This window comes from Kribbella sp. NPDC050470 (assembly GCF_044458365.1).
In the GTDB taxonomy this organism is placed as follows: domain Bacteria; phylum Actinomycetota; class Actinomycetes; order Propionibacteriales; family Kribbellaceae; genus Kribbella.
Genome location: NZ_JBITHV010000007.1, coordinates 1 through 222,353 on the forward strand (window position 1 = coordinate 1; position 222,353 = coordinate 222,353).

The following is a 222,353-nucleotide window of genomic DNA, read 5'->3' on the forward strand; positions in this document are numbered from 1 at the left end:
CAGCGAGGCGGGACACCCCACCACGCCCACATAGCCCAGCACCAAGCCAATCCGGAATCACCGCCTCACGCCAAGCCGATCGGTGGATCGAGGCTTAGGAGGGAGTAGATGAGGACGTCGGTGTTCTGGCCGGCGTTGAAGAAGGCTCCTCTAGCGGTGCCTTCGAGTTGGAAGCCGCACTTGTCGGCGATGCGGCGGCTGGGGGCGTTCTCGGGGACGATGACGAGGGACAGGCGGTTCACCTTCTTCGCCGAGAACAGGTAGTCGACCAGGAGGCGGACTGCCTCGGTGGTGTAGCCGCGGCCGGCGTACTCGGTGCTGTAGAGCTGGTACGAGAGCTCGTAGGCGTCCCAGTAGCTGACCTGCCGGAAGAACTCGATGTGGCCGACCATCACGTCGTCCCGGTCCCAGATCAGCAGCGTCCCCTGGTCACGCTCCCAGAACCCGGTCTCGGCACGACCACTTCACCGTTGAGCATGCCAACCCCCTCCTCAGGCTCTAGTGTCCGCTGAGGCGGGTGAGTTCGGCCGTGACCTCGTGGAAGGCTTCGGACTCGGGGTCGATGAGTTCGTAGTGGCCGGCGCCTTCGACTCGGTGGAAGCGGGCGGTGGGGTGGGCGGAGAAGTAGGACTCGGTGATGGTGATGGGGACCCGGAGGTCCGTGGTGCCGTGGATGAGGCTGACGGGGGCGATCGAGGCCGGTAGGTGCACGGGGTCGAGATCGTTGCGTACGCCGCTGCCGATGAAGTCCTGTACGGCGCCATCGTCCAGCCCCAGGCGATCAGCCATGAGCAGGTCCGCCACCGGGGCCAGCGCGATCACCCCACGGAGCCGGACCGGGTTGAACGTCGACGCCGCCCACAGCGCGAGTTGGCCGCCGGCGGAGTGACCCACCAGCAGGTAGCCGGCGTGTACGTCGACCAGGTCCGGCAGACTGTCCAGCGCCGTACGCACGTCTGTCGTGGTGGCGTCGGGATCGCCCGGCACGCGCCGGTACTCCAGCGACACCACCGGCCAGCCGAGGTCGGCGAGCGCCTCGCAGAGCGGGCGGGCGTGCACCCGGTCGTAGTCCGGCCGCCAGAACCCGCCGTGCACGAAGACGACGAGTGGGCGGTACTCCTTGGCGTGCCAGTGGTCGATCACGTGGTCCTCGTGGTCGCCGTACCGCAACTGCTCGTCCGGCTCGCGCGCCTCGCGCGTGAGCACCGATCGGTCCTCGCTCATTCAGACCTCCCGAGACTGTGCTTATCTCCTAAAAAGTGCAGAGCGTTCGTGGAGAACAGCTTGTGCTGCTGGTCCGCGGTCAGGAAACCGGCCTTCCGTACCACCTCCCCGACCGGCCGCTCACCCAGTGGATAGGGATAGTCACTGCCGACCAGAACGCGGTCTTCCCCCACGGTATCCACAAGAAGCCGTAATGATGCCGATTCGAACACCACCGTGTCGACGAAGAACCGGTCCAGGTAGTACGACGGTGGGTGCTGCGAGCAACCACGCACGATGTCACCGCGCCGGTGCCAGGCGTTCTCCACCCGTCCCAGCCAGAACGCGAAACTCCCGCCTCCGTGGGCGAAACAGATCCGCAGCGACGGCGGCAGCGCGTCGAAGGCGCCGCCCAGGATCATCGCCAGCAGCGACAGGTGTGTCTCGGCGGGCATCCCGGTCAGCCAGCGGGCCATCCAGCGGTCGAGTCGCGGCCCGCCCGGCATGTCCCACGGATGCACCAGGACCGGCGCCCCGACCTCGGCACAGTGGTTGAGGAAAGCAACGATCCCGGCGTCGTCCAGGTCCTTGTCGCCGACGTGGTTGCCGATCTCCACGCCCGCGTGGCCGGCCTCGAGACACCGGTCGAGCTCGGCACAGGCGGCGTCCGGGTCCTGCAGCGGCACCTGGCAGAACGGCACGAACCGGTTGTCCCCGGCAAGTGTCTCCAGGGTGAGGTCGTTGAAGATCCGGGCCACCTTGACCGCCTGGTCGGCCGGCCGGTCGTAGGCGAGGAACACCGGCGTCGGCGAGACCACCTGGACATCGATGCCGTCGGCATCCATATCGGCCCGCCGGACGGCCGGATCCCACGTCTGCGGGCCGATCGGCCGGAACTCCTCCGAGCCCACCATGATCATCGCGGCCCGCTCGGAGTCGATCCGCAGCCACGGCCAGCCGGAGCCGCCGCACGCTACCGAGAGATCCGGCCAGCCCTTCGGCACCAGGTGAGTGTGAACATCAACCGTCATCAGCCTTTGCCTGGGTGCATCGCGCCGCAGTTCGGGCAGGTGCGGGCCTCTTCGCTGTCGTAGAAGGCGTTGAAGACCGGTGGCAGGTCGGCGACGATGTCGTTCACCTGGAGCTCGACCTCGTGCACGATCGCGTTGCAGCTCTCGCAGTACCAGCGGAACTTCTCCAGCGTGCCCTGCTCGCGGACGCGCTCGATCACCAGGCCGATCGAGTCCGGGCCGCGCTGGGGCGAGTGCGGCATGTTCCGCGGCAGCACCCACATCTGGCCTTCGTCGATGTCGACCCGGGCCGGTCCGTCCTCGGTCATCACGTTGACGTGCAGGTGTCCCTTGATCTGGTAGAAGAACTCCTCGTACGGATCGACGTGGAAGTCGGTGCGCTGGTTCGGGCCGCCGACCACCATGGTGATGAAGTCGTCACCGGTCGGGAACATCTGCTTGTTGCCGACCGGCGGCTTGAGCAGGTGCTTGTTCTCCTCGATCCACTGCGGAAAGTTCGTCGACTCCAGATTGACCATCACTCGCTCCTTTGCGGGCTGTGTCCTGGTGGGATGGCCGCAACGGCCTGTATCTCGATCAGCAGCTGGGGATGTGGCAGCTGATGGACTGCGACGGTCGTCCGGGCCGGCCCGGACTCGTCGAAGAATTCGGCGTACACCTCGTTGTACCCCCCGAAGTCGTTCATCGACACCAGGTACGTCGTGACGCTCACCAGGTCCTCGAGCCCGGCGCCGACCGCGGCCAGGATGTCCCGGATGTTCTCCAGTACGGCGCGGGTCTGCTCCCGGATGTCCAGCGCCACCGTGCCCAGCGGGTCCACCGAGGCCCCGGCGATCGAGTTGTCCGGCCGCCGGCTCGACGTACCCGACACGTACGCGAACCCGTTGACGACCTTCACATGCGGAAACCGCCCCCGCGGCACCGCCTTCCCCGGTACGACGGTCATCGACGTCCTCGCTTCGCTCCGGGCGCCGATGAGACACGAAGCGGACTGTGCTTGATGGTGAACTCGCTTCGCTCGTTCACGAGAGCTCCACGCAGACGTTGGTGGGTTCGGAGTAGAAGTCGAGGGAGTGGCGGCCGCCCTCGCGGCCGATGCCGGACAGTTTCATGCCGCCGAACGGGGTGCGGAGGTCGCGGAGGAACCAGGTGTTGACCCAGACCAGGCCGACGTCCAGGGCCGAGCCGGCCCGGTGGGCGCGGCCGACGTCGCGGGTCCAGACGGTTGCCGCGAGCCCGTAGTCGGAGCCGTTCGCCAGCGCGTATGCCTCGTCCTCGGTGTCGAACGGGGCGATGTGGCAGATCGGGCCGAAGATCTCCTCGGTGTTGGTCCGGGCCTCGGGCGGCAGCCCGGTCACCACGGTCGGCTGGATGTAGCAGCCGCCGTCGCGGGCATCGCCGAACGAGGGTACGCCGCCGCCGGTCAGGATCTGTGCACCTTCGGCCCGGGCGAGGTCGTAGTACGACAGGACCTTGTCGCGGTGCTGCTTCGAGATCAGCGGCATGTTCATCGTCGCCTCGTCGGCCGGCCAGCCGTAAGTCAGCTCCGATGCCCGCTGCGCCAGCCGGGTGCAGAACTCGTCGAACACCGGCCGCTCGACGTACAGCCGCTCGGTGCACAGGCACACCTGGCCGCCGTTGGTGAAGACCGACCGCACCGACCCCTCGACCGCCGCGTCCAGATCGCTGTCGGCGAAGATCAGGCCGGCGTTCTTCCCGCCGAGCTCGAACGACACCGGCTTCACCCGGTCCGCGGCCACCTTCGCGATCGCCGTACCGGTGGCCGACTCGCCCGTGAAGGTGATCGCGTCGATCCCCGGGTGCCGGGTGAGGTACTCCCCCGCCGACGACGGACCGAAGCCGTGCACGAGGTTGAATACCCCAGCCGGTACTCCGGCCTCGGCCATCACCTCGGCCAGCACGGTCGCCGAGGCCGGCGTCTCCTCGGACGGCTTGACGATCACCGTATTGCCGCAGGCCAGCGCCGGCGCGACCTTCCAGGTGAGCAGCAGCAACGGCAGGTTCCAGGGCACGATGATCGCGACGACACCGACCGGTTTGCGTACGGCGTAGTTCAGAGCCCGCCGGCCATCCGGCAGGGCGGTCGTGTACGACTCGGTCGGCGCAGTCGTCGCGAAGTCCGCGAAGGCCCGGAAGTTCGCCGCACCCCGCGGGATGTCGAGCGTCCGCGCCTGGCTGATCGACTTCCCGGTGTCGCCGACCTCGGCCGCGACAAGGTCCTCGAACCGTCGCTCGAGCCCGTCCGCGACCCGGCGCAGTACGACGGCGCGCTCCTGCTCGCTCATCCGTCCCCACGGACCACGCAGGGCAGCCTGAGCGGCCTGCACGGCCGCGTCCACGGTCTCCTCGGACGCCTCACAGACGTCGAAGATCTGCTCGCCGGTGACCGGACTGAGCTTCGCGAACGTCGATCCGCCCTCGTCGAACGCGCCGTCGACGAAGTTCCGCAGCAGTCCGGGCTGCGACACCCGCCCGGCCAGGAGATCGGGACTCCAGAGGTTCATCGCCGCCTCCTTCTAGCCAGCCCGGCGAGCAGACCGGCGGTGAACGCGACTCCGACCCCCAGGACCTGGTGCTGACGCCGTACCCGCTGCTGTACCTCGGCATACGGCGTCGTGGAGAACGACACCAGTTCGTAGCGGGAGACGTACCGCCCCGGGAAGGCGCGCTCCAGCGCGTGCTCGATCCGCTTGGTCAGCCGGAAGACGGGGGACGCCACCTTGTCGCGCATCTCGACGAAGTTCGCCAGCGCCATGTCGGCGATCGCCTCGGTGTTCTCCCGGCGGCGCGCCTCGAACAGCGGCAGCGCCCGGGCCCACGAGCCACCGGTGTCGCCGAGGCAGCGGTCCAGCTCGACCACGTCCTCGAAGGCGCAGTTCGCGCCCTGCCCGTAGAACGGCACGATCGCGTGCGCTGCGTCGCCGATCAGCGCGGTCCGGCCGTGCGCCTGCCACGGCAGGGCGTGCACGGTGCCGAGCACCCCGACCGGGTTGTTCAGATAATCGCTGACCAGGTCCGGTGCCAACGGCAACAGGTCCGGGTAGTGCTCGCGGAAGTGCGCCTCGATCCCGGCGGCGTCGGTGAGCGCGTCGAAGGAGCCGGCCGGCCAGAACAGCGTGCAGGTGAACGACTTGTCCGGATTCGGCAGGGCGATCATCATCGAGGTCCCGCGCGGCCAGATGTGCAGGGCACCCGGGTCCAGCGCGAAGTCCCCGCCGGCGGCCGGGATCGACAACTCCTTGTACCCGTAGTCCAGGAAGTCCACGTGTTCGGCAACGATGCCCTCAGCAAGCATCTGCTCACGGACCGCCGAGCCGGCGCCGTCGGCGCCCAGCACGACATCCGCCTCGGCCGCCACCTTCCCGGACGGGGTCGCGAACACCATCCGCCCGGCGGCTGAGTCCAGCTCGACCAGCCGGTGCTCGAAGACCACCGACACCCCGGGGGCGGCCGCGGCCGCCGACAGGAGCGCGTTGTTCAGCGCGCCGCGGCTGATCGAGTTGATCGCCCGCTCGCCGTCGGCGGAGTACTGCTGGAAGTCCAGCGGCCCGTCGACCGGATGGATCATCCGGCCCTTCATCGGCAGCGCGTCGGCCATCACCTGCTCGACCAGCCCGATCCGGCGCAACGCGTCCAGCCCGCGTTCGGAGATGGCCAGGTTGATGGACCGGCCGCGCTCGGCCTGACCAATGCGCGGATCCGGCCGGCGCTCGTACAGCGTCACCTCCAGGCCGCGCCGGGCCAGGAAGCAGGCGAGCAGGCTCCCGGTCAGCCCGGCTCCCACGATCGCGATCTTCACTCCGGCTCCACCTGGGTCAGTGCCGACGCCGCGCGCCAGCAGTCGTGGTACGTCGAGTACAGCGGCACCGGCGCCAACCGCAGTACGTCGGGCTCGCGGGAGTCCGCGATCACGCCGTACTCGAACCTGAGCCGCTTCGCGAGCTCACCGGCCGTCATCGCAGCATCGATCCGCAACGACAGCTGCGCGCCGCGCCGGGCGGGGTCGGTCGGCGTGATCACCCGCCCGATCGTGACCCCGGCCAGCAGCTTCTCCAGGTACGCCGTCAGCCGCAGACTGCGCTCGCGCAACGCGACCATGCCGACCCGATCGAAGAGCTCCAGCGAGGTCCGCACGGGACTCATCGAGAAGATCGGCGGGTTCGAGACCTGCCACGCGTCTGCGGACGCCGGCGGACGCGCCTCCGGCGCCATCTCGAACCGCGTGGACGGCTCGGTGCTCCACCAGCCCTCGAACCGCGGCAGGTCGCCGCCGAGGTGGCGCTCGTGCACGAAGGCCCCGGCCAGCGCGCCGGGCCCGGAGTTGAGGTACTTGTACGAGCACCAGGCCGCGAAGTCCACACCCCAGTCGTGCAGCGACAGCGGCACGTTCCCGGCCGCGTGGGCCAGGTCCCAGCCGACGACCGCGCCGGCCGCGTGACCGGCCTTGGTGATCGTCGGGATGTCCATCAACTCACCGGTCAGGTAGTTCACCCCACCGAGCAGCACCAGGGCCACGTCGCCCCCCAGTTGCTCGACGACGTCCGACGTACGCAGGGTGTCCTCGCCGGGTCGGGGCCGGAGGCGGATGATCGCGTCGTCGGCGTCGTACCCGTGGAAACGAGCCTGGGAACGGACCGCGTAGCTGTCGGACGGGAAGGCCGAGTCCTCGATCACGATCCGGTGCCGCGACGCGGTCGGGCGGTAGAACGAGACCATCAGCAGGTGCAGGTTGACCGTCAGCGAGTTCATCACCACGGTCTCGCTCGACAGCGCCCCGACCAGGCGGGCCGTCGGTCCGGTCAGCAGCTCGTGGTACGGCAGCCACGGCCGGTCCGCGTCCAGGTGTCCCTCGACGCCGAGCGCGGCCCAGGAGTCCAGGTCCTCGAGCAGCTCGGTCCGGGTCGCCTTTGGACGCAGGCCGAGCGAGTTCCCGGCGAAGTAGGCGACCTCGGGGTAGCTGCCGCCCTGGGCCGGAGGCACATCGAAGAGGTCCCGGTGCCCGGGGTCCGCGGCATCGAGCTTCAGCGCCTCCTCCTCCAGCGCGCTCACGCCCCGGCGACCTCGTCCTTCGCCCGGGCCGGCTCGATCACCTGGCCCTTGCCGAGCACGGTCACGCCGCCCTTGGACACGGTGAAGCCGCGCTCACGGTCGTAGTCCGGGTCGACGCCGATCTCGACCCCGTCCGGGACCACCACGTTCTTGTCCAGGATGACGTTCTTCAGCACGGCGTTCGCGCCGATCCGGCAGTTGTCCATGATCACCGCGCGCTCGATGGACGCGCCGGCGCTGACGATCACGTTGGAGCCCAGCACCGAGTGCTCCACGGTCGCCCCAGTCACCACCGAGCCCTGGCAGACGATCGACTCGCCTACCGTGGCGTCGTCGGTGAACTTCGCGCCCGGAAGCTGCGGGTGCGAGGTGAAGATCGGCCAGTCGGAGTTGTACAGGTTGAACACCGGCTGGATCGAGACCAGGTCCATGTGCGCCTCGTGGTAGGAGTCCAGCGACCCCACGTCCCGCCAGTACGAGCGGTCCCGGTCCAGCGCGCCCGGGACGTCGTTCTCCTTGAAGTCGTAGACCCCGGCCTTGCCCTCGGCAACCAGCATCGGGACGATGTCGCCGCCCATGTCGTGGCGGGACGCCGGGTTGGCGGCGTCCTTGCGCAGCGCCTCCACCAGGACGTCGGCGCTGAACACGTAGTTGCCCATCGATGCGAACGTCTCGTCCGGCGAGTCCGGCAGCCCGGGCGGGTCGGCCGGCTTCTCCAGGAACTCCTCGATGGCGTGCCCGTCCGGCCCGGTCTTGATCACTCCGAACTCGGTCGCCTCCACCCGCGGCACCCGGATCCCGGCCACGGTCACGCCGTTCCCGCGCTCCAGGTGCGCCGCCACCATCTGGGAGGCGTCCATCCGGTACACGTGGTCGGCGCCGAACACCACGATGATGTCGGGCTTGTGGTCGTTGATCAGGTTCATCGACTGGTAGATCGCGTCCGCGCTGCCCTGGTACCACTGCGGACCGAGCCGCTGCTGGGCCGGGACGCAGGTGACGAAGTTGCCGAGCAGGGTCGACAGCCGCCAGGTGAGCGTGACGTGCCGGTCCAGTGAGTGCGACTTGTACTGGGTCAGCACGCACAGGTTGCGATAGCCGGCGTTCGCGAGGTTCGACAGCACGAAGTCGATCAGGCGGTAACTGCCGCCGAACGGCACCGCGGGTTTGGCCCGGTCGGCCGTCAGCGGCATCAGCCGCTTCCCCTCGCCACCAGCCAGGACGATTCCGAGAACTTTGGGCGCCTTTGCCATGTCCGCACCTTAGTCCGCGATCCCCCGAGGCATAAGCGCTTGCGAGTGTCGCGACACTGTGTAGATGCCAATCCTCATCGTGCCGACCGTCGCCGTTCACCGTTCGTTCCTGGCGGCCTGGGACGAGCTGGGGCCGGTCCACGAGCGGTGGATGGGCGCCAAGTCGATCGCGAACGACGACGAGGAGTGGACCCGGGAGCAGGCGGAAGACCCGGCAGAGTTCCACCGGCTGGTCGAGGCGATCAAGGCCGAGGCGGACCCGGCGACCGAGCTCCCGCCCGGTATCGTGCACCAGACGGTGCTCTGGTACGTCGACGGCGTCGAGTTCCTGGGCCGGCTGTCGATCCGGCACTGGCTGACCCCGCCGCTGCTCGAGGTCGCCGGCCACATCGGGTACTGCGTCCGCCCGTCGGCCCGCCGCCAGGGCCACGGAACCCGGATGCTGGTCCAGTCCCTCCCCCTCGCCGCCAACCTCGGCATCGACCCCGCCCTGGTCACCTGTGACACGAACAACCTCGGCTCCCGGCGCGTGATCGAGGCCGCCGGCGGCGAGCTGGAAGACGAGCGACACGGAAAGCTGCGTTTCTGGGTACCGACACATGTCGCCTGATGTCCTAGGGTCGGGCTCATGAAGGTGGCGATCCTGACGCGTGAGTTTCCTCCGGACGTGTACGGCGGGGCGGGGGTGCACGTGGACTTCCTGGTCCGCGAGTTGCGCCGCCTGCTCGACGTGGACGTGCACTGCATGGGCGAGCCCCGGCTGGGCGCGATCGCGCACTCCGAGGAGGACGCGCGGATGCCGGAGGCGAACGCGGCGCTGCGCATCCTGTCCACTGACCTGACCATGACCGCCGCGGTCGGTGACTCGCAGCTCGTGCACTCCCACACCTGGTACGCCAACATGGCCGGCCACTGGGCCAAGCTCCTGTCCGGCGTCCCGCACGTGGTGACCGCGCACTCGCTGGAGCCCCGCCGCCCGTGGAAGGCCGAGCAGCTGGGCGGCGGCTACGCCCTGTCCAGCTGGGCCGAGCGTACGGCGTACGAGGCCGCCGACGCCGTGGTTGCGGTCAGTCGCGGGATGCGGGACGACGTACTGGACTGCTACCCCGCGATCGACCCCGCCAAGGTGCACGTGATCTCGAACGGCATCGACGCCGACTTCTACCGCCCCGACCCCTCGACCAGCGTGCTGGAACGGCTCGGGGTCGACCTGAACCGCCCGTACGTGACGTTCGTCGGCCGGATCACCCGGCAGAAGGGCGTCCCGCACCTGCTCCGGGCCGGCCTGCGGCTGGACCCGTCGGTCCAGCTGGTGCTGCTGGCCGGCGCGGCCGACACGGTCGAGCTCAAGGCCGAGACCGACGCGCTGATCGACGACCTGAAGGCGACCCGGGACGGCGTGTTCGTGGTCTCCGAGATGCTGCCGCGCGAGGACGTCCGGCAGGTGCTGACGCACGCGCTGGCGTTCTGCTGCCCGTCGGTCTACGAGCCGCTCGGCATCGTCAACCTGGAGGCGATGGCGTGCGAGACGGCCGTCGTCGCGAGCGCGGTCGGCGGCATCCCGGAGGTCGTCGACGACGGCGTCACCGGCACCCTGGTCCGGTACGACGAGAACGACATCGACGCCTTCGAGCACAGCCTCGCCGCCGGCATCAACGACCTCATCGACAACCCGGCCAAGGCCGCGGCGATGGGCAAGGCGGGCCGCGAACGTGCCGTGTCCGAGTTCGGCTGGGACGCGGTCGCCGAGCGCACCGTCGAGCTCTACACCACGCTCACCCGATAATCAGGCCGTCCCAGGACCAGCGGGGGATCGACAGGTCGGCGGGAACGTCGTCGGCTGACCAGTGGTACTTCGCCATCGCAACCGTCGTCGCCCAGGCGAAGTAGTCGTGCAGTACGGCGCGCAGCCGCTCGTCCGCATCCAGGCCGGTGTCGCTCAACGCCTGGTCGAAACAGGCGATCGCCCGCCGGTCCATCTCCTCATGCGGCCCGTTCCCGCTGTGCAACCGGACGACGTACGTCTCATCTCCGTAGTCCTCGCTGTACGTCGGCGGCCCACCCAACGCCTCACCCCAGTACGCCGCCAACCGCTCACTGTGCTTCGGGTGAAACCCATGGCTGAACGCGTGGCTCACCACCTCGTCCGCCATCACCCGCTCATGCCACGCACGAGCCAACCGCAACATCCCCGCCGCCCCACCCGCAGCCTCAAACACCGTAGCCATTCCCCACCTTCTACACCCCACCGGTACGTGCTCGCCACGCCCACGCTCAACGCTGGAGGAAAGCCAACCGCTGCTCGAACGCCGCGCCGCAGCGGCAGTCCTTGTCCTCACACAGGAGCGCCGCCGGGTCAGCGGTGATCAGGCGGGTGGCGCATGCCAGGACGTCCCGGACGGCGATCAGGCGGGCGCGGCAGTTGCCGATGCGCAACTCGCGCGTATGGGGTCGCAGCTCGGGTTCGATCTCGTCGAAGCGGTGGCTCTCGCCGGAGACGTTCGACAGCTCCATCCACGCGCCGGGGCCCGCCTTGGCGTACCGGTAGAACAGCGACCGGCCCAGGTGCTGTTCGGCGAGGTGGATGGTCGTGTTCGAGGTGTGGCCGACACCGAGCAGCAGGACATGGCCACCCAGCTCGGCAAGCGCCTCGATCGGTCCGAGCGGCCAGTCCAGCCGTTGAGCCGCGATCAGCTCACGCGCATGCGCGCCGACCGCAAGGAAGGAGAACAGCGGGTGTGTGCCCCGCTCGTGCTCATAGCCCACGCGCAACGCCTCGGGGATGCGTCCAAGCCATCCGTCGACCGGCAGGTCCGGCGTGAACGGGACCGCCTTCTCCACCGCGTCGTCGAAGGCTGCCCAGGTCTCTGCGTTGTAGTACGCGTTGTGCGGCCGAACCAGCCCCGGCGGAGCGGGCAAGCCAGTCAGCTCCCAACTCCCGCCGACCATCATCACGGTCCCACAGGTCCCGACCAACGCCCGACAGACGGCGTCAGCCCCACCCTCAACCCACCCAAACGACCGCAACGAGCCATGCACAACCACCGCCGCCCCCGAGTCCAGCCCCAACCCAGCCAGACCCTGAGCAATCTCAGCTTCCGTGACAACCATTCAGTTGATGCCGGCGGTGGGGGTGGGGGAGGTCAGCCAGGTTGTGAGGAGGCGGGCGCCGGCTCCGGTGGCGCCGGGGGTGTACTCGAGGCGGTCGGCCGGCGACTCCGCGATCGACGAGAGGTCGAGGTGGGCCCACGGGATGTCCCCCGCGAAGGCCTTCAGGAAGAGGGCGGCGGTGATGGACCCCGGCCCCTTCGAACTGTTGACCGAGTCCGCGATCGGAGTGGCGATCAGCTCCTGGTACTCCGGCGCCAGCGGCATCCGCCAAAGCTCCTCCCCCGACACCCGCCCCGCATCCGCCAGGTTGTCGGCCAACGCGTCGTCGGTCGCGAACAACCCGCCGTACAACATCGACCCCAGCGAGACCTTGATCGCGCCGGTCAGCGTCGCGATGTCGACGATGACGTCAGGCTCGAGCTCCTTGACCGCATACGCGAGCCCATCGGCGAGGACCAGCCGACCCTCGGCGTCGGTGTTCTTCACCTCGGTGGTCCGCCCGCCGTAGTGCCGGATCACGTCGTCCGGCCGGTACGCCGTACCCGACGGCATGTTCTCCGCCGCACAGATCAACCCGGTCACCCGCACCTGAGCCCCAAGGTCACGCAAAGCGGACAGCGTGGCGATCACCGACCCGCCGCCGGTCATGTCTCGCTTCATCGACACCATGCTCTCGCGCGGCTTCAGCGACAGACCGCCGGTGTCGTAGGTGATCCCCTTCCCGACGAGTACGACGTACGGCGTGTCGTCACCAGCCCCCACCGGGACATAGTCGAGCCGGATGAACCGAGGCGGCCGACTCGACCCCTTCCCGACCGCGAGGATCCCGCCGAACCCATCCGCCGCCAACTGCTTCTCGTCCCACACCGTCACGTCGAGACCGGACTCGGCAGCCAGCTCCGTGGCCCGAGCCGCCAGCCACGCCGGGTCCTTCTCGTTCGACGGCGTGGTGGCGAACTGCCGGGCCAGCCACCCGGTCCGGCCGATCACGGCCCCGCGGTCGAGCTCGATCTGCCGGTCGTCGTCGGAGCCGTCGGTGACGGTCACCCGCGCCACCACCGGCTTCCCCGGATCAACCGTCTTCAGGGTGTACGTGAACGACCCCAGTACGACGCCCTCGGCAAAGGCCTGCAGCACCGCGTCATCGATGCCGTCGGCAACTACTGTGGTGAGGTCGTCCTTGCCGCGGCCGAATCTGGCGATCGCCGCACCGGCGTGTCGCAGGTCCTTGGCGCTGCCGTCGCCGGCCCCGACCAGCAGGATCTCGGCCACCTCGCCGGTCAGCAGCGGGTACGACGCGGTCGCGCCGGCCGTCGTACCGAAGCCGGTCGCCTGCTGTGCCTCCAGCAGTCGGGAGAGGTCCACACCGAGGCGTTCGCCGGCGTCCTTCGCGGCGGCCGGCAGGCCGCTCTCGCCGACCACGATCACCCAGGTCGAGGCGCCGTGCACCGGCAGCCCGGGCTGCCACGCCACGACCGGAAGGGTGGGGAACGCGAACTTGCTGCTGCGGCGAGCCACTAGGAGGACCTCACTGTTTGATCAAAAGTTGTCGTAAACGCCCGGCCAACCGTAACGACCCCGGCCGGTGCCACAAAAGGCACCCACCGGGGTCGTTGTAGATATGTCAAGGAGTGCGTGGCACCCCGGGGAGAGCGCTCAGCCGACAACGGCCTTGAGCGCGTTGCCGAGCTCGGTCGCTTCGTCGGCGTTCAGCTCGACGACGAGCCGACCGCCGCCCTCGAGCGGAACCCGCATCACGATCCCCCGCCCCTCCTTGGTGACCTCGAGCGGACCATCGCCCGTCCGCGGCTTCATCGCCGCCATGCGCGCACCCCTTCCCAGTGTCGGTGTTGAGCGACGACACCGCACTGGGTACCGTCTCCGGCGCGTGCGGTGATGCGCCGTCGGCGCGTATCGCAGTGTGTATCAGGACCCATTATTCCCGATCACAGGCCAGAGCCGCGCACCATACGGCAGACTCAGGCACGTGCACGCCCGTTCTGCCCTCTTCGACCTGTACGGCGACCACCTGCGCGCGCGAGGTGGCCGGGCCCCAGTCGCGGCCCTGGTCCGGCTGCTCGCACCGCTCGGCGTCCAGCCGCCCGCGGTGCGTACGGCGGTGTCGCGGATGGTCCGCCAGGCCTGGCTCGAGCCCGTCCGGATCGACGGCCAGCCCGGGTACGAGCTGACCGCCCGGGCGCGTCGCCGGCTGGACGACGCGGCCGCCCGGATCTACCGCACTCCGCCGGAGGGAGCCGCTGGCAACGGTTCCGGCGGCGGTGCCGGCGACTGGGACCGGCACTGGCACCTGGGGATCCTCCGGGAGGTGCCGAACGCCCGCCGCCGCGAGCAGCTCGCGAGCCAGCTCGCCTTCCTGGGTTGGGCTCCGCTGTCCGACGGCGCCTGGGTCGGCCTGCGCAACGACGCGGAGGTGGACCAGATTCTCGGCGCGGAGGGAATCGCGGCGGACCGGTTCCGGGCCCCGGTCGACGACGGCGCGGTGGAGTTCGCCCGCCGGGTCTGGAAGCTGGACGAGCTCGGCGCGTCGTACGACGCCTGGCTGATCGAGGCGAAGGCGCTGGTCGAGGGCGCCGGCGACGACACCACCGACGAGCAGGCCTTCGCCGTCCGGTCGGAACTGGTGCACGAGTGGCGCAAGTTCCTGTTCCTGGACCCGGGGTTGCCGGCCGAGCTGCTGCCGGCCGGCTGGGCCGGGACCAGGGCGGCCGCGTTCTTCGATTTCCACGCCGAACGACTGAGCCCCGCGGCCGGGCGTTTCGTCGACGACTGCCTGACGCTTCACTGAGTTTCCGTCACCGACTGTCAAGGAGCTGACCACGATGAGTGACTCCGTCACCTACGCCGTGACCGACGGCGTAGCCACCATCACGCTGGACCGGCCGGACGCGATGAACGCGCTCGACACGCCGACCAAGGTCCTGCTCCGCGACAGCGTGCTGGCCGCCGCGGAAGACGACGCCGTCCGGGTCGTCGTCCTGACCGGGACCGGCCGGGCGTTCTGCGTCGGGCAGGACCTGAAGGAGCACATCGGGCTGCTCGAGGCGAACGACACGGCCGCGTTGTGGAGCACCGTCCCAGACCACTTCGCGCCGATCGCGCTGGCGCTGGCCGAGATGCCGAAGCCGGTGATCGCGGCGGTGAACGGGGTCGCGGCCGGGGCCGGCGCGTCGATGGCGTTCGCGTGCGACTTCCGGATCGTCTCCGACACGGCCGGGTTCAACCTCGCCTTCACCGGGATCGCGCTGTCCTGCGACACCGGGATCTCGTGGACGCTCCCCCGGCTGATCGGGCGGGCGAAGGCGCTCGAGCTGCTCTACTTCCCGCGGACGGTACGCGCCGACGAGGCGTTGACGCTCGGCTTGGCGACGAGCGTCGTACCGGCGGCCGAGTTCGAGGCGGCGGTCGGCGAACTCGCGGCGAAGCTGGCGGCCGGGCCGACGGTCGCGTACGGCGCGGTACGGCAGTCGGTCGGCTACTCGGCCACCCACACGCTGGCCGAGGCGCTCGTGTTCGAGGCCGGCAAGATGGAGCTGACCGGCGACACCGAAGACCACCGCAACGCAGTCACCGCCTTCGTCACCAAACAAACCCCCACCTTCAAGGGCCGCTAGGTCCTCGGTGCCTTCGGCAAGGACAACTTGAAGGCGACGTACCTGCGACTGAAGGCGGCCGCAACCGGATACGGCGGCATCGCAACTGATGCCTCCAGCAACGTTCACCACGCACTCGCGGTGCAGGACGCGCCGGACCACCACGACCTCGACACCTCGCGTGCCCGGGGGAGTCCGGCGCGTGATCCGTTTGCTGAAGCCAACGCCTACTTGACGACGACGCAGACCGGCCTGCAGGTGTCGGGACTCACGGGTTCCGCAGACCGCCTGCTTCACCATGCACCGCTTCCTCAGCCCGGCCCGCGAGAACTCCGCGCCCGGACCGTTGGTGGGCCCCCCGACCGCGTTCCGGCCGGGCGAGTCACGGCCGGACAACCACCTGACAGCCGGGGAGCCCGGTGAATACCTCATCACGTACAGCACCCGGAACACAACTCGTTCAGCCGTTTGTGTTCCCCTTATTTTCAACATTCCTCGGTGCACTCTGCAGATGCACGAGCTAGCTGCACGTGCACCGAGTCAACCTGGACATTCCGGTTAGCGGGCTATGCCGGTCAGGCCCTGTTCACCTGGCGGCCTATGCACGTCTTTCTCCCTCAATCACCGCGGCGCGTCAGCGTGCGATGCAGGTCGACAAGTGGTCGTTGACGATCCCCGTGGCCTGCATCAGCGCGTAAGCGGTGGTGGGACCAACGAACACGAAACCCTTCTTCTTAAGGCCTTTCGACATCGCCACCGACTCCGGCGTCGTAGCAGGTACGTCGCCCAGCGTCTTCGGCGCCTTGTGCTCGGCCGGCCGGAACGACCACAGCAACTCGGTGAACTCCCCCTCGTCCAGCTCCAACAACGCGCGCGCGTTCGAGATGGTCGCGTTGATCTTCAGCCGGTTGCGGACGATGCCGGTATCCGCCATCAAGCGCTCGAAGTCGTCGGCGCCGTACTTCGCGATCACCGCCGGGTCGAAGTGCGCGAACGCGGCCCGGAAGTTCTCCCGCTTCCGCAGGATCGTGATCCACGACAGCCCCGACTGGAACCCCTCCAACGTCATCCGCTCGAACAACCCGACGTCGTCGCGGATCTCCTTGCCCCACTCGTTGTCGTGGTACTCGACGTACTCCGGCGCCGACGTCGCCCACCCGCATCGCGGCTGCCCGTCCGGCCCGATCACCGTCACCGCTCCACCTCCCGCACCAGCCGCCGCAACGACACCCGCATCAACACCTCGAACACCGGCCGCACCACCGGCCACACCGCAACGCCCACCTTCCCCAACGGCGGCACAACATCCTCCGACCACGTAAAAACGCTCGCACCCCCAGACGTCCCCGCTGCACGGTCGGCCGATGCCGCAGCATCGCTGCCCGCAGACGTCTCCGGTGCACGGTCGGTCGATACCGCGGCGTCGCTGCCCGCAGACGTGCCGGCAGCGCGGTCGGCCGATGCCCCGGCGTCGCTGCCCGCAGACGTCTCCGGTGCACGGTCGGTCGATACCGCGGCGTCGCTGCCGGCAGACATGCCGGCCGCGTGGTTGGTCGAGACGGGACTGATGGCGAACGTCCCCGTGCCGCGCACGACGGTGCCCAGATGCTTCACCGTGCACTCCCGCGGCGGATCCCAGTGTGTGATGACCATGTCGTCAGTGAACCCCAAGCCACCGACAGAAGTCCGCGCCGCCACCCCACCCCCCACCCCGACCCCACCGTTCTCCGTCCCCCAAACCCGAGTCAGCAACATCCAGCGCGACTGCCGCTCCCAGTCGACAACCACCTCCCAAGCCTCCTCCACCCCCAACGCCAACCCAACCGACGCCTCAACATGACAACTCCGCGCACCCTTCATGCCCCGACCCTCCCAGCAATCCCCCCAACAAGCACCCCACCCCGCCCAGCACCCATCCCCCACCCACCAGCACCCCGCCCCGCTCCCTGCCCATCCCCTGCGTGAACAGCACCCCGCCCCGCTCCCTGCCCATCCCTCGCGTGAACAGCACCACGCGGGCTCGCAGCCCATCCCCACCCCACAAGCACCCCGCCCGCTCCCCTGCCCATCCACGCCCGCCCCCAACACGACCAGCCGCTCTCAGCCCATCCCCGGCCGCACACCCACCCTGCCGACGCTCAGCACACCCACCCGGCTCTGCCCCACGGCGTAACACCCCCGTGAACCCCGGCCTACCACTGCCAAAGCGCCACGCAGCAACCCAGCTGAGGCAGGCGTACCTACCGTCGAGGTCCCGAGCCCTCATCTCAGCTCGCCCACTGACAAGCACCTAGCCCCGGCACCTGACACCCACCCGCCGAGCTTCAGCCCCGACCACCTTGCTCAGCCCCAAACAACCGTCCCACCAAGAACCACCCAGCCCAGCATGCTCAGCCGGCAGACATCCGCCTGCCAAGGCACTCGCCGTCCACCACCATGCTGAGGTGCCGGGGAGCCAATGGCCCCGTCAGCTCGGCCGCTAATCGGCACCTTGCTCCGGCACCTGCTCAACCCCCGGCTCCGAGCCCCGCCCCGCCGAGTCCCACCACGCTCGCCCCGGTCAGCCGCCCGACCAGCCACCGCGCCGAGACCCACCAGCCACCGTGCAGAGGCCCACCAACCGCTGAGCCGAGCGGTGCCTCCCCCGCGCACGTTGCTCATACACCGGCTATTCCCCTGCTGAGGCGCTGAGCGCCCACCGAGCTGAGTTGCCGGCCCGCCCGTCAGCCCGGCCGGCGACGATCACATGGCTCCAACGCAGCCTCGTACCGCGACTCCAGATGCCCTCCGGCCGCGAAGCAGCCCATCCGCCATGCTCGGCCGCCGGGTAGCCACCCGGCTGTGAACCCACCAGCCCGACCACCTTGCTGAGGCTCCTGCAGCCACCCTGCATGAGGCATCAAGACCCACGATGACGAGACGCTGGGCGGCGTTCCTTGCCGTCGGGCGTCGTACGGGCGGTCCTGTCAGCTCGGCCGTTGGTACGCGCCCTGCTGCGGCGCCTGCTCGTAGCCTTGCTCCGGATACTCGCCCGACTGAGGACCGGCTCGTCCGCCCTGGTCAGCCGCCGGTTGACCACCGTGCTGCGAACCAGGCTGTCCGCCCTGCTGAGGCGCCGGGTAGCCCTGCTCAGGGCCGCCATAGCCACCCTGGTCGGACTGATAACCACCCTGCTGAGATCCTGCGTAGCCACCGTTCTGCGGCGCCTGCTCGGCCTGGTAGCCGCCCTGCTCCTCGACCGCGTAGCCGCCCTTCTGTGGACCCGGCTCAGCCGATGCGTAGCCGCCGTTCTGCGGCGTCTGCTCGGGTCGGTAACCGCCCTGCTCCTGCGCCGGGTGGCCGCCTTCGTGCGGGCCTGACTCGGCTGCGTAGCCGCCGTTCTGCGGTGTCTGCTCGGCCTGGTAGCCGCCTTGCTGCTGCGCCGGGTAGCCGCCCTGCTGGGACTGCTGGTGGCTGGGCTGCTCGGGGGTCGCGTAGCCGCCGTTCTGCGGTGGCTGGTGCTGGGCCGGCCACTGCGGCCGTGTCGGCTGCTGATCTGCCGGCGGCCAGAACTGCCACTGCTCCTGCGCCTGCTCCCGCGCAGGCACCTGCCCACCCTGCTCCGAGTACTGCGCCCCACCCTGCGGAGACTGCTCCCCTTGAGCCGGGTACGACTCCTGAGCTGGGTACTGCTGCTGAGCCGGGTTCACCTGCTGCGCAGACTGCTCCTGGCCGTACTGCTCCTGCTGCGGGTGCTGCTCGTGCACCGCGTACGGCGCCTGCGCGAGGTGTTCATGCTGCGCCTGCACCTGCCGCGGGTACTGCTCCTCCTGCTGCGAGGGCTGCTCCTGCTGCGAGAGCTCCTGTGCCTGCGGGGCGTGCGCCGGCTGCACTGGGTGCTCCTGCTGGGAGGGCTGCTGAGCTTGCATCGGAGGCTGGTGGTGCGACTGGTGCTCCTGCGCCTGTTGCGCGTGCTCCTGCGCCTGCGGGTACTGCTGCTCCTGCTGGGCGTACTCCTGGAGGTGCGGGTACTGCTGCTCCTGTGTCGGGTAGTCCTCGTCCTCTGGATCCTGCTGGCTCGGTGCCTGGTGCTGCAGGAACTGGTGTGGCTGCGGTTGGTTCGATGGCTCGGGGTGGGGCTGGGCGGCAGTTGGGTGCGGGGTCTGCTGGTTGGGCGGGAGAGGAGTGTAGGTCTGCTCGTGGGGCGGGGACTGGGGCTGCCACTGTGGGGCGGCGGCCTGGGCGTCGTACGGCGGCTGGTCTGTCGGCTGCTCGTGGTACGGCTGGGTGGGTGGTTGCTGCCACTGAGGTACGGGCTCCGGGAGTACCCACTGGGGTGCGGGGTCGGGCTGCGGGTTCTCCTGCTGGGTCCGGTGAGGCTCTGGCTGGGCGTCTTGCGGTGAGGTCAGGGGGAATTCCTGCGTCACCTCGGTCGAATGCGCCGACTGAGCCGGATCGGCCGACTGAGTTGGGTCGGGTGCACCCTGCGTGTCGCGTCGATCGGCTGCTTGCTCTTGGTCGAGGTCTCCTGAGGTGCGTGCAGGGTCGACGGAGCCGGCTGGGTGCTCTGGGGCGGCGGGGACTGCGTTGGGCTCGGCGTTGGCCGGTGGTCGGTCCTCGGGGAACCAGGGCTCGGGTTGCTGGGCGGCGGCGTACGGGTCCGCCTGCGGCTGCGGGTAGGCGGATGACTCGAACGACTCCTGCGGCGCGTAGGACTCGGGCTGCTGCGGGTTGTACGAGGCGGACTCAGGCTGCTGCAGCGTGATGGTTTGAGGCTGCTCCGCGAAGTCGGACTGTCCAGGCACGTACTGCGCCTCCGGAGCGTCACCCCGGCCAAACGCGGACTGGGCTTGCGCGGTGTCGCCCCACCCCTGCGCGGGCTGGTCCTGCGGGCCAGCGTCCTGACCGGGCATCGACCAGGCCTGCGCCGGGTCGTCCTGCGTCGGCGCGGACTGCGCCTGCGGCGCCTCGTCCTGCGTTGGTGCGGACTGGGACTGCGGGCCGGCGTTCTGGCTGGGCGTTGTCCAGGACTGCGGTCCGTTGTCCTGAGTGGGGGTGGGCTGCGGACCGTCATCCTCGGCGGACTGGGACTGCGGTGCGTCGTCCTGAGTGGGCATCGACCACACCTGCGGAGCGTCGTCCTGGCTGGGCGTGGACTGGGCTGGCGGTGCCTCGGCCTGGGCGGGGTCGGGCTGAGGATGTGGTGCGTCGTTCTGCTGGGGCGTGGGGTGGGACTGGGCGTCCAGGAGGGCTCGGGCTTCGGCCTGGAGGCGTTCGTACTCGCCGGCAGCGGCGGAGGGCTCGGTTACTGGGACTTCCTGGGTGTCTGAGTCGTCTGCTGCTGGTGGGTGTTGTGCTGGAGCCTGCGCCGTCGGGGCGGGGGTGGCTGGTGCATCGGCTGGCTGGTCATCACGGGCAGCAGGATCGTTTGCCGAGGAGTTAGAGGCCGCAGCGCCGGCCAGCGCACCTGCAGCCGCGGCGCCTGCCGCGAGCGCAGTCGCTTCGGGCCTGGGCACCGAGGGCGCGGGCGTTGCGGACCCGCCGACTCCGGAACCGGCCGGGTCAGACTCGTATGCTGCGGAACCCGTCGGGCCGCGCTCGCCTGCTCCGGATTCGGATGCACCAGACTCGGATCCTCCGAAACCGGCTGGGCCGGACTCGGATGCTCCGTACATGGATGCGCCGGACTCGGGTGCGACGGGCTCAGGTGCGCCGGAGTCGGGTGCGCCGGGACCAGTCGCGTCGGGGTCCGCCGCGGGGGGTTCAGTTGGCGAGTCGGTCGGGGAGTCGGTCGAGGGTTCTGGGAAGTTGCCGCCGACGAGGATTGGTTGTTGGGTGCCGGTGTCGTCGAAGTCGGTGGTCGTCTCGTCGGGGGTGCCGGTGAAGCCGGGGCCGTCGACGATCGGGGAGACGGCTCGCTCGAGGTCCGCGATGCGGCGGTCGCGTTCGGCGACCTCGCGGGCGACGCGTTCGAGGAGGGTGTCGACCTCGTCCATCCGGTAGCCACGCAGGCCGACGCCGAAGCGCGCGGCCTCGATGTCCGTGGCGGTGAGCGCCTGCCGGGCCGGGACGCTGAGGTCGGGCCGGTCGTCGTACGCCGTACTCATGGCACCCCAACGACCCGAGGCCACTACTGCGACAGCCCCGATCAACAGCACCACGATCAGCCCGAAGAACCACATCACGGGACCGATCGTGCCATGCCGACGAAGTCACCCGCACAATCGGACACCGATTCGGCCCTCGGCGTAAGCACGAAGCCGGCAGGAACCGGAGTCTCAGCTCCCGTCAGAGCCCAGCCGGTGCGCCTCGCGCCGCTCGCGGGCCAGCGGGCTGTCCGCCTCGGCCACGTCCCGGGCGGCCGCCGCAGCTGCTTCCTCGGCCGCCGCGTCGGCGAGCTCACCGGCCTTGACGATGTAGCTGATCGCCTCGTCCACGTCGTCGGTGACCACGAACATGTCGAGGTCGGCCGCCGAGATCTTCCCGTCCGTCAGCATCGTCTCGCGCAGCCAGTCGACCAGGCCGCTCCAGTACGACGTGCCGAACAGCACGACCGGGAACGACGTCACCTTCCGTGTCTGCGCCAGCGTGAGCGCCTCGAACAGCTCGTCGAGCGTGCCGAACCCACCCGGCATCACCACGAACCCCTGCGCGTACTTCACGAACATGGTCTTGCGGGTGAAGAAGTAGCGGAAGTTCATCCCGATGTCGACCCACTCGTTCAGGCCGTTCTCGAAGGGCAGCTCGATGCCGAGCCCGACGGACACGCCGCCGGCCTCGGAGGCGCCCTTGTTCGCCGCCTCCATCACGCCCGGTCCACCACCGGTGATCACCGCGTAACCGGCGCCGACCAGCTTCCCCCCGAGCTCCTCCGCGGCGATGTACATCGGGTCGTCCGGCTTGGTCCGGGCCGAGCCGAACACGCTGATTGCGGCGCCGAGCTCGGCCAGCATGCCGAACCCCTCGATGAACTCCGACTGGATCCGCAGCACCCGCCAGGGGTCGGTGTGCACCCAGTCCGACGGCCCGCGGCTGTCCAGCAGCCGCTGCTCCGAGGTCGACTGCTGCACCTGGTTGCGCCGCATCACGACCGGCCCGCGCTGCTGCTGGCCGATCGGACGGTCGGGGTGGATCGAGGGTTGTTCCATACCTCCAGATTAGTGCGGACAGTGACAACGGGCCTGCCGACGCGGGGCCCGCCACGAGGTGTACCTACGCCGTCAACCAGGCTCTCAGCCGCTGTTCACACGCCTCGATCTCCGCCTCGGGCACGAACTCGTCCTGCTTGTGCGCGTACAGCGGGTCACCGGGTCCGTAGTTCACCGCCGGTACGCCGAGCAGCGAGAACCGGGCCACGTCGGTCCACCCGAACTTCGGCTGCGGCTCTCCCCCGACGACCTCCAGGAACGCCGCCGCGGCCGGCCGCTCCAGCCCCGGCAGCCCACCCGGCGCCGAGTCGGTGACGACCAGGTCGAACCCCTCGAACACCTCCCGCAGATGCGCCTCGGCCTCCGCCTCCGACCGGTTCGGCGCGAACCGGTAGTTGACCTCCACCGTGCACAGATCCGGTACGACGTTGCCCGCGACCCCACCGCGGATGCCGACCGCGTTCAGCCCCTCGCGGTACTCCAGGCCGTCGATCGGCACCCGGCGCGGCTCGTACTCCGCGAGCCGGGCCAGGATCTCGCCCGCCGCGTGGATCGCGTTCGACCCCATCCAGGACCGGGCCGAGTGCGCCCGCTCGCCGCGGGTGCTGACCTCGATCCGCATGGTGCCCTGGCAGCCGGCCTCGACGACCGCGTTGGACGGCTCCATCACGACCGCGAAGACGCCCTCGAGCAGCTCCGGGTTCGACCGGGTCAGCTTGAACAGGCCGTTCCGCTCGGCCTCGACCTCCTCGCAGTCGTAGAAGACGTAGGTGACGTCCCGGTTCGGCTCCGGCAGCGTCGCCGCCAGCCGCAGCCCGACCGCGAGACCGCCCTTCATGTCGCAGGCGCCGAGCCCGTGGATCAGGCCGTCGGCGCGCCGGGCCGGGAGGTTGTCGTTCAGCGGCACGGTGTCGATGTGCCCGGCGACCACGATCCGCTCGTCGCGGCCGATATCGGTCCGGGCGACCACGGTGTTGCCGTGCCGGAACACCTTCAGGTGCGGGTACGCCGACAGCGCCTTCTCGATCTTGTCCGCGAGTTTCTCCTCGGCGCCGCTGACCGACTGCAGGTTGACCAGCGCCTCGCACAGGTCGGGGCCGGGCACGGACAGGTCGAGCTTCGCCATCAGGATTCCTCTGCCGGTGGTAGGAACACACAGAACTCGTTGCCTTCGGGGTCGGCGCAGACGTGCCAGCCGATCTCGTCGTCCTTGGGCCGCAGGAGCGTCGCCCCCGCGTCCAGGACCGGCTGCAGGGCGGGCGCGGTGACGTCCCAGTGGATCCGGTTCTTCACCGTCTTCGGCTCCGGCACGGGCACGAACACCCAGTACTGGAACGGCAGGCCGGGCACGTCCTCCAGCCAGTCGTACGGCCGGCCCGGCTTGCTGCGGAAGTCGCCGCCGACCACGCCGGACCACCAGCGCGCCTGCGCCTCCGGGTCGACCGAGTCCACCACGAGCTCCACCAGCCGGTACGCCGGAACGGTGTCGCGAACGAAGCCGCAGAACTCACCGCCCTCCGGATCCTCCAGCACGGTCCAGTGCTGCTCGTCCGTGGCGGGTGTCTGCACGGTCGCGCCCTCGCGCAGCAAGTCCTCGATCGCGCCGGTCTGCACGTCGAGATGGACCCGCTGCTTGGCGGCCTTCGTCTCGGGGACCTGGCACATCCAGATGGTCTTCTGCGGTACGTCGCCGACGAGAACGTTCGGGTTGTCCGCCGGAGCGGTCAGCCCGAGCACCCGCCCCCAGAACGCGACCATCGCGCTGGGACATGACACGTCCACGCACAGGTCCTTGAACCGGGCCACGCTCATGCCGCCAACCCTAATCCGGACGACCGACAAACACCTGTTTGGTTAGGCTGGCGGACATGCGTGACATCCGGCCCGAGGTGCAGGCGGCTGCTCAACTCGTCAACGAGACCGTGAGTACGGCGGACGAGGCGGTCGTCCGCGGTCCGTCAGGTCTGCCCGGGTGGTCCCGCGGTCACGTGATCACGCACATCGCGAACTTCTCGGAGGCGATGAAGCGGCAGGTCGACGAGGCGCTCCAGGGCCGGTTGATCGAGGTGTACGACGGCGGACGGCCGGCGCGTGACGCCGGGATCGAGGCTGGCGCCGGCCACCCGGCCGCGGAACTCGTCGAGCATCTCCGTGAGGCGACCGCTGCACTGATCGCCGCGTGGGACAAGGTCGGCGCCGACGACTGGGAACGCCCGATCATGCACCGCAACAGCAACCTCGCCGCCGGCATCCACGCGACGTGGCGCGAGCTCGCCGTACACACCGTCGACCTGGACCTGGGGCCGACTGCCGCAGGCTGGTCGGAAGCCTTCTGCCTCCATCTCCTCGACTTCCTCCGCCCCCGCACCCCCGAAGGCGTCCAGCTAACCCTCCACCCCACCGACGGCCCCACCTGGCAGAACGGCGCCGGCCAGGAAGTCATCCTGACCGGCGCCCTCACCGACCTCACCGCCTGGTACGCCGGCCGCACCCCACCCGGCCCGATCACAGGATCAACCCCCGAACTCCTCCCCTGGCCTTAGCTCACGGTGAAGTCGTCCAGTTGGATCCAGGTGTCTGTGTTGGGGGCGTTGAAGCCGGCGTAGACGGTTAGTTCGTGGGTGTTGGGTGGGACGGTGACGGTTACCTCGTGGTGGACGTAGCCGGTGGAGGCTCCGAAGGTTTTCGCCGCCAGGTCTTGGGTGCCGAGGCGGACACCGAAGCGGCCCTGGTCGGCGGGGAGGCCGGCGGAGGCGTTGATCCAGGCGCCGAAGGTGTACGTCGTTCCCGGGTTGATGGGGACGGTTTGGTACAGGGCGCTCCAGCCGGTGCAGGTACACCGGATCCACCCGTTGTTCGCGCCGGAGTGGGCGAAGCCGAGGCCGCGGTCGACGCCATTGGCCGCCGTACCCTCGAAGAGCCAGGCCGGTTTCCCACCACCTGTTCCCTCGAAGCCTCCGTCCGCGAGCTGAGCGACGTACTTGACCGCCAACTCGGACACCGAGGTGTAGCTGCGGGTCCCGCCAGGCAGGCCGATCACCCGCACCCCATCGGTCTCCTGCACCGGGAAGGTGATCGTGTAGGTCTTGTTGGCGCCCGCCGACGCATCACCCGGATACGCAGGCGACACAGTCTGCGCCGCAACCTCGACCCAGGATCCGTCGACCTTCACCTGCACCCGCGGCCGACCGGTGAAGTACCCGCCCTCGGCCGACACGGCCCCGGACGTGAACTCGACCCGGTTGACGCGCTGCCGAGAAGGCCAGGTGTACCCCCACCACGACGCACCCTTCACCTCGTCGTCGAAGTCGGTCTCGCTCCCGGTCAGCGCCCCGTCGTTCATCAGCGCCAGACTTCCCGACTGCGTCGACTTGGAGATCGCCACAGCACCAGTCGCCAGGTTGGCATCCCCGGGCAGGTTGCCGGCGGACCCCGGCACGGAGGGCGTCAGCACCAGCTTGCGCAGGTTGAAGTTGTAGACCGACGTACCGATCCCGCCACCACCGCACGGGCACACGTTCGCCTGCACGTACATCGTCTTCCCGTCCGGCTGGACGAACTTGGACGGGATGGTCACGCCGTACCCGCCGTACTTCGAGGTCGACCACGGATACCCGCCGAAGTCCTTGCTGAGGAAATGTTTCCACGGTCCCCACGGCGTCGGCGCCTCGTAGAACTCGAAGGTGTACTCCGTCCAGGACGTGTACACGTACCGCTTCTGCTTCTCCAGGTACGTGACGCCGCCCTGGCTGATCACGCTCAGGTTCGACGCGTTCGTCCCGTACGTCTGGGCGTACAGCCGCCGCTGGTCGGTCAGCACCGGCTTGCGGTCCGCGATCTTCGCGCTCCACCCGGATCCGGTGTAGAACTTCCACGCGTCCCGGTCCTGCACCTTCCCCTTCGGCACCCGCGCCAGGAACACGCTCTGCGGGTCCGCGACGGTGTCGTCGAACGAGTCCCGCCAGTTCCCGTCCAGCCCGTACGCGTACACGTACCCGTCCGGCGCCAGCGCGCCGCCCTTCCCGAAGTCGGCGAACCAGATCGTGGTGAACACGTGGTCGGAGAACATCGGCTTCCGCTTGTCCCACGTCCACGTCCGCCCGTGATCGGTCGACTTCAGAATCGTCGCCGCCGGTACGTCGTTGAAGTCGAGCGCCAGATCCTGGACTGCCAGGTACAGGGTGTCGCCGACGCAGACCATCCCGGTCGGCTTCCGGTTGTACCCGGCACCGCTCCAGATCGACCCCACCTGATCACCGCGCGAGATCGTCGTACCGGTCAGACTCCCCGGCGATCCGGTCACCTCACTGACCGCGATGTCGGAGAAGTCCTGGTCCAGGCTGAACCCCTTGCCGTCACCGTTCGCGGTGTACAGCTTGTCGTTCCCGGCCCAGCAGGACGGCCACAGGTCGCCGTCACTCGCGCTCGGCGTGCCCTTGGACTCGACCTGCGCCGTACCAATGTAATTGCTCGAAGCAACCACAGAAGAGGGCTCGGAGGAGTCCATCACGAGTGCCGCCGAGCCGAGGACGAGCGGCAGCACGGCAAGCAAAGCCCCACGTTTCATCGCAAAGCCCTTCACTTGAGACCGGTCGTCTTCATCGCGTCGACCAGGCGGCGCTGGCCGGCGACGAACACCACGACGGTCGGGATGGCCGCGATCACGGCGGCCGCGAGGATCAGGTTCCACGCCGAGGCGTACTGCCCCTGCATGCCGGAGACACCGAGCTGGATGACGCGCAGGTCCGGGCTCCGGGTGATGGTCAGCGGCCAGAGGAACGCGTTCCAGTTGGCCAGGAAGAACAGCACCGACAGCGACGCGAGCACCGGCCGGCTGAGCGGCAGGATGACACTCCAGTACCGCCGCCAGTAGCCGCACCCGTCCAGGTCGGCGGCCTCCTCGAGCTCCCGCGGGATGTTCAGGTAGTACTGGCGCAGCAGGAAGACACCGAACGCGTGGAAGATGCTCGGCACGATCAGGCCGGCGTAGCTGTCCAGCAGGCCGAGCTGCTTGGCGACCAGGAACAGCGGCACCAGGATCACCGGCAGCGAGACCAGCAGCGTCGACATGATGCCGGAGAAGATGAGCCCGCGGCCGGGAAACCGCAGCCGGGCCAGCGCGTACGCCGCCATCGAGTGGAAGAACAGCGCCACCACGGTGACCACGACCGACACGATCGCGCTGTTCATCAGGAACGTCGGCATCGGGATCTTGAACAGCACGTACTGCAGGTTGTCCAGCGTCCACCGGGTCGGCCAGCCGAAGTCGAACACGTCCTCGACCGGCTTCAGCGCGCTGATCACGATCCACAGCAGCGGCGCCACCGCGATGAGTGCCAGGACATGGGCCAGGGCCGGAAGTACGAACCTACTCCTCATCGAACCGGCCTCCCTTCGTGAACGCGAACATCAGGCCGGTGCAGGCCACCAGGATCGCGACCACGACGGTGGTCAGCGCGGCGGCGTACCCCATGTTGTTGAAGGTGAAGGCCTGCTCGTAGATGTAGAGCACGACCGTGCTGGTGGCCCGGGCCGGGCCGCCCTTGGTGAGCACGAAGACCAGGTCGAACGCCTGCAGACCGGTGACCGCGCCGATCGTCGAGTTCACCACGACGAAGAAGCTGGTCGGCCGCATCAACGGCCAGATCACGAACCGGAACCGTTGCCAGGTGCTCGCGCCGTCGATCTGCGCGGCGTCCTCGAGCTCCTTCGGCACGTCCTTGAGCCCGGCCAGCAGCACCAGCATCTGGTAGCCCATCACGAACCAGACGCTGATCACCACATAGGTGCCCAGAGCAAGCGACGGGGTGCCGAGGAACGACACGTCACTCAGGCCGAACGGCGCCAGCAGCTTCGAGAGCGCACCGCGCTTGTCGACCAGCAGGAACTGCCAGATCAGGCCGACCACGACCAGGCTGACCACGTGCGGCAGGAAGAACGCCGACCGCACCCAGCCGATCCCGCGGAAGTGGTTGCGGACCAGCATCGCCAGCGCGAAGCTCACCACGAACGCGATCGGCACGAACGTGACGACGTACGTCGCCGTGACCTTGAGCGACGCCCAGAGCTGGTCGTCACCGGCCATCAGCTTGTAGTTGGCCAGACCGACGTACTGGTAGTTGCCGAAGCCGTCGACCTTGAAGAACGCGACCCCGAAGGCGAGCACCATCGGCAGCGCGACGAAGACCAGCAGGCCGAGGGTGTCCGGCGCGAGGAAGGCGTACGCCGCCAGCGCCTCGCGCCGTTTCCTGGACATCCCGGTCTTGCCGCGCGTTGCCGAGGCCTTCACCAGGGGCTTGTCGGGCGGAGCAGTTGTGGTCACCATCAGCTGATGGGCGCGCCCTGGTAGGTCTTCAGGAACGTGTCGATGCGCGACGCCGCGTCAGCCGCCGCCTTCCCCGGGTCGGCCGCGTTCAGCTGGCAGGCCTGGATGGCATCCGCGATCGGCTGGTACACCTCCGGTGGGAACCGCGGCTCCGGCTTGCCGGTCGGCGCGATCTCGCTGACGAATTGCTTCAGCGCACCCTCGGCGAAGGCGCCCTTGGCGTCCGCGGCCTGCTGCACCGACTTGCGCGGCGGCACGTTGGTCTTCACCACGGTGTTCCACTGCCGCTGCCGTTCGATGCCCGCGGCATCGGTCGAGCCGAGCGCCCAGGCGATGAACTTGGCCGCCGCCTCCGGGTTCTTGCCCTTGGCGTTGGCGACGAACGCCCAGCCGCCGAGGTCGGTGGCCGGCTTGCCGCCCTCCGGCGTCGGGTGCGGGATGATGCCGTACTTGAAGTTCTTCGCCTTGGCCCGCATGTCCGCGACCGCCCAGATGCCGCTCTGCTGCATCGCGGCCGCGCCGGATCCGAGGTTCGACACCACGTCACCGCCACCGTCACCGAGCGCCTTGCGCGGCGCGACCTTGTTCTTGATGGTGTCCTGCCAGAACTTCAGGGCCTGTACGGCGGCCGGCGAGTCGAACGCGACCTTGCCGTCCTTGATCGGGGTGCCGTCGCCCTGCCAGAGGAACGGGTACCAGGTGAAGTTCTGGTAGTAGCCGGGCAGCGTCTCGAACATCACGCCGTACTGCTTCTTGTTGGTGAGCTTCTGCGCGACCGCGATGGTCTGGTCCCAGGTCTTCGGCAGGTCCGCCTCGGACAGGCCGGCCTTCTCGAACGCGGCCTCGCTGTAGTACATCGCGAGCGGCTCGATCTCCATCGGCAGTCCGTACACCTTGCCGTCCACGCTGCGCGCCTCGAGCAGGCCGGGCAGGTAGTCCGCCTTGGACTCGTCCGACAGCGCCGGGCCGAGGTCCTGCAGGACGCCGCCGTTGTAGTAGCGCAGGAAGTCACCCGGGCTGATCAGGAAGATGTCCGGGCCCTGGCCGGACTGGAAGGCGGTCTGCAGCGTGGTCCCGTTCAGGTAGTCCTTGCCGGGGATGTAGCGCAGCTTGACCTTGACGTCGTTGTTCTTGTTCCACTCCTCGACGACGGAGACGAACCACTTGCTCTGCGGGCCCTGGTCGTCGGACGGGCCGTAGAAGTTCCAGAACGACATCTCCTTGGCGTTGCCGCCGGACTCGTCACCACCGCAGGCGGTCAGCAGCGGTACGCCGGCCGCCGAGGCAGCCAGTGCGCCGAGTCCGCCGCGCAGGATCGTGCGCCGGCTGACCGGCGTGGCAGGGAAGGATGTTGCGGCCATCAGGTGCTCCAGGGGTGTCTCGTACGCCGACCGTGTTCGAACGGTTTTTGGGGCAATCGATTTCTCGCAATCTACGAGTGACGACCTGGCCGGTCAAGGGGCGAGCCGATGTCGATGTGGCCGAACCGGCCGATTTCCTCGTGCAGGTGGGGGTTTCGACCTGGGTGCAGACGTTGACACTGCCCGATCCCGCTGCCTAGTCTGCGGAAATCGATTTCTGAGATGAGAGGGCTTCGGGATGCCAGTTGTGCCGAACCGTGGCGATGTCGAGGCACCACGGGATCTGGTCGCGTTGGGGCTGCAGGCGGCGCGGAACGCGATCGAGACCGAGGCAGCGGCCGTGTCGGCGCTGGCGGACCGGCTGGACGGGGTCTTCCTGGATGTGCTGATCGCGGTCGCCGGCTGCGAGGGCCATCTGGTGGTGACCGGCCTCGGCAAGTCCGGTCTGGTCGGCCGCAAGATCGCTGCCACGCTGGCCAGCACGGGGACGCCGGCCACGTTCATCCACTCCGGCGACGCCCTGCACGGCGACTCGGGTGCGGTGACTTCTCGCGATCTCGTCCTCGCCTTGTCCGCATCCGGCGAGACGGCCGAGGTGTGTGCATTCGCCCAGATGCTGCGTGAGCGGGAGATCCCGGTGATCGCGATGACAGGCAACGAGGAGTCCACGCTGGCCCGGATCTCGACGTACACGCTGGACACGATGGTGTTGCGCGAGGCGGATCCGCTGAACCTCGCCCCGACCGCGTCGACCACTGCCGCCCTGGCGATGGGTGACGCGCTCGCCTGCGCGCTCGTCGTACTGCGGGACTTCAGCCACCACGACTTCGCCCGGTTTCATCCATCGGGAGCACTCGGCCGGCGGCTGCAGGGAGAAGACGCATGAGCTCGTACGACGTGTGCGTGCTCGGCTCGTTCATGAAGGACCTGGTCGCCTCGGCGGAACGGCGGCCGTTGCCCGGTGAGACCTTGCACGGCACCGGGTTCGCCGAGTTCCTCGGCGGGAAGGGCGTCAACCAGGCGATCGCGGCCGCGCGGATGGGCGCGCGGACGGCGATCGTCGGGACGATCGGCGAGGACCGGTACGGCGAGGAGTTCCTCGAGCTGCTCGAGTCCGACAGGGTCGACACCTCGTGGGTCGTCCGGCACCCCTCGCTCGGAACCGGGGTCGGATTGCCGTTGGTCCTGCCGGACGGCGGCAACTCGATCATCATCGTCTCCCGCGCAAACGCTGCGATCACGTCCGCCGACGTCGAGGCGGCCGCTGAGGTGCTGACGGCCAGCTCGGTGCTCAGCGTCCAACTGGAGCTCCCGGTCGAGGCGAGCCGAGCTGCCCTCCAGCTCGCCTCGACCGCGGGTGTGACCACGATCCTCACGCCGGCTCCGGTCGGCCCGGTCGATCGCTTGCTGGCGTCGTACGTCGACATCCTGGTGCCGAACGAGGTCGAGGCGGCCGCGTTGACCGGGCTGGACTGCGACGACGAGTCGCAGGTGCCGGTGATCGCCCGGAAGCTCGCCGACGAGTGGGACCTGCGTGGTTGCGTGGTGACGCTCGGGTCGCGCGGCGCCTTCGTCGTCGACCGTTCAGGCAGGACCGCCGGGGAGGTGTGGATCGAGCCGCATCGGGTCGCGACGGTCGACACGGTCGGCGCCGGCGACGCGTTCTGCGGGTCCCTGGCCGCCTCACTCGCCGCGGGTGCCGACCTGGTGGACGCCGTACGACTGGCGAACGCAGCCGGTGCTCTCTCGACCACAGTCAACGGAGCGGCCGACTCGGCTCCCGACCGCGCGACCGCCCTCGCCCTGCTGGATGGCGCGGCCTTTCCGGTGGGTCCACCCACGTCGTGAGATCCTTTTCCCCGGATCGGAGTTAGAGTGCGATCCAGACGATCTACTGGACTCCAGCGGGGAGCGGGCATGACGACGATCTACGACGTCGCGCGTAGATCCGGCGTGTCTCCGGCCACCGTCTCGCGGGTGCTGAGCGGTCGGCGCAACGTGGATCCGGAGCTGTCGGAGAAGGTGCGGGCCGCGGTGGCCGAGCTCGGCTACCGGCCGAACGGCGTGGCCAGAAACCTTCGTAAATCCAGGACGAACCTGTTGGCCGTTGTCATCTCCGACATCGAGAACCCGTTCTTCACCTCGCTGGTCCGCGGTCTCGAGGACGTCGCCCAGACCGAGGGCTACCACGTCGTCCTGTGCAACTCCGACGAGGACCCGGCCAAGGAGGCCGCTTACGCCTCCGCCGTACTGACCGAGCAGATGGCCGGCGTGGTGATCTCGCCGACCAGTACGGCGGACGGCGTACTGCAACTCGCGGACGCGAAACTCCCGATGGTGCTGATCGACCGCCGCGTCGACGGGGTCGAAGCCGACACCGTGCTGGTCGACAACGAGCACGGTGCGCACGAGGGCGTGAAGCATCTGATCGACGGCGGCTATCGGCGGATCGCGTGCATCACCGGTCCGCGCAAGGTCAGCACGGCGATGGATCGGCTGGCGGGTTATCGGTCGGCGTTGCGGGCCGGTGGGATTCGCTACGACAAGGACCTGGTCCGGCACGCCGACTTCCGCGAGGCCGGCGGGTACGCCGCGATGGAAAGCCTGCTCGAGCTCCCGGAACCACCCGAGGCCCTGTTCGTCACCAACAACCTGATGACCGTCGGCGCCCTGGAATGCCTGGCCAAGAAGGGCGTCCGCGCCCCCGCCGACATCGCCGTCGTCGGCTTCGACGACATCCCCTGGGCCGACCTCGTCGTCCCCAGCCTCACCACCGTCGCCCAACCCACCTACGAACTCGGCCGCACCGCGGGCCTTTTGCTCAAGGACCGCATAGCCTCCCCCGGCCGCCCTCCATCCACCGTCACCCTCCGAACCGAACTCCACATCCGAGCCACCTCAGCCCCCCGCAAACCCCGCAAGAAGTAGCCGGAGCACCTCAAAGGACACCGCTTCGCGGCCGCTCCTCTACTGGCTGCCTCCGGCGACAGGCGCAGGCCGATATCCCGCGCCGACGCACTCGGCGCCAGGTGATCAACTCGCGAATGAACGCGGATGGGCACCGCTACACGGCGGCTGCTCTACTGGCTGCCTCCGGCAGCAGGCGCAGGACGGTATCCCGCGCCGACGCACTTGGCGCCAGGTGAACTTGCGGATGGATGGAGATGGGGACACCTCTACACAACGACAGTCCTTCCTGCGCGGACCGGGTTCACAGGTAGGAGCAATGCTTGAGACCTGTGGATCGGCCGAGGAAGGGCGTACCTTCCCGGTGATCGAGTAGAGGTCTCAAGCAGGCCGGCGCTGCAACGCTGGCTGGGAAGGCACGCCCGTGCTCACAGTAGTCCCCGACCCCGCATCCGATGACAGCGACCAGCCAGCCCTGGGCGAGATGTCGTTGATCGATCAGATCGTGCGGGAGGGCGCCCGCCGTATGCTGGCCGAGGCCCTGCGGGCCGAGGTCGACGCCTACATCGCCGCGTACGCCGACCAGCGCGACGAGCACGGCCACCGACTAGTGGTGCGCAACGGCTACCACCAGCCGCGTGAGGTGCTCACCAGCGCCGGGGCGGTGGAGGTGACCGCGCCGCGGGTCAACGACAAGCGTGTCGACCCCGACACCGGCGAGCGGAAGCGGTTCGCCTCGGCGATCCTGCCCGCGTGGGCGCGTAAGACCCCGAAGATCACTGAGGTGTTGCCACTGCTGTACCTGCACGGCTTGTCCTCGGGGGACTTCGTGCCAGCGTTGGGGCAGTTCCTCGGTAGCGCGAAGGGGCTGTCCGCTGCGGTGATCACCAAGCTGACCGAGCAGTGGAGGACCGAACAACGCGTCTTCAGCCAGCGGGATCTGTCCGGTGTGGACTACGTGTATCTGTGGGCCGACGGCATCCACGTCAACATCCGCTTGGAGGAACACAAACTCTGCCTGCTGGTCATGATCGGGGTCCGCGCCGACGGTCGCAAAGAGCTCGTCGCGCTGGCCGGCGGCTACCGCGAATCGACCGAGTCGTGGGCCGATCTGCTGCGCGACTGCGCCCGGCGCGGGATGGCCGCCCCACTGCTGGCGATCGGCGACGGCGCATTGGGGTTCTGGGGCGCGCTCCGCGAGGTCTTCCCCGCCACCCGCGAGCAGCGCTGCTGGTTCCACAAGATCAGCAATGTCCTGTCCGCGCTGCCGAAATCCGCTCAACCAGGCGCAAAGAAGGCCCTGGCTGAGATCTGGAACGCCGAGGACCGACGCCACGCACTGGGCGCGATCACCGCGTTCCAGGCCGCCTACGGCGCGAAGTTTCCCACAGCGGTCGCCAAAATCACCGACGACGTCGAGGAACTGCTGGCGTTCTACGACTACCCGGCCGAACACTGGACTCACCTGCGCACGACCAATCCGATCGAATCCACATTCGCCACCGTGCGCCACCGCACCAAGGTCACCAAGGGACCCGGCTCCCGCGCGGCCGGGCTCGCCATGGCGTTCAAGCTCATCGAGTCCGCACAAGCCCGCTGGCGCGCGGTCAACGCACCTCACCTCGTCGCGCTCGTCCGCGCAGGCGCCCGCTTCGACAACGGCCAGCTCGTCGAGCGGCCGGAAGAGGCGGTGGCCTCGTGAGCACGCCATCCCACCCGACCGGCAGCACGCGGCAGTGGCCCACCGACACGTTGACCGCGTTGCGGCTCGGCCAGCGACTGGCCACCGAGCTACCAGCCTCCCGGCCCGGGCGGCGAGCATTCGTCGACATCACCCCGCTCATCACCGCAGCGGACACCGAAGCCCGCAGCCAGGGCTGGAAACGAGCCGACCACGCCCGCACCTTCACACTGCAACACTGGGACTACGCCGCTGACCGCCTCGACGGCTTCGACTACGACAGCGGAGCAATCCTGATCAAGACCGCGACCGTCATCGGTGAACCGGACCTGACCACCACCCTCGAAGCGTGGCACCTACACCCCGAACAGTTCCGCTGCCCCTGGCAAACCGACGACCCGAAGTAGTCACCCAGACCGAGGAGAACACAACAACTCATCCACAGGTCTTGACTATTTCTCCACAGGTAGCCCGATCGACTATTTCTCCACAGGTAGCCCGATCGGCTCTAGGTGTCCGACGGTGTCCCGCCGTCGGCGCTGCAGCCTGACCAGTTCGGTGTCGCGGCGCTGCGCAGTCAGTGCGACCCTTCATGGTTCCCGCGGAGAGGCGGCGGCACTATGGCAAGCAACTGACAGGCACCAGGTCCTGAGACTCAGCGAGAACCTCGCATCGGATGCCTCCGTCCGCACTGGAGCACCCTGGCTCGAGCACTGCAACCACGACCGCCGCCGCACTCTGTGGCCAACCACCCAGCCGCCCGCAACCAACAGAGCACAGCTAGGCATCCGGGGCGCGGAGGTGAGTCCACCGACGCAGCGCCTCGAGGTCGGTCGAGAACGGTCCGACGGTACGCGTGGGATCACAGGTCCTTTGAGGGCCGTGGGGAGTCCGCCAGATGTACTGCCGGATCACCGTCGGGTCGGCGCTCGGCCATTGAAGGGTTCGTTGCTTCTACAACGCATCTCCGCGGCCACCATAGAGGGGCATAGCGCTCCATCATTTCGGCGGCGCCATCGACCGAAGCACGATGAGGCTGCCACCACCGCGCAGTATCCGATGCCTAACGGCCGACAGGTGGCGCGTTCGAAGAGTCGGACCGATACAGCCTGGCTGACGACGGTACCGGACGCGTCGGAGTCGATCTGTCATGCATCGGGCGTGGGTTGGGGTGTGCGGTGGGTGCCGGTGGGGTCGATGGTGAAGGTGAAGCCGTTGGGGGTGGTCCATTGGATGGTGGTGGGGTTGGGGCGGTGTACGGTCCAGCGGCCGTGGGTTTTGATTCTGTGGGGGAGGCGGCGCAGGGGTGCGAGGTTGGTGGTGTTGGTTTGGCCGGGTGGGCCGAGGGGGTGGTAGGGCTGGATGTGGTCGAGGTCCATGGCGGGGTGGGTTTCGCGGGTGCCGTAGGGGAAGAGTTCGACGGGGTGGGTGAGGCGGACGCGTTCGCGGATGCGGTCGGGGATTTCGTAGGCGTCGACGCTGACGGCGTCGTTGAGGTCGATGACTGGTTTGACGGTGTAGGGGCCGTGGCCGACGAGTTCGCTCAACTGGGTGGCGAGCAGGGGGCCGATGTTCTCGGCGCGCAGGACGCCGGTGCCGGTGGCGAGGGTGTGGTCGGTGAGGTGTACGTAGACCTCGGTCTGCCCGGGCCGCAGGCGGCTGCCTGGCCGCCCCGAGCGCGGGGAGGCGTGGGTGGTGTGGGCGTCGTGGCGGATCTGGGCGAGCCGGGCGTCCAGGGCGCGGCGGGCGGCGGCGTCCATCGGACGGCCGTCGTCGTCGGGGTCGGGGCACAGGCCGGGGTCGAACGCCTCGATGGGTTCCTTGGATGGGGTGTCGAGCGGGTCGGGGAGGTCGCTGTCGCTGGGGTGGGGCGCGTCGCGGTCGGCCTCGTCGTGCGGGCCGGGCTCGGCCCAGTCCGTCAGGAGGCCGTCGTCACCTGGCCGGCCAGCGCAGGGGTCGCCGTCGCGGGCACGATCACGGCGCTGGGCACCGTGCCCAGCACCACGCTCGGCATAACGCTCGGCCAGGCGTTCGCCTGGTGGAGCCGCGCCCCGATTGGCTGCATCGGCATTCGGGACTGAGCCTTGATCGGTTCCCCGGGTGACTGGTGGAGCCGCGGCCCGACTGGTTGCGTCGGCATTCGGGACTGAGGCCTGATCGCCGTTCAGGACGGCTGTTGGAGCCGCGGACCGGCTGGCGTCAGCAATCGGGGCAGGAGCTTGGCCGGAACCCGCGCCGACTGCTGGAGCCGCGGGTCGGCGGGTTGCGGCGGCAGCCGGGGCTGGGGCTTGACCGGCGGCCGGGGTGACTGGTGGAGCCGCAGACCAGGTGGTTGCGTCAGCGGTCCGGGCTGGGGGTTGATCCGCGGCCGGGGTGACGGCTGGAGCGGCGGGGCGGCTGGTTAGGGCGGTGGTGAGGGCGGCGTCGGCTGCGGCGGTGGGTGGGGGCGGTGGGGTGGGGGCGAGGTGTTGGTGGGCTTGGTGGAGGAGTTCTTCGGTGTAGCGGGGGTCGGCGATGATGCCGACGGCGTCGGCGCGGCGGCGCTGCAGGCAGGCGGTGTCGCCGAGGATCTTGAGGGCTTCGGCGATGCTGGTGATCCGGGCGTCGAAACGGATCGCCGCACCGGAGCCGGTGCGGATGAAGATCTTCTTGGTGCCGTGCTCGTCGCAGCGACCCAGGTAGACGCCGCGTTCGCGGGCCCTCTCCGCGGCCTTGGCCCGGGCGGCCTCGGGGTCGGCGTGCTTCTTGGCGGCCTCGACGATCCTGTCCAGCCGGCCGGGGGTGAGGGTGTCGACGACCTTCGCGACGCGGTGGTCTACGGTACGGGCGGCGTCCTCGGACAGGTCCAGGCAGGCGGTGGCGATCTTGCGGGCCTTCCACGGCGTCGCCTGACCGGACTGCACGCGCGCCCAGGTCAGCGGCAGCCGGTGCCGCAGCGCGAGGGCCTGGCCGATGAAGTCCGCGGCGGCACCGGCGGAGATGCCGATCATCGCGCCGAACTCGGCCGGGGCGAACTCGGCGATCTCCGGGCAGCCCTCGCCGCCCAGGACGATGGCGCGTTCGCGGCCGTCGCTGGGGCGGCGGGTGGGGCGGGGTGAGCAGGCGCTCGGGTGGTAGTGGTCGGCGTAGACCTGGGCGTGCTCCAACAACCGCGCGTCGAGGCGGTTGGCCTCGGCGCGGTGCGCGGCGGCCGACTCCAGCAGGTCGGCCGTCGGGAGGGACGTCAGATCTCCTTCGAACATGTGCTCGATTCTATGCCACGTCGGCGCGTGGGACAAACTCAGAAGAGGCTGGAATCTCTTATCCACAAGGGGAAACATCACACTCTCTAGGTGCGGCTGTGCTGCATACTCACTTCAGAAGGCGCGGCGTACCGCGGGACGAGACGCTCTCATGGCGGAGACGGTCACGCCGGCAGGCACGATGAGCGCCACACCTCCGGCTGTAGTCGTTGCCGGATGCAACGGTGGGATCCGGGAGGTGTGGCTGATGCCGGACGCCGTTGTGGTCTTGGCACGCACCTGATGTCTTCGCCTGATATCGCCGTCGCTCGATAGCTTGCCGGCCTCGCTGACTGGGAATAGCTATCAGTCGTCGCGTGATTCAGCGTTGACCGGGTGCGCGCGTGGCACCTGCCGGGTGCGCGCGTGACACCTGTAAGTACGCACTGCCGGAGTCGGCCAATGACTGTTGCTCGGGCTGGCCCTCCTGGCCGATCGCTGGTACGCCTAATCCCGAAGGAGGCGATTCATAGGACGGTCATGACCGCCTCGGCTGGTGCGGGAGCCCGCGTCGACCGCGGCGAGGCGGGATGCCGGCGCGCGCACCGCCGGAGGCGGCCGAAGGACGACCGCCTCCTGACGGTGTTGTTAGGCGAGGAGTTCTACTTGGGTGAGGGTGGTGGGGGTGAGGGTTAGGCGGTAGTGCTGGTGGGGGGTGGGGGTGGGGATCTGGAAGGGGCGGGTTTGGTGGGGCCAGGGGAAGGATTCGTTGTGGCGTTCGTCCAGGACGGTCCAGGTGGAGCCGTCCGTGGAGGCTTCCAGGCGCCACGCAACAGATGAGGACGCGGTCTCGCCTGAGGTGAGGGTGTAGAAGGTGGCGGTCCCGGGTTCGGGGAGGGACCAGGTGATGGGGGCGTCCACGACCATTGAGGTGGTGGAGGTGTCGTCGAAGAGGGGGTGGTCCTGGCGGGGGATGAGGTCGACCAGCGGGGTGGCGACGGTGTCGTCGGTGGTGAGGGATGGTGGGGTGTCCAGGGTGGCCCAGTCGGATGGGGCCGCGCCCAGGATGAATTCGATGCGGCGTGCGGCGCGCAACGCGGCGTCGGTGATGGAGGCCACGGACAACTGCTTGCCGTCGACCAGAACGTCTTGCACATAAGGGTGCTCGTGGTTCTGGGCGGTGATCTCGATCGGAGTGCCGCCGAGCGGCGTCACGACGACGCGGGAGAACAGCGGCGAGCCGATCGCGTACTCGGGCGCCCCGACCCGCAGCGGATAGATGCCGAGGGCACCGAACAGGTACCAGGCCGACATCTCCCCGTTGTCCTCGTCACCCGGGTACCCCTGCCCGATCTGCTCCCCGACGTACAGCCGCTGCAGCACCTCACGGACGATCGCCTGCGTCTTGTGCGGCGTACCGGCGTAGTTGTACATCCATGCGATGTGGTGCGCCGGCTGGTTGCTGAAGCCGAACTGGCCCATCCGGACCGCCTGGGCCTCGAGCATCTCGTGGATGACGATCGAGTACGTGCCCTTCTTCACCGCGAGCTCCGGCGTCGCGAAGAACTCGTCGAGCTTCGCCTCCAGCCCACTCGGCCCGCCGTACAGGTTGGCCAGGCCGCGAGGGTCGTGCGCGACGTGGAACGCGAAGTTCCAGCCGCAGGTCTCGGTGAAGTCGCCGCCCCACTCGCACGGGTCGAACTCCTCCGGCGTCTTCGCGAACTGCCCGTCCGGCCGCCGGCCCTGGAAGAAGTCGATCGCCGGGTCGAACAGCAGCACGTAGTTCAGCGAGCGACGACGCAGGTACGACGCTTCCTCGCGCAAGCGCGCCCGTCGTTCGCCGGGCACGGACGGGTCGTCGGCCAGCCGCTCGGCCATCGCCGCGAGCCCGAAGTCGTTGAGATACGCCTCGAGCGCCCAGGACACGCTCTCCTCGGTGTCGGTGCTGACATAGCCGGCGAAGAAGCCGGTCGCCGCGCCCTTGCGACCGACCTCGGTCGCCTCGGCAGCGACGGTCGCGTTCCGTAGGCCGGCGTCATACGTCGCCAACGGGTCGGGCAGGGGGACGCCGCGCAGGTACGCGTCCGCGAAGGCGACGTCCGAGCTGGTGCCCGTCATGCAGTCGGCGTACCCCGGTGAGGACCAACGGGCGATCCAGCCGCCGTCGCGGTACTGCTGGACGAAGCCGTCAACCAGTTCGGCCGCCAACTCCGGGTACAGGAAGGCGTAGGCGGGCCATGCGGTGCGGTAGGTGTCCCAGAAGCCGCTGTTGACGTACATCTTGCCGGGCTTGACGACGGCGTTGGTCTCGCGGTCGGTCGCCGGACCTTCAACGGGCACGACTGGGCTGGCGTAGCGATAGTCAGGTACCTCCCCCGTCCCCGCGTTCTCGAAGTGGGAGTTCGGGTAGAGGTTGAGGCGGTAGAGGTTGCCGTAGACCGTGCGCAGCTGCGGTTCGGTCGCGCCCTCGGGCCGGATCACCTGGAGGCGCTCGTTCCAGGCGGCGTTGGCGGCCTGCTGGATGTCGTCGAAGGATCGGCCGGCGAGCTCGAGCTCGAGGTTGTGTCGCGCCTGGTCGACGCCGATGAAGGACGTCGCGATCCGCAGGGTGACGTCGTCGGCCGCGTCGAAGCTGACCGCTCGGGCGTTGGACCGGCCGCCGGCGGTCGGGCCGAAACCGGTCGGCGCGACGGAGAAGATGCCGTAGCAGTACATCCGGGTGCGGCCGAACTCCGAGCCGTTCTCGACCCAGCCGGTCAGCGCGGTCCCGTCGTACTCGAAGAATCCGTGCTCGTCGATGGTGTCGAAGACCAGGTGCCGGCCGGCCGCGTCCGCCGGGAAGGTGAAGCGGAAGATCGCGCCGTGGTCGGTGGGCGCGAGCTCGGCGCTGACGCCGTTCGCGAGCCGGACCGAGTAGAGGTCCGGGCGGGCGATCTCGTCGTCGTGGCTGAACGCGGCGGCGCGAGCGGCCGGGTCACCGAGGGGTTCGGCGGCCGCCACGGGCATGATCGACAGCTGGTCGCGGTCGCCCATCCACGGGCTCGGCTGGTGCGAGAAGCTCAGGCCCTGGAGCTCGGGGCGGTTGTCGGCGTTGTTGGCCCGGTGGTACTCGTACGGCCAGCGGTGGGTCGAGGCGTCCGTCACCGGGGTGAGGAAGTTGAAGCCGTTCGGCCAGGCGGTGATCGGCAGCGTGTTGCCGCGGGAGAAGTCGTGGCTGGCGTTGGTGCCGCGCCGGGTGTCGACGTACGCCGTCAGGTCCGAGCCGTCCAGCCGCGCCGGGGCCGGCCCGATCTCCAGGTCGTCGATCCAGCCCTCGAACTCCGTGCCGGCGTCCGGTGCGTCGACGGTCAGCACCACCTGGTCGACGGTGCGCCCGGCGGCCGCGGTCAGGTCGACCTGGACGTCGTTCCACTGGTTCGCGTACAGGATCTTGGACGCGCCCTGGCCGGCCGCGTCGAACGGCATCCCGTACTGGTTCAGTACGCCGAGCTCGGACAGGCGACTGCCGTCGGTGAAGACCAGGTCCACAGCGGCGTACGTCGCCGAGTACTCGAGCTGCACGTCGAGCTCCGGGTAGATCAGGTACCGCAGCCGGTCCCCCGGCCGCACGAGGTGGTCGCCCGCCTGGAGCGCAGCCTCCTCGCGGTTGCCGGTCGTACCGGAGTACCGGGTCGCGTTGACGCTGCTGAAACCGACGCCGCTCGGGCTGGTCCGGCCGCCGACCGGACCTCCACCTGTCTCGATGATCACCCGCGCAATGCTACGGATCAGTGCGGCGGTGGAGGTGGGGTGTTCCCAGCTTGGACCCAGGCGAGGTAGTCGCGGGCGATCTCGTGGTTGGTGCGGAGGGTGAGGCCGGCTGCGAGGGCCCGGGAGTTGTCGAGCTGGAAGGTGCCGTCGTTGGTGCCGTCGTGCGGGAGGTGGAAGCGGTCCTCGGCCGGTGACCAGTCAATCACAGGTGGATCGGGTACGACGGAGCGCCAGGCGTCGGCCAGGTCCGACATGGCGGTGGAGCGGCCGACCGCGTTGAACGGGCCGGGAACGCGGTCGACCGTGACGTGCAGGAGGAAGGCAGCCAGGTCGCGGGCGTCGACGTACTGGATGGGCTGGTCGGGCCGGGCGGCGCACTCGAGCGGCTTGCCGTGGGCGAGGGCTTCGCCCCAATTGCCGAAGTCGGGGTTGTAGGGGCCGACGACGAAGCCGGAGCGGACGGCCGAGGTGCGGTCGCCGAACTGGGCCGTCAGCAACGATTCGCAGCGGACCTTGGAGGGGCCGTAGAGGTCCATGGTGAAGTGGTCCTCGGGCGCGCCGTCCGGCCACGGGAGCAGCGGGGCGTCCTCGGTCATCCCGGGCGTGATCTTGCTGGCGTAGACCGCGATCGACGACATGTACGTGTAGTGGCCGACGCGGTCGCGGAGCAGCTCGGCGGAGCGCCGTACGTCGTGGACCAGGAAGCCCGACATGTCGATGACGCCGTCCCACTCCCCCGTCGCCAGCGCGTCCGGCTCGGATCGTGAGCCGGTCAGGCGACGGACTTCGGGGAACAGGGACGGGTTGGTGAGGCCGCGGTTGAAGAGGGTGAGGTCGTGACCGTGGCGGAGGGCGGCCTCGACCACGTGGCGGCCGAGGTTCTTGGTGCCGCCGAGGACGAGGAGCTTCATGACAGCTGGGTCACCACGTCTTCGAGCTCGCTGAGCAGGCCGGCGATCCAGTTCTTGGACTCCGGGATCGTGCGCAAGCCCTCCTCGACGATGAAGCGCAGCGCGATGAGGAAGAAGCAGCCGCCGCCGACGAGGAACTGGCGGTCGACGAGTGCCGGGTCGGCGCCGGTGGCGTCGAGGTAGCGGGCGAGGATCGGTTCGCGTTCGTGGCCGAGGGCAACGGCGTCGCGGATCAGCGTGTAGAGGTCGCTGAGGTGCGGCGCGAGGTAGGCGCCCGGCCAGTCGATCGCGGTCCAGCGAGCGCCGTCGGTGACCAGGTTCTTCGGCACGAAGTCGCCGTGGACGACGGCGGCCGGGGCGTCCCGGTGCAGCGCGGCGAGAGCCTCGGTCAGCGGCGCGAGGTCGAAGTCGATCCGGCCGATCCGGTCCGCGAGCTCCTTCACCCGCTCCGCCGGGAACTCGCTCGGACCGTCCACCGGCCGCTGCCGGATCGTCGCGAGCAACTCGGCCGCGGCGGCGAACCCGTCGGCACTCGGCTCCTGCTCCAGCGTCACCCGGCCGACATCCGCCAGGATCATCACCCCGGCGTCGTCGTCGCGATGGTTGTGAATCAGTCGGGGTGCCGGCAGTCCGAGCGGTACGACGAAGCGCTCGTACGCCCGCGCTTCGTCAGCCTGCCCGTCCGTCCCCCGCTTGGCGATCACACTCCGCAGCCCGTAAGACAGCCGCCACACCTCCGACGACCCCCACTGCCGCAGCAACTCCCCATGCAACGCCCCGACCCCAGGCGCCTCTGTCGCTTCCAACAACGGACCAGACACCACCGCAAGCCAAGTCGGAAGCATCCGACGAGTAGACCACAGCCCCCCGACCCTCGCCTCGGGATTTCCCGGATGGCGGTCCCGGTCAACCCGGCGCTGGGGGGTCTGGCAGGCTTTGAGGTATGGATGCCACGCATGCTTGGGGCTTTGGCCTCGCTACCGTCACTGTTGCTGGGACCGTGCTCGATGTCTGGTTCCCGGCTCCTGAGCTCGGCAGCAAGCCGGCGGACGCGAAGGCGCCCGCCGAGCTGATCGCCGCGGAGGGGAACGACGAGCTCCGGCAGGTGCGGCGGGAGGTCGTCTCGGCCGAGATCGCCCTGGACGAGGCCCCGGACGGCAGCACCCCGGACGCGTACCTGCGCCTGCACCTGCTGTCGCACCGGCTCGTCCGCCCGCACGGCGTGAACCTCGACGGCATCTTCGGCGCCCTGCCGAACAACGCTTGGACCTCGCTCGGTCCGGTGCCGGTCGAGGACATCGAGCAGGTCCGGCTGCGGGCGCGGGCGGCCGGGCAGTACCTGACTGTCACGAGCGTCGACAAGTTCCCGCGGATGACGGACTATGTCGTACCGAGCGGGGTCCGGATCGCCGACGCCGACCGGGTCCGGCTCGGCGCGCACGTGGCCGCCGGGACCACGGTGATGCACGAGGGCTTCATCAACTTCAACGCCGGCACCCTCGGTACGTCGATGGTCGAGGGCCGGATCGTGGCCGGGGTCGTGGTCGACGACGGCAGCGACATCGGCGCGGGCTCGTCGATCATGGGCACGCTGTCCGGTGGCGGCACGCAGGTCGTGTCGATCGGCAAGCGCTGCCTGCTCGGTGCGAACGGCGGCACCGGGATCTCGCTCGGCGACGACTGCGTGGTCGAGGCCGGACTGTACGTGACCGCCGGCACCAAGGTCACCCTGCCGGACGGCAGCGTGGTGAAGGCGCGTGAGCTGTCCGGCCAGCCGGGCCTGCTGTACCTGCGCAACTCGGTCACCGGCGCCGTCGAGGCCCGCCCGCGGACGGGTGAGGGCATCGCGCTGAACGAGGCACTTCACGCCAACGCGTGAACCAGCGGCACGTCCAGCGCGTCAACCACTTCGTGACCCATCGTCAGGAACCTCGGCCCCGCTCCCGAACGTTGGGAGCGGTATGCCGATAAAGCGGGGTGCCGTCATCGCCGTGGGCGCCTTCGCCGCGCTCGCGCTGGCTGTCGGCGTCGCGATCAACTGGGTCGGCGACCAGGACCTCCCGTCGCTGCTGCCGCCCAAGGAGCAGTGCGAGGCCACCGTCGGCGGCGCGACCGTGGTAGTGGACCTGGAGCAGGCTGAGAACGCCGCGCTGATCGCCGGTGTCGCCGTACGGCGTGGGTTGCCGGCGCGGGCGGCGACGATCGCGTTGGCGACGGCATACCAGGAGTCGGGCCTGCGGAACCTGGCGCACGGCGACCGGGACTCGCTGGGGCTGTTCCAGCAGCGGCCGTCACAGGGCTGGGGTACGGCGGCCCAGGTGCGCGACCCGCATTACGCGGCCGGGAAGTTCTACGACGCGCTGGTGAAGATCAGGAACTACCAGACCCTCGCGGTCACGGTGGCGGCCGACCGGGTCCAGCGCAGCGCGTTCCCGAACGCCTACGCGGACCACGAGGCCGATGCGCGGATCCTCGCGTCGGCGCTGACCGGGCAGTCGAAGGCCGTGTTCAGCTGCACCGTCGATCCCGACACAGTGGAGGCGCAGACGCTCGGCCGGAACGGGCTGACGCCGCGGGCGGACGCCGTACGGCGTGATCTGCTGGCGACGTTCGGGAAGCTGTCGACCGGTGGGTACGCGCCGGGCGGGATCCGGTCCGGGCACATGGAAGGGTCGGCGCACTACGAGGGCCGGGCGGTGGACGTGTTCGTGCGGCCGATCTCGGCGGCGAACACCACCAAGGGGTGGGCGATGGCGCAGTACCTGGTCGCCCGGGCGGAGGTGCTGAACATCCGCACGGTCATCTTCAGCGACAAGATCTGGACCGCCGGCCGCCGCTCCGACAGCGGCTGGCGCGACTACACCCCGCCGGCGCGCTCCGGCGACGCCACGATCCTCCGCCACCTCGACCACGTCCACGTGGACGTGGTCGAGCAGTAACCGCCGCCCACAAGACGCGAGGCGGGGCACCACCGGCGCCCCGCCCCGCTCAGTAGCTGGTTGTTTACTCGTCGTGCTCCTGCGGCGGCAGGGCGGCGATGAACGGGTGATCCTTGTCGATCTTGCCCATCTTCGACGCGCCACCCGGCGAGCCCAGGTCGTTGAAGAAGTCGACGTTCGCCGTGTAGTAGTCCTTCCACTGCTCCGGCGTGTCGTCCTCGTAGTAGATCGCCTCCACGGGGCAGACCGGCTCGCACGCTCCGCAGTCCACGCACTCGTCCGGGTGGATGTACAGCATCCGGTTGCCCTCGTAGATGCAGTCGACGGGGCATTCCTCGACGCAGGCGAGGTCCTTCAGGTCAACACACGGCTGCGCGATGACGTAGGTCACTGCTACTCCTCCTATGGCAGGCAAGCGCAGCGCTGGCTTGGGGTGCTGCGATGCTGTGATGCAGGTATCTAGTATCACGGTAGTACTTCGCCCACTCTGCCAGGAGTCCGCATCGTGTCAGGCTTCAGTGCCCGTGATATCGGCCACCGTGTCGTCGTCCGGCACCGGATCCCCGGCGGCCTGACCGACGTCATCGGCGTGCTCCAGTCCGGGGACCCCGAGGGCCTTGTCGTTCGGCACGCTGACAGCAGTCTGCACGAGATTCGTGTCAGTGACGTGACGGCGGCGAAAACGATCCCGGAGCTGCCGCTGCGGCCGGTGGACGTGGAGCAGCTGTTCCTGACCACCGCCCTCGGCCGGCCTGCGGTGGAGACGACGTACCTCGGGGAGTGGTTGCTGCGGGCATCGTCCGGATGGACCGGGCGGGCCAATTCGCTGCTGCCCGCGGGGAATCCCGGGATGGCGGTGCCGGAGGCGCTCAAGCACGCTGAGGCCTTCTACGACGAGCGTGGGCTGCCACCGCTGGCGCTCGTCCGGCTCGGCAGCCCCGAGGAGGCGGAGCTCCGGTCCTGCGGGTGGACCGACGCCCGTCCCGGGCAGTCCGACGTCCTAGTCATGCACACCACCCTCGACCACGTGAACGCTGCTCCGGCGTACGACGTACTGGTCGCGGAGCACCCTGATTCGGCCTGGTACGCGGCAGCCTTCGACGGGCCGGTGCCGGAGCCCGCGCCGACCGTGATGGAGGGCGCGCCGAAGGCCGTGTTCGCGTCGATCACGCTGAACGGCCGGGCGGTCGCCGTCGGGCGGGGCTCGATGACCGGTCACTGGCTCGGGGTGGATGCGATCCGCGTGGACCCGTCGTACCGTCGCCGGGGCCTCGGAACGGCCCTCCTGCAGGGGCTGGCGCGGTGGTCAGGCCCGCTGGGCGGCCGCCGTACCTACCTCGAGGTCCTGGAGGAGAACACACCCGCCGTGACCGCCTGCAGGCACCTCAGCTACCAACCCGCGTATCGCTACCGGTATCTGACCACCCGCTAACCTCAGGTCCCATGGCGGATCATGTGGCGGAGCGGCCGGAGTATGCGGGGGACTTCGAGGGGACGGTGCACGTCGAGTACACCCCGCACCCGGACGACGGGGTGGCTGACCCGGGCGAGATCGTCTGGACCTGGGTGCCGTTCGAGGAGGACCACAACCGGGGCAAGGACCGTCCGGTCCTGGTCGTCGGCTCGGACGGGCCGTGGCTGCTGGCGCTGATCCTGACCAGCAAGGACCACGACCGGGACGCCGCCGACGAGGCCCGCTGGGGCCGGGTCTGGCTGGACATCGGCAGCGGCGCGTGGGACCGCGACGGCCGCCGCAGCGAGGTGCGCCTGGACCGGGTGCTCCGGATCGACCCGGCCGAGGTACGCCGGGAAGGCGCGGTGATCGGCGAGGACCTGTTCGACCAGGTCGCCGCCGAACTCCACAAGCTGCAGGCCTAACCGGGCGGGCGGGTGGTCGTGGTCGGCTTGCTCATGCCCGGCGGGGTGGTGGACGCGGGCGGCGGCGTAGTGCCCGGCTTCGGGCCGCAGCGGATGTCGTCGGCCGCGTTGTACTTGGTCACGAAGGACTCGGTCTTCTTCCGAACGCCGTTCTGGGCGAAGTACCGGTAGATCGTGATGTCGAAGCCGGCGGTCGGCGCCTGCGGTTTGCAGTCGGGCTTGGTGTTGTAGACGATCCCGGGCTGGCGCGGGTTGGTCTTGCCCGATTGGCCCGCGGTGATGTCCCAGACCTTGGTGCCCCAGATCTTCACCGTGATGCTGCCCGGGCGGCCCGGCGTGGAGGCCCTGAAGATGGTCTGCACGAGGATCCCGTGGCCGGAGTCGTTCAGGAACTTCATGTCCACCGACGGCCAGGCGACGGTCGCCTCCCGGCCGATCGGGTAGCGGCTGATGTAGACGCTGTGCGCCTTGTGCTCGACGTCCTTCAGCCCGGCGAAGAAGGCCGCGTTGAAGGTGGTGGTGGCCGACTGCGAGACACCGCCGCCGAGGTCCAGGACGAACTTGCCGCCGCTGATGATGTTGCCCTCGGTGAACCCGTTCTCCTTGGTCCGCTCACCGACGATCTTGTTGAGGCTGAACTCCTCGTTCGGCTTCAGCAGCGTGCCGTTGATCTTGCGGGCCGCGGTGCCGATGTTCACGTTGCGGTACGGCGCGTGCGGGAACTGGGTGGTGAACTCCCCCATCACCTCCTTGATCCCGAGCGCCTGGACCGCCTCGGTGGTCACCTTGGCCTTGGTCGGGGCCAGGCCGACCTGGGCGCGGCGCTCGCCGACCGGCTTGGGCAGCACCGACAGGATTGCCGGGCCGACCTTGGCCCGGTCCACCACCAGGCCGTCGACGGCCGGGATCACCGTCGGGCCGGCGCCGACGATCTGCACCGTGGCGTCCTTCGGCAGCGTCTCCAGTGCCTTGAACCGCTCCTGGAACAGCGGCTCGAGCGTCTTCGCGTTCAGCGACGGGGTGATCTGGCCGTCCTTGACGGTCACCGCCAGCGCGGGCGCGAGCTCGGACGGGGTCAGCTCGACCGACTTCGACCCGACGGTGAGCCGGATCGGGCCGGACATGGCCGGCTCGGCGAAGTCCGACATCGCCTTGGCCATCGCCTCCGCGTCGGCCTGCGGCTTGGTCACGGTGACTGCGAGCTCGGCCGGGGTGGTCTCGGCGGGGTACGCGGCGAGCAGCGTGCTGGTCGCCTTCCCGTTGTCCATCTGCAGGCCGTCGGCGGGCTCATGCTGAACCGGCTCGGCGTTCTTGAACGTGATCGTGCCGTCGGTGGCCTGCCGGTTCACCTGCTTGGCCAGCTTGGCGACGGCGGCCTGCAGCTTCGCGTCGTCCTTCTTGATCACCGGCTGGATCTCGTCGCCGCCGGTCAGGGCATGCCAGATGTGGCCCGGGGCCAGGCTGCGCCCCGCACCCGCCGCGTCGACGGTGGCGTCCACGTCCACGCTGAGCCCGGCCTCGACCGGATCGACCTTGTACGACGACTCGCCGGCCTTCAGCGTGATCGGCTGGGTCAGCCGGTCCTTCAGGCCGGCCTCGAGCTTCGACTTCGCGTCGTCCTCGGACAGCCCGCCGACCGGGACGCCCAGCACGGTGCTGTCACCCGGGATCCTGTCACCGGCGAACGCGAAGGCCGCTCCGTACCCCACCACGAGCACGCCAAGGCCCGCCGCGGCGATGATCCCCGCGAGCTGCTGTCTCCCCACCGGACGAAGTCCTCCTGTCGAGCCGTATTCGGGCCGCGCCCGCACGGGGCACAAGGGCACATCCTACGGGAAGGGGCAGCCCAGTCCGACCCTCGGGGCAGCCCCGGGCTGCCCCTCCGCGCTACCCATCTGGTAGCTCTCGGTAATCACTGTCGTAGTAGATCAACGCTCCGTGATCACCCGATTCCCTGACGCCGAGGCTCAGCACCTCGCCGACCACGATCGTGTGATCGCCACCGTCGTACGTCGCCCAGGTCCGGCACTCCAGCCAGGACAGGGAGCGTTCGATGACCGGACAGCCGGTCTTCGGGCCGGGCACCGTCGCGATGCCGTCGAACTGGGTGTAGAGGTCGCGCCCGGAGCGGGCGAACCGGTCGGCGATCGGCTGCTGGTCCCCTGCCAGCACCGACACCGCCCAGAAGCCGCACTCCAGGACGGCAGCGTGCATCCGGACGCCCTTGTCGACGCAGACCAGCACCAGTGGCGGGTCGAGCGAGACGGATGTGAACGCGTTGGCCGTCATCGCGTGCGCGACGCCGTCCTGGAGCGTGCTCATGATCGTGATGCCGGAGGCGAACCGCCCGAGCGCCGCACGGAACTCCGCGGGCGCCGGCATCAGAGCCCGGCGAACAGGTCGTGCTCCAGGCCGTCCGGGCCCGGCGCCGCCGTGCCCTTGACCAGGCGGTACGCCTCCGAGCCCCAGATCTCGTTGCCGTTGTTGTTCGACAGCGCGAAGAACGGTCCGTCGACGGTGATCTGGGTGGCGTGCGCCTTCATCGCGTTCATCTTCTGGTCGATGTACTGCCCGGCGTCGATCACGCAGGCGATGAACCGGTCCGGGGTGACGAACGGCCCCATCGGGCCGTCGGGGTCCATCCCCTCGAAGGTCGTGTGGTCCCCGGACTCGCGCAGCTTCCGCAGGCTGTCCCGCAGGCTCGACTCGGACATCGCGTTCCAGTAGATCTTCGGGATGTCCCAGGCCTCGCCCAGGTCCTCCCGGTACGACGGCGCGGCGGCCAGCGCGGCCGCGTACGTCGCGACGCGATGGGCCTGGATGTGGTCGGGGTGGCCGTAGTTCCCGTACTGGTCGTAGGTCACCAGGACCTGCGGCCGGACCTCGCGGATGACCGGGATCAGGTCGTCGGCCGCCACCAGCACGTCGGCCTGCCAGAAGCTGTCCGGCCGGGTCTGCGGCGGGACGTCGGCGTTGCCTTCCTCGTTGTAGATCATCCCGGTGTCGCGGTACTTCCCGGGCGCGCCGAGGAAGCGGTAGTCGGTGACGCCGAGCTCGGCCATCGCGGCCGCCAGCTCGCCGATCCGGTGCGCGCCGAGCTGGTCGCTCTGGCTCGCGGCCAGGTGCTCGAGCTCCGGGACGAGCACCTCGCCCTCCTCGCCGAGCGTGCAGGTGATCAGCGTCACGCCGACGCCCTCGGCGACGTACCTCGCCATCGTCACGCCGTTGTTGATCGTCTCGTCGTCCGGGTGGGCGTGCACCAGCAGCAGCCGGCGATCAGGAAGCTCACTCATGGCGAAAGCCTACGTCGGGCCGCCGACAGCCGGCCCGGCAACGGAGCGTGGCTCAGCCGAAGCGGCGGACCAGCAGGCAGCCGGCCTGGAAGCGGGACTTGGCCCCGAGACCGGCGATCAGCGCACTGATCTCGGCCCGGACCGTCCGCAGCGACAGCCCCAGCTCGCGGGCGATCGCGGCGTCCTTCGCGCCGGTCGACATCATCCGGCCGATCGCAACCTGGCGGCTGGTCAGCTCCTTCACGGCCACCGGTGTCCGGCGGCGGGCGCCCAGCTCGTAGACGTCGCAGACGATCTCCGGGGCGGCGTCGTCCCTGCGCACCGCTGGGACGACCTGGTAGACCGGCATCGCTCACTCCTCCCCAAGGGCTCGGAGTGAGATTCTTTCGCCCGGCACGCTCCGTCACCAGGTACAACCCATACAGATGACCCATACAACTGTGCCCTGCAACGGGCCGGAGACAGCAGAAGAGGGCGGCGCCGCCAGGCACCGCCCTCTCCGGTTTGCTGTTCAGTTGTGGAGCGACTCAGATCAGCCGGCCTGCTTGAGGCCGATCTGGGTCAGGTCCGGCAGACCACCGGTGTTCGGGTCGGCCACCGCGTTGGAGATGTTCGAGCCGACGACGTACACGTTGAGGTCCTGAACGGTCGGCACCAGCGGCGCCGTCTTCATGATCTCGGCGTACAGGTCGGACAGGCCGGACTCGACCTTGGCCTTGTCGGACTCCTTCGCCAGCTCGGCCAGCTTGTCCCAACCGGCCTGGCTACGAGCGTAGTTGTTCTGCGCGGCCTTGCCCGGGGCGCTCGTGTCCGCACCGAGGACGGACGGAACGATCGTGGTCAGGCTCGCCCAGTCGTAGCACCAGCCCGCGGTGATCAGGTCGGTCGCGCCGGAGTCCTGCTGCTGCGTCGAGTAGTAGTTGTCACCCGGGATCTTGCGGATGTCGACGTTGATCCCGACAGCCTTCCAGGACGCCTGAGCGGCCTCGGCGGCCTTCACGGCCAGACCGGAGTCCGCCGTGCCCAGCACCAGCTTCTCGCCCTTGTAGCCGGACTCGGTCAGCAGCTGCTTGGCCTTCGCCGGGTCACCCTCCGGCGGAGCCTTGAAGTGCTCCTCCGCCTTGTAGCCCTCCATGTCCTGCGGAATGATCGAGTCGACCACCGCAGCGAGCCGCTCGCCACCACGACCGTCGCGGTAGCTGGTGCGGTCGAGGCCGTAGTACAGCGCCTCGCGCAGCTTCTGGTTCTTCAGCAGCGGCTTCTGCTCGTTGAACGCGATGTACCGGCGGCAGATGTCGGTGCCCTCGACCACGCGGTCCTTGACGTTCGCCTGGTTCGTCTTGGCGATGTTCTCCGGCTGCACACCGGCGAAGCTCACCGAGCTCTTGTCGGCGGTGCCGTCCGCGATCAGCCGCTGGTCGACGGTCGCCTCGGCGTCACCGAACTTGAAGATGAACTTGTCCGGCAGCGCGTTGCGCAGCGGGTCCGTCTTCTGGTCCCACTGGTCGTTGCGGACCAGCACGAGCTGCTTCTTGCGGGTGTAGGTCTCGATCTTGTACGGACCGGTGGAGACCGGACGGTTGTCGTACGCCGTCTTGGTGTCCTTGGCCGCCGGGACCGGCGAGAAGACCTTCATGCTCGTGGTGCCGTCGAAGGACGAGACCGGGCGGTTCAGCTTGAAGATGATGGTCTTGTCGTCCGGCACCTCCATCGCGGTGCAGCCCTTGCCGCCGTTGTTGCCGGCGACGTACGGGCCCTTGTAGCCCGGGCAGTCCAGGTACTCGTGCGCGTACGGCGCACCCTCGGCCATGTCGGCGGAGAACGAGCGCTCGGCGTTGTACTTGATGTCGGCCGCCTTGACCGGCGTGCCGTCCTCGTACTTCAGGCCGTCCTTCAGCTTGAAGGTCCAGGTCTTGAAGTCCGGGCTGGACTCGTAGCTCTCGGCGAGGTCCTTCTCGAGGATGATCTTCTTCGACTTCGCGTCGTAGCGGTAGTCCGTCAGCGTCCGCGTGATCAGCTTGCCGATCATGTTGGAGTCGGTGACGAAGTTCCGCGCGGGGTCGAGGTGTTCCACGTCGTTCACGTGGTAAACGGTGACGGTGCCCCCCTTGGCACCGGCCGTGTCTTGCCCGCTCTGGGTGCTACTGCCCCCTTCGTCCCCGCCGCAGGCTGCTGCCGTCAGGGTCAGGGCGAACCCCGCGGCGATCGCCACCCCGGTTCGCTTGACGTGCTCCATGGCCAGTGTTCCTTCCTGTAAATGACAATCGACGCCGGGTCACGGCGGCTTGAAGAAAGTTCTCTTCCTCAATGTCGCGGTGATCAACTCACGTATTCACAAGTGGCGCAATCGAGTTCAGCCGGTTTGACCGGATCGTGACCCATTCAGTGCCGTGCCTCAATCTCACGAATGCTGTCTGTAATGCTCAGATCACATCGCGTTCCTCCGGGAAATGACAGGCCGCTTTGTGACCGGGGGCGCCGATCTGCACGAGCGGCGGTTCCTGCTCGGCGCAGATCTCCTGTGCCTTCCAGCACCGGGTCCGGAACCGGCAACCCGACGGCGGGTTGAGAGGGCTCGGCACGTCCCCGGTGAGCCGGATGCGCTCGCGGTCGAGCGCTGCATCCGGGTCGGCTTCCGGGACCGCCGACAACAGGGCGTGCGTGTACGGGTGGCGGGCGTGGTTGTAGAGCTCGTCGCGCTCGGCGGTCTCCACCACCTTGCCCAGGTACATCACCGCGACCCGGTCCGAGATGTGCCGGATCACCGACAGGTCGTGCGCGATGAACAGGTAGGCCAGCCCGAACTCGTCCTGCAGGTCCTCCAGCAGGTTGACGATCTGGGCCTGGATCGACACGTCCAGCGCGGAGACCGGCTCGTCGCAGACGATCAGCCGGGGCCGCAGGGCCAAGGCCCGCGCGACGCCGATGCGCTGCCGCTGGCCGCCCGAGAACTCGTGCGGGTACCGGTTGTAGTGCTCCGGGTTCAGCCCGACGCGTTCCATCAGGGCCTGGACGGCCTTCTTCGTCCCGCCCTCGCTCTTGACCTTCTGGATGTCGAACGGCGCCGAGATGATGGCGCCGACCGTCTGCCGCGGGTTCAGCGAGGAGAACGGGTCCTGGAAGATCATCTGGATCTCGCGGCGGTGCGGCCGCATCTTGGCCCGGTTCAGGTGGGTGATGTCCTCGCCGAGGAACTTGATCGTTCCGCCGGTGGGCTCGTCCAGCCTGGTCACCAGCCGCCCGGTCGTGGTCTTCCCGCAGCCGGACTCGCCGACCACGCCCAGCGTCTCGCCGGCGTGGATGGCCAGATCGACCCCGTCGACCGCCTTCACCGCGCCGGTCTGCTTCTGGAAGACGATGCCGCGGGTCACCGGGAAGTACCGCTGCAGACCGGTTGTCTCGAGCAGCAGCTCGCTCTGCTTGGACTCCGCGGCCGGCGCCTGGTCCGCCGATGTCGTCGTACTCACGATCGCTCCTCGCGCTTCACAGGTTCGGCTTGATCTGCTCGGCGAACAACTGCTTCCGCTGCTCGGAGTCGATATGACAGCGGACCTGGTGTCCGCTGGTGTCGACCTGTAGCAGCTCGGGCAGCTCGTTGGCGCACGAATGCCCCACGACGTGCTGCTGATAGTCACAGCGCGGCTGGAACGGGCAGCCCTTGGGCAGGTTGATCAGGGACGGCGGGGTGCCGCGGATCGACTTGAGCCGCTGGTCGCCGCTGCGGTTCACCTTCGGGATCGAGCCGAGCAAGCCCCAGGTGTAGGGCATCTCCGGGCGGTAGAAGATGTCCCGGACGTTGCCCGCCTCGACGACGCGGCCGCCGTACATCACCACCACGTCCTGGGTCATCTGGGCGACCACGCCGAGGTCGTGGGTGATCATGATGATGGCGGAGTTGAACTCCTTCTGCAGATCCAGCATCAGGTCCAGAATCTGCGCCTGCACGGTGACATCCAGCGCCGTGGTCGGCTCGTCGGCGATCAGCAGCGACGGGTCGCACATCAGCGCCATCGCGATCATCGCGCGCTGCCGCATACCGCCGGAGAACTGGTGCGGGTAGTCGTCGAACCGCTTCTGCGGCGACGGGATGCCGACCCGGTCGAGCAGCTCGATGGCCCGCTTCTTGGCCACCGCCTTCGGGGCGTCGTGGTGCACCAGGTAGGCCTCGGTGAGCTGATCGCCGACCCTGTAGAACGGGTGCATCGCCGACAGCGGGTCCTGGAAGATCATCGACATCTGCTGGCCGCGCAGCCGGCGGATCTCCTCCACCGACATCGACACCAGCTCGGCGCCGTCCAGCCAGATCTCCCCGGACACCTTCGCCCGGCTGCCCTTGTGCAGGCCCATGATGGCCAGGCTGGACACGCTCTTGCCGGAGCCGGACTCGCCGACGATCCCCAGCGTCTTACCGCGTTCCAGGGTGAAGCTCAGGCCGTTCACCGCCTTCACCAGACCGTCGTCGGTCGGGAAGTGCACCTGCAGGTCCTTGAGCTCCAGGAACGGCTTGCCAACCGCGGGCTCGCGCGGCTCCGCCTTCATCACGGACTCGGTCACTACGTATCCTCCGGCCTGCTCAGGACAGCCGCACGCGCGGGTCGATGATGGCGTACAGAATGTCGACGACCACGTTCGCGAGGACGACGAAGATCGCCGCGAACAGCACGACGCCCATGATCGCGGGCAGGTCGTTGCCGAGCACCGAGTCGATCGCGAACTTGCCCAGCCCGGTGATGCTGAAGATCTGCTCGGTGATCACGGCGCCGCCGAGCAGACCGCCGAGGTCGAGGCCGAAGATCGTCACGATCGGCGTCAGCGCGGCGCGCAGCCCGTGCTTGAAGACCACGCTCCGCTCACCGAGGCCCTTGGCCCGTGCGGTCCGGATGTAGTCCTCGTTCATCGTGTCGATCATGTTGGCCCGGGTGAGCCGGGTGTAGAGCGCCGCGTACACCAGTGCCAGCGTCATCCACGGCAGGATGTAGAACTGCGCCCATTTCACTGGGCCGACCGTGAACAGCGCCGCGTTCGCCGTGTCGGGGAACGGCAGCCACTGCAGCTTGACGATGAAGGTGAACAACAGCAGGTACCCGAACACCAGGGTCGGGAAGGACACACCGAACAGGGCGATCCCGACGCTGAGCTTGTCGATGAACTTGCCCTTGCGCAGCGCCGCGATCAGGCCCAGCATCACGCCGGCCACCAGCCACATGACGGCGGCTCCGACAGCCAGCCAGAGGGTCGCCGGGAACGAGTCGGAGATCGAGTCCCAGACCGGGATGCCGTTCTGGTACGACTCGCCGAAGCACGGCCACGCGCACTCCCGCTCGCTGCCCTCGGAGCCGATCGTGCGGCCACCCGGGCTGACCAGGCCTTGCATGTACGTGCCGTACTGGACGATCAGCGGGTCGTCGAACCCGTACGTCGCGTTGACCTGGGCGACCGTCTCGGCGTTGCAGTTCTTCCCGCAGATCAGCAGCGCCGGGTTGGCCGGCGTCGCCCAGAACAGGAAGAACGTGATCGCGCTGATCACGAAGAGGATCAGCACCGTCTGCAACAGGCGGCGGATCAGGTAGCGGCCCATCGGTCAGCCCCTTCCGGCGCGCGGGTCGAGAGCGTCGCGGACCGAGTCGCCGAGCAGGTTGAACGCCAGCACGGTGATGAACAGCGCGATGCCCGGGAAGAACAGGTAGAGCGGGTTGCTCTCGATCCAGTCCGAAGCGTCGGCGATCATCCGGCCCCACGACGAGGTGGGCTCCTTGATCCCTACACCCAGGAACGACAGCGCCGCCTCGGCGGTGATGTAGCTCGGGATCAGCAGGGTCGTGTAGACCAGCAGCGTCGGGAGCAGGTTCGGCAGCACCTGCTTGAAGATCACGTACATCGGACCGGCGCCGAGCGACCTGGCCGCCTCGACGAACTCCCGTTCTCGGAGCGACAGTGTCTGCCCTCGAACTATTCGGGCCAGATAGGCCCAGCCGAAGAACCCGAGGACGAACATCAGCACGCCCATACGTAACTTGTTGTCGTCCGGTATGCCGAACATCGCCTGCCCGCGGTCTGCGATCACCGGCGTCAGCGCCATGATGAACAGCAGCGTCGGGAAGCTCAGCATGATGTCCATCAGCCGGCTCAGCAGCGTGTCGACCCAGCCGTGGAAGTACCCGGACACCATGCCGATGACGGTGCCGAGGATCACGGCGATGATCGTGCCGCCGAGTGCGACCAGCAGCGAGACACGGGTGCCGTACACCAGCCGGGAGAACACGTCCCGGCCGTTCTGCGGTTCGACCCCGAGCCAGTGCTCGCTGCTGGTGCCACTGCCCCAGAGCCCACCGATCGGGATACCTCCGTCCCGGGTGTTCAGCAGCGGCTCGCCGGCCGCGTTGGTCTTGTTGAACTGATCGGGCGGGAACCCGTTCAGCTTCACGATGAGCGGCGCGAACACCGCCACCGCGATGATCAGCAGGATCACGATCGCGCTGGCAACCGCGATCTTGTCCCGCTTGAGCCGGGCCCACGCGATCTGGCCGAGCGATCGTCCTTCGATCTGCTTCGCCTCGGTGGTCTCGGCAAGATGATCTGCCGGCAGTCCCTCATCCGGGCTCTGCGCCTCCGACACCCCCAGCGTCATTGAACGTCACCTCGCCCCTTCAACTGTGAGTGCACCCCCAGCCGCCCCCGGACCTCCCGGGGGTTCCCGGGAACCCTACGTATCTCGAAGTGTGGACGCCAACCGAAGGGAGCGCTAGTCACCGAATCGTGACTGTTCAGGGTGGGCAACTGAGCAGTTCACGAGTGAAACGTGAGCAATTTCCGGACTGCGGGAAGGAACGGCCGGTCGGCGGGCAGCCAATCGAGCCCGTCGAGCTCGCCGGCGCCGACCCAACGGAGCTCGCCGTGCTCGTGCGGGACCGGCACCCCGGCCACCAGCTCGGCCGCGTAGACCCGGAGCGCATACGTTTCGTTGATCGGTACGGCGACGCCGAGCGACTCCCCGACTTCGATCCGCACACCCAGCTCCTCGGCCAGCTCCCGGGCGCCCGCGGCACGCTCCGTCTCCCCCGGCTCGACCTTGCCGCCGGGGAACTCCCAGCCGCCGTCCGGCCCGGACCGCAACGCCGCCAGCACCTTGCCGTCGCGGATCACCGCGACCCCGATCACCACCTGCCGTTCACCCACGGGCACGCACTGTGCCAGACGAACTGTCGGTGGGGCGCGAGAGGATCTGGTCGTGCCACTGCAGAACAGGGTCCTGCCGACCCAGGAGATCGTCGCCGAGCCGGGCCGTGGCCTGCTGATGGGCAACCGCGGCACCCTGCACGGCCCCGACCGCCGGCTCGGCACCACCCGCTGGCGGTCGAAGGCCTGGATCTGCTGCGTGCTCGACTGGAAGGGCGTGCGCCGCGACCCGATGCCGCCGGGCCGGTGGACCGCGCTGTTCTTCTTCGACGAGGCCGTCGCCCTCGCGGCCGGCCATCGCCCCTGCGCCTACTGCCGCCGCAGGGACTACCTCCGGTACGCCGGCGCCTGGGCCAGCGGTCGCGGTCTCGACGAGCGGCCGCGCGCCACCGCGATGGACGCACAGCTCCACCTCGAGCGCGTCGACTCGCGCACCCGGCAGCAACGCACCACGATCCAGGAGCTCGACCAACTCCCTGACGGAGCGATGATCCGGTTCGACGGCCGGCCCGCCCTCGTCCTCGACCACCACGTGCTGCCCTGGTCCTGGGAGGGGTACGGCGATCCGGTCCGGCCACCCGGGCTGCACGAGGTCGCCGTACTCACGCCACCGGCGAATCTCGTTGCACTGAAGGCCGGATTCATTCCATTACTGCACTCGACCGCGCTCGGCAACTGAGGTAAGCCTTAGTAGAAACACGCCGTACCGAAGGGTCTTCCCCTGCGCGCTCGGCGAAGGCAAAGTGTGCGCATACTGACAGCTACAAAACCATCACTGGAGTCGGCATGGGTGCTGAGTTGAACACTGGGGGCAACAGCGTTGCCGCAGTCGTCCGCGCGCTCGAGACGCTACACGCGGCCGTCGGGAAACTGAGCCAGGAGTACGGTGACACTCTCGGCATCCGCCGGTTGGTGTCGGACGTGGCCAGGCTGAACGACGACCTGGCCGAGCTAGGCCCGCCCGACCCCCGTCACAGACCCGGACCCGTTCCGGAGGAACTCGAGGAGATTCCCGACGTGGAGTATGACGCGTCCATGTGGACCGACGCGGAACACGAAGGCTTCGGCGCGCCGGACAGGCACGCCCCCTGATGGCGACTGGAGTTGACGCGCCCGGTCGCGCGCAGATCGGGCTGAAGACCGCACGAACCGACCGCTGGTGGCTGGCGCCGCTGCGGATCGGAGTGATCCTGGTCTTCTTCATCGTCTACGCGACGGTCCGGATCTTCATGAACAAGTGGTACTGGGTCGATGCATACCATTACCTCACCCCGCTGTACTCCCCCTGTATCAGCGACTCCTGTGTCGAGGGCTCCAGCCACCTGGGCACCTGGTTCCCCAAGTTCCCGGTGTTCCTGCCGCTGAGCATCATCACGTTCGCGGTGCTGGCCGGGTTCCGGGGCACCTGCTACTACTACCGCAAGGCGGGCTACCGGTCGCTGTTCTTCGCGCCGGCGGCCTGCGCGGTCCCGGAGCCGCACAAGAAGTACACCGGTGAGCGCAAGTTCCCGCTGGTCGCCCTGAACCTGCACCGCTACTTCTTCTACGGCGCGCTGGTCTTCGGTGTCCTCAACGTGTACGACGGCATCCTCGCCTTCCACGGCAAGGACGGCGGCTTCGGCATCGGCCTGGGCACCGTGATCATCTGGGTCAACCTGGTCTTCCTGTGGCTGTACACGCTGTCCTGCCACGCCTGCCGGCACATCGTCGGCGGCCGGCTGAAGAACTTCTCCAAGCACCCGTTGCGCTACCGGTACTGGACCTTCGTGTCCAAGCTGAACCCCAAGCACGGCACCTTCGCGATGACGTCGCTGTTCACCGTGATCCTGACCGACGCCTACATCATGGCGTTGTCGGCCGGCTGGTTCTCCGACCTGCGCTTCTTCAACTGATACGGACTTTCTCTGTCATGACTGAGCTCGAACGACACACCTACGACGTCGTCGTGATCGGGGCCGGCGGCGCCGGCCTGCGGGCGGCGATCGAGGCCCGCGAGCAGGGCAAGCGCACCGCGATCGTGTGCAAGTCGCTGTTCGGCAAGGCGCACACCGTGATGGCCGAGGGCGGCTGCGCGGCCGCGATGGGCAACGCGAACTCCAACGACAACTGGCAGGTCCACTACCGCGACACGATGCGCGGCGGCAAGTTCCTGAACAACTGGCGGATGGCCGAGCTGCACGCCCAGGAGGCCCCGGACCGGGTCTGGGAGCTGGAGACGTACGGCGCCCTGTTCGACCGGACCGCGGACGGCCGGATCAGCCAGCGCAACTTCGGCGGCCACACCTACCCGCGGCTGGCGCACGTCGGCGACCGCACCGGCCTGGAGCTGATCCGCACCCTGCAGCAGAAGATCGTCTCGCTGCAGCAGGAGGACTTCCGGGAGACCGGCGACTACGAGGCCAACCTCAAGGTGTACGCCGAGTGCACCGTCACCGAGCTGCTCAAGGACGGCGACGCCATCTCCGGCGCCTTCGGGTACTGGCGCGAGTCCGGCCGGTTCATCCTGTTCGACGCCCCGGCCGTGGTGCTGGCCACCGGCGGTGTCGGCAAGTCCTTCAAGGTGACCTCGAACTCGTGGGAGTACACCGGTGACGGGCACGCGCTGGCGATGCGGGCCGGCGCGACGCTGATCAACATGGAGTTCATCCAGTTCCACCCGACCGGCATGGTCTGGCCGCCGTCGGTGAAGGGCATCCTGGTCACCGAGTCGGTCCGCGGTGACGGCGGTGTGCTGAAGAACTCCGAGGGCAAGCGGTTCATGTTCGAGTACGTGCCGGACGTGTTCCGGGCGCAGTACGCGGAGACCGAGGACGAGGCGGACCGCTGGTACAAGGACCCGGACAACAACCGGCGCCCACCGGAGCTGCTGCCGCGTGACGAGGTGGCCCGGGCGATCAACTCCGAGGTGAAGGCCGGCCGCGGCACCCCGCACGGCGGCGTGTTCCTGGACGTGTCGTCGCGGCTCCCGGCCGAGGAGATCACCCGCCGGTTGCCGTCGATGCACCACCAGTTCAAGGAGCTCGCGGACGTCGACATCACCGCCGAGCCGATGGAGGTCGGCCCGACCTGCCACTACGTGATGGGTGGTGTCGAGGTCGACCCGGACACCGCGCAGTCCGTCGTACCCGGCCTGTTCGCGGCCGGTGAGGTGGCGGGCGGCATGCACGGCTCGAACCGGCTGGGCGGCAACTCGCTGTCCGACCTGCTGGTGTTCGGCCGCCGGGCCGGCATGGGCGCGGCGATGTACGTCGACTCGCTCGAGAGCCGGCCGAAGATCGCCGAGGACGACATCGACACCGCGGCGCGCGAGGCGCTGGCGCCGTTCGAGCTCGAGGGCGGCGAGAACCCGTACTCGATCCACCAGGAACTGCAGCAGTCGATGAACGACCTGGTCGGCATCATCCGCAAGGAAGAGGAGATGGAGCAGGCGCTCGGCAGGCTCGCCGAGTACCGCGGCCGGATCGCGAAGATGACGGTGGAGGGTCACCGGCAGTTCAACCCCGGCTGGCACCTGGCCCTCGACCTGCGCAACATGCTGACCGTTTCGGAGTGCGTGGCCAAGGCCGCGCTGCAGCGGCAGGAGTCGCGCGGCGGTCACACCCGCGACGACTACCCGACCATGTCGGCGGAGTGGCGCAAGAAGCTGCTGGTCTGCGGGCTGGACGCCGACGGCGGCGTGAACGTGACCGAGAAGGAGCAGGTCCCGATGCGCGACGACCTGCTCGAACTGTTCGAGCTCGACGAGCTGAAGAAGTACCTCACGGATGAGGAGCTGCCCGCCACATGAGCTACAAGGGGAAATTCCGCGTCTGGCGGGGAGATTCCGAGGGCGGTGAGCTCAAGGACTACGAGGTCGAGGTGAACGAGGGCGAGGTCGTCCTCGACGTGATCCACCGGCTGCAGGCCACGCAGGCGCCGGACCTCGCGGTCCGGTGGAACTGCAAGGCCGGCAAGTGCGGCTCCTGCAGCGCCGAGATCAACGGCATGCCGAAGCTGATGTGCATGTGCCGGATGAACACGTTCGAGGAGGACGAGGTCGTCACGGTCACCCCGATGCGCACCTTCCCGGTGATGCGGGACCTGGTCACCGACGTCTCCTACAACTACACCAAGGCGCGCGAGATCCCGGCCTTCACCCCGCCGGTGGACCTGAAGCCGGGCGAGTACCGGATGCAGCAGGTCGACGTGGAGCGCTCGCAGGAGTTCCGCAAGTGCATCGAGTGCTTCCTGTGCCAGGACACCTGTCACGTGATCCGGGACCACGAGGAGAACAAGGAGAACTTCTCCGGTCCGCGGTTCCTGATGCGGATCGCCGAGCTGGACATGCACCCGCTCGACGCCGCCGACCGCCAGCACGCGGCCCAGGAGCAGCACGGCCTGGGCTACTGCAACATCACCAAGTGCTGCACCGAGGTGTGCCCGGAGCACATCAAGATCACCGACAACGCGCTGATCCCGATGAAGGAGCGCGTCGCCGACCGCAAGTACGACCCGCTGGTCTGGCTGGGCAACAAGATCCGCCGCCGCCCGGCCTGAGTCACCCGGAAGCCCCCGGTCCCGCACCGGGGGTTTTCCGCTGCCCGGTTCAGGGACACGTCCATCGCGCGGGTGATCCGGCGCAACCCTCGCAGGATCTACTGTTCCAGGCATGGACGTGGTGATTTTCGGCCTGATCAACATCGTCATCTTCATGGTGATCTTCGTCCCGGTGGCGCAGCGGTTGCTGGGCGTCCGGTTCGGGCTGGTGCGGCTGGCGGTGGGAGCTGGGCTGACGCTGGCGCTGTTCAACCCGATCGCGCGCGGGCTGGTCGGACCGCCGCCGTTCGAGGGGTCCGGCGGGGCCGCGTTCGCGTTGCTCGCCCTGACCACGCTGTGCTCGGTGCTGTCCGGGCTGATCTTCCTGGTGCTCGCCGAGGCCATCGTCCCGACCGGATCGTTGCCCCGGGCCCGCGATCTGCGCCGCGACCTGGGCGGCCGGATCGCCCGCACCAAGCGCTACGTGCAGATCCTGCGGATCGCGATCCGGCACGGCCTCGGCCCGTACCTGCGCGGCCGTCGCCGCCCCGGCCGGGAGAACCCGGCCGGCCAGGCCGAGCTCGCCCGCTCGCTGCGGCTGGCGCTCGACGAGGCCGGCGTCACCTTCGTCAAGCTCGGCCAGGTGCTCTCCACCCGCAGCGACATCATCCCGGCGTCGGTCGCCGACGAGCTGAGTCGCCTGCAGGACCAGGTCTCCCCGGCGCCGTGGCCGGAGATCGAGTCCGTCCTCACCGAGGAGCTCGGCGCACCACTACATCAGGTGTACGCCGGCTTCGACACCGAGCCGCTCGCCGCCGCCAGTGTCGCCCAGGTCCACAAGGCCCGGCTGCCCGAGGGACACGACGTCGTGGTCAAGGTCCAGCGGCCCGGCATCGGCGCGGTCGTCGAGCGGGATCTGGACATCGTCCGGCGCCTGGCCCGGCTGCTGGAGCGGAACACCGACTGGGGCCGGGCGATGGGCGTCCGCGCACTGGCTGACGGGTTCGCCGACGCGATGCGCGAGGAGCTCGACTTCACCGTCGAGGCCGGCAACATGACCACCGTGGCGGCCGGTCAATCGGTTGCCTCGAACAACGACCTGGTCGTCCCCGAGCTGTATCCGCGAGCCTCCACCCGGCGCGTGCTCACGATGCAGCGCCTGGACGGCATCGGTCTCGGCAACGCCGCGGCGGCGATCGCCGACCGCGGCCTGGACCCGGCCCGGCTCGGCCGCACCCTGTTCGACTGCCTGCTCGGCCAGGTCGCGATCGACGGCGTCTTCCACGCCGACCCACACCCCGGCAACTTCCTGCTGCTGGCCGACGGCCGGATCGGCATGCTCGACCTCGGCTCGGTCGGCCGGCTCGACCCGGCCACCCGCGAGGCGCTGCAGCGGTTCCTGCTCGCGATCGACCACGGCGACCCGGTCGCCGCGACCGACGCCCTGCTGGAGATCGTCTACCGCCCGGACGTGATCGACGAGCGCAGCCTCGAACGCGCCGTCGGCCAGTTCATGACCCGGCACCTCGCCGCCGGGGTGGCGTTGGGGCCGGCGATGTTCAACGACCTGTTCAAGATCATCACGTCGCACGATCTCGGCGTACCTCCGGAGGTGGCCGCGGTGTTCCGTGCGCTGGCGACCATCGAGGGCACGATCTCGCGCATCTCCCCCGGCTTCGACCTGGTGGCCGCGTCGCGCCAGTTCGCCGCGGCGCATGTGACCGACCGCCTGGCCCCGGACGCGTTGCGCCGTACGGCGACCGAGGAGCTCGCCACGTTGTTGCCGATGTTGCGGCGACTGCCGCGCCGGATCGACCGGATCGCCGCTGCGGCCGAGAGTGGACGCCTCGGGCTGAACGTCCGGTTATTCGCCGACGACCGGGACCGCCGGCACATGACCACGCTGCTGCATCAGGTGCTGCTCGCCGTCCTCGGGGCGACCGCCGGGCTGATGGCGGTGCTGCTGCTCGGCACGCCGGGCGGCCCGAAGATCACCGAGACGATCACGCTGTACCAGCTGTTCGCCTACAACCTGCTGGTGATCTGCGTGGTCCTGGTGCTGCGCGTCCTGGTACTCGTCTTCCGCCTGCCGGACAGCAGTCGGTCCTGACTTCGAGTGTCTTCGAACTTCGAGGATGCGTGCGGGTCGAGTGCGCCGGGTGGATTCGGACTAGAGTGTGGCGCATGGCTGAACTGCTGACCGATGACCAGATCGACGCTGCGATCCGCGACCACCTGCCGCTGTGGAAGTTCGCGGACAACGCGCTGGTCCGCAGCATCAAGCGGGAGACGTTCCTGGACGGCATCCGCCTGGTCGCGACGGTCGCCCAGCTGGCCGAGTCGATGAACCACCACCCGGACATCGACATCCGCTGGACCACCATCACCTTCAAGCTCAGCACCCACGACGCCGGCGGCATCACCGAGAACGACCTCGTCCTCGCCCGCCACATCGACACCGCCGCCGGCTGACTCAACCGGCCGGCTGGCGCACTCCCAGCAGGTTGCCGTCGGGGTCGCGGACGTACGCGAGCCGCCCGACCCCGGGAAGCTGCTGCGGGTCACTCGCAACCGCCCCACCGCCGTCGGCCACCGCGCGCAGCGTGGCGTCGAGGTCCTCGACCAGAATCCACGGGATCGCAGGCTGCTGCTGGTACTCCCGCGTCATGATCGCGCCGTCGATCCCGTCGCCGGGCCCGGTCGACGCGACCAGGTAGTCGCCGACGAACGGCGACGCCTCCGTCGTCCAGCCGAAAGCCGTTGCGTAGAACGCCGCCGCCCGATCCAGGTCGGTCGCGGTCAGCTCGACATGGATGATCCGTCCCACCATGCACTCCCTTGGTGTCCGAGGTTCTGTGCCCTCAGCTTGTCCCGCTCAGCCCCCGGCGTCTTGGACAGATCTCTCATGCATCAGTGCGGCGATCCCGTTCTCCACGTCCCGGAACGACGACGCGCTGACCCCGGTGTACCGCTTGAAGTCCCGCGCCGCGTGCGCCTGGTCGTAGTACCCGTGCAGCGCTGCCAGCGTCGCGGCGGCATCGGACGGCCCACCGAGCAGCCCACCGACGAAGTGAAAGAACCGCACGATCTCACTGAACCTCTTCGGACCGACTCCGGTCAGCGCACCGAACACGCGATGCAGGGTCGAGTACGACGTACCGAGCTCGGCCGCCAGCGTCGCCACTGCCAGACCTCCGCGGCTCTCGTCGATCAGCTGAACAGTCCGATCGACCAGATCGGTACGCAACGGACGCAGTTGCGGTTGCAGGAAGGCCGCCAGCTCGGCCGCCCGCGCCGCACCGAACTCCTGTTGCCGTAGCGCCCGCATCAGGCTGTCCGTCGTACCAGGACCGAGCCAGCTGTCCAGTGACACCACGTCGTCGACCAACCCGCCGTGAATGCCGAGTGCCGCGACTCCCCAGGGTTTGAGCTCCACCCCGGCGTAGCTCGACGGGCCCGACTGCGTCAGGACGTGCGGCCTGGTCATGATCCCGAACAGGGAGCCGTCGTTCACCCACTGCGCGCCGCTCACCGGATCGTGCCGCCGCCCGGGTTCTGCCAACGCAACCGCAAGGGCCGGGCGGCCGTTCGGGATCAGGATCTCCCGTTGAACCTCGCTGGATCCGGCAGCCTCGACCATCCAGTAGTGCTCGACGACGTCACGCTGCTCGTCGGGTGGAGGAACGCGGAGGTAGGCGACCACTGGTTCACGATATGGCCGCTTCACGTCATGTCGTGGGTCCGCCACCGTCAGTGGTGGCTCTGAAGCTCTGTGCCCCATCGCTGGCCTTCAGCCCGGCGGATCCGAAAATCCTCTACCTGGGTCTGGCCGAGGAGCGGTAAGTCTCTGACTGGCCGGTATCGGATACCGTTGGCGAGTGACGACTGCCGAGGAGTACCGCCTGCTGGGGTTCAGCGACGAGGACCGCGCGGCCGCGGAGGCCTTCCAGGCGGACCCCGCCGTGGTGAAGGACCTGGCCGACCAGCTGCGGGCGGAGCTCGGCAAGCTCGGCGCCGAACCGCAGCTGCGGATGCCCGAGGACCCGCGCAACTCGGTGCAGGCGTTCCTGGAGACGCTGCCGGACATCCGGCGCTACCACGCCGAGCGCGGGATCCCGGACGACATCAGCTGGGCCTCGCTGGCCGACCTCGGGCAGCAGCTCAAGGTGCATCGCCGTACCTTCGGCGAGTACGGCCTGGAGACGCACTGGTGGATGACGATCCACTGGACCGGCCAGCTCTACGCGCTCGGCCGACTGCAGTACCTGCTGCACCAGGTGCCGGCCGACAAGCCGGTGCCTGGGACCGAGCCGGGTGAGTGGATCATCGGTGTGCACATCCCGGAGATCGGGCCGCTGACCCCCGAGCTCGTCGACGACAGCTTCGCGCAGGCCCGGGAGTTCTTCCCGCGCTACTTCCCGGAGTACCCGGTGCGGACGGCGAACCTGTGGTCCTGGCTGATCGACCCGTACCTGCTCGACAACCTGCCGCCGGAGTCGAACATGGTCCGGTTCGGCCGCCGCTTCACGCCGTACGGCGAAGCGAACGACAGCCAGGACGGCGCGATCTTCTTCACCTTCCGCACTCACGGCCTCGACAAGCTGGACGAGCTGCCGCAGGACACCACGCTGCAGCGGCTGGTGGTCGGGCGGATCAAGTCCGGCGGGACCTGGCAGAGCGCGTACGGGTACCTGCGGCTCTAGGTCGACCGCGGTACGCCGTAATTCGTCAGCCAGCTCGCCAGCTCGATGTTGCTGACGCGGCGGACATCGGGCTGCTTGCAGGTCTCCTGGACGAAGCTGGTGAGGGCGTCGGAGTACACGCTGTTGTTCCAGCGGTTGAAGTGGTTGCCGAGGAACAGCGGCGGGTTCCCGTTGGCGCGGGATTTCGCGAGCGCCTGGCGATAGGTGGCGAGCACCTGTGCCTTCAGCACTGGCGCCTGCGCGACCGGCACGGTGCGTGCGCCGGTCTGGGTGAACCACAGGTTGTAGTCCATCGTCAGCGTCTGCTTGCCCGCCGGACCTCGTCGGCCAGGCGAGGTAGCCGGGCTCGGAGGCGTCGTACAGCATGCCGCGCTGTGCCATCGCCTGCCGGTACGCCGGCCGGTTGCCCTCGAGACACGGCGTACGCATGCCCTTGACCGTGGCCGGGTCGAACGGAGCCTTCTGCGGACCGGTCCGCACCATGTGGTCGAACGCCTGGAGCTCTGTTCCGGGCGTCGACCTGCTTGGCTACGGCTCGCCAGCGGGCCCACAGCGCGAGGTCGCCGGCGCCGTCGAACGAGACGACCACGAGCAGCGGCGGCTTCCCGTTCGCCAGCCGCGCCGGGAAGGTCCTGGTCACCGGTGCAGCTGCTACTGCTTGGGCGCCGGTTTGGATGGCTTGGGCGCACCCGACGGCCAGCGCCGCCACGATCGCAGCGGCGCCGAGGAGGTTCGCCCCAGGCCTCACCACGTCTCTACTGACGCATACCGGACCAGTCAGGTTGGTCAGTGACACGCCATTGCAGCAAAGTCGGGACAGACGTGTCATGCAGCCAAACGGCGCACGCTCTCCACCAGTTCGGCCTCGCTGGCAGCGGCCGCGAAGTTCAGCCGCAGGTACGCGCCCGGCGGCTCGGCAGCGAAGTGCCGAGCACCGGCACCGACAACCACTCGACGCGCCGATGCCTCCGCCTGCAGCCGCAGCTCATCGTCGGCCGAGGGCAACCGCACCCAGAGATGCAGTCCGCCCGTCGGCAGCCGGTCCACGGTCCACCCGGGCAGCAGCTCACCGAGGGCGGTGGCCAGGGCGCGGCAGCGATGCCGCAGCTCAGGTGCCAACGAGCGAAGGTGCCGATCCCAGCCGGACGAGCCGAGTAGCTCCACCGCAGCCTCCTGCAGTGGCCGAGCAACGAAGAAGTCGTCGACGTGCCGACTTGCACGCAGTCGCTCCGCTACCGGCCCGCGCGCGATCAGCGCACCGATCCGGAAGCTGGGCGCAGTCAGCTTGGTCAACGAGGTCAGGTACACCACCGTGCCCTGCGCATCGTCAGTCAGCAGCGGCCGCGGCGCACTGGTCCCGTGGCTGAGCAGCCGGGAGGCATCGTCCTCGATCACGAAGGCATTCGCCGCCCGGGCGATGTCCAGGACCTGCACCCGCCGCTCAACGGTGAGCTCCGCGCCGGTGGGATTGTGGTGTGCCGGTTGACAGTAGAAGACCCGTGCACCGGTCTGCTCGAACGCCTCGGCGAGCAGATCGGGCCGGACGCCGTCCGCGTCGACGGGCACCGGAACCGGCCGCAACCCAGCGCTCCGAGCCGCCGCGAGGGCCCCGTGGTACGTCGGTGACTCGACCAGAACCGGGCTGCCCGGAGCAGCCAGCGCCCGGAACGCGATCGACAACGCGTTCTGCCCGCCTGCAGTGATCAGGACGTCCTCAGGCATCGCGTCCACCGAGGCCGCGAACAGCGACCGCAGCGGGGCGAGGCCGCTGATCGGCGCCCGGTCCCACGCATCGGGCCGCCGAGCCGCCCGCACCAGCGCCGCCGTCATCGCCTTGCCGGGCTGAAGCGACCGATGCAGGTACCCGCCGTCCAGCATCACCGCCCCTACCACCGGTACGCCGAGATCGTCGGCAACCGACCTGGTGTCGATGGTGCGATCGGCCAGCGCGAGGGACTGCCAGCCCAGATCGGCCGGTTTCGCGGCCTGGCGGCGTGGAGCGACGTACGTGCCACTGCCTGGACGCGCCACCACCAGGCCCTCGGCGACCAGCCGCGAGATCGCCCGGGACACCGTGCCCGGACCAACCTCGTGCTGAGCCATCAGCTCGCGACTGGCCGGCAACCGATCCCCCGGGCGCAGGCCGGCGACCGTGCGGCGCAGCTCACCAACCAACGCGCCGACCGAAGTGGTACTGTCGTTCATGAGAGCCAACAATAGCGCTACTGCTTCCTTTGAAGAATTGCTACTGGACTCGCTTCGGGCCGACACCCCGGGCGTCGAGCACGTCGTCCACTTCAACAACGCCGGCTGCGGTCTGCTCCCCCGGTCTGTTCTCGCCGCAGTCCAGAGCCATCTCGAGCTCGAGGCCACGATCGGCGGCTACGAGGCCGCTGCGCAGCGGTCCGATGCCGTCCGCGGCTTCTACACCGAGGTCGCGGCACTGCTGAACACCGCTCCGAGCAACATCGCCTTCGCCAGTAGCGCAACCCACGCCTACTCGACCGCCTTGTCCGCCATCGACTTCGCACCGGGCGACGTCATCCTGACCACCCGGAACGACTTCGTCTCGAACCAGATCGCGTTCCTGTCCCTGCGGCGCCGGCGCGGCGTCGAGGTGATCCACGCCCCGGACCTGCCGGAGGGCGGCGTCGACGTGGCCGCGATGGCCGACCTGATGCGCAGACACCGGCCGCGGCTGGTCGCCGCCACTCACGTGCCGACGAACTCCGGGCTGGTCCAGCCGGTGGCAGAGATCGGCAAGCACTGCCGCGAGCTCGGCCTGCTGTACCTGGTCGACGCGTGCCAGTCGGTCGGTCAGCTGCCCATCGACGTACAGGAGATCGGTTGCGACTTCCTCACGGCGACACCGCGCAAGTTCCTGCGGGGACCGCGCGGGACCGGCTTCCTTTACGTGTCCGACCGAGTCCTGCGCGCGGGCCACGAGCCGCAGTACATCGACATGTACGGCGCGCAGTGGAGCGGACCCGACAGCTACCAGGCTGTGGAGACCGCGGCTCGCTTCGAGGACTGGGAGTTCCCGTACGCCGCGCTGCTCGGGTGTGCCGAGGCGGTCCGATACGCACGGCAGGTCGGGATCGAGGCCGGTGGCAGCCGGGCCCGACGGCTGGCGGCCGTGCTTCGGGAGCAGCTCACACCGTTGCCAGGCGTGGCTGTGCTCGACCAGGGACCGGACCCGGCGGCGTTGGTGACGTTCACCATCGCCGGCTGGGAGAGCGCGCCGTTCAAGGCGGAGCTGGACCGGCGGCGGATCAACTCGGCGCTGAGCTTCCGCGAGTTCGCGCAGTACGACTTCGGGGACAAGGACGTCCAGTGGTGCCTGCGGTTGTCGCCGCACTACTACAACACCGAGGCGGAGGTGGAGCTGGTCGCCGCCGCGGTGGCCGAGTTGGCTACTCGGCGATGACCTTGGCCGCGCGGCGCCGGACGGCGATCCGGCGGGAGGTCTCGATCACCAGGCCGATCAGGAACGCCAGGCTCAGGCTGAAGGCGAGCGCCTTCAGCGAGTCGTGCGCGAACGCGTCACCGCCGAGGTAGCCGAGCAGAGCGACGTACGTGTAGGCGATGGTGACGCCGGCGAAGGTGAAGACGAAGAACTTCTTGAACGAGTACCGGGTGGCGCCGGCGGCCAGCGTGGCGACCATGCGCGCGCCGGGGACGTAGCGGACCGTCATGAGGATCAGTCCGCCGCGGGAGTGCAACGCGGCGGACACCTTGTCGTAGACGGCTTGTCGGCGCTCCTGGCGCTTCATCCAGCGGTGCAGGGCGGGGCCGGAGCCGCGACCCATGAAGTAGCAGACGGACTCGCCGATGACCGAGCCGAGCATCGCCAGCACGATCACGAGCAGCAGGTTCTGGTGTCCCGCGGCGGCGGCCATGCCGGCCGTGACCACCAGACCCTCGCTCGGGATCACCGGGAAGACCGCGTCGATCGCGGCCGCCAGAAACAGCACGAGCAGCAGCCAATGCGAGGCCATTGCGACACTGAGCAGCTGTCGCGCTGCCTCCATCAACTCCGTCACCCGGCCAAGGATGCCATCCGCAGGCAAACCGGCCACAATCCCATCGATGTGATTCAGCGGGCGTTCACCGGTTGTTCAGCGTGTCCACGAGCTCGGTGCGGGAGTGGATGCCGAGCTTCGTGTAGACCTTGCGCAGGTGGTACTCGACGGTCTTCGGGCTGAGGAACAACCGGGCCGCCACCTCGCGGATGCTTTGGCCGTCGGCGAGCAGCAGTGCGATCTGCCGCTCCTGAGGGGTCAGCTCATCCGCCGTACTCGGCACGCGCCGCCGTGCGGTCTCGCCGGTTGCCTTCAGCTCCATCGCCGCTTGGTCGGCCCACCCGGCGGCTCCGAGCTGATCAAACGCTTCAACGGCTGCCCGCAGCTGCGTCCGTGCGTCCACGCGTCGACGCGCTCGCCGGAGCCAAGCGCCGTACGCCAATTGGGTCCTGGCCCGCTCGAACACGTCCAGCGTCTCCGCATGCCACCGCAGCGCCCGCTCGAACGCCTCCTCGCTCTCGTCCACCACTCCCCGCACCCGCGCCGCCCGCGCCAACGACCACGGCTGCCCTTTGGCCTCCGCCTGTACGACGTACTCCCTCGCCAACGCCTTTGCCTCGTCGGACCGCCCCAACCGCAGGTACACCTCCACCAGCTCGGGTGCCGGCGACAGATCCGGGTCCTTGAGCCCGTTGGACGCCAGTACGTCGACCAGCCGCTCGTACTGCGGTAGCGCCGCGACCGGATCGCCACGCCCCAGCTCGTAGTCGCCCAGCGCGAACAACGACCAGACCGTCCCCAGATGGATCTCCCGCTCAGTGCAGATGCGCAGCGCCTCCGCCGCAAGCTCCTGGCACTCTGCACGGCCCTGATGCGCCGCCAGCCAGGCGTGGCCGGCCAGATTCATCGCCAGCTCCGTCGTCTGCCCGATCTCCCGAGCCAGCCGGACGCCTTCGTCGTACGACGCGACAGCGTCGGCCCACCGGTCCGTCGTGGCGTCGTCACGGGCCAGCACGAACAGCAGACCCGGCAGCGCGCCCAGCGCGACCTGGTCCCGGCGCTCGAGCATCGCCTGCTGCAGCAAGGCCCTGCCGGTGTCGCTCTCCCGCAGGAACAACGGCGCGATCGCCATCCACACCTGCCGCCGCCGGTCGCGGTCGAGCTCGTCGGACGGAGCCAGGTCGACGGCTTGGCGGATCTGGTCAGTTCCGCCTTGCCCAGCCAGGATCTTGGCGACGCCACTGGCCAGCATGCCGATGATGCGTGGCCCCTGGCGCTCGACAGCGGGCAGCAGACGGTCGATCTCCTCCGAAGCGGCCAACGCCGACGCCGTGTCGCAGATCCGGAAGCACGCACTGACCGCATCAGCCAGCAGCACGGTGGCAGTGACCTCGTCATGACTCTCTGCCGCAGCCGCGACCAGGATGTCCCGGGCGCGTGCAGGCGAACCGCACTTGACCGCTATGTCGCCGCGGACCTCCTGCGCACGCAGCTTGGTCATCGGCGGTGGCTTCAGCGCAAGTACTTCGTCCAGCAACGCATCCGCCCAGTCCGGGAGCCCCGCGGACCACGCGGCCTCGCCTGCAGCGACCAGTCTGGACGCCCGGTCGGTCAGTACGTCGCTCAGTCGAGCCGAGCGCTCGTAGGCAGTGGCCGCGACCGAGTGCGCGCCACGCGCTGCTGCATGTTCCGCTGCAACGTCGAGCCTGGACGCCACGCTGTCATCGAAGCCGAGCACAGTCTCGGACAGATGCCACGCCCGCCTGTCCTCGTCCTGTGTCGCCCCCGCGACCGCCCGATGCACAGTACGGCGCTCTGCCGCGTCAGCACTCGTGTAGATCGCCGACCGGACCAGTGGATGGCGGAACTCGACCCGACCATCGCGAATGGCCACCAGAGCAGCGGTCTCCGCCTCGGCGAGCGCTCCGATGTCGATTCCCAGCTCCTTGCACGCTCTGGCCACCACACCCAGCTCACCATCGTCGACAGCCGCGGTGAGCAGCGCAGTGCGAGCCGCTGGACTCAGGCGGTTTGCCCTTGTAGCAAAGGCCTCCGCAAGCAAGGTCGGCACAGGCACAGGCACACCGGGAGGCAGCCGCCGCAGATCGTCAGGCTCGCCGGCCAACTCCAGCAGTGCCAGCGGGTTACCGGCCACTGTCTTGTGCAGCTGGGCCACCAGGTCGACCGGCAGGCCGTGCACGAGCTGCTGTGCGGCCTCCAGCGGCACGCCACCGAGAGGAAGGGTCGGCAGGTCGGCCTCTGCTAGCGGGTGTGGCTCGTTCTGCCGGGCGGCGATCAGCAACATGATCGGATCGGCAAGCAGCCGCCGCGCCGCGAACAGCAGGGCTTCCGCCGACGGACGGTCGAGCAGGTGCGCGTCGTCGACGATCACGGCGACCGGTGCCTGCTCGGCGTACCGGCAGATCAGGCTGAGCGTCGCAGCACCGACCGCGAACCGGTCTGGAGTGCTGTCTCCAGGACTGAGCGCCAGCGCAGCAGCGAGCGCCGCTTGCTGCGGACGCGGGATGCGGTCGAGGTCTGTCAGTGCGGGACGGAGGAGTTGGTGGAGAGCTCCGAAGGGCATGCCGAGTTCGGCTTCGGTGCCACGGGCCCGGAGCAGGCGGAGGCCCTCGGTCAGACCGGCGGCCTCGTCGAGGAGTGCGGTCTTGCCGATGCCCGGCTCACCGGTGACCAGCAGCACGCCAGCTGCCCCCACCCGGGCCCCCGCGACCAGCTGCTCGATCGCCCGGCGTTCGGCCTCCCGCCCGATCAGCATGCCCCAGTCTGCACCAGGTGGGGCACCTGATGCGACGGGCGAGCAGCCCTGCCTAGGTTCGCCGTACTGACCTAGCAAGGGGGCGGAAACATGACTGTCGCAATCGATGGCGAGAAACTGATGGGGCTGGTCTACCAGGCTGTGGACGAGGTGGGGGCGACGCTGAACGCGGCGCTGGTGGTGATGGGCGACCGGCTCGGTTACTACCAGGCACTCGCCGATCACGGGCCGGCGACACCGGGACAGCTGGCCGAGCGAACCGACACCGACGAGCACTACACGCGTGAGTGGCTGAACGCGCAGGCCGCAGGGGGCTACGTCGAGTACGACCCGAGCACCGGGCACTACACACTGCCGCCGGAGCAGACCGTGGCGCTGACCGATCCCAGTAGCCCGGCGTACCTGCCCGGCTTCTTCCAGATCGCGCTGGGCACCGTGCAGCACACCACACAGACGATCGAGGCGGCCCGCAGCGGCGCCGGGATCGGGTGGCACGAGCACACGTCAGACGTGCATGTCGGGTGCGAGCGGTTCTTCCGGCCGTCGTACAACGCGAACCTGCTGACCAGTTGGCTGCCTGCGCTCGAAGGTGTGGTCGACAAGCTTGAGCGGGGCGGGAAGGTGGCGGACATCGGCTGCGGCCACGGGTCCTCGACGATCCTGATGGCGCAGGCGTTCCCGCGGTCCGAGTTCGTCGGCTCGGACTACCACCAGGAGTCGATCGAGACGGCCCGGCTGCGGGCGGCCGAGGCCGGTCTGCGGATCAGCTTCGAAGCTGCACCGGCGGACGGCTTCAGCGGGTCCGGGTACGACCTGGTGACGACGTTCGACGCGCTGCACGACATGGGCGACCCGGTCGGCGCGGCCCGCCACGTGCGGGAGGCGCTCGCACCGGACGGCACCTGGATGGTGGTGGAGCCGATGGCCGGCGACAAGGTGGAGGACAACCTCAACCCGGTCGGCCGAGCGTACTACGGCTTCTCGACCCTGCTGTGCACTCCTGGATCCCTCTCCCAGCCGGTCGGACTCGCACTGGGCACCCAGGCCGGTCCGGCACGCATCCGGGACGTCACGACGGCGGCCGGGTTCACCAGGTTCCGCACGGTCGCGCAGACGCCGTTCAACCTGGTGTACGAGGTACGGCCCTGAGACATTGAGGGCAAAGGGGGCAGAGCGATGACTCAGAGACCTGCGCTGACACCTGATCTGCAGGGGACGGTGGAGCGTGACGGGGTGACGATCGGCTACGCCGTGCACGGCACGGAGGGACCGGCAGTCTTGCTGTTGCCGACGTGGTCGATCGTGCCGTCCCGCATGTGGAAGGCGCAGGTCCCCTATCTGTCCCGGCGCTACCGGGTGATCACCTTCGACGGACGCGGCTCCGGGCGGTCCGACCGACCGGTAGGCCCGGACGCGTACAACGACTCCCAGTTCGTCGCGGACGCACTCGCCGTACTGGATGCGACCGAGACCGAGTCCTGCGTGCTGGTGGGGTTCTCCCGGGGCTGTCCTTGGGCGTTGCAGCTGGCCCTGGAGCAGCCGGAGCGCGTGCTGGGGATCGTGTGCATCGGTCCGGCGACCAGGCTGGCGCCGAAGCTGGAGGAGCGGACGCAGTGGACGTTCCACCAGCGCCACGAGAGCACTGAGGGCTGGGCGAAGTACAACCGGTACCACTGGCTCGAGGGCGGGTACGACGACTTCCTCGAGTACTTCTTCGCGCAGCTGTTCAACGAGCCGCACTCCACCAAGCAGATCGAGGACTGCATCGGTTGGGGAGGGGAGATCGGCCCCGAGCGGCTGGTGGACACCGAGCTTGCCCGGGAGGTCCACCAGCCGCCGGAGCTGCTCACCAAGGTGACCTGCCCGGTGCTGGTGATCCACGGGGAGCAGGACGCCATCCGGCCGCACCTCGAGGGTGTGATGCTGGCCGAGGCGACCGGCGGCTCACTGGTGACGGTCGAGGGCGGTGGCCACGCGCCACACGCCCGCGACCCGGTCATGGTCAACCGGCTGCTGCGCGACTTCATCGACCGCGTTGCGCCACGACCAGTACGGCGTACCTGGGTCCGGGCGATGAGTCGGCCGAAGCGCGCGCTCTACCTGTCGTCGCCGATCGGACTCGGCCATGCCCGCAGGGACCTGGCGATCGCACAGGAACTGCGCACGCACCACCCGGACCTGCAGATCGACTGGCTGGCACAGCACCCGGTGACCCGGGTGCTCGACGACGCTGGCGAGACCGTCCACCCGGCGTCGTCATACCTGTGCAACGAGTCCACGCACATCGAGTACGACGCCGGCGAGCACGACCTGCACGCGTTCCAGACGATCCGGCGGATGGACGAGGTCCTGGTCGCGAACTTCCTCACCTTCGCCGACGTCGTGGCCGAGCGCCCGTACGACCTGGTGATCGGGGACGAGGCGTGGGAGGTGGACTACTTCCTGCACGAGAACCCGGAGCTGAAGCGATTCGCGTATGCCTGGATGACGGACTTCGTCGGCTGGCTGCCGATGCCGGACGGCGGCGACCGCGAGGTCCGGCTGACCGCGGACTACAACGCCGAGATGATCGAGCACCGGGCCCGGTTCGGCCGGGTGCGGGACCGGTCGGTGTTCGTCGGCGACCCGGACGACATCGTCGACGCCTCGTTCGGGCCGGGGCTGCCCGGGATCCGCGAGTGGACCGAACGCAACTTCGACTTCGCCGGCTACGTCACCGGGTTCGTCCCCGAACGAGTCGACCGGACGACGCTCGGCTATCCCGCGGACGGTCTGCTCTGCGTGGTGACGGTCGGCGGATCCGGGGTCGGATCCTCGTTGCTTCACCGCGTGCTCGACTCGATCCCGGCGGCGCGACGTCTGGTGCCCGAACTGAACTTCGTGGTCGTCACCGGCCCACGGATCGACCCCAACAGCCTCCCGTCGATCCCAGGCGCGACGCTGCGCGGCTACCTACCGGACCTGCACCGGCACCTGGCCGCCGCGGACCTCGCCATCACCCAGGGCGGCCTCACCACCTGCATGGAGCTCACCGCCGCCCGCGTGCCGTTCATCTACGTCCCACTCCAGCACCACTTCGAGCAGAACTTCCACGTAGCCGCCCGCCTGGACCGCTACAACGCCGGCCACCGCCTCACCTACGCCGAGGCGTCCGACCCGACCCACCTGGCCGAGACCATCGCCAAGGCCCTCAACACCGAACCCGACTACCGTCCGGTCGAGTCCGACGGCGCCGCCCGAGCCGCCCGCCTACTCGCCGACCTGCTCTGAGCGCTTGACAGACATTTAACCACCTCACGCTGCCGGCGATGACCAAGCACGTCGGCGTGCTCGTCGACGCCGGGCTGGTGACCCGGCGGAAGGTCGGCCGGACAGTCGTGTGCACGATCCGGCCGGAGGCGTTCGGCGAGGTCCAGGAGTGGCTCGGCGACCTCACGACGTACTGGAACAGCACGGTCGACCGGCTCGAGGAACTGCTGCGAGGAGGCGGGGATGGGACCTGACATCCGGATCGAACGGGTGCTTCCGGCAACCATTCGGAGGGTGTACGACGCTTGGACCCGGGCGGAGCTGCTCACGCAATGGTACTGCCCGAACCCGGACCTGGGACTGAAGGTCCAGGCCGACGTGCAGGTCGGCGGTGAGTACGTGGTGGAGATGGGGCGGCACGTCGTCCGTGGCACCTATCTCGAGGTGGAACCGCCGTACCGGCTCGCCTTCAGCTGGAATCGCCTGGGCTGGGAGCCCGAGCTCGACCGGCTGGCTGGGCTGTTGAGCGCTCAGCAGGTACGGTGACGCGCTCGCCTGGCGGACGCCACCATAATCGGCTCGCGTGTGCGGGTCACAGTTGGTTAGCGTGGGTGCGTACGCCTGACGGTTTGAAGGAGACGGTATGAGCGACAAGTCCAGCGAGCCGGCGGACGATCTGCAGAAGAAGTTCCGTGAAGCGCTCGAGAAGAAGAACGCCCACCACAACGCGCACCCGGGCTCCGGGTCGCGGCGTGAGGGTGTCGGCGAGGCGCACAACGACAAGCAGAGGCGCCAGTTCCGGCGCAAGTCCGGCAGCTGATCCCGCCAACTGTCCATCCATCCGCCTGAGCCCCGGGTCACCGCCCGGGGCTCGACTCATTCCGGAGCAGCTGTCTCACCCTGCCGAAAACCCCCGGTGGCCTGGGGCCGGCGCTGTTAGGTTCGAGCCGACGAAAGGGGAACTTCGTGGTGGTCAGCGGTGAGGCGATGCTCGGAATCGCACTGGTCGAGCTCGGCCTGGTGCTCACTCCCGGGCCGAACATGATCTACCTCGTGTCGCGATCGGTCGCGCAGGGCCGCCGCGCCGGGCTGATCTCGCTGGCAGGCGTCGGCGTCGGCTTCACGGTCTACCTGCTCGCCGCGAGCGCGGGGCTGGCGACGCTGTTCGCGCTCGTCCCCGAGATCTACCTGACGCTGAAGCTCGCGGGCGCGGCGTACCTGCTGTGGCTCGCCTGGAACGCGTTCCGCCCCGGCGGGAGCTCGGCCTTCGCGACCCAGGAACTGGAGCCCGATCGGCCGCGGAGGCTGTTCGGGATGGGCCTGCTCACCTGCCTGCTGAACCCGAAGATCGCGATCCTCTACATCTCGCTGCTGCCCCAGTTCGTCGACCCGTCGCGCGGCCACCTCGGCACCCAGAGCATGATTCTCGGCCTGGTCCAGACCGCCGTCGGCGTCGCCGTGAACGCGATCTTCGTGATCACCGCCGGCGCGGTCGCCATCTTCCTGTCCCGCCGCCCGACCTGGATGCGCATCCACCGCTACCTCACCGGCACCGCCCTCGCCTTCTTCGCCATCCGCCTGGTCACCGACCGCGCCCGCCCCCTCGCCACCCACTGATCGACCAAATGGGCGTGCCGATGCATCCTGGACAGCTGGACGTGACGACTGATCTGGTGGCTCGGCTTGTCCGGTCGCAGTTCCCGGTGTGGAGCGAGCTGCCGGTCAGGCCGGTGCGGTCGCACGGGACGGTGAACGCGCTGTTCCGGATCGGCGACGGGCTGGTCGCGCGGTTCCCGATCCAGCCGGGTGACGCGGCCGCGACCCGGAAGGACCTCGAGGAGGAAGCCGAGGCCGCACGCCGGCTGCACGCGATCTCGCCGTACCCGACTCCGGAGCCCGTCGAGCTGGGCGAGCCCGGCGAGGGGCACCCGTTGCCGTGGGCTGTCTACACCTGGCTCCCGGGAACGATCGCGTACGACGCCGACGTCGCCGGCTCGATCGGGTTCGCCGAGGATCTGGCCACGTTCGTGCGTGCGCTGCGCGCCGTACCGACCGAGGGGCGCGTGTTCACCGGCTCGTGGCGGGGCGGCGTACTGACGACTCAAGACGACGACGTCGCCGAGGGGCTGGAGCGCAGCCGCGGGATGATCGACGTCGACGCGCTCGGGCGGCTCTGGGCCGACCTGCGGACGACGCCGCGCACCGAGCCGGACGTGTGGGCGCACCGCGACCTGATGCCCGGCAACCTGCTCGCGTCCGACGGCCGGCTGGCCGGGGTCATCGACGTCGGCACGTTCACCGTCGCGGATCCGGCCATCGACCTCGCCCCGGCCTGGAACCTGCTGGACACCGACGCCCGGTCGGCGTTCCGATCGGTGCTCGGCAGCGACGACGACGAGTGGCGCCGGGGCATGGGTTGGTCGTTCGCCCAGGCCATCGGATGCCTCTGGTACTACGTGGAGACCAACCCGGTGATGTCCCGCACCGCCCACCACACGCTGACGGCGCTGCTCACCGCCACGAGCTGACGAACACGAACTCCTTGCCGGGCCGGTCCGGCGCCTCCCGTACGTCGTCGACCGCGAACCCGGCCGCCTTCAGGGAGTCCTCCACCTCCGACCGCTCGCGGAACCACAAGGTCGAGTCCGACGTCAGCACCGCGCCGTCCGCCCCGAACACGAAGGTGCCGCGGAACGACACGTACGGCGGCTTCACCTCGACGAGGTCGGTCCAGTGCTCGACCTGGCCAACGCCGGGAACGTCCGTCACGCCGTACGTCTGCTCGCGGGTCCACTCCTCCCACCCGCGCCGCGCGGGATCCCGCGTCTCGAACACGAACCGCCCGCCCGGCCGTAGCGCTTGGTGTATCCCGCGCAGGGTCGCCGCCCAGGCCTCGTCGGTGAGGAACACCTGCGCGACGTTCCCCGTCATCACCGCCAGGTCCGCCTCGAGCGGCGGCAGCGTGGTCGCGTCACCGTGGATCCACCGCACCCGGTCGGCGAACTCCTTGCCCTTGGCAACTTCCAGCGACGCCTCGGCCGGGTCGACTCCCACCACCTCGACGCCGAGTCGCGCCAGCCAGCAGGCCAGTTCGCCGGTCCCGCAGCCGACATCCAGCACCCGCCGCGCGCCGAACTCTTCCACCATCGCGACGTAGTGCTCCAGATCCCCGCGATCCGGATCCAGCGCGTCGTAGATCCGAGCCAACCGGGGCACCCCGAAAATCGCATCGACCATCCCCCGACCCTAGGTGGGAGCCCGGGGCCGGGGCGACGCATTTTCAGGACGCAGCGACTGTGTGGAGCAGCTGTTCCAGCGACTGACAGGTCATCGGGCGGGCCAGCAGATCGGTCGACTCGCGTTCGGCGAAGTGCGCGCGGTCGGGGTCGACGGGGTCGATGGCTTCGCAGATCGTGTTGTAGGTCCAGTTCAGCCAACTGGTCACCGCGGTGGCGAACGAGGCCATGGTCAGGTCCGGCCAGCGGCCGGCGGTGTGGAGGTAGCCGTCGCGGAACGCCGCGACGGCGTTAGGGTTGAGCGCCGGACGGAAGGTCCAGTGGGTGAGAGCCCAGGCGACTTCGAGCTCCGGCGTGAGCGAGCCGGCGAAGTCCCACTCGGTGACGACCAGCTCGTCCTTGTGGCTGAGGCGGACGTGCTCTGGGTTCAGGACCTGATTGCAGAGGATGAGGTCCCCTTCGACGTCCGCCGGGATCGTCTGCAGCTCCCGGAACGTCGGGAGGAGCTCGGCGAGCCGCCCGGCCCAGGGCTTGCCGGCCGCGCGAGCGCGGTCGAGCAGTTCCTTCCACTCGGCGTCCGGACGGCGCCAGGTGACGTACGGGTGCGGGGGCGTGTCACTGGGGATGGCCAGCGAGTGCAGAGTGCCGAAGATCTCGCCGACCCCGCGGGCGACAGCGGCCGGCGTCGGGCTCACCGGTGACGGACCGACCTCGATCCACTCGTGAACCCGCCAGTTGTCGCCTTCCACCGTCTCGATCAGCCGGCCTTCGGGACTGCGTACCGGAGTCGGCGCGGTGATCCCGGCGGCCACCGCCGCATCGCGAAGCTTCGACCCCAGCTCGGCCTGATCGGCCGTGATCCACGGGTAGACGGTGACTGCCAACCATCGCCCTCGGTCCGTGCTGATCGACCAGCACCGCCCCATCAAACTGAACGAAACCGCCGCCGCTTGTCCGGTGACCCGGCCCAGCCCGAACGCGCTTGCCAACGCCTCAGCCAGCCCATCAGGTACGACGGGAGCCTGGGCGGCCCGCCGTTCGGCCTCGGCCTTCAACTCGGCCCAGTCACGCAGCCCGTACTCGACCGCCAACGTTCGCTGTGCCTGCGCCAGCGACGCGCTCGGATCCGACTCCCGCAGCGCAACCAGCAGATCCTTCGCCTGCTTCCGCAGAAACCCCAGACTCGGGCTGTCCGGCAAATGTCTCATGACAGATCCTCCCGGACCCGGACTCGCACAGGCCCCAAGAGAAAACCACCCTCCAGGGTGGCTTCCAGCCTTCCGGCGAGTCTCGACGCAGCCCCAACCACGCCCCCCGGACGCTACCCGACCCCACAACCCTAGGTCCACCCACCACCGACTGGAACCGGAACTCCAGTAAGTCGCCGCCCACCTCGACGGTCAGGCCGTCCTCGATCCCTCAACGGTCTACAGTCAGGCCGTCCTCGATCCACCGACGGTCTACAGTCAGGCCGTGCTCGATCCTTCGACGGTCTTCGACGGCTCCGACCCCTTCGCCGAACCGGTCACGGACGACGTCCTGCGGGCGGTCGAGGCTGAACTCGGGCACCGACTGCCCGCCGCCTACGTGGCCTTGGCCCGCCGACACAATGGCGGTTTCCTGGCCCGCGACGCCCACCCTGCGCCCAGCCGGACCACCTGGGCCGAGGACCATGTCGGCGTGGTCTCGCTGGCCGCCATCGGTCGAACGGCAAACTTCAGTCTGTGCGGTGAGGCGGGGAGTGCGTTCTGGGTCGCGGAATGGGGCTACCCCGATCTCGGAATCTACATCGCCGACTGCCCCTCGGCGGGCCACGACATGGTCGCCCTCGACTACCGCGCACCAGGCGAGCCGGCAGTCGTGCACGTGGATCAGGAATGGGATTACAGGATCACGGTCCTCGCGCCCAACTTCGAGACCTTCATGGCCGGCCTCGTCGACGAGACCCACTACGACAACCAAGAACCCTGACCCGCGCCCCTTGGGCTACACGTTGAAGCGGAATTCGACTACGTCGCCGTCCTGCATGGTGTAGTCCTTGCCTTCCATGCGGACTTTGCCGGCGGAGCGGGCGGCGGTCATGGCGCCGGCTTCGACGAGGTCGTCGTACGAGACGATCTCGGCCTTGATGAAGCCGCGCTGGAAGTCGGTGTGGATGACGCCGGCGGCCTCGGGGGCGGTGGCGCCGCGCTTGATGGTCCAGGCGCGGGCTTCCTTCGGGCCGGCGGTGAGGTACGTCTGCAGGCCGAGCGTCTCGAAACCGACCCGCGCCAGCACGTCCAGCCCCGGCTCGTCGATGCCCATCTCGGCGAGCATCTCGCGGGCCTCGTCCTCGTCGCCGAGCTCGACCAGCTCCGCCTCGAACTTCGCGTCCAGGAAGATCGCCTCGGCCGGCGCGACCAGGTCCCGCATCTGCTGCTTCAGCGGCTCGTCCGCGAGCTCGTCGGCGTCGCAGTTGAAGACGTACAGGTACGGCTTGGCCGTCATCAGCATCAGCTCGCGGATGGCGTCCCGGTCCACGTCGCTGGCGATGATCGGCGTCCCGGCCTCGAGGTGCTTCTGCGCGGCCCGGACCGCCTCGAGCACGACGGCGCTCTCCTTCTTCAGCCGGGCTTCCTTCTCGAGCCGCGGGATCGCCTTCTCGACGGTCTGCAGGTCGGCCAGGATCAGCTCGGTCTGGATGGTGGAGATGTCGTCGGCCGGCGACACCTTGCCGTCGACGTGGGTGACGTCGTCGTCGCGGAACACCCGGGTGACCTGGCAGATCGCGTCCGACTCGCGAATGTGGCTGAGGAACTTGTTGCCCAGGCCCTCGCCCTCGGACGCGCCGCGGACGATCCCGGCGATGTCGACGAACTGCACCGTGGCGGGAATCACCTTCGCGGAGCTGAACAGCTCGGCCAGCTTGCCCAGCCGCGCATCCGGCACACCGACCACGCCGACGTTCGGCTCGATCGTCGCGAACGGGTAGTTCGCCGCGAGCACGTCGTTCTTGGTCAGTGCGTTGAACAGGGTGGACTTGCCCGCGTTGGGGAGCCCGACGATTCCGATGGTGAGTGCCACGGGCGTCAAGGGTACGCGGCCAACCCCGCCGCACCCCAATCCGCGGCCCGCCGGTCAGATCAGGAACGCCTCGAGCTCCGCGCCGTACCAGCGGCTGGTCCGGCCCAGCGACCGCATGCCCAGGCGCTGGCAGACCGCCAGGGAGGCGGCGTTGTCGGGGCGGACCACCGCGTAGATCACGTCCAGGCCGCCCTTGAACCCGTGCGTGATCGCGCCGCGGGCCGCCTCCGTCGCCAGGCCGCGGCCCCAGGCGTCGGGGTGGAAGTGCCAGCCCACCTCGACCTCGCCCTTGTGCTCGGTCCCGTCGGACGGATCGGGCAGCGGGACGAGCAGCACGGTCCCCGCGACCGTGGCCGTCGAGCGCTCCTCCACCGCCCAGACGCCATACACCCGGTCCTGGTTGCGGTCGTTCCAGCGCGCGATCGCCTGGGCGGCGGCGTCGCGGGCCGTCATCACTCGGGGCTCGGCGCCGAGCCAGCGCGAGACCTCCCAGCGCCGGTAGATGTCGAACACGCGGTCCTCGTCGGTGTCCACCCAGTCGCGCACCACGAGCCGTTCCGTCTCGTAGACCACCTTCGGATCCATCCGGCACCTCCCGCATCCCTTGCCGATCATGTATCCGTCCGAACCAGCCGAGAGCAAGCGACGTCTCCAGTCTGTGACCAGTTGGGGAGATCGCGCCGCCTTTCGACCACGCTTCGTGACCGGATGCCTGCAATTTCTGCGTTTCGGCTGGCTGGAGGCGGTCTCCTGCCTCTTCCCGGTCTGCCTGTTCGCCGGCCTCGCCGTGTCCAAGTACGTCGACCTGATCCCCCGGTACGACGCTCTGCTCATCTACTGCGTCGGCCTGACACTGCTGTTCTGGGTGGTCGGGCTGGAGACGTGGCGCGAGGTCGCGGTGATCTTCGGGTTCCACCTGGTCGGGCTCGGGCTGGAGCTGTTCAAGGTGCAGGTCGGGTCGTGGCAGTACCCGGGTGAGGCGTTCACCAAGATCGGTGGCGTGCCGCTGTTCGCCGGGTTCATGTACGCCGCGGTCGGCAGCTACATCTGCCAGGCCTGGCGGCGGCTCGACCTGCGCGTGAGCGGTTACCGGCCGCTGCTGACCACCGTCCTCGCGGCGCTCGCGGTCTCGTTCGGGCTGATCGGCTTCTTCCTGTGGGTCGCGGAGAACTTCGGGACCTTAATGGACGCGTGGAACTACCCGGACCAGGTGGACGTCTGGCGGCTCGTGCATCCGGCGAAGTTCGGCGCGTGGGCGCTGCTGGTGAGCATGAGCTTCGTCCTGGTCGCGAGTGTGAAGTCGCTGGAGGGCAGGCTCTACCACCGCGGCGCACCGGCCACCGTTGCGACGCCGCGGGCGACCGACGTCAACGCAGCTGAGATCTCACCGCAACACGAGAACGCCAACCAGACCAGGTGACCGGGCGTCTTCTCAGGTGTCCGGCACAGCGGCTCGAAGCCGCGCTGTGAGGGCTCCTCAGGGGGAGCGACCGGGGTACATCCGCCTGATCTGCAAGGGGTGCGTCATGTCGCGCAGGTTCGCCACGTTCGTCGCCACCGGTACGGCGCTGGCCGTTCTCGTCGTCGGTGCTCTGGTCGCCATTGCCCTGGGCAAAGGCCAGCCGCCCAAGCCCGCCGTCGCGTCGACCTCCTCGTCGACAACACCGTCTGCGACACCGACGAAGACACCCAACGTGAACGCGCCCGTCTCGCCGCACAAGCCGGTGCCGAACCCGACCGCTGCGCTTGCCGCAGGCAACAAGAAGGTGCTCTTCCTGACCTTCGACGACGGTCCGGACCCGGTCTGGACACCGAAGATCCTGCAGGTGCTGGCCAAGCACGGCGCCAACGCGACGTTCTTCGAGCTCGGCAGCATGCAGGCGGCCCACCCGGGACTGCGTGAGCAAGTGCTTGCCGCTGGCAACACGATCGGCAGCCACTCGATCACCCATCCGCAGCTGACCGCGATGTCCGCCACCAAACGGCACCACGAGATCTTCGACGGACCCCACTCGACCTGCTTCCGCCCGCCGTACGGCGCCACGAACGCGAAGGTCCGCGCCGACATCAAGGCGGCCGGGATGGTGCAGGTGCTCTGGGACGTCGATCCGCGCGACTGGGCCCGGCCGGGCACGCAGGCGATCGTCCACAACGTCCTGACGCACGCCCACCGGGGCAACATCGTCCTGATGCACGACGGCGGCGGGGACCGCTCGCAGACAGTTGCCGCTCTCGACACGATGCTCCCCCTCCTGAAGGCGCAGGGCTACTCGTTCCCCGCGATGGACTGCTGACGTCGAGTCTTGCTCGCGGATCCGGAACGCACCCGGCACTGAGCACGCATTCTTTCGGCATTCTTCCGGCACTCTGCGGGAGTTGGGCGGAAACTGTCGGCGGCGTTCGGCACTATCTGTCACATGACCGGTACGACGGTGTTGTTGATGCTGCTGTTCCTCCTCGTGGGGTTGCTCCTCGGGGCTGTGTTCGGCGTGCTCTGGGTGCGCGGGCGGGACGGCGCCCTGCTCGCGCGGGTGACGGCCGAGCGGGATGCCGCTGAGGATCGCGTCGTCGATTTGACCCAGGAGAGGACGACGGTCGGCCAGCAGATGGGCGGCCAGGCCGTGGTGAAAGAGGCGCTGGATCGCCTGCACGCGCAGCTGAATCAACTGGAGCAAGGACGCGCGGCCTGGCAGAGCCAGCTTCATCAACAGGTCAACGAGGTGCGGATGAGCGGCGAGGCGCTCCGCCGGGAAACGGCCTCCTTGTCGACGGCGCTTCGAAAACCGCAGGTGCGGGGGCGCTGGGGTGAGTTGCATCTTCGCCGTACGGTCGAGCTGGCCGGCATGGTCGCGCACTGCGACTTCACCGAGCAGACGACGACCGTCGGCGAGGACGGGCTGCTGCGGCCGGACCTCGTGGTGAGACTTGCCGAGGGCAAGAATCTGGTCGTCGACTCGAAGGTGCCGCTGGCCGCATTCCTCGAGGCGGCCGAGTCGGACGACGCCGCCTTCCGCGAGGACCGGCTGCGCGCGCACGCCCGGCACCTGCGAACACATGTGGATCAGCTCGCGTCGAAGGCGTACTGGACGCGACTGTCGCCATCGCCGGAGTTCGTCATCCTGTTCGTGCCCGGCGAGTCGTTCCTGTCCGCGGCGCTCGACGTCGAGCCGAGCCTGCTCGAGTACGGCGCTGAGCGGCGGGTGATCCTGGCGACGCCGACCACGCTGATCGCCACCTTGCGCGCGGCGGCGTACGCGTGGAACCAGTCGGCGCTGACCGAGTCCGCGCAGCAGGTGTTCGAGCTCGGTCGCGAGCTGTACGAGCGGCTCAGCACGATGGGCGACCACCTGAGCCGGGTCGGCCGGTCGCTGACGTCTGCGGTGGAGGCGTACAACGGCACGGTCGGGTCGTTCGAGCGCCGGGTCTTCATCACTGCGCGGAAGCTCCGGGACCTGCACGTCACCGAGGCCGAGCTCACGGCGATGGAGTCGATCGAGGCCTCGGTCCGCCCGCTGACTGCTCCGGAGTTCCTGGCGCTGGAGGACCCCGACCCGATGCGGAAGTGGCCTCCGACCCAAGCCGGCTGACCATTCCCAGCCCGGCTGACCATTTGCACCTGTCGGAAAGCCGACAGCGGCGGGCCATTGACAGCGGTGGTGGCGGCGCGAAACGGTGAGAGCGCTCTCACACGCCCCCTGTGAGGAGGAACAGTGCGCATCAAACTTCATCTGCTGGCGATCGCCGTGGCCGCGGCGAGCATTGCCGGCGTTCTGACCGCCACGAACGACAGTCCGGCGGCGGCCGTTCCCGCGACCATCCCGCTGAAGATCACCAACAACTCGGGCCGCGCGGATCCGGTCTACGTCTACAACCTGGGCACCAACCTGGCCACCGGACAGCAAGGCTGGGCCGATGCTGCGGGCAACTTCCACGCCTGGCCGGCCGGCGGTAATCCGCCGACGCCCGCGCCCGACGCCTCGATCGCCGGACCGGCGAACGGGCAGTCGCTCACCATCCGGATGCCGAAGTTCTCCGGCCGGGTGTACTTCTCCTACGGCCAGAAGCTCGTCTTCAAGCTCACGACGGGCGGCCTGGTGCAGCCCGCCGTACAGAACCCGAGCGACCCGAACCGCAACATCCTGTTCAACTGGTCCGAGTACACGCTCAACGACGCGGGCCTGTGGATCAACAGCACCCAGGTCGACATGTTCTCCGCGCCGTACGCCGTCGGCGTGCAACTCGCCAACGGGACCGACAAGTACACCGGCCACCTGAAACCCGGCGGCTACAACCGTGTCCTCAACGCGCTCCGCGGCCAGCCCGGCGGCTGGGCCAACCTGGTCCAGACAGCACCGGACGGCAGCGTCCTGCGCGCGCTGTCCCCGCTGTACGGCGTCGAGACCGGCGCGCTCCCGGCGAACGCGATGGACGACTACGTGAACCGGGTCTGGTCCAAGTACAGCTCGGAGACGCTGACGGTCACGCCGTTCGGCGACCAGCCGAGCATCAAGTACTTCGGCCGCGTCTCCGGCAACGCCATGAACTTCACCAACAGCTCGGGCGCGGTCGTCACGTCGTTCCAGAAACCCGACTCGGCCAGCATCTTCGGCTGCTTCAAGTTGCTCGACGCACCGAACGACCAGATCCGCGGCCCGATCTCCCGCACCCTGTGCGCCGGCTACAACCGTTCCACGCTGCTGACGAACCCGAACCAGCCCGACCCGAACAACGCCGGCTTCTACCTCGACGGCGTCACCAACCACTACGCCCGCCACATCCACGCCCAGATGGCCGACGGGAAGGCCTACGCGTTCGCCTTCGACGATGTCGGCGCCCACGAGTCCCTCGTGCACGACGGCAACCCCCAGCAGGCCTACCTCACCTTCGATCCCTTCAACTGAAGGACCGCCCCGGACCACCGCACCGCACCCGGCAGCCCCGGTCGCGGTGCGGTGGTCTGTCGTGAGGTCTTGACGAATCGAATGGTTAGTGGCAACTTACCGTTCGTGGGGACTTACGGAATGGTCGGCGCCGTGCTGGATGCCCTGGGGGATCCGACGCGGCGGGCGATCCTGGAGACGCTGCGGCAGGGTGGGCCGAGCTCGGTCGGCGGGTTGGCCGAGCGGGTGCCGGTCAGCCGGCCGGCGATCTCCCAGCATCTGAAAGTGCTCGGGGCAGTGGGCCTGGTGAGTCACGAGTCGCGGGGCACGCGGAACATCTACCGCATCGACCGGACCGGCCTGGACGAGCTGCGCGGCTGGCTCGACCAGTTCTGGGGCGACGCCCTCGAGGCGTACGCGGATCACATCCGCCGGACCGAGGGACGGCGTACCGAGGAGGAGACATGAACATCCAGCAGGAGCTCGCGCCGTTGGTGAAGAAGGTCGTGGTGCCGGTCGGGCCGGAGCGGGCGTTCGAGGTGTTCGCGGCCGAGATGTCGCAGTGGTGGCCGTTGCTGACGCACTCGATCGCAGAGGACAAGGCCCGCGAGGTGCGGCTGGAGGGCGCCGTCGGCGGCCGGATCGTCGAGTACGGCGACGACGGCGAGATCGGCTCGTGGGGCACCGTGTCCGACTGGGATCCGCCCAAGTCGGTCAGCTTCACCTGGCACCCCGGGTCCGACCCACAGCAGGCCGGCCACGTGACCGTCACCTTCACTGCAGTTGCCGACGGCACCGAGGTGGTCCTGACCCACACCGGTTGGGAGCGCCGCCCGGACGGCGTACGCGCCCGCGCGGGCTACGACATCGGCTGGGATCGCGTCCTCAGCCTGTACGCCGCCGGCGCCCGCTAATGCTGGATCAGGCCGCCGACTGGGACGTGCGCGACGTGACCGGTCGGCGGGTTGGTCTGAGAAAGCGTCAGGCCTACGTCGACCAACGATGAGCGGCGAAGGGTGGGAACGTCGGCGAGCGGGGTCCAGGCGGAGTCGGGGGTTTCGTCGTTCGGCTCCGGGCGGAGGTCGCCGCCGGTGATTCGGACCTGGTAGTAGATGCCGATGTTCTGGTGCTCGATGCCGGCACGGGCCTCAGCGGAGGGGATCACCCGCGAGTCGACTCCCAGCAGGCGCTCCACGACGGCGGTGTAGCCGGTCTCCTCGGCGACCTCCCGGACCACGGTGTCGAACGGGTCCTCCGCGTGCTCGACCCGGCCACCTGGCAGCGTCCAGTTCTCCGACCTGTAGTGGGCGAGCAGCACCCGACCGTCCACGATGCAGACCGCGTACGCCGCGAGGCGGAAGCTTCCTTGCGAGCTCATCGGATCATCCTGGCCCACGCGATGGTCGACGTGGAAAGGGGTTACGGCCGATAGTGGGCGGATGACGAAAGCTCCGGTGAATGCTCGCGGATTGGAGGCTGCGCTGCGGCCTCATGGGGAGTCGGTGATGTTGCCGCAGGAGGCGTACACGGACCCCGACGTACTCGCGTGGGAGCGGCGGCACTTCTTCGCCGGGAGCTGGACCTGTCTCGGGCGAGTGGACGAGTTGTCGGCAGGTACGACGCAGCGGGCGCTGACCGTGGGCGACGTCGGGGTGGTGCTGACGTTCGGCGATCGGCCGCGGGCATTCGCCAACACCTGCAGGCATCGCGGGCATGAGCTGCTGCCCTGCGACGAGTCGAGCGATCGGCGGGCGGTGGTCTGCCCGTACCACGGGTGGTCGTACGAGCTCGACGGCGCGGTGAAGGCTGCGCCGCGGATGGGCGAGACGTTCGACGCGGCGCCGTACAAGCTCGTCGAGTTGCCGGCTGAGGTGTGGCACGGGTGGCTGTTCGTGAACGCGACGGGTACGGCGGGCCCGTTCGCCGAGCACCTCGGCGGGATCACCGAGCTGGTCGCGCCGTATCGGCCCGAGGCCCTGGAGCTCAAGGCGCGGCATCGGTACGACGTCGCGTCCAACTGGAAGACGATCGTCGAGAACTACCACGAGTGCTACCACTGCCCGCTCATCCACCCCGAGCTGTGCAAGGTGTCGCCGCCGACGTCGGGCGACAACTGGAACCTGCCGGGCGCGTGGGTCGGCGGCCTGATGGACCTGCGACCGGATGCCGAGACGATGTCGCTCGACGGGCGGTCGCGCGGGGTGCCGCTGCCCGGAGTGGATCCGCGGCGGGTGAACTACCTCGGGCTGTTCCCGAACCTGCTGATCTCGCTGCATCCCGACTACGTGATGACGCACCGGCTCAAGCCGCGCGCGCCCGGGGTGACTGCAATCGAGTGTTCCTGGTACTTCCCGGCCGAGGTGACGGACCCGTCGTACGCCGTGGAGTTCTGGGACGTCACCAACCGCGAGGACTGGGCTGCGTGCGAGTCCGTGCAGCGCGGGGCGGAGTCGCCGCACTTCCGGCCCGGCCCGCTCGCGCCCGCCGAGGACGCCGTCTACCAGTGGGTGACGATGATCGCCCGGGGGTACCTGGGGAAGCCGCTCAGCACCTGACATTCTTTCTCGCGCAACCGCTCAACCTTTGCTCCCGGCCGGGGCATCTCAGGTCTGACCGAGTTGCACAAGGTCGTGTCTGGTGATTCCGCGCCGTCGCGAGCAGGTGCTCGGTGCGGTAGCTCGGCGCGCTGGAGCGAAGGTCTCGATGTGGTTTCATCGTGGCCTTTGCTCCAGGGCGGCGAGGTGCCGTGCCGAGTGCCGCGCAGTAGGCGGGGAATCACCAGACACGGCCAGGATAGGGGTTGGGATGGATCCAGGACGGGACTGCGAGTTCGCCGAGTTCGTGGACGGGCGGTTCACCGCGTTGCAGCGGTTCGGGTACTTGCTGACCGGGGAGTGGCATCTGGCCGAGGATCTGGTGCAGACCTCGCTGACCAAGGTGTGGTTCCACCGAAGCTCGTTGCGCAGCGGCAACGCGTTGGAGAGTTACACCCGGACGGTGATGGTGAACACCAGCACCCAGTGGTGGCGGCGGAAGTGGCGGGGCGAGACACCGACCGAGCAGCTGCCCGAGTCGCAGGGCCGGGAGGAGTACAGCGCAGTCGACGACCGCGACCTGTTGTTGCGGGCACTCGCGACGCTCCCCCGCCGTACCCGGGCGACGCTGGTGCTGCGGTACTTCGAGGACCTGCCGGAAGCCGAGATCGCCCAGATCATGGGCTGCTCGGTCGGCACCGTGAAGTCCAACGTCTCCCGCGGCCTCGCCAAGCTCCGTGAACACGCACTGATCACCGCACTTCCCACCCCGGTCCAGAAGGAGGGCTGACCATGACCGACGATCTCAAGCACAAGTTCGAGCAGCTCGTCGCCGATCCGCCACCGCCGAGCGGGGTGCCGAGCGAGACCGTGTTCGCCCGGGTCCGTTCGGTACGGCGTCGCCGTACCGCCGGCGTAGTGACACTGGCCGCGGCCGCCGTGGTCGCCGTCACCGTTGCCGCCGGCAACCTCACCGACATCAACAGCAGCCCGCCGGTGGCCAACACCCCGAGCGCGCCGGCCACGGTGGTCGCGACGCCGACCATCGTCAACACACCGAAGCCGTTCCAATCGAAGACAGTGGGTCCCTCGGGAACTCCCAAACCTGGGAGCGGTGTCACCACAGGAGCCAAAGCCACCGGTACCAGGACCACGACGACCCCGCCTGCCGCGCCGCCGACCAGTGTCGACGTCAAGCTGGACCCGACCATCAACGGCCGGACCGTCACCATCGATGTCACGGTGTCCGGGACGGTGATCAGGCCGATCACTTCGGAGGGACAGCAACTGCCCGCCGACACGTCGTTCCTCAACCTGTCCGGCGGCACGAACTACACGTGGGGCGACGGCCAGCTCCCGGGCGGGTCGGACGGCGGTGCGGTGACGTGCGAGAACGCGAAGAAGCGGACCACCGGCCGCGAGACCTACCGGATCGACACCCACACCTACACGAAGCCGGGCACCTACACCTTCCGCTACACGGTGGGGTACTGCGGCAACGACGGGCCGTTCGACACCAGCAAGACCATCAAGCTGGTGATCAAATAGTCCAGGCGTGGTCCGAGGTGCCGGTGGTCGGCAGGCCGGCCGCCTTGAGGTCACTGCGGAGCTCGCGAGGCAGGGCGAACGTCAGGCTCTCCTCGGCCGTGGTGACCTCCTGGACCTCGGCGTACCCGCGCTCGGCCAGCCAGCGCAGGACGTCGCGGACCAGCACCTCGGGCACGCTCGCGCCGCTGCTGACGCCGACCGAGTCGACACCCTCCAGCCAGGCCTCGTCGATCTCGGCGGCGTAGTCGACCAGGTGGCCGGCCTTCGCGCCGTGCTCGAGGGCGACCTCGACCAGGCGCACCGAGTTCGAGGAGTTGCGGGAGCCGACCACGATCATCAGGTCGGCCTCCGCGGCCAGTTTCTTGACCGCGGCCTGGCGGTTCTGGGTCGCGTAGCAGATGTCGTCACTGGGCGGGTCCTGCAGCTTCGGGAACCGCTCGCGGAGCCGCCGCACGGTCTCCATCGTCTCGTCGACGGACAGCGTGGTCTGGGACAGCCAGACCACCTTCTCGGGGTCGCGGACCGTCACGTTCGGCACATCGCCCGGGCCGTCGACGAGGTGGACGTGGTCCGGCGCCTCGCCGCTGGTGCCGATGACCTCCTCGTGGCCCTCGTGGCCGATCAGCAGGATGTCGTAGTCGGTGGCGGCGAACCGCTTGGCCTCGTGGTGGACCTTGGTCACCAGCGGGCAGGTCGCGTCGATCGTCTTCAGCTGTCGCGCGGCCGCCTCCTGGTGGACCACCGGGGCGACGCCGTGCGCGGAGAAGATCACCGTCGCGCCCTCGGGCACCTCGTCGGTCTCGTCGACGAAGATCGCGCCACGCGCCTGCAGGGTCTGCACGACGTGCTTGTTGTGCACGATCTCCTTGCGCACGTAGACCGGCGGCCCGTACAGGTCGAGGGCCTTCTCCACGGCCACCACCGCCCGGTCCACGCCGGCGCAGTACCCACGCGGCGCAGCGAGCAGCACCCGCTTGGTCTTCACCGCGGTCGTGGAAGTGTTCTCAGGCTGGGCAGTCACGCCCCCATGGTACGGGCCGGATCACGCAGCACCCGAGTCACCCGGTTTTGTGACCAGCATCACCGAGCTCGCGTCGAGGAGCCGTCCGCCCTGTCCGGACGGCTCCCCCCGGGAGGTGTTTCCAGCACCTCAATGGTGCGGGTGTTTTCCCTTCCCCGCAAAGGAATTTCCGTACTCCCGAAGGGCCCTGAAGTCGGATCGGGTAAGCCCGGTTCGCGCGTCCACACGGTGCACCACCCCACGCCCGCCGAGCCTCGCCTGATCCTCCGCCCCCACCTCGTCGTCCACCCAGACGAACGGGCGGTCGCCCACCCATTCAGCGACGTACGGCGTCTTCCACGACCCCCGCCGTACCGGCCTCCGATCCGGCTACTGGATCACCGGCAAACGCGGGAGCCCGAGCCGAGGCGCCAGCAGCCGGTTCGCGCCGTGTTCCCACGAGGTCGCCCAGACCAGCTCGAACACCTCCGCGAGCGCGTTGAGCTCCACGCCGTGCTGCGGATTCAGCAGCACCACCCACGACCTGTCACCCTCGACGATCTCGTGCCGCTCGTAGCCGGCCGGAATCCCCTGCGCACGATGGGGATTCAGCGGGCCGTCGAAGTCCAGGAGTAGGAGGGGGTGCATGTCAGGCCTGATGGTAGGTGAGTACGGCGACGCCGGTTGTGCAGCGTCTGCGGGTACTTGGTGAAACCACTCCAGACAGAGCACTATGCACGGAGTGGTTCACCAAGGGAGAAGCTGATGCGGACCAATCCGGAACGGCGGACCGCGCTGGTGGACGCGGCGATCGAGGTGCTCGCGGCCGACGGTGCCCGCGGCCTGACCTTCCGATCCGTCGACCTGGCGGCGAACGTGCCGAACGGGACGACGTCGAACTACTTCGCCAACCGTGACGACCTGCTGCTGCAGGCCGGGATGCGGGTCCACGACCGGCTCGGCGCCGATCCGGAGCATCTGGACCAGCCGCCGTCGACCGAGTCCCTGACCGCGCTGCTCCATCTCCTGCAGGAGCGGCTGACCAAGGACCGGGCCGGTTACCTGGCGCTCCTCGAGCTCCGCCTCGAGGCCACGCGCCGGCCCGCACTCCAGGAGGCGCTGGCCAAGCGGGTCCGGGAGAACCTGGACGAGAACATCCACTTGCACCGCGAGCACGGCCTGCCTGGCGACCCGCTCCTGCTGTACCTGACCGTCGGCGGCTACATGCTGGAGCAGCTGACGCTGCCCGGCGTACTCCCGGACGGCCTGCTCGAAAAGGTGATCCGGCAACTGGCCGCGCCCAGCTGAGAGATTGTCGGCGCGGGGCCGTAGGGTCTGGACGTGGCTTTGGAGACCTCGCCGGATGCGCCTGCAGCCGTTCGCACGATCGCGAACGGTATTGCCAGCTGGATCAACCAGCTCGGCGCGGTGTGGGTCGAGGGGCAGCTGACCGACGTGTCGATCGGGCGTGGGACGACCACGGTGTTCGGCACGTTGCGCGACACCGACGCGGACATCTCGCTGCGGTTCACCTGCAACCGCCGGGTGTTCGAGGCGGTCGACCCGCCCGTCACCGACGGCTCCCGCGTGGTGGTGAACGCGAAACCCAACTTCTTCGCCCGCCGCGGCACGCTCGCGCTCGCGGTCAACGAGATCCGGCACGTCGGGATCGGCGAGCTGCTGGCCCGGATCGAGCGGCTGAAGCAACTCCTTGCCGCGGAAGGCTTGTTCGCGTCGTACCGGAAGAAGGCGTTGCCGTTCCTGCCGCACACGATCGGGCTGATCTGCGGTCGTGACTCCGCGGCCGAGCGGGACGTGCTGGAGAACGCGAAGCGCCGGTGGCCGGCGGTGGCGTTCCGGGTGGAGTACGCGTCGGTGCAGGGGCCTGCGGCGGCGGGTGAGGTGATGACGGCGCTGCGGAAGCTCGACGGCGACGAGTCGGTCGAGGTGATCGTGATCGCGCGCGGCGGTGGGTCACTGGAGGATCTGCTGCCGTTCTCGGACGAGGGCCTGATCCGCGCGGTGTCCCGGGCGCGGACGCCGGTGGTCAGCGCGATTGGCCACGAGCCGGACTCGCCCCTGCTGGACCTGGTCGCGGATCTGCGCGCGTCGACACCGACGGATGCGGCCAAGCGGATCGTGCCGGATGTGCGCGAGGAGCTGGACGGCGTGCGGCTGCTGCGGGAGCGCGGTCTGCGGGCGATCACGGGGTGGCTGCAGCGGGAGATGCATGCGCTGGCGGCAATTCGGAGCCGGCCGTCGCTCGCGGCGCCGGTGACCGACCTGCAGCGGCGGTCCGACGAGATCACGGCGCTGGTGGAGCGGAACCGTCGTACCTTGACCCATCGGCTGGATCGGGCGAGTGACGACATCACGCACCGGCTGGCGAGCGTGCGGGCGCTCAGCCCGAAGGCGACGCTGGAGCGGGGGTACTCCGTGCTGCAGCTGGCAGACGGGACCGCCGTACGGGAAGTGGCGCAGGTGGCTGCCGGCGATCTGCTGCAGGCACGCGTCAGCGACGGCCGATTCGCTGTCGAAGTCAAGTCCGAGGAGAACACGTGAGCGGAGACCGACCGGAGATTTCCTACGAGCAGGCCCGCGAGGAGCTGGTCCAGGTGGTCCGCAAACTCGAAGCCGGCGGCACCACCCTCGAGGAGTCCCTCGCCCTCTGGGAACGCGGCGAAGAACTGGCCGCCACCTGCCAGCACTGGCTCGACGGCGCCCGCGAACGCCTCGCCAAAGCCCAAGCCACCCACGAGGAAAAGTCCGACTGACCTTCAGGCTCAGCCCTTGACGGCTCCGTGGGTGAAGCCGGTGATGAAGCGTTCCAGGAAGAGGTTGAAGACGAGGGCGATGGGGACCGCGACCAGGACGGTGGCGGCCTGGAGGGACTGCCAGAAGAAGACGTCGCCGCGGACCAGCGCGGTCGGGACGCCGGTGCTGATCGGCTTCTCGCCGGACGGAGACACGAAGGCCAGCGCGTAGATGAACTCGCTCGCGGTCAGCGTGAACGCGAAGACCACCACCGCCACCACGCCGGGGAACACCAGCGGTACGACGGTACGCACGAAGGCGCCGAGCCGGCTGTAGCCGTCGACCATCGCCTGTTCCTCGATGTCCTTCGGGATCGACCGCAGGAAGCCCATCAGGAGCCAGACAGAGACCGGGATCGTGATGGTCGGGTAGACGAGCACGAGTGACCACGTGCGGTCCTGCAGCCCGGCGGCCACCACCACCCGCGACAGCGACAGGAACAGCAGCGTCGGTGGAACCAGGTAGACGAAGAAGATCGCGATGGCCATCGGTCCCGACCACGGGCGGTCCAGCCGGGCCAGACTGTACGCCGCCGGGAGACTGAGACCGAGCGTGATCGCGGTGACCAGCAGACCGACCCAGACCGTGTTCCACACGAATGTCGGGAACTCCGTGCTGTTGAACAGGTAGTCGACGTGCTCACTGGTCGGCGTCAGGTTGAACAGGAACGGGTTGTTGGTCCGCCGGTAGAGGTCGCGGTTCTCCTTGAACGCGGTGATTCCGGCCCAGATGAACGGCCCGGCAGCGCCGAGCGCGGCCAGGATCGCCAGCAGGTACACGGCGATCCGGGACGCCACGTGACGCCGGCGCGCCTGCCGCCGCAACTGCTCGATCTCGGCTGCCTTCACGAGACGTCCATCCGCCGTACCGCCCGGAGAATCGCGATCGCGGCTGCCAGCAGCAACGGGAACAGGAACAACGCGATCGCCGCGCCCTGGCCGACGTCGCCACCCTCGATCCCGCGGAAGAACGCCCAGCTCGCCAGCACCTGGGTGGAGTTGGTCGGGCCGCCCCGAGTCAGCACGTAGACGACGGCCATGTCGGTGAAGGTCAGGATCGCCCCGAACAGCGCCGCCACCGCGATGATCGGCAGCGTCAGCGGGACGGTGATCTCGAGCATCCGCCGCCAGAAGCCGGCGCCGTCCACCGCCGCGGCCTCCTGGACGTCCTTCGGGATGGCCACCAGCCCGGCCATCATGATCACCGCGGCGAGCGGGACCAGCCGCCAGACGTGCACCAGGATGACCGACCCGATCGCGAGGTTCGGCTTGCCGAGCCAGTACATGTTGGCGTCGATCACGCCGAACTCGCGCAGCACCCAGTCGATCGGCGAGAACACCGAGTCCAGCAGCCACAACCACGCGATCGTGGACAGCGCGACCGGCGTGGTCCAGGGCAGCAGGACCAGGAACCGGACCACCCACTTGCCGTGGAAGTCGGCGACCAGGATGTTCGCCAGAATCTTGCCGAGGACAACGATCAGCACCATCGAGACGACCGTGAACACGATGGTGTTGCGCAGTGATCGCCAGAAGACCGGGTCGTCGAAGACGTTCTGGTAGTTCCCCAGCCCGGCCCAGTCGAAGCTCGGGTCCCCGGCCGTGACGTCGCTGAAGCTGAACGCGATCGCGAGGAAGAACGGGACCGCCACCAGCGCGACGATGTAGCCGACCGACGGCAGCAGGAACACCCAGGCGAGCAGCCCCTCGCGGTCGGCGAACCGTCGCCGTACTCCCAGATCTACCGGCGGTGAGACCTCGGGTCGCACCTCGGTCGGCTGACTGGGTGGGCGTGGTGGGAGGAGGGCGGGATCGGTCATGACCCGGTCCGCACCGATACGGGCTCGCTCCGCTCGCCGCTGTCCGCGTCGAAGAACCGCAACCGCTCGGCGTGTACGGCGAACTCGTGCTCCTCACCCGGCTCGACCGGAGCCGTCACGGTCGCCGGCAGCCGCGCGATCACCCGCGTCTCCGCCCCCAGCCCGCGGACGACGCCGTACAGGTGCCGGTCTCCGGACAGGTGCTCCACCCGGTCGACCTGGAACGGCACCAGCAGCCGGTCGTCACCGTGCACCAGCGACGCCGGCAGCAGATGTTCGGGCCGGAAGCCGACGAGTACGCCGTCTCGTGGCACGAGGTTCATCGGCGGCGACCCGAGGAAGGTGGCGACGAAGGTGTCCGCGGGCTCGTCGTACACCTCGACCGGTGGACCGAGCTGCCGAATCCGGCCGGCGTACATGACCGCGATCCGGTCGCCCAGGCCCATCGCCTCGACCTGGTCGTGGGTCACGTAGATCGTGGTGGTCCGGACCCGGCGCTGGAACCGCTTGAGCTCGTCGCGCGCGCTCGCCCGCAGCTTCGCATCCAGGTTGGACAGCGGCTCGTCGAGCAGGAACACGCTGGGCTCGCGGACCAGCGCCCGGGCCAGCGCGACCCGCTGCCGCTCGCCGCCGGACAGTTGCCGAGGCCGCCGGTCGAGCAGGGACCCGATTCCGAGCAACTCGGCCGCCCACTGGGTCTTGCCCGCCCATTCCGCCTTGTCGATCCCTTGTGCCTTGAGCGGGAAGACGATGTTGGCGCGCACCGTCTTGTGTGGGTACAACGCGTAGCTCTGGAAGACCATTGCGACCCGGCGGGCCCGCGGCGGCAACTCGTTCACGACGTGCCCGTCGATCCGGACCTCACCGTCGGTCGGTCGCTCGAGGCCCGCGATCGTCCGCAGCAGCGTGGTCTTCCCACAGCCCGAGGGGCCGAGCAGCACGAGGTACTCCCCCTCGGCCGTCGCGAGGTCGACCCCGTCGACTGCGTCGACCCGGCCATGTGCGCCGCGACGGCGGGCCCGGCCGCCGTCGAACACCTTGCGCAGGTTGCGGACTTCGACGACAGCCACTCGACCTCACCTACACTCCGCCGACCAGACCGCGCTGCCGCCACTTGTCGAAGATGGGCTTGATCTGCCGCTCGGCATCGGTGACCGCCTGCTCGGGGCTGAGCTCGCCGCGGGCCGCCTTCGCGAACATGTTCGGGATGACGAACGTCGCGAAGACCTCGCCCTCGGCCGTGTTCGCCGGCCCCGGGTAGCCGATGTTGGTGCTCCACTCGATCGCGTTCTTCAGCACCGACAGCTTGTCGGCCGGCTTCGCGCCGAACGGATCGTTGTCCAGCCAGCTGTTCAGCTGCGGCACCAGCTTCGGGAACGCCGGCAGGTCGTAGAGCTTCGAGTGGTACGTCGCCGACGGCCAGTTGGCGGTGTAGTGCAGCAGGAACTCCTTCGCCGCGTCGACGTTGCGCGCGTGGCTCGGGACGATCCAGTTGTACATCACGTGCTGAGCGGCGAGTCCGGCCTTCGGGCCCTTCAGCGCCCGCACGAAGTAGATGTCGTCCGCAACTTCCGGGTTGGCCTCCTGGGCGGTGCGCCAGGCCGAGATCGAGTTCAGGATGTAGGACATCTGGCCGGCGATCAGGCCCTGGTTGTTGGAGGCGGGGTTCCAGGAGAAGACCTCGTTCGTCATCGTGTCCTTGAACAGGCGCTGCATGAACTCGACCGCGGCGATCGTCTCCGGCGAGTTGATCACCACCTCCTCGTTCTCGTTCTGGATCGAGGCGCCGTACGACCACATCAAGGCCCGGCCGGCCATGTTGGAGTCGATCTCCTGGGACATGCCCACACCCATCTGGATGCTCTTGGCCTTCTTGATCTCCGCGCCGCCGCGGTGCAGGTCCTCCCACGACGCCGGGCCGTCGGCCAGGCCGACCGACTCCCACAGGCTCTTGCGATAGTCGCCCGGATCCGGCACCCAGCCCGGCGAGTACGCGTAGTGCTTTCCGGTGGCCGGGTTCTGGCTCGACTTCACACACAGCGCCAACTGCTCGCCGTGTCGCCGCTGGGCCTCCTGCGCGACGTCCTTGAGGTCGACGACACTCGGCTCGAACTGCGACAACGGCGCGATGTACTGGATCAGGTCGTGCCCCTGCTTGGCCTGGATCTCGGCCGCGGTCCGGGCCACGATCTCGGTGTTGTTGATGTGGTCGACGGTGACGTTGACGCCGACCTCCGAGCCCCAGTTCTTCGCGAACGGGTCGAACCACGCGTCGTGGCTCGGCACGAAGTGGCTCCAGAGCAGGATCTTCAGGTCGCCGGACAGCCTCGACGTCGGTGAGGCCAGGGTCGGGCTCGGCGCGGGAACGGTCGCCTCAGGCGGCCCCGCGTCTTCTGCCGCATCACCACACGCCGCGGCACCGGCCGCAACAGCAGTCAGCCACAACAGGCTCCGTCGGGATATACGAGTCGGCTCGTCCATCGCGGACCTCCAGCACGAGACTCTTCTCCCCAGCCTGTTCACGGAGATCCGTTTCGGTCAACTTGTCGAGAGTCGCAGCAGCGACTCGGCGGCCTGACCGAGTCCGGACTTCATCCGGGCCAGGGCGAAACCCCCGATCCGGAGCGCATGGTGCAGGTCAGCGGCCAGCGGGGCCAGGAGCAGGTGCGCCGTGTAGTCGGCGTCCAGGTCCGGGCGGGCGTCTTCGATCAGTAGCGACAGGTGGCGGTGCCAGAGGTGGTAGGAGCCGATGCGGTAGCGGGCGCCTTCGGAGGCGTTCTCGCTGTCCACGAACAGCTCGATGTGCCGGTCCAGCAGGTCGAGGTAGGCGTCCAGGAACGCCGTCACCCGCTCGAGCGCGGGCGCGCCGGGGCCTAGCGGCGGTGGACCGCTGAGGACCTTGGCCTGGAGTTCGAGCTCGCGTTCGTCGAGCAGGGCGACCGCCAACCCGGCCCGGTCGCCGAAACGGCGGAACACCGTCCCCTTGCCGACCCCCGCCGCCGCGGCGATCGCATCCAGCGACACGTTCTTCACGCCGTGCTCGGTGAAGAGCCGCTCCGCCGCCTCCAGCACCTTCAGCCGGTTCCGCCGGGCGTCCGCGCGTTCCGGGCGCGCCTGTCCGACGACCGGAAGATCTCGTTGTGAAGCGGACCGCGGTCCGGTACTGTCGTTCATAAGACGGACTGTAGTCCGCTAAAGACCTTGGAGGAAGGCATGAACGAGCGAAGCGAGTTCATCATCAAGCACAGTGCATATCGCGCCTCATCGGCGCCCGGAGCGAAGCGAGGACGTCGATGAGCATCACCCCCGCCCGGATCGTGATCGCGTACCACTCCGGCTACGGCCACACGGCCAGGCAGGCCGAGGCAGTCGCGGCCGGCGCCTCGACCGTGCCGGGCGCCGTCGCCGAGCTCGTGCCGCTGGACGAGCTGACCGAGGACGACTGGGCCCGGCTCGCCGCCGCGGACGCGATCGTCTTCGGCGCCCCGACGTACATGGGCAGCCCGAGCTGGGTGTTCAAGAAGTTCGCCGAGGAGAGTGTCCGGGCCTGGGCCGACAACCTGGCCTGGCGGGACAAGATCGCCGCCGGGTTCACCAACTCCAAGGCGATGTCCGGCGACAAGCTGAACAGCCTGGTCGACTTCGCCGTGTTCGCGGCCCAGCACGGGATGATCTGGGTCGGCCTGGACATCTACCCGGGCTGGGCCGAGAGCACCGCAAGTATCGAGGATCTCAACCGGCTCGGCAGCTGGCTCGGCGCGATGGCGCAGTCCGACGCCGACCTGTCCGCCGAGAAGGCGCCGCCGGCCACGGACCTGCGGACCGCGGAGGCGCTCGGCGCCCGGGTCGCGACCGTCACACTGCGGCACCTGAGAGGAGCGCTGGCGGCCTGATGGCGTGGCTGGTTCTGCTCGCTGCGGCGGCGTTCGAGATCGCCTTCGCACTCAGCCTCAAGCCGAGTGAAGGGTTCAGCCGGCTCTGGCCGACCGTCGGGGTGCTGGTCTTCGGCGTGACGTCCGTCGTCCTGCTGGCGAAGACGCTGGATCACCTTCCGGTCGGTACGGCGTACGCGATCTGGACCGGCCTGGGATCGATCGGCGTCGTCACGCTCGGCATCCTGCTGTTCGGCGAGCCGATCACGCCGGCCCGGCTGGCCTGCATCGCCCTCATCGTCACCGGCGTCGTCGGCCTGCGACTGGTGGGCGCGGACTGATCAGGGAGTGGCGCGGTGGCGGCGCGGGCCGCGGACGGGCAGTGGCGTGGGATGGGTGTCGTCGAAGGCTCCCGGCGCGAAGGCGCCGTGCGCCGGGTTGCAACCGGACACCAGCCGGCGGTAGTCGTCCCACGTCTCGACCCGCGGCGGAACGTTGCCGATGGCATCGACCTGGGTGACCGGGTACTGGCCGAGCTCGATCACCTCCCACAGCTCGCCGTCGTTGCGCAGCCCGCGCAGCTCGCCGAACAGCTCCCGGCCGAACCAGCACGGGTGGGCGCGGCCGTTGTCGTACCGGCTGACGCCGATCGGGGTGGCCGGGCCGGCGACCTCGGCGACCAGCGACCAGACCGTGGCCGACGTCACACCCGGCTGGTCGCCGAGCAGCACCACGATGCCGTCGGTACGGCGGTCGACGGCATCCATCGCGGGCACGATCGACGAGCTTCCGGTGTCGGCGTGCGGCGACTCGACCACCCGGACGCCGTCGAGGTCGATCCGGTCGCGGATCTGTTCCGACGCGGCACCGAGCGTCATGACCAGCTGGTCGAAACCGCACTCCCGGGCGGTGCCGAGGGTCGCTCCGAGCAGCGTGTCACCGTGGTAGGCCAGAAGCTGCTTGGGTACGCCGAGCTGGGGAGAACCGTCCGCGGCGAGCAGGAGTCCGGTGACGAACATGCTCGCCTCAACCCCGGACCTGGGCTGTCGAAATCAACGCAGGCTCCCTCTGCTGATTTCCCCGAGCAAATTCGAGCCGAAGAATCGATGGAACCCCGCAGCTACCCGACGTGTCAACGACCGTCCGGAACGTGGTCAGGAAATGATCAGCCCAGGACCGAAGCAAACGCTTCAAGGGCGGGGTAGCCGGCATTTCCGACCACGATCGTGGTGACGCCGGAACCGACCAGCACCAAGGCGTTCTCGCCCTTGCGGTCCTGCAGCACCTTGCGCTGCCAGGTGACGCCTTCGACGGTCGACGTACCGTCGTCGGTGGTTTTGCCGAGCTCCTCGCTCTGGAATTTCGTGCCGGTCACATTGGACTGCTCCAGGCCGACGTACTTCTTCTCGTTGGTGACCATGCCGAGGTGCCAGGTGACCGGGCTCTGCTCGGGAGTGCGGAACTGCACGCTGGTGGCGGTCCAGCCGTCCGGCATCGGGGCCGGGCCGCGGACCCAGGGGGCGACCTTCTTCGCGTCCTCGAGCTGCGCGGTGTACTCGACCGCCTTGATCCGCTCCTCCTTGGGCCGCCAGGTGACGACCATGAGGAACGCGACCACGACGAAACAGGCCAGCAGCGCCCAGACCATGTTCTTCAGCGTGCGGGCCTTCGCCCGGTCCCGGCGGTTCTGCTCCCGGTAAGCGATCTCCTCGGCTCGTGCGCGCGCTTTCTCGCGTGCCTCCGCCTCGCCGGCAGCACCCTGACCCGTCGAACTCATGACACGAGTGTCCCATCTCGCCGATCAGGGTCCGGAGGGTGTTGGCTACGATCCGGTGGCATGAGTGACCCGACCACACCACCTGCCCATCTCGAGGTCGAGGCGGACGCGCCTGACCGGAACCTGGCCCTGGAGCTGGTCCGGGTCACCGAGGCCGCGGCGATGGCGGCGGGCCGCTGGGTCGGCCGCGGCGACAAGAACGGCGCCGACGGCGCGGCGGTGAACGCGATGCGCACCCTGATCGGCACGGTCGGGATGAACGGCACGGTGGTGATCGGCGAGGGCGAGAAGGACAACGCCCCGATGCTCTACAACGGCGAGCAGGTCGGCTCCGGCGACGGCCCGGACTGTGACGTCGCGGTCGACCCGGTCGACGGCACCACGCTGGTCGCCAAGGGCATGGCCAACGGCATCGCGGTGATGGCGGTGTCGGCGCGGAACTCGATGTACGACCCGTCCGCGGTCTTCTACATGGAGAAGCTCGTGGTCGGCCCGGAGGCGGCCGAGGTGGTCGACATCCGGCTGCCGGTCGCTGAGAACATCCGGCGGGTGGCCAAGGCGAAGGGCTCCACGGTCGACGACGTCACCGTGGTCCTGCTGGACCGGCCGCGGCACGAGGAGCTGGCGACCCAGATCCGGGCCACCGGCGCGCGGATCAAGTTCATCAGCGACGGCGACGTGGCCGGCGCGGTCGAGGCGGCCCGGCCGGACACCGGCCTGGACATGCTGCTCGGCATCGGCGGCACGCCGGAGGGCATCATCGCGGCGTGCGCGATGAAGTGCCTGGGCGGCCTGATCCAGGGCCGGCTGTGGCCGAAGGACGACGCGGAGCGGCAGCGGGCGCTCGACGCCGGCCACGACCTCGACCGGGTGCTCAGCACCGACGACCTGGTCAGCGGTGACGACTGCTTCTTCGTCGCCACCGGGATCACCGACGGCGAACTGCTGCGCGGCGTCCGGTACGGCCGGTCCACCGCGCGCACCCACTCGCTGGTGATGCGGTCGCGCAGCGGCACGATCCGCAGCATCGAGAGCGTGCACCAGCTGGAGAAGCTGCGCGCCTACTCCGCCATCGACTTCGAGCACGCCAGATGAGCGCACCTGTCCTCGTCGTCGGCGAGGCCCTCGTGGACATCGTCGGCAGCGCGGCGCGCACCAGGAACGGCAACGGCAAGACCAAGGCGACCCCGGGCGGCTCCCCGGCCAACGTCGCGGTCGGCCTGGCGCGGCTCGGCGTACCGACCGAGCTCGTCACCCGGTTCGGGACCGACGCGTACGGCGACCAGCTCGGCGCGCACCTGTTCGGGAACGGCGTCCAGCTGGCGCCCGGCTCGGTCGACCCGGGATTCCGGACCAGTACGGCGACCGCGACGCTCGACGCGGCCGGGGTCGCGTCGTACCAGTTCGACATCACCTGGGAACCGCCGGCGCTGTCGCTGTCGCGGGGTTGCCCGGCGATCCACACCGGGTCGATCGCGACCGTGCTGGAGCCCGGTTCGGCGGCGATCCACGCGTTCCTGAAGGCGATGGCCGACCAGCCGGTGACGGTGACGCTCGATCCGAACGCGCGGCCGACGATCACTCCGGACCCGGTGTCGACGTGGGCCGCCGTACGTGAGCTGGCCGCGCTGTCCGACCTGGTGAAGCTGAGCGACGAGGACTGCGAGTTCCTGCGGCCCGGGCTGTCGGCGGACGAGATCGCGGCGGAGCTACTGAGCGCCGGCCGGACCCAGTGCGTGGTGATCACGCGCGGCGGGGACGGCGCGATCGGGATCAGCCGCGAGGCGCGGATCGAGGTGACGGCGCCGCGGATCCAGGTCGTCGACACCGTGGGCGCGGGCGACTCGTTCATGGCGGCGCTGATCGCAGGGCTGCACTCGCGCGGGCTGCTCGGTCCGGCGCGGTTGGACGGCCTGACGGACGTGGACCTGCGGGAGGTCGTGGACTACGCGGTGAAGGCCGCTGCGATCACCTGTACGCGGCACGGCGCCGATCCGCCCACGGCCGACGAACACACAGCCACCTGGGGTGCCTGATGTCGGCTGACGCCTGGACCGCCGAGCTCGAGACCAAGGGCAGCGTCGTCTTCCCGCCGCGGCGCGGGCGGCTGGCGATCCGGCTGGCCGGGTTCGCCCTGCTGATGGTGATGTCGGCGTGGACGAACCTCGACCACTGGCGCAACGACGACATCTCCGGGGCCCTCGGCGTACTGCGGCTGACCGCGCTGGCTGCGTTCGTCTACGGCACCGGGCTGACCCTGTGGCAGCTGGTCACGAACCGTCCGGTCGTCAAGGTCGATGCCGAGGGCATCACGCGGGGACGCAGCCTGCGGTGGTCCGGCATCACCAGCATCGACGACCCGACCGGCCCGCCCGGACTCCGGACCGTGCAGATCCGCCCGACCGATCGACGCGCCCGGCCGCTGGCCATCCCGCAGGACAACGTCTCCGACCTGAGCGCGTTCACCCCTTGGCTGCGGTCACTCCACGAGGAGCATCGGGCCTAGCCGACGGTGCTGCGGACCGCGGAGAGGTGCTGTCGGGTGCAGTCGGCGGCGCGCTGTGGGTCCTTGTCGCGGATGGCCTCGGCGATAGCCTCATGGGCAGCCTGGTCATGGCGGTGCCGGTGGGTCTCGTCGAGCTTCAGCATGTCCATCATCGCCCGCCGGATCCGCGGCACCAGCGTGTCGAACAGGTCCGCCAGGGCAGCGTTGTGCGCCGCGGTCACCACCGCCCGATGGAAGGCCAGGTCGGCCTCGACGTACCAGTCGTCCGGTGACTTCTCCGACGCCTTCTTCCGATCCGCCAGCGTGTAGCGAAACATCTTGAGGTCGGCCGGCGTACGACGGGACGCGGCCAGCAGGGCCGCCTCGGCCTCGATCGCGAGCCGCACTTCCATCAGGTCGGCGATGTCGGCCTTGCGGAGCACCTTGTCCCAGTCTTCGGTGGCCTGCAGCGCGATCACGAAGACACCCGCACCCTGCCGGCTCTCCAGGACCCGGCGGCCCGCCAACTCCCGGATCGCCTCGCGGATCGTCGACCGGCCGACCCCCAGTTGAGCCGCCAGCGTGGTCTCACCGGGCAGCTTCTGGCCGAGCTGCCACTCGCCGCTGCCGATCCGCTGCAGCAGCTCCTCGGCGGCCTGCTCGGCGAGCGGGTGACGGCGAATCATGGGCACAGTCTAGAGGTACGCAGGTTGTCAGCTTGTCTGAGGAGTTGTACGTTGGGCCGCATGGACTGGAACCACCAGCAACCCTCCCCGATGCCCAGCCACCGGTACCGCGACATCTTCGCCAAGGTGCCGGTTGCGCCGGTCGACCGCGACTGGCCGGACCGCCGGATCAGCACCGCCCCGCTCTGGGTGCCGGTCGACCTGCGGGACGGCAACCAGGCCCTCGCCGACCCGATGGACCCGGACCGCAAGCGCCGGTTCTTCGAGCTGATGGTTGCCATGGGCTACAAAGAGATCGAGGTCGGCTACCCGTCCGCCTCGCAGACCGACTTCGACTTCGTCCGGTTGCTGGCGACCTCCGACCTGGTGCCGCCGGACGTGACGATCGTGGTGTTCACGCCGGCCCGGCCGGAGCTGATCGAGCGGACCATCGAGTCCGTCGCCGGGATGCGGTCACCGGTCGTCGTTCACATGTATGCGGCCACGGCTCCGACCTGGCGGGACGTCGTACTGCGTCGGACGCGGGACGAACTGGCGGCGCTCATCTATGCCGGGGCCGAGCAGATCCTGCGGCTGGCCGGGGACTCGGTGCGGTTCCAGTTCTCGCCGGAGGTGTTCAACCTGACCGAGCCGGACTTCGTGCTGGAGCTGGGTGATCAGCTGACCAAGCTGTGGGACGCGACGGCCGAGCGGCCGGTGATCCTGAACCTGCCGGCGACGGTCGAGGCGGCGACGCCGAACGTGTACGCCGACCAGATCGAGTACATGCACAAGAACCTGCCGCGCCGCGACGGCGTCATCCTGTCCGTGCACCCGCACAACGACCGGGGTACGGGGATCGCCTGCGCGGAGCTCGCCGTACTGGCCGGGGCGCAGCGGGTCGAGGGGTGCATCTTCGGCAACGGCGAGCGCACCGGGAACGTCGACATCGCCACCCTCGCGCTCAACCTGCACGCGCAGGGCGTGGACCCGATGATCGACTTCTCCGACATCGACGGGATCCGGCGGGTCGTCGAGGAGTGCACGCGGATGCCGATCCATCCGCGGCACCCGTACGTCGGGGAGCTGGTCTACACGGCGTTCTCGGGGACGCATCAGGACGCGATCCGGAAGGGGTTCGCGCGGCGGACCGCCGGCGACTCGTTCTGGGATGTGCCTTATCTGCCGATCGATCCGGCTGATGTGGGGCGTGGGTACGAGGCCGTCGTACGGGTCAACAGCCAGTCGGGGAAGGGCGGGATCGCGCACCTGCTGGAGGCGTCGTACGGCGTGCGGCTGTCGGCGGAGCAGGAGGTCGAGTTTGCGCGGCATGTGCAGCGGCACACGGACGCGACCGGGCGGGAGGCGACGGCGGTCGAGCTGAAGTCGCTGTACGAGGAGGTCTTCGGGTGCTCGAACTGAAGGACGTCGACTTCGTGCGAGACGGACGAACACTCGACTGAGCACCCGCCGGATCCGCGACATGCTCCGTGCTGTCCCTTACAGTGAGCAAGCTCCGGGGGGAGTTTCTAAGGCTGGGGGTCTTGTGGGGGCTTCTGCTGAGGTCTGGTCTGCGGAGTTGCGGCGGACCGGGCGGGTGGTGTTTCCGATCCGGCGGTTGACGGTGGTGGTGCGGTGCTTCCTGCCGGGGGTGCCGATCGGGATCGGGGTCTTCACGCGGCCGGAGCCCAGTTTCTTGGCCGAGGACATCATGGCTGGAGTCCTCGTCATCGTCTGGGTGGGGCTGGTCGGATTCGGAGTGTGGCACCTGGTGACCGGGCGGCCGGCGGTGACGGTCGACGACGAAGGTGTGCGGGTTGGCCGGCGGAAGTTCCTGCCGTGGGGTGGGATCGCGCCGATCCACGTGCCGCTGGGTCAGGGGCTCTTCACTGAGCTCCGGCTGATGCCGCACGACGCGCGGGACAAGAAGCTCACCATCGGCCGTGACCAACTGCGGGACGTTCCCGCCTTCGCGCGCTGGCTCGAGGACGAGCGGCTCGGGAAGGGGGCAGCATGGTTGTGATGGGTGAGCGGTCCCCGGAGGTCTGGACGGAGGAGTTCGAGCGGACCGGGCGGGTTGTGTTTCCGGTACGGCGGCGGCCGGTGCTGATCCAGTTCGTCTTCTTCCTGGCGCTGATCAGCCCCTCTCAGGTCAACTCGGTGACCGAGATGCAGAGCGCGGACGTTGCCGAACTCGTACTCCGCCTGCTCGGCACGACCAGCCTCCTCGTCTGCTTCGGCATGCTCGTGTGGCAGTTCGTCACCCAGCGGCCGGTCCTGGTCGTCGACCGGGAAGGCATCCGCTACGGCAACAAACGGTTCATGCCGTGGTCCGACGTCGGGACAATCGGGATCCCGACCGGCCCGAAGTTCTTCATGGCGGTCCCCGTGCTCCCGGCCGACGTCTGGGCCAAAGACCTCCAGGTCCGCCAGTACAACGTCAAGGACCTCCCGGCCTTCGCGGCGTGGCTGACCGTCGTACTGAAGCAGCAACGGGCCAGTGAGTCAGCGGCTGACTAGTGCCACGTCAACCAACGTTGGGGTCCTAACGCCAGCTTGTGTGCAATTCGACAGGAGGTGTCCGGTCCACGACCCCGAACGCCCGTCGGTTCAGGCGGGCAGCAGCCAGCCGTGGGCATACACGTCCTGTCGAACTGCACCGAAGACCATCACACTCCCGGCACCCCGGTCCACCTCCACGCCATCACAACCCCACCCCGGCACCGCACCTGCCGACCGGGGCAATTTCACCGGAGAACCCCGCAACTGACCGTTCTCCCCCACACATACCGAGAGGGAAGGGACCAGACCACGGGAGAACCCGGCAAATGCCTCCCACAGCCGGCGCACTGGCTGACGGCTCGGCCGGCCAGCTGGCAGTTATCGGCTCCGGGATTACCTCCCCAACCCTGCTTCACGCGGCACTAGTTGCTTGGGCCATGTCCAGGCGTAGTACGCAACGGCGGCCAGGAGCAGGATCTCGAGCGCGCTGCCGAGGACATAGTAGGTCCACTCACCGATCGCGCCGGCGATGATCGTGATCCCATACCCGAGGGCGAGGACGAGGTTGGCGACCCGGCCGATGCTCGGTGGGAGCACCAGGCTGGCGAACACCATCAGGCTGGGGACGACGATGTACGCCGTCGTCCCGGCCAGAAACGCCTGGTTGACGGTGAAGCCGCCGAGCTCACCGGCGTCCAGATCGGCACGGACGTCCGGCCGGTAGAGGCTGAACAGGTCGACGTACGCGAAGACGAACAGCGTCGACGTCCAGAGGCCGGCGAGCTTGACCCGCACGTTCACCGGGGCCGGGGTCCAACATGATCGTTCCCCTTCGGACCGGCGGCTGGACGGGTCAGGCGAGGCCGAGGCGTTTGGTGAGGCGGGGGCCTCGTTTGATCTTGATCTCGGCGAGGATGGCGGTGCCGCGGATGTGGAAGGTGGTGGGGCGGCCGCCGGAGGGGGTGGCGTCGGTGGGGCCGGACTGTTGTTCGGAGACCGAGCCGAGGATGGGGTTGCTGTCCAGGTGGACGATCGCGTTCTGCGGGACGCGGATCTTCACGTCGGCGAGGATCGACTTCACCTCGATGTACACGTCGTCGTACGGCAGCTGCGCCTCGGTGTAGTCCAGGGTGATGTCGCCGAGTACGGCGTTGACCTCCTGGTGCTGCGGGACGAGCCAGTTGCCGGTGCGCTTGGTCTCCGACATGAACGCGTTGATCACCGGGCCGGCGTGCACCGTCGTCCCCGGCTGCTGCGGGGACACCGCCGGCGCACTGGGTGCGGTCGGGCCGTTCGGCAGGTCGGCGGTGAGCTCGACCAGCTCGCCGTACGTCTTGGAGGCGTACAGGGTCTCGAGCCGCTCCTCGAGCTCGCCGTACGACAGCCGTCCCTCGCCCGCGGCGTCGCGCAGGACGTCGGCGACCTCCTCGCGCTCCAGGTCCGACACCCGGCGCCGCAGCGCCAACTCGTCGCCCGTCATCGGGGCCGGCGCGGGGACCGCGTCCGGCGGTCGGTTCTGCTGGGGGATCTCATCCTGGGCCACGACAAAACCTTACGCGCGCACCATCCCACCCGCAGTCGGGTCTCCTCCCCGATTCAACCCTGATCCCACCCCTGAATCCGGGGTGTGCTGTTCGTCGCGGGCCTGGCGGGGATCACTGGTGTGGCCTACGCGCTCCGGGACCGCGTCCCAGCGGGGACGGCGCAGGGAAACAACTACCAGCGGTCGTGGAATCGGCTGGCGCTCGGGCGGGAGTTGCCCGGGGCTTGGCGGGCGGTGCGGAGCTGAGTGTTGCCTAACCTCCTGGTGAGACGGAGGTCGCGGGCGGGGGTGGGCGTGGGCGGATTAGGGTGGTAGGGCTCAGACCACGTGTGATGGAGGTACGCCGGTGTCCGCCGACTTCAGTTACTCCGACTTGTTGCCGCTTGGTGCCGACGACACGGAGTACCGCCTGCTGACGACCGAGGGCGTGAGCACATTCACGGCAGGCGATCGGACCTTCCTGCAGGTGCAACCGGAGGTCCTGCAGGCGCTGACCGCCGAGGCGATGCACGACATCTCGCACTACCTGCGTACGGCGCACCTCGCGCAACTGCGCCGGATCATCGACGACCCGGAGGCCTCCGGCAACGACCGGTTCGTCGCCCTGGACCTGCTGAAGAACGCGAACATCTCGGCCGGCGGCGTGCTCCCGATGTGCCAGGACACCGGCACCGCGATCGTGATGGGCAAGAAGTCCGAGGGCGTGCTGACCGGCGCGGTCGACGAGGAGTGGATCAGCCGCGGCGTGTACGACGCCTACACCAAGCTGAACCTGCGCTACTCCCAGATGGCCCCGCTGAACATGTGGGACGAGAAGAACACCGGCTCCAACCTCCCGGCCCAGATCGAGCTCTACTCGACCCCGGGCACGACCGACCCGGCGTACAAGTTCCTCTTCATGGCCAAGGGCGGCGGGTCGGCGAACAAGTCGTTCCTGTTCCAGGAGACCAAGGCGGTGCTGAACCCGTCCCGGATGATGGAGTTCCTGGACGAGAAGATCCGCTCCCTGGGGACGGCCGCGTGCCCGCCGTACCACCTGGCCGTCGTGGTCGGCGGCACGTCGGCGGAGTACGCGCTGAAGACCGCGAAGTACGCGTCCGCGCACTACCTCGACACGCTGCCGGCGAGCGGATCGCCGCTGGGGCACGGGTTCCGGGACGTGGAGCTCGAGGAGGAGGTCTTCAAGCTCACCCAGGAGTTCGGGATCGGCGCGCAGTTCGGCGGCAAGTACTTCTGCCACGACGTCCGGGTGATCCGGCTGCCGCGGCACGGCGCGTCCTGCCCGGTCGCGATCGCGGTGTCCTGCTCGGCCGACCGGCAGGCGCTGGCGAAGATCACGCCGGAGGGTGTGTTCCTGGAGCAGCTCGAGCGGGACCCGGCGCGGTTCCTGCCGGACACCACGGACGAGCACCTGGACGAGGAGGCCGACGTCGTCCGGATCGACCTGAACCGGCCGATGAGCGAGATCCGCGCCGAGTTGTCGAAGCTGCCGGTCAAGACCCGGCTGTCGCTGAACGGGCCGCTGGTCGTCGCCCGCGACATCGCGCACGCGAAGATCAAGGAGAGGCTGGACGCGGGTGAGCCGATGCCGCAGTACCTGCGCGACCACGCGGTGTACTACGCCGGTCCGGCGAAGACGCCGGAGGGGTACGCGTCGGGGTCCTTCGGGCCGACCACGGCGGGGCGGATGGACGCGTACGTCGACCAGTTCCAGGCGGCCGGCGGATCGTTCGTGATGCTTGCCAAGGGCAATCGGTCGAAGAAGGTGACGGACGCGTGCAAGGAGCACGGCGGGTTCTACCTGGGGTCGATCGGCGGGCCGGCGGCGCGGCTGGCGCAGGACTGCATCAAGTCGGTGGACGTGATCGAGTACGCCGAGCTGGGGATGGAAGCGGTGTGGAAGATCGAGGTCGAGGACTTCCCCGCGTTCGTGGTGGTGGATGACAAGGGCAATGACTTCTTCACGGACACGAAGAAGCCGGTACCGCTCACTGTGCGTCCTCGTAGCTGAACAGAGGTGGTCCGCATGAGTCGGCGGATGGCGCGGATGAACAACAGGATCGGGGTGTGGATGTATCGCACCCTCGACGGGCGGCTGGCGAGTGGGAGCAAGGACGTGCACGTCCTGATGCTGACCACGCCCGGCCGCCGGACCGGCGTACCGCACTCGACCTGTGTGCGGTACCTCGAGCGGCCCGACGGACTGCTGGTGTGGGGTACGGGCTCGGGCTCGCGCGAGGACCCGGACTGGTTCCGCAACCTGCGCGCGGCGCCGACCACGGACGTGCAGATCGGCGCGGAGCACCGGACGATGCATCCGCGTGAGCTGACCGGCCAGGAGCGTCAGGTCGTCTGGACCGACGTGATCCTGGCCGAGGATCCACGGATCGGGCGATTCGCCACCAAGGCCAAGCGCACCATTCCGGTCGCGGTGCTGGAGCCTGTGGAGAACTAGCCCGCCTTCATGTCCACCGGGTCGGGGAGCTTGAGGAGGAGCGTCTTCGCGGCCTGGACGACATCGGCTTCGTTGTGGCCGAAGGCCTGCAGGTACGACCCGAGCGCGGATCGCAGTAGTCGCAGCTCCTCAGGTTGCAGCTCGATCGTGTACATGTTTCCAAGGTAAGACCCAGCCCGGGACTGACAACCCCTCGTGATCCACCCGTTGTCTCAGCCGTGCCAGCCGACCGTGCCGAGCACCTCGGCGGCGACCTCCGCGGGCGCCCGGTCGTTCGCCACCGTGAAGTCCTGAATCGGCTGATGCGTCGCCGCCTGAGCCAGCGCAGCCTCCAGATCCCACTCCGGCCCGCGGGTGGTCCGAGTCCGGTCGGCGATCAGCTCAACCGGCGTGTCCAGCCGCACCAGCTGTACGTCGCAGTCGTGCAACGCCGACGCGTACGCCGCTCGGAGCTCGGGTGTCTCCACGTGACCGCTGACGACCATGAACTGGGCACCGGCATCGCGGTAGGTGGTCCACACCGCGGCGAGGTTGTGGACCCGCAGCTGGTCGTGGAACCGGAGGCCGGGGAGAGGGCGGCCGGCGATGGCCGGCACCGGCTGTCCGGCAGGGCCGAACTGGGCGACGGCGTCGAGGTCGAGCACCGCGGTGCGGTGCCGGCGCGCGGTGAGGAGGGCGCCGATGGTCTGGGCGATGGTGGTCTTGCCGACGCCACCGCCGCCGGTCAACAGGAGGGCCCGGGGCATGTCAGCTGTGCAGCTCCTCGGCGATCAGCGTCGGCTGGTGGTCGGTCGGGGCCGTCGGCAGGCGCCAGTTCGCGGGCGGCATCCAGGACTGCCAACCGTCGGAGAACGGCGGCCCCCAGGCCTCGATCTCCCGCACCGCCGCGTGCCCGTCGGCGATGATCCGCTCCGCCTCGGCCGCGGTGAAGCGGCCCGCGGTGACCGCGCCCTCCAGCTCGTCCTCGTCCTTCCACTCGATCGTGCGGTCCGGCTGGATCCACAGGTCGAGGACGTGGTCGACGGTGCTGGTACGGCGCCCCGCGACATCCCGCTCGTGCGGCGCCTCCAGGTTCACGTACCACCCGCGGAAGGTGCCGTCGTCGGCCCAGAAGTGCCACACCGACCACGGCTTGCCGGGCGGCAGCACCTTGAGGATCCCGGTGCCGCGCCAGACGTCGAGCTTCAGCACCCGCTCCTCGGTGAACATCGCGACCGGACCGGCGTACCTGGTCTCCCGGCCGTCGGTGAGGACCGGCTTGATCAGCGGCGTCCCCGGCGCCAGCCAGGCGACCAGCCCGTCGGCGTCGTCGCGCACCACGGTCATCGGCCGGACGTTCGGCTTGTCCTCGTGCCGCCCGGTCCCCTGGTACACCCACTCGATCACCGTGCCCGGCTCCCACAAGCGCCCCGGCGCAGGCGCCGCCGCGCTCACTGCTGAGCCGGATTCTGGGCCGGCCGGGTCATCGACAGTACGTCGAGCGCCGCGTCCAGCTGCTCCTCGGTGAGGTCACCCTTCTCGACATGACCGTTCTCGATGACGACCTCACGGATCGTCTTGCCTTGCTTGAGCGCGCTCTTGGCGACCGCGGCGGCGTTCTCGTAGCCGATGTAGCGGTTGAGCGGGGTGACGATCGACGGTGACGACTCGGCCAGCGCGCGGGCGTGCTCGACGTTCGCGGTGATGCCGTCGACGCAGCGGTCGGCGAGCAGCCGGGAGGAGTTCGCCAGCAGGGTGATCGACTCGAGCAGGTTGCGGGCGATCACCGGGAGCATCACGTTCAGCTCGAAGTTGCCGCCGGCGCCGGCCACAGTGATCGCGGTGTCGTTGCCGATCACCTGGGCGGCGACCATCAGGGTCGCCTCGCAGATCACCGGGTTCACCTTGCCCGGCATGATGCTCGACCCCGGTTGCAGGTCGGGCAGCTGGATCTCGCCGAGCCCGGCCCGCGGCCCGGAGCCCATCCAGCGCAGGTCGTTGCAGATCTTGGTCAGGCTGACCGCGACCGTCTTGAGCTGGCCGGACAGCTCGACCAGGCCGTCCCGCGCGCCCTGCGCCTCGAAGTGGTCCTCGGCCTCGCGCAGCTCCAGGCCGGTACGCCGGTTCAGCTCGGTGATCACCTTCGCGGCGAACCCCGGCGGGGTGTTGATCCCGGTGCCGACCGCAGTACCGCCCAGAGGCAGCTCGGTGACCCGGGGCAGCGTCGCGCGGACCCGGTCGGCGCCGCGACGGATCTGCTGGGCGTAGCCGTCGAACTCCTGGCCGAGCGTGACCGGCGTCGCGTCCATCAGGTGCGTACGGCCGGACTTCACCACCGCGGCGAACTCGGATCCCTTACGGGACAGGGATTCCACCAGGTGCTCGAGCGCCGGCAGCAGGTCCTGGACGACGCCGGCGGTCGCGGCGACGTGGATCGCGGACGGGAAGGTGTCGTTGCTGGACTGGGAGGCGTTGACGTGGTCGTTCGGGTGCACCTCGGCGCCGAGCTCGCGGGAGGCGAGGGTGGCGAGCACCTCGTTGGTGTTCATGTTCGTCGACGTCCCGGAGCCGGTCTGGAACACGTCGATCGGGAACTCCGCGTCGTACTCCCCCGCGGCCACCTTGTCCGCGGCGGCGACGATCGCGTCGGCCTGCGCCCGGTCGACGACGCCGAGCTCGGCGTTCACCACCGCGGCCGAGGCCTTGATCTGGGCGAGCGCGTGCACGAGCGCGGGCTCCAGCGGCCGGCCGGAGATCGGGAAGTTCTCCACCGCACGCTGGGTCTGCGCCCGCCACAACGCGTCCCGAGGCACCTTGACCTCGCCCATCGTGTCGTGCTCGATCCGGAACTCCACGTTGTCACCCATACCTGCAGCGTACGTCGCTCGTCACTGTCGGCAGCCCTGGTAGACGTAGTAGGTCTCGGCCCGTCCTTGCAGCCGCACCGGGACCGGCTTCACCTCGCACGCACCGAAAACTGACGCGACAACATCCTCCAGGGCGGCCGACTCGGACGACGACCAGACGGTCAGCACGCCGCCGGCTCGAAGCTTCGACCTGCACGTGGTGACGAACGGCGAGGCGTAAATGGCCGAGTTCTCGTTGTAGACAAGGAAGTCCGGGCCGTTGTCCACATCCAGCAGGATGGCATCCAGCGAGGCATCCTCGGCCTCGGCAACCACATCCCGTACGTCGCCGACCACGACACCCACCCGTGGATCGTCCAGCACCGACGGCACCAGGCCGGAGCGCATCCACGAGACCAACTCGGGCTCGATCTCGGCGACCACCACCTGGCCGAGCCGCGGGTCGGCCAGCAGCGCTCGCACGGTGTAGCCGAGCCCCAGACCGCCCACGAGCACGCGGTCAGGACGCCGTACCGAGGCCAGGGCCGCCGACGCCAGCAGCTCCTCGCTGGAGGTCTCCACGTCGTCCATCACGAAGACGCCGTTCACCCGCAGCTCCAGCGCACCGTCGTCGCGGTGACGGAGGACGAGCTCACCCCGCTCACTGCTCCCCCGCGCGATCTCCAGCACCCGGTCATCTTCTCAGTAGCGCACCTTGTACCGCAGATGGGTGACGTTCGCGCTGGGTACGACGGCAGTCCGCTCCAGCTGGAACTGCCGGCCGATGCCGTCGAACAACCGGGTGCCCGACTTCAGCAGGACAGGGACCAGATGCAGCTGGATCTCGTCCAGCAACCCCGCGGCAAGGCACTGCTGAGCGGTGCTCGCGCCGTGTACGCCGACGACCTTGTCGCCCGCCGCCTTCTTCGCCTGCTCGACCGCCGACTCGATCCCGTCGGTGACGAACGTGAACACCTGCGGCGCCCGTACCGTCTCCGGCGCCGGAGCCTGGTGAGTCGCGACGAAGCACGGGATCTGCCCGGCCGGGCCGCCGTCGCCCCAGCCACCGTCGCCCTCGGCGAGGTCGTAGGAGCGCCGGCCCATCAGGATCGCGCCGACGTTGGCCGCCATGCCGTCGAGGACCTCGGTGTCCTCCGGGGCCGGCTCCCACAGCCAGCGGTGCAGGATGTCGCCGCCGGTGCCGAGCTGGTGCTCCCGGGTGACGTCCGGGCCGGTGACGAATCCGTCCAGCGACATCGAGATGCCCGAGATGACGAGTGCCATGATGACTCCTTCGCAGAGGTGGTTGCCTACCTCTCGAAGCCTGCCGCGCACCCGGCCCCCGGCGCTTCCGTGCTCACCACGGAAGCGGCACGGAAAACGGTCAGTACCAGCCCTTGGCCTGCGAGTGCGCCCAGGCGGAGCAGGGGGAGCCGTAGCGGTTGTCGATGTAGTCGAGGCCCCACTTGATCTGGGTGATCGGGTTGGTCCGCCAGTCGGAGCCGTACGCCGCCATCCGGTTCCCGGGGAGCGCCTGCGGAATGCCGTACGCGCTGGAGGTCGGGTTGTCGGCGTCGACCTGCCAGCGCGACTCCTTGTTCCACAGCTTCTCGAGGCAGCCGAACTGGCTCTCGCTCCAGCCGTGGTCGGACAGCAGGTTGCGGGCGACCTCCTTGGGCGTGCCCTCGTACTTCTCGCGCTCGGCGTCGCGGCTGGCGCGCTCCTCGCGGGAGTTCTGGCTGGTCTTCTGCAGCGCCTCGTACCGCTTCAGCGCCGCGTTCTTGGCGGCCTGCTTGGCGTCGGCCTGGTCCTGCGCGAGCTTCCGGGCCTGCTCGACGGCCTCGAGCTGGTTGCGCAGCTTGGAGACTTCCTTCGCCTGCTCCTCGGCGCTCTGCGGCTTTTCGGACGGGGTTGCGGCAGCGCGGGCCCGCTCGCTGTTCAGAACGGCCATCTCGGCGCGTCCGGAGACCTGCTCTGCGGCCTGGCTGCTCCCGGGGGAGCTGAAGAGGTCGATACCGGCGACAACGGAGACGACGGCGATCCCTGTCACTGAGAGAGCCGCGACGGAGCGCTTCGCTTTCATCTGTCCTTCCGAGAAAACCCGACCCCCGTCGGCTGGCAACAGGAACATACTCTGGCCTAAACGGACCGTGATCACAAGCAGGTCACAAACAGCGGTGCGGCCGCCTGATGGCGACCGCACCGAAGTCTTACCTTGCTTTTACAGATTCCTATTACCTAACAGTAGGAATGCTCCTTACAGCTGCAAGTCGTCCAGCATCTCCGTCACGAGCGCGGCGATCGGGGAGCGCTCCGAGCGGGTCAGCGTGACGTGCGCGAACAGCGGGTGGCCCTTCAGTTGCTCGACCACCGCGACCACGCCGTCGTGCCGGCCGACCCGCAGGTTGTCCCGCTGGGCGACGTCGTGGGTGAGCACCACCCGCGAGTTCGCGCCGACCCGGGACAGCACGGTCAGCAGCACGTTGCGCTCCAGCGACTGTGCCTCGTCCACGATCACGAACGCGTCGTGCAGCGACCGGCCGCGGATGTGGGTCAGCGGCAACACCTCGAGCATGCCGCGGTCGATCACCTCGTCGATCACGTCACCGCTGGTCAGCGCGCCGAGCGTGTCGTACACGGCCTGGGCCCACGGCTGCATCTTCTCGGACTCGGTGCCGGGTAGGTAGCCGAGCTCCTGGCCGCCGACCGCGAACAGCGGCCGGAATACCACGACCTTCTTGTGCTGCCGCCGTTCCATCACCGACTCCAGGCCCGCGCACAGCGCGAGCGCGGACTTGCCGGTGCCGGCCCGGCCGCCGAGCGAGATGATCCCGACGTCCGGGTCCAGCAGCAGGTCGAGCGCGACCCGCTGCTCCGCCGACCGCCCGCGGATCCCGAACGCCTCCCGGTCGCCGCGGACCAGCCGGATCCGCTTGTCCGGCATCACCCGGCCGAGTGCGCTGCCCCGCTCGGACAGCAGCACCAGCCCGGTGTGGGTCGGGAACTCACCGGCCTGCGGGAGCTCCAGCACGCTGTTCTCGTACAGGTCGTCGACGTCCTGCGTGCCGACCTCGAGCTCGCTCATCCCGGTCCAGCCGGACTCCAGGGTCAGCTCGGCGCGGTACTCCTCGGCCATCAGGCCGCAGGCCGACGCCTTGACCCGCATCGGCAGGTCCTTCGAGACCAGCGTGACGTCCTTGCCCTCGGCCTTGAAGTTGCAGGCCACGGCCAGGATCCGGCTGTCGTTGTCGCCGAGCCGGAAACCGGCCGGCAGGCTCTCGGGGTCGGTGTGGTTCAGCTCGACCCGGAGGGTTCCACCCTTCTCCCCCACTGGCAGGGGCGCGTCCAGACGTCCGTGCAGGATCCGGAGCTCGTCCAGCAGCCGCAGCGCGGTGCGTGCGAAGTAGCCGAGTTCCGGGTGATGCCGTTTGCCCTCCAATTCGGTGACGACGACCACCGGGACGACCACCTCGTGCTCGTCGAACCGCATCATCGCGTGCGGGTCGGACAGGAGCACCGAGGTGTCCAGCACGAAGGTGCGCTGGGCCGGTGTGGATGAGGTACTTGACGCCTTGGCGTGGGTGGCAGCCATGTCGCACGTCCTCTCGGGCCGCGACGTGCACCACGCCCGGCCCACCAGTGGTTAAGTGATGGACCGGGAGCTGGCCCCGGGATCTGGTGCAGACCCCGTCCGCTGCGCCGCACGAGCGACAACGGGAACCAGTGAGATCGAGACCTGGGGTCTCGGGCACTCCGTTCTGCCCCTCATGGGGCAACCGGCTGGCGAACGACTCTCAAGCTGATCGGGCCTCCCGGACAGCCGGCTTCCCCTCCGACCGTCACTTAGGAGGGTAGATCTGCCACCCAAACGGCGCAGCCCGACACGCCCGTCCGCGGGGTTAACGGCGTGTTACACCTTGCTCCACCCAGACGGGGGAGCCCGATCACCCTCCGGAGTGATCCGGTACGGCGCTGTCCCGGCGACGCTGGCGGCATGCGTAAAAACTGGCCGGAACTGACCGGATATGCGACCGCGGTGTGGTCCTTCGCGTACGGCGTACTGGGCGTCTACTGGTCACTCGGCGGAGCGGCGTACCCGTTTGCGAAAGTGGCCGATAACCGGGCGACCGGCTCGATTCTGGAAGGGTCCTCGGCCGAGATCGTGGCCCCGATCATGGCCGCTGTCGGGCTGGGCGGCGCCGTACTCGCGCTGGTGATGACCAGGCGGCGGGGACGAGGCTGGGTGCTGCAGACGATCGCGGCCGTCCTCGCGGTCGGCCTCGCGCTCGTGATCCCCGACTACACGCTGGTCGCGCTCCTCGCGCTCTCCCCCGCCCTCGTGGTCTTCGCGTTCACCGGCGTCCCGGGCCCGCAGGACCTCGGCGACGTCCTCTACTGGCACCGGCTGAACCTGGTGATCCTGTTCGTCGGCGGCCTGCTCTGGGCCGCGACTGCGATCGCCTACCACCGCCGCAGCCGCGACGCCTGTGTGTCCTGCGGCCGCAGCGATCACGGCGACAAGCGCTGGACCACACCTGAGTCCGCACTTCGCTGGGGACGCTGGGCCGTCGCGGTCTCCGTCGTGGCGAACCTGCCCTACGAGTTCACCCGAGTGGCCTGGTACTTCGGCTGGCCGCTGGGCATCCCCGAAGAGTTCCACCAGATGATGGTCGACACCCCGGGGATGCTGGAGATGGGCCTCGGGCTGGCGGTGATGGGCATCACCGGCGGCATCCTCACCCACGGCCTGGTCCGGCCCTGGGGCGAGGTCTACCCGCGCTGGATCTGGTTCAAGGCGGGCAAGCGGGTGCCACCGCTCCTCGCGATCATCCCCGCCTCGCTGGTAGCCGTCGTACTGATCCCGGCGGGCCTGATGAACGCCCAGCTCCAGACGGACGGCGACGCCTGGGCGGTGAACCTCCCGGGCGTCCTCTGGGTGCTCTGGGGAGCAGGCCTGGGTACGGCGACCTATGCCTACTACCTGCGACGGCGTACGGAGTGCCGCCGCTGTGGACGCGGGGTCACGTCCCGAAGCGGCGCTCTCGCTGCGCGTAGCTCCGAATCGCCCGCAGGAAGTCGACGTGCCGGAAGTCCGGCCAGAGCGCCTCGCAGAAGTAGAACTCGCTCAGCGCGCTCTGCCACAGCAGGAACCCGCCCAGCCGCTGCTCCCCCGACGTCCGGATGACCAGGTCCGGGTCCGGCTGGCCCTTGGTGTACAGGTGCCCGGCGATGTGCTCGACGTCGACGCGCTCGGCGAGCTCCTCGATCGAGATGCCCTTCGCGGCCTCCTCGAGCAGCAGCGAGCGGACCGCGTCGGCGAGCTCGCGGCGGCCGCCGTACCCGACCGCGACGTTGACCAGCATGCCCTCGACGCCCTGGGTGGCCGTCTCGGCCGCCTTGAGCGCCTCGGCGGTGGCGCCGGGCAGCAGGTCGAGCGCGCCGACCGGGTGGATCCGCCAGCGGCCGATCGCGGTGAGCTCCTCGACCGTCTGCTCGATGATCCGCAGCAGCGGCTCCAGCTCGTCGGCCGGCCGGCTCAGGTTGTCGGTGGACAGCATCCAGACGGTGACCACCTTGACGCCGACGTCGTCGCACCAGTCGAGGAACTCGGTGATCTTGTTCGCCCCGGCCTCGTGACCGCGCGACACCGGGTCGCCGGCCGCCCGGGCCCAGCGCCGGTTGCCGTCGATGATGACGCCGATGTGCCGCGGGATCCGGTCCGGCGAAAGGGACCGGCGGACCCGACGCTCGTACAGCGTGTACAGGGCGTCGCGCAGCTTCTGCTTGCCAGGTGTCCGCATGGGCAGGTTGCTCTCCTCGAAGACTCTCGGCCACAACGCTAGCCCAGAATCGCCGCCGTTGAGAGGGCTCCAGCGAGCTCCCGGCGAACTCGCGGACCCGCCGAACTTTCGCGAGAGTTCGTGCGTCGGACACGCGAGGGGAGGTGTGCGCGCCCGTGATCTCGCCTACATTTCATCCTTATGGACCAGTGAACTTACGGTTCCGTAGGTTACGGTTGCGTAGGTACAGAACCGCCCGGCACCCCTCGAAAGGACGGCGATGACCGCTAGCAGCACCCAGCCCCAGGAACTCGGTCATACGCTCTCCGGGCGGCTCGGACCGCTCAAACCCAAGCTCCGCGGCTGGCTGCACGCCGGCACCTTCCCGTTCGCCACCGCCGCCGGCATCGTGCTGATCTGCCTGGCCCCGGACGCGGGCGCCCGCTGGGCGGCGGCGGTCTACACGATGGGCGCGATGCTGCTGTTCGGCATCTCCGCGCTGTACCACCGGTTCTACTGGGGACCGACCGGTGAGGCGATCCTGCGCCGGCTCGACCACAGCAACATCTTCCTGCTGATCGCCGGCACCTACACGCCGCTCGGCATGATGCTGCTGGACGGCAAGGACCGGTTGCTGCTGCTCAGCATGGTCTGGGGCGGCGCGCTGCTCGGCATCCTGTTCCGGATCTTCTGGGTGGGCGCCCCGCGCTGGCTCTACACCCCGATCTACCTGGCGCTGGGCTGGGTGGCGATCTTCTGGATGGGCGACTTCTACCACTTCGGCGGCGCCGCGGTGGTCACCCTGATCGCGGTCGGTGGCGGTCTGTACTCGATCGGCGCCGTCGTGTACGGCACCAAGCGGCCGAACCCGTCTCCGCTGTGGTTCGGCTTCCACGAGATCTTCCACGCCTTCACCGTGGCCGCGTTCGTCTGCCACTACATCGCGGTGAGCATCGCGACGTACCAGGCGTGATTTCCCGGACTCCGTGCCAGCCCTGAAGACTGGCTGAAGATCCTCCCGCACGATGGGCAGTAGCCATCGTTTGGGGGGACACGAATGATCACCGCACTGGAACCACTCGGCCGCGACGCGCTGGCCCGGGATGATTTCACCGCTCTGGTCCGGACCATCACCGGGCACCCGGAAGCCGACCCCGGCGACGTCCGGGTCGAGCCGGTCGACTACCTGATCGGCACACCGAGCACCGAGGCCCTGCTCCGCGTCTTCGGTACGGCGTCACTGCCGACCGGATCGCCGGAGACGTACGAGGTCGGCTGGTCCTGCTTCGTCAAGAAGCTCCAGTCGGTCCGGCACTGGCCGCTCCTGCACGTCGTGCCCGAGCAGTACCGGGAGATCTTCATCCAGAACCTGCCCTGGCAGCTGGAGATCGCCGTCCATCGCAGCGGCGTCGCAGACCTGCTGCCCGCGGGGATGCGCCTGCCCAAGGCCTACCGGATCGACCTGTACGACGACGACCGCGGCACCGTGTGGATGGAGAACGTCGTCCAGGAGCCGGGCCCGTGGCCGCTGGAGCGGTTCGAGCGCGCGGCCTACCTGCTCGGACGGCTGTCCGCCCGCCGCCAGCCGCATCTCGTCGAGCCGCTGCTCCCGCGCGGCGGCGACTTCAACCGGCCCGGCTACGCACTGCGCTACTACACCAACGGACGGGTGATGATGAGCGCGCTGCCGGCCATCGCCGATCCGGAGACCTGGCGGCATCCGTTGCTCGCCGCGGCCGTCTGCCACCTCGGCGACCACCGGCTGCGTGACGACCTGCTCGACCTGGGTGCCCGGCTACCCGCCGTACTGGATGCTCTGGACGCGTTGCCGCAGTGTTACCAGCACGGAGACGCGAGTCCGCAGAATCTCCTGGTTCCACAGGGGAAGCCGGACGAGTTCGTGGTGATCGACTGGGGGTTCGACTGTCCGCAGGCGGTCGGGTTCGACCTCGGGCAGCTGCTGGTCGGGCTCGCGCACGCAGGTGAACTGGCGCCCGATGCGCTGCCGGTCGTGCACAAGACGATCCTCAGGGCGTTCATGGCCGGCCTGGCCGAGGACGGGATGACGGTGACCGAGGAGCAGGTGCTGTACGGCTACCTGGGGTCGCTGCTCGCCCGGGCGACGTTCACCGCGCTGCCGCTGGAGGCGATCACCCAGCCCGGCGACGAGGTCACGCAGGCGATGTTCGAGGAGCGCGTGCTGCTGACGCGGTCACTGGTGGATCTGGTCTCCACGGTGGTGTGAACGGTGGTGTGACGACAACATCTCAGTCCTGTCACAGCTGCAACGAATGCCGCCGCTGCGGGTATCCATGGTGCGTGAGGAACCTCAGCAGATACGCAGCCGCGGCCACAGTCGGCGCCGTCGCCGGACTCGTCCTGGCCGGGTGCGGGAACGAGTCCGACGGCGGCACGGGCGGTACCCCGTCCAGCCCGCCCACACCGACGATGCCGACGGTGACCCAGTCGACGCCGGTCGGTGCCGCTTTGCCCCTCGTCGTCACCCGGACCGGCGGCTTCGCCGGGTTCGACGACAAGGTGGTGATCGACACCGACGGTGTCGCGACGGTGAGCGCACGCGGCAAGGAGACGGTCCGCTGCCAGTTGGACAAGGCCCTGCTGACGCGGATCACCACGGCCGCCGAGCAAGTCGACTGGGCCAGCCTCCCGGTAGTCAAGCCGACGGTCCGCTACCCCGACGACATGATCCTCGCCGTCACCGCCAACGGGAAGACCGCCCGGCTCGAGGAGCCGAAGGTGAAGCCGCTGGCGGCCCCGGTGAGCACCCTGCTCACCGAAGCCACCATCCCACCGGGCAAACTCTGCAAGCCGATCTGATCAGCCGGTGGTGACCGCGACGTCGTCGATGACGAAGCTGGTCTGCAGGGAGGAGTCCTCCTGTCCGAGGAAGCGGACCGTGACCGTCTTTCCCTTGTAGGCAAGGACGTTCAGGGTCTTCTGGACGTACGACGTGCTCTTGTTCAGGTTCGAGTACGTCGCCAGCGTGGTGGTCGTGGATCCGTCGACCACCTGCACCTTGACCGTGTCGTACACCGTGGAACTCGTCGTCTCCGCGGTGTCGATCCGGATCCACAGCGACAGCGACGCGGCGGTCGCCGACGCCGGGATCGTCACCGACTGGCCGACGTTCTCGGTCGTCGTCCGGCCGTTGCCCTGCAGCCACGCCTTCCAGCTGCCGCCGTGCGCCGGACGCCCGGCGTTGTTGGTGATCACACCGGTGGTGCCGGTCCAGTTCACCGCGCCGGACTCGAAGCCCGGGTTCAGCAGCAGGTTGTCACCGGTCGGCGGCGGGCCTTCGCTGTAGTCCTTCTGGGCGTAGTTCCAGACCATGTGGCCGATGGCGTCGATCTGCCGGTCCAGCGAGGTCAGGTCGAGGTTGTTGATGGTGTCGCAGGACCGGTGGTAGCACGGGTCGAAGGCCTGACCCGCGGTACCGCCCCACTTGGCGGCCTGGGCGGACGTCTTCGTCCCCTCGGCGCCGGAGAAGGTGCCTGCGGTCGGGATGCCGAGCGACCGGAACGCGGCGTGGTCGGACCGGCCCTGGATATCGATGAACTCGGTCTGGACGTTCTTGCCGGCGAAGAACGCGACCAGGTCGTCCCGGGCGCCGTCGCCGGCCGGGTTGTCGTCGTACACGAAGTAGCCCGGGTTCGGCGACCCGATCATGTCGAAGTTCAGGTAGAGCTCGATCTTCGCGCGCTCGGTGGCGGACAGGTTGTTGACGTAGTACCGGGAGCCGACCAGGCCGAGCTCCTCGGCGCCCCAGAAGCCGAACCGCAGCCGGTTCCTGGGCGTCTGGCCACTGGCAGCGTAAGCGAGGGCGGTTTCGAGTACGCCGGCGCTGCCCGTTCCGTTGTCGTTGATGCCCGGACCGGAACTGACCGAGTCCAGGTGCGAGCCGGTCATCACGACGTGGTTCGCGTCGCCGTGCGGCCACTCGGCGATCACGTTGTACGACGTGCCCGCCGAGGTGGAGAAGGACTGCAGGGTGGTGGTGTAGCCGGCCGCGTCGAGCTTGGCCTTCACCCAGTCGGCGGAGGCCTTGTAGCCGGGGCGGCCGTTGTAGCGGTTGCCGCCGTTGTTCGTGGCGATCGACTGGAACTGGTCGAGGTGCGCCTTGGCGTTGGTGACCGAGATGTCGGGGGACTCGACCGCGCCGGCGACGTTGCCGGGGGCAAGCATCGCGGCAGCCAGCACAGCGATGCCGGCGCCGTAGTACAGGGACTTTCGCATGGGGGCGATCTCCTTTGGCCTCAATCAAAGAAGATCCGGGGCGCGCGAGCCTGGGCGGAGGCCGCGCGCCCCGGACGGGTGTCACCGACGGTGGATCAGCCCGCCGTCAGCGAAGTGTCGTCGACCACGAAGCTGGTCTGCAGCGACGAGTCCTCGTTCATCAGGAACTTCACCGAGACCGTCTTGCCCTTGTAAGCGGTCACGTTGAAGGACTTCTGCGTGTAGGTGGTGTTCTTGTTCAGGTTCGAGTACGTCGCCAGCGTCGTCGTGGTCGAACCGTCGACGATCTGGATCCTGGCGGTGTCGTACACCGTCGAGGTGGTGGTCTCGGAGGTGTCGATCCGGATCCAGAACGAGAGCGTCGCGCTGGTGGCCGACGCCGGGATGGCGACGGACTGCGAGATGTTCTCGGTCGAGGTGGTGCCGTTGCCACCCAGCCACAGCTTCCAGCTGCCGGTGCGCGCCGGACGGCCGGTGTTGTTGGTGATCGGGCCGGCGGTGCCGGTCCAGTTCACCGCGCCGGACTCGAAGCCCGGGTTCAGCAGCAGGTTGCTGCCGGTGGGCGGCGGCTCGGTGCCACCGCCACAGACGGCCGCGCCGGCCGGGACCGAGATGCCGTTGAACGCGGCCTCGATGCCCTTGCACTGGGTCGAGTCGGCGCCGTACAGCTCCTTGGCCGAGTTGATCGCGCCTTCGCGGGCGTCCTTGTAGGTGCTGCCCGAGCTGAGCTTGGTGCTCAGCGTGCGGTACCAGACCTTCGCGGCGACGTCGCGGCCGACACCGGCGATGGTGGCGCCGTTGCAGGCGGTGCTGCTGTGCGTCACGCCGCCGATCACCTTGCTGCCGGTGCCCTCGGAGGCCAGGTAGAACCAGTGGTTCAGCGGGCCCGAGGAGTAGTGCGGGTCCATGCCACCGGTGCTGGTCGACCAGCAGTCCACGCTGCGGCCGTCCTTCGACGGCTTGTCCATGTAGCGCAGCGGGGTGCCGTTGCCGTTGATGTTGATCTTCTCGCCGATCAGGTAGTCACCCGGGTCGGACGTGTTGTTGGCGGAGAACTCGGTCGCGGTGCCGAAGATGTCCGAGGTGGACTCGTTCAGGCCGCCCGCGTCGCCGAAGTAGTTCAGGTTCGCGGTCGCCTCGGTGACACCGTGGCTCATCTCGTGACCGGCGACGTCGATGCTGGTCAGCGGGCGCTGGTTGCTGGCGCCGTCGCCGTACGTCATCTGAGTGCCGTCCCAGAACGCGTTCACGTAGGCATTGCCGTAATGCACCCGGGAGCGGGAGCCCTGGCCGTTGTTCCAGATGCCGTTCCGGCCGTGGACGTTCTTGTAGTAGTCCCAGGTGAGCTGGGCGCCGTAGTGCGCGTCCACACCGGCGGTTTGGCGGTTCGACGTGGCGCCGTTGCCCCAGGTGTCGTCCGGGTCGGTGAACGTCGTGCCGTTGCCGGAGGTGGCGCCGTTGAGGTCGGTGGTCCAGTTGCCACCGCGACTCGGGTCGGTCATCGAGTAGCTGCCCGAGGTGCCGATGCTGACGGTGCCGGAGTACAACGAGTTGCCGGTGCCGGTCTTGATCTCGTCGGACTGCGCCAGTACGGCGCCGGTCTTGGCGTCGATGTAGGAGTGCAGCACGGACGGGGTCTGGTCCGCCTGCACGCCGGTGGTGACGACGTCGTAGGCGAGCACGGGCTTGGTCTCGGTGACGAACACGACCAGCGAGCCTTTGTTGCCGGTGGCCTTGAACTTGGCGGTCTTCGCGGCGGTGCTCAACGCGGCCGACTGGGACAGAGTCGGCTTGGTCGCGACACCGACGGACTTCGCGCCGCGGTTGTAGGTCACCTTCCCGATCGTCTCGCCCTTGCGCTTGACGATCAGGTCACCGCCGACGACCGGCAGGCCGTTGTAGGTGCGCTCGTACCGGACGTACTCGGTGCCGTCCGGGTCCTTCACCACGTCACGGACCTTGAGCGCCTCACCGCTCGCGAGTCCGAGGGCTGCGGCCGTCTGCGCGGTCAGCGCCTGTTCGGCCTGAACTGCGGCCGGCTGGTTGAAGCCGGACGCGGGGAGCGGAGCCGCACGATCAGCGGCTCCCGCGGGTGAGCCGGCAAGCGTCGCCCCGGCAAGTCCTGCTGCCGCGACGATGGCCACCGCCCCTGCTGATGTCAGTCGTTTCAAGACAACATCTCCTCACGGTGTGGTCGCTGTTTGGGCGCAGCGACCAATTCAGTTGGGGACGCCGGATGTCTGACCCATCAGTGCCACTGCCTCGTTTGTGACACTGCGTGTCAGGACATGCGAGATCTGTTACATCCGACTGAGGGAGGACTCTCGTCCCCGGACGGCCCGGAGTCAAGGGATTCCCGCGAAACCGCAGGGAAAACCCGCACTGCCCTCGTTGTCAGCGGGCGGGGGTCAACTCCCGGCGAAGGTCTTCCGGCAACACGATCGGGAGCCGGCAGGTGAACTTCTGACACACGTACGCGGCCGGCTTGCCGTCGATCAGGCCGCGGCCCTCCATCAGCGGTACGGCGAGGCCGGGGTCGCCGTGGACGATCGCCGTCCCCCAGGGTGCGGTGGTCAGCGCGGTCCGGAGCAGGTCGGCCGAGCTACCCGTGATCGCGATCTCGAGGGGGCCGGAGGCAATCGTCTCGGCGACCGCGAGCGCCCGGCCGGCGAACCGTGGTGCGCGGGCGGCGATCGTCGTGGAGGCCTGCAAGGCCTGCTGGGCGGCGGTTTCGTACCGGACTGATCCGGTCAGGCCGGCCAGCGTCGTGAAGGCCTCGGCGGCGAGGCTCACGCCGGACGGGCTGGCGTTGTCGGTCGGGTCCTGCGGACGCCAGACCAGCTCCTCGGCGTCGGCCGCGGTGTCGTAGTAGGAGCCGTCGGCAACGAACTGCTCGAGGACCCGGTCGAGCAGGTCTTGCGCAGTCTCGAACCACGTCACGTCGCCGGTGACACCCAACAGCGTGAGACAGGCCTGGGCGTACGCCGCATAGTCCTCGAGGACACCGTGGGCGGTGCCGCGGACGCCGTCCCGCGAGGTCCGGTGCAGTCGCCCGGACTCGTCGAGGTGGACGTCCCGGACCAATCTGGCCGCGTCTGCTGCCGCTTCGACGTACTCGGGCTTCTCGAAGACGACGCCGGCCCGGGCGAGCGCGGTGATCGCGAGGCCGTTCCAGGCGGCGACCACCTTGTCGTCGCGGCCCGGGTATGTGCGGGTGCTGCGTGCCTCGCGCAGGGTGGCGCGGATGCGGTGCCAGCGGTCGGGGTCGTCGGGGTCCTGACGGAGTTGGAGGACCGAGGAGCCGTGCTCGAAGGTGCCGGTGACGTCGCAGAGGTCGATGACCCACTTCGCGTCGTCGTCAGGCAGGGCTTGATGAAGTTGCTCCGGCGTCCAGACGTAGTACTTGCCTTCTTCCCCTTCTGTATCCGCGTCCAGGGCCGAGGCGAAACCGCCTTCGTCGGTGCGGAGCTCAGCGAGCAGGAAGCCGGCGGTCTCCTCGGCGATCCGGCGGGCCAGCGGGTCGGCGCCGATCGTCCACCAGTATGTGTAGACGTCGAGCAGCAGGGCGTTGTCGTAGAGCATCTTCTCGAAGTGCGGCACGATCCACTGGCCGTCGACCGAGTACCGCGCGAACCCGCCGGCGAGCTGGTCGTACATGCCGCCGCGGGCCATCCGGCCGCAGGTCTGCGCGACCATCGCGAGCGCGTCCTCGGAGCCGGTCCGGCGGTGGTGGCGCAGCAGGAAGTCGAGCACCATCGACGGCGGGAACTTCGGCGCCGCCCCGAACCCGGCATCCACCGGATCGAAGTCGATCTTCAGCAACGCGGCGGCCCGGTCGAGGTCGATCGTCTCGCCCGGTTGATGCTGCTGGGCGCCGAGCTGCTCGACCACGCGCCGGCCGATCCCGTCGATCTGGTCGCGCTTGGTCCGCCAGGCGTCGACGAGTGACTCGAGCACCTGCCGGAAGGACGCCATACCGCTGCGTGGCTCGTCCGGGAAGTACGTGCCGCAGAAGAACGGCTCGGCGTCCGGGGTCAGGAACACCGACATCGGCCACCCGCCGTGCCCGGTCATCGCGACCGTCGCGGACATGTAGATCGCGTCCACGTCCGGACGCTCCTCACGATCCACCTTGATGCTGACGAAGTGCTCGTTCAGGTACGCCGCCGTCGCCTCGTCCTCGAACGACTCGTGCGCCATCACGTGACACCAGTGACAGGCCGAGTACCCGACCGACAGGAACACCGGCACGTCCCGCTCCCGCGCCTCCGCGAACGCCGCGTCCGACCACTCCCGCCAGGCCACCGGATTGTCCTTGTGCTGCAGGAGGTACGGCGATGTCGCGTTCACCAGGCGGTTCACCACTACGACCGTCTCCCATCACCTGCGCGGGCGTTCCGTGTCACCCCACTACAACACATCCCGCCGCGTACCCCGGTTTCACCCCGTCCGGATGAGTCCGGTCCCGGACCGGCCGTCCTAGCGTGGATGTCCGGAGGTGGCGACATGACGACGTCCACGGAACGCACAGCCATCCCCTTCACCCGGGACGACTACGCCGCACGCATGCGTCGGGTGGTGGACGACGCCGCCGGGGTGGGACTCGCCGGCGTGATCGTCGCGCCCGGACCGGACCTGGTCTGGCTGACCGGCTACCAGCCGACGGCGATCACGGAGCGGCTCACGATGCTGGTGCTGTCCGCCGATCGCGAGCCCACGCTGGTGGTGCCGACGCTCGAGCGACCCGACGCGGAGTCGGCCGAAGGCGCCGGCGCCCTCACCATGATCGACTGGACCGACGGATCCGACCCCTACCCGCTGACCGGGAGCCTGCTGGCGGCCGACGGCTCCTTCGGGATCTCGGACTCTGCCTGGGCCATGCACCTGCTCGGGCTGCAGCGGGCGAGACCGAAGACGACGTACCACGCGTTGAGCCAGGCCATGCCGATGATGCGTGCGGTCAAGGACGCCAACGAGCTCGGCCGGCTGGCCGCGGCGGGCGCGGCGGCGGACGCGACGTACCAGGAGATCGTTCAGGCCCGCTTCGCGGGCCGGCGCGAGACCGAGGTGGCGGCCGATCTGGCCCGGCTGCTGCGCGAGTTCGGCCACGAACAGGTCGACTTCACCGTGGTCGGTTCCGGTCCCAACGGCGCCAATCCGCACCATGAGGCAGGCGAGCGGGTGATCCAGCCCGGAGACGCGGTCGTGCTCGACTTCGGCGGCCTGATGTTCGGGTACGGTTCCGACACCACGCGGACGGTCTGCGTCGGCGAACCGAGCGCCGAAGTACAGAAGGTGCACGACATCGTCAGGGCCGCACAGCAGGCGGGGTTCGAGGCCGTCCGGCCGGGGGTGCCGTGCCAGGACATCGACCGCGCTGCCCGGGCCGTCATCACCGACGCCGGCTACGGAGAACAGTTCATCCATCGCACCGGCCATGGGATCGGAGTCACCACCCACGAGCCGCCGTACATGATCGAGGGTGAGGAGCAGCCGCTCGAGCCGGGCATGTGCTTCTCCATCGAGCCCGGGATCTATCTCGCCGGCCGCTTCGGGGTCCGGATCGAGGACATCGTGACAGTCACCCAGGACGCCGGACGGCGGTTCAACAACACCGACCACCACCTCCGGGTCGTCGAGTAGCAGCTTCACGAGTGAGACAGCCCGTCTCATTCTCATCCGCAGCGGATGAACCGCCTGTGACCGCTGGTTCCTAGCCTGTGACCAGTACCAGCGCTGCATCGTGACCGAGGGGGACGATGATGGTTGGTGTTCGATCAGTTCGAGTGTGGTTGCCATGAGCTCGGCAGACGTCCCGGTCGTGCCGCCCGCGGCAGCCGAAACTGCCAAGGCAAAGGTCCCCGCCACCGCGTGGATCTCCTGGGTCGCGCTGGCGATGATGACGACCAGTTCGGTCGCCAGCCTGAGAGCCGCACCGACCATGGCCGTCTACGGCCTGGCCTGTGTCTTCCTGTACCTGCTCCCCGCCCTCGTGTTCCTGCTGCCCACGTCGCTCGTGTCCGCGGAGCTGGCGTCCGGGTGGACCGGTGGCGTCTACCGATGGGTCTCCGAAGGCCTGTCCAAACCGCTGGGATTCCTGGCGGTCTGGTGCCAGTTCGCGATGACGATCTTCTACTACCCGAGCCTCCTCGGGTTCGTCGCGAGCACCCTCGCGTACGTGTTCAACCCCGACCTGGCCAGCAGCGGCGTCTGGACCGCGGCGGTGATCATGGTCACCTACTGGACCGGTGTCTGGGTCTCGTCCCGGGGTACGAAGGGCGTGGCCGGCCTGGCCAGCGGCGGCCTGATCATCGGGACCCTGGTCCCGGGCACCGTCCTGGTCACCCTCGGCATCGTTTTCCTTGGCCAGGGCAACGAGTCCGCTGCGCCGATGACCGCCGACAACATCTTCCCGGCCTGGGCAGGGCTCGCGAGCCTCGTGCTGATCGTGAACAACTTCCTGTCCTACTCCGGCATGGAGATGAACGCAGTCCACGTGTCGTCCCTGCGGAAGCCGGCTACGGAGTTCCCGAAGGCGATCTTCCTCGCGATGGGCCTGGTGCTCGCGATCTTCATCCTGCCCGCGCTGGCGATCAGCTGGATCGTCCCGGCCGAGCAACTGTCCCTGACCGCCGGCGTGATGCAGGCCTTCGACGCGGTCTTCGCGAACTTCGGCTGGCAGTGGCTGACGCCGATCGTCGGCATCATGCTGGTGACCGCATCGCTCGGCGGCATGCTGACCTGGCTGGCCGGCCCGTCCAAGGGCCTGCTGCTGATCTCCCGGCAGGAGGGCTACCTGCCGCCGTACCTGCAGAAGCTCAACAAGAACGGTGTGCAGCAGAACATCCTCGTCGTCCAGGGCGCGATCACCACCGTGATCGCACTGCTCTACGCCTTCATCCCCGACGTCTCGAGCGCGTACTGGATCTTCTCGGTGATCACCACGCAGGTGTACCTGATCATGTACCTGCTGATGTTCGTCGCCGCGATCCAGCTCCGGCGCAAGCAGCCCGACCACCCGCGGGGTTACCGAGCACCGATGCTCATCGGGATGTGCGGTGTGGGCTTCGCCGCCTCGCTGGCCGCACTCTTGGTCGGGTTCGTCCCGCCGTCGCAGTTCGAGTCCGGCAACTCGCTCCTGTACGTCGTGTTCGTCGCCGTCGGCGCGCTCGGCCTCGGCCTGCTGGTGCCGTACCTGTTCCTCAAGCTGCGGAAGCCGACGTGGAAGCAGCCGGAGACCACGGAGGTGACGGAGTCATGAGCACCTCGGCGGAGACCCAGACCGGCCGCGAACGCAAGACGATCTACATCGTCGTCGCAGTGGTCCTCGTGGTCCTGCTGGTCATCGGCTGGATCGCCTACAGCAACACGAAGTACACCCAGGAGGCGGAGCAGAAGGCCGACCAGCTCATCGCGGCACTGAAGGCCGAGGGGGTGGAGCGGACTCCGACGCGCGACCAGCTCGTCTACGTTCTCGGCACCGAGGGCGGCGCGACCTGCAGCAACCCGAACGACGCGCTCAGCAAGGGAATCCTGCTGTCGCTGCTGTCCAACGGCGCGGCCGGGCCGGGGCTCCGGCCCGTGATCGCGGACAGCCGGGTCGTCCAGGGCCAGCTGCTGATCATCGAGATCTACTGCCCGGAGGAACTGCAGGAGTTCCAGGAGTTCGTCAACGATCTCAAGACCGACGACGTCGCGGGGTGAGTGACCGTGGAACTGCGAACCCGAATCGCGGAGCTGATGCCGCAGGCGCGGGCCGAGCTCACCGAGCTCGTCGCGATCAGGTCCGTCGCGGACCCGCGCCAGTTCCCGCCCGAGGAGTGCGAGCGCGCCGCGACCTGGGTGCTGGACAAGTTCAGGGAGCTGGGTTTCTCCGACGCGGCGCTGCGCGAGACGGCCGACGGCAGTCGCGCTGTGGTCGGGGCCCGGCCGTGCTCTGACCCGAGCGCTCCGACAGTGCTGCTGTACGCCCACTACGACGTCCAGCCACCACTCGACGAGGCTGCCTGGCGCACGCCGCCGTTCGAGCTGACCGAGCAGGACGGCCGCTGGTTCGGCCGCGGGACCGCAGACTGCAAGGGCAACATCGTCATGCACCTCGCCGCGCTTCGTGCGCTCGGTGCCGAGGTGCCGGTGAACCTGAAGCTCGTGGTCGAAGGGTCCGAGGAACAAGGGACCGGCGGCCTCGAGTCGTTCGTGCCGGACCACGCCGAGCTGCTCCGCGCGGACGCGATTCTGGTCTGTGACACCGGCAATGCGGCCGTCGGCCGGCCCGCGGCCACAGTGAGCCTGCGCGGCATGGTGAACGTCGTGGTGACAGTGGAGGCGCTCAGCTCCGAACTGCACTCCGGCATGTTCGGTGGTGCAGCGCCGGACGCACTCGCGGCGCTGATCGCGATGCTGGCCGGCCTGCGCGACGAGCAGGGCAACACCACGATCAAAGGGCTCGACAGCAGCCAGACCTGGTCGGGCGAGCCGTATCCGTCCGACCAGTTCCGCCGGGACGCGATGGTGATGGACGGCGTCTCCCTGTCGGGCAGCGGCACTGTCTCGGACATGCTGTGGGCGCGTCCGGCGGTGACCGTCCTGGGCATCGACTGCCCACCGGTCGTCGGGTCGGCGGCCGCGATCGTACCGAAGACGGCGGCGCGGCTGAACCTGCGGATACCGCCAGGGGTGAGCCCGGACGAGGCCGCGACCAGCCTGATCGACCAGCTTCAGGCAGCCGCCCCCTTGGGTGTCCACGTCGGCACCCGGATCGAGGCGGAAGGGGCCCCGTTCAAGGCCGAGATCGACGGGCCGGCCTACCGTGCGATGGCGTCGGCGATGCAGGACGCGTACGGAACGCCGATGACCACGCTGGGCCAGGGCGGGTCCATCCCGCTGTGCAACGTGTTCGCGGACACCTATCCCGAGGCCGAAATCGTCATGATCGGCGTGGAGGAGCCGATGGCCCTCATCCACGCGCCGAACGAAAGCGTCGACCCGAACGAGATCGCGGCGATGGCACTGACCGAGGCGCTCTTCCTTCAGCGCTACGCGATCCGCTAGACGGTCTGGGAGAGGGCTACCGACAGGCCCAGGGTGAGGGCCATGATCACGAGCTCGAAGCCGACCACCCGCCAGAACGGGTGGCCGCGCTCGAGCAGGTTGTCGTGCGCCCGGCTGCGGCGGACCGCGCTGGCGATGATCAGGATCAGGAAGGCGGCGACCTTCGCCAGCAGCAGGGCGCCGTACGAGTCCTCGGTGAGGGCGTCGGGCACCGACTCCCAGCCGCCGCCCTTCGCCGCGAGCCGGCCGGCGCCGCTGAGCAGGCCACTCAGGAGTACGGCGATCGACGAGATCAGCGCCACCTGGTTGAACCGCTCGAGCACTAGCGACAGTCCGCCGCGGCTGGCCCGGCCGTAGCGGACCAAGCCGGCGAGTCCGCCGATCCAGCTCGTCGCCGCGATGACGTGGATGGCCAGGGCCGCTCCGGCGATGACGACGTACGACTCGTTCCTCGGGTACGCCGTGACCGCGGTCGGGACGAGCGCCGTGATCGCGACGACCACGCCGAGACCGGCCGCCGCCGAGGTCTGGACGCGGCGGATGCCGACCGCCAGCGCCACCACGAGGATGCCGGTGATCAGCAGCGCCTTCACCTCCGGGACGCCGAGCGCGTCGTCCAGCCGGAGCCGGAGCAGGTCGACCGGGGTGTCGAGCAGGATCGCGGCGGTGACGATCGCACCGGCGAACGTCGTACCCGCCCAGATGATCGCCGAGTTGCTGGCGTCCCGCACCGCCCGGCGGCCTTGGACACCGAGCGATCCGCCCTCGATCCGGAGCAGTATGACGGCCGCCAGCAGAGCACCCGCACATCCGACGGTCGCGAGCGTGGAGACCAGTCGCAGCAGCGGCAGCAGCCAGTTGACGAGCTGGCCGGGACCACCGATGCCGCCGACGTCCCGCGGTTCGCTGCCGGCCGCGTACAGGGCAACCGCCAATGCGAACGAGGCCACCAGAACAGCGCTCGCGCCACCCATGAGCAGCCGGCCGGGCATGCGGTGCCGGGCAGAGCGGGTCGCGGTCACAAGGCGTCCCCGCCCTCGGCACGATTCAGCACGCGAGTCACTATAGGGTCAGCCGAAGGTGGGCTGCCCAGTCCGACACCATCTCGTGATGGAGCGGTGCGGACTCAGGGTCGATTCAGCGCCGGCTCAGCGCTGCTCGAGTGCTGCTTCAGGGCTTCGAGTGCGCGTTGCTGTCACTGTCCGTCGACGGCTTCGTCGCCGCCGTCGGTTCCGTCGGCTCGGCATCGCCGGCCGGGGCCGCTGAGCTGTCCGTGCTCACTGGGCCGTCGGACGGTGCTTGGTCGCGCGCAAAATCGCGGTCGAAGTCGATCTTCTTCAACTGCTTGCCCATGTTGCGCACCAGCAGCGCCGTGGCGGCACCGAGCGCGAGCACGATCAGCAGCGCGACCCAGCCGGGGCGCACCGAGTTCGGATCGATCTCGGCCGCCGGAAGGAAAGTCATCGCTGTCACGCCACCAGTCTCTCACTGTCTACGCCCGCCGTCAGCGCAGCCCCGCGAACAGGTCGTCTTCGGGAAGTTCGGAGTCGATCAGGCTCCGGGCCAGCTCGTAGTCCTCGGTCGGCCACGCCTCCTGGTGCACCTCCAGCGGTACGGCGAACCACGCGCCGTCCGGGTCGATCTGGGTGGCGTGGGCGAGCAGCGCCTTGTCCCGGACGGCGAAGTACTCCGCGCACTCGACCCGGGTGGTGATCCGGCGCTCGTTCTCCGGGTCCGGCTTCCAGTCCTTGAGGCGCTCGGCGTACGGCGACTCCAGGCCGCGCGCGACCATCCCGTCGTGCAACGCCTTCATCCGCTCGTAGTGGAACGTGTGGTGGTAGTACAGCTTCAGCGGCTGCCACGGCTCGCCGAGCTCCGGGTAGGCGTCCTTGTCGCCGGCCGCCTCGAACGCGGCGACGGTGATCTGGTGGCACATCACGTGATCCGGGTGCGGGTAGCCGCCGTTCTCGTCGTACGTCGTGACGACCTGCGGGCGGAACTCGCGGATCAGCTTCACCAGCGGCGCGGCCGCGTCCTCCACCTTGCGCGCGGCGAAGCAGCCCTCCGGCAGCGGCGGCAGCGGGTCGCCCTCCGGGAAGCCGGAGTCCACCCAGCCCAGCCACTCCTGCCGGATGCCGAGGATTGCCCGGGCCGCGTCCATCTCCCGGCGGCGGATCTCGGTGATGTTCTCCAGCACCTCCGGCCGGTCCATCTTCGGATTCAGGATCGATCCACGTTCGCCGCCGGTACACGTGGCGACCAGGACCTCCACGCCTTCCGCCACGTACCGAGCCGTCGAAGCGGCCCCCTTGCTCGACTCGTCATCTGGGTGGGCATGCACATGCAGCAACCGAAGCTCTCCACTCACAAGACACAATGGTCCTCCAACCCCACCCCACCCCCACGACCGACCCCTGGATAACCCGTGACCGACCCAACACCCCCCGACCACACCACCCCCACCCCACCCACACCCGAAGCGCCCCCCTCAGCCACCGGGAGTGGGTCTGGCTCGACTCCAACCTCGGCCGGAGGGGTGAGCAACGGGGCAGCGGCCGGGTCGGCCGCATCGAAGATGAGCGCAGCGGGCGACGACCTGGATGCGAGGTACGGGCGGAGCGGGCGGTCGAAGAAACCGGTGGTGATCGGCGTGGCCGCCGTGATCGCCGCGATCGGCCTGACCTGGCTCATCTGGGCGGCGTTCGTACAGTCGACCCCACCCGTGACCTCCCGCCTGCTCGGCTTCGAGATCACCTCACCGACCTCCGCGAAGGCGACGATTCAGGTCGACCGCACCGAGTCCACGGAAGCCACCTGCCGCCTGCAAGCCAAGGCCGCCGACTTCTCCATCGTCGGCGAACTGACCGTCACAGTCCCCGCCGACTCCCCCCGCAAGCAAACCCTCCCGGCCACCCTGACCACCCAACGCGCAGCCACCTCAGTAGTCCTCATCGGCTGCACCACCCCCGACAACCCCCGCCCCCACTGAGCCAGAAGCCGGGCCCGCACCGGCCCGGCGTACTTCGTGAGGGCGAGTGTCAGGCCGGGCCGTCGTACTTCTTGAGGGCTGCGACGAGGGCGGCCTCGGTGACCTTCAGGTGCTTCCGGATCACCTGCTCGCGGACGGCCGGATCGTCGTCGCCGCGAGCGAGGTCGGCATACAAGGCGTTGACGGTGGCCAGGCCGTACTTCTCCACCAGGTACTCGACGATGATCCAGCTCACCCCGTAGCTGTTCTCGTCGTACTCGCCGTGGAAGACGCCGTCGATCGGGAGGACCGTGAGCCGGGGTATCTCCTCGCGCAGCAACTCACGGCGGTGAGCGTCGACCCCTCGCCGGTAGCCGCTCCGCTCGGCGAGTCGTAGCTCGCCGTACTCTGCGTACCCTTCCACCAGCCAGGTCGGCGCACCGTTCCCGAGCGACGCCATCGCCGCGTGCGTGAACTCGTGGGCGAGCAGCAACCGGTCGGCCTCGCGGCGTTCGCCGGGGTTGATCACCACGCGGCTGCCGGTGACCATGAACTCGGTGGCCTCCGGATTCGCCGGGCTGAAGTTGTGCGCGGCGACGGCAGCAGCAGGATGCCCGCCGGTCCGCCACCCGGGATCCATCGACTGACGGTCGGCCAGCGCGATCACCAAAATCCCCGCCGGTGCGCGCCGGGTGACGGAACGCACCCCCGGCATGGCCGCTTGTGACTCTCTCGCCAGCCGTTCACCGTTGCGGCGTTCGGCCGCCGGGACGATGACCAGTACGCCGGGCTTCCGGGCGACCGCGATAGCGCCGAGGTCCCAGGGTTCGCGGTAGCCGCCGCTGAGTTCGCTCTCGATGCCAAGGTCGTCGTCGGCCACCAACAGCCACTGGCCGCCACGTTCGGCGAAGGTGTGGCCGAGCGAGACCGCGCGCGGAGACGAGTCGATGCCGGCGATCTGCACCAGCATGAGGACACGGACTGTCCGGGCGCTCGGGCCGTGCTGCGCCCGCGGCTCCGGAGCCCATCTGGCGTCCCGCTGGAAGCTGAGGTGACGAACGCCGATCATCCGCAGGTTGGCGAACACCTGCTGGTGACTCTGCCGCAACTTCCGGTTCTTCGGGTCGACAGCCTGGAGGTACTGCGGCAGGCGGCCGGAGAGCACCGCCGACGCGCGTGCCTTCAGGACCGCGTCGATGCCGGCCAGCATCCGTTCCTCGTCCGAGGGTTCGGACGTTGTCACGGTCGGCGTGCCTGCCGCCGCGCTGGCCTCTCCACCGGCGTCCTGCCGCCCCACGACACCCCAGATCACCGCTGCCGCCACGACCGCGAGCACGACGACGCCCGCGATCCACAGCAGCGGCCCCCGCCCCCGCTTCCGGTTCACCGGCTCGACGCCGACCGGCTCCACATCCATGTCCATCCCCCACCTACCTGCCTGCCGGGTGCAGCCAGGCCGGCAAAGACTACGCCGTACCGGGGAAAACGCCCAGGTCAGACGTGAAGCCGGGGCCGACGGCAATCGGTTGCCGCCGGAAGTGTTCACGATGTGGGATAGACCATTTGGTAAGTGATTTCCCAGCGGTTGAGGCCGCAAAGAACTGTGGGGTTCCGCGCCGTAACTTGCTACGCTCAGTGGATTGGTCGCCGTCGACGACGGCGGCCAGAAGCATTTCTGCCCATCCCACCGACACAAGGAGCAGCCCGTGACGCAGAGGATCGAAGAGGACAGCGTTGTCTGGCTGACGCAGGACGGTTACGACCAGCTGAAGTCCGAGCTCGAGCACCTCAAGGGCCCGGCCCGTGCCGAGATCACACAGCGCATCAGCGAGGCCAGGGACGAGGGCGACCTCAAGGAGAACGGCGGTTACCACGCCGCAAAGGACGAGCAGGGCAAGATCGAGGCGCGGATCCGGCAGCTGGAGGACATGCTGCGCCGGGCCCGGGTCGGCGAGACCCCGAAGGCCGGCGCGAAGATCGGGCCGGGGATGAAGGTCTCGATCAAGTTCGCCGGTGACGACGACGTCGAGACGTTCCTGCTCGGCTCCCGCGAACTGCTGGCCCTGGATGCGTCGGTCGACATCGACGTCTACTCGCCGCAGTCCCCGCTGGGATCCGCGATTCTGGGGAAGAAGAAGGGCGACAAGGCCACCTACGAGGCCCCGAACGGCAAGGACGTGACCGTCGAGATCGTCGCCGCCGAACCCTTCACCGGCTGACCCCACCACAGCTTCGAAGCGCCCCGGTGGACAACCCACCGGGGCGCTTCTCGTTCAGTGCTGGGTGGGGGCGAAGAGCTCCAGTTGGATGTTGTCTTGGTCGCGGAAGACGAGAACCGCGGCGTAGGGCTCGTCGGCGATCGGTGACTGGGTCAGGGGCTTGTCGGCGGTGTCTGCGCGGACGACGCCGTGGGCCTCGAGGTGGTCCTGCCACAGCTCGAGGTCGGCGCGGGTCGCGACGGCGAAGCCGGCGTGGTCGAGGCCGGTGACGGTCTCCTTGCACAGGGCGCCGTCGTTGGTGTCGTGGTGGTGCAAGGCGATCATCAGCTGCCGGCTCTCGTCGGCCAGGATCCGGCCGACGCCGCCCTCGTGCGGTACGTCGAGCACGGGTCGCACCCCGAACACTTCGCCGTACCACTGGACGCTGGAGTCCAGGTCGGTCACGGTCAGGGCGAGGTGGTGCAGTCTGGGCTGGGTCACGCTGGTCATGGTTTCCCCCTTGTCTCACTGGCGTCCCCGCGCGCGAACTGGGCGAGGAACATCCGGGTGACGTCCTCGGCGAGACGGCTCCACCGGTCGCCGCCAGGGTCGTTGGAGACCTGCTGGTCGACCAGGCCGGTCATCACTGCCGTCCAGATGTCGAGGTGCCGCGGATCGTGCACGCCGTTGCGTGCGAGGAGCTCGCGGGTGGCGTCGAGCGCCTGAACCGCCAGCCCGTAGGACTCCGCCGACGGCGTGAACCCGGGCACCGCGTGCTGGAACAGCAGTTGGTACCGCGGTACGTCGGAGACGCAGAACTCGATGAACATCCGTACGTCGGCCAGCAGATCCTGCTGTGGATCGTCCGTGACCGGCAGCGCGGCCTTCTGGTCGACGAACTCTCGCGCCGCTTGAGCGAACATCGCGTCCAGGATGGCGTTCTTGGACTCGAAGTACGCGTACACCGTCGGCGTGGTGATGCCGGCCCGCTTGGCCAGCTCGCGCAGCGACAACGCGGCCAGCCCGTCCTCGCCGACCAGCTCCCAGGCGGCGGTCAGCACCGCGGCCCGGGCGTTCTCCCGCCGCGCCTCCCGCCAGTTCGCCGCCGGTTTCTTTAACACAGTTCGAAGTATTTGCACGCCGTATAAATCTTGTCAACGGCTCAGCACATGCGACGGCGGCCGGACAATGGTGTCCGGCCGCCGTCAGAGGAACTCAGTGACTGGTTGCGCTGCGGTACTTGCGGACTGCGAGTGGCGCGAAGACGCCGATGATCGCCGCGCACCAGATCAGCGACAGCCACACCGGGTGCTGCGCCGGGAAGCCGTCCGGGCTGGCGAACGGGGACGGGTTGCCGAACAGATGCCGGCAGGCGGCGACGATCGAGGAGATCGGGTTCCACTCCGCCACCGGTTGCAGGCCCTCGGGCAGGTTCGGCGTCGGGACGAAGGCGTTGGACAGGAAGGTCAGCGGGAACAGCCAGATCAGGCCCGCCGACGCCGCCACCTCCGGAGTACCGACCGACAGGCCGATCAGCGCGCCGACCCACAGCATCGCGAACGCGAACAGCAGCAGGATCCCGAACGCGGCCAGCGCCTGGCCGAACCCGTTGTGCCAGCGCCATCCGACGATGAAGCCGCAGATCACCATCACGACCATCACGAACGCGTTGAACACCAGGTCGCCGATCACCCGGCCGGAGATCACCCCGGAGCGCGCCATCGGCAGCGACCGGAACCGGTCGATCAGCCCCTTCGACATGTCGTCGGCCAGGCCGACACTTGCCGACGCGACCGCGAACGCCATCGTCTGGGCGAAGATCCCGGCCATCAGGAACTCCCGGTACGCCTGGGCGCCCGGGAACCCCGGGATCGGGATCGCGTTGCCGAACACATACGCGAACAGCAGCACGAACATGATCGGCTGGATGGTCGCGTAGATCAGCATGTCCGGCGTCCGCGGGATCCGTTTCAGGCTCCGCCACGCCAGCACCCCGGCATCCGTGATCGCCCTGCCGGCCGGATTCACCTTGTCCGGCCGCTCCACCGGCGTAGTCACACCGTCTCCTTCTCTGCGGCCTCGTGCCCGGTCAGGGTGAGGAAGACGTCGTCCAGCGTCGGCCGCCGCAGCCCGATGTCGGCGATCCGGATGCCGGCCCCGTCGAGGGTGCGGATCACGTCGACCAGCGAGCTCGAGCCGCCCGGCGCCGGCACGGTGATCCGCCGGTTGTGCTTGTCCATCGAGGTCGAGTCCAGGTCGGTGATCTCGAGCGCGCCGGTGAGCAGTTCGAGCGCCCGGTAGGTCTCCTCCGGGTCGTGGACGACGACCTCGATCCGCTCACCGCCCACCTTCATCTTGAGCTCGTCCGCAGTACCGCGGGCGATCACCGAACCGTGGTCGACCACGGCGATGCTGTCCGCGAGCTCGTCGGCTTCCTCCAGGTACTGCGTGGTGAGCAGGATCGTCACGCCTTCGCTGACCCGGTCCCGGATGATCTGCCACAGGTCGAGCCGCGAACGCGGGTCGAGACCGGTGGTCGGCTCGTCCAGGAACAGCACCTTGGGATGTGCGATCAGTGAGCCGGCCAGGTCCAGCCGGCGCCGCATACCGCCGGAGTAGGTCTTCAGGATCCGGTCCGCGGCCTCGGTCAGGTCGAAGACCTCCAGCAGCTCCTCGGCCCGCTGCTTGGCCTGCTGGCTGCCCAGCCGGTACAGCCGGCCGAACATCCACAGGTTCTCCCGGCCGGTGAGGAGCTCGTCGACGGCGGCGTACTGACCGGAGAGCCCGACCAGTGAGCGGACCGTGTCGGCCTCCTTGACCACGTCGTGCCCGAGCACCCGGGCCGACCCCTCGTCCGGCGCCATCAGCGTGGTGAGGATCCGGACCGTGGTGGTCTTGCCCGCGCCGTTGGGCCCGAGCAGGCCGAGCACACTCCCTTCCGGCACGTCGAGGTCGATGCCGTCGAGCGCCTTCACCGTGTTCTTCCTGGACCTGAACGTCTTCACGAGGCCGGTCGCCTCGATTGCTGCCATGCCGCACGTCCCCCTTCTGGATGTGACGCAGGCCACCCATCCTTGCCGAGGCCGCCGACAGTTTCGACACCTTTATCCCTGAGCAGAAACTTGAGTCCAGGCGACTCAACTTTGTTGATAGTTGAGTCGACACCGCTCAACTATGCCCTTACCGTCCGGATATGACGCCCAGCGAGAGCATCCTCAGACACCCCGACTTCCGCCGCCTGTGGATCGCCGACCTGCTCAGCCAGCTCGGCACGCGGCTGAGCATGATCGCGATCCCGCTGCTCGCCGTGATCACCCTGGAGGCGACCACCTTCGAGGTCTCGCTGCTCCGCGCGTGTGAGACCGCGGCCTGGCTGCTGCTCGGTCTGTTCGCGGGTGCGTGGGTGGACCGGGTCCGCTGTCTGCCTGTGCTCGTCGTCGCCGACCTCGGCCGCGCGGTGCTCTTCGGCTCGATCCCAGTCGCCGCCCTGTTCGGCGTACTGACTCTCACTCAGCTGTACGTCGTCCTCGTGTTCACCGGTGTCCTCACAGTGCTGTTCGACGTCGCACACAGCTCCTACCCACCGCGATTGCTGGAGCCAGAGCAACTGCTGCCCGGCAACGCCAAGCTGGCCGCCAACCACTCCGTGGCCGCAGTGCTCGGCGCAGGCGCAGGCGGTGTGCTCGTCCAGTGGCTCAGCGCCGCAGTGACGATCGGAGTGGACGCTCTGAGCTTCCTGTGGTCGGCAATCTGGCTCCGCTCGATCCGTACGCCGGAGCAGCAGCCGGCCAAACCGGAGAAGCCGAACCTGCGCCGGGAGATCGCCGAGGGCATGCGCTACGTGTTCGGCCATCCCCTGCTGCGGCCGATCGCGCTGAACACGGCGACCACGATGCTGTTCCAGGCCGCCGCCGGCGCGGTGATGATCGTGTTCCTGGTCCGGGAGATCCACCTGCAGCCGAGCACGATCGGCGTACTGAGCATGATCGGCCTGGTCGGCGCCATCGTCGCGTCCGCGGTGACAGAGAAGATCAGCAACCGGTACGGCGATGCACGCATGCTGCTCGTGTCGTCGATCGGCATCGGCGTGGCTTTCACCGTGCAGGCGCTGACGGGCACTGGCTGGCAGGTGAGCTGGTATGTCGTGGCCATGCTGGTCGCGGGCTTCTGCATCATCGTCAGCTACATCCTGCAGGTCAGCACGCGGCAGCGCGTGTGCCCGCCGGAGCTGCAGGGACGCGTCAGCGCCACCATGAGCTTCGTCAGCTGGGGCGCAATGCCGCTCGGCAGCCTGCTCGGCGGCGCACTCGGTACGGCGTTCGGACTCCGCGCCACCCTCTGGGTCTCGGGCCTGGCAACTCTCGCCGGGACCGCGTTCCTGGTGTTCTCGCCGTTCCGCACCCTGCGCACGGTCCCCGCGACAGAGCAACGCCAGGCAAACCCGCAGGATCTGCCTGGCGCTCGAAACGACTAGTCGGAGACGATCTGGACCGTGCCGACCAGGACCTCGACGTCCAGGGCGGCGCGGCCGCGGCCGATCTCCACGTCCTTGGACTGGCCGGTGACCGCGCCCGTCCAGGCGACTCGGCCGAGCTGGGACTCGGTGTGCACGCGGACGTCGGACCCGCGGCGCAGGTTGACGTTCGCGGCGCCGGACTCGACCCGGACCCGGGACCGGCCCTTGGTGATCTGGGCGTCCAGGTTGGCCGAGCCTGCCTGGACCAGCAGGTCGATCGGCCCGGCGACGTCCGCGACCTTCGCCGTACCGGCGGTGACGCGGACCCGGGTCAGGCCGGGCAGGCGCTCGGCGTTGACGCTGCCGCCGGTGACCTCGACCTCGACCTGCAGCGCGGGGTTGACCCGGATGGACAGCTCCTTGGCCAGGCCGTTCACGTGCGACTTCAGGTCGGTCGGGTTGCGCAGCATGCTGAAACCGTCGATCGAGACGCCCATGTCGCCGTCGCTGCTGATCGCGAGCGTGTCGCCGTCCCGCTTGATCACGTGCGGCCCGTCCACTGCGACCCCGTTGATGGCCGGCTCGCCGATCAACCGCACCCGGCGGCCGATCGCGCGCACAGTCACCCGCTGCACCCCGGCCGGCATCGGCACATTGCTGTGCTCCTCCTCGACGTCCTCGACCTCGGCCTCGACCGGCGCCTCGTCGACCACGCTCTCCTGCGCCCCGTTCTGCTGGGCAACGGGCTCTGAAACGGGCTCTGAAACAGGCTCCGCAACGGGCTCGGCGACAGGCTCGGCCGCGTGCCGGCCGGTCGGTGCATCCTCGGGGATGGCGGCATCCGGGGAGTCGACCGCATCCGCCCACACCGACGGCGACGGCAGCTCGTCCGCAGCAGGCCAGCCGGTCTTGTCGTCGGCAACCGGCTCCTGCTCGACCGGGCCGTCAGCAGGCGCGCTGCTCGAGTCGCCGGCCGACGCCGGCTGGAGGGCGGCGATCAGCGTGGCGCCCTCCGCGGTGGACAGGTGGCCCTTGGCGACCCGGTCGAGGATGTCCTTGACCCGCCGGTCGTAGTCGCTCTCGTTGCTCATACAGACAGTCCAGCACCCCGGAGGTTCGAAACCAATCGGGGATCGCCCCGAATACAGCAGTGCGGGCCACCTGAGTGACCCGCACTGCTCCATATCGACAACAGCCCAGAGCGGCTGGTTGTTGTCACGCGGCCGGGGTCATCTCCTCCTCGGCCAGTTCCTTCTGTACGGCGGCCAGCTCAGCCGCCTCGACTGCCTCAGCCTCCCGGCGAGCCCGCAGCCCCCGCAGACCGGTCAGCGCGATCAGCAGACCGAGCGCGGAGATGCCGGTCACGACGGCCAGACCCGGCTTGTACGCCGACAGCATCCCGGCCGGCGTGGTCACGCCCACCGACTGGCTGCTGATCACCGCGGTCACGATCGCGAGGACCACTGCGCCGCCGACCTGGTTCGACGTGTTGAACAGCCCGGAGGCCAGTCCCTGCTCGTGGTCCGGGACACCGGACACCGCCTGGATGTTCAGCGCCGGGAACCCGATCGCGAACCCGAGGCCGAGCAGCATGATGGTCGGGAACACCGTCGAGAAGTACGCCGCCTCCGGGCCGATCCGCAGCGACAGCGCGTATCCGGCGACGAACAGCGCCATCGCGGTGATGATCATCGTCTCGGTCCCGAACCGGTCCGCCAGCTTGCCGGCGTTCGGCGACAGCGTGGCCACCAGCAGGCCGGCCGGCAGGAAGGCCAGCGCGGTCTCGAAGGACGACCAGCCGAGCAGGTTCTGCAGGTACAGCGTGCCGATCAGCTGGAAGGCGACGTACGAGCCGAACACGGTCAGGATGGCCAGGTTCGCCCGCCGCAGCGAGGCGTTGCGCAGGATGCCGAGCCGGACCAGCGGGTGCTTCGACCGGAGCTCGATCGCGACGAACCCAGCCAGCAGTACGACGGCCAGCGCGAACATCCCGATGGTCTGCACCGAGACCCAGCCGGCGTGCTCGGCGCCGACGACCGCGTAGACCAGCGACAGCATGCCGGCCGTGACGGTGATCGCGCCGGGGATGTCGTACCCGCCGGCGGCGTTGTCGCGCGGGCTGTTCGGGATCAGCTTGATCGCGAACAGCAGCACGATCAGGGCGACCGGGCCGGGCATCAGGAAGGTCCAGCGCCAGCCGACCTCGGTCAGCGCGCCACCCAGGATCAGGCCCATCGAGAAGCCGCTGGCGGCGCAGGTGGTGAAGATGCTGAGGGCGCGGTTGCGGTCCGGGCCCTCGTGGAAGGTCGTGGTGATGATGGACAGGGCGGCCGGGGCGGTGAACGCGGCGGCGACACCCTTCACGAACCGCGCGGCGATGAGCAGTTCGGGGCTGGTGGCCAGTGAGCTCAGCATCGAGACCACGGCGAACACGCCGAGGGCGATCAGGAACACCCGGCGGCGGCCGAGCAGGTCGGCGGCGCGGCCGCCGAGCAGCAGCAGGCCGCCGTACCCGAGCACGTAGCCGGTGACCACCCACTGCAGGGAGGAGAGCGGGACGCCCAGGTCGGCGCCGATGGACGGCAGGGACATACCGACCATGGACACGTCCAGGCCGTCGAGGAAGATCACGCCGCAGACCACCAGGAGGGCGCCCCAGAGGCGCGCGTCCCAGGTCATGCGAGCCGGCGCAGTATCGGCTGGTGATGGGGTGTGCGTTGTCTGTGTCACGAGGGGAGACTATTCCATGCACATGCATCTAATGTCTAGGCATTAAATGCGCTTGCATAGATTGCGCATGCATGATAACGTCGCCTCCATGACCGCCACGAAGGTCAGCGCAGGTCCTGGTGAGACCCGCGCCGATGTCAGCACCGATGTCAGGGAGTGGCGCGAGCTGCTGGCCCGCCACGCCGACCTGACCTGCGCCCTCGACCGGGCGCTGCAGACCGACCACTCGCTGGGCATGAGTGAGTACGAGGTGCTCGAGCGGCTCGCCGAGCTGCCGGAGCAGTCGGCCAAGGTGGCCACGATCGCCAAGTCCGTGCACCTGAGCCAGAGCGCGCTGTCCCGCGTGATCGGCCGGCTGGAGACGGCCGGCCTGGTCGAGCGGCACATGTGCCCCGAGGACCGCCGGGCCGTGAACGTCCGGCTCACCGAGGAGGGCCTGCTCCGTCAGACCGAGGCGCAGCCGACCCAGCGCCGCGTCCTCGCCGAGCGCCTGCACGCGCCGCTGGTCAAGAGCTGCCAGCCGCTCTGATCACTCCCGTACGGCGCCTTCCAGCATGCCCGCGATGAAGTGGCGCTGCAGGAAGGCGTAGACGAGCACGACCGGCGTGCCGACGATCACCGCACCGGCAGCCAGCAAGGTGAACCCGGACGTGTACTGCCCGGAGAAGAAGGCCAGGCCCAACGGCGCCGTACGTAAGGACTCGCTCGTGACCATCACCAGCGGGATCAGGAACTCGTTCCACGTCCACATGAACACCAGCACGATCAGCGTCACCAGCGCGGGCCGGGCCGGCGGCACCAGCACCTGCCACAGCGTCCGCCAGTGCCCGGCGCCGTCCAGCCGCGCGGCCTCCACCAGCGACCGGGACGCGGACCGGAAGTACGCCCGCATCCAGAAGGTGCCGAAGGCAACGGACTGCGCGACCTGCGGGAGCGCGACAGCCCAGAAGGTGTCGGTCAGGCCGAGCGTGCGCAGATCGAAGTACAGCGGTACGACGATCGCCTCGGTCGGCATCATGATCCCGAGCAGGAACAGGTAGAACAGCACTCCGGCCCCGCGGAACCGCATCGTGCCGAACGCGTACCCGCTCAGGATCGACAGCAGCACGCTGGCCACCACGACCGTCACCGACACCGCGACGCTCATCCGCAGGTAGGTGCCGAAGTGGCCGATCTGCCACGCCTCGCCGAAGTTCCCGAACCCGCTCGTCCCGCCGCCGGCGTCGTCCGGGCCGAGCGCGGCGACCAGGATCGTCACGATCGGGCCGAGCGCGAACAACCCGAACACGGTCAGCAGCGCGTAATTCCCGATCCGCTCGGCCGCCGAGGCCCTCACGCCGTACTCCGATCTGCCAGCCGGTTGACGCCGAGCGTGATCACGAAGATCAGGATCGTCAGGCACACCCCGATCGCCGCCGCCGAACCGACCTGGCCGAGCTCGAAGGCCCGGTGGTAGACCTCGTACGACGGGACGCTGGTGGACGTCCCGGGACCGCCGCTCGTGGTGATGTAGACCAGGTCGAAGGTCCGCAGCGCCGCGATCACCGTCAACGTCACCGCGACCGCGATCTCGCCCCGGACCGCGGGCAGCACCACCGCGAAGAACTCCGCCACCGGACCGGCGCCGTCCAGCCGCGCGGCCTCGTAGCGCTCGCGGGGAATCCGCGACATCCCGGCCAGCAGCAGCACGGTCACCAGTCCGGTCTCGAACCACGTCCCGATCACGCCGACCGCCGGCAGGGCGAACGTGTAGTCCCCCAGCCAGCCCCGCGCGAGCCCGCCCAGCCCGACGGCTCGCAGTACGTCGTTCAGTGGGCCGTCGGGAGCGTAGATGTGCCGCCAGGCGAAGGCCACCACGACCATCGCGATCACCTGCGGCAGGAACACGACGGTCCGGAAGAAGCCGAGTCCCCGGACCCTGGCGCGCTGCAGCACCGAGGCCAGCGCGAGCCCGATCAGCACCGGAAGCACCGCGTAGAAGACGATCAGCACCAGCGCGTGCCCGAACGCGGCCCGCAGCCCGGCGTCCCGGACCACGTCCGCGTAGTTGCTCAGGCCAACGAACTTCCCGAGCGTGATCCCGTCCCACTCGAACAGCGACAGGTGCACCGACCGGACCAGCGGGTAGAGCAGGAACGCGCCGTACACGAGCAGTGCCGGCAGGATGTAGAGGTACCCGATCCGGCGCGGCTCGCCGGGCGGTGAGCTCACTTGCCGGCGAACTTGCTGTAGTCGGTCTCCAGCGTGGTCAGGAACTGTTGCGGGGTCGCCTTCTTCGCCAGCAGGTCCTGCAGCGCGGCGCCGATGGTGTCGTACATGGTCGGGGTCGCGTAGTCCAGGTACGGAACCATTGCCTCCTTGCTGACCGCCGTACCGAAGCTGCTGAAGATGTCGCTGGCCAGGCCGGGCGGCGCCTGCTGGGCCGAGGTGTCGGCGATCGGCAGGTTGCCGGTGCTGGTGAGGACCTTCATCGCGTCCGGGCTGGTGATGAAGTTGATGTACGCCGCGGCCGCGTCCGCGTTCTTCGCCTTGTTGGTGATCGCGAACGGAAGGCCGGTGCCACCGGTCACCACCGGCTTGGCATCGGCCGACTCACCCGGCGGCAGCATGAAGCCGACCTTGTCGCCGAGCGCCTTCTGCAGGTCGGCCTGCAGCCAGGTGCCGGCGATCAGGAACACCCCGTTCCCCTTGCCGAAGTCCTGCCAGGCCGGGTCGTACCCCTGCCCGTTGAAGCCCTGGTTGAAGTAGCCCTTGTCCACCCACGACACCAGACCCTCGGCGGCCTTGGTGTTCTCCGGCGTGTTCCAGGACGCGCCCGGACGGCCGAACGCGAGCGTGGTGATCTGGTCGGCCGGCACGAAGTGGTCCTGCACGGTGCCGAACACGTGGATGGCCGGCCACTTGTCCAGGTTGCCGAACTGCATCGGCACCTCGCCGGCCGCCTTCGCCTTGGCCAGCGCGTCCTCGAACTCGGCCCATGTCTTCGGCGGCTGGACGCCGAGCTTGGTCAGCTTCTCCTTGTTGTAGTAGAGCCCGACCACCTCGCCGACCTGCGGCAACCCGTACAGGTTGCCCTCGCCGAACGTCTTGCCGTCGGCGGAGTAGCGCGAGTACTGCAGCACCGAGTCCGGGTAGCGGCTGCCCCAGTTGTAGGCCTTCGCCCACTCGTCCAGCGGCACGAGCTGACCGGCCTTGACGAACTCGCCCATGTCCGAGCGGCCGTTGTTGGCCTGGACGACGTCCGGCGCGTTGTTGCCGGACAGCGCCAGCCGCAACGTGGTCTTCAGGTCGTCGAACGAGCGGGAGACCCGGTTGACCTTGATGTTCGGGTACTTCGCCTGGAACTGCTTGACCAGCTCGGCCATCTGGGCCGCCTGACCGCCGCGGACCTCCTGGTCCCAGACCGTCAACTGGACCTCGCCGAGCGCGGCGGCATCCGTCTTCACCGTGCTCGGCGCGCTGGTGCTCCCGCTCGGGCTGTCGGATCCCGGCGCACAGGCGGTAGCCGTGAGCAACAAGGCCGCGGAGGCGGCGACGATCGTCTTCAACACGTCGAACTCCTCAGTTCAGCGGGTACCCATACCCGTTGCCGGTCAGACCGATCAATACCCGCGCGTTGTCCTCCTCACCCTACGGCGGCGACTGCTCACGCGCCGATCATTTGTGCAGGACTGCGAGGTGGTTGCGCATGACTCGGCGGACGGGTGGGTCGAGGTGGCGGTCCCAGGTCGGGTGGCGTTCGCCGCGGAGCCGGGCGTAGTAGGCGAGGGCCTCGGACAGGGCCTGCTCGCGAAGGTAGCCACGAGCCAGTGGCTGCTTGCCGCGGCCGTTCAGCCTGGGGCGACGTTCGTACGCCGCGTTGGCCGTGAAGATCCCGAGTCCGTAGAACACGGTGAGCAGGTCGGTCAGCGACTCGTGGTCGGGGCGGTGCAGGAACGAGATCCGGCCGGCGCCGAGCAGCAACTCGTGACCGGCCTCGTGGGCGAAGATCGCAACCAAGGCGACCGGGTCGGCGGCCAACGCGGGCGCGAGCTGGATCTCGTTGCGCTCGGCACCGCGGATCCACCGGCCGGACGGTTCCTTCACCACTCCTCGGTACGCCGGTCGCCGGACGCCGTCCGCGACGAGCCCGAAGCTGAGCGCGCACTGCTCTGCCGGCAGGTCCATCCGCTCGGCGACCCGCGCACACAACCCCGCCGCGGCTGCGACGCTGCCGTCGTACCCGGCCGGGATCAGCTCGGACGGCACCACGATCGGCCGGAGCAGGACCTCACGCCCGAACTCAGCGACCATCCAGTCCATCGACGACCTGATCCACCGCCGCCGCCCGCCCGGCAACCGCTCCCGCGGCGCCTTCAACTCGGCCCGCCGCCGCAACACCCCCATCGGATTCCTCACTCGCCGGATCATGCCAATCCGACGCCGGCATAAACACACCGGTTCCGGTTCGTTACCGTGCGCTACTTGAGCAGGAGCTTGCCCAGGCGGCGGGAGGCGACGTACATGCCGAGGGTGCCCATGGCCGCGAGGTAGAGGGCGTTGAGGAGGAGGGACCAGCCGACGACACCGGTGGTGAAGGCTCGCTCGAGGACCACGCCCTGGTAGAGCGGGGTGATCTCGACCAGCCAGCGGATCGCCGGCGGGTAGGTCTCGACCGGGTAGAAGGTGGCCGAGAACAGGAACATCGGGATGATCGCCAACTGCACGAACTCGAAGTCCTGCCAGCTGCGCATGAACGTGGTCAGGGCCATCCCGGCGCCGGCGAAGGCGAACCCGATCAGCACCGAGGCCGGCAGCGCGAGCAGCGCCCACCACGACGACACCAGGCCCATCCCGAGCATGACGAGGATGAACATCGCCGAGTAGCAGGCTCCGCGGAGCAGCGCCCAGGTCACCTCACCGGTCGCGACGTCCCACGGCCGCAGCGGCGTCGCCAGCATCGAGTCGTAGAGCTTGGCGTACTTCATCCGGAAGAAGATGTTGTACGTCGAGTCGAAGACCGCGCCGTTCATCGCCGAACTGGCCAGCATCGCCGGCGCGACGAAGGCGGCGTACCCGATCGTCGTGCCGTCGGACAGCGTGAAGTCGCCGACCAGCTGGGCGACCCCGATGCCGATCGACAGCAGGTAGAACACGGGCTCGAAGAAGCCGGACAGGAAGACGATCCAGGACCGCCGGTACATCACGAAGTTGCGCTCCACGATGTGCCGGCCGCCGCCGAGCCGCAGCGGGACCGGGACGACCCGCGTCGTCAGTGTCGCCATCAGCCCACCAGCTTCCGGGTGAAGCCGCGGACTGCGAGCCACGTGCCGACCACGAACCAGGCGAGCAGGTACCCGACGTTGAGCAGCGCCATCCAAGGATCGACCGTGCCCAGGCTGAGGTCGCGAGACAGCTCGACGCCGTGCCACAGCGGGCTGACGTAGGCGAGCCACTCGATCCAGTCGGGCAGCTGCGACACCGGGAAGAACGCACCCGAGAACAGGAACGCCGGGACCACACCGAACCGGAAGATCATCGCGAAGCCCGCGTCGTTCTCCAGCTTGGTCGCGTACGCCGCCACCGGAGCGGCAGCCGCCATCCCGACCAGCACCGCGACCGGCAGACCGAGCAGGCCCAGCGGCGACTCCAGCCCGCCGAACGCGGCGATCACCAGCAGGAACACCAGGCAGGTGCTGGTCACCCGGAACGCGATGAACGTGAGCTGCCCGTAGACGACATCCGCCGGGCGCAGCGGCGTCGCGATCATCGAGTGGTAGAACTTCTGCCACTTCAACCCGCTCATCACCGGGTACGTCGCCTCGCCGACGGCGATCTGCAGTCCGGTCGAGGCGAGCAGCCCGGGCGCGATGTACTGCAGGTAGCTGACGCCGCCCAGCGCGCCGGTCCCGTTGCTGTCCACGAAGGACCCGAGCCCGATCCCCATCGCGGCCAGGTAGAGCAGCGGCAGCAGGAAGCTGCTGACCAGCGTGCCCTTCCAGGTGCGTTTGTAGACGGTCAGCCAGTAGTCGAACTGGCGTCGCCCGTTCTCCAGTGCGAGGGCCATCAGTCCACCAGCGTCCGGCCGGTGAGCCGCAGGAACACGTCCTCCAGGGTGGAGCGCCGTACCAGAACTGCTGCCGGCTCGAGGCCGCGCTCGTGGACGGCGGCGACCGCGCGCTCACCGTCGTCGGTGTAGAGCAGCAGGCGGTCCGGCAGCACCTCGATGCGCTGGGCCAGGTCCTCCACCTTCTCGGCGAGCGCGTCGTGGTCCGACTGCATCACCTCGGGGCCGAAGCGCAGCTCGGTCACCTCGCGGGTCGAGTAGTCCCTGATCAGCTGGGCCGGCGAGCCTTCGGCTGCGATCAGGCCGCCGTCCATCACCACCAGCCGGTCGCAGAGCTGCTCGGCCTCGTCCATGTAGTGCGTGGTGATGATCAGCGTCACGCCGGCCTGCTTGAGCCGGAACAGCTTGTCCCAGAGCAGGTGCCGGGCCTGTGGGTCGAGGCCGGTCGTCGGCTCGTCGAGCAGCAGCAGGTCGGGCTTGCTGACCAGCGACCGGGCGATGGTCAGCCGCCGCTTCATGCCGCCGGACAGCTCGTCGACCTTGACCTTCGCCTTGTCGGTCAGCGCGACGAACTCGAGCAGCTCGTCGGCCCGCAGCCGGCACTCGGCCCGGCTGAGACCGAAGTACCGCCCGTAGATGACCAGGTTCTCCCGGACGGTCAGCTCGGTGTCGAGGGTGTCGTCCTGCGGGCAGACGCCCAGCCGGGCCCGGATCGACGGGCCCTCGGCCGCCGGGTCCATGCCGAGGATCCGCAACGTGCCGCCGCTGGCCGGCGAGACTGCGCCGATCATCCGCATCGTCGACGACTTGCCCGCGCCGTTCGGCCCGAGGAACCCGAACGCCTCCCCGCGCCACACGTCCAGCTCGATCCCGCGCACCGCCTCGAAGTCGCCGTACGACTTCCGCAGCCCGCGGACGTGGACCAGGGACTCCCGTTGCTCACTCACGGCTTCGACCCTAGTCCCGCCTCCCGACAGTTTCTTGTTGTTTTGGGCGCAATCAGCCGCGACCGACGTACCGCATCCCGGCGGCCATCACGGTGAGCGCCGGTACGGCGACCGACGTCGGCAGCTGCGCGATCCGGACCACGAAGTCCGCGACGACCTTCGGGTCGAACGTCGGCTCGGGCGCGATCGACCCGTCCGCCTGCAGCACGCCCTGCCCCATCCGTTCGGTCATCGGGGTGGCGGCGTTGCCGATGTCGATCTGGCAGGCGGTGATCCCGTGCCCCCGGCCTTCCAGCTCCAGGCCCTTGGTCAGGCCGCTGATCGCGTGCTTGCTGGCGGTGTACGCGATCCCATGCGGGCGCGGCACGTGCGCGGAGATCGACCCGTTGTTGATGATCCGGCCACCCTTCGGATCCTGTCGCAGCATCAGCGCGAACGCCGCCTGCGCACACAGGAACGAGCCGGTCAGGTTGGTGTCCACCACTCGCCGCCAGTCCTCCTCGCTGACGTCCTGCACCGGCGCGGCCGGCGCACCCGTCCCCGCGTTGTTCACCAGTACGTCGACCCGCTCGAGCCCACCGAACAGGCCGCGCACCGCGGCACCGTCGGCAACGTCCAGCACCGCAGGCACGACCCGCCCACTCGCCGCCGCGGCGGTTTCCTGGAGCTTCGCCTCGGTCCGTCCCGTGATGATCACCTCGAAGCCGGCGGCCGCCAGCGCGAGCGCCATCTCCCGGCCGAGCCCCGAACCGCCACCGGTCACCACTGCCACCTGCGTCACAAAAGCCACCTCTCCGACGTCGAGTACGTGTCCGCAGATTCTCCTCCACTGCGATCAGTGACCAGCCCGCGACGGAGAGCAAATGAGTGGCGACTCAGTCAGGATCCTTGGAAACTCATTTGCATGCATCACGCAAGCATGTATATGCTTGCAGCATGCAAGTAAACGACGCGTACTCTCCGCAGACCCCGATCGAGGGTGTGCTGCACGCGTTCACCAGGGTCGGCCGGCGCCTGAAGGGCAAGCAGCCCGGCGACACGCTCGACCACAGCGCCCACGTGGTCCTGTTCGTGCTGCGCTGCAGCGGCGCCCTGCGGTTGTCCGACCTGGCCGCCCGGATGGAGCTCGACGCCTCCACCACGAGCCGGCACGTCCGATCGCTGGAGCAGCTCGGGCTGGTCCGCCGCTCCCCCGACCCGGATGACGGCCGCGCGTTCCGGGTCGAGCTGACCGAGCAGGGCATCGAGCAGTGGGAGGCCGGCGCGCGCCGCCGGATGGAGCTGCTCAGCGCGGCCATGGAGGGCTGGTCCGAGGACGATGTGCTGACGTTCGAGCGGTTGATGACCCGGTTCGCCGACGGTGTCGCGAACCTGACCGACACCGGCGCCGACAACCGCGCCTGGGCCGACAAGGGCTGGGCCGCCGTCGCCCCACGGATCCGGCCGGCCGCGGCGGACCGCCGTACCGAAGACCTCGCGCCCCGTGGGGACCCCGCCGCCCGCGAGAACACCGAGAAGAACCTGGAGAGCACCAGATGAGCACCACCGAGCCCGCCACCACCGGCGGCGCTGCGCCTGACGACGCCCCGAACTACCTGTCCCACAAGCAGATCCTGGTCGTCCTCGGCGGCCTGATGGCGGGCATGTTCCTGGCCGCGCTCGACCAGAGCATCGTCGGGACCGCACTGCCGCAGATCGTCAGCGAGTTCAACAGCCTGGACAAGCTGTCCTGGGTGGTCACCGCGTACCTGCTGACCTCGACCGCCTCCACCCCGCTGTGGGGCAAGATCTCCGACCTCTACGGCCGCCGCCCGCTGTTCATCGCGGCGATCGTCACCTTCCTGGCCGGCTCGGTGCTGTCCGCGATGGCGCAGAACATCGAGATGCTGATCGGCTTCCGGGCCGTCCAGGGTCTCGGCGCCGGCGGCCTGATGTCGCTGGCCTTCGCCACCATCGGCGACGTGATCCCGCCCCGCGAGCGCGGTAAGTACATGGGGTACTTCGGCGCCGTCTTCGGCCTGTCCTCGGTGGCCGGCCCGCTGCTCGGCGGCCTGCTCACCGACGGCCCGGGCTGGCGCTGGATCTTCTGGATCAACCTGCCGATCGGCCTGGTTGCCCTGGGCATCGTCGCCGCCGTGCTGAAGCTGCCGCACGTGCGGCGGTCGCACAAGATCGACTACCTCGGCGCCGCCGTGATCACCGGCGCGGTCACCACGCTGCTGCTGGCGATCTCGTGGAGCGGCCCGACCTACGGCTGGGGCGACACCACCACGATCGCGCTGCTGGCCGCGGCCGTCGTACTGGCCGTCGCGTTCGTCTTCGTCGAGCTGAAGGTGGCCGAGCCGATCATCCCGATGGACCTGTTCAAGGGCCGGATCTTCTCCGGGTACGCGGGGTACGCGTTCCTGCTCGGCTTCGCGATGTTCGGCGCGCTGATCTTCCTGCCGCTGTACCTGCAGGCGGTCAAGGACATGTCGCCGACCCGGTCCGGGCTGGCGCTGCTGCCGATGATCGTCGGCATCTTCTCCGCCTCGATCCCGAGCGGCCAGCTGATGAGCAAGAACGGCCGGTACAAGGCGTTCCCGATCATCTCCGCGGTGCTGGTCGGCGGCGCGATGGTGCTGCTGTCCACGCTCAGCATGACCACGCCGTACTGGCAGCTGGCGATCTACATGTTCGTGATGGGCGCCGGCCTGGGCCTGTCGATGCAGATCACCGTCACCGCGGCGCAGAACAGCGTGCCCCGGCAGCACATGGGCAGCGCGACCTCGACGATGACTTTCTTCCGCTCGATGGGTGGCGCGATCGGCACGGCGGTGTACGGCGCGGTCCTCACCAGCCGGCTGAAGGAGCACCTGACCGACATCGTCCCGCACGCGACGCAGTCGATGGTCGACGGGCTGGCCAAGGCGGCCAACAGCGTCGACGCGCTGCACGCCCTGCAGCAGCCGATGAAGGGCTGGGCCCTGCAGGGTCTGGTCCAGGCGATGGACGACGTCTTCCTGGTCTCGCTGCCGTTCCTGGTGATCGCGCTGATCATCGCGGTGGTCACCCCGGAGCAGCGGCTTGCCGGCCGCTCCGACGGCGCCAAGCCGGACGAGTCCGTGGAGAGTTCCACAGCCGCCGCGATGCACTGACGGCGGCCATAGGAACGAAGTGCCCCACCGGGAAACCGGTGGGGCACTTCGCGTTGGTGACCGGCCTGTACTGCGGTGTGAGACAAAGGCCTGTCGTGACCCTGCGGAGCCCTAGGTTGCCCTGGCAGAGTGCCGCGTAGACGGGAACAGTCTGGGGATGAAAACACTCGACCGGCCGTTGGACGACGACGACCGCGCGATGGCCGACCTGGCCGAGGTTCGCGACTGGCGGCGGGTCGCCGGTCCGCACCTGGGCGCGACCGGCGGTGTCCCGGTGCGGAAGCTGATCCGCCGGGTCAAGTCCGCGACCGGCTGGAAACCGTGGCCGATCGACCGCAAGACCGTCATCGACGACCTGCTCGACGGCTGGGGCTTCCTCACCAGGCGCAACACCGAGATGGCCGTGTACGACGACCAGATCCTGCCGCACAGCCCGTTCAGCGGCTGGATCGCCTTCGAGATCGGCCGGGCCGACATGGCCGCCGCGGAGGCCGGCCTGGACCAGAACTGGCCGGCCAAGTTCGACCTGGCCCGCCGGCACTGGGGCGAACCGGCGTACGCGGGAACCGACAGTGGGTCGGATTTCGTCGATGAGTGGGCACCCGGTGCAGGTCTCGACCGCCGCCACCTCGCGGTCTGGACCCCGCCGGGCGCCGAGATCCACCTGTACAGCAACAAACCGAGAAAGGATCCCTTGTCCGTGTCGGTCGGGATTCACTATGCGGTCTACCTCAACGAGGAGGGGACATGACGACAGCAGCACCCGAGGTCACGGCCCGGAGGAATCTCCGGTCCGCCCTGCGTGACCAGGCGACGTTCCGCGAAGGCGGCCCCGGGATCGGAGCGAACAGCTCCGTCTCGCCAGAGGCCCTGACCCGGGTCGCGCACAGCGCCGCCGCGGTCGCTGCTCCGAGCGCCCGGCCTTCGACCGCCCTGTCGGGCGACCTGGCGGCCAGCTTCCGGGCCGCCGCGGTTCCGCAGGCCGGTCCAGGCCAGAATCCACGCACCGTCAACGCCGGCGAGCGCCCCCAGACCGGCAGCGGCAAGGCCGCGAAGGGCAAGGACAGTCCGGCGCTCTAGGCCGGGCCGGCTGACCCTGATCGGCACCTACTGTTTCGACCGCGGGCAGCACGCCTACGACGAAGGGGACGCACCCTGCGATGAAGATCAAGGACAGGCCGCTCGAGGACGACGCGGCCGCGATGGCGGATCTCGCCGAGATCGCCGACTGGACCAAGATCGCCGGTCCGGACACCGGTGAGACCGGGTACGAGGTCGTCAAGGCCCTGGTGCACCGGGTGACCACCGCGACCGGCTGGAAGCCCTGGCCGGACGAGGGCCCGAGCGAAGGGTTCGAGAAGCTGCAGTCGTGGGGCTTCGAGACCCAGCGCGGCATCACGATGATCGTGTTCAACGGCCTGGTGCTCGCGGACGTGCGGGACAGCGGCTGGTCGGCGTACGACCTGCAGCCGGAGGACATCCCGCAGGCCGAGGCCGGCCTCGACGAGAACTGGCCGGCGGCGTTCGCCCTGGCGGTCGAGAAGTGGGGACCGCCGGTCTACGCCAGCGACTACCGCAACCCGAACTTCCTCGACGAGTACTGGCCGGGTGCGGGCTTCGACAAGCGCCACCTGGCGGTCTGGCCGCGGGTCGGCGCGCAGTTCCACATCTACAGCGACCTGCCCGCCGCGGACCCGCTGTCGCCGTCCGTCGGCATCAACTACACGGTCTACCTCGACTAGGAGCGAATGTGACCAACCCATCCGAAGGTCCCGGGTCGGCGGATGCCATGCGCGCGGCGCTTGCCCAGCGGGGAATCTCGGCGGAGCAGGCCGACGTGTTCGTGGACTTCGCGGAGCACTATCGTGCGGTGTTTGCGGAGCAGCAGGCGCGGCTGGAAAGCCTGCAGCAGCAGCTCGCAGCGCAGCAGAGCGGCCGCGCGCGCCGGGCGGCGCCGTACGTCGCAACTGCCGCCGGAGCAGCCGCGATCGCCTCGGACCAGGGTCAGTCCGTGATCGGCGATGTCGGCCGCTGGACGGGCGACCAGGCCGTTGCGTTCGGGCAGTACGCCAGCGAGCAGTACACCGCCGCGAAGGAGGGGCTGCAGGCGTTCGGCCAGGACGTCTCGCGGGAGGCCGGGCAGATGTGGGACTCGGCGGTCGCAGGCGCCCAGCAGTTCGGCCAGGACGTCTCGCGCGAGGCCGGGCAACTGTGGGACTCAGCGGTCGCAGGCGCCCAGAGCGCAGCCAGCGCGGTGTCCGGCTGGACGGTCGAGACCTGGCACAACATTGCGGACCCGGTGTCCAACGCCGCTCAGTCCGTCGGCGCGTGGGCCGGTCAGTACGCCGACTCCGTGGCTGCGAACCCAGGAAACGCCGCCGCGACCGCTGCGCTGGCGGCCGGCGTGGTCGTTGCCGCGACACCGCAGTTGCGGCAGGGAGTCGCGCAGGCAGCCAACGCTGCCAGCCGGTGGGGCAAGGCGGCCGTCCAGGCGACGACTGACGCCGTACGGAACGCTCCGTCGCGGCTGGCGCAGTTGGGCCGGAACGCCATGGAGGGTGCGAAGAAGTTCTACGACCACGCTCGGACGGACCCGCGGGTGGACTACGCCCTGACCCGGCTCGGCATCCCGCCGCGGCAGGTCAACGAGGCCGCGACCGAGGCCGCCAACGGCGTTACCTCACCCGAGTCGACGCTGCCGAAGGCCGCCGAGGTGCAGATGGGACTGGAGCAGAAGGCACTGGGGCAGGACGGATCCCAGGCGTCTGCCAGCCGCGCCGTGGTGGCAGCAGAAGCCGCCAAGACGACCGGCGCGACTGCGGAGCAAGGGGAGGCTGCGACCGCGCAGGGCAAGGGACTCAACACGAAGGTGGAGCGCGGCGGCCAAGGCCAGGGCCGCTGACTCTGGGTCTCACGACAGCGCCGCTGGGGCTTCCCCGGCGGCGCTTCGTCGTACCTGGGGCTAGCCGTCGACCACTTCGGGGGACGGCTGTCTGCGCCGGGGTAGCTGGCGGCGGGGTGGTTCGGGGTCGACGTCGTTGCCGGCCAGGTGGTTGACGACAGCATTGAGGACCGCGGCCGTCGGTACGGCGATCAGCGCGCCGACGATCCCGGCGACGACGACACCGGTCGCGATCGCCAGGATGATGGCCAGCGGGTGCACGGCGACCGCGCGGCCGAGCAGGAACGGCTGCAGCACGTGCGCCTCCAGCTGCTGGACGCCGATCACCACCGCGAGCATGATGATCGCGACGATCGGGCCCTTGGCAACCAACGCGACCAGGACGGCGACGCTGCCGCTGATCAGCGCGCCGACCACCGGGATGAACGCGCCGACGAAGACCAGGATCCCGATCGCGCTGACCAGCGGCAGGCCGAGGATCGCCGCGCCCAGCGAGATCCCGATCGCGTCGGCGGCCGCGACGACGACGGTGGCCCGGACGAACGCGGTCAGCGACACCCACGCCTTCCGGCCGGACGAGTCGGCCTTCTGCCGCGCCTGCCGCGGGAACAGCCGGATCAGCCAGGCCCAGATCTGGTCGCCCTGGTAGAGGAAGAAGAACAGGCAGAACAGCGCGATGAACAGGCCCGCGAACACATGCGTCGCGGTGGTCCCGACCTCGGCCGCGCGCTGGCCGAGCGCGCCACCGGAGGTGATCTCGTCCCGGACCGTGTTGAACGCGCTGGTGATGTCCTGGTCGTCGAGGCCGAAGTTGATCCGGAGCAGGTCACGCAGCTTCTGCACACCTTCGCCGACCTGCGTCGACAGGCTCTCGAACTGGCTGGCGATCTGCGTGCCGACCAAGGTGAGCAGACCGGCCACCACGATGATGGTGGCGAGCACGGTGATTCCGGCCGACGGGCCGCGCGGGATCCTCAACCGCTGCAGGCCGTCCGTCACCGGCACCAGTAGCGCGGTGAGCAGCACGCCGACCGTGACCGGAACCACCACCTCGGACAGGTAGCGCATCCCGTACCCGACCACGAGCACCGCGGCCACGATCACCAGGAACCGCCAGGACCATGCAGAGGCGATCTGCATCGCCGGCGTCACCCCGGTGTCCACCCGCCCGCCACTCGACGAGGCCACTAGGTGATCCTCCGTGCTCGCCGACTCCAGCACGTCGTTGTCCGCCACCGGACTCGGCTTGTCACTGCCCAACTCAGGAACCTCGGCCTGAGGTACGCCGGTCTCGTCGTCCCGCCCCGCCTCGCTCATCACACCTCCGCAGCTCGCCGTGCTGCTGAGACTAGTGCCCGGTGCGGACCGTTCCATGAATGCGGGCTGCCAGGCCCTTGGCGGCCTGGGGTTCGAGGTCGGCGAGGAGGCCGACGCCGGCCAGCACGTAGTCCTGGTCGACGGCGATCGCCGCGCGCTCCGGGACCAGCCAGCCCTCCGCCTGCGCGTTCACCGCCACGGAGCCGAGGATCCGCTCGGCCACCTCCGGGCCGTTGTGCCGCAGTACTCCCCCGGATCCGACCAGCAGGTCCACCTCGCGCAGGTCCTTCCCGGACCGCTCGATCACCCGTCCGCCCGGCCCGAACACGATCCGCTGCCGGCCCGCGTGCCGCCTGATCGCGACCGTGGCCGCGATCCGCGCGAGTGTCTCGTCGTACGACGTCTCGGTCCGGGAGTCCGGCAGGTACGACGGGTCGTCGTGCCGGCGGATCGCGGCGGCCCGGAGGCCGTCGTCCTGGACGAGGCCGGCTTCGACGCCGGCGGCCACCACCGGGACCGCGCTCCAGCGCATGCCGAGGTCGCCCTCGACGGTGCGCGTGACCGGGTGCGTCGCGACCACCTCGCGTCCGAGGTTCGCGTCCTCCGGGTCGAGCTCGATCACCGAGTGCACGTCGGTGGTCGCGCCGCCGATGTCCACGACCGCCACGTCGCCGTGCAACCCGGCCAGCACTTCGACTCCCCGCAGTACGACGTCGGGCGTGGCGGCACGGACCATCCGCGCGAAACCCGGGTCCTTGGAGAGGTTCTTGCCGCCGATCACGTGCTTCAGGAACATCTCCCGGATCGCCGCTCGCGCCCCGTCCGGCGCGAACACGCCGATCTCCGGCACCACGTTGTCCGCCAGGACGTGCGGCACGTCGGCGAGGATCCCGGCGACCTCCGGCTGGGCGTCGACGTTGCCGGCGACAACGACCGGTCGGCGCCAGCGGTACTTCGCCAGCGTCTCGGCCGCCTTCAGCAGGACGGCCGAGTTGCCGCCGTCCGTACCGCCCAGCAGCAGTACGACGTCCGGCCGGTCCTTGCGCAACGCCTTGAGCGACATCGCGGTGAGCCCACCGTTGACCACGGCAACCACTCGCCCGCCGCTGGACAGCGCGACCCGGCGGCCGGCCTCCGCGGTGACGAGCTCCTCGTTGCCCACGACACCGATCCGGAGACCGCCGCCGGCGCTGGAGCAGGCCAGCACCTCAGCCTTGGCGACCCCACGATCGACGTCCTCGAGCACGGCCCGGCAGGCGTGCCAGCCGTCCATCACGTCGGTGCCGATCGTGGTGCGGTGCTCGGCTCGGGCGACCAGGTCACCCGAGCCGGAGTCCACCGCGATCGCCTTCGTGTACGTCGACCCGAAGTCGACCGCGACCAGAAGGCCCATCGATCAGGACATCGCGCGGTCGAGGTCCTGGAGGAGGTCGTCGATCGTCTCGATGCCGACGCTCAGCCGGATCAGGTCGGCCGGCACCTCGAGCGGCGTACCGGCGACCGAGGCGTGCGTCATCTTGCCCGGGTGCTCGATCAGCGACTCCACGCCGCCGAGCGACTCGCCCAGCGTGAAGACCTCCGCCTTGTTGCAGATGTCGATCGCTTGCTGCTCGCCGCCGGAGACGCGGAACGACACGATGCCGCCGTACCGCTTCATCTGCTTGGCGGCGGTTTCGTGACCAGGGTGGCCGTCGATCCCCGGGTACAGCACCTGGGTGACGGACTGGTGCCGCTGCAGGAACTCGACGACACGCTCGGCGTTGTCGCTGTGCCGGTCCATCCGGACACCGAGGGTCTTGATCCCGCGCAGCACCAGCCAGGAGTCGAACGGGCCGGCGACCGCGCCGATCGCGTTCTGGTGGAAGGCGATCTTGTCGGCGAGGTCGGTGTCGCGGACGATCAGCGCGCCGCCGACGACGTCGGAGTGGCCGCCCATGTACTTCGTGGTCGAGTGCACGACCACGTCCGCGCCGAGCTCCAGCGGCTGCTGCAGGTACGGCGAGGCGAACGTGTTGTCGACGACCAGCAGCGCGCCCGCGTCGTGCGCGATCTGCGCCACGATGGCGATGTCGGCGACGTTCAGCAGCGGGTTGGTCGGGGTCTCCAGCCAGACGACCTTGGTCTTGCCCGGGCGGATCGCGGCGCGGATCGCCTCCGGGTGGGTGACCGCGGCCGGCGTCATCTCGACACCCCAGGTGCCGAGGACGCGGGCGAACAGGCGGAACGTGCCGCCGTACGCGTCGTCGGGGAACACCACGTGGTCACCCGGCACGCAGAGCGAGCGGATCAGGGTGTCCTCGGCGGCGAGGCCGCTGGCGAACGCGAACCCGCGGTTGCCGCCCTCGATCGCGGCCAGACACTCCTCGAGCGCGGTCCGGGTCGGGTTCGCCGACCGGGAGTACTCGTAGCCGTTGCGCAGCCCGCCGACGCCGTCCTGCTTGTAGGTGCTGGTCGCGTAGATCGGCGGAACCACCGCACCGGTGGTGGGGTCGGGCTCGTTCCCGGCGTGGATGGCGAGCGTCTCGAAGCCGTAGTGGTGTTTCGTGTTCACCGGACCAGCGTACGGCCTGGTCTGGTAATGCTCGCGCCCGCCGTCCAAGCGATGGATCCAGGTTGTCCACAGCCGCGTCGAACCCGCTGGCGACTGACCCGTGCCGGGCTCTACCGTTGCGGTCAGTGATTGCCCTGGTCAACACGTGGAACGGGAAGGACGACCGCGCCGGATGAAGACACAAGCCAGGCCGCTCGACCAGGACGACCTGGCGATGGCGGACCTCGCCGAGATTCGGGACTGGACCGTCATCGCCGGTCCGGACAACGACGACTCCGGCCCGCAGGTCGTCCGCGCGCTCGTGAACCGCGTGATGAGGCACACACCCTGGCAGCCGTGGCCGCTGCAGCCGGGCGAGGTGATCGCCGACGAGATGGTCTCGTGGGGCTTCACCACACCTCGGGGTACGACGATGATCGTGTTCGACGGCCTGGTCTTCTCCGACTGCCCGGACAGCGGCTGGTCGGGGTACGAGATCGGCCCGGACGACATCGCGGCGGCCGAGTCCGGTCTGGACGCGCACTGGCCGGAGCACCTCGCGCTCGCGACCCGGCACTGGGGACCGCCGGACTACGTCGGCTCCGACGACAGCCCGACGTTCGCGGACGAGTGGGAGCCCGGCGCGGGGAGCGGCCGGCGGCACCTGGCGGTGTGGTTGCGGCCGGGGGCGCAGCTGCATCTGTACAGCAACAAGCCCAGCAAGGACCCGCTGACGACGTCTGTCGGGGTCAACTACGCGGTCTACATCGACTAGGAGAGCCGATGACCACGCCTGCCCCCGAGTCCCGGCTCCGTCGTACGTCGAACAACATCTCCCGCTGGCGCGACACCCGGCGCGGCACCAAGCAGATGAAGGCCGGGCTCGCGCTGGCCGCCAACACGGCCGCTCGGACGAACCCTGCGCTCCGTGAGCAGATCGGGCGCGCGCGGCTGACGCAGTCGCAGTTGCAGGAGCTGGTCGAGAGCCACTATGCGGCTTCGTTCGGCGGCCAGCGGGGGCAGGACCGGTCTGCGGCGATCCAGCAGACCATCTCCGACCGCATCCAGGCTGCGGGTCCGGGGCGGAGGAACCGGATCTCGCGCTGGTTCGACCGGCGCCGCGGGACGAAGGCGCTGAAGGGCGCTCTCACGCAGGCGGCGAAGGACGTCAAGAACATGGACGCCAACGTCCGCCAGCACGCCGGCCAGCGCCGCTTCACCGCCGCGGACCTGGCCGACATGGCGACGGACCGCATCCGAGAAGTCATCCGCCCCGAGGGCATCCCCGGCACAGCTCCGCCCGGCGCGCAGCAGCAACAGCAGCAGCAGCAACAACAACCTGACCTCGACCCGCTGCAGCAGGCGCAGCAACAGGTCGAGCTCGCCCGCCTCCAACACGAACAAACCCGCCTCCAACTGGAATCCCTGCAAATGCAGGTCGCCATCCAGTCCCTACAAACCCAACTAGCCAACCAAGCCGCCCACACCCAACAACACGGCGCCCAACAGCCCCAGGCCCAGCAACCCCAAGCCCAGCAACCGCAGGCGCAACAACCCCAGGCCCAACAGCCGCAGGCCCAGCAACCCCAAGCCCAGCAGCCGCAGGCACAACAGCCCCAGGCCCAGCAGCCGCAGGCCCAGCAGCCCCAAGCCCAACAACCCCAGGCGCAGCCGCAGGCCCAGCAGCCGCAGGCCCAGCAGCCGCAGGCGCAACAGCCGCAGGCCCAGCAGCCTCAGGGGCAGCAGGTGGTGGCTTCGGGGCAGGGGGTTGACGGGCAGACTCCTAGCCGGCGAGGAGCGTGGGTCGACAGGGGCTTCGGGAACGGCATCAACCAACCCGTCCCGCTCCAGCAACCCGCAGCCCAGCAGGCCGACCCACAGCTGGCAACCGACGGACTGCAGCACGACCCGGAGCAAGGCCCACCCACCCAACTGGTGCGCAACCTCTCCGAGCCGAGCGAACAGCAGCAGCCCGCCCCCTCGCAGCAAGCGCCCACCCAGGAAGAGGCCGCCGCGGCAAACCAGAACTGGCAGGCCCCCGCCGAGTTCCAGACCTCCGGCGCATCCCCCCAGAACCAAGCCGACCTCAAGGGCGACGTAAGCCTGGCCGCCCACGTAGCCTTCTCCGGCCGACCCGAACCAAGACTGACCACCGAAGAACAGTCCTCCGGCACCGGCGAACGCCCCGCCGGCCAAGAACACCACCGCACCCAAGGCCACTCCCCCCGCAACCCCACCCAAGAACGCTGACCCCACCGCCCCACCCCCCGCGGCCACCCCAACGCCGCCGGCACACCCCACCGCCACTCCGTGGCCAACCCCTGCAGCCACTCCCTCCCACCCGCGGCCGCCCCTGCAGCCAACCCACGGCCCGCCCCACGGCCCACCCCCACTGCCACCCCGCAGCCGACACTGCAGCCAACCCACGGCCCGCCCCGCCGGCCCACCTCCGCTGCCACCCCGCTGCCGCCCCGCGGCCAGCCCCGTGCCGACTCCCGCTGCAAGTTCGCCCCCGCCGGGGGGATATCCACTCCGCTCGGGGGTTGCCCCCTGAAATTCCCAATGGGCAACCCCCGAAGTCAGCGGGCAACCTCGGGGACCCTTCGCGCAAGCCGTTGCCACCCGCGGCCGGCTCCGCTCCCCGCTGCCAACTCGCTCCCAGTTCGGGGGATATCCACTCGCCTCGGGGGTTGCCCCCTGAAATTCTCGGTGGGCAACCCCCGAGCTCGGTGGGCAACCTCAGTGCCCGTGCCTGCGCGCATGCGGTTGGAGGCACCCACCTCTGGGCGCGGGCAGTCGGGCGCACTCTCCGCTTCGCGGGGACTGTCACGCCATGCGCATCACCGCCCTCGGCAGCGGCGGCGCCGAGGCGGGCCGGGGTGGGGTGGGGTTGGGGCAAGGTTGGGGTGGGATTGGAGTGTAGGGGTTGACGCAACCGGGGGGTTGCTATAAGTTTGTAGCAACCTAGTGGTTGCTATTGGAGGTTGTGATGGGGTTTCCGGATCGGATTGAGCGGACTGTGGAGATTGGGCATCCGCCGGCGAAGGTGTGGGCGGCGCTGACTACGGCTGAGGGGCTGGGGACGTGGTTCGGGCAGCAGGCGACGATCGACCTGCGGCCGGGTGGGTCGGCGCGGATGTCGTGGACCAGTGGTGATCAGGCCGAGATGCGGATCGAGCGGGTCGAGGAGCCGACGACGTTCGGTTTCACCTGGCACATCTACGGGCTGCCGGCGGAGGACCCGCGCCGTACGTATGTCGAGTTCACGCTCGAGCCCGTCGGCGCCGGCACCCGGCTCACCGTCGTCGAGACCGGGTTCGCGCAGCTCCCGGAGGATGAGTACCGCAAGGCGTTCGAGGCGAACACCCAGGGGTGGACGTCCGAGATCGACGAGCTGATCGAATACCTCGATGCAGCCTGACAGTCAGCACCCCGAGCCGACCCCTCCAGCCGGCGGCCTGAGCCGAGCCGACATGGAGGGGGTGGCCGAGCAGGTGTTCGTGGCGCTGGGCGACCCGAGCCGGCGCAGCATCCTGGCCGCGCTGGCCTCGGATGGGCCGGCGACGGCCACGGATCTGGCGAATCGCCTGCCGATCACCCGGCAGGCGATCGCCAAGCATCTGACGTTGCTGTCCGACGCCGGCCTGGTGATCGCAGAGCACGGTGAGCGCAGGCGGGTGCGGTTCCGCCTGCACTCGGCGCCGATGCAGGTCGCCCAGCAGTTCCTGGCCGCGATGGCCCGCGACTGGGACTCCCGCCTCGACGCACTGAAGGATCACCTGGAGCGCTGACCCAGGTCGACCCGGCCTGGGTCCTCAGTGCCGACCCGGAGTACGTACGTCGACCCAGACCAGCCGGTGGTCGCTGGTCGGGAACGGGAAGACCCCGGTCAGCCGGAACAGCGGATCCGCCTGCACCGGCCAGAACACGCCCGCGCCCACCGGCCGCAACTGCCGCGACGGCAGCACGTAGTCCGCCCGCAGGTTCCCCGGCGCCGGGTTGTCGTTGAAGTCGGCGGTGTCGTACTTCGGGTCGCCGTTGTGCGTCAGGTTCGCCCCACCCTGCAGTACGGCGGCCTCCGCCGCGCCGGCCGAGGACGGCAGCGGGTCGATGATCCGCGGGTGCTCGATCAGCTGCTGGATCGAACCCGGCACCGAGTCGCCGTCGACCGGGTCGCTGTTCTGGTCGCCCGCGATGACGAACGCGCTCCCCGGCCGCAGCCCGCCGTACCGGCCCTTGTCGTCGTAGATGTACGACGACCGCTTGCCGGGCTGCACGTAGTCGGCCCAGAACCGGATCTCGTCGTGGTTCCGCCGGCCGTTGCGGTCCTCGGCGCCGTCGAAGGTCGGCGGCGTCGGGTGCGAGACGAGGAAGTGCACGGTGCGGTTTCCGATCTTGATCGGCAGGTCCCAGTGCGACTTGCTGGACAGCCGGAAGACGTCGAGCTCCGCGGGCGAGTACCAGTCGGCCGGCGCCGTCGTCGCCGGGTCGTCCGGCAGCAGCGCGCTCGGCATGTCCTTCCACTTGAACAGCTGGAACGTCCGCACGTGCCGGGTGTCGATCGGGTAGCGCGAGTACACGACCATGCCGAACTGGCCCTCGAACGCACCGAACCCGAACGCGTCGTCGCCGCCCGCGATCTGGCCGTCGTTGTTCAGGTCGAACCCGCTCGGGATCCCGGTGTTCGACGGCGCGACGTACACGTACGGGTACCGGATCGGCTGCGCGCCGGTCTGCCCGATCTCCAGGTAGTTGGTCCGGAACAGGTTGGCCGCCTGCTGGTTCGGCACGAAGTCGAACTCGTTGATCAGCAGTACGTCGGGCCGGGTCCGCTGGATCACCTCGGCGACAGCCTTCGCCTGCGCGTTGTTCGGGGTGCTGAGATCAGCGACCAGTTGGCCGGCCGCAGCCCGGTTCAGGCTCGCGTTGTACGTCGCGAACCGCACCGACTCGTGTCCGCCGCCGGCATCCGCCGGCACCACCCCCGCCGTACCGGCACCTAGAAGCACTCCAAGCGCGACCAGCAATCTGCGCGTCCTCCGCATGACACCCCTCCACTCAGACCGAATGCCCCAAACGCTAACCACCGCAGCGTCCACCCCATCTGAACGCCAAGTGAACTCTCCTGAGCGCCCGGCGGCTACAACTCGGCCAGCTTCAACCGGGTTTCGACGTCGGCGCCGGGGCTGAGGTGCTCGGCGATGCGCACGGGCTTCTTGACCGGCAGGAGGTACGTCCCGGACTTGCTGTCCGGGAAGACCGACGTCTGCCAGGTGGTCGAGCCGATGGTCGCGATCACGCGGACCGAGCCGAAGCCGTGCCGGCTCGCAGCCGTCAGGTGGGCGATGTCGTCGCTGATCTCCGGCGGCACGGAGATGAAGTGCCAGCCGCTCTCCCCCGGGTACTGCCACAACGGCGCCGAGAACTGGAAGCTGCTCACCGGCCGACCGTAGCGCCGGCCACCGACAAGGTGGACTACGCGGGCGTCCCGCGGCGGGCCAGGATCGCGGTGGCGGCGTCGATGAGGACGGCGCGGATCTCGGCGTCGGTGACGCCGAGGTCGAGCTCGACGGACATGGCGGCGCCGACGGTCTCGACCGCGGCGGCGGCGCGGAGGCGGTCGGCGGGGGTCGGGTCCGGACCGGCCAGCCACAGCTGGAAGCGCCGGCTCTGCGCGATCAGCTTGTCCAGGTCGTCCCCGAACGCGGCCAGTACGGCGGCGATGTCCCGCAGCAGCGTGGGTCCGGTCGAGCGGTGCGCGATCACGACGTCGACGTACGCGCCGAGCAGCTCGCGCTCGGACTCGGGTGACCACGGCACCTCCTCGACCAGGCTCAGCACCCGCGAGATGTCGTCCAGAAACGTCCCGACGATCGCCCGGAGCAGCTCCTGCTTCGACGAGTAGTGGTAGTACAGCGACGCCTTGGTGATGCCGACCTGCTCGGCGATCTCGCGCAGGCTCGTCTTCTCGTATCCCTGGGTCGAGAACAGCTGCACCGCCGCCTGGTGGATCTCGGTCTTGGTGTCCCGCACCCGCTCGCGGGGATTCGTCGCGTGCTGCACGTGACCACCCTCTCACTGATCCTCGGGCCGGGCAGCTTCACGCACCTACCGACCGGCAGGTAGTCTACCAACCGACCGGCAGGTAGACAGACCCTCAGGAGGGGTTCGGGGTGTTCACCAAACTCGGACGATTCGTCGTCCACAACCCGTGGAAGGTGATCGCCGCCTGGGTGATCGCGGCCGTGGCCGTGGTCGCCTTCGCGCCGACGCTCGCCGACGTGACGAACAAGGACCAGGCGGCCTTCCTGCCTGACAAGTACGAGTCGGTGCAGGCGCAGAAGCTGGCCGCCGACGCGTTCGGGCAGACCAACGACGCGACCGCGAGCATCGTGGTCAAGCGCGGCGCCGGCGGTGAGCTGACCGCGACCGACCAGGCCAAGGTCACCGAGCTCGCGACGAAGATCTCCGCGGCGAAGATCGACCGCGTCACCGGCGCGATCACCGGCCCGCAGGCGGTCTCGCCGAACAAGCAGGTCCAGATCGTCAGCGTCGGCCTCAAGGGCCTGCCCGACGACCAGGCCGTGCTGGACGCGGTCCAGAAGGTCCGCGACGTGACCGGGTCCACGCTGACCGGCAGCGATCTCGAGTACGGCGTGACCGGCGACGCGGCGTTGTTCCTCGACAACCAGGACGCCTTCGAGAACGCGTTCGTGGTGGTCGGCATCGCGACCGTGGTCCTGATCATCGGCCTGCTGCTGCTCATCTACCGCAGCCCGGTCGCCGCGTTCCTGCCGATCCTCACGGTCGGCCTGGTCGCCTCGATCGCGCCCGGCCTGATCGCGCTCGCCGCGAAGGCCTTCGACCTGCAGGTGACGCAGGACCTGCAGACCATCCTCACCGTCGTGCTGTACGGCGTCGGGACGGACTACATCCTGTTCCTGCTGTTCCGCTACCGCGAGCGCCTCCGCGCCGGCGAGCCGTCGAAGGAGGCCCTGGTCAACGCGACCGCCCGCGTCGCCGAGGTGATCGTTTCGGCGGCGGGCGCGATCATCGTCGCGTTCAGCGCCCTCCTGCTGGCCGTCTTCGGCGGGTTCAAGAGCCTCGGCCCAGGGCTGGCCATCGCGGTGGCGGTGATGGCGTTCGCCGCGATCACACTGATCCCGGCGGTGGTGTCGCTGCTCGGCCCGAAGGTGTTCTGGCCGTCGAAGTCGTGGCAGAAGACGCCGAAGGGCGCGATGTTCAAGCGGTTCGGCCGGTTCACCGCCCGCCGCCCGGCCGTCGTGGCCACAGTGTCCGGCGGCCTGATGGTCGCGCTCGCGCTCGGCGCGCTGGGGATGAAGGTCGACTACGACGCGTTCAGCCAGCTGCCCGACGGCACCGAGTCCGCCCGCGCGATCAAGGACCTGCAGGCCGGCTTCCCGGCCGGCGCGCTCAACCCGACCACGGTCTACGTGCGCAGCACCGACGGTACGCCGCTCGACCCGGCCGAGCTCACGACGTACGCCGGGAAGCTCGCCAAGGTGGAAGGTGTCGGGGCCGTGCTCCCGGCCGGCGCGGACGGCAGCCTGGCGCTGCTCAACCCGGACAAGACGGTTGCCCAGATCAACGTTGTGCTGAGTGATCCGCCGTACGCGAGGTCGTCGCTCGACCTGGTCGACGGGAAGCTCCGCGACGTCGCGCACGCCGAGGCGCCGGACGGTACGACGACCTTGCTCGGCGGGGTCACCGCGAGCTACACCGACATCCGGGACGCGAACAGCCGGGACCTCTCAGTGATCTTCCCGTTCGCCGGCGGGCTGATCGCGATCATCCTGGCGCTGCTGCTGCGGTCGTTGCTAGCGCCGCTGGTGCTGATGATCGCGGTGGTGCTGAGCTTCTTCAGCTCGATCGGCGCGACGGTGCTGGTGTTCCAGGGCGCGGCCGGGCACGCGGGCGTGACGTTCTCGCTCCCGATCATGCTGTACCTGTTCGTCGTTGCCATCGGCACCGACTACAACATCCTGATGATCGCGCGATTGCGGGAGGAAGCAGAGCAGGGCACTGAGCCACGGGAGGCCGCGGACCTGGCGATCGAGCATGGTGGCCCGTCGGTGGCGGCGGCCGGGCTGATCCTGGCCGGCACGTTCTCGTCGCTGATGCTGGCCGGGATGGCACTGCTCACCGAGATGGGCTTCTCGGTCGCGGCCGGCATCGTGATCTCGGCGTTCCTGATGTCGATCTTCCTGGTCCCGAGCGTCACCGCGCTGCTCGGCCACAAGGCCTGGTGGCCGCGGCGGATCAAGCCGCACGCCGACGCCGTGCAGGATCGGGAGCTGGAGCCGATCGGCTGATCCCCTCTGGTTTCGCAGGCTGAGGGGTCCTGCGGCGGCGTGCCCCGGACTCGATGGGTCCGGGGCACGCTGGTGTCTCAGGGGGTCTTGAGCCGGACGGTGAAGATCGGCAGCAGGAAGTGGACCAGCGGGCCGATCGACAGCGCGTAGACCACGGTGCCGACGCCGACCACGCCGCCAAGCAGGAAGCCGACCGCGAGCACGGACACCTCGATCGTGGTCCGGACCAGGCGGACGCTGAGGCCGGTACGCCGTACCAGGCCGGTCATCAGGCCGTCGCGCGGACCGGGACCGAACTGGGCGCCGATGTAGAGCGCGCCTGCGAGCGCGTTGACCACGACGCCCGCGAGCATGAACACGATCTTGACCCAGAGCTCGTCCGGGCGGTCGACCGTGGCCAGCGTCAGGTCGGTGACCAGGCCGATCACGATCGCGTTGCTGATCGTGCCGAGCCCCGGCCACTGCCGCAGCGGGATCCAGGCCAGCAGGACCACGAAGCTCATCGCGATCACGACGGCGCCGAAGCTGAGCGGCAGGTGTTTGGTGATGCCCGAGTGCAGCACGTCCCACGGGTCGAGTCCGAGGTTGCCCTGGATCATCAGGCCCATCGAGAAGCCGTACAGCGTCAGGCCGACGTACAGCTGGACCAGACGGCGGGGAAGGTGGCCTGCCTTCAGCTGCTGGATCGGGTTCAGCGCGGCGAGCTGGCGTGGCGGGGCATCGGAAGTGGCGGTCACGTTCTTCAGTTTGCGAGCAACTGGCCTGGTGTTCGATAGCCAATTGCGCAATAGTGGACTGCATGAAGGGGCAATATCTCCCGGCCAGCACCCTCTCCGGCCTGCTCGATGCGTGGGCCGACGGGTCCGGTCCGGCGTACCGGCTGCTGGCCGAGCGGCTCCGGCTGCTGATCGCGGACGGGCGGATCATGCCCGGGTCCCGGCTGCCGAGCGAGCGTGAGCTGACGGAGGCGCTGGGCGTCAGCCGTACGACGGTCGCGTCGGCGTACCGCGAGCTGCGCGACAGTGGCTACCTGCTCTCGCGCCGCGGCTCGGGCAGCGTGACCGCTCTCCCGTCCCGGGTCGAGCCGGAGCTCGGCCGGCACCACGCTCCGGGGATCGACACGGACGGGCTCTACGACTTCACGTGCGCTGCGCCCAGCGCCGTACCGGGGATCAGTACGGCGGTGGCGTCGGCGGCCGCGGATCTGCCGGCACACCTGGCGACGCCGGGGTATCACCCGCAGGGGTTGCCGGAGCTGCGGGCGGAGATCGCGGCGGCGTACGAGGAACGCGGGCTGCCGACCACGACCGACCAGATCATCATCACCGGCGGCGCGCTGGCGGCGACCTCGATCGCGGTCCGCGCGATCACCCAGATCGGCGACCGAGTGCTGACCGAGAGCCCGACGCACCCGAACTCCGTCGACGCGATCCGGCGCAGCGGGTGCCGGGTGGTGGCGGTGCCGATGAGTCCCGGCGGCTGGGACCTGCCCTTGCTGGAGGCGACGATTCGTCAGACTGCGCCGCGGGCCGCGTGGATGGTGGTCGACTTCCAGAACCCCACCGGGTGGTCGATGTCCGCGGCCGACCGGCAGCGGCTGGCGACCGCGTTCGCGCGGGCCCGGACGACGGCGATCGTGGACGAGACGCTGTTCGAGCTTTCCTTGGACGGACAAGAGGTGCCGCCGCCGTTCGCGTCGTACGACCCGGTCGGCGTGATCACGGTCGGGTCGGTGAGCAAGTCGTTCTGGGGCGGCCTGCGGATCGGGTGGATGCGGGTGCCGGAGGCGCTGATCGCGCGGGTGCTGGACGCCAAGGCGTCGATGGATCTGGGTGCTCCGGTGCTGGACCAGCTGGTCGTCGCGGAGTTGCTGCGACAGCGGTCGACGATCCTGCCCGAACGCCGGGCCGACATCGCGCTTCGCCGGGACGCCCTGGCTGCGGCGTTGACGTCGTACTTGCCGTCGTGGCGCTTCCAGGTGCCGGCGGGCGGGTTGTCACTGTGGTGCGAGCTGCCGGAGCCGGTCGGCTCGTCGCTGGTGGGGGTGGCGCAACGGAACGGCGTACTGCTGGTCGCTGGGTCTCGCTTCTCCCCGGACGGCGGTCTGGAGTCCTTCATCCGCCTCCCGTTCACGTTGGACCCCGAGTCCCTCCACAACGGCGTCCGCCACCTGGCCGCCTCCTACGCCAGCCTCACCACCACCTCCCCCACCCGCCAACCCGCCGCCATGATCGCCTGACCCCACGCGCCCTGCTCCGCCCGCTCCGACGTCGCGTTCACGCGCCTGCTGCAACTGCCTCAGGGGTCAGACGGTGACCCGATCAGTTCCGATGGCCCCGGTGAGCCGTGGGGCCTGCAGCGCGGGCCGCCGCGCCGCCGACCTCATGAGCAGAGTGGGCGTGGCCTACCCAGCACCACCTCCCCCACCCGCCGAACCGCCTGAACCCACTCGACCCGCAGGCCGTCCGGGTACAGATCGACAGGACGTATACGCCCACTGCCCGCTACCACCCGCCGACCCACACCTCAGATCCGGCTCGGTCGCCCGACACCTCCTGTCGAAGCGCACCACGTTCGCTTCCCGTAATGCGTCGGGGGAAGGTTCGCCTGAGAGGGGGCGTTGGGAGACTATGAGAGTCATTCTGCGAGAGGCGTGAGATGTCGTTCTTCAAGCGCAACACTGCTCTGGTCGAGCCCGAGGCCGCACTGCCGGGCCGGCCTTCGCCCGGATTCGCCGTGCCGGACGAGAACATTGTTCTCGGTACGCCGCAGACCGCCGCCGCACCCGAGGGGTTCGAGGAGGTCTGGTTCGGCACCGGGTGTTTCTGGGGCACCGAGGAGATCTTCTGGCAGCAGCCCGGGGTCTACACGACCGCGGTCGGCTACGCGGGTGGGTACACGCCCAACCCGTCGTACGAGGAGGTCTGCACCGGCGGCACCGGCCACACCGAGGCGGTCCGGATCGTCTACGACCCCACCAAGACCACCTTCACCGACCTGCTGAAGGTCTTCTGGGAGACCCACGACCCGACCCAGGGCATGCGCCAGGGCAACGACCTGGGCTCCCAGTACCGCTCGGCCATCTACTACACCACCGACGCCCAGCGCGCCGAGGCCGAGCGCACCCGTGACCTCTACGCCCCGGTCATCAAGCCCCTCGGCTACGGCGACATCACCACCGAGATCGCCCCCGCCACCACCTTCTACTACGCCGAGGCCTACCACCAGCAGTACTTGCACAAGGTGCCGAACGGCTACCGGTGCCACAGCAACACCGGCGTCCCGTTCCCGGCTGACGCCTGAGTCTTCTGACAAGCGAGGGCCCCACCATTGGTGGGGCCCGCGACTCATGTGCTAGTAGCAGCGGCGGGCGAGGTGGGCGTGGATCTCGGCGTTGAGTTCCACAGTTTCGGGGAGGACCTGGAGGATTCGGTGGAAGACCTGGTCTCGGTCGGCGGGCTGAAGCATCACGTACGCCGAGACCGTCGAGAGTTGCCCGATGTAGTCGTCGGCACTCATCGTCAGGCGCCTGTCGATCACCGACTGCCGAACATCGGTGAACCATTCGGACTGCTGGAGCTCCGTGCCGGGCCACTGCATCGGGCGATCCGCGGGTGTGCCGTCGGGCGACGGGACGCCGTCGTCCTCGAGGTACGGCGCACGGGCCGCGCGTACGGCCTCCTTGAGGGCCGGGTCGGCCAGCTGGATCGGTGCACCGAACGAAGCGAACACACCGCCCGGTCGGACGAGTGCGGCCATGCGGTCCCAGCGGCCTTCAGGATTCGTCCAATGGAGCGCGGCGGCCGAGTACACCAGCTCGTACGACGAATCCAGCGGCAGGTCCTCGAACGCGGATTGCACGGTGGTGACGGTCGCAGGGAGGTGTTTGCGCAGCTCCGCAAGCATGGCCGCATCAGGGTCTGTCGCCGTGACCGCGATCCCTCCCTGCGCGAACAGCCGCGTTGCCTTGCCTGTCCCTGCGCCGACCTCGAGGGCGGTCCGGATCGGCCCACCGGCGTACGCCAGCACCAGATCGAAAAGTTCCTTGGGATACCCAGGCCGGAACCGCTCGTACGCCTCCGCTACCGTCCCGAAGCTCAGTGCGCGCACAACCATGCCCGCATCCTGGCACCTTCCACGTCCCGGCGCTCATCATTACCGGGACGGGACGTTCAGTCGGGAGACCGGCCCGGGTCGATCTGCTGGGCGAGGTACTGCTGGACGCCGACGCGTTCGATCGCGTCGAGCTGGGACTCGAACCAGTCGACGTGCTTCTCCTCGTCGCGGACCATCTCCTCGAAGACGGCGGCCGTGCCGTGGTCGCCGAGGTCGTGGCACTCCTTCGCGGACGCGTTGAACTGCGCCACCGCGGCATGCTCACTCTCGAGCCCCAGCCGGAGCATCTCCTGGGCGTCCTCACCGACGGTGACGGCGCCGAGCTTCTGCAGGTTCGGGTGACCGTCGAAGAGCAGGATGCGGTTGATCAGCGCGTCCGCGTCCTTCATCTCGTCGATGGACAGGTCGTAGAAGACCTTGCCCAGCCGGCTGAATCCCCAGTTCTCGAGCATCCTGGCTTCCAGGAAGTACCCGTTGATGACCGTCAACTCGAGCGTCAGTGCCTCATTGAGCAGTACGACGACCCGTGGGCTAACCGGTTGCACCTGCCACCTCCGTGAACGGGGCTGACGAGACCGACCTCCCATGCTCGCACAACAACCGCTTCACCGAGAAGACACAGCCGCCACAGTTCCGCCCTGCCCCGGTCGCCCCGCACACCTGCGCGACCGTACGCGCGCCGCGGTCGATACTCTCGCGGACGTCGCGGTCGCTGACGACCTCGCAGTGGCAGACGATCATGAGGTGAGGCTACCCTAACCGCCCCGCACTCACGCACAGCCGTCTCAACACGAGACACCTTCGGCCGCTAGGTGGCCGAGCGGAGGCCGAGGAGGCTGTGTTCGATGAGTCCCGCGGAAAGGTTCGCTTCACGCGATCGCGCTCGCATCAGCTTCACGAGTTTCGCTCGGAGCTCTTGGGCCGGTTCGCCGAGGACGATCGCGCTGAGGACCAACTCCAGCATCACGCACTTGAACTCGTTGTCACCGCGGGAGCGCCCGGACAGCAGTCGCCTGATCGCACCGGAACGCTTTCGCGGCACCACCGCCTTGGAGATCTGCCAGCCACCGCCTACCGGCCTGAAGGTCGCTTCATAGACGCACAGGCCAGTCCAGCTCCGGTGCACGAACACGACGTCACCCTCGGCGAAGACGTTCCACTTCTCATCCATGTCCTGGGACGCGTAGCCGAGCTGGATCCGCTGCCAATCCTCGTCCGACCAGACCCTGCGCGGCAGAATCGGCAGCCGCCGGGGCCGCGAGATCGGCTTGATATGCCCGGCCAACGCCGACCGGGTCACACGCTCGGGATCGGCCATACCGCGATCCTACGAAGACCTGCACCACTGGGAAGCCGCAAATCCTTGCAGGAAGTGGCAATCGGGGGGCAGGTGTCGCATGTCGTTGTACGTGAGGATTGAGGACGGGCGGCCAGGCGTGTAGCGGAGGACGGTCAGGGCGGCGTTGCAGTGCGTGAGGGTGAGCCAGCGCCACTCGGGCGCGTCCATGGCGTGCCGGACGAGCCAGGCAATCAGGAAGTTGTGGGTCACCAGCAGTTCGTGCTGTTCGTTCTTGCTGTCCACCGGCCCCGTGAAGCGCTCTAGTGCCAAGCGGCCTAGCTCGGGTCCGCGTTCGAGTTCTTCGGCTGTGGACTGGTGGACGAAGCTGAGCAGATAGTCAGCCGAGTCCGCTGGTAGCTCGTCCTTCGTCGGCACGTGGGGGACGTAGTCTCCGGCAGCCTCTGAGACCTCCAAGCGGGCTGCCGTATGCAGTTGGTCGTGGACCAAGCGTGCTGTCTGGGCTGCTCGTGGAAGCGGGCCGTGATGGATGGTGGAGAAGGAGACATCTTGTAGTCGCTGGCCGAGGAGGACCGCCTGGCGACGGCCGCGCTCGGTCAAGCCGCTCCCGTCCGGCAGGGCCTCGGCGTGTCGGGCGAGGTAGAGGTAGCGGGTGGCTGAGCCGGTCATTCGATGCTCCGTCCGATTCGTCCATCGTGTGGTGGACGCCGGCCGTTCTCCCCCGGTTCGAGACCGCGGTAGCGTGGCGGCGGAGGTCGCCGGGAGAATTTCTGCGGGGAGTTGTCGGATCTGGGGTCGGGGGATCGTTGTGGGGGTGAGGGTGGCCGGCGGAGGCTGCCCGGACAAGGAGTGGTGGGATGACGCAGTACTTGATCTCGTTCGAAGACGGAGCGATGGACGTCACGGAGGAGGAACTCCCGCAGGTGGCCGAGGAGGCGCATGCGGTGGTTCAGGCAGCCAAGGACGCTGGTGTGTTCGTCTTCACCGGTGGGGTGGACTACCGCCAGAAGCACGCGCGCGTGGACATCGACGGGATGATCACCGACGGACCGTACCCGGAGAGCAAGGAGCTCATCGGCGGCGTCTTCGTCATCGACGTACCCACCCTCGACGACGCGTTGGAGTGGGCCGCAAAGGTCGCGGTCGCCTGCCGTTGCGCCCAGGACGTCCGCGAGTTCTTCCCGTTCCGCCGGACCGACTGGGGCACACCAAGCTGAACTCAACTGGTGGCTGCCCGGGCGGCCTGCTCGACGCGGGCGTGAAGGGATCGCCACCAGTCGGGGTCTTGGTCGGGCATGTTGGCGTTGGGTTCGGCGTCGTCGTCCCAGCAGGGCAGGTGCTCCTGGAACGGGCGGCCGAAGGTCTCACCGAAGTACCCGGAGGTCGGTGCCGGTCGGGGTCAGCGGGCGTCTTCCATCACGGGCGAAGCTTGCCAGCCGGGGTGAGGGATTTGCTGAACATGAGGATCGCGTCGTCGTCGTTGCGGACCATCTCGCCCGGTGGGACCTGTTGCAGGTTGTAGAGGATGCCGCGGCCGTCGGGGATGTAGCCGCGGCGGACGTACATCCGTTGGGCCGTGCCGTAGTCGGCGTACAGACCGACGCCGATCGCGACCACGTCGGACCGCTCGGCGACGAGCGCCTCGGCCGTGTCCATCAGGCCACTGCCGATCCCGCGCCGGCGGAACTTCGGCAGCACGTTGAAGTCCTGGATCTCGGGGATCCCGTGGAAGGGCTGGTACGGCGACTCCCACCGGACCGTGACGTATCCGGCGTACTCCTCGTCGACCGTCGCCACCAAGACGTCCCGCACCCCGTCCCGCTGCTCGGCCAAGTACTTCTCGTACTGCGATACCGGCTTGTCCCACCCGATCGCAGCCATCGCCCCCGAGATCACTTCCGGGTCGTCGTCCCGCAACGCCCTGATCGCGTAGCCCACGCAGGCCCTCCAATCCAACCGTCCGCAGGCTAGCTCCCCCGACTACGACAGGTCACCGGGTTTTCACGCTGCCGTCGGCTTGATGTGAGCAAACGCGCTGCGGGCGTTCCAGGTCGGGAACGCTCGTACGAGCCAGGAAGGACCGTGCAACTGGATGCGGCGGTCGCGAACGGCTTCGGCCCAGCTGACCCGGCCGGCGTGCCACTTGACGAAGGCTTCGGCCTCCGCCGTGACGTAGAGGTCCTCGTCGAGACCCGGATACGTCTTGCAGATCTCGGTCTCGCCGCGCTCGACCAGCAGCCAGTACCGCTCCGGACGCGGCCCGCCGGTGAAGTCGAAGCGGATCACGACGCGCCGGTCCGGGAGCCGGTCCAGGCGGAGCAGGTTGCACATCGACCACAGCGCCACGAAGGGATCCAGGTGCTCGGGGGCGATCTCGAGCCAGGCGGCACCCCACTCGCCGAGCGACATGCAGACCTTGAAGAGGTCCTCCCCCGCGGGCGTGAGCTCGTAGTGGTGCCCACGCCGGTCGGACTTGAGTTCCGACCGGACGATGCCGAACCGTTCGAGCTGCTTGAGTCGCTGCGAGAGCAGCGTGCGCGAGAGCCCGGGCGCGCCCTCCAGGATCTCGCTGAAGCTTCCGCAGCCCAGATGCAGGTTGCGGATGATCAGCGGCGTCCAGCGCTCGGCGAAGATCTCCGCGCCGCGCGCGATGGGGCAGTACTGGCCGTATGTCCTCACACCGCCAGTGTCTGGCTGCGTCCTTCGAGTGTGAAGTACAGATTCTTGACTTCACCGCTCGCGCCAACGGCGATGCGATGGGGCTGACAGCGAGGAGGTCCCGCGATGAAGATCCAAGGTTTCCAAGGCCGGCTGATCACCGCTGACCAGGCCGGCTACGACACCGCCCGAGCCGTGTGGAACGGCGCCGTCGACAGGCGCCCACGGCTGATCGCTTGCTGCGTCGACACCGCCGACGTGGTCGCGGCGGTCCGTTTCGCCCGCGACCACGATCTGGAGATCGCCGTACGCGGCGGCGGCCACAACGTCGCCGGTACGGCGGTGTGCGACGACGGGATCGTGATCGACCTCTCGGCGATGCGGGCTGTGTCGGTCGACCCGGCCGGTCGCACCGTCCGGGTGCAAGGCGGCGCCCTGTGGAGCGACGTCGACCATGCAACGCAGGCCCATGGCTTGGCCACCACCGGCGGCATCGTGAGCCACACCGGCGTCGCCGGGCTCACCCTCGGCGGCGGTATCGGCTGGCTCATGCGCAAGTACGGGCTCGTCGTCGACAACCTGCTGGCTGCTGAGGTGGTCGACGCCGACGGCAGCGTCGTACAGGCGTCCGCGGACGAACACCCCGATCTGTTCTGGGCGCTGCGCGGCGGTGGCGGCAACTTCGGCATCGTCACGTCGTTCCAGTTCGCACTGCACCGCCTCGGTCCGGACATCCTCGCCGGTCCCGTGTTCTGGGCTGCCGAGGACACCGCCGAGGTACTGCGCTTCTACCGCGACTTCATCGCGGAAGCGCCGGACGAGCTCGGCAGCGTGATCCGGCTCGGCACCATCCCGCCGTGGCCGGCCGTCCACGAGCACCTGCACTGGCGACCGGCCGTCGCCGTCGCCTGCTCGTACGCCGGCGCCGTGGACGATGGTGAGCGCGTGGTGCGGAGCCTCCGACGGTTCGGGCAGCCACTCGTGGATCTGGTCGGACCGACGCCGTACGTCGCCCATCAGCGAGCCATCGACGACACCGTCCCCCACGGCTGGCACTACTACTGGAAGGCCACGAACCTCGCCGGCCTGTCCGACGACACCATCGCCGTCATCGCCGACCACGCCTACGCCGCCGGCTCGCCCCGGTCGTACGCCGCGATGTTCCACCTGGGCGGAGCTGTCGCCCGAGTCCCCGCGGACGCCACTGCCTACGCGAATCGGACCACGCCCCACAACATCGTCGTCGAAGCGGTCTGGCGGCCCGACGAAGCCGGCGAGCACGCCGTCGCCGAGCCCGCGTGGGCACGACGATTCCTCCAAGCCGTCCAACCGCACCGAGCCGCCGGCGTCTACGTCAACTTCCTCGACGCCGACGACACCACCCGCACCCGGGAGGCGTACGGCGACCACACCTACCGGCGACTCGCCGACATCAAGTCCAAGTACGACCCCGACAACGTGTTCCACCACAACCGGAACATCCGCCCTGCCTGAGTCAGCCCATGGTTTTCTGGCCGTCGATGGACTCGCGGATGATGTCGGCGTGGCCGGAGTGCTGGGCGGTCTCGGCGGCGATGTGCAGGAAGACGCGGCGGACGGACCAGAAGACGCCCGGGGGTTGCCAGGGGGCGGCGGGGAGCTCGTAGGCGGTGTCCAGGTCGAGGGTGCGGACGAGGTCCTCGGTCGCGGCCGCGACCTTCTCGTACTCGGCCAGTACGTCGGCCAGCGTCTCGCCCTCGGTGAGGCGGAACTGGTTCTCCCACTCGGCGATCACCTCAGGGGTGAACTCGATCTCCGCGGGCACCTCGTCGCCACCGCCGCCCTGGGCGAACTCGGCCCACTTCCGCTCGACCGCGGTGACGTGCTTGATCAGGCCGCCGACCGTCAGCGCGCTGACGGTGCTGCGGGTGTTCGCCTGCTCGTCGGACAGGCCTTCGGCGGTGTACCGCAGGAAGTACCGGTGCTTCCCGAGGAAGTCCAGAAGATCGGCCCGCTCACCGGTCACACTCTGCTGCTCGTTCGCTGTCATGCTTCGAGCCTAGAAGAGTTGGCGGCCAGTTCATGTCCGCTACTCGATCAATCCGAGACTCGACGGCGTTGCCAGGGTTAGGGTGGCGTGGGGCCGCCCGAAGCCGTTGTACACAAGGGTTTCTCGAAGCGAGGGGGCAACACCGTGGGTACTGTCACGACCAGCGACGGGATCGAGATCTTCTACAAGGACTGGGGCAGCGGTCAGCCGATCGTGTTCAGTCACGGGTGGCCGTTGTCGGCCGACGACTGGGACGCGCAGCTGCTGTTCTTCCTGCAGCAGGGGTACCGCGTCATCGCCCACGACCGCCGTGGGCACGGCCGGTCGACGCAGACCGCCGACGGGCACGACATGGACCACTACGCCGACGATCTCGCGGCCGTCGTACAGCATCTCGACCTGCACGACGCCATCCACATCGGCCACTCGACCGGCGGCGGCGAGGTCGCCCACTACCTGGCCCGGCACGGCGAGTCCCGGGCCGCCAAGGCCGCGCTGCTCTGCGCCGTACCGCCGCTGATGGTGAAGACCGACGCGAACCCGGAGGGCCTGCCCAAGGAGGTCTTCGACGACCTCCAGGCGCAGCTGGCCGCGAACCGGTCCGAGTTCTACCGCGGGCTGGCGTCCGGCCCGTTCTACGGGTTCAACCGGCCCGGCGTGGAGTCGTCCGAAGCGGTCATCGCCAACTGGTGGCGGCAAGGCATGATGGGCGGCGCGAAGGCGCACTACGACGGCATCGTGGCGTTCTCGCAGACCGACTTCACCGAGGACCTGAAGAAGATCACCATCCCGGTCCTGGTGGTGCACAGCGAGGACGACCAGATCGTCCCGTACGTCGCCTCCGGCCCGAAGTCGGCCGCGTTGCTCAAGAACGGCGTGCTCAAGACCTACAAGGACCTCCCGCACGGTCTGCCCACCACCCACGCCGACACACTCAACGCGGACCTGCTGGATTTCCTCCGGTCCTAGGACCCATCGCTGTCAGTGCTCATCGGGTAGCCGGTGGCAACCATCGTCCGGTTGCCCCGGCATCCCTTTACCTGCAGGGATTCGCGATCTAGTACTGCGTTCCTCCCGGGCGTACTGTGCTGGAACAGTCCACTCGAAGGAGCGTGCGACTCATGCGGAACCTGTTACGCAGTTGCGCCGTCCTGGCCGGCCTGGCCCTGCTGGTCACCTCGACCGCCCCCGCCGGCGCGATCGTCGGCGGCGCGCCCGACAACGGAGAGCACCCGTACGTCGGTCAGTTGCTGTTCTACGTCCCGGACGCGATCGACCCGCGGTTCGAGGATCCCGGCGCCTGGTTCAACTGCACCGGCACCCTCATCGACGCGGACACGGTCGTCACCGCCGGCCACTGCACGTTCGCGGTCGGTGTCGAGGGCGAAGTCCCGGACAACCCGCTGTTCGGCGGTACCGACGTGTGGTTCTCGGTGTCCGAGGCGCCGGACTACTCCGTGCTGCCACCGAGCTCCACGTTCGTGCCGGATCGCAACGACGAGCGGTACGAGACCTGGTCGGCGATCCTCGACGCCAGCAGTGAATGGGCCGAGGCGGAGTCGACGTTCACGCATCCGGAGTACGTCGACGAGGTCTTCCTGCTGCACGACCTCGGCGTCGTCGAGCTGTCCGAGCCGATCGAGCTCGACGAGTACGGATCGCTGCCGTCGCCCGACTACCTGGACCGGTACGCCGGGAAGGCCAAGCAGCGCGCTCTGTTCGAGTCCGTCGGGTACGGCCTCGAGGACAGTGGACCGAAGTTCTCCCTCGGCGGCGACACCCGCCGGAAGGCGGACCGCCGGCTGATCAGCTTCAGGGGCGCGTACGGCCTGCGCGACATCGCGGTGATGTTCTCGCACGCTCAGGGCGGATCCACCACCGGAGGAACGTGCTTCGGCGACTCGGGCGGTCCGACCTTCGACATCACCTCGCCCGCGATCGCGGAGCAGAACATCATCGTCGCGGTCACGTCGTTCGGCCTGAACTACAACTGCAATGCCAGCGGCAGCTACCGCATCGACCAACCCGACGACCTGGCGTTCCTGCTCGATCCGGCCGGGTCCTACTGATCCACACCAGCAGACAGCCCGGGGCGTTCAGGCCCCGGGCTGTCGTTCGGTCGGGTGTTACGAGATGGCTGTCAGGTTGAAGGCGAACCTGGCGGTGGAGTCGGCGATGGCGTCGGCGTTGACGTCCAGCGCGGTCAGGTTCGGGTTGGCGATGGTGTCGCACGCCTGGTGGTAGCAGACGTCGTACGCGACGCCCGCCGTACCGCCGAACAGGACTGCCTCTTCCGCTGTCTTGATGCCCTCGGCGCCGGTGAAGATGCCGCCCGCCGGGATGCCGGCCGCGATGAACGGGCCGTAGTCGGACCGGCCGTCGAAGTCGGTGCCGACGGTGGCCAGGTTGCGGCTGGTGAAGAACGCCTCGAGCTGGTCCTCGATCTGCGCCGAGCCGGGCGGTCCGGCCGGGAAGCCGGTCGCGTCGGAGTCGTCACCGTCGTACAGCTTGTAGGCGTAGTTCGGCGAGGCGACCATGTCGAAGTTCAGGTAGACCCTGATCTTGTCCCGTTCGGCCTGGGTCAGGCCTTCGACGTACTGGTCGGAGCCGAGCAGGCCGACCTCCTCGGCCGCCCAGAACGCGAAGCGGACCTTGTTCTTCACCGGGAAGTTGTTGATCTGCAGCGCGGTCTCGAGGATGGCCGCCGTACCCGAGCCGTTGTCGTTGATACCCGGTCCGGCCTCGACGCTGTCGAGGTGGGCGCCGATCATGACGACATTGTTCGGGTCGCCCTTGCGGCTCTCGCCGATCACGTTGTGGTCGGTCCCGAGGGTCAGCGTGGAGTCGACCTTCAGGTGGACGACCGCGCCCGGGGTGTTGGCGAGCTCGTTGCCGACGGCGAAGCTGGCGAAGACCATCGGCACGCCGGCCCGCCACTCGCCGATGTCCAGCGGGAACGGATCGGTCCGGCCCGGCTGGCCCTCGTTGAAGATGATGATCCCGCCGGCCTCGGCGAACCCGGCGTTGCGCACCTTGGTGGCGAACGGGCAGGTGCCGCGCTGGATCAGCGCGATGTTGCCGGGGACGAACCCCGCGAAGTCGGACATCTCGCAGCCGCTGGTCGACGTCGGTGTCGGCGTGGGCGGCAGGGTCACGTCTACTGCCTGCACCGCCGCGGTCACGTCACCCGCAGGCGAGGGCTGGAAGGTGAAGAGGTCGACGCCGGGCGTGTAGGTCTTCTGCGTCGGCGCGGTCAGCTCCAGGACGGGTGGGCTGTTCTCCACCCAGCTCTCGACGAAGTTGATCGGGTCGAGCGTGACGCTGTACCCGGCCTGTTCCAGCTGGGCGGCGACGTACGCCGCCGACTGGTCGTAGCCCGAGGTGCCGACGGCCCGGTTGCCGCCGTTCTGGTCGGCGATCGCCTGTAGTGCGACCATGTGCTTCTGGGCGTTCTGCCCAGTGACCTTCTTGGTCAGGAGCTTGGCGTACGTCTCCTCGATCGGGACGGCCCCTGCCGGTACTTGTTGGGCTGCGACCAGAGCAAGGGCCGCAGCGAGACTGATTGCGCCGATGGCGCCACGACGGAACACACGCATCGTTCCCCCACAAGCGAGTAGACCAATCCCCCAGGCCTGACGCCCTGGCAATGTAACCCGGCCGGCTGCATGCGACCAGAGGTCAGCTTTCCGGAAGTGGAACGTCCGGAACCTGTTCTACCGTGAGGACATGGGGTTCATGGACGAGTTGACCGGGAAGCATCTCGAGCGGGTGGATCTGAGCGGCGCGCTGCTGCGGCACGTCGATCTGCGCAACGCGCGGTTCGACCAAGTGACATTGACCGGGACGCGGATGCGTGGCGTGGAGCTCGGCCATGTCACGATCGACGGCGACATCGAGAACCTGGTCATCAACGGGGTCGACGTCGCGCCGTACGTGTACGCCGAGCTCGACCGCCGCTACCCGGACCGGGCCAAGATGCGGCCCACCGACCCCGAGGGGTTCCGGACGGCGTGGGACATCCTCGAGCGCCTGTGGGACGGGACGGTCGCGCGCGCCCGGTCGCTGCCGCCGGAGCGGCTGCACGAGAGCGTCGACGGCGAGTGGTCGTTCATCCAGACGCTGCGCCATCTGTTGTTCGCCACGGATTCCTGGGTACGGCGGGTCATCCTCGGCGACCCGCATCCGTGGGACGCCCTCGACCTCCCGTTCGACGGGATGGGCGACGTCCCGGGCGTGCCGTGGGATCGCGCCGTCCGCCCGGACCTCGACGAGGTGCTTGCCTTACGCAAAGACCGGATGGCGACCGTACGGCGCTACCTCGACGAGCTGACTGTGGACCGGCTCGACGCGCACACGACTCCCGTCTCCGAACCCGGCTGGCCCGGCCCCGACCGCTATCCGATCCGCGAGGTCCTCCTCCTCATCCTCAACGAGGAATGGCAACACCGCCTCTACGCCGAACGCGACCTCGACGCCCTGTGAGGGGACACGTCTGGTTGCTGGGAGCAAGCTCTCGGTGACGGGCCAGGTTGCGCTTTCGGGCAAGGTGTTTTGCGAGGGGTTGCGGTGCGGCGGTCGTGGGGTGACCGTCGGGTCAGGGGTGGTCGTGATGTTGCTGGTGGTCAGTGGGACCGGGGAGCTCGGCGGGCGGGTTGTGCGGTTGTTGCTCGCCCGGGGTGCTGACGTGCGGTGCCTGGTCCGGGCGGGGTCGGACGGCGCGCGGCTCGAGGAGCTCGGGGCGAAGGTCGTTCGTGGGGATCTGACGGATCCGCGGAGCCTGGTCGAGGCGTGTCAGGGTGTCGAGACGGTGGTCGCGACGGCGACCGTGATCAACCGGCGGCTGGCCGGGCTACCGAGTCCGTCGATCCGCGACGCCGACGAGTTGGGGATGGCGTCGCTCGTCCACGCGGCCGAGTCGGCCGGCGTAGAGCGCTTTGTCTACATGTCGTTCCCGGGAGTGGAGTCCGCCCTCGGCACGCCGCTCGAGAACGCCAAGCTGGCCACGGAGAAGCGGCTCGAGCGGTCGAGTCTGCGGCGCGTCGTCGTACGGGCGGATGCCTTTCACGAGATCCATCTCGCGCCGCCGGCCCGGTTCGATCTTGCCGCCGGCAAGGTGTCGGTGATCGGCAAGGGTGACAGCAAGCAGCGGTGGATCAGCACCGATGACGTGGCGGCTCTCGTGGCAGCGCTGGCGGTCGAGCCGGATCCACCGGCGGTGGTCACGGTCGGCGGGCCCGAGGCGCTCAGCAAGAACGAGGTGATCGCGATCGCGGAGGAGCTGACGCACCGCAAGCTGAAGGTGCAGCGGATGCCACGCGGCGTCGCCCGACTCGCGATCCGGATGCTCAACAAGCGCAAGGACGGACTCGCGTCGGCGTTCGGCGCGGGCCTGCTCCAGGATCTGCGCGCGGCCGACTGGGACGACGAGCCCTTACGTCAAAGGGGAATCATGCCACGCTCGACCACCGACTACCTCCGCGAGCAGGCCCGCCGCCTGCCTTAGCCGGCCGTCGACTGCAGCGTGTCCGCGTGGCGGTGGAAGACCTTCCACTCGCCGTCCTCCCGGCGGTAGAGCTGCGTGACCCGGAGCGTGTACCTGCGCGGCTCACCCTGCACGCTCGCCGCCGTGTGCTCGTAGCCGACCGTGTACGCGAGGTCGCCGGACACATCCGCCGAGATCACCTCGTGCGTGTACGACGTGCAGTCGGCGAAGCTGTCCTCCAGCTTCCCGAAGACCTAGCGAGCCTGGAACAGGCCGGTGGCTTGGTACGCGTCGTACAGCTCAAGGGCCAGTCGGGTTGGGGGATGCAGGTCTTCGGGGGGCTCGGCGAGGAAGGCGAGGGCGGTGACCTCGGACGGGTCTGCCGTCAGGTCGCCCGTCCAGCGGCGGGCCTCGAAGCACAGGGCGAAGCAGTGCAGGACGTCGCCGTTGGGGTAGGTGAGGGTGTGGAGGTCCGCCTCGGAGAGCGTGGCGAAGGGGACGAGGTCGTCCTCGGCGACCGACAGACCGGTTTCCTCCTGCAGTTCGCGTGCGGCGGCGCGGCGGAAGCTGTCGCCGGGTTCGGCTGCGCCGGCGGGGAGTTCCCAGCGGCCGGTGTCGCGGCTTCGCTGGAACAGCATTCGGTCGGCGTCGTCCACCACCAGGACCTGGGCGCCCGGCATCAGCAACAGCCGGGAGCCGACGTGCTGCCGGAGCTCCCACAGATAGGAGCCCTCGTACGCCGTCATGTTCCAACTCTAGGAACTTAAGGACAGGAGGTGTGCGCCGTGGCGGGAGGATCCGGGCGGCGACCGAGCGTGGGACGGGCTGGGATATCGGAGTACCTCCTGTCGTTCTGCACCCGATGAGAGGGTTGAGGGGTGAAGAAGCGTGCGGGGACTTTGTTGGCGGTGGGGCTGGCGCTGGGGCTGGGGTGGGCGGTCATGGTTAGTGCCGCGATGCCCAGTTGGTTTGATCCGGATGAGGCATGTGCGATGCGGTTCGGTGGGGCGGACAGTGCTGGGGTGGACGTAGAGACCGGTTGGTTCCCGCCGCGCGCGACCTGTGATTTCGGGGGCGGGGATGTGCGGGACTTCATCTCGCCGACCAAGTCGGTGGTGTTCTCCGTGACCGGCGTCCTGATCGCGATCCTGCTGGCCGTCGGGCTGATTCTGACGGTACGGCGACTGAGCGGCGACCCCGGTCCGACCAGGACCGCGGACGGCGTCGACCTGGGCAAGCGGCGGCGCACCCACCTCATCTTCGGCACCCTCGACATCGCAGTCGTCGTCGCCGTACTGACGGCGGGCAACGTGATCGCGATCATCCTCGGCGACCTCCCCGGCGGGATCCTGTTCGGGCTCGCCTCGGCGGCCGGCCTCAGCGCGCTGGCCGCCGTCCTCGACCGCCACACCGGCCCACTCCCGAGTACGGCGCTCGACCAGCGCCGGCGCGGCACCGCAGCCGGCCTGATCGTCCTCGGCGTGATCTTCGCGGCGACCGCGATCACCGGGCAGATGCCGTTCCTCCGGCTCTGGTGCGTGCCGCTGGCCGCGGCGACGTACGCGGCCGTCACCGCCGTCCAGTGGTCCCGCCTACCCCACTACAAACGGGACCACCGGACGGCGCATCACTCAACCCGCTGAGCTGTCCGGCCAGCCGGGGAGGATGTTCTGGTTGAGGTGGAACACGTTCTCGGGGTCGAACTCGCACTTCACCCGGGACAACCGGTCGTAGTTCTCCTGCCCGAACCCGGCGACCACCCGGTCCTGGCCCTCGTTCCCGATGAAGTTCAGGTACACGTACCCGGTCGCCCACTCCTGCAGCTCGGCGCACAGGTCCCGCGACCACTGCCGCCCGCGGGCGTCGTCCGCCGGATCGGACCACAGCCCGAACGGGTGCACCACCCACGCCGCCTTCCGGTGGGGCAACGGCCAGTCGTCGGCGCCCCGCAGTACGGCGCCACCCCACGGCAGCGCGATCTGCTGGGACGGCGACGGCGCCGGCATGTCCTCCGACCGGTCGCAGAACAGCTGTACGGCGGGATCCGGGAACGACGCCAGGTGCTCGGCCGACCAGTAGTTGCGATACCCCGGCGGATCGTCGAGGGCCGAGTTCAGCTCGGCGTACGGCAGCTCCGCGACGAACTCACCGGCCGGACCGAGCGCGAACATCGGCGCGAACGCGTCCCGCGCCTCCGCCTCGGGCCCGGCGTACATCGCCCCGGCCGCCACGATCCGCTGCCCCTGCAGATGCTCCGGCACGAACGGCTCCGGCGGCCCGGTCAGGTAGAGCACGCCGCCGCCCAGGTCCTCGGACGCCCCGGCCTCGATCATGTCCCGGTACGCGCGGGTCACCGCCGGACCGGCCTCGGCGGGCCAGAGCAGCATCGCCAGCGTGGTCGTCGGGAGCTCCTCCAGGCGGAAGGTCAGCGACGTGGCGACCCCGAAGTTGCCACCGCCGCCGTGCAGCGCCCAGAACAGCTCCGTGTTCTTCGTCTCGTCGGCGATCAGCAGCCGGCCCTCCGCGGTGACGAGCTCGACCGAGACCAGGTTGTCGCAGGCCAGCCCGAACTTCCGCTCCATCCATCCCGACCCGCCGCCGAGGGTCAGGCCCGCGACCCCGGTCGTCGACACCCGGCCACCCGTGGTCGCCAGGCCGTACGGCTGGCAGGCCCGGTCGAAGTCGGCCCAGGTCGCGCCGCCGCCGACCCGGGCGATCCGCGCGTCCGGGTCGACCTGGACGCTGTTCAGCCGGCGCAGGTCGACCACCAGGCCGCCGTCGCTCACGCCGGTCCCGGCGACACTGTGGCCGCCGCCCCGGACCGCGATCTCGAGCTCCCGCGCGACGCCGTACTTCACCGCCGCCACCACGTCGGCCGCGGACTCGCACTGCGCGATCATCGCCGGCCGCTTGTCGATCATCGCGTTGAAGACCGTCCGGGCATCGTCGTACGCCGGATCCCCGCCGGTCAGCACGACGCCGCCGAAACCTTCCGGTCTCGCCCCCGCCGGCCGCTCGATGGTGTCGGACATGGTCGTCCCCCCTCGCTGCTCAGCCCACCCCAGCTGCCACCGCCGATCGTGCGCCCGGAGGCGGCCCGGGGTCAACCACTCGATCCCTTACCTGCCGATGACACGATCCCTTGTCCACCAAGGGTTTCTCCGCGGTCACGACTCGGAACCGCGGGCGACAGGGCCTAGGGTGGATGTCATGGATGCAACCGTGATCGGTGGAGCCGGCCAGGTGCTGACCGACGACGAGGTGACCAGCTTCATCGGCGATGCGTTGAGCGGGGCCGGGCTGGAGGGGCGCAGCGTCTGCGTGATCGTCCCGGACGCCACCCGCAGCTGCCCGCTTCCGCTGCTGCTGAAGGCGGTCCACCAGGCCCTCGACGGCCGGGTCGCCAAGCTCACGATTCTGGTTGCCCTGGGCACCCACGCGGAGATGACGCCGGATCAGCTCCGCACCCACCTCGGCGGCGAGTACGACGGCGTCCTCAACCACGAGTGGTGGAAACCGGACACCTTCGCCGACCTCGGCACGATCCACGCGGACCGGGTCGGCGAGATCTCCGACGAGATGCTCCGCGACGAGGTGCCGGTGAAGCTCAACCGCGCGGTGGTCGAGCACGACGTCGCCCTCGTCGTCGGCCCGGTGTTCCCACACGAGGTGGTCGGCTTCTCCGGCGGCAACAAGTACTTCTTCCCCGGCGTCGCCGGTCAGGAGGTCATCGACTTCTCGCACTGGCTCGGCGCCCTGATCACCAGCTCGAGCATCATCGGCACACCCGGAATCACCCCGGTCCGGGCGCTGATCGACGAGGCCGCCGCGATGATCCCGGCGGAGAAGCTCGCCCTGTCGGTGGTGGCGCAGTCGGGCACCAACGCCCTGCACGCAGTCGCGTTCGGCGACACGGTCTCCTCGTGGCGCGCGGCCGCGGAGATCTCTGCGCAGACCCACGTCCGCTACCTCGACCACCCGGTCAAGCGGGTCGTGTCGGTGATGCCGCCGAAGTACGCCGACATCTGGACCGCGGCGAAGGGCTTCTACAAGGTGGAGCCGATCGTCGCCGACGGCGGCGAGGTCATCCTCTACGCGCCGCACGTCACGCAGCTGGCCGCGATGCACCCGGAGATCGAGGAGATCGGCTACCACTGCCGCGACTACTTCCTCGGCCAGTGGGACCGCTTCCGCGACCTGCACTGGGGCGTCCTCGCGCACTCCACGCACCTCCGCGGCGCGGGCACATGGGACCCGGCGACCGGCGAGCACCTCCGGGTCCATGTCACGCTCGCGACCGGCATTCCCGAGGACGTCGTACGGCGGGCCAACCTCGCCCATCTCGACCCGGCCGACGTCGACCTGGAGGCGTACGAGAAGGACCCGGACACCCTGGTCATCCCGAACGCCGGCGAGATCCTGCACCGCCTCAGGCACTAGCCGGGCCACGTGACTCGTCGGTAACCTACGCAGCTATGACTGAGGCTGAGGTCGTCATCGTCGGATCCGGGTTCGCCGGGCTGTGCATGGGGATCAAGTTGCGGCAGGCGGGCTGCGAGAACTTCGTCATCCTGGAGAAGGCCGAGCAGCTCGGCGGCACCTGGCGGGACAACACCTACCCGGGCTGCGCCTGCGACATCCCGTCGTACCTCTACTCGTTCTCGTTCGAGCAGAACCCGCGCTGGACCCGGATGTTCGCGCCCTGGGACGAGATCCTCGCCTACCTCGAGCACTGCGCGGACAAGTACGGCGTCGCCGAGAAGATCCGGTACGGCGCCGAGGTCACCGAAGCCGTGTTCGACGAGGCCGCCGGCCGCTGGACCGTCACCGTCAACGACGCCGAGACGATCGAGACCCAGGCCCTGGTCGCGGGCGTCGGCAGCCTGCACCAGCCCAAGCTCCCGCAGATCCCGGGCCTCGACACCTTCGCCGGTACGGCGTTCCACTCGGCGCAATGGGATCACTCGGCGGACCTGCGCGGTCGGAACGTGGCCGTGATCGGGACCGGCGCATCGGCGATCCAGTTCGTGCCGCGGATCGCCCCCGAGGTCGCGCAACTCGACGTGTACCAGCGGACGCCACCGTGGATCACGTCGAAGCCGGACCGCCCGATCGGCCCGTGGGAGCGGCGGCTGCACGAGCGCTTCCCGGCCGGCCAGCGGGCGATCCGCAACGCCATCTACTGGGGACTCGAGGGCCGCGGCGCCGGGTTCGCGGGCAACCCCAAGCTGATGAAGGGCCTCGAGCTCCAGGCGAAGCGCCACCTGCACAAGCAGGTCGCCGATCCCGAGCTGCGGGCCAGGCTGACCCCGGACTACCAGATCGGCTGCAAGCGGATCCTGATCTCGAACGACTACTACCCCACCCTGGCCCGGCCGAACGTGGACCTGGTCACCACCCCGATCGCGCGGATCACGCCGACCGGCGTGGTGACCTCCGACGGGACCGAGCGGGCCTGCGACACGATCGTGCTCGGCACCGGGTTCGACGTCTCGGCCAACCTGACCCGGATGCCGATCCTCGGCAAGGACGGCGTCGACCTGGCCGACCACTGGAAGCGCGCCGGCATCGGCGCCCACCTCGGCATCACCGTGGCCGGCTACCCGAACCTGTTCCTGCTGGTCGGCCCGAACACCGTCCTCGGACACTCGTCGATGGTCTTCATGATCGAGGCCCAGGTCCGGTACGTGATGCAGGCGCTGCACCTGCTGCGGCGGCGCGGAGCGTCGTACGTCGAGGTCCGCGAGGAGGCCCAGGAGCGGTTCGTCGGCGGGATCCAGGGTGAGCTCGGCGACACCGTCTGGCAGTCCGGCTGCACCAGCTGGTACCTGGACGCCGCGGGCCGGAACTCGACCATCTGGCCGGAGTGGACCGTCTCCTACTGGCGCCGCACCCGCCGCCTCGACCCCGCGGACTTCGTGCTGGTCCATTAGGGGTTTCCCCGCACTCCTGAAGTAGGAGCAGGGGCGTGCGGGGGTACGACCTTGGGATGAAGGCAAGACCGGTCCTCGGGCCGATGTCCGGACGGCTGCGCCGAAGGATTCTTGAGGCATGGAAATCCTTCAGATCGCCGGCGCAGCGGCCATCGTGATCGGCATCGTGGTCACGGTCCTGCTCGCCATCGTGCCTTCGGTCGTGGACCGGTAAGGCTCCCGCGTCGGAGTCCGGCGGACTCCGGTGTGAGGGTCAGTCGGCGGACAGGTGGACCAACAGGTCCTGCCGGGTCAGCACGCCCACCGGCTTGCCGTCGTCCAGCACCATCAGGGCGTCCCGATCCTCGAGCAGCTGCACCGCCTTCGCGACCGGCTCACCGGCGCCCAGTGACGGCAGCGCCGGATCCATGTGCTGCTCGACCATGTCGGCCAGCCGCGCCTTGCCGGAGTACAGGGCGTCCATCAACGTCCGCTCCGACACCGCGCCGGCCACCTCGGCCGCCATCACCGGCGGCTCGGCCCGGACCACGGGCATCTGCGAGACGCCGTACTCCCGCAGGATGGCGACTGCCTCGGCGATCGTCTCGTGCGGGTGGGTGTGGACCAGCGGCGGCATGCTGCCGTCCTTGCGGGCCAGGATGTCGCCGAGTGTGGTGCCCTGGCGCGCGCCGAGGAAGCCGTACTGCGCCAGCCAGTCGTCGCTGAACACCTTGGTCAGGTAGCCGCGGCCGCCGTCCGGCAGCAGCACGACGATGACGGCGTCCGGGTCGTCGAGCTCATGGGCGAGCCGGATCGCCGCCGCGGCCGCCATCCCGGCCGAGCCGCCGACCAGCATGGCCTCCTCGCGGGCCAGCCGCCGGGTCAACGCGAACGAGTCCGCGTCCGACACCTCGATGACGCGGTCGCAGATGGTCTTGTCGTACGTCTCCGGCCAGAAGTCCTCACCGACGCCCTCGACCAGGTACGGCCGGCCGGTGCCGCCGGAGTAGACCGAGCCCTCCGGGTCGGCGCCGATGATCTGCACCTTCCCGCCGGAGACCTCCTTCAGGTACTTGCCGGTGCCGCTGATCGTGCCGCCGGTGCCGACGCCCGCCACGAAGTGCGTGATCTTGCCCTCGGTCTGCTCCCACAGCTCCGGGCCGGTGGTCTCGTAGTGCGAGCGCGGGTTGTTCTGGTTGGCGTACTGGTTCGGCTTCCAGGCGCCCTCGATCTCGCGGACCAGGCGGTCGGAGACGTTGTAGTACGAGTCCGGGTGCTCGGGGGCCACGGCGGTGGGGCAGACCACGACCTCGGCGCCGTACGCCTTGAGCACGTTGCGCTTGTCCTCGCTGACCTTGTCCGGGCAGACGAAGACGCACTTGTAGCCCTTCTGCTGGGCCACCATCGCCAGCCCGACGCCGGTGTTGCCGGAGGTCGGCTCGACGATCGTGCCGCCCGGCTTCAGGTCGCCGGAGGCCTCGGCCGCCTCGACCATCCGGACCGCGATCCGGTCCTTCACCGAACCGCCCGGGTTGAAGTACTCGACCTTGGCGAGTACGAGGGGCTTGGCCCCGTCCGTGGTCTTGCCCAGCTTCACGAGCGGGGTGTTGCCGACCAGGTCCAGGAGTGAGTCTGCGTAGCGCACATCTTTACTGTAGTGATACGCGCGCCGTTCCCCTATTTTCACTTGCGCTGTCGTGACTGCGTGTAATCCTTGACTCATGAGTAGAGCCCGGGCAGCCAAGAAGCTGGCCCAGGCCGCAGCTTTCGGGGGCGGGGGACTCGGACTCATCGGTGCCACGTTGTACGGCGTACTGACCGCTGAGGCCGAGTATGCGAAACGCGTGATCGGACCGATGCGCTACTACCCGACTCCGGGCGACGGTCTGTTCGGCCGGTATCCAGGACATCCGATCACGTTCGCCATCCTCGGCGACTCCAGCGCGGCCGGCTACGGCACCGAGTCACCGGAAGAGACACCTGGCGTCCTGCTGGCGTCCGGTCTCGCCGAGCTGGCCAGGCGCCCGGTGCGCCTGGTCGACGTGGCGAAGACCGGGGCCAAGTCGTCCGACCTGGCCGCGCAGGTCGACGCCGCGCTGCAGGCGGGGCCGCACGTCGCGGTCATCCTGATCGGCGTCAACGACGTGAAGTCGAAAGTGCCGCCGTCGACCTCGGTTCGGCTGCTCTCGGCCGCAGTCCGCAGGTTGCGGGCCGCGCACTGTGAGGTGGTGGTGGGCACCTGTCCGGACCTCGGCGCGGTCCGGCCGATCATGCCGCCGCTGCGGCAGGTCGCCCGGTCCTTGAGCCGCCGGCTGGCCGCCGCTCAGACCATCGCAGTGGTCGAGGCAGGCGGCCGAACTGTGTCCCTCGGGTCGCTGCTCGGCGAGGTGTTCCGGACCAACCCGTCGATGTGGGGGCGGGACAACTTCCACCCGTCCGCCATCGGGTACGCCGCCGCGTCCGCCGCGCTGCTGCCGTCGGTGGCGGCCGCGATGGGGGTCGGGCCGGAGTCGTTCGTGCACCCGGAACAGTTCCGGGGCGAGGCGATCCTGCCGATCGCGGAAGCCGCCGTACAGGCTGCCAAGACGGCCGGCACGGAGGTCGCGGCCACCGAGGTCGCCGGGCGCGAGCGCGGTCCGCGGGGCCGCTGGGCGACGCTGCGGCATCGGCGCCGGCACCCGAAGGCGGAGGTCGAGCGGGTCGACGAGGACAGCTCCGAATCGCAGGACGCCGTACCGGTGTGCCAGTAGGTTTACGCCGTTGTGCGTCCGCTGAGGGCTACTTTCATGACGAGAGTCTTGCCTAGCGACGGCTGTGTGGTGCACAGTCGATAACTACGCGGTACCCCGATGACGGGAGGCGAAGATGGGCTTGAACCACTCCGAGGAGACGCACCAGCGTTTGGTGGAGAGGGTGCCCGGGTGCACCGGACGCGAGATGACCGAGTGGTTCCAGCTGATGAACGACGGACCGTCGTTCCTGCGCTTCGACGACAGAGTGAGATGGCTATCCAGCGAGTACGAGCTCGCGCACGGGCACGCAACCGCCATCGTCCACGAGTACGACCTGCGCCGAGCGCACCGCCGAATGGGCTGACGAGCCGAACAGGAGTCTGATACAGAAGACCTGCCCTTTCAGGTGGAGGGGCAGGTCTTCCTCGTTCCAGCCCAACCGCACCACCCCGCGACACCCGCCTCGCGAACGCTCGGATACCACACCGGCCTGACCTCACCGGCCACCGCAGCAAGCAACACCAGGCAACCGGTCGGCTGCATCACCGACTGGGGAGCCTCAGGACCACCCAGTGATTTTCAGTGAGAACGCCGAAAGGCCGGCCCACCTGGGCCGGCCTTTCGGGTCATGCAGTGTGATCAGTCGCCGCCGCGCAGGATTGCGAGGATGCGGAGCAGGTTCCAGTACAGCCAGACCAGGGTGACGGTCAGGCCGAACGCGGCCCGCCAGGCCTCGTTCTGCGGGGCGCCGTGCTTGACGCCCTGCTCGATCATGTCGAAGTCGAGGATCAGGTTGAACACCGCCAGGCCGGCACCGAGTGCGGCGAACACCAGGCCCATCGCGCCGAAGCCGCCGATCCCGGAGTTGAAGCCGAACAGGCTGGCGATGAAGTTGATCAGGATCACGCCGGCGAAGCCCATGGTCGCGATGATGACCATCTTGGTGAACCGCGGCGTCACCTTGATCGCGAAGTACTTGTACGTCGCGAGCGTGAGACCGGCCGTCACCATCGTGGCGAGCACCGCCTGCACGATGATGCCGGAGTCACCGACCCAGTTCGCGATGAACTTGCTGCCGATCCCGAGGAACACACCCTCGGCCGCGGCGTACACCATCACCAGCGCGGGGTTGACCCGGCGGGAGAAGGACAGCACCAGGCCGAGCGCGAACGCCAGCAGGGCACCGGCCAGGAACGCCGGGGTGACCAGGGTGGTCGGAATCGCGAACCAGGCGATCGCGGCGACGAGCACCACGACGCCCAGGGTGGCGGCGGTCCGGACGATCACGTCGTCCATCGTCATGGGGCGGCTTCCGGCCGGCGCGCCTTGGTACTGCTGGGGCGGCACACCGGGTCCGCCGTACTGGCCGGGCTGGCCGTAGGGACCCGGCTGACCGTACGGAGCGGCCCCCGGATAAGCCTGGCCTTGGCCAGGCGCGAACGCACTCGACCGGTTCAGGACCGGGTTACTGCTCTGCATCGTCATCCTCCTGGTAGCCCTCATCCGGGGCCGTACAGTGATACTACGGTCCCACCCTTAACAACTGCTGAGGAACAGTCACCTGTTCCCCAACCGAAACCGCCTATCCGGCAAACGGTTGCACAACTCAATCGGTTGCCGATCGATCCAGCGCCGGCAACCGCTCCCGGACCGTCATCACAGCCCCGTTCCACACCCACCGAACCCGGTTCTCACCTGCGAATGATCACGTACGGACGGCAGGCAGCGCCAGGTGGTTTGTGGGTGTTGTGGATACGGGTCGGCGTCGTACCTGGGTGGGCAGGTACGACGCCGGGGCCGTGGCCACCCGGGACGTGGTGCTCCCGCAGGCCAGCTAGGGGTGGAGGGACTGATGGGTGGAGAGGGCGGCGCCGACCTGGTCGGCGAGGGCTACGGCGACCTGGCGCTGCTCGAGGTCGGGGCGGGCGATCCGGGCCGCCGCGGTGAGCAGGAAGCGGCCGCGGACCTCGCCGGCGTGCTGGACGGCGAGCTCGATCTCGGCGTTCGTCGGCAGGCCGTCGCGCTCGACCTTCAGCACCCGCCCGCCGCGCGTCACCGTGCCGTCCGCGTTCAGTACCGGCGCACCCGAAAGTTTGCCACCAGCAACGAACCTGGCCCCATCGATCCCGAGCACGGCGGTCAGCTCGGCCCGCACCTGGTCGATCAGCTCGTCGGTTGACCCGCCGGCCGCGACCGCCTGCGAGGTGGTGATCACACCGTCCAGGTACCCGCGGTGCCGCGACGCCCGAGCTTGTTGCCGCCGGCCCCAGATCGCGATCTCGGTGACCGCGGCGCCGATCACCACCAGCAGCAGAGTCGTCTCGATGTCGTCGCGATGCCGGATGTCGAAGGAGTTGTACGGCACGGTGAGGAAGAAGTCGAACCACACCGCACTCGACACCGCCGCCAGGATCCCGGCCGGCCGAACCCCGAACGCCGCGATCGCAACGATCACGACCACCAGCAGCAGCGCGAGGTTGGCGTTGTCGAAGTTGTCCCGAAACGGAATCAGCAACGCACACACCGCTGGTGGCACCACCACAGCCGCCACCAGCACCGGATTGCGGTAACTCTCCACCCCTCCATTCACCCTCCCCACCCACCCCCGATCAACCTTTCTCACAGACGTCTATCAACACCCCCCGAAAACCCATAGAGCATCCCCACCCCACCCAAGTAACTTGACGACCCGTGGACCAGCACCGGATTCGCCCAGCAGCGCCCGACGACGTCGGCTTCCTCGCCGACGTCGTCCTGGCGGTGAGCGAGGGGCGTCTGGCGGCGGACTTCGACGAGCCGCAGTGGCGGGCCGACTTCACCGCCTGGACGCTCGAGTCGCTGGCAGGCACCTCGGTCATCGAGCTGGACGGCGACCGCGTCGGCAGGCTGCGGGTCCGCCGTACCGCTGAGTCCATCGAGCTTTGTGGCATCCAGATCCTGCCCGAGGTGCAGCAGCGTGGGATCGGTACGGCGATCATCGCCGCGCTGCAGGCCGAGGCGGCGGCGACCGGCGTACCGCTCGGGCTCGGGGTCGAGAAGACCAACCCGGATGCCCGCCGGTTGTACGACCGGCTCGGCTTCACACAGGTCGGCGAAGAGGGCAACGAGGACAAGCTCCGCTGGAGCGGACGAGAGGAGACGGGTGTGGGTGAGTTGTGGGGTGTGGAGGTGGCTCGGCGGTATGACACTCCGGGGACGGGGATGTTTGCGCCGGAGGTGTTGGGGCCGACGGTCGAGCGGCTGGCGGGGTTGACCGGGGATGGCAGGGCGCTGGAGTTTGCGATCGGGACCGGGCGGGTTGCGGTGCCGTTGGCGGAGCGCGGCGTGCCGGTGAGCGGGATCGAGTACTCACCCGCGATGGTCGACCAACTGCGGACCAAGGTCGGCGAGGACGCGATCCCGGTCGTCATCGGGGACATGGCGAGCGTGCGGGCGCCCGGCGAGTTCACGCTGGTCTACCTGGTCTTCAACACGATCTCCAACCTGCTCACCCAGGAGGCGCAGATCGAGTGCTTCCGGAACGCGGCCCGCCACCTCTCCCCCGGCGGCGCCTTTCTCATCGAGCTCTGGGTGCCCGAGCTCCGCCGCCTCCCGCTCGGCTCGCCGGCCACCGTCGGCATCTCCGAGCCCGGCTACATCCTGCTCGACACGTACGACGTACTCGACCAGCAGGTCGTCTCCCACCACTTCCATTTCGACGCCGAAGGCACCCGCGCAGAGCTCTTCCGCACCCCGCACCGCTACATCTGGCCCGCCGAGCTCGACCTGATGGCCCAGCTGGCCGGCTTCACCCTCGAGTCCCGCCACGCCGACTGGTCAGGAGCCCCCTTCACCGCCGACTCCCCCTCCCACGTCTCGGTCTACCGCCTGAGCGAGTAGGTCAATCGCGGGTCAGTTGGGTGAGGACTGAGGAGTCGAGGTCGCCCCAGGACTCGGCGATCTTGCCGTTGCGCAGGTGGTAGACGGCGAACTCGGGCGCGGTGATCACCCGCCCGGTCGCCGGTACGTCGAGGAACGTGCCGGAGTGTGTCCCGGTGTCGATCAGGTGGGAGGACAGCCAGTCACCGTCGACGAGCAGGTGCTGGATCTCCCAGTGGTAGTCCGGGAAAGCGTCGACGACCGACCGCAGTCCGGCGGCGTACCCGGCGAGCCCCGTCACACTCCCGTTGACCCGGACGTCCGCCGCGACGAACTCCCCGAGCTCCTCGAACCGGTGCTCGTTGCACCTCTCCAGGTACCGCCGGTAGAAGGCTTTCATCGCCTCATCGTGTCACCATCGGTACATGACGAATCCCTCTGGAGAGGGAGCATTCCGGCAGGTGAGATCACCCCTCAGAGGGTTTGTGAAAGTTTTCACGAGTGCAGTAACCTGAAGTAGACATGAAGTCGGAGATCCACTCAGGGAGAGTGAACCGCATGACAGCCCAGGTGCCGCACATCCTCGTCGTCGGAGGCGGTTACGTCGGGATGTACACCGCGTACGGACTACGTCGCGCGGCCCGGAAAGGCAAGATCCGGGTCACCGTGGTCGACCCGCGGTCGGTGATGACCTACCAGCCGTTCCTGCCCGAGGCGGCGGCCGGATCCGTGGAACCGCGGCACGTGGTGGTGCCGCTGCGCAAGACGCTGAAGGGCTGCCGGGTGGTGACCGGCCGGGTGACCGGGATCGACCACGCGAACAAGGTCGCCAAGGTGATGCCCGAGGAGGGTCCGGAGTACGAGCTGGCCTACGACCAGGTCGTGGTCGCGCTCGGCTCGATCGCCCGGACGCTGCCGATCCCCGGCCTGGCCGAGGAGGCGACCGGGTTCAAGAACGTCGAGGAAGCGATCGCGCTGCGCAACAAGGTGCTGGACCGGCTCGACGTGGCGTCGTCGCAGCCCGACCCGGCGCTGCGCAAGTCCGCGCTGACCTTCGTCTTCGTCGGCGGTGGGTACGCCGGTGTCGAGGCGTTCGCGGAGCTCGAGGACATGGCCCGCTACGCGACCCGGTACTACGACAACATCAACCCCGACGACCTGCGCTGGGTGCTGGTCGAGGCGACCGGACGGATCCTGCCGGAGGTCGGCGAGGAACTGGGCAAGTACACGGTCGACCAGCTGCGCAAGCGCAACATGGACATCAAGCTGGAGACCCGGCTTGAGTCCTGCGAGAAGGGTCACGTGATCCTCAGCGACGGCGAGGAGTTCGACGCCGACACGATCGTCTGGACCGCCGGCGTGAAGGCGAACCCGGCGCTCGCCGCGACCGACTTCCCGCTGGACGAGCGCGGCCGGGTGAAGTGCCTGGCGAACCTGCGGATCGAGGGTGTCACGGACGCGTGGTCGGCCGGAGACAACGCCGCCGTACCCGACCTGACCAGCGAGCAGCCCGGTGCGTACTGCGCCCCGAACGCGCAGCACGCGGTCCGGCAGGCACGGATGCTGGCCGACAACATCCTGCGCGTGGTCGACGGCAAGACGCCGGAGGACTACCGGCACAAGTACGTCGGCTCGGTCGCGAGCCTCGGCCTGCACAAGGGTGTCGCCCAGCTGTACGGCGTGAAGGTCAAGGGCTGGCCAGCCTGGTTCCTGCACCGGACCTACCACGTGTCCCGGGTCCCCACCTTCAACCGGAAGGCCCGCGTCATCCTGGACTGGACACTGGCGCTGTTCTTCCGCCGCGAGGTGACCAGCCTCGGCAGCCTGCAGATGCCGCACGAGGAGTTCCGCCGCGCGACCCGGTCCTAGCCGGTACTACGTCCACATGTTCAGGGCTCGAGGGTCTTGAACATGTGGACGTCCTCGTTGCCGCCCGGGATTCCGCGGGTCCGGCCGGTCTCGACGTACCCGTGCCGCTGGTAGAAACCCGGCGCCTGGAAGGTGAACGACGAGACGGCGATCCGATCGCACCCGCGCCGCCGAGCCTCGGCCTCGGCGGCCTGCAGCATCTTGCTGCCCCAGCCGTCCGTCCGGCTGTCCTCGCGGATCCACACCATGTCGATCCCGCAGAGACCGCCCCAGGTCCACGCGGCCAGTCCGCCGACCAGCTCACCGGTGTCGTCTGCGATCTTGATCGAGAACGAGCCGCGGTCTGCGGCGCCGGTGGCAGCGGTGTTGAAGTCGTCCAGTTCCCGGCTCAGCCGCTGCTCGAGCTCCGCGTCGTGTCCACCGACGGTCAGGTTCGCGTTCACGCCGCCGAGTATGCCAAGTCAGCGGTCGACGGGCGGCGTGCCCCAGTCGGTGGGCTCGGCGCCCAGCTGTACGGCGATCCGGCCGCCGCGCGTGATGAACGACTCCGGCAGCCAGGACTCGGCACGCTCACGACCGTTGAGGGTCAGCGACTGCACGTACTGGTTCGTGTCCGACGTCGCCGGCGCCTCCACCGTCAGCCGTACGCCGTTGCTCCGCCGGATCTCGACGCGCGGGAACAGCGGGCTGCCGACGAGCAGCTCGGCCCGGCCCGGGGTCTGCGGGAACAGGCCGATCGCGGCGAACACGTACCAGGCGGACAGCGTGCCCAGGTCGTCGTTCCCTGGGAGGCCTGACGGCCCAACGCCGTACACGGTGTCGACGATCTCGCGCGTGGTCGCCTGGGTCTTCCAGGCGACGCCGAGTCCGTTGTAGAGCCACGGCGTGTGCAGGCCCGGCTCGTTGGTCGGGTCGTAGCGGAGTGCGCTGCCACCCTTGACGGCCCAGTTGCCGTTCGCGTCGTGGAAGAACCCGTCCAGCCGCTCGACCGCCTGGCCGTTCATCACAGTGGCCAGACCGGAGACGTCCTGCGGGACCATCCAGGTGTACGTCGCACTGGAGCCCTGAGCGAACCCGACATCGGTCGACGGGGTGAAGCCGGGCTGCCAGGTGCCGTCGGCCTTGCGAGCACGTTGGTAGCCGACAGCCGGGTCGTAGGTGTTCTTCCACCAGGTGCCGCGATCCTCGAGCGCCTGGACGTCGGCCCCGAGCCGCTCACCCCACTGGGCCAGCGAGAAGTCGGCGAGCGAGTTCTCGAGCGTCTCCGCGGCGCCGCCCCAGCAGTGACAGGCGTCCTGCGGCGCGTAGTTCTTGGCCAGGTAGGTGTTCAGCGCCGGTCGTTGCCCGGTGCATTGCCCGGGGCAACCACCATCGTTCTCCGCGTCCGCGTTCTGCACGGTCGCCTGGCGCACCAGCGAGTCATAGGCGCCGCGTACGTCGAAGTTGCCGACACCCATCGCCGCGAACGTCGCCAGCGTCGGCGCGGCCGGGTCGCCGGTCATCACGTGCGTCGGCCCGTTGTTGTGCAGCCAGCGGTCCCAGATCCCCTTGTTCTGCTGGGCGAACTGGTACATCGACTGCGCGAAGTCACCGGCGATCTCCGGCTTCAGCAGGGCGAGCAGCTGGATGTGTGCGCGGTACTGGTCCCAGCCGGAGAACGTCCCGTACTGCGCTCGCTGCCCGGGCGCCAGCCGATGGATCTGGAAGTCGCTGCCGAGGTAGCGGCCGTCCACGTCGTTGAAGATGTTCGGCTGCAGCATCGCGTGGTAGAGCGCGGTGTAGAAGGTCGTCCGTTGTGCGTCGGTCCCGCCGGTGACGCGCACGTTGTCCAGCTCCCGCCGCCATTCACGGTAGCCGTCGGCGGCGACCCGATCGACCGTGGCCTGCGGCCGGACCTCGGCGCGCAGGTTCTGCTCGGCGCCGGCCAGGCTGACGTACGAGATGCCGATCCGCGTCCGCACCTTCGCGCCCGGCTTGAACGTCAGGTAGCCGCCGGAACCGCGACCGGCCCGGTCCGCGCCGGTCGCGTACCCCTCACCGCCGGTCGTGTGCGTGCTCCCCGCCGCGAGCGCGCTGTCCTTCCAGGTGCCGAAGGCAACGACTGGCTGGTCGAAGGACGCGGTGAAGTACAGCCGGTAGTACGACTTCCGGTTGTTGGTCCCGCCGTTCGCACGCCGGCCGCAGAACGCGCCGGTCAGCACCGACCCGGTCACCTTCCGGCCGGTCGGGTCGATCGAGATCTCCGCGTCCTCGCTACCGTTGAGCGAGTTCGACGTACGGAAGAGCAGGTTCGCGGCCTGGTCGGCGGGGAAGGTGAACTCGCCGACGCCGGCGCGCGTGGTGACGGCCAGGTCCGTCTTCACGCCGTTGGCGAGCGTGACCGTGTAGCGGCCGGGCTTCGCGGTCTCGTCGGCGTGGCTGAAGTTGCTGGCGTACTTCGCGTCGGTGGTGTCGGCCGTCGGCGAGGAGTCGACGGTTCCGGCGTACGGCATGATCGGCACGTCGCCGGCCGCGCCCGGGTTGCAGCCGGCGCCGTTGACGTGGGTCAGGCTGAAGCCGCGGACCCGGGTCACGTCGTACTGGTAGCCGTTCGCCGCGCCAGTGCTGGTCTGGTCGCCGCGGGTGCTGGTCGGGCTCCACGAGATCATCCCGAACGGGCGGACGGCGCCCGGCCAGGTGTTCCCGTCCCGCGCGGACCCGATCAGCGGATCGACAGCGGCAGCCGGATCCGGCACTGCTTCGGCGGGTACGGCGGGGAGCAGCAGAGCGACCGTGAGGACGCCGGCGAGCGCGCGCATGGCATGGCCTTTCCGGGGGCGGACGGACAACCCGACGCTAAACCGCTCAAGTAACCGCCGGGTGGTCTGCGCGTATTACCCGGGTAGCGAACGCACGGACGGGCGGGGGTTGCGGCGGCTGCAGCCTCAGTCGTGCAGCAGTCCGGCGTCGTGGACGAGGAGGGCGATCTGGACGCGGTTGTTCAGGTCGAGCTTGGTGAGGATGCGGGAGACGTGCGTCTTCACGGTCGGGACGCTGAGGTAGAGCGTCGAGCTGATCTCAGCGTTCGACTTGCCCTCGCCGACGGCCACGGCGATCTCACGCTCGCGGTCGTTCAGCTCCGCCAGCCGGTCGAGTGCCTTGTTCTTGCGCTGGTCGGTGCCCGACGACGCGACCCGGGTGATCAGGCGCTTGGTCACGGCCGGCGACAACACGGGCTGTCCGGCGGCGACTCGCCGTACCGATTCGACGATCTCGGCGGGCGGGGTGTCCTTGAGGACGAACCCGGCGGCGCCGGCTCGGAGGGCTCGTAGTACGTGCTCGTCGGCGTCGAAGGTGGTGAGGATGACGATCTCGGGCGCGTTCGGGCGACGTCGTACCGCTTCTGTCGCGGTCAGGCCGTCGGTGCCGGGCATCCGGATGTCCATCAGTACGACGTCGGGCGCGAGCCGGTCGATCAACCCCCGGACGCCAGTGCCGTCGCCCGCCTCGCCGACCACGCGGACGTCGGGGGCGCCGCCGAGCATCAGCTTCAGACCGGCGCGCAGCAACGGATCGTCGTCGACGATGAGAACCCGAATCGTCATGCGGGCCACGGTAACCAGGCGAACAGGCGGAACTCGCCCTCGGGGGTGCGGCCGTGCTCGATCCGGCCGTCGACGAGCGTGGCGCGCTCCGTGAGTCCCAGCAAGCCCTTGCCGTCGCCTCGTCGGCGGTTCGGGGCGGGGTTGCGCACTTCCACCTCGAGGCCGTTGCCTGGGGCACCGGTCACGCTGATCTGCACCGGTTCGCCGGGGGCGTGCTTGAGTGCGTTGGTGAGGCCTTCCTGCACGACCCGGTACGCCGTACGCCCGACGTGGTCCGGCAACGCGCCGGGAGCGTCGAGGACGAGCTCGACCGGGAGGCCGGCCTCTCGCGAGCCCTCGACGAGCACCGGGAGGTCGGCGAACGTCGGCTGCGGGAGCTCGCCGACGGGAGCCCGCAGTACGCCGATCACCTCGCGGAGGTCCTGCAGTGCCTGGTGCGCGCTGGCCCGGATGATCTCGGCGGCCCCGGCCACCTCCTCCGTGGACGCGTCGGGGCGGTAGGCGAGCGCGCCGGCATGGACGCTGAGCAGAGACAGCCGATGGCCGAGTACGTCGTGCATCTCGCGCGCGATCTCCTCGCGGGCCCGCAACTGGGCCTGCTCCGCCTGCAGCTTGGCGACGATCTCGGCCCGCTCGGCCCGGTCACGCAGCGTCTGCAGGAGCTGCCGGCGGGACCGGATGTAGAGGCCCCAGATGACGAGGGCCAGATACATCGAGCCGGCCGCGATGACGAGGGCCGCCGGGTGGTCCGGCTTGTCCCGCACCTCGATGTAGATGGCCAGACTCACCGCGTTGGCGACGAACACTCCCAGCGAGACCCGCAGCGGCCGGTGGATCGCCACAGTCAGGATCAGCAACAGGCCCGCACCACCCGCTGCGTCGGAGAAGGTGCCGACGGCCGCCCCGACCAGGGCCAGCTGAACCGGCCAGCGGCGCCGGAACCACAGGCTCAGGCAGAGTGCCATCCCGAAGTAGAAGTCGAACGCGAGCAGGTCCGGGCTGATCGGGTCCTTGCGGCCCTCCTCGTACAGCAGGAAGCCGGTGAACACCGCGACCACGAACGCGAGCGAGTCCACGATCCAGTCCCGCGTACTGCGGCGCGGACGTGCGGATCTGGACTCTGCCATGGGACGAATGTAGCGGTGCGTAAGCGCTCTGCGGCACTCTTGCAGCTGTCCGGATACCGAAGTCGGGTCATCGGCTACTTAGGTCGGACGGTAGGTTGCCGGGCATGAGTCAGCTCGCAGTCACCGTCATCGGCCCCGACCGCCCGGGCATCATCGCGGACGTCACCGAGGCCCTGGCCGGGACCGGAGTCAACCTCGAAGACTCCACGATGACGCTGCTGCGCGGCCACTTCGCGATGATGATCGTCTGCTCCGGGCCGTTCGAGGAGGTCAAGACCGCGATCGAGCCGCTGCGCGGGGAACTCGTGATCACGGTCCGCAAGGTCGGCCCCGAACACGAGCACGCACCGATCGGGCCGTCGTACATCCTGAGCGTGCACGGCGCCGACCGGCCTGGGATCGTGGCCGCGGTGACCCGGATGATCGCCTCCGCGGGCGGCACGATCACCGACCTGACCACGCGACTCAGCGGGGAGCTGTACGTGCTGACCGCGGAGGTCGAGCTGCCGCTGACCGCAGAGCTGGCGATGCTCAACCGCGCCCTGGAGATCACCGCCGAGGAGCTCGGCGTCGGAGTCACCCTGCGCCCGGCTGAGAGCGACGAGCTGTGACCATCATCGCCGCCTGGTCCCCTGCGGAACTCGATGTCGAGGGGACGGTTCTCGACGTACTGCGCGCTCCGCACCCGGTCCTCGCCACCGAAGGCGCGACCGTCGACCCACTCGACCCACTCATGATCCAGCTCGCCGCCGACCTGATCGCCACCATGCGGGTCTCCCCCGGCTGCGTCGGACTCGCGGCGCCACAGGTGGGCGTCGCGGCGCAGATGTTCTCCCTCGACGTCAGCAACCACCCGAAGACCCGGACCTGCCACGGCGTCTTCGTCCTCTGCAACGCGGTCGTCCTCGAGGCCTCACGACAGGAGAAGGGCCGCGAAGGCTGCATGTCCGTCCCCGACTTCACCGGCGACGTCAAACGCGCCACCCGGCTGACGGTCACCGGCATCCTCCCCGGTACGACGGAACAGGTCACGATCACGACCGACGCATTCGAAGCCCGCGCGCTCCAACACGAAATCGACCACTGCAACGGCAAGCTCTTCCTGGACCGAGCAGCCGGCGCCCACGCCATCTACCCGCGCAAGGTCTACAAGTAGGTCTGCCCTCGCCGCCTGCTACGCGCGCTCCTTCGCCGCGAGCTACGCCGCCAGCCCCACCCACCCATTTCACGCTCGCAACGCTCGCTAGACCTGCTCGCTCCGTCGCGGGTGCGCTCGCGACGCTCGCTCAATCGACCGCCGCGTGGTCGCCAAGCCGGCGTGATCCAACGACTGGGATGTGGAGAACCCCGCAGCCTGCGCCGTGGTTGGCGGATGACCTAGATCTCGAGCCCACGGGCCCCCGAAACCGTCTCCAGCCCCATCTACGTCATCCAGCTTGTAATGTCAGTGCTTGCCGACCGGCCCGGGTGGCGGAACGGCAGACGCAGCGAGCTTAAACCTCGCGGCCGAAAGGCATACGGGTTCGAATCCCGTCCCGGGCACACCCCACCGTGACCTGCATAGATGCCGCAACAGAAATGTAAGCCACAGCTTCAGAAGACCCGACGTGGTTGCACCAGCCGTTGCAGTTCGTCCGGTGATCACGCCCACAGCGCCTTTCCGATCTTGGCCGCCGCATCATCAGCGAGCTTGCTCGTCACATGCGTATAGCGCTTCGTCACCGCCAACGTCGAGTGACCCAGAATCTCCTGCACGACTCGGATGTCGACCCCCTGCTCCAGCCGCAAAGTCGCCGCCGTATGCCATGCGTCGTGAGGGCGAGCGTCCCGGAGGCCGGCCGCCTGGAGCATGCTCTTGAACTCGGCCCAGTCACGCCGGGGATTGATCGGGCGTCCGGTTGGTCCGGCAAAGACCAAGTCCCAATCCTCCCACTGATCACCGGCCGCGAGACGTTCCGCCGACTGTGCCGCCTTCTGAGCCTTCAGCTGTGGGATCAGCTGCTCCGGTAGTGCGCTCCATCTGGTCTTGCCGCCCTTCGGTGGCCGGAACTCCCATTCGCCACCCTGTCGCTCGGGGCAGTACCGAGCATTCTTGACGCATCCAGCCTTGCAGCTCTTCGTGTGCCGACTCTTCACACACTCTCGTGGATCAGCGCAGCCGTGCGAGACCCGTTTGCGCTTCAGTTGCCACACCTGAATGCGCCGCTTCTCCAGGTCGAGGTACTTCCAACGCATACCAAGCGCCTCGGACTGCCGATACCCCAGTGCGAACGCCACCGACCAACGTGCGCTGTGAGGTCATTGGCGAGCTTGAGGGTTGGCACCCGAGACAGCCTTCAGCCTCCGGGCCGTATGGAAGCACCGCGAGCTGCTACTCAAACCGTCCTGACTGTGATCCCCCCGCCAACAGGTCCGCGACACATCTCCGCCAACTGATGTGCGACAGGCTAGAAGTCGGCCCACGTGTCGGAGCAACGCACGGATCTGCCGAATTCAGTGCGTTTCGGGTCGGACCCGCGGCAGGTCGTGGGTGACCCTCGTGCCGGGCCTGGCGCAGACCGACCGGCGTGTGAACCTGCCGATGGGCCGGGAGAATGCGGCTATGCAGCCACTCCTTCTCATCGATGTCGACGGCCCGCTGAATCCGTTTCGCGCACCATGGTTCGGGCAGCGCGAGGCAGGACCGGGCTTCGAGTTCCACGACCTCACACCTGCCGGTGGGATTACCTACCGGGTTGCGCTGAACCAGGAGCACGGGAGGCGTCTTGCAGCTCTGTCTCGTGACGCGTTCGACCTCGTTTGGGCGACAACGTGGCTCGACGACGCGAACGCACTCATCGCGCCCCTCCTGGGCCTACCAACTGACCTTCCGGTGATCCCGCTCGATCGGCCGAACTTCCCGAGGGGCAGGCGTTCGTGGAAGGCCGAGCAGATTGCGCCTTGGGTGGGTGGGAAGCCGGCCGTTCGCATGGTTCGACGACGAGATAAACCGAGCGACTCGGTCTTGGCTGGAGTCCACGCCCAATCTGGGTGCACACCTAGCTCACAGGGTCGAACCCCACGTGGGCCTCGTCGATGCCGACTTTGCGGTCCTTCGTTCCTTCGCCGACAGCCTGTAGGCGCCCGCTCATGCCGCGGAGAGTGAAAGCTCGGAACTGCCGAGATGCGTGCGGTTCAAGGGATGCGTCTATCCGCCGCGGATGCGGACGTGATATGCACACCTCCATGCTGCCGGCCGCAGAGCTACACCTGCACCTCGAAGGCACCCTCGAACCCGAGACGATCTTTGCGATCGCGGAACGGAACAAGATCGCGCTGCCGTACTCAAACATCGACCAGCTGCGGGCACGCTATGCCTTCACCGATCTGCAGTCGTTCTTGGACCTGTGCTATACCAACGTCGACGTCCTACGGACCGCCGAAGACTTCGCCGACATGACGACGGCCTATCTGGAGCGCGCGGCTGCGGCGGGGCTGCGGCACGCTGAGGTCTTCCTCAACCCCCAGGCACACACTGCCCGGGGGGTCCCCCTGCCCGAAGTCATGGCGGGAGTCGCAAGCGCCCTCTCCGAGTCGCTACGGACTCATGGGCTGAGCACCGGGCTGATCGTGGCGTTCCTGCGGGATGAGAGCGAAGAGTCGGCGATGGCAAGCCTAGACGCAGCCCTGGCCCTGGACGCAGCGTTCATTGGCGTGGGTCTCGACTCCGCTGAGGTAGGGCACCCTCCGTCGAAATTCGCCAAGGTGTTCCAACGCGCTCGCGCCGAGGGTCTGCACCGCGTGGCCCACGCTGGTGAAGAAGGTCCACCCAGCTACATCTGGGAGGCGCTCGACGTGTTGGGCGTCGAGCGGATCGACCACGGCGTGCGCTGCCTCGAAGACGAACAGCTCGTCCGGCGACTCGTTGAGGACCAGGTGCCGCTGACCGTGTGCCCTCTGTCGAACGTGAGCCTCCGAGTAGTCGACGACATCGCCTCACACCCGTTGTCAACCATGCTGGAGCGAGGGATCAAGGTGACCGTCAATTCTGACGACCCGGCGTACTTCGGTGGCTACGTCGACGACAATCTCTACGCCCTCACCCAAGCGGGCCATCTCACACGTGCAGACCTCGTGACGCTGGCTCGCAACTCAATTGAGGCATCCTTCGCCGATCCCGGACGCAAGCAGCAACTGCTGAATGAGCTCGACGTCGCGCTCAGCGAACCGGATGGCAAGCACCGCGGGACTTCCGGCCGACCAATCTAGCCGCAGCGCGTCCCTGGGGTGGCGGCTTAGCAGACTTCGAGACTCTGCTGAGCGTCACCACACCGTCCGACCGTGAACCGAGCACCGGGGCCATCGGCGCAAACGAGGCTGTGTTGTGCGTCATGGATGACCTTGATGCACCCGACGACATGAGGTGTGAGGCAGCGGCAGGAACTGAGGACGGCTCGGGTGCGTGGAGTAAGCACTCGGCAACCTGGGCGCATCCTGACGCGCTGACCATTGAGTTGCGCGTCACCCAGGAGTGATATGCAACGCCCGCTCATGCCGCATTCCGCGCTGTCATGCCGATGAACGGATGTCGAGGGACCAGGCCGACGGGGTACGCACCGGGCTGACTGCTACTGTCCGCCACGTGGAGAGCGATGACGAGATCCTGGAAATGGTTCGCCTGGACCAGGGTCTCGCCGAACTGCTGTGGGAAGTCTGCGAGTTTGACCTCACACGCGGTGACCACGGCGAGCCTGTCCACCTGTCGTCCGGATATGCCTTGGAAGGTATAGCAGGTGACTTCAGTGGCGGCACGTTCTTCCTCTGCGGTGAACGCCGCTCGATCCGTCCGGTCTTGTATGCCAGTTCTGAAGGGCAAGCCGGCCTTATCGGCCACAGCCTTGCCGGAGCCCTGGAGGCCATGATCGGGCTACCGTCCTGGTGGGACTGCCTGAAGTTTTCAGGCGGCGGGGATCTGGTGACCATGCAGTCCGCTGCGGAGCACCTGCAGCGCGACGAGCTCAGAGACGAGCCAGAGCTTGGTGCTCGGCGAGTTCAACTCGCAACAGCACTGTCGTTGGAGCTGGCGACTGTCCCGCTGCTGCTGGCCGGCTTGCGCGATGCGGTGGCCAGCACCACACCTGACTTCGCCCTAACCGTCGAAACTGGTGAGCAGTACGAGTCGCTGTTTGGGCCGTGGCTGCCGAGCCGCAATCCCTCCTGGAGTTGAGAAACCTCAGTCACAGCCGACGGCCGAACGCCAAGATCAGGTGCGCTGATCTGCCGCGGAGAGTGAAAGCTCGGAAACTGCGATGTGCGGTCTCTGCGCTGATCCCGCTGCGATACTCCTCCGCATGGAGCGATTTGATGTGAGGGCGGACGCGCAACTCGATGACGACAACGTGATGCTCACACTGAGCGGAGACTCATGGCTCCTGAGCGTGAACGCAAGTCCGGTCGAATGGGCTACGGGCCTCCCTCGCGTTCCCGGCGCCGACCACGCCCAGCGCTCGGACGTGAACCTCGGGACGTGCGCGAGGCACCCCGTCTGGTGGAGCGTGAGCGACGGTCAACTCACCATGAGCGTGGGCCAGGACGTCGAGAGTTGCGACTTCCCTCTGCCGTGATCCTGCCGGCTGCCCTGCTGTCAGAGATTCAGGCACAACTGGACGACCTCGACAGCAACGACTGGGGTTAGCCCATTCGGCGTAACGCACTCACATACCGCATTGGGGACGTTGCTGCGTGCGGAGATTTCGCCACTGAGGGCGCCGCCGCAGACAGGTGGCCTATTTGTCGCGTTGGGTATCCCTTTTTACGATGCACGCTGTCGGCGACCGGGCCGGTCAGCTGGCAAGAGCGGTGCCTTCGGGTGCATGATGCTGCGTGCCTATCAACGCCACTGCCTACGACACTGCACTCGTCGTTGAGCCGTTCCCACCCACCGACTCTGATGGATTCCGGAGAGCGTGGACGTGGCTTGAACAGCGCCAACGGGAGGTTGGTGGCCAAATCTTGGTCTATGCACTGTGGTTCGATCACCCAGGCCTGGCCGGCTATCGCGACGACCGGCGTGTTCGTCTCGCTAGCCACAAGGACGCTCGCGGAGTGCTGGGCTGGGACGGCGGACCTGTCCTTGCTCCCAACCCGAGCCGGGAAAGCGTCGCCACGATCGCTGAGGATCCGCGGACGAGGGCCTTGTGCGTTCTGACAAGTCAACACATCTCCACACTCAAGTCCATTGATGGTTGGCGGCTCGCTGCACGACCACGCCCCCTCAGTGCAATACCACCGGTCACGGCACACCCCGATGCCATCGACGCCGTCGCTGTCGCCGGTCTGCGCGAGATTCAGGCTGTGATCGAGGCAGACCCTGACGGGCTGGCAAGGCAACGAACCCAGCGCGCCAGAATCCTCGCTCGCCTCAGGGCTGCTGGACGGTGTCCGGGCGCCAACGACGCCTACGCTTGGGCTCTGGTCAACGGTTGGTCGGCCCGAGCGGCGGAGGTCCTCCGTTCGATGGCCGGCAACGTTCACGCGACTCAGAGCCCCGATCAGCCGGGGCACTCCAACCCAGTCGACCCAGGCACCCAACAGCGCCTCGATCGTGCCGATTCCTCTGACCACTAGGCACTTGCACCAGACGTGCCAGACCTGCGAAGTCGCGACCTCGATACGTCCGCATCTGCCGCGATGCGAGTGCTCTAGGTGCTGTCGGCGTACGCCAAGCCCTGACCGCAATGACGGCAGCGGAACAGGTAGGCGGTCAGGTCGCCATCAGCGCTCAGGTGGGGCAGTACGTCTTCTCGCCATCCCTCGACGAGCAGCGAATCGACCGCTCCGGGTGTTGCCCTGATTTGCTCCCAACCAGCGCGGCCATGGAACTCAGCCGCGTCTGCGCAATGGAACATCCAGCGCTCCTGCTGCCAGCCGGCGAATCCCGGCGTCCGGCGCGCGACATCGTCCAGCACGTCCGCTGGAACGTCGCCTGGGGCGCCGTCTGTGGTCGTGAATACTGCGTCGAAGTGCTTTGAGGCGCTGCCGTCGGCGATGCACCAAGGGCACAGGAACTCGACTTCCTCGACCGCGTAGGTGGGCCCCACGTAGACGAATCCACGCGCCGCGCCACACCGTCCGCAGACTTCGGCCGATTGAGCGACCGATCCTGTGGCGACGGGATCGGGGTGGTAGCGGAACACCGGCAGGCCGACGTTCATGGCCGAAGCATTCGGGACTAGCAACCTCGGCACAAGCCCCCGGCCGCGATTCGCCCTGTCATGCCGCCGAGCGTGAAGCCCGCTCATGCCGATGAGAGCCGCCCGGCACGCAGGGGTCGGTAGGATCTCGTGCCGTTTGGAGGTGTCGTGGGAACCTTGTATGACCAGATGCTGGCTGTCGTTGACGTGCCTCTTCCTTCCCTGATCCAGCCGAAGGTCCAAGTTGGTGCCGGCGCGGTCATCGACCAGTGGCGCTTGCCCGAATCAGATCGCTCGGCACTGCGAACCTGGGGCCTACCCGAAGGGCCTTTACTCCATCCAACCCCGCAAGCCGAATCCGAGCCTGTGCTGATACCCAACATCGCCAGTGGGTCAGAACGTCGGCTTCTTTCGGCGGACCAAAGACTGTATCTCCTTGGCACCTATGGTGCCGAGTTCGATCCCAGTACCGCGATCCGAGTCGGAGCGGTTGCTGATGCGGGCCAAGTCATGGGCATACGGGCACGACCAGTAACCACAGCCGACATCGCCGAGCCGCTGCGCGCGTATCACCCGAACCTGTACCAGCCGGCCGTTTGCTACTTCAACGGCTCGGTGGCTGCCTTCGTGGAGCTCGCCTGGCGCTGGCACGCGGCGGTCGAACTGCTCCGTGCGCACCCGGGGCCACAGCACACCGCGCCCTTCGAAGAACACGAACAGCACTACGCCGACGTCGAACGATCCTGCGCGATGTTCCTGGACCGCATGACCTTGCTTGACCCCTCGCTGGGTGACAGCGACCTCAGCTCGGTGTGGGTGAAAACGATCACCGACGACACTTGAACGATCTGACAAAGCCGGTCGGATTCCCGCACATGCCGCGCTCCGGCGGAAACGTCCGGACATCAGCGTAAGGCGCTTTGTGTCAAGCGTTTCTGGTCCGGTGCCCGGTCCGTCGTCTGTCCCTGCATAGCGTGAATGGGGCTGGGCCCGTCAGCGTGTAATCGGGTTGTTCAGACGACGGGCGGGGCTGCCCATGATGTCCGGCGAGGTGACTGGTGTTCCTCAATGCCGCGTCGGGCTCGTCCCGTCCGCCTGCTTGAGTGGGCGCCTGGGCTGGTTAGGCGGCGTTGGTGTTGGCGGGTTGGTGTCGGGTGCCGTGGGTCGCGATGACCGGGTCCCAGGCGATGCCGTTGGTGATCACGGCGTGAATGTGCCGCAGGATCGCGGCCGCGATCACGGTCTGCGCCTGGGTCGGGGTCAGCTTGTTGGTCTCCCGGGTGGTCAGGTGCCGGTAGCGGGCGGCGTAGACGGTGTTGGTTTGCAGGGCGCCCCAGACCGCGCGCCAGGCGGCCAGCCGGAGTCGGGGTCTGCCTTGGCCGGTGAGCTTGGTGCGGCCGGTGAAGGTGCCGGAGAGCTTCTCTCGTGGTGCGAGGCCGGCGTGCTTGACCAGGGCGCGGGCGGTCGAGAACCGGCGGGGGTCGCCGGTCTCGGCCAGGATCGCTGCGGCGCCGATGGCCGAGATCCCAGAGATCGAGGTGACCAGCGCGGTCAGCTCGAGTTCGTCGAGGACGGGAATCATCCGGGCTTGTGTGTCGGCGAGCTTGCGCTGGTTGTCGGCCCAGTCCGCCAGCAGTAACTGGACCCGTTCGAGTCCACCGCGGCGGTGGGCGATCACACCGGTCAGGTCATTGAGCGCGGCGAAGAGCTTGCGGACGATGCGCAGGCAGGGCTTGTGCCCGCCCCGGTGGGTGATCTCGCGGCGCACGGCGGTCTCGAACCGAGCCAGGCCGAGGCGCCGGGTCCGGGACAAGTCGGCGTTGTCGCGGTCCACGACGACCCACATCGCGGCCGCCCAGGTGCGGGACCGGAACGGGTAATTGGCCGTCTCCAACGCGGCGGGTCAGACGCACTCGAGCAGGTCTCGCATCTGCTGGACCTGCGCGACCGCCTCGCCCGATCAGCCGTTCCCGGCGGGTTCCCAGATGCCGCAGCCGGCCCCAGGTCTCCTCGACCGGTTCGGGCACGTAGCAGCGCAACTGGGCGGTGAGCCGGGCGATCAAGATCGCGTCCTTGTCGTCGGTCTTGTCGAAGGTCAGGTCCTCGCTCCTGCGCGCCCAGGAGGTCTGGATCGGCTGCACGCACACGAACGGCATCGACCGGTCCGCGGCCAGTTGCCCAAGCACCCGCCAACGATGCCCGGTCGGCTCGCACGACACCGTGACCCCGGCGAACCCCCTCGCCCTGGCGCGCTCGGCAGCCCAATCCAACGCCGTCGAGAGATCCCACGCCCGACAACGGAACGTCCGTCGTGCCAACACCTTGGAGTCGTGGTCGGTGACCACCACCACCTGCTTGTTGTCGGCCAGGTCGATCCCGACGATCGCATTGCTCAACGGCACCAGCACACGCAACCGAGCAAGCCGCGCGTTACGGTTCCGGTCACCTCGAGACACACCACTACCATCGGACATGAACGTCCTCCTCCTGCGATGGGACACCAAGCCCTACAAGCGCATCAGGAGGACGTTCCTACGCCCGGACCGACACGCAGAACGTCTCTCTATGCCGCGGGGATGAAGCGCGACCATGCCGAGTTCAGGAAGTTCCGCAGGGGAACCGATCGTCCTCATCCTGCGGTAGAAGCCGGGTCAGTTCGCCGCCCGTCCGACCCGACCCGTGCTGTGGTTCAGCAGCTCTAGGTCGACCATGACCATCGCGACCCTGTCAGAGGCATCGCGCCCGATTCGGATCGGATAAAACCCATCGCCCATGCCGCAACTGACGAAAACAGCGGCAGTGCCACCGGAGGCGTCGGGAATGGCCGCGAACCCGGCATCGCTGGCCTCACGTATGGCGGCGTCGACCCGATCCTCATCGCCGCTGAGCAGTGCGAGCGACTCTCGCTTCGAAGCGTCGTAGAAGCAGGCCGTGCCCGCGTCGACACCGACTCCAAGGACCTTGCCGTCTGATCCCTCGTCGACCCAGTTCCATCCGGCGACTGGGTTGTCGCTGATCTTGAGTGTGGCCGCCGTCACGAGACGGCGAGGGAGGTCAGTCCGCCCCGTAGATGGCAATGCAACCACGGACAGCAACATGGGATATGTACCCGGAGGCACCTTCGCCACCACAGGCCAAGCTTCGTCGAAACTGCCAAAGTAGGCGGGATCAACAGCGACGACCCGCCCTGTGGCAAGGTTCAGATGACAAACCTCGACAACCTCCAGCGTGGACACGTCGCCCTCGCGCCATCGATGCTGCGCGCCCTGTTCCAAAAGGGCCTCGGCAGCCAGCCAGTCCTCAAAACCCATTCATCCGACCTCTCCTGAGACGCCACAAGCTACCAGGACGAGTGCTGGTGCGGGCGATGCATGGAATGCACTCATCTGCCGCCGAGAGGGAAGCACGCTCATGCCGATTTGAGGACGTCGCCGAGGCTGTCGTCGCCAATGCGTGGAACCATGCCCACATGGTGACTCGGAAGTATGACCTCGTCGCGCGCATGCGCGAGCTGGGCGCGGAAGATCCCGAAGGTTGGGCAGAGTCCGAACTACGAGAAGACATCCCACAGGAGGCGCGCTGGCTGGTCCTGCGCGGAATCTGGCGGGACATTGACGGTTGGACAGTTGACACCGTCGCTGCAGTACCAGCCGCTCAACGTGCTGTCGCGGCTGGTGCAGACCCCGTGGATGTTGCCCAAGCCATGAGATTGGCCGCGTATGAAGCCGCCTTTAGCGTGCTTTCACGCGTCGACGAGGGTTACGACCCCGATGCTCCCACGGACGCTCCCGGATGGTCGTTGGCCGAAATCCGGTTCGACGACAGCGCCGAGGGTATGCCAAGCGGACGAGTTGTCGATGGGCTACACGAAAGCATCCTGACCGCAGATCCATCCGGCCGAGAAGGCGCTGATCTCTGGCAGTGACCGCTGCAACTCGGCCAGCGCACCAGAAGGGTGCAAGACGCGCTCTCATGCCGCGATCCGTGCCATGGCCGGTCAACGCACCCGTCCCCCGTCTGGGAGGATGACCGACGTGGCCGAGCGTTTCTGGTTCCCGAGCACGAGCGGGCCCAAGCTGGCTGGTCTGGTCGACCATCCAGCAGCCCCGGTCCGTGGCTGGGGCGTGTTCTCGCACGGCTTCACCCTTGGCAAGGAGAGCCCCGCCGCTAGCCGGATCTGCAAGCAGTTGGCCAGCGAGGGCATCGGGATGCTCCGCTTCGACAATCTCGGGCTCGGCGATTCCGAGGGCGACTGGGGCGACGGGTCCTTTTCCAACAAGGTCGCCGACACCGCCCAGGCGGTGCGATTCATGAATGAGTCGGGTCGCGAGGTGCGGCTGGTCGTGGGGCACTCCTTCGGCGGCGCGGCAGTCATCGCCGCGGCCCACCACGTCGACTCGGTGCGCGCGGTGGTGAGCATAGGCGCGCCCTACCAACCTGGCCACGTCGAGCACAACTACGACGCCCTCGTGGAACGGATCCTCGCCGACGGTGAGGCGCCGTTCCTGATCGGCGGCAAGGCGCTCACCCTGCGCCGGCACTTCATCGAGGACGTGCGCGCGGCGGACCTGCGCGAGCAGATCCGCACGCTGCACCGAGCGCTGCTGGTGATGCATTCACCGACCGACAACACCGTCGGCATCGCGAATGCGAGCGAGATCTTCCGGGCGGCCCGGCACCCGCGCAGCTTCGTGTCGCTGGAGGGCGCCGATCACCTGCTGACCGGCCGCAACCAGGCGAAGCGCGCGGCCCGCATTATCAGCGCCTGGGCCGACCCCTACCTGGCCGACCAGTGACAGTCAGCCGCGCTGCCTCTCACGACCCAGCCCGTCGGAGTAGTCAGTCCCGCCGACGTGTGCTCAGCCGAGTACCCGGATAGCGACGTGTTACAGCCCATTGAGCCAAGGGCCACATGGTTTCCACGACGCCATCGACTCAGGCAGCGCCTGCCAAGACATCCTCATTTGCCGCCGAGAGTGAAGCCAACCATGCCGACCCAGGCGGGCGGCTAGGCTGCGTCCGTGACGGCCGCACCGGATGCCAGCGTTGGACTCAGGGCTGCGGAACGCCTGGCTAGGTTGGGAACAACCGAGATCCAGCCGGGCCTCAGCGAGACGGAGCTCGCTCGGGTCGAGCAACGATTCGGGTTCGAGTTCGCCGACGACCATCGAGCCTTCCTCACCGCCGGCCTGCCCGCCTGGACGACAGGCCACGACAACGACCCGGATAAGGCGAGCTGGGCTGGCCTGACTGGCGGACCCCCGACTCGGACACGCTACGCCAGCAAGTGAATTGGCCGACCGAATGCATCATGCGCCACATCACCGGCGGCGGATGGCACTCCGACTGGGGCAAGCGTCCGTACACCCTTGAGTCAGCGGTATCCAAGGCGCAACGACGGCTGGCCGACGTACCGCGGCTCATCCCCGTGTACGCCCACCGCTACCTTCCCGCAGGTCGAGGCACAGCCGGACAGCCCGTCGTGTCCGTGCATCACCTGACCGACATGATGGTCTACGGACTGGACCTCGAAGACTACGTGGCCCACGAGTTCCAGGAACCGCAGACGCCAGTTCCGTTCTGGCGGGACTACCTCTAGGGATCGGCGCCCCGCCCAGGTTCTGCCGTCCACAAACGCACGGATCTAGCCGCGATCCGTGCTTTCGGCTGTCGCAGATCACCTGGCGGACGAGTGTCGCGCATCACCTGACGGAGGACACCTAACCGTCCTTGCTGCAGCACGGTTTCTGGCGCCTGACAAGTTTCTCTACGTCTTCAAGACGGGCCCCTCCAGGGCCCGAAAGCGCGCCGCCACCACAGGGCGGGACGCCTGCCCGCCACTCCGCTAGCGCTTCGTTCTGGGCGCGTCCCTTGGCTTGGCGCGCACGTGCCAACAGGGTGCCGAGTCGAAGACAGCACAACTCGCCATCAACAATCGACACCCTGTCGGTGCACCGCTCGCTGAAAAGGCCGGCCACCCGCCGTCCCCGTTGTTGCGGCATGCTCCCGTCTGCTGGTGGGCTCCCACATCGCCCCGTTAGCAATCATGGAAGGGACGGTCCGGCCCGGCACGCGTCAAGACATCCCACGGGTGTGGCTGGCAAGGCATGGTCTCTGCCAATTGCGGTCGCCCGTTTTGGCAGGCCGTTTCGATCTGAGCGGGATTGCGGGGTGGCTACTCTGCGGTGGGAGACCCTCCGCTTGGTCCGGTGTGCTTGTTGAAGGCGGTGTGTTTGCCCATCACATCGAGGTGGATTTCCTCGCCGACGAGTCGGTAGGACCACGGTGGTTCAACGAAGGTGGTCCACAACTTCGCGCCGCTGGTGCTCCACGCTGCGAGCTCGAGTTCTGCCGACATGAGGACGACGTTGCCGTACTGGCGCCAGGCCCAAAAGCCCAGGTCGGCTTCGTCAACGAAGATAGGACGCCACTCGCCCGCGGAGTCGCGACGGTAGCCCAGGAGCCTGGAGCCGGCACCGATGAACAGCGCAGTTGTGTCCGGTACGAATAGCACGCCCGGGGTGAAGCCAGTTCCGGCGGGGCCGAAGTGTTGAGTGACCACGAGCTCTGGCCAGTCGCCGGTTCCGATGGCCACGTAGCAATAGCCAACCGACAACCGGTTATCGGTTGCAGGGAAGTCGTCGACGAGGCGGGCATGGGCGAGGTAGTGGGCCAGCAGGTCTGGTGGCTGCGTGCCGACGACGATGCTGTAATCGCCTACCGTCAGCGTGACTGCGTCGACCGGGTTATCGCTCACCGGCCTGATTATTGCTGCCGCAACGTCGTCAGTGGGTCGCCACCTTCCGGCGCCGGTGATGGTGCGGGTCTTCGCGGCCGCGTCAAGGGCGCTTCGCGACGCTGCGCGTCTGCCTGGCGGCAGCCCTTGACCCCGCCGCTGCGCCCCGTGGTTCGGCGGCTGTCCGGGCGGTGGCTCAGGCCGCGGTCGGTGAAGTGTCCTGGCCGGTGGTGGGCCAGGCGATGTCTTCTCGATAGCGCTTGCGGTGTTGGAGGCAGTGGTGGAGTTGCCCGACGAGCTTGCTGCCGAGGCGACGCAGCGCGGCTTCGTGGGTGTCGCCGGCGGCGCGGCGGCGCCGGTAGTAGGCCATCGCCCCGTCGGAGTGCTGCATAGCGTTGAACGCCCACCATCGGCAGGCGTCGGCCAGCCGTTGATTGCGGGCCCGGCGCAGCAGCACGACGCGGGACTTGCCCGAGGCGCGGGTGACCGGGGCGGTTCCGGCGTAGCGGCGCCGGCTGGCAGCATCGAGGAAGCGGTCCAGGTCGTCTCCGAACTCGCCCAGCACCCGGCCCCCGAGGACCACACCGAGCCCGGGCAGACTTCGCAGGATCTCGGCGTCCGGGTGGTTGTCAAACCGCGCCGCCAACGCGGCCTGGAGTTCAACGATGGCGGCGTCGGTGCCCATCAGTGTGGTGACGATCGATCGCACCGCGACACCCATCGCGTCCTCCACTGCCGCCGGCTGGTGCAGTTGTGGGGCGGCGAACGTCTGCTGCAGCCGCTCGATCTCGCTGCGGCGCAGACAGATTCGTCCCGCCGCTGTCAGCAGGTCCCGGTTCCGGTCGCGGCGGAGCGCCCGGGCCTGGCGCGGGGTCGGTGCGGCCGCCAGGATCAGCAACGCCGTCTTGGTGGCCAGGTTCGGGAACGCGTTCAGCGCCGCCGGGAAGAATTCGCGCAACACCGACCGCAACCGGCCGACATCGCGGAGCCGGGTGCGGACC

General features: G+C 68.8%; 222 protein-coding genes, 1 tRNA gene and 2 pseudogenes (1 of these 225 running past the window's edge). 99 read left to right on the forward strand and 126 right to left on the reverse strand.

Annotated elements, in window-relative coordinates:
* Positions 1 to 65 precede the first annotated feature (65 nt).
* The 9 genes and pseudogenes from ACIBGM_RS20965 to glgC form a co-directional block, all read right to left on the reverse strand.
* Positions 66 to 428: pseudogene (locus tag ACIBGM_RS20965) on the reverse strand (GNAT family N-acetyltransferase); the annotation flags it as partial.
* A gap of 70 nt (positions 429 to 498) precedes the next feature.
* Positions 499 to 1,224 (reverse strand): alpha/beta hydrolase family protein, encoded by a 726-nt coding sequence (locus ACIBGM_RS20970; protein WP_396386510.1) that lies wholly within the window; start codon positions 1,222 to 1,224, stop codon positions 499 to 501.
* On the reverse strand, positions 1,221 to 2,234 hold the full coding sequence (locus ACIBGM_RS20975; RefSeq protein ID WP_396386511.1) for an amidohydrolase family protein: 1,014 nt from the start codon (positions 2,232 to 2,234) through the stop codon (positions 1,221 to 1,223). Before ACIBGM_RS20975 ends, ACIBGM_RS20970 begins: the two co-directional genes overlap by 4 nt.
* The gene (locus ACIBGM_RS20980) at positions 2,234 to 2,752 is read right to left on the reverse strand and encodes a 3-hydroxyanthranilate 3,4-dioxygenase (RefSeq protein ID WP_360523316.1); all 519 of its coding nucleotides are present in this window, start codon (positions 2,750 to 2,752) and stop codon (positions 2,234 to 2,236) included. Before ACIBGM_RS20980 ends, ACIBGM_RS20975 begins: the two co-directional genes overlap by 1 nt.
* Complete coding sequence (locus ACIBGM_RS20985) at positions 2,752 to 3,180, reverse strand: RidA family protein (protein WP_396386512.1); 429 nt, start codon at positions 3,178 to 3,180, stop codon at positions 2,752 to 2,754. The genes ACIBGM_RS20980 and ACIBGM_RS20985 overlap by 1 nt, the downstream gene beginning before the upstream one ends.
* Before the next feature lie 76 nt (positions 3,181 to 3,256).
* Positions 3,257 to 4,759, reverse strand: coding sequence for a 2-hydroxymuconic semialdehyde dehydrogenase (locus ACIBGM_RS20990; protein ID WP_360523322.1), 1,503 nt, complete (start codon positions 4,757 to 4,759; stop codon positions 3,257 to 3,259).
* Positions 4,756 to 6,054, reverse strand: coding sequence for an NAD(P)/FAD-dependent oxidoreductase (locus tag ACIBGM_RS20995; protein WP_360523325.1), 1,299 nt, complete (start codon positions 6,052 to 6,054; stop codon positions 4,756 to 4,758). Before ACIBGM_RS20995 ends, ACIBGM_RS20990 begins: the two co-directional genes overlap by 4 nt.
* Positions 6,051 to 7,304 carry a kynureninase gene (kynU, locus tag ACIBGM_RS21000; protein ID WP_396386513.1) on the reverse strand — a complete coding sequence of 418 codons (1,254 nt, stop codon included), beginning with the start codon at positions 7,302 to 7,304 and terminating at the stop codon, positions 6,051 to 6,053. The genes ACIBGM_RS20995 and kynU overlap by 4 nt, the downstream gene beginning before the upstream one ends.
* Positions 7,301 to 8,557: a glucose-1-phosphate adenylyltransferase gene (glgC, locus tag ACIBGM_RS21005; RefSeq protein WP_360523331.1), complete on the reverse strand. Its 1,257-nt coding sequence runs from the start codon at positions 8,555 to 8,557 to the stop codon at positions 7,301 to 7,303. Before glgC ends, kynU begins: the two co-directional genes overlap by 4 nt.
* A gap of 64 nt (positions 8,558 to 8,621) precedes the next feature.
* Here glgC and ACIBGM_RS21010 point away from each other — a divergent pair, with 64 nt between their 5' ends.
* Together ACIBGM_RS21010 and glgA are read left to right on the forward strand one after the other, a co-directional pair.
* Positions 8,622 to 9,167 carry a GNAT family N-acetyltransferase gene (locus ACIBGM_RS21010; protein WP_360523334.1) on the forward strand — a complete coding sequence of 182 codons (546 nt, stop codon included), beginning with the start codon at positions 8,622 to 8,624 and terminating at the stop codon, positions 9,165 to 9,167.
* Positions 9,168 to 9,185: 18 nt separating this feature from the next.
* The gene (gene glgA, locus ACIBGM_RS21015; RefSeq protein ID WP_396386514.1) at positions 9,186 to 10,343 is read left to right on the forward strand and encodes a glycogen synthase; all 1,158 of its coding nucleotides are present in this window, start codon (positions 9,186 to 9,188) and stop codon (positions 10,341 to 10,343) included.
* Here the strand turns inward: glgA and ACIBGM_RS21020 are convergent.
* The 4 genes from ACIBGM_RS21020 to ACIBGM_RS21035 form a co-directional block, all read right to left on the reverse strand.
* A complete protein-coding gene (locus ACIBGM_RS21020) occupies positions 10,333 to 10,785 on the reverse strand; it encodes a group II truncated hemoglobin (RefSeq protein WP_360523340.1) in 453 nt (150 codons plus the stop codon). The genes glgA and ACIBGM_RS21020 overlap by 11 nt on opposite strands.
* A 46-nt stretch (positions 10,786 to 10,831) precedes the next feature.
* Positions 10,832 to 11,668 (reverse strand): AAC(3) family N-acetyltransferase, encoded by an 837-nt coding sequence (locus tag ACIBGM_RS21025; RefSeq protein WP_360523343.1) that lies wholly within the window; start codon positions 11,666 to 11,668, stop codon positions 10,832 to 10,834.
* On the reverse strand, positions 11,669 to 13,186 hold the full coding sequence (locus tag ACIBGM_RS21030) for a leucyl aminopeptidase family protein (RefSeq protein WP_360523346.1): 1,518 nt from the start codon (positions 13,184 to 13,186) through the stop codon (positions 11,669 to 11,671). It lies immediately after the preceding gene.
* A 138-nt stretch (positions 13,187 to 13,324) separates the two neighbouring features.
* A complete protein-coding gene (locus ACIBGM_RS21035; protein WP_012923066.1) occupies positions 13,325 to 13,492 on the reverse strand; it encodes a DUF3117 domain-containing protein in 168 nt (55 codons plus the stop codon).
* A gap of 163 nt (positions 13,493 to 13,655) precedes the next feature.
* Here ACIBGM_RS21035 and ACIBGM_RS21040 point away from each other — a divergent pair, with 163 nt between their 5' ends.
* The gene (locus ACIBGM_RS21040; protein WP_360523349.1) at positions 13,656 to 14,474 is read left to right on the forward strand and encodes a PaaX family transcriptional regulator C-terminal domain-containing protein; all 819 of its coding nucleotides are present in this window, start codon (positions 13,656 to 13,658) and stop codon (positions 14,472 to 14,474) included.
* Between the two features lie 34 nt (positions 14,475 to 14,508).
* Positions 14,509 to 15,300, forward strand: a complete 792-nt coding sequence (locus tag ACIBGM_RS21045; protein WP_360523352.1) for an enoyl-CoA hydratase-related protein — start codon at positions 14,509 to 14,511, stop codon at positions 15,298 to 15,300.
* A gap of 613 nt (positions 15,301 to 15,913) precedes the next feature.
* Here ACIBGM_RS21045 and ACIBGM_RS21050 read toward each other — a convergent pair.
* The 6 genes from ACIBGM_RS21050 to ACIBGM_RS21075 all read right to left on the reverse strand — a co-directional run bounded on the left by ACIBGM_RS21050 (position 15,914) and on the right by ACIBGM_RS21075 (position 24,218).
* A complete protein-coding gene (locus tag ACIBGM_RS21050) occupies positions 15,914 to 16,474 on the reverse strand; it encodes a DNA-3-methyladenine glycosylase I (RefSeq protein WP_360523354.1) in 561 nt (186 codons plus the stop codon).
* A complete protein-coding gene (locus ACIBGM_RS21055; RefSeq protein ID WP_396386515.1) occupies positions 16,471 to 16,893 on the reverse strand; it encodes a hypothetical protein in 423 nt (140 codons plus the stop codon). The genes ACIBGM_RS21050 and ACIBGM_RS21055 overlap by 4 nt, the downstream gene beginning before the upstream one ends.
* Positions 16,894 to 18,245: 1,352 nt before the next feature.
* Positions 18,246 to 21,440 (reverse strand): DivIVA domain-containing protein, encoded by a 3,195-nt coding sequence (locus tag ACIBGM_RS21060; RefSeq protein WP_396386807.1) that lies wholly within the window; start codon positions 21,438 to 21,440, stop codon positions 18,246 to 18,248.
* Between the two features lie 96 nt (positions 21,441 to 21,536).
* Entirely contained in the window at positions 21,537 to 22,406 is an 870-nt protein-coding gene (locus tag ACIBGM_RS21065) for a TIGR00730 family Rossman fold protein (protein ID WP_396386516.1), read from the reverse strand.
* A gap of 64 nt (positions 22,407 to 22,470) precedes the next feature.
* The gene (gene dapE, locus ACIBGM_RS21070) at positions 22,471 to 23,532 is read right to left on the reverse strand and encodes a succinyl-diaminopimelate desuccinylase (RefSeq protein WP_396386517.1); all 1,062 of its coding nucleotides are present in this window, start codon (positions 23,530 to 23,532) and stop codon (positions 22,471 to 22,473) included.
* A complete protein-coding gene (locus ACIBGM_RS21075; RefSeq protein ID WP_396386518.1) occupies positions 23,532 to 24,218 on the reverse strand; it encodes a VOC family protein in 687 nt (228 codons plus the stop codon). The genes dapE and ACIBGM_RS21075 overlap by 1 nt, the downstream gene beginning before the upstream one ends.
* A gap of 56 nt (positions 24,219 to 24,274) precedes the next feature.
* On the opposite strand from ACIBGM_RS21075, the gene ACIBGM_RS21080 reads away from it, so the two are divergent.
* Complete coding sequence (locus ACIBGM_RS21080; protein ID WP_396386519.1) at positions 24,275 to 24,949, forward strand: maleylpyruvate isomerase family mycothiol-dependent enzyme; 675 nt, start codon at positions 24,275 to 24,277, stop codon at positions 24,947 to 24,949.
* Here the strand turns inward: ACIBGM_RS21080 and ACIBGM_RS21085 are convergent.
* From ACIBGM_RS21085 to ACIBGM_RS21100, 4 genes are read right to left on the reverse strand one after another with little or no spacing between them, the layout of a single operon-like run.
* Positions 24,946 to 26,973, reverse strand: a complete 2,028-nt coding sequence (locus ACIBGM_RS21085) for a DUF4185 domain-containing protein (protein WP_396386520.1) — start codon at positions 26,971 to 26,973, stop codon at positions 24,946 to 24,948. The two genes, ACIBGM_RS21080 and ACIBGM_RS21085, sit on opposite strands and share 4 nt — an antisense overlap.
* Before the next feature lie 11 nt (positions 26,974 to 26,984).
* Complete coding sequence (locus tag ACIBGM_RS21090) at positions 26,985 to 27,785, reverse strand: carbohydrate ABC transporter permease (RefSeq protein WP_396386521.1); 801 nt, start codon at positions 27,783 to 27,785, stop codon at positions 26,985 to 26,987.
* Positions 27,775 to 28,731, reverse strand: coding sequence for a sugar ABC transporter permease (locus ACIBGM_RS21095; protein ID WP_360523378.1), 957 nt, complete (start codon positions 28,729 to 28,731; stop codon positions 27,775 to 27,777). Before ACIBGM_RS21095 ends, ACIBGM_RS21090 begins: the two co-directional genes overlap by 11 nt.
* Positions 28,731 to 30,092: a sugar ABC transporter substrate-binding protein gene (locus ACIBGM_RS21100; RefSeq protein ID WP_360523381.1), complete on the reverse strand. Its 1,362-nt coding sequence runs from the start codon at positions 30,090 to 30,092 to the stop codon at positions 28,731 to 28,733. Before ACIBGM_RS21100 ends, ACIBGM_RS21095 begins: the two co-directional genes overlap by 1 nt.
* A gap of 238 nt (positions 30,093 to 30,330) precedes the next feature.
* On the opposite strand from ACIBGM_RS21100, the gene ACIBGM_RS21105 reads away from it, so the two are divergent.
* The 5 genes from ACIBGM_RS21105 to ACIBGM_RS21125 all read left to right on the forward strand — a co-directional run bounded on the left by ACIBGM_RS21105 (position 30,331) and on the right by ACIBGM_RS21125 (position 35,087).
* Positions 30,331 to 30,978, forward strand: coding sequence for an SIS domain-containing protein (locus tag ACIBGM_RS21105; RefSeq protein ID WP_396386522.1), 648 nt, complete (start codon positions 30,331 to 30,333; stop codon positions 30,976 to 30,978).
* The gene (locus ACIBGM_RS21110; protein WP_396386523.1) at positions 30,975 to 31,940 is read left to right on the forward strand and encodes a ribokinase; all 966 of its coding nucleotides are present in this window, start codon (positions 30,975 to 30,977) and stop codon (positions 31,938 to 31,940) included. The genes ACIBGM_RS21105 and ACIBGM_RS21110 overlap by 4 nt, the downstream gene beginning before the upstream one ends.
* 69 nt (positions 31,941 to 32,009) lie before the next feature.
* Positions 32,010 to 33,020, forward strand: a complete 1,011-nt coding sequence (locus ACIBGM_RS21115; protein WP_360523390.1) for a LacI family DNA-binding transcriptional regulator — start codon at positions 32,010 to 32,012, stop codon at positions 33,018 to 33,020.
* 403 nt (positions 33,021 to 33,423) lie between these two features.
* Complete coding sequence (locus ACIBGM_RS21120; protein WP_396386524.1) at positions 33,424 to 34,701, forward strand: IS256 family transposase; 1,278 nt, start codon at positions 33,424 to 33,426, stop codon at positions 34,699 to 34,701.
* Positions 34,698 to 35,087, forward strand: coding sequence for a hypothetical protein (locus tag ACIBGM_RS21125; protein WP_396386525.1), 390 nt, complete (start codon positions 34,698 to 34,700; stop codon positions 35,085 to 35,087). Before ACIBGM_RS21120 ends, ACIBGM_RS21125 begins: the two co-directional genes overlap by 4 nt.
* Positions 35,088 to 35,828: 741 nt before the next feature.
* Here the strand turns inward: ACIBGM_RS21125 and ACIBGM_RS21130 are convergent.
* The 4 genes from ACIBGM_RS21130 to ACIBGM_RS21145 all read right to left on the reverse strand — a co-directional run bounded on the left by ACIBGM_RS21130 (position 35,829) and on the right by ACIBGM_RS21145 (position 43,368).
* Positions 35,829 to 37,922: a hypothetical protein gene (locus ACIBGM_RS21130; protein ID WP_396386526.1), complete on the reverse strand. Its 2,094-nt coding sequence runs from the start codon at positions 37,920 to 37,922 to the stop codon at positions 35,829 to 35,831.
* Between the two features lie 627 nt (positions 37,923 to 38,549).
* The gene (locus tag ACIBGM_RS21135; protein WP_360525814.1) at positions 38,550 to 41,651 is read right to left on the reverse strand and encodes a GH92 family glycosyl hydrolase; all 3,102 of its coding nucleotides are present in this window, start codon (positions 41,649 to 41,651) and stop codon (positions 38,550 to 38,552) included.
* Between the two features lie 17 nt (positions 41,652 to 41,668).
* The gene (locus ACIBGM_RS21140) at positions 41,669 to 42,562 is read right to left on the reverse strand and encodes an NAD-dependent dehydratase (RefSeq protein WP_360525817.1); all 894 of its coding nucleotides are present in this window, start codon (positions 42,560 to 42,562) and stop codon (positions 41,669 to 41,671) included.
* Positions 42,559 to 43,368 (reverse strand): phosphotransferase, encoded by an 810-nt coding sequence (locus tag ACIBGM_RS21145; RefSeq protein ID WP_360525820.1) that lies wholly within the window; start codon positions 43,366 to 43,368, stop codon positions 42,559 to 42,561. The genes ACIBGM_RS21140 and ACIBGM_RS21145 overlap by 4 nt, the downstream gene beginning before the upstream one ends.
* 137 nt (positions 43,369 to 43,505) lie before the next feature.
* On the opposite strand from ACIBGM_RS21145, the gene dapD reads away from it, so the two are divergent.
* Positions 43,506 to 44,441, forward strand: a complete 936-nt coding sequence (gene dapD, locus ACIBGM_RS21150) for a 2,3,4,5-tetrahydropyridine-2,6-dicarboxylate N-succinyltransferase (protein WP_360525823.1) — start codon at positions 43,506 to 43,508, stop codon at positions 44,439 to 44,441.
* Positions 44,442 to 44,523: 82 nt separating this feature from the next.
* On the forward strand, positions 44,524 to 45,501 hold the full coding sequence (locus ACIBGM_RS21155; RefSeq protein WP_360525826.1) for a hypothetical protein: 978 nt from the start codon (positions 44,524 to 44,526) through the stop codon (positions 45,499 to 45,501).
* A gap of 64 nt (positions 45,502 to 45,565) precedes the next feature.
* On the opposite strand, the gene fdxA is transcribed toward ACIBGM_RS21155, so the two are convergent.
* Positions 45,566 to 45,892 carry a ferredoxin gene (gene fdxA, locus ACIBGM_RS21160; RefSeq protein ID WP_131285641.1) on the reverse strand — a complete coding sequence of 109 codons (327 nt, stop codon included), beginning with the start codon at positions 45,890 to 45,892 and terminating at the stop codon, positions 45,566 to 45,568.
* Positions 45,893 to 46,006: 114 nt separating this feature from the next.
* On the opposite strand from fdxA, the gene ACIBGM_RS21165 reads away from it, so the two are divergent.
* Together ACIBGM_RS21165 and ACIBGM_RS21170 are read left to right on the forward strand one after the other, a co-directional pair.
* Complete coding sequence (locus ACIBGM_RS21165) at positions 46,007 to 46,933, forward strand: GNAT family N-acetyltransferase (protein WP_360525829.1); 927 nt, start codon at positions 46,007 to 46,009, stop codon at positions 46,931 to 46,933.
* Positions 46,934 to 46,944: 11 nt separating this feature from the next.
* Complete coding sequence (locus ACIBGM_RS21170; protein WP_360525832.1) at positions 46,945 to 47,379, forward strand: type II toxin-antitoxin system PemK/MazF family toxin; 435 nt, start codon at positions 46,945 to 46,947, stop codon at positions 47,377 to 47,379.
* Here ACIBGM_RS21170 and ACIBGM_RS21175 read toward each other — a convergent pair.
* From ACIBGM_RS21175 to ACIBGM_RS21220, 10 genes are all read right to left on the reverse strand, one after another.
* Positions 47,376 to 49,145: a VanW family protein gene (locus tag ACIBGM_RS21175; protein WP_360525835.1), complete on the reverse strand. Its 1,770-nt coding sequence runs from the start codon at positions 49,143 to 49,145 to the stop codon at positions 47,376 to 47,378. The genes ACIBGM_RS21170 and ACIBGM_RS21175 overlap by 4 nt on opposite strands.
* Before the next feature lie 121 nt (positions 49,146 to 49,266).
* Positions 49,267 to 49,761 carry a flavin reductase family protein gene (locus tag ACIBGM_RS21180; RefSeq protein WP_360525838.1) on the reverse strand — a complete coding sequence of 165 codons (495 nt, stop codon included), beginning with the start codon at positions 49,759 to 49,761 and terminating at the stop codon, positions 49,267 to 49,269.
* Positions 49,761 to 50,672, reverse strand: coding sequence for an N-acetyl-1-D-myo-inositol-2-amino-2-deoxy-alpha-D-glucopyranoside deacetylase (gene mshB / locus ACIBGM_RS21185; RefSeq protein ID WP_360525841.1), 912 nt, complete (start codon positions 50,670 to 50,672; stop codon positions 49,761 to 49,763). Before mshB ends, ACIBGM_RS21180 begins: the two co-directional genes overlap by 1 nt.
* Before the next feature lie 52 nt (positions 50,673 to 50,724).
* Positions 50,725 to 51,021, reverse strand: coding sequence for a helix-turn-helix transcriptional regulator (locus ACIBGM_RS21190; protein ID WP_360525844.1), 297 nt, complete (start codon positions 51,019 to 51,021; stop codon positions 50,725 to 50,727).
* A 183-nt stretch (positions 51,022 to 51,204) separates the two neighbouring features.
* The gene (locus ACIBGM_RS21195) at positions 51,205 to 52,755 is read right to left on the reverse strand and encodes an ABC transporter substrate-binding protein (protein WP_360525847.1); all 1,551 of its coding nucleotides are present in this window, start codon (positions 52,753 to 52,755) and stop codon (positions 51,205 to 51,207) included.
* A 340-nt stretch (positions 52,756 to 53,095) separates the two neighbouring features.
* Complete coding sequence (locus ACIBGM_RS21200) at positions 53,096 to 54,139, reverse strand: dipeptide ABC transporter ATP-binding protein (RefSeq protein ID WP_360525849.1); 1,044 nt, start codon at positions 54,137 to 54,139, stop codon at positions 53,096 to 53,098.
* A gap of 16 nt (positions 54,140 to 54,155) precedes the next feature.
* The gene (locus ACIBGM_RS21205; RefSeq protein ID WP_396386527.1) at positions 54,156 to 55,226 is read right to left on the reverse strand and encodes an ABC transporter ATP-binding protein; all 1,071 of its coding nucleotides are present in this window, start codon (positions 55,224 to 55,226) and stop codon (positions 54,156 to 54,158) included.
* A gap of 19 nt (positions 55,227 to 55,245) precedes the next feature.
* The gene (locus ACIBGM_RS21210) at positions 55,246 to 56,250 is read right to left on the reverse strand and encodes an ABC transporter permease (RefSeq protein ID WP_360525852.1); all 1,005 of its coding nucleotides are present in this window, start codon (positions 56,248 to 56,250) and stop codon (positions 55,246 to 55,248) included.
* A gap of 3 nt (positions 56,251 to 56,253) precedes the next feature.
* Positions 56,254 to 57,300: an ABC transporter permease gene (locus tag ACIBGM_RS21215; protein ID WP_360525855.1), complete on the reverse strand. Its 1,047-nt coding sequence runs from the start codon at positions 57,298 to 57,300 to the stop codon at positions 56,254 to 56,256.
* Between the two features lie 158 nt (positions 57,301 to 57,458).
* Positions 57,459 to 57,848 (reverse strand): (deoxy)nucleoside triphosphate pyrophosphohydrolase, encoded by a 390-nt coding sequence (locus ACIBGM_RS21220; protein WP_360525858.1) that lies wholly within the window; start codon positions 57,846 to 57,848, stop codon positions 57,459 to 57,461.
* Positions 57,849 to 57,900: 52 nt separating this feature from the next.
* Between ACIBGM_RS21220 and ACIBGM_RS21225 the strand changes: the two genes are divergently transcribed.
* The 7 genes from ACIBGM_RS21225 to ACIBGM_RS21255 all read left to right on the forward strand — a co-directional run bounded on the left by ACIBGM_RS21225 (position 57,901) and on the right by ACIBGM_RS21255 (position 64,835).
* A complete protein-coding gene (locus tag ACIBGM_RS21225) occupies positions 57,901 to 58,527 on the forward strand; it encodes a hypothetical protein (RefSeq protein WP_360525861.1) in 627 nt (208 codons plus the stop codon).
* Between the two features lie 107 nt (positions 58,528 to 58,634).
* Positions 58,635 to 58,940 (forward strand): hypothetical protein, encoded by a 306-nt coding sequence (locus tag ACIBGM_RS21230; protein ID WP_360525864.1) that lies wholly within the window; start codon positions 58,635 to 58,637, stop codon positions 58,938 to 58,940.
* On the forward strand, positions 58,940 to 59,740 hold the full coding sequence (locus tag ACIBGM_RS21235) for a hypothetical protein (RefSeq protein WP_360525867.1): 801 nt from the start codon (positions 58,940 to 58,942) through the stop codon (positions 59,738 to 59,740). Before ACIBGM_RS21230 ends, ACIBGM_RS21235 begins: the two co-directional genes overlap by 1 nt.
* 17 nt (positions 59,741 to 59,757) lie before the next feature.
* The gene (locus tag ACIBGM_RS21240) at positions 59,758 to 61,635 is read left to right on the forward strand and encodes a fumarate reductase/succinate dehydrogenase flavoprotein subunit (RefSeq protein ID WP_360525870.1); all 1,878 of its coding nucleotides are present in this window, start codon (positions 59,758 to 59,760) and stop codon (positions 61,633 to 61,635) included.
* Complete coding sequence (locus ACIBGM_RS21245) at positions 61,632 to 62,384, forward strand: succinate dehydrogenase/fumarate reductase iron-sulfur subunit (protein WP_360525873.1); 753 nt, start codon at positions 61,632 to 61,634, stop codon at positions 62,382 to 62,384. The genes ACIBGM_RS21240 and ACIBGM_RS21245 overlap by 4 nt, the downstream gene beginning before the upstream one ends.
* A 112-nt stretch (positions 62,385 to 62,496) precedes the next feature.
* Positions 62,497 to 64,473, forward strand: a complete 1,977-nt coding sequence (locus ACIBGM_RS21250; protein ID WP_360525876.1) for an AarF/UbiB family protein — start codon at positions 62,497 to 62,499, stop codon at positions 64,471 to 64,473.
* A 74-nt stretch (positions 64,474 to 64,547) separates the two neighbouring features.
* A complete protein-coding gene (locus ACIBGM_RS21255) occupies positions 64,548 to 64,835 on the forward strand; it encodes a 4a-hydroxytetrahydrobiopterin dehydratase (RefSeq protein WP_360525879.1) in 288 nt (95 codons plus the stop codon).
* A 1-nt stretch (position 64,836) separates the two neighbouring features.
* On the opposite strand, the gene ACIBGM_RS21260 is transcribed toward ACIBGM_RS21255, so the two are convergent.
* Positions 64,837 to 65,190, reverse strand: coding sequence for a VOC family protein (locus ACIBGM_RS21260; RefSeq protein WP_360525882.1), 354 nt, complete (start codon positions 65,188 to 65,190; stop codon positions 64,837 to 64,839).
* Between the two features lie 48 nt (positions 65,191 to 65,238).
* On the reverse strand, positions 65,239 to 66,066 hold the full coding sequence (locus ACIBGM_RS21265) for an AraC family transcriptional regulator (protein ID WP_360525885.1): 828 nt from the start codon (positions 66,064 to 66,066) through the stop codon (positions 65,239 to 65,241).
* Between the two features lie 175 nt (positions 66,067 to 66,241).
* Here ACIBGM_RS21265 and ACIBGM_RS21270 point away from each other — a divergent pair, with 175 nt between their 5' ends.
* Positions 66,242 to 67,066, forward strand: a complete 825-nt coding sequence (locus tag ACIBGM_RS21270) for an acyltransferase domain-containing protein (RefSeq protein WP_360525888.1) — start codon at positions 66,242 to 66,244, stop codon at positions 67,064 to 67,066.
* Here ACIBGM_RS21270 and ACIBGM_RS21275 read toward each other — a convergent pair.
* The 3 genes from ACIBGM_RS21275 to ACIBGM_RS21285 form a co-directional block, all read right to left on the reverse strand.
* Positions 67,063 to 67,359, reverse strand: coding sequence for a hypothetical protein (locus ACIBGM_RS21275; RefSeq protein ID WP_360525891.1), 297 nt, complete (start codon positions 67,357 to 67,359; stop codon positions 67,063 to 67,065). The two genes, ACIBGM_RS21270 and ACIBGM_RS21275, sit on opposite strands and share 4 nt — an antisense overlap.
* Positions 67,360 to 67,361: 2 nt before the next feature.
* Complete coding sequence (locus ACIBGM_RS21280) at positions 67,362 to 67,817, reverse strand: hypothetical protein (protein WP_360525894.1); 456 nt, start codon at positions 67,815 to 67,817, stop codon at positions 67,362 to 67,364.
* Positions 67,818 to 67,891: 74 nt separating this feature from the next.
* On the reverse strand, positions 67,892 to 69,271 hold the full coding sequence (locus tag ACIBGM_RS21285; protein ID WP_360525897.1) for a PLP-dependent aminotransferase family protein: 1,380 nt from the start codon (positions 69,269 to 69,271) through the stop codon (positions 67,892 to 67,894).
* Here ACIBGM_RS21285 and ACIBGM_RS21290 point away from each other — a divergent pair.
* On the forward strand, positions 69,270 to 70,493 hold the full coding sequence (locus ACIBGM_RS21290) for an aminotransferase class V-fold PLP-dependent enzyme (protein WP_396386528.1): 1,224 nt from the start codon (positions 69,270 to 69,272) through the stop codon (positions 70,491 to 70,493). The genes ACIBGM_RS21285 and ACIBGM_RS21290 overlap by 2 nt on opposite strands.
* On the opposite strand, the gene ACIBGM_RS21295 is transcribed toward ACIBGM_RS21290, so the two are convergent.
* Positions 70,480 to 71,109 carry a DedA family protein gene (locus tag ACIBGM_RS21295; protein WP_396386529.1) on the reverse strand — a complete coding sequence of 210 codons (630 nt, stop codon included), beginning with the start codon at positions 71,107 to 71,109 and terminating at the stop codon, positions 70,480 to 70,482. The genes ACIBGM_RS21290 and ACIBGM_RS21295 overlap by 14 nt on opposite strands.
* Positions 71,110 to 71,173: 64 nt before the next feature.
* Complete coding sequence (locus tag ACIBGM_RS21300; protein WP_396386530.1) at positions 71,174 to 73,864, reverse strand: LuxR C-terminal-related transcriptional regulator; 2,691 nt, start codon at positions 73,862 to 73,864, stop codon at positions 71,174 to 71,176.
* Between the two features lie 90 nt (positions 73,865 to 73,954).
* Here ACIBGM_RS21300 and ACIBGM_RS21305 point away from each other — a divergent pair, with 90 nt between their 5' ends.
* The 7 genes from ACIBGM_RS21305 (at position 73,955) to ACIBGM_RS21335 (ending at position 79,641) form a co-directional block, all read left to right on the forward strand.
* The gene (locus ACIBGM_RS21305; RefSeq protein WP_396386531.1) at positions 73,955 to 75,013 is read left to right on the forward strand and encodes a class I SAM-dependent methyltransferase; all 1,059 of its coding nucleotides are present in this window, start codon (positions 73,955 to 73,957) and stop codon (positions 75,011 to 75,013) included.
* A gap of 27 nt (positions 75,014 to 75,040) precedes the next feature.
* The gene (locus tag ACIBGM_RS21310) at positions 75,041 to 77,134 is read left to right on the forward strand and encodes an alpha/beta fold hydrolase (RefSeq protein ID WP_396386532.1); all 2,094 of its coding nucleotides are present in this window, start codon (positions 75,041 to 75,043) and stop codon (positions 77,132 to 77,134) included.
* 38 nt (positions 77,135 to 77,172) lie between these two features.
* On the forward strand, positions 77,173 to 77,367 hold the full coding sequence (locus tag ACIBGM_RS21315; protein ID WP_396386533.1) for an ArsR/SmtB family transcription factor: 195 nt from the start codon (positions 77,173 to 77,175) through the stop codon (positions 77,365 to 77,367).
* A complete protein-coding gene (locus ACIBGM_RS21320; protein ID WP_396386534.1) occupies positions 77,357 to 77,659 on the forward strand; it encodes an SRPBCC domain-containing protein in 303 nt (100 codons plus the stop codon). The genes ACIBGM_RS21315 and ACIBGM_RS21320 overlap by 11 nt, the downstream gene beginning before the upstream one ends.
* A 97-nt stretch (positions 77,660 to 77,756) precedes the next feature.
* Positions 77,757 to 77,933: a DUF5302 domain-containing protein gene (locus ACIBGM_RS21325; RefSeq protein ID WP_360525921.1), complete on the forward strand. Its 177-nt coding sequence runs from the start codon at positions 77,757 to 77,759 to the stop codon at positions 77,931 to 77,933.
* Positions 77,934 to 78,079: 146 nt separating this feature from the next.
* Positions 78,080 to 78,730: a LysE family translocator gene (locus ACIBGM_RS21330; RefSeq protein WP_396386535.1), complete on the forward strand. Its 651-nt coding sequence runs from the start codon at positions 78,080 to 78,082 to the stop codon at positions 78,728 to 78,730.
* A 41-nt stretch (positions 78,731 to 78,771) separates the two neighbouring features.
* Positions 78,772 to 79,641, forward strand: coding sequence for an aminoglycoside phosphotransferase family protein (locus tag ACIBGM_RS21335; protein WP_396386536.1), 870 nt, complete (start codon positions 78,772 to 78,774; stop codon positions 79,639 to 79,641).
* Here the strand turns inward: ACIBGM_RS21335 and ACIBGM_RS21340 are convergent.
* Together ACIBGM_RS21340 and ACIBGM_RS21345 are read right to left on the reverse strand one after the other, a co-directional pair.
* The gene (locus ACIBGM_RS21340; protein WP_396386537.1) at positions 79,625 to 80,350 is read right to left on the reverse strand and encodes a class I SAM-dependent methyltransferase; all 726 of its coding nucleotides are present in this window, start codon (positions 80,348 to 80,350) and stop codon (positions 79,625 to 79,627) included. The genes ACIBGM_RS21335 and ACIBGM_RS21340 overlap by 17 nt on opposite strands.
* Before the next feature lie 43 nt (positions 80,351 to 80,393).
* Complete coding sequence (locus tag ACIBGM_RS21345; protein ID WP_396386538.1) at positions 80,394 to 81,557, reverse strand: phosphotransferase enzyme family protein; 1,164 nt, start codon at positions 81,555 to 81,557, stop codon at positions 80,394 to 80,396.
* A 265-nt stretch (positions 81,558 to 81,822) separates the two neighbouring features.
* Here ACIBGM_RS21345 and ACIBGM_RS21350 point away from each other — a divergent pair, with 265 nt between their 5' ends.
* Positions 81,823 to 82,320, forward strand: a complete 498-nt coding sequence (locus ACIBGM_RS21350) for an SMI1/KNR4 family protein (protein ID WP_396386539.1) — start codon at positions 81,823 to 81,825, stop codon at positions 82,318 to 82,320.
* A 15-nt stretch (positions 82,321 to 82,335) separates the two neighbouring features.
* On the opposite strand, the gene ychF is transcribed toward ACIBGM_RS21350, so the two are convergent.
* Together ychF and ACIBGM_RS21360 are read right to left on the reverse strand one after the other, a co-directional pair.
* A complete protein-coding gene (gene ychF / locus ACIBGM_RS21355; protein WP_396386540.1) occupies positions 82,336 to 83,412 on the reverse strand; it encodes a redox-regulated ATPase YchF in 1,077 nt (358 codons plus the stop codon).
* Between the two features lie 54 nt (positions 83,413 to 83,466).
* Positions 83,467 to 83,997, reverse strand: a complete 531-nt coding sequence (locus ACIBGM_RS21360) for a GNAT family N-acetyltransferase (protein WP_360525938.1) — start codon at positions 83,995 to 83,997, stop codon at positions 83,467 to 83,469.
* A 115-nt stretch (positions 83,998 to 84,112) separates the two neighbouring features.
* On the opposite strand from ACIBGM_RS21360, the gene ACIBGM_RS21365 reads away from it, so the two are divergent.
* The 6 genes from ACIBGM_RS21365 (at position 84,113) to ACIBGM_RS21390 (ending at position 89,206) form a co-directional block, all read left to right on the forward strand.
* Complete coding sequence (locus ACIBGM_RS21365; protein ID WP_396386541.1) at positions 84,113 to 84,832, forward strand: DUF817 family protein; 720 nt, start codon at positions 84,113 to 84,115, stop codon at positions 84,830 to 84,832.
* A 106-nt stretch (positions 84,833 to 84,938) separates the two neighbouring features.
* On the forward strand, positions 84,939 to 85,706 hold the full coding sequence (locus ACIBGM_RS21370; RefSeq protein WP_360525943.1) for a polysaccharide deacetylase family protein: 768 nt from the start codon (positions 84,939 to 84,941) through the stop codon (positions 85,704 to 85,706).
* A 123-nt stretch (positions 85,707 to 85,829) separates the two neighbouring features.
* A complete protein-coding gene (locus tag ACIBGM_RS21375) occupies positions 85,830 to 86,999 on the forward strand; it encodes a DNA recombination protein RmuC (RefSeq protein WP_396386542.1) in 1,170 nt (389 codons plus the stop codon).
* 123 nt (positions 87,000 to 87,122) lie between these two features.
* On the forward strand, positions 87,123 to 88,313 hold the full coding sequence (locus tag ACIBGM_RS21380) for a glycoside hydrolase family 64 protein (protein ID WP_396386543.1): 1,191 nt from the start codon (positions 87,123 to 87,125) through the stop codon (positions 88,311 to 88,313).
* A 105-nt stretch (positions 88,314 to 88,418) separates the two neighbouring features.
* On the forward strand, positions 88,419 to 88,760 hold the full coding sequence (locus tag ACIBGM_RS21385; protein WP_360525952.1) for a metalloregulator ArsR/SmtB family transcription factor: 342 nt from the start codon (positions 88,419 to 88,421) through the stop codon (positions 88,758 to 88,760).
* Entirely contained in the window at positions 88,757 to 89,206 is a 450-nt protein-coding gene (locus tag ACIBGM_RS21390) for an SRPBCC domain-containing protein (RefSeq protein ID WP_396386544.1), read from the forward strand. Before ACIBGM_RS21385 ends, ACIBGM_RS21390 begins: the two co-directional genes overlap by 4 nt.
* On the opposite strand, the gene ACIBGM_RS21395 is transcribed toward ACIBGM_RS21390, so the two are convergent.
* Positions 89,203 to 89,670: an NUDIX hydrolase gene (locus ACIBGM_RS21395; protein ID WP_396386545.1), complete on the reverse strand. Its 468-nt coding sequence runs from the start codon at positions 89,668 to 89,670 to the stop codon at positions 89,203 to 89,205. The genes ACIBGM_RS21390 and ACIBGM_RS21395 overlap by 4 nt on opposite strands.
* A gap of 61 nt (positions 89,671 to 89,731) precedes the next feature.
* Here ACIBGM_RS21395 and ACIBGM_RS21400 point away from each other — a divergent pair, with 61 nt between their 5' ends.
* From ACIBGM_RS21400 to ACIBGM_RS21410, 3 genes are all read left to right on the forward strand, one after another.
* Positions 89,732 to 90,847: an aromatic ring-hydroxylating dioxygenase subunit alpha gene (locus ACIBGM_RS21400; protein WP_396386546.1), complete on the forward strand. Its 1,116-nt coding sequence runs from the start codon at positions 89,732 to 89,734 to the stop codon at positions 90,845 to 90,847.
* 250 nt (positions 90,848 to 91,097) lie between these two features.
* A complete protein-coding gene (locus tag ACIBGM_RS21405; RefSeq protein WP_396386547.1) occupies positions 91,098 to 91,616 on the forward strand; it encodes a SigE family RNA polymerase sigma factor in 519 nt (172 codons plus the stop codon).
* A gap of 2 nt (positions 91,617 to 91,618) precedes the next feature.
* Positions 91,619 to 92,374 (forward strand): hypothetical protein, encoded by a 756-nt coding sequence (locus ACIBGM_RS21410; protein ID WP_396386548.1) that lies wholly within the window; start codon positions 91,619 to 91,621, stop codon positions 92,372 to 92,374.
* Here the strand turns inward: ACIBGM_RS21410 and ACIBGM_RS21415 are convergent.
* Both ACIBGM_RS21415 and ACIBGM_RS21420 read right to left on the reverse strand, forming a co-directional pair.
* Positions 92,367 to 93,395, reverse strand: a complete 1,029-nt coding sequence (locus ACIBGM_RS21415; RefSeq protein ID WP_396386549.1) for a 4-hydroxy-3-methylbut-2-enyl diphosphate reductase — start codon at positions 93,393 to 93,395, stop codon at positions 92,367 to 92,369. The two genes, ACIBGM_RS21410 and ACIBGM_RS21415, sit on opposite strands and share 8 nt — an antisense overlap.
* Before the next feature lie 369 nt (positions 93,396 to 93,764).
* Positions 93,765 to 94,022 carry a hypothetical protein gene (locus ACIBGM_RS21420; protein WP_396386550.1) on the reverse strand — a complete coding sequence of 86 codons (258 nt, stop codon included), beginning with the start codon at positions 94,020 to 94,022 and terminating at the stop codon, positions 93,765 to 93,767.
* A 117-nt stretch (positions 94,023 to 94,139) separates the two neighbouring features.
* On the opposite strand from ACIBGM_RS21420, the gene ACIBGM_RS21425 reads away from it, so the two are divergent.
* The 3 genes from ACIBGM_RS21425 to ACIBGM_RS21435 are packed head-to-tail and all read left to right on the forward strand — an operon-like array spanning position 94,140 to position 96,148.
* Entirely contained in the window at positions 94,140 to 94,682 is a 543-nt protein-coding gene (locus ACIBGM_RS21425) for a TetR/AcrR family transcriptional regulator (protein WP_396386551.1), read from the forward strand.
* A 33-nt stretch (positions 94,683 to 94,715) separates the two neighbouring features.
* Positions 94,716 to 95,936: an exodeoxyribonuclease VII large subunit gene (gene xseA / locus ACIBGM_RS21430; RefSeq protein ID WP_396386552.1), complete on the forward strand. Its 1,221-nt coding sequence runs from the start codon at positions 94,716 to 94,718 to the stop codon at positions 95,934 to 95,936.
* Positions 95,933 to 96,148 carry an exodeoxyribonuclease VII small subunit gene (locus ACIBGM_RS21435; protein WP_396386553.1) on the forward strand — a complete coding sequence of 72 codons (216 nt, stop codon included), beginning with the start codon at positions 95,933 to 95,935 and terminating at the stop codon, positions 96,146 to 96,148. Before xseA ends, ACIBGM_RS21435 begins: the two co-directional genes overlap by 4 nt.
* Before the next feature lie 9 nt (positions 96,149 to 96,157).
* Here the strand turns inward: ACIBGM_RS21435 and ACIBGM_RS21440 are convergent, their stop codons facing one another.
* The 5 genes from ACIBGM_RS21440 to ACIBGM_RS21460 are packed head-to-tail and all read right to left on the reverse strand — an operon-like array spanning position 96,158 to position 101,181.
* Entirely contained in the window at positions 96,158 to 97,036 is an 879-nt protein-coding gene (locus tag ACIBGM_RS21440; protein ID WP_360525986.1) for a carbohydrate ABC transporter permease, read from the reverse strand.
* Positions 97,033 to 98,007 (reverse strand): carbohydrate ABC transporter permease, encoded by a 975-nt coding sequence (locus ACIBGM_RS21445; protein ID WP_396386554.1) that lies wholly within the window; start codon positions 98,005 to 98,007, stop codon positions 97,033 to 97,035. The genes ACIBGM_RS21440 and ACIBGM_RS21445 overlap by 4 nt, the downstream gene beginning before the upstream one ends.
* Complete coding sequence (locus ACIBGM_RS21450; RefSeq protein ID WP_396386555.1) at positions 98,004 to 99,077, reverse strand: ABC transporter ATP-binding protein; 1,074 nt, start codon at positions 99,075 to 99,077, stop codon at positions 98,004 to 98,006. Before ACIBGM_RS21450 ends, ACIBGM_RS21445 begins: the two co-directional genes overlap by 4 nt.
* 10 nt (positions 99,078 to 99,087) lie before the next feature.
* Positions 99,088 to 100,488: an extracellular solute-binding protein gene (locus ACIBGM_RS21455; RefSeq protein WP_360525995.1), complete on the reverse strand. Its 1,401-nt coding sequence runs from the start codon at positions 100,486 to 100,488 to the stop codon at positions 99,088 to 99,090.
* 57 nt (positions 100,489 to 100,545) lie between these two features.
* Complete coding sequence (locus ACIBGM_RS21460) at positions 100,546 to 101,181, reverse strand: TetR/AcrR family transcriptional regulator (RefSeq protein ID WP_396386556.1); 636 nt, start codon at positions 101,179 to 101,181, stop codon at positions 100,546 to 100,548.
* 119 nt (positions 101,182 to 101,300) lie between these two features.
* Here ACIBGM_RS21460 and ACIBGM_RS21465 point away from each other — a divergent pair, with 119 nt between their 5' ends.
* Complete coding sequence (locus ACIBGM_RS21465) at positions 101,301 to 101,900, forward strand: flavodoxin family protein (RefSeq protein WP_360526001.1); 600 nt, start codon at positions 101,301 to 101,303, stop codon at positions 101,898 to 101,900.
* Positions 101,900 to 102,220 (forward strand): multidrug efflux SMR transporter, encoded by a 321-nt coding sequence (locus ACIBGM_RS21470; RefSeq protein ID WP_360526004.1) that lies wholly within the window; start codon positions 101,900 to 101,902, stop codon positions 102,218 to 102,220. Before ACIBGM_RS21465 ends, ACIBGM_RS21470 begins: the two co-directional genes overlap by 1 nt.
* Here ACIBGM_RS21470 and ACIBGM_RS21475 read toward each other — a convergent pair whose 3' ends face one another.
* Both ACIBGM_RS21475 and ACIBGM_RS21480 read right to left on the reverse strand, forming a co-directional pair.
* Positions 102,221 to 102,898, reverse strand: a complete 678-nt coding sequence (locus ACIBGM_RS21475; RefSeq protein ID WP_396386557.1) for an NTP transferase domain-containing protein — start codon at positions 102,896 to 102,898, stop codon at positions 102,221 to 102,223.
* Positions 102,899 to 103,044: 146 nt separating this feature from the next.
* Positions 103,045 to 103,656 (reverse strand): DUF4245 domain-containing protein, encoded by a 612-nt coding sequence (locus ACIBGM_RS21480; protein ID WP_396386558.1) that lies wholly within the window; start codon positions 103,654 to 103,656, stop codon positions 103,045 to 103,047.
* A gap of 60 nt (positions 103,657 to 103,716) precedes the next feature.
* Between ACIBGM_RS21480 and glpX the strand changes: the two genes are divergently transcribed.
* From glpX to ACIBGM_RS21495, 3 genes are read left to right on the forward strand one after another with little or no spacing between them, the layout of a single operon-like run.
* Positions 103,717 to 104,751 (forward strand): class II fructose-bisphosphatase, encoded by a 1,035-nt coding sequence (gene glpX, locus ACIBGM_RS21485; protein WP_360526013.1) that lies wholly within the window; start codon positions 103,717 to 103,719, stop codon positions 104,749 to 104,751.
* A complete protein-coding gene (locus ACIBGM_RS21490) occupies positions 104,748 to 105,692 on the forward strand; it encodes a carbohydrate kinase (protein ID WP_360526015.1) in 945 nt (314 codons plus the stop codon). Before glpX ends, ACIBGM_RS21490 begins: the two co-directional genes overlap by 4 nt.
* On the forward strand, positions 105,692 to 106,162 hold the full coding sequence (locus ACIBGM_RS21495) for a hypothetical protein (RefSeq protein WP_360526018.1): 471 nt from the start codon (positions 105,692 to 105,694) through the stop codon (positions 106,160 to 106,162). Before ACIBGM_RS21490 ends, ACIBGM_RS21495 begins: the two co-directional genes overlap by 1 nt.
* Here the strand turns inward: ACIBGM_RS21495 and ACIBGM_RS21500 are convergent.
* Positions 106,159 to 106,827: an FCD domain-containing protein gene (locus ACIBGM_RS21500; protein ID WP_360526021.1), complete on the reverse strand. Its 669-nt coding sequence runs from the start codon at positions 106,825 to 106,827 to the stop codon at positions 106,159 to 106,161. The genes ACIBGM_RS21495 and ACIBGM_RS21500 overlap by 4 nt on opposite strands.
* A 60-nt stretch (positions 106,828 to 106,887) precedes the next feature.
* Between ACIBGM_RS21500 and ACIBGM_RS21505 the strand changes: the two genes are divergently transcribed.
* From ACIBGM_RS21505 to ACIBGM_RS21515, 3 genes are all read left to right on the forward strand, one after another.
* Positions 106,888 to 108,228, forward strand: a complete 1,341-nt coding sequence (locus tag ACIBGM_RS21505; protein WP_396386559.1) for a 2-isopropylmalate synthase — start codon at positions 106,888 to 106,890, stop codon at positions 108,226 to 108,228.
* A gap of 124 nt (positions 108,229 to 108,352) precedes the next feature.
* Positions 108,353 to 108,829 (forward strand): hypothetical protein, encoded by a 477-nt coding sequence (locus ACIBGM_RS21510; protein WP_396386560.1) that lies wholly within the window; start codon positions 108,353 to 108,355, stop codon positions 108,827 to 108,829.
* Positions 108,829 to 109,326: a hypothetical protein gene (locus tag ACIBGM_RS21515; RefSeq protein WP_360526030.1), complete on the forward strand. Its 498-nt coding sequence runs from the start codon at positions 108,829 to 108,831 to the stop codon at positions 109,324 to 109,326. Before ACIBGM_RS21510 ends, ACIBGM_RS21515 begins: the two co-directional genes overlap by 1 nt.
* 375 nt (positions 109,327 to 109,701) lie before the next feature.
* On the opposite strand, the gene ACIBGM_RS21520 is transcribed toward ACIBGM_RS21515, so the two are convergent.
* Positions 109,702 to 110,109 carry a DUF6326 family protein gene (locus ACIBGM_RS21520; RefSeq protein ID WP_360526033.1) on the reverse strand — a complete coding sequence of 136 codons (408 nt, stop codon included), beginning with the start codon at positions 110,107 to 110,109 and terminating at the stop codon, positions 109,702 to 109,704.
* Between the two features lie 52 nt (positions 110,110 to 110,161).
* The gene (locus tag ACIBGM_RS21525; RefSeq protein WP_396386561.1) at positions 110,162 to 110,851 is read right to left on the reverse strand and encodes a DUF1707 domain-containing protein; all 690 of its coding nucleotides are present in this window, start codon (positions 110,849 to 110,851) and stop codon (positions 110,162 to 110,164) included.
* A 346-nt stretch (positions 110,852 to 111,197) separates the two neighbouring features.
* On the opposite strand from ACIBGM_RS21525, the gene ACIBGM_RS21530 reads away from it, so the two are divergent.
* Together ACIBGM_RS21530 and ACIBGM_RS21535 are read left to right on the forward strand one after the other, a co-directional pair.
* Positions 111,198 to 112,862 carry a fumarate hydratase gene (locus tag ACIBGM_RS21530; RefSeq protein ID WP_360526039.1) on the forward strand — a complete coding sequence of 555 codons (1,665 nt, stop codon included), beginning with the start codon at positions 111,198 to 111,200 and terminating at the stop codon, positions 112,860 to 112,862.
* Between the two features lie 15 nt (positions 112,863 to 112,877).
* Complete coding sequence (locus tag ACIBGM_RS21535) at positions 112,878 to 113,306, forward strand: nitroreductase/quinone reductase family protein (RefSeq protein WP_396386562.1); 429 nt, start codon at positions 112,878 to 112,880, stop codon at positions 113,304 to 113,306.
* On the opposite strand, the gene ACIBGM_RS21540 is transcribed toward ACIBGM_RS21535, so the two are convergent.
* From ACIBGM_RS21540 to ACIBGM_RS21580, 9 genes are all read right to left on the reverse strand, one after another.
* Complete coding sequence (locus tag ACIBGM_RS21540; RefSeq protein ID WP_360526045.1) at positions 113,303 to 113,461, reverse strand: hypothetical protein; 159 nt, start codon at positions 113,459 to 113,461, stop codon at positions 113,303 to 113,305. The two genes, ACIBGM_RS21535 and ACIBGM_RS21540, sit on opposite strands and share 4 nt — an antisense overlap.
* Before the next feature lie 57 nt (positions 113,462 to 113,518).
* A complete protein-coding gene (locus ACIBGM_RS21545) occupies positions 113,519 to 114,052 on the reverse strand; it encodes a hypothetical protein (protein ID WP_396386563.1) in 534 nt (177 codons plus the stop codon).
* Between the two features lies 1 nt (position 114,053).
* Positions 114,054 to 114,692: a DUF402 domain-containing protein gene (locus ACIBGM_RS21550; RefSeq protein WP_360526051.1), complete on the reverse strand. Its 639-nt coding sequence runs from the start codon at positions 114,690 to 114,692 to the stop codon at positions 114,054 to 114,056.
* Positions 114,693 to 114,736: 44 nt separating this feature from the next.
* The gene (locus ACIBGM_RS21555; RefSeq protein WP_396386564.1) at positions 114,737 to 116,152 is read right to left on the reverse strand and encodes a class II fumarate hydratase; all 1,416 of its coding nucleotides are present in this window, start codon (positions 116,150 to 116,152) and stop codon (positions 114,737 to 114,739) included.
* A 21-nt stretch (positions 116,153 to 116,173) separates the two neighbouring features.
* Positions 116,174 to 116,821, reverse strand: coding sequence for a hypothetical protein (locus tag ACIBGM_RS21560; RefSeq protein WP_396386565.1), 648 nt, complete (start codon positions 116,819 to 116,821; stop codon positions 116,174 to 116,176).
* A 12-nt stretch (positions 116,822 to 116,833) separates the two neighbouring features.
* Complete coding sequence (locus ACIBGM_RS21565; protein ID WP_360526060.1) at positions 116,834 to 117,415, reverse strand: dihydrofolate reductase family protein; 582 nt, start codon at positions 117,413 to 117,415, stop codon at positions 116,834 to 116,836.
* Between the two features lie 100 nt (positions 117,416 to 117,515).
* Entirely contained in the window at positions 117,516 to 118,214 is a 699-nt protein-coding gene (locus ACIBGM_RS21570) for a hypothetical protein (protein WP_360526062.1), read from the reverse strand.
* A gap of 174 nt (positions 118,215 to 118,388) precedes the next feature.
* Complete coding sequence (locus tag ACIBGM_RS21575; RefSeq protein WP_396355637.1) at positions 118,389 to 119,723, reverse strand: PhoH family protein; 1,335 nt, start codon at positions 119,721 to 119,723, stop codon at positions 118,389 to 118,391.
* Positions 119,724 to 121,152: 1,429 nt separating this feature from the next.
* Positions 121,153 to 121,932, reverse strand: a complete 780-nt coding sequence (locus ACIBGM_RS21580; RefSeq protein WP_360526068.1) for an isoprenyl transferase — start codon at positions 121,930 to 121,932, stop codon at positions 121,153 to 121,155.
* Between the two features lie 259 nt (positions 121,933 to 122,191).
* On the opposite strand from ACIBGM_RS21580, the gene ACIBGM_RS21585 reads away from it, so the two are divergent.
* The 3 genes from ACIBGM_RS21585 (at position 122,192) to ACIBGM_RS21595 (ending at position 124,749) form a co-directional block, all read left to right on the forward strand.
* Complete coding sequence (locus ACIBGM_RS21585) at positions 122,192 to 122,884, forward strand: hemolysin III family protein (protein ID WP_360526071.1); 693 nt, start codon at positions 122,192 to 122,194, stop codon at positions 122,882 to 122,884.
* 84 nt (positions 122,885 to 122,968) lie between these two features.
* Positions 122,969 to 124,156: a phosphotransferase gene (locus ACIBGM_RS21590; protein ID WP_396386566.1), complete on the forward strand. Its 1,188-nt coding sequence runs from the start codon at positions 122,969 to 122,971 to the stop codon at positions 124,154 to 124,156.
* Positions 124,157 to 124,230: 74 nt separating this feature from the next.
* Positions 124,231 to 124,749 (forward strand): hypothetical protein, encoded by a 519-nt coding sequence (locus ACIBGM_RS21595; protein ID WP_360526076.1) that lies wholly within the window; start codon positions 124,231 to 124,233, stop codon positions 124,747 to 124,749.
* Here ACIBGM_RS21595 and ACIBGM_RS21600 read toward each other — a convergent pair whose 3' ends face one another.
* The 3 genes from ACIBGM_RS21600 to ACIBGM_RS21610 form a co-directional block, all read right to left on the reverse strand.
* Positions 124,750 to 126,165: a M20/M25/M40 family metallo-hydrolase gene (locus ACIBGM_RS21600; RefSeq protein ID WP_396386567.1), complete on the reverse strand. Its 1,416-nt coding sequence runs from the start codon at positions 126,163 to 126,165 to the stop codon at positions 124,750 to 124,752.
* 95 nt (positions 126,166 to 126,260) lie between these two features.
* The gene (locus tag ACIBGM_RS21605; RefSeq protein ID WP_396386568.1) at positions 126,261 to 128,309 is read right to left on the reverse strand and encodes a M4 family metallopeptidase; all 2,049 of its coding nucleotides are present in this window, start codon (positions 128,307 to 128,309) and stop codon (positions 126,261 to 126,263) included.
* A 250-nt stretch (positions 128,310 to 128,559) separates the two neighbouring features.
* Positions 128,560 to 130,527, reverse strand: coding sequence for a thioredoxin domain-containing protein (locus tag ACIBGM_RS21610; RefSeq protein ID WP_396386569.1), 1,968 nt, complete (start codon positions 130,525 to 130,527; stop codon positions 128,560 to 128,562).
* Between the two features lie 144 nt (positions 130,528 to 130,671).
* Between ACIBGM_RS21610 and ACIBGM_RS21615 the strand changes: the two genes are divergently transcribed.
* The 4 genes from ACIBGM_RS21615 (at position 130,672) to ACIBGM_RS21630 (ending at position 135,216) form a co-directional block, all read left to right on the forward strand.
* A complete protein-coding gene (locus ACIBGM_RS21615) occupies positions 130,672 to 131,808 on the forward strand; it encodes a M24 family metallopeptidase (RefSeq protein WP_396386570.1) in 1,137 nt (378 codons plus the stop codon).
* Positions 131,809 to 131,962: 154 nt separating this feature from the next.
* A complete protein-coding gene (locus ACIBGM_RS21620; RefSeq protein WP_396386571.1) occupies positions 131,963 to 133,426 on the forward strand; it encodes an APC family permease in 1,464 nt (487 codons plus the stop codon).
* The gene (locus tag ACIBGM_RS21625; RefSeq protein ID WP_396386572.1) at positions 133,423 to 133,869 is read left to right on the forward strand and encodes a hypothetical protein; all 447 of its coding nucleotides are present in this window, start codon (positions 133,423 to 133,425) and stop codon (positions 133,867 to 133,869) included. The genes ACIBGM_RS21620 and ACIBGM_RS21625 overlap by 4 nt, the downstream gene beginning before the upstream one ends.
* Positions 133,870 to 133,875: 6 nt before the next feature.
* Complete coding sequence (locus ACIBGM_RS21630; protein ID WP_396386573.1) at positions 133,876 to 135,216, forward strand: dipeptidase; 1,341 nt, start codon at positions 133,876 to 133,878, stop codon at positions 135,214 to 135,216.
* Here the strand turns inward: ACIBGM_RS21630 and ACIBGM_RS21635 are convergent.
* The 3 genes from ACIBGM_RS21635 to mca form a co-directional block, all read right to left on the reverse strand.
* Complete coding sequence (locus ACIBGM_RS21635) at positions 135,213 to 136,238, reverse strand: CopD family protein (protein ID WP_396386574.1); 1,026 nt, start codon at positions 136,236 to 136,238, stop codon at positions 135,213 to 135,215. The genes ACIBGM_RS21630 and ACIBGM_RS21635 overlap by 4 nt on opposite strands.
* 148 nt (positions 136,239 to 136,386) lie before the next feature.
* Positions 136,387 to 136,689 carry a hypothetical protein gene (locus ACIBGM_RS21640; protein ID WP_360526103.1) on the reverse strand — a complete coding sequence of 101 codons (303 nt, stop codon included), beginning with the start codon at positions 136,687 to 136,689 and terminating at the stop codon, positions 136,387 to 136,389.
* A 31-nt stretch (positions 136,690 to 136,720) separates the two neighbouring features.
* Positions 136,721 to 137,584, reverse strand: coding sequence for a mycothiol conjugate amidase Mca (gene mca / locus ACIBGM_RS21645; protein WP_360526106.1), 864 nt, complete (start codon positions 137,582 to 137,584; stop codon positions 136,721 to 136,723).
* 168 nt (positions 137,585 to 137,752) lie between these two features.
* Here mca and ACIBGM_RS21650 point away from each other — a divergent pair, with 168 nt between their 5' ends.
* Positions 137,753 to 138,205 carry a DUF4307 domain-containing protein gene (locus ACIBGM_RS21650; protein WP_396386575.1) on the forward strand — a complete coding sequence of 151 codons (453 nt, stop codon included), beginning with the start codon at positions 137,753 to 137,755 and terminating at the stop codon, positions 138,203 to 138,205.
* Between the two features lie 49 nt (positions 138,206 to 138,254).
* Here ACIBGM_RS21650 and ACIBGM_RS21655 read toward each other — a convergent pair whose 3' ends face one another.
* The gene (locus ACIBGM_RS21655) at positions 138,255 to 139,607 is read right to left on the reverse strand and encodes a hypothetical protein (protein WP_396386576.1); all 1,353 of its coding nucleotides are present in this window, start codon (positions 139,605 to 139,607) and stop codon (positions 138,255 to 138,257) included.
* Between the two features lie 283 nt (positions 139,608 to 139,890).
* On the opposite strand from ACIBGM_RS21655, the gene greA reads away from it, so the two are divergent.
* Positions 139,891 to 140,403, forward strand: coding sequence for a transcription elongation factor GreA (greA, locus tag ACIBGM_RS21660; protein ID WP_132324853.1), 513 nt, complete (start codon positions 139,891 to 139,893; stop codon positions 140,401 to 140,403).
* Between the two features lie 54 nt (positions 140,404 to 140,457).
* Here greA and ACIBGM_RS21665 read toward each other — a convergent pair whose 3' ends face one another.
* From ACIBGM_RS21665 to ACIBGM_RS21680, 4 genes are all read right to left on the reverse strand, one after another.
* Complete coding sequence (locus ACIBGM_RS21665; RefSeq protein WP_360533999.1) at positions 140,458 to 140,892, reverse strand: VOC family protein; 435 nt, start codon at positions 140,890 to 140,892, stop codon at positions 140,458 to 140,460.
* Positions 140,889 to 141,503: a TetR/AcrR family transcriptional regulator gene (locus tag ACIBGM_RS21670; protein WP_360534002.1), complete on the reverse strand. Its 615-nt coding sequence runs from the start codon at positions 141,501 to 141,503 to the stop codon at positions 140,889 to 140,891. The genes ACIBGM_RS21665 and ACIBGM_RS21670 overlap by 4 nt, the downstream gene beginning before the upstream one ends.
* Positions 141,504 to 141,597: 94 nt before the next feature.
* Positions 141,598 to 142,440, reverse strand: coding sequence for an ABC transporter permease (locus ACIBGM_RS21675; protein ID WP_360534005.1), 843 nt, complete (start codon positions 142,438 to 142,440; stop codon positions 141,598 to 141,600).
* Positions 142,437 to 143,414 carry an ATP-binding cassette domain-containing protein gene (locus tag ACIBGM_RS21680; RefSeq protein ID WP_360534008.1) on the reverse strand — a complete coding sequence of 326 codons (978 nt, stop codon included), beginning with the start codon at positions 143,412 to 143,414 and terminating at the stop codon, positions 142,437 to 142,439. Before ACIBGM_RS21680 ends, ACIBGM_RS21675 begins: the two co-directional genes overlap by 4 nt.
* Positions 143,415 to 143,575: 161 nt before the next feature.
* Between ACIBGM_RS21680 and ACIBGM_RS21685 the strand changes: the two genes are divergently transcribed.
* The gene (locus ACIBGM_RS21685; protein ID WP_360534011.1) at positions 143,576 to 144,856 is read left to right on the forward strand and encodes an MFS transporter; all 1,281 of its coding nucleotides are present in this window, start codon (positions 143,576 to 143,578) and stop codon (positions 144,854 to 144,856) included.
* Here ACIBGM_RS21685 and ACIBGM_RS21690 read toward each other — a convergent pair.
* Together ACIBGM_RS21690 and ACIBGM_RS21695 are read right to left on the reverse strand one after the other, a co-directional pair.
* Positions 144,853 to 145,929, reverse strand: a complete 1,077-nt coding sequence (locus tag ACIBGM_RS21690) for a hypothetical protein (protein WP_396386577.1) — start codon at positions 145,927 to 145,929, stop codon at positions 144,853 to 144,855. The two genes, ACIBGM_RS21685 and ACIBGM_RS21690, sit on opposite strands and share 4 nt — an antisense overlap.
* Before the next feature lie 124 nt (positions 145,930 to 146,053).
* Complete coding sequence (locus tag ACIBGM_RS21695) at positions 146,054 to 147,517, reverse strand: MFS transporter (protein WP_360534017.1); 1,464 nt, start codon at positions 147,515 to 147,517, stop codon at positions 146,054 to 146,056.
* Positions 147,518 to 147,656: 139 nt separating this feature from the next.
* Here ACIBGM_RS21695 and ACIBGM_RS21700 point away from each other — a divergent pair, with 139 nt between their 5' ends.
* Complete coding sequence (locus ACIBGM_RS21700; protein ID WP_360534020.1) at positions 147,657 to 148,097, forward strand: MarR family transcriptional regulator; 441 nt, start codon at positions 147,657 to 147,659, stop codon at positions 148,095 to 148,097.
* Here the strand turns inward: ACIBGM_RS21700 and ACIBGM_RS21705 are convergent, their stop codons facing one another.
* The 8 genes from ACIBGM_RS21705 to ACIBGM_RS21740 form a co-directional block, all read right to left on the reverse strand.
* Entirely contained in the window at positions 148,098 to 148,904 is an 807-nt protein-coding gene (locus tag ACIBGM_RS21705; protein WP_360534023.1) for a carbohydrate ABC transporter permease, read from the reverse strand.
* Positions 148,901 to 149,779 (reverse strand): sugar ABC transporter permease, encoded by an 879-nt coding sequence (locus ACIBGM_RS21710; RefSeq protein WP_360534026.1) that lies wholly within the window; start codon positions 149,777 to 149,779, stop codon positions 148,901 to 148,903. The genes ACIBGM_RS21705 and ACIBGM_RS21710 overlap by 4 nt, the downstream gene beginning before the upstream one ends.
* The gene (locus ACIBGM_RS21715; protein ID WP_360534029.1) at positions 149,776 to 151,119 is read right to left on the reverse strand and encodes an extracellular solute-binding protein; all 1,344 of its coding nucleotides are present in this window, start codon (positions 151,117 to 151,119) and stop codon (positions 149,776 to 149,778) included. The genes ACIBGM_RS21710 and ACIBGM_RS21715 overlap by 4 nt, the downstream gene beginning before the upstream one ends.
* Positions 151,120 to 151,225: 106 nt before the next feature.
* The gene (locus ACIBGM_RS21720) at positions 151,226 to 151,966 is read right to left on the reverse strand and encodes a hypothetical protein (RefSeq protein ID WP_360534032.1); all 741 of its coding nucleotides are present in this window, start codon (positions 151,964 to 151,966) and stop codon (positions 151,226 to 151,228) included.
* Between the two features lie 62 nt (positions 151,967 to 152,028).
* Entirely contained in the window at positions 152,029 to 152,832 is an 804-nt protein-coding gene (locus ACIBGM_RS21725; protein WP_360534034.1) for an ABC transporter permease, read from the reverse strand.
* Positions 152,832 to 153,614: an ABC transporter permease gene (locus tag ACIBGM_RS21730; protein WP_360534037.1), complete on the reverse strand. Its 783-nt coding sequence runs from the start codon at positions 153,612 to 153,614 to the stop codon at positions 152,832 to 152,834. Before ACIBGM_RS21730 ends, ACIBGM_RS21725 begins: the two co-directional genes overlap by 1 nt.
* The gene (locus tag ACIBGM_RS21735; RefSeq protein ID WP_360534040.1) at positions 153,614 to 154,561 is read right to left on the reverse strand and encodes an ATP-binding cassette domain-containing protein; all 948 of its coding nucleotides are present in this window, start codon (positions 154,559 to 154,561) and stop codon (positions 153,614 to 153,616) included. Before ACIBGM_RS21735 ends, ACIBGM_RS21730 begins: the two co-directional genes overlap by 1 nt.
* Positions 154,562 to 154,613: 52 nt before the next feature.
* Positions 154,614 to 155,342 carry an SDR family oxidoreductase gene (locus tag ACIBGM_RS21740; protein ID WP_360534043.1) on the reverse strand — a complete coding sequence of 243 codons (729 nt, stop codon included), beginning with the start codon at positions 155,340 to 155,342 and terminating at the stop codon, positions 154,614 to 154,616.
* A 155-nt stretch (positions 155,343 to 155,497) separates the two neighbouring features.
* Between ACIBGM_RS21740 and ACIBGM_RS21745 the strand changes: the two genes are divergently transcribed.
* From ACIBGM_RS21745 to ACIBGM_RS21770, 6 genes are all read left to right on the forward strand, one after another.
* Positions 155,498 to 156,100, forward strand: a complete 603-nt coding sequence (locus ACIBGM_RS21745) for a MarR family transcriptional regulator (RefSeq protein WP_360534046.1) — start codon at positions 155,498 to 155,500, stop codon at positions 156,098 to 156,100.
* A complete protein-coding gene (locus ACIBGM_RS21750; protein ID WP_360534049.1) occupies positions 156,097 to 157,698 on the forward strand; it encodes a DHA2 family efflux MFS transporter permease subunit in 1,602 nt (533 codons plus the stop codon). Before ACIBGM_RS21745 ends, ACIBGM_RS21750 begins: the two co-directional genes overlap by 4 nt.
* A 157-nt stretch (positions 157,699 to 157,855) precedes the next feature.
* Positions 157,856 to 158,449 (forward strand): hypothetical protein, encoded by a 594-nt coding sequence (locus ACIBGM_RS21755; RefSeq protein ID WP_360534052.1) that lies wholly within the window; start codon positions 157,856 to 157,858, stop codon positions 158,447 to 158,449.
* Positions 158,446 to 158,778 (forward strand): hypothetical protein, encoded by a 333-nt coding sequence (locus ACIBGM_RS21760; RefSeq protein ID WP_360534055.1) that lies wholly within the window; start codon positions 158,446 to 158,448, stop codon positions 158,776 to 158,778. The genes ACIBGM_RS21755 and ACIBGM_RS21760 overlap by 4 nt, the downstream gene beginning before the upstream one ends.
* Before the next feature lie 80 nt (positions 158,779 to 158,858).
* Positions 158,859 to 159,440: a hypothetical protein gene (locus ACIBGM_RS21765; protein WP_360534058.1), complete on the forward strand. Its 582-nt coding sequence runs from the start codon at positions 158,859 to 158,861 to the stop codon at positions 159,438 to 159,440.
* Between the two features lie 8 nt (positions 159,441 to 159,448).
* Positions 159,449 to 160,600 (forward strand): hypothetical protein, encoded by a 1,152-nt coding sequence (locus ACIBGM_RS21770; RefSeq protein ID WP_360534061.1) that lies wholly within the window; start codon positions 159,449 to 159,451, stop codon positions 160,598 to 160,600.
* A 60-nt stretch (positions 160,601 to 160,660) separates the two neighbouring features.
* Here ACIBGM_RS21770 and ACIBGM_RS21775 read toward each other — a convergent pair whose 3' ends face one another.
* The 3 genes from ACIBGM_RS21775 to ACIBGM_RS21785 are packed head-to-tail and all read right to left on the reverse strand — an operon-like array spanning position 160,661 to position 164,468.
* On the reverse strand, positions 160,661 to 161,917 hold the full coding sequence (locus tag ACIBGM_RS21775) for an AI-2E family transporter (RefSeq protein WP_360534064.1): 1,257 nt from the start codon (positions 161,915 to 161,917) through the stop codon (positions 160,661 to 160,663).
* Positions 161,918 to 161,948: 31 nt separating this feature from the next.
* A complete protein-coding gene (locus ACIBGM_RS21780; RefSeq protein ID WP_360534067.1) occupies positions 161,949 to 163,310 on the reverse strand; it encodes a glutamate mutase L in 1,362 nt (453 codons plus the stop codon).
* 3 nt (positions 163,311 to 163,313) lie between these two features.
* Complete coding sequence (locus ACIBGM_RS21785) at positions 163,314 to 164,468, reverse strand: cystathionine gamma-synthase (protein ID WP_360534070.1); 1,155 nt, start codon at positions 164,466 to 164,468, stop codon at positions 163,314 to 163,316.
* A 172-nt stretch (positions 164,469 to 164,640) separates the two neighbouring features.
* Between ACIBGM_RS21785 and ACIBGM_RS21790 the strand changes: the two genes are divergently transcribed.
* From ACIBGM_RS21790 to ACIBGM_RS21805, 4 genes are all read left to right on the forward strand, one after another.
* The gene (locus ACIBGM_RS21790) at positions 164,641 to 165,222 is read left to right on the forward strand and encodes a hypothetical protein (RefSeq protein ID WP_360534073.1); all 582 of its coding nucleotides are present in this window, start codon (positions 164,641 to 164,643) and stop codon (positions 165,220 to 165,222) included.
* An 8-nt stretch (positions 165,223 to 165,230) separates the two neighbouring features.
* A complete protein-coding gene (locus ACIBGM_RS21795; RefSeq protein WP_360534076.1) occupies positions 165,231 to 166,697 on the forward strand; it encodes a hypothetical protein in 1,467 nt (488 codons plus the stop codon).
* A 739-nt stretch (positions 166,698 to 167,436) separates the two neighbouring features.
* Complete coding sequence (locus ACIBGM_RS21800) at positions 167,437 to 167,868, forward strand: SRPBCC domain-containing protein (protein ID WP_396386578.1); 432 nt, start codon at positions 167,437 to 167,439, stop codon at positions 167,866 to 167,868.
* A complete protein-coding gene (locus tag ACIBGM_RS21805; protein ID WP_396386579.1) occupies positions 167,858 to 168,238 on the forward strand; it encodes an ArsR/SmtB family transcription factor in 381 nt (126 codons plus the stop codon). Before ACIBGM_RS21800 ends, ACIBGM_RS21805 begins: the two co-directional genes overlap by 11 nt.
* A 24-nt stretch (positions 168,239 to 168,262) precedes the next feature.
* Here ACIBGM_RS21805 and ACIBGM_RS21810 read toward each other — a convergent pair whose 3' ends face one another.
* From ACIBGM_RS21810 to ACIBGM_RS21820, 3 genes are all read right to left on the reverse strand, one after another.
* Positions 168,263 to 169,492 (reverse strand): endonuclease/exonuclease/phosphatase family protein, encoded by a 1,230-nt coding sequence (locus tag ACIBGM_RS21810; RefSeq protein ID WP_396386580.1) that lies wholly within the window; start codon positions 169,490 to 169,492, stop codon positions 168,263 to 168,265.
* Between the two features lie 95 nt (positions 169,493 to 169,587).
* Positions 169,588 to 169,887 (reverse strand): DUF1905 domain-containing protein, encoded by a 300-nt coding sequence (locus tag ACIBGM_RS21815; protein ID WP_360534088.1) that lies wholly within the window; start codon positions 169,885 to 169,887, stop codon positions 169,588 to 169,590.
* Between the two features lie 35 nt (positions 169,888 to 169,922).
* The gene (locus ACIBGM_RS21820; protein ID WP_360534091.1) at positions 169,923 to 170,510 is read right to left on the reverse strand and encodes a TetR/AcrR family transcriptional regulator; all 588 of its coding nucleotides are present in this window, start codon (positions 170,508 to 170,510) and stop codon (positions 169,923 to 169,925) included.
* Between the two features lie 110 nt (positions 170,511 to 170,620).
* Here ACIBGM_RS21820 and ACIBGM_RS21825 point away from each other — a divergent pair, with 110 nt between their 5' ends.
* The gene (locus ACIBGM_RS21825; protein WP_396386581.1) at positions 170,621 to 172,780 is read left to right on the forward strand and encodes an MMPL family transporter; all 2,160 of its coding nucleotides are present in this window, start codon (positions 170,621 to 170,623) and stop codon (positions 172,778 to 172,780) included.
* A 77-nt stretch (positions 172,781 to 172,857) separates the two neighbouring features.
* Here ACIBGM_RS21825 and ACIBGM_RS21830 read toward each other — a convergent pair whose 3' ends face one another.
* The gene (locus ACIBGM_RS21830) at positions 172,858 to 173,517 is read right to left on the reverse strand and encodes a hypothetical protein (RefSeq protein WP_360534097.1); all 660 of its coding nucleotides are present in this window, start codon (positions 173,515 to 173,517) and stop codon (positions 172,858 to 172,860) included.
* Positions 173,518 to 173,579: 62 nt separating this feature from the next.
* Here ACIBGM_RS21830 and ACIBGM_RS21835 point away from each other — a divergent pair, with 62 nt between their 5' ends.
* Positions 173,580 to 175,019 carry a PLP-dependent aminotransferase family protein gene (locus tag ACIBGM_RS21835; RefSeq protein WP_396386582.1) on the forward strand — a complete coding sequence of 480 codons (1,440 nt, stop codon included), beginning with the start codon at positions 173,580 to 173,582 and terminating at the stop codon, positions 175,017 to 175,019.
* 419 nt (positions 175,020 to 175,438) lie between these two features.
* Complete coding sequence (gene msrA / locus ACIBGM_RS21840; RefSeq protein WP_360534103.1) at positions 175,439 to 176,083, forward strand: peptide-methionine (S)-S-oxide reductase MsrA; 645 nt, start codon at positions 175,439 to 175,441, stop codon at positions 176,081 to 176,083.
* 51 nt (positions 176,084 to 176,134) lie between these two features.
* On the opposite strand, the gene ACIBGM_RS21845 is transcribed toward msrA, so the two are convergent.
* The 5 genes from ACIBGM_RS21845 to ACIBGM_RS21865 all read right to left on the reverse strand — a co-directional run bounded on the left by ACIBGM_RS21845 (position 176,135) and on the right by ACIBGM_RS21865 (position 178,862).
* Positions 176,135 to 176,896, reverse strand: a complete 762-nt coding sequence (locus ACIBGM_RS21845; protein WP_360534106.1) for a class I SAM-dependent methyltransferase — start codon at positions 176,894 to 176,896, stop codon at positions 176,135 to 176,137.
* Positions 176,897 to 176,952: 56 nt separating this feature from the next.
* A complete protein-coding gene (gene bfr / locus ACIBGM_RS21850) occupies positions 176,953 to 177,441 on the reverse strand; it encodes a bacterioferritin (RefSeq protein ID WP_396386583.1) in 489 nt (162 codons plus the stop codon).
* Entirely contained in the window at positions 177,428 to 177,637 is a 210-nt protein-coding gene (locus ACIBGM_RS21855; protein WP_360534112.1) for a (2Fe-2S)-binding protein, read from the reverse strand. Before ACIBGM_RS21855 ends, bfr begins: the two co-directional genes overlap by 14 nt.
* A gap of 67 nt (positions 177,638 to 177,704) precedes the next feature.
* A complete protein-coding gene (locus ACIBGM_RS21860) occupies positions 177,705 to 178,214 on the reverse strand; it encodes a hypothetical protein (RefSeq protein WP_360534115.1) in 510 nt (169 codons plus the stop codon).
* A gap of 9 nt (positions 178,215 to 178,223) precedes the next feature.
* Positions 178,224 to 178,862, reverse strand: a complete 639-nt coding sequence (locus ACIBGM_RS21865; RefSeq protein WP_360534118.1) for a histidine phosphatase family protein — start codon at positions 178,860 to 178,862, stop codon at positions 178,224 to 178,226.
* Positions 178,863 to 179,050: 188 nt separating this feature from the next.
* Between ACIBGM_RS21865 and ACIBGM_RS21870 the strand changes: the two genes are divergently transcribed.
* Positions 179,051 to 179,410 (forward strand): YciI family protein, encoded by a 360-nt coding sequence (locus ACIBGM_RS21870; RefSeq protein WP_360534121.1) that lies wholly within the window; start codon positions 179,051 to 179,053, stop codon positions 179,408 to 179,410.
* A 199-nt stretch (positions 179,411 to 179,609) separates the two neighbouring features.
* Here ACIBGM_RS21870 and ACIBGM_RS21875 read toward each other — a convergent pair whose 3' ends face one another.
* Positions 179,610 to 180,131 carry a GNAT family N-acetyltransferase gene (locus ACIBGM_RS21875; RefSeq protein ID WP_360534124.1) on the reverse strand — a complete coding sequence of 174 codons (522 nt, stop codon included), beginning with the start codon at positions 180,129 to 180,131 and terminating at the stop codon, positions 179,610 to 179,612.
* A 63-nt stretch (positions 180,132 to 180,194) separates the two neighbouring features.
* A complete protein-coding gene (locus tag ACIBGM_RS21880; RefSeq protein WP_360534127.1) occupies positions 180,195 to 180,872 on the reverse strand; it encodes a helix-turn-helix domain-containing protein in 678 nt (225 codons plus the stop codon).
* Positions 180,873 to 180,977: 105 nt separating this feature from the next.
* Here ACIBGM_RS21880 and ACIBGM_RS21885 point away from each other — a divergent pair, with 105 nt between their 5' ends.
* Positions 180,978 to 182,345: an FAD-binding oxidoreductase gene (locus ACIBGM_RS21885; protein WP_360534130.1), complete on the forward strand. Its 1,368-nt coding sequence runs from the start codon at positions 180,978 to 180,980 to the stop codon at positions 182,343 to 182,345.
* Between the two features lies 1 nt (position 182,346).
* On the opposite strand, the gene ACIBGM_RS21890 is transcribed toward ACIBGM_RS21885, so the two are convergent.
* On the reverse strand, positions 182,347 to 182,880 hold the full coding sequence (locus tag ACIBGM_RS21890; protein ID WP_360534133.1) for a DinB family protein: 534 nt from the start codon (positions 182,878 to 182,880) through the stop codon (positions 182,347 to 182,349).
* Between the two features lie 144 nt (positions 182,881 to 183,024).
* Here ACIBGM_RS21890 and ACIBGM_RS21895 point away from each other — a divergent pair, with 144 nt between their 5' ends.
* Positions 183,025 to 183,849, forward strand: coding sequence for an alpha/beta hydrolase (locus ACIBGM_RS21895; RefSeq protein WP_360534136.1), 825 nt, complete (start codon positions 183,025 to 183,027; stop codon positions 183,847 to 183,849).
* A 152-nt stretch (positions 183,850 to 184,001) separates the two neighbouring features.
* A complete protein-coding gene (locus ACIBGM_RS21900) occupies positions 184,002 to 184,949 on the forward strand; it encodes a trypsin-like serine protease (RefSeq protein WP_360534139.1) in 948 nt (315 codons plus the stop codon).
* Between the two features lie 57 nt (positions 184,950 to 185,006).
* On the opposite strand, the gene ACIBGM_RS21905 is transcribed toward ACIBGM_RS21900, so the two are convergent.
* Positions 185,007 to 186,476: a M28 family metallopeptidase gene (locus tag ACIBGM_RS21905; RefSeq protein WP_396386584.1), complete on the reverse strand. Its 1,470-nt coding sequence runs from the start codon at positions 186,474 to 186,476 to the stop codon at positions 185,007 to 185,009.
* Between the two features lie 130 nt (positions 186,477 to 186,606).
* Here ACIBGM_RS21905 and ACIBGM_RS21910 point away from each other — a divergent pair, with 130 nt between their 5' ends.
* Both ACIBGM_RS21910 and ACIBGM_RS21915 read left to right on the forward strand, forming a co-directional pair.
* On the forward strand, positions 186,607 to 187,362 hold the full coding sequence (locus tag ACIBGM_RS21910; RefSeq protein WP_360534143.1) for a DinB family protein: 756 nt from the start codon (positions 186,607 to 186,609) through the stop codon (positions 187,360 to 187,362).
* A gap of 127 nt (positions 187,363 to 187,489) precedes the next feature.
* On the forward strand, positions 187,490 to 188,383 hold the full coding sequence (locus ACIBGM_RS21915) for an SDR family oxidoreductase (RefSeq protein WP_396386585.1): 894 nt from the start codon (positions 187,490 to 187,492) through the stop codon (positions 188,381 to 188,383).
* Here ACIBGM_RS21915 and ACIBGM_RS21920 read toward each other — a convergent pair.
* On the reverse strand, positions 188,380 to 188,604 hold the full coding sequence (locus ACIBGM_RS21920; protein ID WP_396386808.1) for a nuclear transport factor 2 family protein: 225 nt from the start codon (positions 188,602 to 188,604) through the stop codon (positions 188,380 to 188,382). The genes ACIBGM_RS21915 and ACIBGM_RS21920 overlap by 4 nt on opposite strands.
* 12 nt (positions 188,605 to 188,616) lie before the next feature.
* On the reverse strand, positions 188,617 to 189,108 hold the full coding sequence (locus tag ACIBGM_RS21925; RefSeq protein ID WP_396386586.1) for an NUDIX domain-containing protein: 492 nt from the start codon (positions 189,106 to 189,108) through the stop codon (positions 188,617 to 188,619).
* Positions 189,109 to 189,384: 276 nt separating this feature from the next.
* Between ACIBGM_RS21925 and ACIBGM_RS21930 the strand changes: the two genes are divergently transcribed.
* Positions 189,385 to 190,005, forward strand: a complete 621-nt coding sequence (locus ACIBGM_RS21930) for a hypothetical protein (RefSeq protein ID WP_396386587.1) — start codon at positions 189,385 to 189,387, stop codon at positions 190,003 to 190,005.
* On the opposite strand, the gene ACIBGM_RS21935 is transcribed toward ACIBGM_RS21930, so the two are convergent.
* Positions 189,994 to 191,394, reverse strand: a complete 1,401-nt coding sequence (locus tag ACIBGM_RS21935) for an FAD-binding oxidoreductase (RefSeq protein WP_396386588.1) — start codon at positions 191,392 to 191,394, stop codon at positions 189,994 to 189,996. The two genes, ACIBGM_RS21930 and ACIBGM_RS21935, sit on opposite strands and share 12 nt — an antisense overlap.
* Before the next feature lie 178 nt (positions 191,395 to 191,572).
* Between ACIBGM_RS21935 and ACIBGM_RS21940 the strand changes: the two genes are divergently transcribed.
* Together ACIBGM_RS21940 and ACIBGM_RS21945 are read left to right on the forward strand one after the other, a co-directional pair.
* The gene (locus ACIBGM_RS21940) at positions 191,573 to 192,802 is read left to right on the forward strand and encodes a lactate racemase domain-containing protein (protein WP_360534153.1); all 1,230 of its coding nucleotides are present in this window, start codon (positions 191,573 to 191,575) and stop codon (positions 192,800 to 192,802) included.
* 35 nt (positions 192,803 to 192,837) lie between these two features.
* A complete protein-coding gene (locus tag ACIBGM_RS21945) occupies positions 192,838 to 194,295 on the forward strand; it encodes a flavin-containing monooxygenase (RefSeq protein WP_396386589.1) in 1,458 nt (485 codons plus the stop codon).
* Positions 194,296 to 194,548: 253 nt separating this feature from the next.
* On the opposite strand, the gene ACIBGM_RS21950 is transcribed toward ACIBGM_RS21945, so the two are convergent.
* A complete protein-coding gene (locus ACIBGM_RS21950) occupies positions 194,549 to 195,919 on the reverse strand; it encodes a cystathionine beta-synthase (RefSeq protein WP_396386590.1) in 1,371 nt (456 codons plus the stop codon).
* A 76-nt stretch (positions 195,920 to 195,995) separates the two neighbouring features.
* Between ACIBGM_RS21950 and ACIBGM_RS21955 the strand changes: the two genes are divergently transcribed.
* Together ACIBGM_RS21955 and ACIBGM_RS21960 are read left to right on the forward strand one after the other, a co-directional pair.
* A complete protein-coding gene (locus ACIBGM_RS21955) occupies positions 195,996 to 197,024 on the forward strand; it encodes an SGNH/GDSL hydrolase family protein (RefSeq protein ID WP_396386591.1) in 1,029 nt (342 codons plus the stop codon).
* Between the two features lie 115 nt (positions 197,025 to 197,139).
* Entirely contained in the window at positions 197,140 to 197,370 is a 231-nt protein-coding gene (locus ACIBGM_RS21960; protein ID WP_360534161.1) for a DUF4287 domain-containing protein, read from the forward strand.
* Between the two features lie 275 nt (positions 197,371 to 197,645).
* Here ACIBGM_RS21960 and ACIBGM_RS21965 read toward each other — a convergent pair whose 3' ends face one another.
* Together ACIBGM_RS21965 and ACIBGM_RS21970 are read right to left on the reverse strand one after the other, a co-directional pair.
* Positions 197,646 to 198,485, reverse strand: a complete 840-nt coding sequence (locus ACIBGM_RS21965) for a Bax inhibitor-1/YccA family protein (protein WP_360534163.1) — start codon at positions 198,483 to 198,485, stop codon at positions 197,646 to 197,648.
* A gap of 355 nt (positions 198,486 to 198,840) precedes the next feature.
* Positions 198,841 to 199,584: a DUF4118 domain-containing protein gene (locus ACIBGM_RS21970; protein ID WP_396386592.1), complete on the reverse strand. Its 744-nt coding sequence runs from the start codon at positions 199,582 to 199,584 to the stop codon at positions 198,841 to 198,843.
* 113 nt (positions 199,585 to 199,697) lie between these two features.
* Between ACIBGM_RS21970 and ACIBGM_RS21975 the strand changes: the two genes are divergently transcribed.
* On the forward strand, positions 199,698 to 200,885 hold the full coding sequence (locus tag ACIBGM_RS21975; RefSeq protein WP_396386593.1) for a GNAT family N-acetyltransferase: 1,188 nt from the start codon (positions 199,698 to 199,700) through the stop codon (positions 200,883 to 200,885).
* Position 200,886: 1 nt separating this feature from the next.
* Here the strand turns inward: ACIBGM_RS21975 and ACIBGM_RS21980 are convergent, their stop codons facing one another.
* Complete coding sequence (locus tag ACIBGM_RS21980) at positions 200,887 to 201,264, reverse strand: ester cyclase (RefSeq protein ID WP_396386594.1); 378 nt, start codon at positions 201,262 to 201,264, stop codon at positions 200,887 to 200,889.
* Between the two features lie 158 nt (positions 201,265 to 201,422).
* Between ACIBGM_RS21980 and ACIBGM_RS21985 the strand changes: the two genes are divergently transcribed.
* On the forward strand, positions 201,423 to 202,733 hold the full coding sequence (locus ACIBGM_RS21985; RefSeq protein ID WP_360538514.1) for an NAD(P)/FAD-dependent oxidoreductase: 1,311 nt from the start codon (positions 201,423 to 201,425) through the stop codon (positions 202,731 to 202,733).
* A gap of 20 nt (positions 202,734 to 202,753) precedes the next feature.
* Here ACIBGM_RS21985 and ACIBGM_RS21990 read toward each other — a convergent pair whose 3' ends face one another.
* From ACIBGM_RS21990 to ACIBGM_RS22005, 4 genes are all read right to left on the reverse strand, one after another.
* Complete coding sequence (locus ACIBGM_RS21990) at positions 202,754 to 203,176, reverse strand: GNAT family N-acetyltransferase (protein WP_360538512.1); 423 nt, start codon at positions 203,174 to 203,176, stop codon at positions 202,754 to 202,756.
* Positions 203,177 to 203,194: 18 nt separating this feature from the next.
* Entirely contained in the window at positions 203,195 to 205,531 is a 2,337-nt protein-coding gene (locus ACIBGM_RS21995) for a GH92 family glycosyl hydrolase (protein ID WP_396386595.1), read from the reverse strand.
* Between the two features lie 126 nt (positions 205,532 to 205,657).
* Positions 205,658 to 206,317 carry a response regulator gene (locus ACIBGM_RS22000; protein WP_396386596.1) on the reverse strand — a complete coding sequence of 220 codons (660 nt, stop codon included), beginning with the start codon at positions 206,315 to 206,317 and terminating at the stop codon, positions 205,658 to 205,660.
* Positions 206,314 to 207,444: a sensor histidine kinase gene (locus ACIBGM_RS22005; protein ID WP_396386597.1), complete on the reverse strand. Its 1,131-nt coding sequence runs from the start codon at positions 207,442 to 207,444 to the stop codon at positions 206,314 to 206,316. Before ACIBGM_RS22005 ends, ACIBGM_RS22000 begins: the two co-directional genes overlap by 4 nt.
* A gap of 104 nt (positions 207,445 to 207,548) precedes the next feature.
* On the opposite strand from ACIBGM_RS22005, the gene ACIBGM_RS22010 reads away from it, so the two are divergent.
* The 3 genes from ACIBGM_RS22010 (at position 207,549) to ACIBGM_RS22020 (ending at position 208,986) form a co-directional block, all read left to right on the forward strand.
* On the forward strand, positions 207,549 to 208,055 hold the full coding sequence (locus tag ACIBGM_RS22010; protein WP_396386598.1) for a glycine cleavage system protein R: 507 nt from the start codon (positions 207,549 to 207,551) through the stop codon (positions 208,053 to 208,055).
* The gene (locus ACIBGM_RS22015; protein ID WP_360538502.1) at positions 208,052 to 208,600 is read left to right on the forward strand and encodes a peptide deformylase; all 549 of its coding nucleotides are present in this window, start codon (positions 208,052 to 208,054) and stop codon (positions 208,598 to 208,600) included. The genes ACIBGM_RS22010 and ACIBGM_RS22015 overlap by 4 nt, the downstream gene beginning before the upstream one ends.
* Positions 208,601 to 208,905: 305 nt before the next feature.
* Positions 208,906 to 208,986: transfer RNA gene (locus ACIBGM_RS22020), tRNA-Leu, on the forward strand.
* A gap of 99 nt (positions 208,987 to 209,085) precedes the next feature.
* On the opposite strand, the gene ACIBGM_RS22025 is transcribed toward ACIBGM_RS22020, so the two are convergent.
* Positions 209,086 to 209,721 carry a tyrosine-type recombinase/integrase gene (locus ACIBGM_RS22025; protein WP_396386599.1) on the reverse strand — a complete coding sequence of 212 codons (636 nt, stop codon included), beginning with the start codon at positions 209,719 to 209,721 and terminating at the stop codon, positions 209,086 to 209,088.
* Positions 209,722 to 210,657: 936 nt separating this feature from the next.
* Between ACIBGM_RS22025 and ACIBGM_RS22030 the strand changes: the two genes are divergently transcribed.
* Positions 210,658 to 211,692: an adenosine deaminase gene (locus ACIBGM_RS22030; RefSeq protein WP_396386600.1), complete on the forward strand. Its 1,035-nt coding sequence runs from the start codon at positions 210,658 to 210,660 to the stop codon at positions 211,690 to 211,692.
* Between the two features lie 373 nt (positions 211,693 to 212,065).
* Positions 212,066 to 212,650, forward strand: coding sequence for a hypothetical protein (locus ACIBGM_RS22035; RefSeq protein ID WP_396386601.1), 585 nt, complete (start codon positions 212,066 to 212,068; stop codon positions 212,648 to 212,650).
* A 1,474-nt stretch (positions 212,651 to 214,124) separates the two neighbouring features.
* Here the strand turns inward: ACIBGM_RS22035 and ACIBGM_RS22040 are convergent.
* Complete coding sequence (locus ACIBGM_RS22040; protein WP_396386602.1) at positions 214,125 to 214,637, reverse strand: CbrC family protein; 513 nt, start codon at positions 214,635 to 214,637, stop codon at positions 214,125 to 214,127.
* 147 nt (positions 214,638 to 214,784) lie between these two features.
* On the opposite strand from ACIBGM_RS22040, the gene ACIBGM_RS22045 reads away from it, so the two are divergent.
* Positions 214,785 to 215,459 (forward strand): SUKH-4 family immunity protein, encoded by a 675-nt coding sequence (locus ACIBGM_RS22045; RefSeq protein ID WP_396386603.1) that lies wholly within the window; start codon positions 214,785 to 214,787, stop codon positions 215,457 to 215,459.
* 277 nt (positions 215,460 to 215,736) lie between these two features.
* Here the strand turns inward: ACIBGM_RS22045 and ACIBGM_RS22050 are convergent, their stop codons facing one another.
* From ACIBGM_RS22050 to ACIBGM_RS22060, 3 genes and pseudogenes are all read right to left on the reverse strand, one after another.
* Positions 215,737 to 216,510, reverse strand: a complete 774-nt coding sequence (locus ACIBGM_RS22050; RefSeq protein ID WP_396386604.1) for a transposase — start codon at positions 216,508 to 216,510, stop codon at positions 215,737 to 215,739.
* A gap of 73 nt (positions 216,511 to 216,583) precedes the next feature.
* A pseudogene (locus ACIBGM_RS22055) lies at positions 216,584 to 217,090 on the reverse strand (transposase); the annotation flags it as partial.
* Positions 217,091 to 217,267: 177 nt separating this feature from the next.
* Positions 217,268 to 217,927: a DUF4241 domain-containing protein gene (locus ACIBGM_RS22060; RefSeq protein WP_396386605.1), complete on the reverse strand. Its 660-nt coding sequence runs from the start codon at positions 217,925 to 217,927 to the stop codon at positions 217,268 to 217,270.
* A gap of 158 nt (positions 217,928 to 218,085) precedes the next feature.
* Between ACIBGM_RS22060 and ACIBGM_RS22065 the strand changes: the two genes are divergently transcribed.
* From ACIBGM_RS22065 to ACIBGM_RS22075, 3 genes are all read left to right on the forward strand, one after another.
* Positions 218,086 to 218,541, forward strand: a complete 456-nt coding sequence (locus ACIBGM_RS22065) for a hypothetical protein (protein WP_360538806.1) — start codon at positions 218,086 to 218,088, stop codon at positions 218,539 to 218,541.
* 100 nt (positions 218,542 to 218,641) lie between these two features.
* Positions 218,642 to 219,412 (forward strand): alpha/beta hydrolase family protein, encoded by a 771-nt coding sequence (locus ACIBGM_RS22070; protein WP_396386606.1) that lies wholly within the window; start codon positions 218,642 to 218,644, stop codon positions 219,410 to 219,412.
* 515 nt (positions 219,413 to 219,927) lie between these two features.
* Positions 219,928 to 220,215, forward strand: coding sequence for a hypothetical protein (locus ACIBGM_RS22075; protein ID WP_396386607.1), 288 nt, complete (start codon positions 219,928 to 219,930; stop codon positions 220,213 to 220,215).
* A 576-nt stretch (positions 220,216 to 220,791) separates the two neighbouring features.
* Here the strand turns inward: ACIBGM_RS22075 and ACIBGM_RS22080 are convergent.
* Positions 220,792 to 221,373, reverse strand: a complete 582-nt coding sequence (locus ACIBGM_RS22080) for a hypothetical protein (RefSeq protein ID WP_396386608.1) — start codon at positions 221,371 to 221,373, stop codon at positions 220,792 to 220,794.
* A 175-nt stretch (positions 221,374 to 221,548) separates the two neighbouring features.
* On the reverse strand, positions 221,549 to 222,353 hold the 3' portion of the coding sequence (locus ACIBGM_RS22085; RefSeq protein WP_396386809.1) for an IS110 family transposase. Its footprint extends 419 nt past the window's final position; only the last 805 of its 1,224 coding nucleotides appear in the window; its start codon lies beyond the right edge, outside the window; the stop codon is at positions 221,549 to 221,551.

What these genes read in the sequence shown, in the direction of transcription:
- ACIBGM_RS20970 (WP_396386510.1), bottom strand. Translation starts at nt 1,224, where the DNA reads ATGAGCGAGGACCGATCGGTGCTCACGCGCGAGGCGCGCGAGCCGGAC.
- ACIBGM_RS20975 (WP_396386511.1), bottom strand. Translation starts at nt 2,234, where the DNA reads ATGACGGTTGATGTTCACACTCACCTGGTGCCGAAGGGCTGGCCGGAT.
- ACIBGM_RS20980 (WP_360523316.1), bottom strand. Translation starts at nt 2,752, where the DNA reads ATGGTCAATCTGGAGTCGACGAACTTTCCGCAGTGGATCGAGGAGAAC.
- ACIBGM_RS20985 (WP_396386512.1), bottom strand. Translation starts at nt 3,180, where the DNA reads ATGACCGTCGTACCGGGGAAGGCGGTGCCGCGGGGGCGGTTTCCGCAT.
- ACIBGM_RS20990 (WP_360523322.1), bottom strand. Translation starts at nt 4,759, where the DNA reads ATGAACCTCTGGAGTCCCGATCTCCTGGCCGGGCGGGTGTCGCAGCCC.
- glgC (WP_360523331.1), bottom strand. Translation starts at nt 8,557, where the DNA reads ATGGCAAAGGCGCCCAAAGTTCTCGGAATCGTCCTGGCTGGTGGCGAG.
- ACIBGM_RS21010 (WP_360523334.1), top strand. Translation starts at nt 8,622, where the DNA reads ATGCCAATCCTCATCGTGCCGACCGTCGCCGTTCACCGTTCGTTCCTG.
- glgA (WP_396386514.1), top strand. Translation starts at nt 9,186, where the DNA reads ATGAAGGTGGCGATCCTGACGCGTGAGTTTCCTCCGGACGTGTACGGC.
- ACIBGM_RS21020 (WP_360523340.1), bottom strand. Translation starts at nt 10,785, where the DNA reads ATGGCTACGGTGTTTGAGGCTGCGGGTGGGGCGGCGGGGATGTTGCGG.
- ACIBGM_RS21025 (WP_360523343.1), bottom strand. Translation starts at nt 11,668, where the DNA reads ATGGTTGTCACGGAAGCTGAGATTGCTCAGGGTCTGGCTGGGTTGGGG.
- ACIBGM_RS21035 (WP_012923066.1), bottom strand. Translation starts at nt 13,492, where the DNA reads ATGGCGGCGATGAAGCCGCGGACGGGCGATGGTCCGCTCGAGGTCACC.
- ACIBGM_RS21045 (WP_360523352.1), top strand. Translation starts at nt 14,509, where the DNA reads ATGAGTGACTCCGTCACCTACGCCGTGACCGACGGCGTAGCCACCATC.
- ACIBGM_RS21060 (WP_396386807.1), bottom strand. Translation starts at nt 21,440, where the DNA reads ATGTGGTTCTTCGGGCTGATCGTGGTGCTGTTGATCGGGGCTGTCGCA.
- ACIBGM_RS21065 (WP_396386516.1), bottom strand. Translation starts at nt 22,406, where the DNA reads ATGGAACAACCCTCGATCCACCCCGACCGTCCGATCGGCCAGCAGCAG.
- dapE (WP_396386517.1), bottom strand. Translation starts at nt 23,532, where the DNA reads ATGGCGAAGCTCGACCTGTCCGTGCCCGGCCCCGACCTGTGCGAGGCG.
- ACIBGM_RS21075 (WP_396386518.1), bottom strand. Translation starts at nt 24,218, where the DNA reads ATGAGCGTGGCCCGGTTCAAGGACCTGTGCGTGGACGTGTCATGTCCC.
- ACIBGM_RS21080 (WP_396386519.1), top strand. Translation starts at nt 24,275, where the DNA reads ATGCGTGACATCCGGCCCGAGGTGCAGGCGGCTGCTCAACTCGTCAAC.
- ACIBGM_RS21085 (WP_396386520.1), bottom strand. Translation starts at nt 26,973, where the DNA reads ATGAAACGTGGGGCTTTGCTTGCCGTGCTGCCGCTCGTCCTCGGCTCG.
- ACIBGM_RS21090 (WP_396386521.1), bottom strand. Translation starts at nt 27,785, where the DNA reads ATGAGGAGTAGGTTCGTACTTCCGGCCCTGGCCCATGTCCTGGCACTC.
- ACIBGM_RS21095 (WP_360523378.1), bottom strand. Translation starts at nt 28,731, where the DNA reads ATGGTGACCACAACTGCTCCGCCCGACAAGCCCCTGGTGAAGGCCTCG.
- ACIBGM_RS21100 (WP_360523381.1), bottom strand. Translation starts at nt 30,092, where the DNA reads ATGGCCGCAACATCCTTCCCTGCCACGCCGGTCAGCCGGCGCACGATC.
- ACIBGM_RS21105 (WP_396386522.1), top strand. Translation starts at nt 30,331, where the DNA reads ATGCCAGTTGTGCCGAACCGTGGCGATGTCGAGGCACCACGGGATCTG.
- ACIBGM_RS21110 (WP_396386523.1), top strand. Translation starts at nt 30,975, where the DNA reads ATGAGCTCGTACGACGTGTGCGTGCTCGGCTCGTTCATGAAGGACCTG.
- ACIBGM_RS21115 (WP_360523390.1), top strand. Translation starts at nt 32,010, where the DNA reads ATGACGACGATCTACGACGTCGCGCGTAGATCCGGCGTGTCTCCGGCC.
- ACIBGM_RS21130 (WP_396386526.1), bottom strand. Translation starts at nt 37,922, where the DNA reads ATGTTCGAAGGAGATCTGACGTCCCTCCCGACGGCCGACCTGCTGGAG.
- ACIBGM_RS21140 (WP_360525817.1), bottom strand. Translation starts at nt 42,562, where the DNA reads ATGAAGCTCCTCGTCCTCGGCGGCACCAAGAACCTCGGCCGCCACGTG.
- dapD (WP_360525823.1), top strand. Translation starts at nt 43,506, where the DNA reads ATGGATGCCACGCATGCTTGGGGCTTTGGCCTCGCTACCGTCACTGTT.
- ACIBGM_RS21155 (WP_360525826.1), top strand. Translation starts at nt 44,524, where the DNA reads ATGCCGATAAAGCGGGGTGCCGTCATCGCCGTGGGCGCCTTCGCCGCG.
- ACIBGM_RS21170 (WP_360525832.1), top strand. Translation starts at nt 46,945, where the DNA reads ATGGCGGATCATGTGGCGGAGCGGCCGGAGTATGCGGGGGACTTCGAG.
- ACIBGM_RS21180 (WP_360525838.1), bottom strand. Translation starts at nt 49,761, where the DNA reads ATGCCGGCGCCCGCGGAGTTCCGTGCGGCGCTCGGGCGGTTCGCCTCC.
- mshB (WP_360525841.1), bottom strand. Translation starts at nt 50,672, where the DNA reads ATGAGTGAGCTTCCTGATCGCCGGCTGCTGCTGGTGCACGCCCACCCG.
- ACIBGM_RS21190 (WP_360525844.1), bottom strand. Translation starts at nt 51,021, where the DNA reads ATGCCGGTCTACCAGGTCGTCCCAGCGGTGCGCAGGGACGACGCCGCC.
- ACIBGM_RS21210 (WP_360525852.1), bottom strand. Translation starts at nt 56,250, where the DNA reads ATGGGCCGCTACCTGATCCGCCGCCTGTTGCAGACGGTGCTGATCCTC.
- ACIBGM_RS21215 (WP_360525855.1), bottom strand. Translation starts at nt 57,300, where the DNA reads ATGACGCTGGGGGTGTCGGAGGCGCAGAGCCCGGATGAGGGACTGCCG.
- ACIBGM_RS21230 (WP_360525864.1), top strand. Translation starts at nt 58,635, where the DNA reads ATGGGTGCTGAGTTGAACACTGGGGGCAACAGCGTTGCCGCAGTCGTC.
- ACIBGM_RS21235 (WP_360525867.1), top strand. Translation starts at nt 58,940, where the DNA reads ATGGCGACTGGAGTTGACGCGCCCGGTCGCGCGCAGATCGGGCTGAAG.
- ACIBGM_RS21240 (WP_360525870.1), top strand. Translation starts at nt 59,758, where the DNA reads ATGACTGAGCTCGAACGACACACCTACGACGTCGTCGTGATCGGGGCC.
- ACIBGM_RS21245 (WP_360525873.1), top strand. Translation starts at nt 61,632, where the DNA reads ATGAGCTACAAGGGGAAATTCCGCGTCTGGCGGGGAGATTCCGAGGGC.
- ACIBGM_RS21250 (WP_360525876.1), top strand. Translation starts at nt 62,497, where the DNA reads ATGGACGTGGTGATTTTCGGCCTGATCAACATCGTCATCTTCATGGTG.
- ACIBGM_RS21255 (WP_360525879.1), top strand. Translation starts at nt 64,548, where the DNA reads ATGGCTGAACTGCTGACCGATGACCAGATCGACGCTGCGATCCGCGAC.
- ACIBGM_RS21275 (WP_360525891.1), bottom strand. Translation starts at nt 67,359, where the DNA reads ATGGACTACAACCTGTGGTTCACCCAGACCGGCGCACGCACCGTGCCG.
- ACIBGM_RS21290 (WP_396386528.1), top strand. Translation starts at nt 69,270, where the DNA reads ATGAGAGCCAACAATAGCGCTACTGCTTCCTTTGAAGAATTGCTACTG.
- ACIBGM_RS21285 (WP_360525897.1), bottom strand. Translation starts at nt 69,271, where the DNA reads ATGAACGACAGTACCACTTCGGTCGGCGCGTTGGTTGGTGAGCTGCGC.
- ACIBGM_RS21300 (WP_396386530.1), bottom strand. Translation starts at nt 73,864, where the DNA reads ATGCTGATCGGGCGGGAGGCCGAACGCCGGGCGATCGAGCAGCTGGTC.
- ACIBGM_RS21305 (WP_396386531.1), top strand. Translation starts at nt 73,955, where the DNA reads ATGACTGTCGCAATCGATGGCGAGAAACTGATGGGGCTGGTCTACCAG.
- ACIBGM_RS21310 (WP_396386532.1), top strand. Translation starts at nt 75,041, where the DNA reads ATGACTCAGAGACCTGCGCTGACACCTGATCTGCAGGGGACGGTGGAG.
- ACIBGM_RS21315 (WP_396386533.1), top strand. Translation starts at nt 77,173, where the DNA reads ATGACCAAGCACGTCGGCGTGCTCGTCGACGCCGGGCTGGTGACCCGG.
- ACIBGM_RS21320 (WP_396386534.1), top strand. Translation starts at nt 77,357, where the DNA reads ATGGGACCTGACATCCGGATCGAACGGGTGCTTCCGGCAACCATTCGG.
- ACIBGM_RS21325 (WP_360525921.1), top strand. Translation starts at nt 77,757, where the DNA reads ATGAGCGACAAGTCCAGCGAGCCGGCGGACGATCTGCAGAAGAAGTTC.
- ACIBGM_RS21340 (WP_396386537.1), bottom strand. Translation starts at nt 80,350, where the DNA reads ATGGTCGATGCGATTTTCGGGGTGCCCCGGTTGGCTCGGATCTACGAC.
- ACIBGM_RS21345 (WP_396386538.1), bottom strand. Translation starts at nt 81,557, where the DNA reads ATGAGACATTTGCCGGACAGCCCGAGTCTGGGGTTTCTGCGGAAGCAG.
- ACIBGM_RS21360 (WP_360525938.1), bottom strand. Translation starts at nt 83,997, where the DNA reads ATGGATCCGAAGGTGGTCTACGAGACGGAACGGCTCGTGGTGCGCGAC.
- ACIBGM_RS21370 (WP_360525943.1), top strand. Translation starts at nt 84,939, where the DNA reads ATGTCGCGCAGGTTCGCCACGTTCGTCGCCACCGGTACGGCGCTGGCC.
- ACIBGM_RS21375 (WP_396386542.1), top strand. Translation starts at nt 85,830, where the DNA reads ATGACCGGTACGACGGTGTTGTTGATGCTGCTGTTCCTCCTCGTGGGG.
- ACIBGM_RS21390 (WP_396386544.1), top strand. Translation starts at nt 88,757, where the DNA reads ATGAACATCCAGCAGGAGCTCGCGCCGTTGGTGAAGAAGGTCGTGGTG.
- ACIBGM_RS21395 (WP_396386545.1), bottom strand. Translation starts at nt 89,670, where the DNA reads ATGAGCTCGCAAGGAAGCTTCCGCCTCGCGGCGTACGCGGTCTGCATC.
- ACIBGM_RS21400 (WP_396386546.1), top strand. Translation starts at nt 89,732, where the DNA reads ATGACGAAAGCTCCGGTGAATGCTCGCGGATTGGAGGCTGCGCTGCGG.
- ACIBGM_RS21405 (WP_396386547.1), top strand. Translation starts at nt 91,098, where the DNA reads ATGGATCCAGGACGGGACTGCGAGTTCGCCGAGTTCGTGGACGGGCGG.
- ACIBGM_RS21410 (WP_396386548.1), top strand. Translation starts at nt 91,619, where the DNA reads ATGACCGACGATCTCAAGCACAAGTTCGAGCAGCTCGTCGCCGATCCG.
- ACIBGM_RS21420 (WP_396386550.1), bottom strand. Translation starts at nt 94,022, where the DNA reads ATGCACCCCCTCCTACTCCTGGACTTCGACGGCCCGCTGAATCCCCAT.
- ACIBGM_RS21425 (WP_396386551.1), top strand. Translation starts at nt 94,140, where the DNA reads ATGCGGACCAATCCGGAACGGCGGACCGCGCTGGTGGACGCGGCGATC.
- ACIBGM_RS21445 (WP_396386554.1), bottom strand. Translation starts at nt 98,007, where the DNA reads ATGACCGATCCCGCCCTCCTCCCACCACGCCCACCCAGTCAGCCGACC.
- ACIBGM_RS21455 (WP_360525995.1), bottom strand. Translation starts at nt 100,488, where the DNA reads ATGGACGAGCCGACTCGTATATCCCGACGGAGCCTGTTGTGGCTGACT.
- ACIBGM_RS21460 (WP_396386556.1), bottom strand. Translation starts at nt 101,181, where the DNA reads ATGAACGACAGTACCGGACCGCGGTCCGCTTCACAACGAGATCTTCCG.
- ACIBGM_RS21465 (WP_360526001.1), top strand. Translation starts at nt 101,301, where the DNA reads ATGAGCATCACCCCCGCCCGGATCGTGATCGCGTACCACTCCGGCTAC.
- ACIBGM_RS21470 (WP_360526004.1), top strand. Translation starts at nt 101,900, where the DNA reads ATGGCGTGGCTGGTTCTGCTCGCTGCGGCGGCGTTCGAGATCGCCTTC.
- ACIBGM_RS21475 (WP_396386557.1), bottom strand. Translation starts at nt 102,898, where the DNA reads ATGTTCGTCACCGGACTCCTGCTCGCCGCGGACGGTTCTCCCCAGCTC.
- ACIBGM_RS21480 (WP_396386558.1), bottom strand. Translation starts at nt 103,656, where the DNA reads ATGAGTTCGACGGGTCAGGGTGCTGCCGGCGAGGCGGAGGCACGCGAG.
- glpX (WP_360526013.1), top strand. Translation starts at nt 103,717, where the DNA reads ATGAGTGACCCGACCACACCACCTGCCCATCTCGAGGTCGAGGCGGAC.
- ACIBGM_RS21490 (WP_360526015.1), top strand. Translation starts at nt 104,748, where the DNA reads ATGAGCGCACCTGTCCTCGTCGTCGGCGAGGCCCTCGTGGACATCGTC.
- ACIBGM_RS21495 (WP_360526018.1), top strand. Translation starts at nt 105,692, where the DNA reads ATGTCGGCTGACGCCTGGACCGCCGAGCTCGAGACCAAGGGCAGCGTC.
- ACIBGM_RS21500 (WP_360526021.1), bottom strand. Translation starts at nt 106,827, where the DNA reads ATGATTCGCCGTCACCCGCTCGCCGAGCAGGCCGCCGAGGAGCTGCTG.
- ACIBGM_RS21505 (WP_396386559.1), top strand. Translation starts at nt 106,888, where the DNA reads ATGGACTGGAACCACCAGCAACCCTCCCCGATGCCCAGCCACCGGTAC.
- ACIBGM_RS21515 (WP_360526030.1), top strand. Translation starts at nt 108,829, where the DNA reads ATGGGTGAGCGGTCCCCGGAGGTCTGGACGGAGGAGTTCGAGCGGACC.
- ACIBGM_RS21535 (WP_396386562.1), top strand. Translation starts at nt 112,878, where the DNA reads ATGAGTCGGCGGATGGCGCGGATGAACAACAGGATCGGGGTGTGGATG.
- ACIBGM_RS21540 (WP_360526045.1), bottom strand. Translation starts at nt 113,461, where the DNA reads ATGTACACGATCGAGCTGCAACCTGAGGAGCTGCGACTACTGCGATCC.
- ACIBGM_RS21545 (WP_396386563.1), bottom strand. Translation starts at nt 114,052, where the DNA reads ATGCCCCGGGCCCTCCTGTTGACCGGCGGCGGTGGCGTCGGCAAGACC.
- ACIBGM_RS21555 (WP_396386564.1), bottom strand. Translation starts at nt 116,152, where the DNA reads ATGGGTGACAACGTGGAGTTCCGGATCGAGCACGACACGATGGGCGAG.
- ACIBGM_RS21565 (WP_360526060.1), bottom strand. Translation starts at nt 117,415, where the DNA reads ATGGCACTCGTCATCTCGGGCATCTCGATGTCGCTGGACGGATTCGTC.
- ACIBGM_RS21570 (WP_360526062.1), bottom strand. Translation starts at nt 118,214, where the DNA reads ATGAAAGCGAAGCGCTCCGTCGCGGCTCTCTCAGTGACAGGGATCGCC.
- ACIBGM_RS21575 (WP_396355637.1), bottom strand. Translation starts at nt 119,723, where the DNA reads ATGGCTGCCACCCACGCCAAGGCGTCAAGTACCTCATCCACACCGGCC.
- ACIBGM_RS21580 (WP_360526068.1), bottom strand. Translation starts at nt 121,932, where the DNA reads ATGCGGACACCTGGCAAGCAGAAGCTGCGCGACGCCCTGTACACGCTG.
- ACIBGM_RS21585 (WP_360526071.1), top strand. Translation starts at nt 122,192, where the DNA reads ATGACCGCTAGCAGCACCCAGCCCCAGGAACTCGGTCATACGCTCTCC.
- ACIBGM_RS21590 (WP_396386566.1), top strand. Translation starts at nt 122,969, where the DNA reads ATGATCACCGCACTGGAACCACTCGGCCGCGACGCGCTGGCCCGGGAT.
- ACIBGM_RS21600 (WP_396386567.1), bottom strand. Translation starts at nt 126,165, where the DNA reads ATGCGAAAGTCCCTGTACTACGGCGCCGGCATCGCTGTGCTGGCTGCC.
- ACIBGM_RS21615 (WP_396386570.1), top strand. Translation starts at nt 130,672, where the DNA reads ATGACGACGTCCACGGAACGCACAGCCATCCCCTTCACCCGGGACGAC.
- ACIBGM_RS21620 (WP_396386571.1), top strand. Translation starts at nt 131,963, where the DNA reads ATGAGCTCGGCAGACGTCCCGGTCGTGCCGCCCGCGGCAGCCGAAACT.
- ACIBGM_RS21625 (WP_396386572.1), top strand. Translation starts at nt 133,423, where the DNA reads ATGAGCACCTCGGCGGAGACCCAGACCGGCCGCGAACGCAAGACGATC.
- ACIBGM_RS21655 (WP_396386576.1), bottom strand. Translation starts at nt 139,607, where the DNA reads ATGGACATGGATGTGGAGCCGGTCGGCGTCGAGCCGGTGAACCGGAAG.
- ACIBGM_RS21665 (WP_360533999.1), bottom strand. Translation starts at nt 140,892, where the DNA reads ATGACCAGCGTGACCCAGCCCAGACTGCACCACCTCGCCCTGACCGTG.
- ACIBGM_RS21680 (WP_360534008.1), bottom strand. Translation starts at nt 143,414, where the DNA reads ATGGCAGCAATCGAGGCGACCGGCCTCGTGAAGACGTTCAGGTCCAGG.
- ACIBGM_RS21685 (WP_360534011.1), top strand. Translation starts at nt 143,576, where the DNA reads ATGACGCCCAGCGAGAGCATCCTCAGACACCCCGACTTCCGCCGCCTG.
- ACIBGM_RS21690 (WP_396386577.1), bottom strand. Translation starts at nt 145,929, where the DNA reads ATGAGCAACGAGAGCGACTACGACCGGCGGGTCAAGGACATCCTCGAC.
- ACIBGM_RS21695 (WP_360534017.1), bottom strand. Translation starts at nt 147,517, where the DNA reads ATGACCTGGGACGCGCGCCTCTGGGGCGCCCTCCTGGTGGTCTGCGGC.
- ACIBGM_RS21700 (WP_360534020.1), top strand. Translation starts at nt 147,657, where the DNA reads ATGACCGCCACGAAGGTCAGCGCAGGTCCTGGTGAGACCCGCGCCGAT.
- ACIBGM_RS21725 (WP_360534034.1), bottom strand. Translation starts at nt 152,832, where the DNA reads ATGGCGACACTGACGACGCGGGTCGTCCCGGTCCCGCTGCGGCTCGGC.
- ACIBGM_RS21730 (WP_360534037.1), bottom strand. Translation starts at nt 153,614, where the DNA reads ATGGCCCTCGCACTGGAGAACGGGCGACGCCAGTTCGACTACTGGCTG.
- ACIBGM_RS21745 (WP_360534046.1), top strand. Translation starts at nt 155,498, where the DNA reads ATGCAAGTAAACGACGCGTACTCTCCGCAGACCCCGATCGAGGGTGTG.
- ACIBGM_RS21750 (WP_360534049.1), top strand. Translation starts at nt 156,097, where the DNA reads ATGAGCACCACCGAGCCCGCCACCACCGGCGGCGCTGCGCCTGACGAC.
- ACIBGM_RS21755 (WP_360534052.1), top strand. Translation starts at nt 157,856, where the DNA reads ATGAAAACACTCGACCGGCCGTTGGACGACGACGACCGCGCGATGGCC.
- ACIBGM_RS21760 (WP_360534055.1), top strand. Translation starts at nt 158,446, where the DNA reads ATGACGACAGCAGCACCCGAGGTCACGGCCCGGAGGAATCTCCGGTCC.
- ACIBGM_RS21765 (WP_360534058.1), top strand. Translation starts at nt 158,859, where the DNA reads ATGAAGATCAAGGACAGGCCGCTCGAGGACGACGCGGCCGCGATGGCG.
- ACIBGM_RS21775 (WP_360534064.1), bottom strand. Translation starts at nt 161,917, where the DNA reads ATGAGCGAGGCGGGGCGGGACGACGAGACCGGCGTACCTCAGGCCGAG.
- ACIBGM_RS21780 (WP_360534067.1), bottom strand. Translation starts at nt 163,310, where the DNA reads ATGGGCCTTCTGGTCGCGGTCGACTTCGGGTCGACGTACACGAAGGCG.
- ACIBGM_RS21790 (WP_360534073.1), top strand. Translation starts at nt 164,641, where the DNA reads ATGAAGACACAAGCCAGGCCGCTCGACCAGGACGACCTGGCGATGGCG.
- ACIBGM_RS21795 (WP_360534076.1), top strand. Translation starts at nt 165,231, where the DNA reads ATGACCACGCCTGCCCCCGAGTCCCGGCTCCGTCGTACGTCGAACAAC.
- ACIBGM_RS21800 (WP_396386578.1), top strand. Translation starts at nt 167,437, where the DNA reads ATGGGGTTTCCGGATCGGATTGAGCGGACTGTGGAGATTGGGCATCCG.
- ACIBGM_RS21805 (WP_396386579.1), top strand. Translation starts at nt 167,858, where the DNA reads ATGCAGCCTGACAGTCAGCACCCCGAGCCGACCCCTCCAGCCGGCGGC.
- ACIBGM_RS21810 (WP_396386580.1), bottom strand. Translation starts at nt 169,492, where the DNA reads ATGCGGAGGACGCGCAGATTGCTGGTCGCGCTTGGAGTGCTTCTAGGT.
- ACIBGM_RS21835 (WP_396386582.1), top strand. Translation starts at nt 173,580, where the DNA reads ATGAAGGGGCAATATCTCCCGGCCAGCACCCTCTCCGGCCTGCTCGAT.
- msrA (WP_360534103.1), top strand. Translation starts at nt 175,439, where the DNA reads ATGTCGTTCTTCAAGCGCAACACTGCTCTGGTCGAGCCCGAGGCCGCA.
- ACIBGM_RS21845 (WP_360534106.1), bottom strand. Translation starts at nt 176,896, where the DNA reads ATGGTTGTGCGCGCACTGAGCTTCGGGACGGTAGCGGAGGCGTACGAG.
- ACIBGM_RS21855 (WP_360534112.1), bottom strand. Translation starts at nt 177,637, where the DNA reads ATGATCGTCTGCCACTGCGAGGTCGTCAGCGACCGCGACGTCCGCGAG.
- ACIBGM_RS21860 (WP_360534115.1), bottom strand. Translation starts at nt 178,214, where the DNA reads ATGGCCGATCCCGAGCGTGTGACCCGGTCGGCGTTGGCCGGGCATATC.
- ACIBGM_RS21865 (WP_360534118.1), bottom strand. Translation starts at nt 178,862, where the DNA reads ATGACCGGCTCAGCCACCCGCTACCTCTACCTCGCCCGACACGCCGAG.
- ACIBGM_RS21870 (WP_360534121.1), top strand. Translation starts at nt 179,051, where the DNA reads ATGACGCAGTACTTGATCTCGTTCGAAGACGGAGCGATGGACGTCACG.
- ACIBGM_RS21885 (WP_360534130.1), top strand. Translation starts at nt 180,978, where the DNA reads ATGAAGATCCAAGGTTTCCAAGGCCGGCTGATCACCGCTGACCAGGCC.
- ACIBGM_RS21890 (WP_360534133.1), bottom strand. Translation starts at nt 182,880, where the DNA reads ATGACAGCGAACGAGCAGCAGAGTGTGACCGGTGAGCGGGCCGATCTT.
- ACIBGM_RS21900 (WP_360534139.1), top strand. Translation starts at nt 184,002, where the DNA reads ATGCGGAACCTGTTACGCAGTTGCGCCGTCCTGGCCGGCCTGGCCCTG.
- ACIBGM_RS21905 (WP_396386584.1), bottom strand. Translation starts at nt 186,476, where the DNA reads ATGCGTGTGTTCCGTCGTGGCGCCATCGGCGCAATCAGTCTCGCTGCG.
- ACIBGM_RS21910 (WP_360534143.1), top strand. Translation starts at nt 186,607, where the DNA reads ATGGGGTTCATGGACGAGTTGACCGGGAAGCATCTCGAGCGGGTGGAT.
- ACIBGM_RS21915 (WP_396386585.1), top strand. Translation starts at nt 187,490, where the DNA reads ATGTTGCTGGTGGTCAGTGGGACCGGGGAGCTCGGCGGGCGGGTTGTG.
- ACIBGM_RS21925 (WP_396386586.1), bottom strand. Translation starts at nt 189,108, where the DNA reads ATGACGGCGTACGAGGGCTCCTATCTGTGGGAGCTCCGGCAGCACGTC.
- ACIBGM_RS21935 (WP_396386588.1), bottom strand. Translation starts at nt 191,394, where the DNA reads ATGTCCGACACCATCGAGCGGCCGGCGGGGGCGAGACCGGAAGGTTTC.
- ACIBGM_RS21940 (WP_360534153.1), top strand. Translation starts at nt 191,573, where the DNA reads ATGGATGCAACCGTGATCGGTGGAGCCGGCCAGGTGCTGACCGACGAC.
- ACIBGM_RS21945 (WP_396386589.1), top strand. Translation starts at nt 192,838, where the DNA reads ATGACTGAGGCTGAGGTCGTCATCGTCGGATCCGGGTTCGCCGGGCTG.
- ACIBGM_RS21955 (WP_396386591.1), top strand. Translation starts at nt 195,996, where the DNA reads ATGAGTAGAGCCCGGGCAGCCAAGAAGCTGGCCCAGGCCGCAGCTTTC.
- ACIBGM_RS21960 (WP_360534161.1), top strand. Translation starts at nt 197,140, where the DNA reads ATGGGCTTGAACCACTCCGAGGAGACGCACCAGCGTTTGGTGGAGAGG.
- ACIBGM_RS21965 (WP_360534163.1), bottom strand. Translation starts at nt 198,485, where the DNA reads ATGCAGAGCAGTAACCCGGTCCTGAACCGGTCGAGTGCGTTCGCGCCT.
- ACIBGM_RS21980 (WP_396386594.1), bottom strand. Translation starts at nt 201,264, where the DNA reads ATGAAAGCCTTCTACCGGCGGTACCTGGAGAGGTGCAACGAGCACCGG.
- ACIBGM_RS21985 (WP_360538514.1), top strand. Translation starts at nt 201,423, where the DNA reads ATGACAGCCCAGGTGCCGCACATCCTCGTCGTCGGAGGCGGTTACGTC.
- ACIBGM_RS21995 (WP_396386595.1), bottom strand. Translation starts at nt 205,531, where the DNA reads ATGCGCGCGCTCGCCGGCGTCCTCACGGTCGCTCTGCTGCTCCCCGCC.
- ACIBGM_RS22000 (WP_396386596.1), bottom strand. Translation starts at nt 206,317, where the DNA reads ATGACGATTCGGGTTCTCATCGTCGACGACGATCCGTTGCTGCGCGCC.
- ACIBGM_RS22005 (WP_396386597.1), bottom strand. Translation starts at nt 207,444, where the DNA reads ATGGCAGAGTCCAGATCCGCACGTCCGCGCCGCAGTACGCGGGACTGG.
- ACIBGM_RS22010 (WP_396386598.1), top strand. Translation starts at nt 207,549, where the DNA reads ATGAGTCAGCTCGCAGTCACCGTCATCGGCCCCGACCGCCCGGGCATC.
- ACIBGM_RS22030 (WP_396386600.1), top strand. Translation starts at nt 210,658, where the DNA reads ATGCACACCTCCATGCTGCCGGCCGCAGAGCTACACCTGCACCTCGAA.
- ACIBGM_RS22040 (WP_396386602.1), bottom strand. Translation starts at nt 214,637, where the DNA reads ATGAACGTCGGCCTGCCGGTGTTCCGCTACCACCCCGATCCCGTCGCC.
- ACIBGM_RS22060 (WP_396386605.1), bottom strand. Translation starts at nt 217,927, where the DNA reads ATGGGTTTTGAGGACTGGCTGGCTGCCGAGGCCCTTTTGGAACAGGGC.
- ACIBGM_RS22065 (WP_360538806.1), top strand. Translation starts at nt 218,086, where the DNA reads ATGGTGACTCGGAAGTATGACCTCGTCGCGCGCATGCGCGAGCTGGGC.
- ACIBGM_RS22070 (WP_396386606.1), top strand. Translation starts at nt 218,642, where the DNA reads ATGACCGACGTGGCCGAGCGTTTCTGGTTCCCGAGCACGAGCGGGCCC.
- ACIBGM_RS22075 (WP_396386607.1), top strand. Translation starts at nt 219,928, where the DNA reads ATGCGCCACATCACCGGCGGCGGATGGCACTCCGACTGGGGCAAGCGT.